211 protein-coding genes, 1 tRNA gene, 1 other RNA gene, 4 pseudogenes and 1 riboswitch (1 of these 218 running past the window's edge) are annotated in these 229934 nt (G+C 56.7%); of the genes and pseudogenes, 118 read left to right on the top strand and 99 right to left on the bottom strand.

Features of this window, described 5'->3' with window-relative positions; genetic code table 11:
* Nucleotides 1-858 carry the 3' end of a BglG family transcription antiterminator gene (locus tag AC2AXP_RS11855; RefSeq protein WP_039991657.1) on the top strand. Its footprint begins 1059 nt before the window's first position, so the window shows 858 of its 1917 coding nt (coding positions 1060-1917); its start codon lies off the left edge, out of view; its stop codon occupies nt 856-858.
* A gap of 49 nt (nt 859-907) precedes the next feature.
* Here the strand turns inward: AC2AXP_RS11855 and npr are convergent, their stop codons facing one another.
* From npr to AC2AXP_RS11800, 11 genes are all read right to left on the bottom strand, one after another.
* Nucleotides 908-1180: a PTS phosphocarrier protein NPr gene (gene npr, locus AC2AXP_RS11850; protein WP_004958120.1), complete on the bottom strand. Its 273-nt coding sequence runs from the start codon at nt 1178-1180 to the stop codon at nt 908-910.
* Nucleotides 1177-2031: an RNase adapter RapZ gene (gene rapZ / locus AC2AXP_RS11845; RefSeq protein ID WP_004958122.1), complete on the bottom strand. Its 855-nt coding sequence runs from the start codon at nt 2029-2031 to the stop codon at nt 1177-1179. Before rapZ ends, npr begins: the two co-directional genes overlap by 4 nt.
* A 129-nt stretch (nt 2032-2160) precedes the next feature.
* Complete coding sequence (gene ptsN, locus AC2AXP_RS11840) at nt 2161-2622, bottom strand: PTS IIA-like nitrogen regulatory protein PtsN (protein ID WP_088499798.1); 462 nt, start codon at nt 2620-2622, stop codon at nt 2161-2163.
* Nucleotides 2623-2885: 263 nt separating this feature from the next.
* Nucleotides 2886-3173 carry a ribosome hibernation promoting factor gene (gene hpf, locus AC2AXP_RS11835; RefSeq protein WP_039991660.1) on the bottom strand — a complete coding sequence of 96 codons (288 nt, stop codon included), beginning with the start codon at nt 3171-3173 and terminating at the stop codon, nt 2886-2888.
* Between the two features lie 23 nt (nt 3174-3196).
* Nucleotides 3197-4630: an RNA polymerase factor sigma-54 gene (gene rpoN, locus AC2AXP_RS11830; RefSeq protein ID WP_004958127.1), complete on the bottom strand. Its 1434-nt coding sequence runs from the start codon at nt 4628-4630 to the stop codon at nt 3197-3199.
* Between the two features lie 50 nt (nt 4631-4680).
* Entirely contained in the window at nt 4681-5406 is a 726-nt protein-coding gene (lptB, locus tag AC2AXP_RS11825) for an LPS export ABC transporter ATP-binding protein (protein ID WP_004958131.1), read from the bottom strand.
* Between the two features lie 6 nt (nt 5407-5412).
* Nucleotides 5413-5955, bottom strand: a complete 543-nt coding sequence (lptA, locus tag AC2AXP_RS11820) for a lipopolysaccharide ABC transporter substrate-binding protein LptA (RefSeq protein ID WP_039991662.1) — start codon at nt 5953-5955, stop codon at nt 5413-5415.
* Nucleotides 5924-6502, bottom strand: a complete 579-nt coding sequence (gene lptC, locus AC2AXP_RS11815; RefSeq protein ID WP_004958135.1) for an LPS export ABC transporter periplasmic protein LptC — start codon at nt 6500-6502, stop codon at nt 5924-5926. Before lptC ends, lptA begins: the two co-directional genes overlap by 32 nt.
* Nucleotides 6499-7053 (bottom strand): 3-deoxy-manno-octulosonate-8-phosphatase KdsC, encoded by a 555-nt coding sequence (kdsC, locus tag AC2AXP_RS11810; RefSeq protein WP_004958136.1) that lies wholly within the window; start codon nt 7051-7053, stop codon nt 6499-6501. Before kdsC ends, lptC begins: the two co-directional genes overlap by 4 nt.
* Nucleotides 7054-7109: 56 nt before the next feature.
* Nucleotides 7110-8096 carry an arabinose-5-phosphate isomerase KdsD gene (kdsD, locus tag AC2AXP_RS11805; RefSeq protein ID WP_273869301.1) on the bottom strand — a complete coding sequence of 329 codons (987 nt, stop codon included), beginning with the start codon at nt 8094-8096 and terminating at the stop codon, nt 7110-7112.
* A 96-nt stretch (nt 8097-8192) separates the two neighbouring features.
* Nucleotides 8193-9179 (bottom strand): calcium/sodium antiporter, encoded by a 987-nt coding sequence (locus AC2AXP_RS11800; protein WP_004958140.1) that lies wholly within the window; start codon nt 9177-9179, stop codon nt 8193-8195.
* A 329-nt stretch (nt 9180-9508) separates the two neighbouring features.
* On the opposite strand from AC2AXP_RS11800, the gene mlaF reads away from it, so the two are divergent.
* The 7 genes from mlaF (at nt 9509) to murA (ending at nt 14511) form a co-directional block, all read left to right on the top strand.
* Entirely contained in the window at nt 9509-10312 is an 804-nt protein-coding gene (mlaF, locus tag AC2AXP_RS11795) for a phospholipid ABC transporter ATP-binding protein MlaF (protein ID WP_004958144.1), read from the top strand.
* 16 nt (nt 10313-10328) lie between these two features.
* Nucleotides 10329-11111 (top strand): lipid asymmetry maintenance ABC transporter permease subunit MlaE, encoded by a 783-nt coding sequence (mlaE, locus tag AC2AXP_RS11790; RefSeq protein ID WP_004958146.1) that lies wholly within the window; start codon nt 10329-10331, stop codon nt 11109-11111.
* A gap of 4 nt (nt 11112-11115) precedes the next feature.
* The gene (gene mlaD / locus AC2AXP_RS11785) at nt 11116-11667 is read left to right on the top strand and encodes an outer membrane lipid asymmetry maintenance protein MlaD (protein ID WP_004958147.1); all 552 of its coding nucleotides are present in this window, start codon (nt 11116-11118) and stop codon (nt 11665-11667) included.
* Between the two features lie 14 nt (nt 11668-11681).
* Nucleotides 11682-12311: a phospholipid-binding protein MlaC gene (mlaC, locus tag AC2AXP_RS11780; protein ID WP_004958149.1), complete on the top strand. Its 630-nt coding sequence runs from the start codon at nt 11682-11684 to the stop codon at nt 12309-12311.
* Nucleotides 12311-12613, top strand: a complete 303-nt coding sequence (mlaB, locus tag AC2AXP_RS11775) for a lipid asymmetry maintenance protein MlaB (protein ID WP_004958151.1) — start codon at nt 12311-12313, stop codon at nt 12611-12613. Before mlaC ends, mlaB begins: the two co-directional genes overlap by 1 nt.
* A gap of 137 nt (nt 12614-12750) precedes the next feature.
* Nucleotides 12751-13005: a BolA family iron metabolism protein IbaG gene (gene ibaG / locus AC2AXP_RS11770; protein WP_004958153.1), complete on the top strand. Its 255-nt coding sequence runs from the start codon at nt 12751-12753 to the stop codon at nt 13003-13005.
* A gap of 246 nt (nt 13006-13251) precedes the next feature.
* A complete protein-coding gene (gene murA / locus AC2AXP_RS11765; protein WP_039991667.1) occupies nt 13252-14511 on the top strand; it encodes a UDP-N-acetylglucosamine 1-carboxyvinyltransferase in 1260 nt (419 codons plus the stop codon).
* 64 nt (nt 14512-14575) lie between these two features.
* Here the strand turns inward: murA and degS are convergent, their stop codons facing one another.
* The 3 genes from degS to zapG all read right to left on the bottom strand — a co-directional run bounded on the left by degS (nt 14576) and on the right by zapG (nt 17687).
* Nucleotides 14576-15634 carry an outer membrane-stress sensor serine endopeptidase DegS gene (gene degS / locus AC2AXP_RS11760; RefSeq protein ID WP_004958159.1) on the bottom strand — a complete coding sequence of 353 codons (1059 nt, stop codon included), beginning with the start codon at nt 15632-15634 and terminating at the stop codon, nt 14576-14578.
* Nucleotides 15635-15723: 89 nt separating this feature from the next.
* A complete protein-coding gene (gene degQ, locus AC2AXP_RS11755; protein ID WP_004958160.1) occupies nt 15724-17091 on the bottom strand; it encodes a serine endoprotease DegQ in 1368 nt (455 codons plus the stop codon).
* Between the two features lie 197 nt (nt 17092-17288).
* A complete protein-coding gene (gene zapG / locus AC2AXP_RS11750; RefSeq protein WP_004958161.1) occupies nt 17289-17687 on the bottom strand; it encodes a Z-ring associated protein ZapG in 399 nt (132 codons plus the stop codon).
* Nucleotides 17688-17920: 233 nt separating this feature from the next.
* Here zapG and zapE point away from each other — a divergent pair, with 233 nt between their 5' ends.
* The 5 genes from zapE (at nt 17921) to sspB (ending at nt 21750) form a co-directional block, all read left to right on the top strand.
* A complete protein-coding gene (zapE, locus tag AC2AXP_RS11745; protein WP_004958163.1) occupies nt 17921-19048 on the top strand; it encodes a cell division protein ZapE in 1128 nt (375 codons plus the stop codon).
* A 266-nt stretch (nt 19049-19314) separates the two neighbouring features.
* Nucleotides 19315-19743 carry a 50S ribosomal protein L13 gene (gene rplM / locus AC2AXP_RS11740; RefSeq protein WP_004958166.1) on the top strand — a complete coding sequence of 143 codons (429 nt, stop codon included), beginning with the start codon at nt 19315-19317 and terminating at the stop codon, nt 19741-19743.
* Between the two features lie 15 nt (nt 19744-19758).
* Nucleotides 19759-20151, top strand: coding sequence for a 30S ribosomal protein S9 (rpsI, locus tag AC2AXP_RS11735; protein ID WP_004937080.1), 393 nt, complete (start codon nt 19759-19761; stop codon nt 20149-20151).
* Nucleotides 20152-20605: 454 nt separating this feature from the next.
* Nucleotides 20606-21247 (top strand): stringent starvation protein SspA, encoded by a 642-nt coding sequence (gene sspA, locus AC2AXP_RS11730; protein WP_004958168.1) that lies wholly within the window; start codon nt 20606-20608, stop codon nt 21245-21247.
* Between the two features lie 5 nt (nt 21248-21252).
* Nucleotides 21253-21750, top strand: coding sequence for a ClpXP protease specificity-enhancing factor (gene sspB / locus AC2AXP_RS11725; RefSeq protein WP_198773885.1), 498 nt, complete (start codon nt 21253-21255; stop codon nt 21748-21750).
* A gap of 110 nt (nt 21751-21860) precedes the next feature.
* On the opposite strand, the gene AC2AXP_RS11720 is transcribed toward sspB, so the two are convergent.
* Both AC2AXP_RS11720 and gltB read right to left on the bottom strand, forming a co-directional pair.
* Nucleotides 21861-23279, bottom strand: coding sequence for a glutamate synthase small subunit (locus AC2AXP_RS11720; protein ID WP_004958173.1), 1419 nt, complete (start codon nt 23277-23279; stop codon nt 21861-21863).
* 10 nt (nt 23280-23289) lie between these two features.
* Nucleotides 23290-27759: a glutamate synthase large subunit gene (gene gltB, locus AC2AXP_RS11715; protein ID WP_004958175.1), complete on the bottom strand. Its 4470-nt coding sequence runs from the start codon at nt 27757-27759 to the stop codon at nt 23290-23292.
* Nucleotides 27760-28475: 716 nt separating this feature from the next.
* On the opposite strand from gltB, the gene mnmL reads away from it, so the two are divergent.
* From mnmL to mtgA, 4 genes are all read left to right on the top strand, one after another.
* On the top strand, nt 28476-29405 hold the full coding sequence (gene mnmL / locus AC2AXP_RS11710; RefSeq protein ID WP_484381694.1) for a tRNA modification radical SAM protein MnmL/YtqA: 930 nt from the start codon (nt 28476-28478) through the stop codon (nt 29403-29405).
* 97 nt (nt 29406-29502) lie between these two features.
* Entirely contained in the window at nt 29503-31842 is a 2340-nt protein-coding gene (gene arcB / locus AC2AXP_RS11705) for an aerobic respiration two-component sensor histidine kinase ArcB (RefSeq protein ID WP_004958181.1), read from the top strand.
* Nucleotides 31843-32079: 237 nt separating this feature from the next.
* Nucleotides 32080-32733 (top strand): isoprenoid biosynthesis glyoxalase ElbB, encoded by a 654-nt coding sequence (gene elbB / locus AC2AXP_RS11700; protein ID WP_039991674.1) that lies wholly within the window; start codon nt 32080-32082, stop codon nt 32731-32733.
* Entirely contained in the window at nt 32730-33461 is a 732-nt protein-coding gene (gene mtgA, locus AC2AXP_RS11695; RefSeq protein ID WP_484381693.1) for a monofunctional biosynthetic peptidoglycan transglycosylase, read from the top strand. Before elbB ends, mtgA begins: the two co-directional genes overlap by 4 nt.
* A 43-nt stretch (nt 33462-33504) precedes the next feature.
* Here the strand turns inward: mtgA and dolP are convergent, their stop codons facing one another.
* From dolP to AC2AXP_RS11675, 4 genes are read right to left on the bottom strand one after another with little or no spacing between them, the layout of a single operon-like run.
* A complete protein-coding gene (dolP, locus tag AC2AXP_RS11690) occupies nt 33505-34080 on the bottom strand; it encodes a division/outer membrane stress-associated lipid-binding lipoprotein (protein ID WP_004958187.1) in 576 nt (191 codons plus the stop codon).
* 31 nt (nt 34081-34111) lie between these two features.
* Nucleotides 34112-34702 carry a DnaA initiator-associating protein DiaA gene (gene diaA, locus AC2AXP_RS11685; protein ID WP_004958189.1) on the bottom strand — a complete coding sequence of 197 codons (591 nt, stop codon included), beginning with the start codon at nt 34700-34702 and terminating at the stop codon, nt 34112-34114.
* Nucleotides 34703-34747: 45 nt separating this feature from the next.
* A complete protein-coding gene (locus AC2AXP_RS11680) occupies nt 34748-35101 on the bottom strand; it encodes a YraN family protein (RefSeq protein WP_182646433.1) in 354 nt (117 codons plus the stop codon).
* Nucleotides 35098-37125, bottom strand: a complete 2028-nt coding sequence (locus AC2AXP_RS11675; RefSeq protein WP_273869274.1) for a penicillin-binding protein activator — start codon at nt 37123-37125, stop codon at nt 35098-35100. The genes AC2AXP_RS11680 and AC2AXP_RS11675 overlap by 4 nt, the downstream gene beginning before the upstream one ends.
* Nucleotides 37126-37187: 62 nt before the next feature.
* On the opposite strand from AC2AXP_RS11675, the gene rsmI reads away from it, so the two are divergent.
* Nucleotides 37188-38051: a 16S rRNA (cytidine(1402)-2'-O)-methyltransferase gene (gene rsmI / locus AC2AXP_RS11670; protein ID WP_004958195.1), complete on the top strand. Its 864-nt coding sequence runs from the start codon at nt 37188-37190 to the stop codon at nt 38049-38051.
* 41 nt (nt 38052-38092) lie between these two features.
* Nucleotides 38093-38470: RNase P RNA component class A (rnpB, locus tag AC2AXP_RS11665), an RNA gene on the top strand.
* A gap of 72 nt (nt 38471-38542) precedes the next feature.
* Here rnpB and AC2AXP_RS11660 read toward each other — a convergent pair.
* Nucleotides 38543-39244, bottom strand: a complete 702-nt coding sequence (locus AC2AXP_RS11660; protein ID WP_039991677.1) for a pirin family protein — start codon at nt 39242-39244, stop codon at nt 38543-38545.
* 216 nt (nt 39245-39460) lie between these two features.
* On the opposite strand from AC2AXP_RS11660, the gene AC2AXP_RS11655 reads away from it, so the two are divergent.
* Entirely contained in the window at nt 39461-40357 is an 897-nt protein-coding gene (locus AC2AXP_RS11655; protein WP_004958198.1) for a LysR family transcriptional regulator, read from the top strand.
* A gap of 32 nt (nt 40358-40389) precedes the next feature.
* Here the strand turns inward: AC2AXP_RS11655 and AC2AXP_RS11650 are convergent, their stop codons facing one another.
* The 11 genes from AC2AXP_RS11650 to AC2AXP_RS11600 form a co-directional block, all read right to left on the bottom strand.
* A complete protein-coding gene (locus AC2AXP_RS11650) occupies nt 40390-41376 on the bottom strand; it encodes a glutathione S-transferase family protein (protein ID WP_484381692.1) in 987 nt (328 codons plus the stop codon).
* 63 nt (nt 41377-41439) lie between these two features.
* Nucleotides 41440-41835: a DoxX family protein gene (locus tag AC2AXP_RS11645; protein WP_039991678.1), complete on the bottom strand. Its 396-nt coding sequence runs from the start codon at nt 41833-41835 to the stop codon at nt 41440-41442.
* A gap of 291 nt (nt 41836-42126) precedes the next feature.
* Complete coding sequence (locus AC2AXP_RS11640) at nt 42127-42414, bottom strand: YqjK-like family protein (RefSeq protein WP_004958204.1); 288 nt, start codon at nt 42412-42414, stop codon at nt 42127-42129.
* Nucleotides 42411-42812, bottom strand: coding sequence for a phage holin family protein (locus AC2AXP_RS11635; RefSeq protein WP_004958205.1), 402 nt, complete (start codon nt 42810-42812; stop codon nt 42411-42413). Before AC2AXP_RS11635 ends, AC2AXP_RS11640 begins: the two co-directional genes overlap by 4 nt.
* Nucleotides 42813-42814: 2 nt before the next feature.
* Nucleotides 42815-43120 carry an ElaB/YgaM/YqjD family protein gene (locus AC2AXP_RS11630; protein WP_004958207.1) on the bottom strand — a complete coding sequence of 102 codons (306 nt, stop codon included), beginning with the start codon at nt 43118-43120 and terminating at the stop codon, nt 42815-42817.
* Between the two features lie 161 nt (nt 43121-43281).
* A complete protein-coding gene (locus AC2AXP_RS11625; protein WP_198774117.1) occupies nt 43282-43653 on the bottom strand; it encodes a DUF1090 domain-containing protein in 372 nt (123 codons plus the stop codon).
* Nucleotides 43654-43851: 198 nt separating this feature from the next.
* Nucleotides 43852-44226: an EnvZ/OmpR regulon moderator MzrA gene (gene mzrA, locus AC2AXP_RS11620; protein ID WP_004958210.1), complete on the bottom strand. Its 375-nt coding sequence runs from the start codon at nt 44224-44226 to the stop codon at nt 43852-43854.
* A complete protein-coding gene (locus tag AC2AXP_RS11615; RefSeq protein ID WP_004958212.1) occupies nt 44223-44894 on the bottom strand; it encodes a DedA family protein in 672 nt (223 codons plus the stop codon). The genes mzrA and AC2AXP_RS11615 overlap by 4 nt, the downstream gene beginning before the upstream one ends.
* A 127-nt stretch (nt 44895-45021) precedes the next feature.
* A complete protein-coding gene (locus tag AC2AXP_RS11610) occupies nt 45022-45447 on the bottom strand; it encodes a hypothetical protein (RefSeq protein WP_227745707.1) in 426 nt (141 codons plus the stop codon).
* 206 nt (nt 45448-45653) lie between these two features.
* Entirely contained in the window at nt 45654-46430 is a 777-nt protein-coding gene (gene exuR, locus AC2AXP_RS11605) for a transcriptional regulator ExuR (RefSeq protein ID WP_004958216.1), read from the bottom strand.
* Between the two features lie 120 nt (nt 46431-46550).
* Entirely contained in the window at nt 46551-47849 is a 1299-nt protein-coding gene (locus AC2AXP_RS11600) for an MFS transporter (protein ID WP_004958218.1), read from the bottom strand.
* 283 nt (nt 47850-48132) lie between these two features.
* Here AC2AXP_RS11600 and uxaC point away from each other — a divergent pair, with 283 nt between their 5' ends.
* The 3 genes from uxaC (at nt 48133) to AC2AXP_RS11585 (ending at nt 51698) form a co-directional block, all read left to right on the top strand.
* Nucleotides 48133-49545 (top strand): glucuronate isomerase, encoded by a 1413-nt coding sequence (uxaC, locus tag AC2AXP_RS11595; RefSeq protein WP_004958221.1) that lies wholly within the window; start codon nt 48133-48135, stop codon nt 49543-49545.
* 25 nt (nt 49546-49570) lie between these two features.
* A complete protein-coding gene (locus AC2AXP_RS11590; RefSeq protein ID WP_004958224.1) occupies nt 49571-51061 on the top strand; it encodes a UxaA family hydrolase in 1491 nt (496 codons plus the stop codon).
* Between the two features lie 73 nt (nt 51062-51134).
* On the top strand, nt 51135-51698 hold the full coding sequence (locus AC2AXP_RS11585) for a YgjV family protein (protein WP_004958225.1): 564 nt from the start codon (nt 51135-51137) through the stop codon (nt 51696-51698).
* Here AC2AXP_RS11585 and sstT read toward each other — a convergent pair.
* The 5 genes from sstT to AC2AXP_RS11560 form a co-directional block, all read right to left on the bottom strand.
* Entirely contained in the window at nt 51695-52930 is a 1236-nt protein-coding gene (gene sstT, locus AC2AXP_RS11580) for a serine/threonine transporter SstT (protein ID WP_004958227.1), read from the bottom strand. The two genes, AC2AXP_RS11585 and sstT, sit on opposite strands and share 4 nt — an antisense overlap.
* A gap of 278 nt (nt 52931-53208) precedes the next feature.
* Nucleotides 53209-54183, bottom strand: a complete 975-nt coding sequence (locus tag AC2AXP_RS11575) for a TerC family protein (RefSeq protein WP_039991682.1) — start codon at nt 54181-54183, stop codon at nt 53209-53211.
* A gap of 309 nt (nt 54184-54492) precedes the next feature.
* Nucleotides 54493-55224, bottom strand: a complete 732-nt coding sequence (locus AC2AXP_RS11570) for a glutamine amidotransferase (RefSeq protein WP_039991684.1) — start codon at nt 55222-55224, stop codon at nt 54493-54495.
* A 1-nt stretch (nt 55225) separates the two neighbouring features.
* Nucleotides 55226-56206 (bottom strand): Gfo/Idh/MocA family protein, encoded by a 981-nt coding sequence (locus AC2AXP_RS11565; RefSeq protein ID WP_039991687.1) that lies wholly within the window; start codon nt 56204-56206, stop codon nt 55226-55228.
* A 57-nt stretch (nt 56207-56263) separates the two neighbouring features.
* A complete protein-coding gene (locus AC2AXP_RS11560) occupies nt 56264-56776 on the bottom strand; it encodes a M48 metallopeptidase family protein (protein WP_039992531.1) in 513 nt (170 codons plus the stop codon).
* Between the two features lie 150 nt (nt 56777-56926).
* Here AC2AXP_RS11560 and rlmG point away from each other — a divergent pair, with 150 nt between their 5' ends.
* A complete protein-coding gene (rlmG, locus tag AC2AXP_RS11555; RefSeq protein ID WP_198774119.1) occupies nt 56927-58066 on the top strand; it encodes a 23S rRNA (guanine(1835)-N(2))-methyltransferase RlmG in 1140 nt (379 codons plus the stop codon).
* Nucleotides 58067-58101: 35 nt separating this feature from the next.
* On the opposite strand, the gene AC2AXP_RS11550 is transcribed toward rlmG, so the two are convergent.
* The gene (locus tag AC2AXP_RS11550; RefSeq protein WP_039991689.1) at nt 58102-60123 is read right to left on the bottom strand and encodes an NADPH-dependent 2,4-dienoyl-CoA reductase; all 2022 of its coding nucleotides are present in this window, start codon (nt 60121-60123) and stop codon (nt 58102-58104) included.
* 429 nt (nt 60124-60552) lie between these two features.
* Here AC2AXP_RS11550 and AC2AXP_RS11545 point away from each other — a divergent pair, with 429 nt between their 5' ends.
* The gene (locus tag AC2AXP_RS11545) at nt 60553-62172 is read left to right on the top strand and encodes an ABC-F family ATP-binding cassette domain-containing protein (protein ID WP_484381691.1); all 1620 of its coding nucleotides are present in this window, start codon (nt 60553-60555) and stop codon (nt 62170-62172) included.
* Here the strand turns inward: AC2AXP_RS11545 and pdxR are convergent.
* Nucleotides 62119-63630, bottom strand: a complete 1512-nt coding sequence (gene pdxR / locus AC2AXP_RS11540) for a MocR-like pyridoxine biosynthesis transcription factor PdxR (protein ID WP_198774122.1) — start codon at nt 63628-63630, stop codon at nt 62119-62121. The genes AC2AXP_RS11545 and pdxR overlap by 54 nt on opposite strands.
* A 122-nt stretch (nt 63631-63752) precedes the next feature.
* Between pdxR and AC2AXP_RS11535 the strand changes: the two genes are divergently transcribed.
* The 4 genes from AC2AXP_RS11535 (at nt 63753) to AC2AXP_RS11520 (ending at nt 69097) form a co-directional block, all read left to right on the top strand.
* The gene (locus AC2AXP_RS11535) at nt 63753-65018 is read left to right on the top strand and encodes a 4-aminobutyrate--2-oxoglutarate transaminase (protein ID WP_004958250.1); all 1266 of its coding nucleotides are present in this window, start codon (nt 63753-63755) and stop codon (nt 65016-65018) included.
* 12 nt (nt 65019-65030) lie between these two features.
* Nucleotides 65031-66485: an NAD-dependent succinate-semialdehyde dehydrogenase gene (locus tag AC2AXP_RS11530; protein WP_004958251.1), complete on the top strand. Its 1455-nt coding sequence runs from the start codon at nt 65031-65033 to the stop codon at nt 66483-66485.
* A gap of 58 nt (nt 66486-66543) precedes the next feature.
* Nucleotides 66544-67785, top strand: coding sequence for an aromatic amino acid transport family protein (locus AC2AXP_RS11525; RefSeq protein WP_484381690.1), 1242 nt, complete (start codon nt 66544-66546; stop codon nt 67783-67785).
* A 226-nt stretch (nt 67786-68011) separates the two neighbouring features.
* The gene (locus AC2AXP_RS11520; protein WP_198774123.1) at nt 68012-69097 is read left to right on the top strand and encodes a type I restriction endonuclease; all 1086 of its coding nucleotides are present in this window, start codon (nt 68012-68014) and stop codon (nt 69095-69097) included.
* Nucleotides 69098-69187: 90 nt separating this feature from the next.
* On the opposite strand, the gene yfcF is transcribed toward AC2AXP_RS11520, so the two are convergent.
* Complete coding sequence (gene yfcF, locus AC2AXP_RS11515) at nt 69188-69811, bottom strand: glutathione transferase (protein ID WP_004958258.1); 624 nt, start codon at nt 69809-69811, stop codon at nt 69188-69190.
* Between the two features lie 257 nt (nt 69812-70068).
* Here yfcF and AC2AXP_RS11510 point away from each other — a divergent pair, with 257 nt between their 5' ends.
* The 5 genes from AC2AXP_RS11510 to AC2AXP_RS11490 are packed head-to-tail and all read left to right on the top strand — an operon-like array spanning nt 70069 to nt 78641.
* Nucleotides 70069-72288, top strand: coding sequence for a type VI secretion system Vgr family protein (locus AC2AXP_RS11510; protein WP_273869241.1), 2220 nt, complete (start codon nt 70069-70071; stop codon nt 72286-72288).
* 10 nt (nt 72289-72298) lie between these two features.
* Nucleotides 72299-73879 (top strand): hypothetical protein, encoded by a 1581-nt coding sequence (locus AC2AXP_RS11505; protein ID WP_484381689.1) that lies wholly within the window; start codon nt 72299-72301, stop codon nt 73877-73879.
* Nucleotides 73876-74001: a hypothetical protein gene (locus tag AC2AXP_RS11500; RefSeq protein WP_004958266.1), complete on the top strand. Its 126-nt coding sequence runs from the start codon at nt 73876-73878 to the stop codon at nt 73999-74001. Before AC2AXP_RS11505 ends, AC2AXP_RS11500 begins: the two co-directional genes overlap by 4 nt.
* A gap of 24 nt (nt 74002-74025) precedes the next feature.
* On the top strand, nt 74026-78138 hold the full coding sequence (locus AC2AXP_RS11495; RefSeq protein WP_484381688.1) for an RHS repeat-associated core domain-containing protein: 4113 nt from the start codon (nt 74026-74028) through the stop codon (nt 78136-78138).
* Nucleotides 78129-78641: a hypothetical protein gene (locus AC2AXP_RS11490; protein WP_102991041.1), complete on the top strand. Its 513-nt coding sequence runs from the start codon at nt 78129-78131 to the stop codon at nt 78639-78641. The genes AC2AXP_RS11495 and AC2AXP_RS11490 overlap by 10 nt, the downstream gene beginning before the upstream one ends.
* A gap of 403 nt (nt 78642-79044) precedes the next feature.
* On the opposite strand, the gene AC2AXP_RS11485 is transcribed toward AC2AXP_RS11490, so the two are convergent.
* Nucleotides 79045-79120 (bottom strand) — tRNA-Ile (locus AC2AXP_RS11485).
* A gap of 148 nt (nt 79121-79268) precedes the next feature.
* Here AC2AXP_RS11485 and mug point away from each other — a divergent pair.
* On the top strand, nt 79269-79766 hold the full coding sequence (gene mug / locus AC2AXP_RS11480) for a G/U mismatch-specific DNA glycosylase (protein WP_004958279.1): 498 nt from the start codon (nt 79269-79271) through the stop codon (nt 79764-79766).
* 46 nt (nt 79767-79812) lie between these two features.
* Here the strand turns inward: mug and rpoD are convergent, their stop codons facing one another.
* The 3 genes from rpoD to rpsU form a co-directional block, all read right to left on the bottom strand.
* Nucleotides 79813-81648 (bottom strand): RNA polymerase sigma factor RpoD, encoded by a 1836-nt coding sequence (gene rpoD / locus AC2AXP_RS11475; protein ID WP_039991699.1) that lies wholly within the window; start codon nt 81646-81648, stop codon nt 79813-79815.
* Between the two features lie 276 nt (nt 81649-81924).
* Nucleotides 81925-83673, bottom strand: a complete 1749-nt coding sequence (gene dnaG / locus AC2AXP_RS11470; RefSeq protein WP_198773735.1) for a DNA primase — start codon at nt 83671-83673, stop codon at nt 81925-81927.
* Nucleotides 83674-83808: 135 nt separating this feature from the next.
* Nucleotides 83809-84024 carry a 30S ribosomal protein S21 gene (gene rpsU, locus AC2AXP_RS11465; protein ID WP_001144069.1) on the bottom strand — a complete coding sequence of 72 codons (216 nt, stop codon included), beginning with the start codon at nt 84022-84024 and terminating at the stop codon, nt 83809-83811.
* 348 nt (nt 84025-84372) lie between these two features.
* Between rpsU and tsaD the strand changes: the two genes are divergently transcribed.
* Nucleotides 84373-85386 carry a tRNA (adenosine(37)-N6)-threonylcarbamoyltransferase complex transferase subunit TsaD gene (tsaD, locus tag AC2AXP_RS11460; RefSeq protein ID WP_039991702.1) on the top strand — a complete coding sequence of 338 codons (1014 nt, stop codon included), beginning with the start codon at nt 84373-84375 and terminating at the stop codon, nt 85384-85386.
* Nucleotides 85387-85428: 42 nt separating this feature from the next.
* Here the strand turns inward: tsaD and plsY are convergent, their stop codons facing one another.
* Entirely contained in the window at nt 85429-86082 is a 654-nt protein-coding gene (gene plsY / locus AC2AXP_RS11455; RefSeq protein WP_004958290.1) for a glycerol-3-phosphate 1-O-acyltransferase PlsY, read from the bottom strand.
* 107 nt (nt 86083-86189) lie between these two features.
* Here plsY and folB point away from each other — a divergent pair, with 107 nt between their 5' ends.
* Together folB and bacA are read left to right on the top strand one after the other, a co-directional pair.
* Nucleotides 86190-86549 (top strand): bifunctional dihydroneopterin aldolase/7,8-dihydroneopterin epimerase, encoded by a 360-nt coding sequence (folB, locus tag AC2AXP_RS11450; protein ID WP_004958291.1) that lies wholly within the window; start codon nt 86190-86192, stop codon nt 86547-86549.
* Nucleotides 86550-86678: 129 nt separating this feature from the next.
* Nucleotides 86679-87503 (top strand): undecaprenyl-diphosphate phosphatase, encoded by an 825-nt coding sequence (gene bacA, locus AC2AXP_RS11445; RefSeq protein ID WP_039992534.1) that lies wholly within the window; start codon nt 86679-86681, stop codon nt 87501-87503.
* Between the two features lie 42 nt (nt 87504-87545).
* On the opposite strand, the gene AC2AXP_RS11440 is transcribed toward bacA, so the two are convergent.
* Entirely contained in the window at nt 87546-88790 is a 1245-nt protein-coding gene (locus AC2AXP_RS11440) for a multifunctional CCA addition/repair protein (protein ID WP_039992535.1), read from the bottom strand.
* A 270-nt stretch (nt 88791-89060) separates the two neighbouring features.
* Between AC2AXP_RS11440 and AC2AXP_RS11435 the strand changes: the two genes are divergently transcribed.
* Nucleotides 89061-90560 (top strand): PTS transporter subunit EIIC, encoded by a 1500-nt coding sequence (locus AC2AXP_RS11435; RefSeq protein WP_004958297.1) that lies wholly within the window; start codon nt 89061-89063, stop codon nt 90558-90560.
* Between the two features lie 98 nt (nt 90561-90658).
* On the top strand, nt 90659-91675 hold the full coding sequence (gene malI / locus AC2AXP_RS11430; RefSeq protein WP_004958298.1) for a Mal regulon transcriptional regulator MalI: 1017 nt from the start codon (nt 90659-90661) through the stop codon (nt 91673-91675).
* A 99-nt stretch (nt 91676-91774) separates the two neighbouring features.
* On the opposite strand, the gene AC2AXP_RS11425 is transcribed toward malI, so the two are convergent.
* The gene (locus tag AC2AXP_RS11425) at nt 91775-92395 is read right to left on the bottom strand and encodes a TIGR04211 family SH3 domain-containing protein (RefSeq protein WP_004958299.1); all 621 of its coding nucleotides are present in this window, start codon (nt 92393-92395) and stop codon (nt 91775-91777) included.
* Nucleotides 92396-92672: 277 nt separating this feature from the next.
* Between AC2AXP_RS11425 and AC2AXP_RS11420 the strand changes: the two genes are divergently transcribed.
* The 4 genes from AC2AXP_RS11420 (at nt 92673) to yjeH (ending at nt 99677) form a co-directional block, all read left to right on the top strand.
* Nucleotides 92673-93980, top strand: coding sequence for a CYTH domain-containing protein (locus tag AC2AXP_RS11420; RefSeq protein ID WP_004958301.1), 1308 nt, complete (start codon nt 92673-92675; stop codon nt 93978-93980).
* Between the two features lie 46 nt (nt 93981-94026).
* Nucleotides 94027-96864 carry a bifunctional [glutamate--ammonia ligase]-adenylyl-L-tyrosine phosphorylase/[glutamate--ammonia-ligase] adenylyltransferase gene (gene glnE, locus AC2AXP_RS11415; protein ID WP_004958302.1) on the top strand — a complete coding sequence of 946 codons (2838 nt, stop codon included), beginning with the start codon at nt 94027-94029 and terminating at the stop codon, nt 96862-96864.
* Between the two features lie 80 nt (nt 96865-96944).
* Nucleotides 96945-98375 (top strand): bifunctional D-glycero-beta-D-manno-heptose-7-phosphate kinase/D-glycero-beta-D-manno-heptose 1-phosphate adenylyltransferase HldE, encoded by a 1431-nt coding sequence (gene hldE / locus AC2AXP_RS11410; RefSeq protein WP_004958304.1) that lies wholly within the window; start codon nt 96945-96947, stop codon nt 98373-98375.
* Nucleotides 98376-98441: 66 nt separating this feature from the next.
* Nucleotides 98442-99677 (top strand): L-methionine/branched-chain amino acid transporter, encoded by a 1236-nt coding sequence (gene yjeH / locus AC2AXP_RS11405; RefSeq protein WP_004958306.1) that lies wholly within the window; start codon nt 98442-98444, stop codon nt 99675-99677.
* A gap of 46 nt (nt 99678-99723) precedes the next feature.
* On the opposite strand, the gene ubiK is transcribed toward yjeH, so the two are convergent.
* The gene (ubiK, locus tag AC2AXP_RS11400; protein ID WP_004958308.1) at nt 99724-99993 is read right to left on the bottom strand and encodes a ubiquinone biosynthesis accessory factor UbiK; all 270 of its coding nucleotides are present in this window, start codon (nt 99991-99993) and stop codon (nt 99724-99726) included.
* A 146-nt stretch (nt 99994-100139) separates the two neighbouring features.
* Nucleotides 100140-100298, top strand: a riboswitch (FMN riboswitch).
* 107 nt (nt 100299-100405) lie between these two features.
* On the opposite strand from ubiK, the gene ribB reads away from it, so the two are divergent.
* Nucleotides 100406-101059 (top strand): 3,4-dihydroxy-2-butanone-4-phosphate synthase, encoded by a 654-nt coding sequence (ribB, locus tag AC2AXP_RS11395; protein ID WP_004958310.1) that lies wholly within the window; start codon nt 100406-100408, stop codon nt 101057-101059.
* A gap of 89 nt (nt 101060-101148) precedes the next feature.
* On the opposite strand, the gene zupT is transcribed toward ribB, so the two are convergent.
* Nucleotides 101149-101916, bottom strand: a complete 768-nt coding sequence (gene zupT / locus AC2AXP_RS11390) for a zinc transporter ZupT (protein ID WP_004958312.1) — start codon at nt 101914-101916, stop codon at nt 101149-101151.
* A gap of 206 nt (nt 101917-102122) precedes the next feature.
* Between zupT and ygiD the strand changes: the two genes are divergently transcribed.
* Nucleotides 102123-102905, top strand: coding sequence for a 4,5-DOPA-extradiol-dioxygenase (ygiD, locus tag AC2AXP_RS11385; protein ID WP_430299364.1), 783 nt, complete (start codon nt 102123-102125; stop codon nt 102903-102905).
* A gap of 31 nt (nt 102906-102936) precedes the next feature.
* On the opposite strand, the gene AC2AXP_RS11380 is transcribed toward ygiD, so the two are convergent.
* Together AC2AXP_RS11380 and AC2AXP_RS11375 are read right to left on the bottom strand one after the other, a co-directional pair.
* Nucleotides 102937-104097 (bottom strand): glutathionylspermidine synthase family protein, encoded by a 1161-nt coding sequence (locus tag AC2AXP_RS11380; protein WP_004958318.1) that lies wholly within the window; start codon nt 104095-104097, stop codon nt 102937-102939.
* Between the two features lie 3 nt (nt 104098-104100).
* Nucleotides 104101-104757 (bottom strand): DUF1190 family protein, encoded by a 657-nt coding sequence (locus AC2AXP_RS11375; protein WP_004958319.1) that lies wholly within the window; start codon nt 104755-104757, stop codon nt 104101-104103.
* A 310-nt stretch (nt 104758-105067) separates the two neighbouring features.
* Between AC2AXP_RS11375 and dhaK the strand changes: the two genes are divergently transcribed.
* From dhaK to dhaM, 3 genes are read left to right on the top strand one after another with little or no spacing between them, the layout of a single operon-like run.
* The gene (gene dhaK / locus AC2AXP_RS11370; protein WP_004958320.1) at nt 105068-106138 is read left to right on the top strand and encodes a dihydroxyacetone kinase subunit DhaK; all 1071 of its coding nucleotides are present in this window, start codon (nt 105068-105070) and stop codon (nt 106136-106138) included.
* 9 nt (nt 106139-106147) lie between these two features.
* Nucleotides 106148-106777 (top strand): dihydroxyacetone kinase subunit DhaL, encoded by a 630-nt coding sequence (gene dhaL, locus AC2AXP_RS11365; protein ID WP_198773740.1) that lies wholly within the window; start codon nt 106148-106150, stop codon nt 106775-106777.
* 12 nt (nt 106778-106789) lie between these two features.
* Nucleotides 106790-108220 (top strand): dihydroxyacetone kinase phosphoryl donor subunit DhaM, encoded by a 1431-nt coding sequence (gene dhaM / locus AC2AXP_RS11360; protein WP_198773741.1) that lies wholly within the window; start codon nt 106790-106792, stop codon nt 108218-108220.
* On the opposite strand, the gene dhaR is transcribed toward dhaM, so the two are convergent.
* Entirely contained in the window at nt 108217-110160 is a 1944-nt protein-coding gene (gene dhaR / locus AC2AXP_RS11355) for a dihydroxyacetone kinase operon transcriptional regulator DhaR (RefSeq protein WP_371901921.1), read from the bottom strand. The two genes, dhaM and dhaR, sit on opposite strands and share 4 nt — an antisense overlap.
* Before the next feature lie 138 nt (nt 110161-110298).
* A complete protein-coding gene (tolC, locus tag AC2AXP_RS11350) occupies nt 110299-111810 on the bottom strand; it encodes an outer membrane channel protein TolC (protein WP_430299361.1) in 1512 nt (503 codons plus the stop codon).
* A 284-nt stretch (nt 111811-112094) separates the two neighbouring features.
* Here tolC and nudF point away from each other — a divergent pair, with 284 nt between their 5' ends.
* The 5 genes from nudF to parE all read left to right on the top strand — a co-directional run bounded on the left by nudF (nt 112095) and on the right by parE (nt 116717).
* Nucleotides 112095-112727, top strand: a complete 633-nt coding sequence (nudF, locus tag AC2AXP_RS11345) for an ADP-ribose diphosphatase (protein WP_004958330.1) — start codon at nt 112095-112097, stop codon at nt 112725-112727.
* Nucleotides 112728-113153 carry a DUF1249 family protein gene (locus tag AC2AXP_RS11340; protein ID WP_004958333.1) on the top strand — a complete coding sequence of 142 codons (426 nt, stop codon included), beginning with the start codon at nt 112728-112730 and terminating at the stop codon, nt 113151-113153.
* Nucleotides 113154-113366: 213 nt separating this feature from the next.
* On the top strand, nt 113367-114194 hold the full coding sequence (cpdA, locus tag AC2AXP_RS11335) for a 3',5'-cyclic-AMP phosphodiesterase (protein ID WP_004958334.1): 828 nt from the start codon (nt 113367-113369) through the stop codon (nt 114192-114194).
* Complete coding sequence (yqiA, locus tag AC2AXP_RS11330) at nt 114194-114775, top strand: esterase YqiA (protein WP_004958336.1); 582 nt, start codon at nt 114194-114196, stop codon at nt 114773-114775. The genes cpdA and yqiA overlap by 1 nt, the downstream gene beginning before the upstream one ends.
* A 46-nt stretch (nt 114776-114821) precedes the next feature.
* Nucleotides 114822-116717, top strand: coding sequence for a DNA topoisomerase IV subunit B (parE, locus tag AC2AXP_RS11325; RefSeq protein WP_039991707.1), 1896 nt, complete (start codon nt 114822-114824; stop codon nt 116715-116717).
* Between the two features lie 71 nt (nt 116718-116788).
* Here parE and AC2AXP_RS11320 read toward each other — a convergent pair whose 3' ends face one another.
* Together AC2AXP_RS11320 and AC2AXP_RS11315 are read right to left on the bottom strand one after the other, a co-directional pair.
* A complete protein-coding gene (locus tag AC2AXP_RS11320) occupies nt 116789-117097 on the bottom strand; it encodes a putative quinol monooxygenase (protein WP_004958340.1) in 309 nt (102 codons plus the stop codon).
* Nucleotides 117098-117233: 136 nt separating this feature from the next.
* Nucleotides 117234-117815 carry an NAD(P)H-dependent oxidoreductase gene (locus tag AC2AXP_RS11315; protein WP_004958341.1) on the bottom strand — a complete coding sequence of 194 codons (582 nt, stop codon included), beginning with the start codon at nt 117813-117815 and terminating at the stop codon, nt 117234-117236.
* A 285-nt stretch (nt 117816-118100) separates the two neighbouring features.
* Here AC2AXP_RS11315 and parC point away from each other — a divergent pair, with 285 nt between their 5' ends.
* From parC to ftsP, 3 genes are all read left to right on the top strand, one after another.
* The gene (gene parC, locus AC2AXP_RS11310; protein ID WP_004958343.1) at nt 118101-120374 is read left to right on the top strand and encodes a DNA topoisomerase IV subunit A; all 2274 of its coding nucleotides are present in this window, start codon (nt 118101-118103) and stop codon (nt 120372-120374) included.
* 249 nt (nt 120375-120623) lie between these two features.
* Nucleotides 120624-121358, top strand: coding sequence for a 1-acylglycerol-3-phosphate O-acyltransferase (locus AC2AXP_RS11305; RefSeq protein ID WP_198773743.1), 735 nt, complete (start codon nt 120624-120626; stop codon nt 121356-121358).
* A gap of 135 nt (nt 121359-121493) precedes the next feature.
* Nucleotides 121494-122909 (top strand): cell division protein FtsP, encoded by a 1416-nt coding sequence (gene ftsP, locus AC2AXP_RS11300; protein ID WP_004958346.1) that lies wholly within the window; start codon nt 121494-121496, stop codon nt 122907-122909.
* 42 nt (nt 122910-122951) lie between these two features.
* On the opposite strand, the gene AC2AXP_RS11295 is transcribed toward ftsP, so the two are convergent.
* Nucleotides 122952-123842: a PfkB family carbohydrate kinase gene (locus AC2AXP_RS11295; RefSeq protein ID WP_449145396.1), complete on the bottom strand. Its 891-nt coding sequence runs from the start codon at nt 123840-123842 to the stop codon at nt 122952-122954.
* 140 nt (nt 123843-123982) lie between these two features.
* On the opposite strand from AC2AXP_RS11295, the gene AC2AXP_RS11290 reads away from it, so the two are divergent.
* On the top strand, nt 123983-126148 hold the full coding sequence (locus AC2AXP_RS11290) for a YgiQ family radical SAM protein (protein WP_484381687.1): 2166 nt from the start codon (nt 123983-123985) through the stop codon (nt 126146-126148).
* 80 nt (nt 126149-126228) lie between these two features.
* On the opposite strand, the gene AC2AXP_RS11285 is transcribed toward AC2AXP_RS11290, so the two are convergent.
* The 4 genes from AC2AXP_RS11285 to AC2AXP_RS11270 form a co-directional block, all read right to left on the bottom strand.
* Nucleotides 126229-126831, bottom strand: coding sequence for a transglycosylase SLT domain-containing protein (locus AC2AXP_RS11285; protein WP_484381686.1), 603 nt, complete (start codon nt 126829-126831; stop codon nt 126229-126231).
* Between the two features lie 144 nt (nt 126832-126975).
* Nucleotides 126976-127797 carry a 2,5-didehydrogluconate reductase DkgA gene (dkgA, locus tag AC2AXP_RS11280; RefSeq protein WP_198773745.1) on the bottom strand — a complete coding sequence of 274 codons (822 nt, stop codon included), beginning with the start codon at nt 127795-127797 and terminating at the stop codon, nt 126976-126978.
* Nucleotides 127798-127880: 83 nt separating this feature from the next.
* Nucleotides 127881-129044 (bottom strand): alcohol dehydrogenase, encoded by a 1164-nt coding sequence (yqhD, locus tag AC2AXP_RS11275; RefSeq protein ID WP_004958356.1) that lies wholly within the window; start codon nt 129042-129044, stop codon nt 127881-127883.
* Between the two features lie 3 nt (nt 129045-129047).
* Nucleotides 129048-129788 carry an NADPH-dependent oxidoreductase gene (locus tag AC2AXP_RS11270; RefSeq protein WP_004958358.1) on the bottom strand — a complete coding sequence of 247 codons (741 nt, stop codon included), beginning with the start codon at nt 129786-129788 and terminating at the stop codon, nt 129048-129050.
* Between the two features lie 211 nt (nt 129789-129999).
* Here AC2AXP_RS11270 and AC2AXP_RS11265 point away from each other — a divergent pair, with 211 nt between their 5' ends.
* On the top strand, nt 130000-130917 hold the full coding sequence (locus AC2AXP_RS11265; protein WP_273869195.1) for an AraC family transcriptional regulator: 918 nt from the start codon (nt 130000-130002) through the stop codon (nt 130915-130917).
* Here AC2AXP_RS11265 and AC2AXP_RS11260 read toward each other — a convergent pair.
* Nucleotides 130904-131929, bottom strand: coding sequence for a zinc-dependent alcohol dehydrogenase family protein (locus AC2AXP_RS11260; protein ID WP_004958363.1), 1026 nt, complete (start codon nt 131927-131929; stop codon nt 130904-130906). The genes AC2AXP_RS11265 and AC2AXP_RS11260 overlap by 14 nt on opposite strands.
* A gap of 104 nt (nt 131930-132033) precedes the next feature.
* On the opposite strand from AC2AXP_RS11260, the gene AC2AXP_RS11255 reads away from it, so the two are divergent.
* A complete protein-coding gene (locus AC2AXP_RS11255) occupies nt 132034-132954 on the top strand; it encodes a LysR family transcriptional regulator (RefSeq protein ID WP_273869192.1) in 921 nt (306 codons plus the stop codon).
* Nucleotides 132955-132972: 18 nt separating this feature from the next.
* Here AC2AXP_RS11255 and AC2AXP_RS11250 read toward each other — a convergent pair whose 3' ends face one another.
* From AC2AXP_RS11250 to AC2AXP_RS11230, 5 genes are all read right to left on the bottom strand, one after another.
* Nucleotides 132973-133632: a DedA family protein gene (locus AC2AXP_RS11250; protein ID WP_004958367.1), complete on the bottom strand. Its 660-nt coding sequence runs from the start codon at nt 133630-133632 to the stop codon at nt 132973-132975.
* A gap of 256 nt (nt 133633-133888) precedes the next feature.
* Nucleotides 133889-135079: a cystathionine beta-lyase gene (gene metC / locus AC2AXP_RS11245; protein ID WP_004958370.1), complete on the bottom strand. Its 1191-nt coding sequence runs from the start codon at nt 135077-135079 to the stop codon at nt 133889-133891.
* A 94-nt stretch (nt 135080-135173) separates the two neighbouring features.
* Nucleotides 135174-136463, bottom strand: a complete 1290-nt coding sequence (locus tag AC2AXP_RS11240; RefSeq protein WP_004958372.1) for a TRAP transporter large permease — start codon at nt 136461-136463, stop codon at nt 135174-135176.
* A 12-nt stretch (nt 136464-136475) separates the two neighbouring features.
* Nucleotides 136476-136982: a TRAP transporter small permease gene (locus AC2AXP_RS11235; protein WP_198773748.1), complete on the bottom strand. Its 507-nt coding sequence runs from the start codon at nt 136980-136982 to the stop codon at nt 136476-136478.
* 54 nt (nt 136983-137036) lie between these two features.
* Nucleotides 137037-138014, bottom strand: a complete 978-nt coding sequence (locus AC2AXP_RS11230) for a TRAP transporter substrate-binding protein (protein WP_039992538.1) — start codon at nt 138012-138014, stop codon at nt 137037-137039.
* Between the two features lie 453 nt (nt 138015-138467).
* On the opposite strand from AC2AXP_RS11230, the gene exbB reads away from it, so the two are divergent.
* Together exbB and exbD are read left to right on the top strand one after the other, a co-directional pair.
* On the top strand, nt 138468-139442 hold the full coding sequence (gene exbB, locus AC2AXP_RS11225) for a tol-pal system-associated acyl-CoA thioesterase (protein ID WP_081445067.1): 975 nt from the start codon (nt 138468-138470) through the stop codon (nt 139440-139442).
* Nucleotides 139443-139445: 3 nt separating this feature from the next.
* A complete protein-coding gene (exbD, locus tag AC2AXP_RS11220) occupies nt 139446-139868 on the top strand; it encodes a TonB system transport protein ExbD (protein WP_004958384.1) in 423 nt (140 codons plus the stop codon).
* A gap of 82 nt (nt 139869-139950) precedes the next feature.
* On the opposite strand, the gene AC2AXP_RS11215 is transcribed toward exbD, so the two are convergent.
* The 10 genes from AC2AXP_RS11215 to AC2AXP_RS11170 form a co-directional block, all read right to left on the bottom strand.
* Nucleotides 139951-140994, bottom strand: coding sequence for a LacI family DNA-binding transcriptional regulator (locus AC2AXP_RS11215; protein WP_088499796.1), 1044 nt, complete (start codon nt 140992-140994; stop codon nt 139951-139953).
* Nucleotides 140995-141015: 21 nt separating this feature from the next.
* Entirely contained in the window at nt 141016-142425 is a 1410-nt protein-coding gene (locus tag AC2AXP_RS11210) for a sucrose-6-phosphate hydrolase (RefSeq protein ID WP_004958391.1), read from the bottom strand.
* Nucleotides 142425-143795 (bottom strand): sucrose-specific PTS transporter subunit IIBC, encoded by a 1371-nt coding sequence (locus AC2AXP_RS11205; protein WP_198773749.1) that lies wholly within the window; start codon nt 143793-143795, stop codon nt 142425-142427. Before AC2AXP_RS11205 ends, AC2AXP_RS11210 begins: the two co-directional genes overlap by 1 nt.
* 65 nt (nt 143796-143860) lie before the next feature.
* Nucleotides 143861-145270, bottom strand: coding sequence for a carbohydrate porin (locus AC2AXP_RS11200; RefSeq protein ID WP_004958399.1), 1410 nt, complete (start codon nt 145268-145270; stop codon nt 143861-143863).
* Nucleotides 145271-145456: 186 nt separating this feature from the next.
* On the bottom strand, nt 145457-146392 hold the full coding sequence (locus AC2AXP_RS11195; protein WP_484381685.1) for an aminoimidazole riboside kinase: 936 nt from the start codon (nt 146390-146392) through the stop codon (nt 145457-145459).
* A gap of 143 nt (nt 146393-146535) precedes the next feature.
* Nucleotides 146536-148680: a phosphocholine-specific phospholipase C gene (locus tag AC2AXP_RS11190; RefSeq protein ID WP_484381684.1), complete on the bottom strand. Its 2145-nt coding sequence runs from the start codon at nt 148678-148680 to the stop codon at nt 146536-146538.
* A gap of 124 nt (nt 148681-148804) precedes the next feature.
* Nucleotides 148805-149647 (bottom strand): NADPH-dependent 7-cyano-7-deazaguanine reductase QueF, encoded by an 843-nt coding sequence (gene queF / locus AC2AXP_RS11185; RefSeq protein WP_004958408.1) that lies wholly within the window; start codon nt 149645-149647, stop codon nt 148805-148807.
* Entirely contained in the window at nt 149625-150524 is a 900-nt protein-coding gene (locus tag AC2AXP_RS11180) for a queuosine precursor transporter (RefSeq protein WP_484381683.1), read from the bottom strand. Before AC2AXP_RS11180 ends, queF begins: the two co-directional genes overlap by 23 nt.
* On the bottom strand, nt 150525-151139 hold the full coding sequence (locus tag AC2AXP_RS11175; protein WP_004958412.1) for a helix-turn-helix domain-containing protein: 615 nt from the start codon (nt 151137-151139) through the stop codon (nt 150525-150527). It abuts the gene before it with no gap.
* A 525-nt stretch (nt 151140-151664) separates the two neighbouring features.
* Complete coding sequence (locus AC2AXP_RS11170; protein WP_198773823.1) at nt 151665-152576, bottom strand: AraC family transcriptional regulator; 912 nt, start codon at nt 152574-152576, stop codon at nt 151665-151667.
* 161 nt (nt 152577-152737) lie between these two features.
* Here AC2AXP_RS11170 and AC2AXP_RS11165 point away from each other — a divergent pair, with 161 nt between their 5' ends.
* The gene (locus AC2AXP_RS11165) at nt 152738-153571 is read left to right on the top strand and encodes an oxidoreductase (RefSeq protein ID WP_004958418.1); all 834 of its coding nucleotides are present in this window, start codon (nt 152738-152740) and stop codon (nt 153569-153571) included.
* 75 nt (nt 153572-153646) lie between these two features.
* Here the strand turns inward: AC2AXP_RS11165 and AC2AXP_RS11160 are convergent, their stop codons facing one another.
* Complete coding sequence (locus AC2AXP_RS11160) at nt 153647-154135, bottom strand: NAD(P)-binding domain-containing protein (protein WP_004958420.1); 489 nt, start codon at nt 154133-154135, stop codon at nt 153647-153649.
* Nucleotides 154136-154303: 168 nt separating this feature from the next.
* Between AC2AXP_RS11160 and AC2AXP_RS11155 the strand changes: the two genes are divergently transcribed.
* From AC2AXP_RS11155 to AC2AXP_RS11145, 3 genes are all read left to right on the top strand, one after another.
* Nucleotides 154304-154918, top strand: a complete 615-nt coding sequence (locus AC2AXP_RS11155) for a TetR/AcrR family transcriptional regulator (RefSeq protein ID WP_102991040.1) — start codon at nt 154304-154306, stop codon at nt 154916-154918.
* 79 nt (nt 154919-154997) lie between these two features.
* Nucleotides 154998-156107: an efflux RND transporter periplasmic adaptor subunit gene (locus AC2AXP_RS11150; protein WP_004958426.1), complete on the top strand. Its 1110-nt coding sequence runs from the start codon at nt 154998-155000 to the stop codon at nt 156105-156107.
* Nucleotides 156104-159181 (top strand): efflux RND transporter permease subunit, encoded by a 3078-nt coding sequence (locus AC2AXP_RS11145; RefSeq protein ID WP_273869165.1) that lies wholly within the window; start codon nt 156104-156106, stop codon nt 159179-159181. Before AC2AXP_RS11150 ends, AC2AXP_RS11145 begins: the two co-directional genes overlap by 4 nt.
* A 45-nt stretch (nt 159182-159226) precedes the next feature.
* On the opposite strand, the gene AC2AXP_RS11140 is transcribed toward AC2AXP_RS11145, so the two are convergent.
* Genes AC2AXP_RS11140 through AC2AXP_RS11130 form a run of 3 tightly spaced genes read right to left on the bottom strand, consistent with a single transcriptional unit; the run spans nt 159227 to nt 162487 of the window.
* Entirely contained in the window at nt 159227-160006 is a 780-nt protein-coding gene (locus tag AC2AXP_RS11140) for a TIM barrel protein (protein WP_273869163.1), read from the bottom strand.
* Nucleotides 160006-161025: a Gfo/Idh/MocA family oxidoreductase gene (locus AC2AXP_RS11135; protein ID WP_039991713.1), complete on the bottom strand. Its 1020-nt coding sequence runs from the start codon at nt 161023-161025 to the stop codon at nt 160006-160008. The genes AC2AXP_RS11140 and AC2AXP_RS11135 overlap by 1 nt, the downstream gene beginning before the upstream one ends.
* A 13-nt stretch (nt 161026-161038) precedes the next feature.
* Nucleotides 161039-162487 (bottom strand): sugar porter family MFS transporter, encoded by a 1449-nt coding sequence (locus tag AC2AXP_RS11130; RefSeq protein ID WP_004958437.1) that lies wholly within the window; start codon nt 162485-162487, stop codon nt 161039-161041.
* A 185-nt stretch (nt 162488-162672) separates the two neighbouring features.
* Between AC2AXP_RS11130 and AC2AXP_RS11125 the strand changes: the two genes are divergently transcribed.
* Nucleotides 162673-164634, top strand: coding sequence for a sigma-54-dependent Fis family transcriptional regulator (locus AC2AXP_RS11125; RefSeq protein ID WP_484381682.1), 1962 nt, complete (start codon nt 162673-162675; stop codon nt 164632-164634).
* A gap of 76 nt (nt 164635-164710) precedes the next feature.
* Here AC2AXP_RS11125 and AC2AXP_RS11120 read toward each other — a convergent pair.
* A pseudogene (locus AC2AXP_RS11120) lies at nt 164711-165466 on the bottom strand (NADPH-dependent F420 reductase); the annotation flags it as partial.
* Between the two features lie 94 nt (nt 165467-165560).
* On the opposite strand from AC2AXP_RS11120, the gene AC2AXP_RS11115 reads away from it, so the two are divergent.
* On the top strand, nt 165561-165938 hold the full coding sequence (locus tag AC2AXP_RS11115; protein ID WP_449145389.1) for a winged helix-turn-helix transcriptional regulator: 378 nt from the start codon (nt 165561-165563) through the stop codon (nt 165936-165938).
* A gap of 101 nt (nt 165939-166039) precedes the next feature.
* Here AC2AXP_RS11115 and AC2AXP_RS11110 read toward each other — a convergent pair whose 3' ends face one another.
* Nucleotides 166040-166720 (bottom strand): cysteine hydrolase family protein, encoded by a 681-nt coding sequence (locus tag AC2AXP_RS11110; protein ID WP_004958449.1) that lies wholly within the window; start codon nt 166718-166720, stop codon nt 166040-166042.
* A 152-nt stretch (nt 166721-166872) separates the two neighbouring features.
* Here AC2AXP_RS11110 and AC2AXP_RS11105 point away from each other — a divergent pair, with 152 nt between their 5' ends.
* Nucleotides 166873-167835, top strand: a complete 963-nt coding sequence (locus tag AC2AXP_RS11105) for a GlxA family transcriptional regulator (protein ID WP_050763106.1) — start codon at nt 166873-166875, stop codon at nt 167833-167835.
* A gap of 69 nt (nt 167836-167904) precedes the next feature.
* Here the strand turns inward: AC2AXP_RS11105 and AC2AXP_RS11100 are convergent, their stop codons facing one another.
* Nucleotides 167905-168600 (bottom strand): B3/B4 domain-containing protein, encoded by a 696-nt coding sequence (locus tag AC2AXP_RS11100; RefSeq protein ID WP_004958454.1) that lies wholly within the window; start codon nt 168598-168600, stop codon nt 167905-167907.
* A 43-nt stretch (nt 168601-168643) separates the two neighbouring features.
* Between AC2AXP_RS11100 and AC2AXP_RS11095 the strand changes: the two genes are divergently transcribed.
* Nucleotides 168644-169246: a helix-turn-helix domain-containing protein gene (locus tag AC2AXP_RS11095; RefSeq protein ID WP_198773790.1), complete on the top strand. Its 603-nt coding sequence runs from the start codon at nt 168644-168646 to the stop codon at nt 169244-169246.
* 113 nt (nt 169247-169359) lie between these two features.
* On the opposite strand, the gene AC2AXP_RS11090 is transcribed toward AC2AXP_RS11095, so the two are convergent.
* A complete protein-coding gene (locus AC2AXP_RS11090) occupies nt 169360-170268 on the bottom strand; it encodes a LysR family transcriptional regulator (RefSeq protein ID WP_004958459.1) in 909 nt (302 codons plus the stop codon).
* Between the two features lie 249 nt (nt 170269-170517).
* On the opposite strand from AC2AXP_RS11090, the gene AC2AXP_RS11085 reads away from it, so the two are divergent.
* Nucleotides 170518-171798 carry an amino acid permease gene (locus AC2AXP_RS11085; RefSeq protein WP_088499933.1) on the top strand — a complete coding sequence of 427 codons (1281 nt, stop codon included), beginning with the start codon at nt 170518-170520 and terminating at the stop codon, nt 171796-171798.
* Nucleotides 171799-171807: 9 nt separating this feature from the next.
* Entirely contained in the window at nt 171808-172986 is a 1179-nt protein-coding gene (gene metC / locus AC2AXP_RS11080; protein WP_004958466.1) for a cystathionine beta-lyase, read from the top strand.
* Nucleotides 172987-173284: 298 nt separating this feature from the next.
* Here the strand turns inward: metC (AC2AXP_RS11080) and AC2AXP_RS11075 are convergent, their stop codons facing one another.
* The 3 genes from AC2AXP_RS11075 to AC2AXP_RS11065 are packed head-to-tail and all read right to left on the bottom strand — an operon-like array spanning nt 173285 to nt 174984.
* On the bottom strand, nt 173285-173515 hold the full coding sequence (locus AC2AXP_RS11075; RefSeq protein WP_484381681.1) for a pentapeptide MXKDX repeat protein: 231 nt from the start codon (nt 173513-173515) through the stop codon (nt 173285-173287).
* A gap of 57 nt (nt 173516-173572) precedes the next feature.
* Nucleotides 173573-174361, bottom strand: a complete 789-nt coding sequence (locus AC2AXP_RS11070; RefSeq protein WP_004958472.1) for a molybdopterin-dependent oxidoreductase — start codon at nt 174359-174361, stop codon at nt 173573-173575.
* Nucleotides 174362-174372: 11 nt separating this feature from the next.
* Nucleotides 174373-174984, bottom strand: a complete 612-nt coding sequence (locus AC2AXP_RS11065; protein ID WP_004958475.1) for a cytochrome b/b6 domain-containing protein — start codon at nt 174982-174984, stop codon at nt 174373-174375.
* Between the two features lie 147 nt (nt 174985-175131).
* Between AC2AXP_RS11065 and AC2AXP_RS11060 the strand changes: the two genes are divergently transcribed.
* The 5 genes from AC2AXP_RS11060 (at nt 175132) to AC2AXP_RS11040 (ending at nt 179643) form a co-directional block, all read left to right on the top strand.
* Nucleotides 175132-175845 (top strand): response regulator transcription factor, encoded by a 714-nt coding sequence (locus AC2AXP_RS11060; protein ID WP_004958478.1) that lies wholly within the window; start codon nt 175132-175134, stop codon nt 175843-175845.
* 3 nt (nt 175846-175848) lie between these two features.
* Entirely contained in the window at nt 175849-177321 is a 1473-nt protein-coding gene (locus AC2AXP_RS11055; protein ID WP_449145388.1) for a sensor histidine kinase, read from the top strand.
* Between the two features lie 412 nt (nt 177322-177733).
* Complete coding sequence (locus tag AC2AXP_RS11050) at nt 177734-178246, top strand: Ail/Lom family outer membrane beta-barrel protein (RefSeq protein WP_198773824.1); 513 nt, start codon at nt 177734-177736, stop codon at nt 178244-178246.
* 41 nt (nt 178247-178287) lie between these two features.
* Nucleotides 178288-178668 carry a hypothetical protein gene (locus tag AC2AXP_RS11045; protein ID WP_430299348.1) on the top strand — a complete coding sequence of 127 codons (381 nt, stop codon included), beginning with the start codon at nt 178288-178290 and terminating at the stop codon, nt 178666-178668.
* Between the two features lie 183 nt (nt 178669-178851).
* Nucleotides 178852-179643 (top strand): lysozyme inhibitor LprI family protein, encoded by a 792-nt coding sequence (locus tag AC2AXP_RS11040; protein WP_004958488.1) that lies wholly within the window; start codon nt 178852-178854, stop codon nt 179641-179643.
* 109 nt (nt 179644-179752) lie between these two features.
* On the opposite strand, the gene AC2AXP_RS11035 is transcribed toward AC2AXP_RS11040, so the two are convergent.
* Nucleotides 179753-180496 (bottom strand): SDR family NAD(P)-dependent oxidoreductase, encoded by a 744-nt coding sequence (locus tag AC2AXP_RS11035; protein WP_004958491.1) that lies wholly within the window; start codon nt 180494-180496, stop codon nt 179753-179755.
* Nucleotides 180497-180611: 115 nt separating this feature from the next.
* On the opposite strand from AC2AXP_RS11035, the gene AC2AXP_RS11030 reads away from it, so the two are divergent.
* A complete protein-coding gene (locus tag AC2AXP_RS11030; RefSeq protein WP_233092396.1) occupies nt 180612-181166 on the top strand; it encodes a TetR/AcrR family transcriptional regulator in 555 nt (184 codons plus the stop codon).
* A 98-nt stretch (nt 181167-181264) separates the two neighbouring features.
* Nucleotides 181265-181594: a hypothetical protein gene (locus tag AC2AXP_RS11025; protein WP_071586652.1), complete on the top strand. Its 330-nt coding sequence runs from the start codon at nt 181265-181267 to the stop codon at nt 181592-181594.
* Here AC2AXP_RS11025 and AC2AXP_RS11020 read toward each other — a convergent pair.
* A pseudogene (locus tag AC2AXP_RS11020) lies at nt 181572-182087 on the bottom strand (DUF4225 domain-containing protein); the annotation flags it as partial. The gene AC2AXP_RS11025 and the pseudogene AC2AXP_RS11020 sit on opposite strands and share 23 nt — an antisense overlap.
* 164 nt (nt 182088-182251) lie before the next feature.
* Here AC2AXP_RS11020 and AC2AXP_RS11015 point away from each other — a divergent pair.
* A complete protein-coding gene (locus AC2AXP_RS11015; RefSeq protein ID WP_004966580.1) occupies nt 182252-182566 on the top strand; it encodes a hypothetical protein in 315 nt (104 codons plus the stop codon).
* Here the strand turns inward: AC2AXP_RS11015 and AC2AXP_RS11010 are convergent.
* The 5 genes from AC2AXP_RS11010 to AC2AXP_RS10990 all read right to left on the bottom strand — a co-directional run bounded on the left by AC2AXP_RS11010 (nt 182544) and on the right by AC2AXP_RS10990 (nt 186151).
* Nucleotides 182544-183206 (bottom strand): DUF4225 domain-containing protein, encoded by a 663-nt coding sequence (locus AC2AXP_RS11010; RefSeq protein WP_484381680.1) that lies wholly within the window; start codon nt 183204-183206, stop codon nt 182544-182546. The two genes, AC2AXP_RS11015 and AC2AXP_RS11010, sit on opposite strands and share 23 nt — an antisense overlap.
* Before the next feature lie 366 nt (nt 183207-183572).
* The gene (locus AC2AXP_RS11005) at nt 183573-183956 is read right to left on the bottom strand and encodes an acyl-CoA thioesterase (RefSeq protein ID WP_004958505.1); all 384 of its coding nucleotides are present in this window, start codon (nt 183954-183956) and stop codon (nt 183573-183575) included.
* 402 nt (nt 183957-184358) lie between these two features.
* On the bottom strand, nt 184359-184721 hold the full coding sequence (locus AC2AXP_RS11000; RefSeq protein WP_484381679.1) for a helix-turn-helix domain-containing protein: 363 nt from the start codon (nt 184719-184721) through the stop codon (nt 184359-184361).
* Between the two features lie 182 nt (nt 184722-184903).
* The gene (locus AC2AXP_RS10995) at nt 184904-185626 is read right to left on the bottom strand and encodes a lytic polysaccharide monooxygenase (RefSeq protein WP_484381678.1); all 723 of its coding nucleotides are present in this window, start codon (nt 185624-185626) and stop codon (nt 184904-184906) included.
* Nucleotides 185627-185980: 354 nt separating this feature from the next.
* A complete protein-coding gene (locus AC2AXP_RS10990; protein ID WP_198773817.1) occupies nt 185981-186151 on the bottom strand; it encodes a hypothetical protein in 171 nt (56 codons plus the stop codon).
* A gap of 521 nt (nt 186152-186672) precedes the next feature.
* Between AC2AXP_RS10990 and AC2AXP_RS10985 the strand changes: the two genes are divergently transcribed.
* Entirely contained in the window at nt 186673-191310 is a 4638-nt protein-coding gene (locus tag AC2AXP_RS10985) for an acyl-CoA-binding protein (protein ID WP_484381677.1), read from the top strand.
* Between the two features lie 197 nt (nt 191311-191507).
* On the opposite strand, the gene AC2AXP_RS10980 is transcribed toward AC2AXP_RS10985, so the two are convergent.
* The 3 genes from AC2AXP_RS10980 to AC2AXP_RS10970 all read right to left on the bottom strand — a co-directional run bounded on the left by AC2AXP_RS10980 (nt 191508) and on the right by AC2AXP_RS10970 (nt 196995).
* Entirely contained in the window at nt 191508-194942 is a 3435-nt protein-coding gene (locus AC2AXP_RS10980) for an autotransporter outer membrane beta-barrel domain-containing protein (protein ID WP_273872367.1), read from the bottom strand.
* 222 nt (nt 194943-195164) lie between these two features.
* Nucleotides 195165-195506, bottom strand: coding sequence for a hypothetical protein (locus AC2AXP_RS10975; protein WP_273872364.1), 342 nt, complete (start codon nt 195504-195506; stop codon nt 195165-195167).
* An 847-nt stretch (nt 195507-196353) separates the two neighbouring features.
* Entirely contained in the window at nt 196354-196995 is a 642-nt protein-coding gene (locus tag AC2AXP_RS10970) for a hypothetical protein (protein ID WP_273872393.1), read from the bottom strand.
* 606 nt (nt 196996-197601) lie between these two features.
* Between AC2AXP_RS10970 and AC2AXP_RS10965 the strand changes: the two genes are divergently transcribed.
* The 14 genes from AC2AXP_RS10965 to AC2AXP_RS10900 all read left to right on the top strand — a co-directional run bounded on the left by AC2AXP_RS10965 (nt 197602) and on the right by AC2AXP_RS10900 (nt 211039).
* Nucleotides 197602-198519, top strand: coding sequence for a ParA family protein (locus AC2AXP_RS10965; RefSeq protein ID WP_484381676.1), 918 nt, complete (start codon nt 197602-197604; stop codon nt 198517-198519).
* Entirely contained in the window at nt 198516-199181 is a 666-nt protein-coding gene (locus tag AC2AXP_RS10960; protein ID WP_484381675.1) for a hypothetical protein, read from the top strand. Before AC2AXP_RS10965 ends, AC2AXP_RS10960 begins: the two co-directional genes overlap by 4 nt.
* The gene (dnaB-PI, locus tag AC2AXP_RS10955; protein ID WP_484381674.1) at nt 199174-200514 is read left to right on the top strand and encodes an SPI-7-type island replicative DNA helicase; all 1341 of its coding nucleotides are present in this window, start codon (nt 199174-199176) and stop codon (nt 200512-200514) included. The genes AC2AXP_RS10960 and dnaB-PI overlap by 8 nt, the downstream gene beginning before the upstream one ends.
* A 2-nt stretch (nt 200515-200516) precedes the next feature.
* Nucleotides 200517-202235, top strand: coding sequence for a ParB family protein (locus tag AC2AXP_RS10950; RefSeq protein ID WP_484381673.1), 1719 nt, complete (start codon nt 200517-200519; stop codon nt 202233-202235).
* The gene (locus AC2AXP_RS10945) at nt 202232-202957 is read left to right on the top strand and encodes a DUF2786 domain-containing protein (RefSeq protein WP_484381672.1); all 726 of its coding nucleotides are present in this window, start codon (nt 202232-202234) and stop codon (nt 202955-202957) included. The genes AC2AXP_RS10950 and AC2AXP_RS10945 overlap by 4 nt, the downstream gene beginning before the upstream one ends.
* A 136-nt stretch (nt 202958-203093) precedes the next feature.
* Nucleotides 203094-203387 (top strand): hypothetical protein, encoded by a 294-nt coding sequence (locus AC2AXP_RS10940; RefSeq protein ID WP_484381671.1) that lies wholly within the window; start codon nt 203094-203096, stop codon nt 203385-203387.
* Entirely contained in the window at nt 203387-204016 is a 630-nt protein-coding gene (locus AC2AXP_RS10935) for a DUF2857 domain-containing protein (protein ID WP_484381670.1), read from the top strand. The genes AC2AXP_RS10940 and AC2AXP_RS10935 overlap by 1 nt, the downstream gene beginning before the upstream one ends.
* Complete coding sequence (locus AC2AXP_RS10930; RefSeq protein ID WP_151428219.1) at nt 204013-204276, top strand: ParE family toxin-like protein; 264 nt, start codon at nt 204013-204015, stop codon at nt 204274-204276. The genes AC2AXP_RS10935 and AC2AXP_RS10930 overlap by 4 nt, the downstream gene beginning before the upstream one ends.
* Nucleotides 204277-204408: 132 nt before the next feature.
* Nucleotides 204409-205686, top strand: a complete 1278-nt coding sequence (locus AC2AXP_RS10925; protein ID WP_484381669.1) for an STY4528 family pathogenicity island replication protein — start codon at nt 204409-204411, stop codon at nt 205684-205686.
* Nucleotides 205687-205931: 245 nt separating this feature from the next.
* Nucleotides 205932-206657: a PFL_4669 family integrating conjugative element protein gene (locus AC2AXP_RS10920; RefSeq protein WP_484381668.1), complete on the top strand. Its 726-nt coding sequence runs from the start codon at nt 205932-205934 to the stop codon at nt 206655-206657.
* Nucleotides 206654-207229 carry a hypothetical protein gene (locus tag AC2AXP_RS10915; RefSeq protein WP_484381667.1) on the top strand — a complete coding sequence of 192 codons (576 nt, stop codon included), beginning with the start codon at nt 206654-206656 and terminating at the stop codon, nt 207227-207229. Before AC2AXP_RS10920 ends, AC2AXP_RS10915 begins: the two co-directional genes overlap by 4 nt.
* A 13-nt stretch (nt 207230-207242) precedes the next feature.
* Nucleotides 207243-209282, top strand: a complete 2040-nt coding sequence (locus tag AC2AXP_RS10910; RefSeq protein WP_484381666.1) for a DNA topoisomerase III — start codon at nt 207243-207245, stop codon at nt 209280-209282.
* 714 nt (nt 209283-209996) lie between these two features.
* Complete coding sequence (locus AC2AXP_RS10905) at nt 209997-210473, top strand: STY4534 family ICE replication protein (RefSeq protein ID WP_484381665.1); 477 nt, start codon at nt 209997-209999, stop codon at nt 210471-210473.
* A gap of 62 nt (nt 210474-210535) precedes the next feature.
* Complete coding sequence (locus AC2AXP_RS10900) at nt 210536-211039, top strand: single-stranded DNA-binding protein (RefSeq protein WP_484381664.1); 504 nt, start codon at nt 210536-210538, stop codon at nt 211037-211039.
* A gap of 121 nt (nt 211040-211160) precedes the next feature.
* Here AC2AXP_RS10900 and AC2AXP_RS10895 read toward each other — a convergent pair whose 3' ends face one another.
* Nucleotides 211161-211526, bottom strand: a complete 366-nt coding sequence (locus AC2AXP_RS10895; protein WP_172606254.1) for a VOC family protein — start codon at nt 211524-211526, stop codon at nt 211161-211163.
* Between the two features lie 57 nt (nt 211527-211583).
* Between AC2AXP_RS10895 and AC2AXP_RS10890 the strand changes: the two genes are divergently transcribed.
* The 23 genes and pseudogenes from AC2AXP_RS10890 to AC2AXP_RS10780 form a co-directional block, all read left to right on the top strand.
* Nucleotides 211584-212300, top strand: a complete 717-nt coding sequence (locus AC2AXP_RS10890) for a helix-turn-helix transcriptional regulator (protein ID WP_484381663.1) — start codon at nt 211584-211586, stop codon at nt 212298-212300.
* A gap of 346 nt (nt 212301-212646) precedes the next feature.
* Nucleotides 212647-213282, top strand: a complete 636-nt coding sequence (pilL2, locus tag AC2AXP_RS10885; RefSeq protein ID WP_484381662.1) for a PFGI-1 class ICE element type IV pilus protein PilL2 — start codon at nt 212647-212649, stop codon at nt 213280-213282.
* Nucleotides 213279-214034 carry a hypothetical protein gene (locus AC2AXP_RS10880; RefSeq protein ID WP_484381661.1) on the top strand — a complete coding sequence of 252 codons (756 nt, stop codon included), beginning with the start codon at nt 213279-213281 and terminating at the stop codon, nt 214032-214034. The genes pilL2 and AC2AXP_RS10880 overlap by 4 nt, the downstream gene beginning before the upstream one ends.
* 10 nt (nt 214035-214044) lie before the next feature.
* Nucleotides 214045-214755, top strand: coding sequence for a TIGR03759 family integrating conjugative element protein (locus tag AC2AXP_RS10875; protein WP_484381660.1), 711 nt, complete (start codon nt 214045-214047; stop codon nt 214753-214755).
* Nucleotides 214734-215411, top strand: coding sequence for a transglycosylase SLT domain-containing protein (locus AC2AXP_RS10870; RefSeq protein ID WP_484381659.1), 678 nt, complete (start codon nt 214734-214736; stop codon nt 215409-215411). The genes AC2AXP_RS10875 and AC2AXP_RS10870 overlap by 22 nt, the downstream gene beginning before the upstream one ends.
* Before the next feature lie 4 nt (nt 215412-215415).
* Nucleotides 215416-215772, top strand: a complete 357-nt coding sequence (locus AC2AXP_RS10865; protein WP_484381658.1) for a hypothetical protein — start codon at nt 215416-215418, stop codon at nt 215770-215772.
* Nucleotides 215759-216274, top strand: coding sequence for an integrating conjugative element protein (locus AC2AXP_RS10860; protein WP_484381657.1), 516 nt, complete (start codon nt 215759-215761; stop codon nt 216272-216274). The genes AC2AXP_RS10865 and AC2AXP_RS10860 overlap by 14 nt, the downstream gene beginning before the upstream one ends.
* Complete coding sequence (locus AC2AXP_RS10855) at nt 216271-216903, top strand: restriction endonuclease (RefSeq protein WP_484381656.1); 633 nt, start codon at nt 216271-216273, stop codon at nt 216901-216903. The genes AC2AXP_RS10860 and AC2AXP_RS10855 overlap by 4 nt, the downstream gene beginning before the upstream one ends.
* Nucleotides 216887-217462, top strand: a complete 576-nt coding sequence (locus tag AC2AXP_RS10850) for a hypothetical protein (RefSeq protein WP_484381655.1) — start codon at nt 216887-216889, stop codon at nt 217460-217462. The genes AC2AXP_RS10855 and AC2AXP_RS10850 overlap by 17 nt, the downstream gene beginning before the upstream one ends.
* Nucleotides 217455-219566: a type IV conjugative transfer system coupling protein TraD gene (traD, locus tag AC2AXP_RS10845; protein ID WP_484381654.1), complete on the top strand. Its 2112-nt coding sequence runs from the start codon at nt 217455-217457 to the stop codon at nt 219564-219566. The genes AC2AXP_RS10850 and traD overlap by 8 nt, the downstream gene beginning before the upstream one ends.
* On the top strand, nt 219550-220308 hold the full coding sequence (locus AC2AXP_RS10840) for a TIGR03747 family integrating conjugative element membrane protein (protein WP_484381653.1): 759 nt from the start codon (nt 219550-219552) through the stop codon (nt 220306-220308). The genes traD and AC2AXP_RS10840 overlap by 17 nt, the downstream gene beginning before the upstream one ends.
* A 111-nt stretch (nt 220309-220419) precedes the next feature.
* On the top strand, nt 220420-220665 hold the full coding sequence (locus AC2AXP_RS10835; RefSeq protein ID WP_484381652.1) for a hypothetical protein: 246 nt from the start codon (nt 220420-220422) through the stop codon (nt 220663-220665).
* Between the two features lie 260 nt (nt 220666-220925).
* Nucleotides 220926-221258 (top strand): integrative conjugative element protein, RAQPRD family, encoded by a 333-nt coding sequence (locus AC2AXP_RS10830; RefSeq protein ID WP_151428233.1) that lies wholly within the window; start codon nt 220926-220928, stop codon nt 221256-221258.
* Nucleotides 221258-221500: a TIGR03758 family integrating conjugative element protein gene (locus tag AC2AXP_RS10825; RefSeq protein ID WP_192970597.1), complete on the top strand. Its 243-nt coding sequence runs from the start codon at nt 221258-221260 to the stop codon at nt 221498-221500. Before AC2AXP_RS10830 ends, AC2AXP_RS10825 begins: the two co-directional genes overlap by 1 nt.
* Nucleotides 221501-221564: 64 nt before the next feature.
* Nucleotides 221565-221930: a TIGR03745 family integrating conjugative element membrane protein gene (locus AC2AXP_RS10820; RefSeq protein ID WP_151428235.1), complete on the top strand. Its 366-nt coding sequence runs from the start codon at nt 221565-221567 to the stop codon at nt 221928-221930.
* 11 nt (nt 221931-221941) lie between these two features.
* Nucleotides 221942-222307, top strand: a complete 366-nt coding sequence (locus tag AC2AXP_RS10815) for a TIGR03750 family conjugal transfer protein (RefSeq protein ID WP_203067160.1) — start codon at nt 221942-221944, stop codon at nt 222305-222307.
* Nucleotides 222304-222975 (top strand): PFL_4703 family integrating conjugative element protein, encoded by a 672-nt coding sequence (locus AC2AXP_RS10810; RefSeq protein ID WP_430299916.1) that lies wholly within the window; start codon nt 222304-222306, stop codon nt 222973-222975. Before AC2AXP_RS10815 ends, AC2AXP_RS10810 begins: the two co-directional genes overlap by 4 nt.
* Complete coding sequence (locus tag AC2AXP_RS10805) at nt 222972-223880, top strand: TIGR03749 family integrating conjugative element protein (RefSeq protein WP_484381651.1); 909 nt, start codon at nt 222972-222974, stop codon at nt 223878-223880. Before AC2AXP_RS10810 ends, AC2AXP_RS10805 begins: the two co-directional genes overlap by 4 nt.
* Nucleotides 223873-225372 carry a TIGR03752 family integrating conjugative element protein gene (locus tag AC2AXP_RS10800; protein ID WP_484381650.1) on the top strand — a complete coding sequence of 500 codons (1500 nt, stop codon included), beginning with the start codon at nt 223873-223875 and terminating at the stop codon, nt 225370-225372. Before AC2AXP_RS10805 ends, AC2AXP_RS10800 begins: the two co-directional genes overlap by 8 nt.
* 14 nt (nt 225373-225386) lie before the next feature.
* A complete protein-coding gene (locus AC2AXP_RS10795) occupies nt 225387-225800 on the top strand; it encodes a TIGR03751 family conjugal transfer lipoprotein (RefSeq protein ID WP_484381710.1) in 414 nt (137 codons plus the stop codon).
* Nucleotides 225800-228652, top strand: coding sequence for a conjugative transfer ATPase (locus AC2AXP_RS10790; RefSeq protein WP_484381649.1), 2853 nt, complete (start codon nt 225800-225802; stop codon nt 228650-228652). The genes AC2AXP_RS10795 and AC2AXP_RS10790 overlap by 1 nt, the downstream gene beginning before the upstream one ends.
* Complete coding sequence (locus AC2AXP_RS10785; protein ID WP_484381648.1) at nt 228649-229038, top strand: acetyltransferase; 390 nt, start codon at nt 228649-228651, stop codon at nt 229036-229038. The genes AC2AXP_RS10790 and AC2AXP_RS10785 overlap by 4 nt, the downstream gene beginning before the upstream one ends.
* 545 nt (nt 229039-229583) lie before the next feature.
* Nucleotides 229584-229775 (top strand): annotated as a pseudogene (locus tag AC2AXP_RS10780) (AAA family ATPase); the annotation flags it as partial.
* A gap of 38 nt (nt 229776-229813) precedes the next feature.
* On the opposite strand, the pseudogene AC2AXP_RS10775 reads toward AC2AXP_RS10780, so the two are convergent.
* Nucleotides 229814-229934: pseudogene (locus AC2AXP_RS10775) on the bottom strand (IS3 family transposase); the annotation flags it as partial.

Here is a 229934-nt window from a genome sequence, read left to right as displayed (position 1 = left end):
ATGGCCTACGACGTGACGCTGGCGGCGGTAGCCAGCTGGGGGAAATATACGCCTTACACCCTGAGCGAAAACGAGATTGGCTATCTGGTGCTGCACATCGGCGTCGGTCTGGAGCGTCATTACAATATCGGCTATGAACGTCACCCGCAGGTGATGCTGGTGTGCGACACCGGCAATTCGACGGTACGCATGATCCAGGCGCAGGTTGCACGCAAGTATCCGCAGCTGGTGGTGACGCGCATTGTCTCGCTGCGCGACTATGAAGTGCTCAGCCATATCGACGAAGATTTTGTCATTTCCAACGCGCGGGTCAGCGAGAAAAACAAGCCGGTGGTGGTGATGTCGCCATTCCCGACCGAATATCAGCTCGAACAGCTGGGCAAGCTGGTTCTGGTGGATCGTACCAAGCCGTACATGCTGGAAAAGTTCTTTGACGCCGGCCATTTCATGATCGTCAATGAGCCGCTGACCCAGCAACAGCTGTTCCGCAAAGTGTGCAGCCAACTGGAGCAGGAAGGTTATGTCGGTGAGGACTTCTATCCGTCGGTGGTAGAGCGTGAGGCGATCGTTTCCACCCTGCTGGGAGAAGGCATTGCGCTGCCGCATTCACTGGGCCTGCTGGCGAAAAAAACCGTGGTGGTGACGCTGCTGGCGCCACAGGGCATTGCCTGGGGCGATGGAGAAGTGGCGCAGGTGGTATTCCTGCTGGCGATCAGCAAAAGTGATTATGAAGAAGCGATGGCGATTTATGATCTGTTCGTCACCTTCGTGCGCGAACGTTCGATGAGCCGGCTGCTGGGCAGCAACGACTTTGACAGTTTTAAGGCGGTGGCGCTCGACTGCCTGAGCCGTATTTAATCGGTCTGGCGTGGCATTGAGCGTTCTGCCTCTGCCGTTTTAACCAGGCTCAGTCCTCATCAAAACCGGAGTTGAACAGCTCAATCACCGCCGCCAGCGCTTGCTGCTCTTCCGGGCCGCTAGCTTCCACCTCGATATGGCGGCCCTGGGCGGAGTCGAGCATCAGCAGGGCAATGACGCTGCTGGCTTCGGCTTCGGTGCCGCTGTCGTTACGCAGTAGCACCTCGGCGTCAAAACTTTGCACCAGCTCAAACAGCTTCATCGCCGGGCGAGCATGCATGCCCAGCTTGTTTTTGATTTCAACCGTTTGCTTGACCGTCATTGTTTGCGTTTTTCCAGCGTGCGGTGGCGTGATTGCACGTTTTTGCCGCGCGAACGGAAGTAGTCTGCCAGCTGTTCCGCCACGTAGACCGAACGGTGTTTACCGCCGGTACAGCCAATCGCCACCGTCAGATAGCTGCGGTTGTTGGTTTCCAGCATTGGCAGCCACTGTTCGAGATAACTGCGGGTTTGGTAGATAAAATTATGTACCTCTGTGTGGCGATCGAGGAACGAGGCCACCGGTTTATCCAGGCCGGTCATCGGACGCAGCTTCGGATCCCAGTGCGGGTTCGGCAGGAAACGCACGTCAAACACGTAGTCGGCATCGATCGGGATGCCATGTTTGAAGCCGAATGATTCGAATACCATCGTCAATTCACGCTCACGTTTGCCCAACAGACGGGTACGCAGCATTTCCGCCAGTTCGTGCACGGACATTTCGGAGGTGTCGATGATCAGGTCGGCGCGTGAGCGCAGTGGCTCCAGCAGATCGCTTTCTTCATCAATGGCGCTTTCCAACGACAGGTTCTTGCTGGAAAGCGGATGCAGACGGCGGGTGTCACTGTAGCGGCGGATCAGGGTATTGCGGTCGGCGTCGAGGAACAGCAGCTGCGGCGAAAAACTGTCCGGCAGCTGGGTCATGGCATACTCAAACACTTCCGGCGATTCCGGCATGTTACGCACGTCGATGCTCACCGCCGCGGAGCTGTTGCGTTCGGCCAGCGTCTGGGCAAGCTGCGGCAGCAGCACCACGGGCAGGTTATCAACGCAGTAAAACCCCATATCTTCCAGCGCCCGCAAGGCGACAGATTTCCCTGAACCGGAACGGCCGCTGACAATCATCAGCACCATGTGGCAACTCCCCCTGGCATCTCGGCGGCTTTTATCACCGCCGTTGAAAATATGAGCCCGGCGCAAACCGGGTTCCATGACAAATAAACAGTATCGCTATCAACGCCAGAAGTCACCCCGGCGAAAAGGTTATTCGGTAATGATTTGGTAAAGTTCTTCATCACTCTGTGCGGCACGCAGGCGACGACAGACGGTTTTATCCGCCAGACGCTTGGCAACCAGAGACAGGGTGTGCAAATGCGTTTTGCACTGATCGGCCGGCACCAGCAAGGCGAACAGCAGATCGACCGGTTGGTTGTCGATGGCATCGAAGGCGATCGGTTGGTCGAGACGGATAAACACGCCAACGGCCCGCAGGGTGTCCTCTTCCAGTTTTCCATGGGGTATGGCAATGCCGTTGCCAATACCGGTGCTGCCCATGCGCTCACGGGTGAGAACCGCGTCAAACACCACCTGCGGCGGCAGGTTAAGTTGTTTGGCTGCCAGCTCGCTGATAATTTCCAGAGCGCGTTTCTTGCTGTTGCAGTGTACCGAGCTTCTGGTGCACTCGATACTCAGTACCGAGCTTAATTGCATTGTTTCGTTGTTCATCTCATCTTCACTTGAAGCCATGCTTATCAGGCTGTTTTACTGGCCATTCTGGCCCCGGGCAGTGCTCGAACTCTTGCGTACTTACGTGTGCGCAAGAGTTCTGCTTGCTGGTCGTGCCAAACTACCTGCGCCAATCACGCCTGAAAAGATGGCTTTCGCCTGTTTTAACCCTGATTACCGTTCGGCGCGTTACCCATACAGGTAACGCGCCGATAGCTGAGGCTGCGTTAAGCAGCACCTCTGGCGGAAAGTGGCCCAGAGTGTCAGTGTTGCTTCAGTTTGTCTTTATGTTTGTTCAATTGACGCGCCAGTTTATCAATCAGGCAGTCAATTGCAGCATACATATCTTCTTTTTCCGAGGTGGCGTGCAACTCGCCTCCATTCACGTGCAGCGTCGCTTCTGCGATCTGCTGCACTTTTTCCACACTTAGAACGACATACACCTGATTGATCCGATCGAAATACTGTTCGAGTTTGGCAAATTTGGCGTTCACAAACTCACGCAATGGATCGGTGATGACGATGTGGTGTCCGGTAATGTTGAGCTGCATAATGTCTTCCTTCTCTATAGAGGTCAAACCAACTGTTTACGCTGGTTCGACGGCGGGATGGACAAAGACTCTCGGTACTTGGCGACGGTGCGCCGCGCCACCATGATCCCCTGATCGGAAAGCAGGGTGGCCAGTTTGCTGTCGCTCAGCGGTTTGGCGGGGTTTTCCGCCGCGATCAATTTCTTCACCAGTGCACGAATGGCCGTCGAGGAGGCTTCGCCGCCGCTGTCGGTGTTCACGTGGCTTGAGAAGAAATACTTCAATTCGAAAATACCGCGCGGGCTGTGCAGGAACTTCTGCGTGGTCACGCGTGAGATCGTCGATTCATGCATATCCACGGCCTGTGCGATATCCGCCAGTACCATGGGTTTCATAAATTCCTCACCTTGTTCAAAGAACGCTTCCTGCTGCTCGACGATGCAGCGTGTGACTTTCAGTAGCGTATCGTTACGGCTTTCCAGGCTTTTGATCAGCCACTTGGCTTCCTGCAGGTTACTGCGGATAAACTGGCCATCGGCTTCGCTACGCGAACTGTTGCCCAGTGCGGCATATTGCTGGTTGATCTTCAGACGCGGAATGCTGTCGGCGTTAAGTTCCACCGCCCACTTGCCCTGCACCTTGCGCACCAGCACATCGGGAATGACGTACTCCGATTCACCGGTGTTGATCGACTGCCCCGGGCGTGGGTCGAGTGACTGAATCAGCAGCATCGCTTCTTTCAGTGTATCTTCTTTTAGCCGGGTTGATCGCATCAGGCTGCGAAAGTCGTGATTGGCCAGCAAATCCAGGTGATCGCTGATGATCTGCCGTGCTTCGTTGAGGTATGGGGTGTCTTTGGCATACTGGGAAAGCTGAATCAGCAGGCAGTCGCGCAGGTCACGAGCCGCCACGCCGATAGGATCGAAACGCTGAACGCGTTTCAGTACGGCTTCCACTTCGTCCATCGAGACATTCTCGTCGCCAATGCTTTCCAGAATGTCTTCCAGCGGAACGGTAAGGTAGCCAGTATCGTCCACGGCATCGACGATCGAGGTGGCAATGGCGGCATCGGTATCTGAAAACGGCGTCAGATCCACCTGCCACATCAGGTAGTCTTGCAGCGTTTGGGTGGTTTCGCCCTGATAGACCGGCAGCTCGTCGTCGCTGTAGTCGGTACCGGTGCCGGATGGCGTACCGGCGGTGTAGATTTCATCCCAGGTGGCGTCCAGCGGCAGCTCTTCCGGCATGTCCTTCTGTTCCAGTGCCTCGCGGGTGTCCAGGCCTTCGGTCTCGGTGGTTTCCTTTGCGTCGATCTCGTCGTGCAGGTCGGTTTGTTCAAGCAGCGGGTTGCTCTCTAACGCCAGTTGGATCTCCTGCTGGAGTTCAAGCGTGGACAGCTGCAGCAAGCGAATTGCCTGCTGTAGCTGGGGGGTCATGGCCAGTTGTTGACTGAACCTGAGTTGCAAACCTTGCTTCATAGTCTTTTTTCTACTTCCGTTAACCGCCGTCCGTCAGGATCAGCTGGCAATCACAGGCGGAATTCTTCGCCCAGATAAACGCGTTTCACCTGTTCGTCGGCCAAAATGGCGTCCGGCGTGCCATGGGCGATCAGTTTACCCTGGCTGACGATATAGGCGCGTTCACACACGTCCAGCGTTTCGCGCACGTTATGGTCGGTGATCAGCACGCCCAGGCCGCTGTCACGCAGGTGCTCGATGATTTTCTTGATGTCGATAACGGAAATCGGGTCAACCCCGGCAAACGGCTCATCCAGCAGGATGAATTTCGGGTTGGCGGCCAGCGCGCGGGCAATTTCGACGCGGCGGCGTTCACCACCGGACAGTGCCTGGCCAAGGTTGTCGCGCAGATGGGAAATATGGAACTCTTCCATCAGTTCGTTGGCGCGGTCGGCGCGCTGTTCGCTGGTCAGGTCCTCGCGAATTTCCAGCACCGCCATCAGGTTGTCATACACGCTCAGACGGCGGAAAATCGACGCCTCCTGCGGCAGATAGCCGATACCGCGGCGCGCACGGGCGTGCAGCGGCAGGATGCTGATGTCTTCGTCGTCAATCACGATGCGGCCAGCGTCACGCTGTACAATGCCGACCACCATGTAGAACGTGGTGGTTTTGCCAGCGCCGTTTGGCCCCAACAGGCCGACGATTTCGCCGGAATTCACTTTCAGGCTGACGTCTTCAACGACTTTGCGGCCCTTGTAGGCTTTCGCCAGATTTTCTGCGATGAGTGTTGCCATAGGTAATTAGTTGCTCTTTTTCTGCTGCCCGTTTTTGTCCTGCAACTGCGACGGTACCAGCACCGTCTTCACGCGGTTGCCTTTATCGCTGTACGCCTGCATCTGCTGCTGCTGCACCAGATAGGTGATGCGATCGCCTTTGACATTGCTGTCGAGCTGTTCCAGATAGGCATTGCCGGTCAGGGTAACCAGCTGCGGCGCCACATCGTAACGGACTTTCTGCGCATGGCCTTTCACCGGTTTACCGTTGTCCTGCATCTGATAGAAGGTGACCGGCTTGCCGAACGCTTCGATATAGGTCTTGTTCTGATCGCCGCCCGGACGGGTCACCACCACCTTGTCGGCTTTGATTTCAATGGTGCCCTGTTTGATCACCACGTTGTCAGTGAACGTGCTGACGTTGCTCTGCATATCCAGCGCCTGCTTCAGCGAGTCAATGCTCACCGGTTGATCAGAGTCGGATTTCAGCGCCAGTGCCGGGGCGCTGACGGCTAAAACGGTGCTGGCAATCAATAGATTACGGAGTTGTTTTTTGGTTCTGAATTTCATAGTTGGTCTTAACCTTATCAATCAGCTCAGCGGTTTTGGCCCGCAGGTTCCCACGCATTTTCATGCCGTTAGAGGTGAAGTTGGTGCCGAAGAGCGTCACTTCATCATCGGAGGACACATCCTGAGTCACCAGGTTTACCTGAGCATTGTCCGTTTTAATCTTTTCCAGTTGCGAGGTGGTGGTCAGGCTGTTCACCTCAACGTGGCCATACAGATACAGCATGCGGTCTTTGGTCAGTTTGGCGCGATCGGCGCGTACCGACCAGGTGGCGACGGCGTTTTCATCAAACAGCGTCATCACCGGTTGGGTAAACCAGCTCAGCTCGTCGGTGGTGTAATACTTCACGTCCTCTGCCACCAGTTTATAACTTAATTTACCGGCCGGGTTGTAGACGATAGTGACCGTATGCTGGCTCTGGTAGGTCGGAGCCTGAGTATTCATCGGCTCGGCCGTGCTATCGTCGTCGAAATCCGCCATGTTCCAGCCAATCAGGGCTAGCACGATCACCGTCAGTATAATGGTGATCCAGAGTTTGGTTTTGCTCATATCGACAGCCCTTTGGCGTCCTCCAGCTTGTTCTGAGCCAAAAGAATGATGTCGCACAGTTCACGCACTGCGCCACGGCCACCGGCAATGCGGGTGACATAATGGGCACGCGGCGTCAGCAGAGGGTGGGCATCCGCCACCGCCACCGCCAGACCGACCTGCGCCATCACCGGCCAGTCGATCAGATCGTCGCCGATGTAGGCAACCTGATCCGGCGACAGCGACAGTGTATCCAACAGTTCACGGAAGGCCAAAAGCTTATCGGACTGCCCTTGATACAGATAGCTAATCCCCAGCGTTTTTGCCCGATCTTCCAATAATTTGGCGGAGCGGCCGGTGATAATACCTACCTCGATATCCGAGGTTTTCAGGCAGCGAATGCCGTAGCCGTCGCGCACGTTGAAGGCCTTCAGCTCTTCGCCGTTGTTGCCCATGTAGATCAGGCCATCCGACAGCACGCCGTCGACATCGCAAATCAGCAGGCGGATTTTCCCGGCCCGTGCCATCACTTGTTCCGTTACCGGCCCGTAGCAGGTTTCAACCGTACTCATTCAATATCCTCAGGACTTCTTTCTAAAACAGGCTGGGCGCAGCGGCAGCCTGAAACTCATACCACGCCGGCGCGCAGCATGTCATGCATATGTACCACACCCAGCAACTGGTCGCCATCGGCAACCAGCAGCGCGGTAATATGGCGCTGCTGCATCAGGTTGAGCGCATCCACCGCCAGGGTGTTCGGACGCACCCGCACACCACCGAGCGTCATGACGTCGGCGATCCTGGCATGGTTCAGGTCGATGCCCATATCAAACACCCGGCGCAGGTCGCCATCGGTAAAGATACCGGCAATTTTCATCAGATCGTTGCAGACCACCGTCATGCCAAGGTTCTTGCGGGTGATTTCCAACAGTGCGTCGCGCAGCGACGCATCGGCGCTGACGTGCGGAATTTCGTCGCCGCTGTGCATGATATCAGTGACGCGCAGTAACAGGCGGCGACCCAGCGCGCCGCCGGGATGCGACAGCGCAAAATCTTCCGGGGTAAAACCGCGAGCCTTCAATAGCGCTACCGCCAGCGCGTCGCCCATCACCAGCGTTGCGGTGGTGCTGGTGGTCGGCGCCAGGCCGAGCGGGCAGGCTTCCTGCGGCACTTTGATACACAGATGAATGTCTGCGGCCTTGCCCATGGAACTGTCGGGATTGTTGGTCATGCAGATCAACGGGATGCGCTGGCGCTTCAGTACCGGGATCAACGCCTGAATCTCGTTGGACTCGCCGGAGTTGGAAATCGCCAGTACGATGTCTTGCGCCGTGACCATGCCGAGATCGCCATGGCTGGCTTCGGCAGGATGCACGAAGAATGATGGCGTACCGGTGCTGGCGAAGGTGGCGGCAATCTTGCAGCCGATGTGGCCGGATTTGCCCATGCCCATCACCACCACTTTACCGCCGCAGGCGGCGATCGCTTCGCAGGCGCGGGTAAAATCGTCGTTGATGTAGCGATCGAGCTGGGCCAGCCCGTCACGTTCGATCTGAAGCACTTCTTTACCGGCTTGCTGAAAATCGAAGCCAGCTTGCAACTCAATGTTCGACATGCTTGTTCCCGTCGGTTAGACCTGCATCCGTTACGATGGCAGGGGCATAGGCGGCGGTTATCGTTCGCCGCTTGCGCGCTCTGCGTTTCCCCGCCGCTATTGGCCACCGCCAACTATGCTGAAAGGGTTGAAAAACAGCACCGCAAGATACGCAATAAAGCCACATAATAACAGAGCACCCGCCAGATGGCCGATGCGATGTTTACGGCCGATGCACAGTGCGCTGAGCACCACGCTGACCGCCAACATTACCCAATAGTCGCGTTGGTAAGCGGCTGGATTGATGCTGCCCGGTGACAGCAGCGCCGGGACGCCGAGTACGATCACCGAGTTGAAAATATTCGAGCCGATAATATTGCCTATCGCCATATCGTCTTCACCTTTCAGTGCGCCGGCGATAGAGGTGGCAAGCTCGGGCAAACTGGTGCCGACCGCAATGATGGTTAACCCGACCACCAGTTCGCTCAGGCCGAAATAATGGGCGATCGCCGTCGCGTTATCGACAATCATTCGCGAGGAGAGCGGCAAGATGATAAACGCCAGCAGCAGCCACAGCATCGCCACGGTGTTGCTGCTGTCCTGCGGCAGTTCGGCAATTTGCTCCACCGTCAGGCTGTCGTTGCCTTCGCGCTGCGCCAGCCGGGCGATTTTCAGCATCAGCATGATAAACCCGGCGGCGGCGGCCAGCAGAATGATCCCGTCCAGTCGACTCAGGTGGCTGTCCATCAGCACAAAGCCGCATAATACTGTGACCGCCAACATCAGCGGCAGTTCGCGCCGCAGCACTTGCGAACGAGCTGCCAGCGGATGGATCAACGCGGCAACGCCCAGTATCAGCAGGATATTGGTAATGTTGGAGCCCAGTACGTTGCCGACCGCCATGTCGATCTGGCCGTTCAGGGCGGCGGTAACCGACACGATCAGTTCCGGCAGCGAAGTGCCGATGCCGACGATGGTCATGCCGATAATCAGCGGCGGAACGCCCAACGAACGGGAAATGACCGCTGCGCCATACACCAGTCGGTCGGCGCCATACACCAATAAAAATAAACCAACGATAAGTAACGCTATCGCGAGAAACATGCAAAGTCCTTGGGGGGATTATCCCGTTCGTTGGTTAAATGCTGCAATTCAGCTATCTTGCTTGCCCATATTGGTCTGCGACAGTGTCGCGACGCGTTTCCCAGGCTAAAATTCGTTCAGTTTCATTTTTTTGCGTTTTATGTCTAATTTTGACCGTGTGCAGCACAAAAGTAAAACCAATGGCACCATTGGTAGCGAAATGCGGGTAAGTTTTTGTAAAAATAGGCCGCGTGGCGCCCATTCGATTATTATCACGGGTAAATTCGTATCCCAATGCGTCGAACAGGGCGCAGAAATCCGTCAAATGAGCGGTATGTAAGGATCCAAACATGCTTCAGAAGGCAGACAATCTGGTCGAAGTGCGTGGCATGAGTTTTTCACGTGGCGATCGGCTGATATTTGAAGACATCAATCTGACGGTTCCCCGCGGCAAGGTGACGGCGATCATGGGGCCGTCCGGCATCGGTAAAACCACGCTACTGCGCCTGATCGGCGGCCAACTGGCGCCGGACCGCGGCGAAATCTGGTTTGACGGTGATAACATTCCCGCGCTGTCACGTCATCAGCTGTACGAATCGCGCAAAAAAATGAGCATGCTGTTTCAGTCCGGTGCGTTATTCACTGACCTGACGGTGTTTGAAAACGTGGCGTTTCCGCTGCGTGAGCACAGCGCGTTGCCGGAAGAAATCCTGCGCACCACCGTACTGATGAAGCTGGAGGCGGTCGGCCTGCGTGGTGCGGCCGAGCTGATGCCCAACGAACTGTCCGGCGGTATGGCACGGCGTGCGGCGCTGGCACGCGCCATTGCGCTCGATCCGCAACTGATCATGTTCGATGAGCCGTTCGTTGGCCAGGATCCGATCACCATGGGCGTACTGGTGAAGCTGATTGACGAACTGAACCACGCGCTGGGTATCACCTGCATTGTGGTATCGCACGATGTGCCGGAAGTACTGAGCATTGCCGATTATGCTTACATTGTGGCGGAAAACCGCGTGATTGCCGAAGGCACCACGCCGGAATTACACAATAATCCCGATGCGCGGGTGCGCCAGTTTCTGGATGGTATTGCCGATGGGCCGGTGCCATTCCGTTATCCGGCCGGTGATTACCGTGCCGAACTGCTAGGATAAGGGAGTAACTATCCTCATGTTATTACAGGCGTTAGCGTCTTTTGGACGCCGAGGCATCAACACCAGTGCCGCCTTTGGCCGTGCGGGACTGATGCTGTGGGGGGCGCTGGTCGGGCGACCCGAACCGCGCAGGCAATGGCCGTTGCTGGTGAAGCAGCTGCACAGCGTCGGCGTGCAATCATTGCTGATCATTATGGTTTCCGGGCTGTTTATCGGCATGGTGCTGGGGCTGCAAGGTTATCTGGTACTGACCACTTACAGCGCCGAAGCCAGCCTCGGCATGATGGTGGCGTTGTCGTTGCTGCGTGAACTCGGGCCGGTGGTGACCGCGCTGCTGTTCGCCGGCCGTGCCGGCTCGGCGCTCACGGCGGAAATCGGCCTGATGAAAGCCACCGAACAAATCTCCAGCCTGGAAATGATGGCGGTCGATCCGCTGCGGCGCATTGCGGCGCCCCGTTTCTGGGCCGGTCTTATCAGCATGCCGCTGTTGACTATCATTTTTGTCGCCGTGGGTATCTGGGGCGGTTCAGTGGTTGGCGTAGACTGGAAGGGCATCGATAGCGGCTTCTTCTGGTCGGCGATGCAGGGCGCCGTAGAATGGCGTCAGGATTTGCTTAACTGCCTGATCAAGAGCGTGGTATTTGCCATCACCGTTACCTGGATTGCTATCTTTAACGGGTATGACGCGGTGCCGACCTCCGAAGGGATCAGCCGGGCAACGACCCGAACCGTGGTACATTCGTCTCTGGCGGTGTTGGGATTGGATTTCGTGCTGACAGCACTGATGTTTGGGAATTGAGTCGATGCAAACGAAAAAAAGTGAAATCTGGGTTGGGGCATTTATGCTGATCGCGCTGTGCGCCATCATTTTTATCTGCTTGCAGGTGGCGAACGTCAAATCGATCGGCAATGAGCCGACCTACCGTATCTATGCCACATTCGACAATATTGGCGGCCTGAAACCGCGCTCACCGGTGAAGATCGGCGGGGTGGTGATTGGTCGAGTAGCGGATATCGCACTCGATCCCAAAACCTATACGCCACGCGTCGCGCTGGATATTCAGGACAAGTATGACCAGATCCCGGACACCAGCTCGCTGGCGATCCGCACTTCTGGTCTGCTTGGGGAACAGTACCTGGCATTGAACGTCGGTTTTGAAGATCCGGATATGGGCACGTCTATCCTGAAGGACGGCGGCACCATTCAGGACACCAAATCAGCAATGGTTCTGGAAGACTTGATCGGCCAGTTCCTGTACAAAAGCGGCGGTCAGGATGGCGCAGCCAAGCCGGGAGATGCGGCCAATGCGCCGGCTGCCGACGACGCCACGCCATCTGCCACCCCGAGTCATTAAAAGAGGAAGCCTGCATGTTTAAACGTTTATTGATGGTTGCCCTGCTGGTGGTTGCACCGCTGGCGAACGCGGCGGATCAAACCAATCCGTACAGCATGATGCAAGAAGCGGCGCAAAAAACCTTCGACCGCCTGAAAAACGAGCAGCCGAAAATCAAGCAGGATCCCAACTATCTGCGGACTATCGTGCATCAGGAACTGATGCCCTACGTACAGGTAAAATACGCCGGTGCGCTGGTGCTGGGTCGTTATTACAAAGAAGCTACGCCGGCGCAGCGCCAAGCGTACTTCACGGCGTTCCAGGCCTATCTGGAACAGGCTTATGGTCAGGCGCTGGCGCTGTATCACGGTCAGACCTACCAGATTGCGCCGGAAAAACCGTTGGGTAACGCAGATATCATCGCCATTCGCGTGACCATCATCGATACCGACGGTCGCCCGCCGGTTCGTCTGGATTTCCAATGGCGTAAAAACAGCAAAACCGGTAACTGGCAGGCTTATGACATGATCGCCGAAGGCGTCAGCATGATCACCACCAAGCAGAACGAGTGGGCATCTACGCTGCGTACCAAAGGCATCGATGGCCTGACCCAGCAGTTGCAGGCCGCAGCCCAACAGCCGATTACCCTGGATCAGAAAAAGTAATGGCGCCATCTCTTCGCTTTGACGCACAGCAGCAAACGCTGGTACTGAGCGGCGATTTGGATCGGGAAACGTTGCTGCCGCTATGGCAACAGCGTGAAACCCTGCTGGCGGGTAAAACCGCCGTCGACGTGGCGCAGTTGCAACGGGTTGACTCGTCCGGATTGGCGCTGCTGGTGCACCTGCGTGCGCAGCAGCAACGCCAGGGCGTAGAGTTGCAGATTATCGGGGCCACCGATCGGCTGAAAACGCTGATTACCTTGTACAACCTGCAAGAAATAATGCCTGTCGATACCGCCGTTTAGCGCGTTTATCTGGCGTTTTGGTTGCGTTTACCCAGAAAGCCCCTGTTACACAGGGGCTTTTTCTTTAGTTTAAGAAAGCGCCGTATTCCTCTAAGATGTCAGGCTGATTATGATCCTTTACAGCAGAACTGGATACTATGGAAAATAACGAAATTAAAGACGTGCTGATGAACGCGTTGGCACTGCAAGAAGTACACGTAACCGGCGACGGCAGTCACTTCCAGGTGATTGCGGTGGGCGAGATCTTTGCCACCATGAGTCGGGTAAAAAAACAGCAGGCCGTTTATGCGCCGCTGATGGAATACATTGCGGACAATCGCATTCATGCGTTGTCGATCAAGGCATATACCCCTGAAGAGTGGCAGCGCGATCGCAAACTCAACGGATTGTAAGGCGGCGTCCCCTCGGGGCTGTCAGCGATACCCAACATAAACGGCGTTGCATCAGGCGGGCGCAAGCGGCGTATCGGCGGCGTGGTTGACCACGTGGCTCGCGCGGTAAATCTCGAGGCTGGATTGGCGACGGTGTAGCGCAGCCAACCCAGCCAGAGCGATGGACAGGGCGAACAACGCCTTGCCAGCGCCGATGTGGTTCCCGCTATGCAGGGCCAGATTAATGACATAACAGAGAGTAGTCAGATGGATAAATTTCGAGTGCAGGGCCGGACCCGCCTGAGCGGTGAAGTGGCTATTTCCGGGGCGAAAAATGCTGCCCTGCCGATTCTGTTTGCTGCGCTATTGGCAGAAGAGCCGGTTGAGCTACAGAATGTTCCTAAATTAAAGGACATCGACACCACCATTAAGCTACTCAACCAGCTTGGCACCAAGATTGAGCGCAACGGTTCGGTATTCGTTGATGCCAGCGGTGTACATGAGTTTTGCGCTCCATACGATCTGGTGAAAACCATGCGTGCTTCCATTTGGGCGCTGGGGCCGCTGGTGGCACGCTTTGGTCGTGGTCAGGTTTCTCTGCCGGGCGGCTGCGCCATCGGTGCGCGTCCGGTCGATCTGCACATCACCGGCCTGGAGCAGTTGGGTGCGGAAATCAAACTGGAAGAAGGCTACGTTAAAGCGTCGGTTGACGGCCGCCTGAAAGGCGCGCATATCGTCATGGACAAGGTGAGCGTTGGCGCTACCGTCACCATCATGAGCGCGGCGACGCTGGCGACCGGTACCACCATTATCGAAAACGCCGCGCGTGAGCCGGAAATTGTCGATACCGCCAACTTCCTTAACACCCTGGGCGCCAAGATCAGCGGCGCCGGCAGCGACAAAATCATCATCGAAGGCGTCGAACGCCTGGGCGGCGGCGTATACCGCGTACTGCCCGATCGTATCGAAACCGGGACTTTCCTGGTAGCGGCGGCGATTTCCGGCGGTAAGGTGCTGTGTCGCGATACCCGTCCCGATACGCTGGATGCGGTATTGGCCAAGCTACGCGAAGCCGGTGCCGACATTGAAGTCGGCGAAGACTGGATCAGTCTGGATATGCATGGCCAGCGGCCAAAAGCGGTGACCGTGCGCACGGCGCCGCACCCCGGCTTCCCGACCGACATGCAGGCGCAATTCAGCCTGTTGAATCTGGTGGCAGAAGGGACTGGCGTGATTACCGAGACCATCTTCGAAAACCGCTTTATGCACGTGCCTGAGCTGATTCGCATGGGGGCACACGCGGAAATCGAGAGCAATACGGTGATTTGTCACGGGGTTGAGCAACTGTCCGGTGCGCAGGTGATGGCGACCGATCTGCGCGCGTCAGCCAGCCTGGTATTGGCCGGCTGCATTGCCGACGGCGTGACCATTGTCGATCGTATTTATCACATCGATCGTGGCTATGAGCGTATCGAAGACAAGCTGCGCGCGCTGGGCGCCAATATCGAGCGGGTGAAAGGCGAGTAACGACTGCGCAATTGCGTCATTTAACCTGCGAAAGCCCGGCTGATTCAGTCGGGCTTTTTTTATCTCAGTTACTGTCTTCGGGGAATTCACCCACCGTCATCTGCAACGTTATGCGTTTGCCATCGCGCAATACCACCACCGGGATTTCCGTCCCCGGGCGTATCTCCGCGACCTGATCCATGGTTTCCAGCACCGCGACCGCCGGTTTGTTGTCTACGTTGACGATCACGTCGTTGATATGGAAACCCGCGTTGGCGGCCGGGCCGTTTGGCGTGATTTCCGTGACGATGATGCCTTGCAGACGTTCAATACCCGACGTGGAGGTGCGCAGCGGGATGATCTCCTTGCCCTGGATACCGAAGTAACCACGAATCACCCGGCCATCACGGATCAGTTTGTCGAGGATTTTGGTGGCCAGTTCGGTTGGAATGGCGAAGCCCAAGCCCTCGGGGGTTTCGCCGTCGGTGACTTTGTCATAGGTCAGGGTATTGATGCCCATCAGTTCACCCAGCGAGTTGACCAACGCGCCGCCGGAGTTACCGCGGTTAATCGACGCATCGGTTTGCAGGAAGGTCTGGCGACCAGTGGTGCTCAGGCTGATGCGGCCGGTGGCGCTGATAATCCCCTGGGTCACGGTCTGGCCGAGGTTATACGGGTTGCCGATGGCCAATACCACATCGCCGATATGTGCCGAGCGTTTGGTGTTGATCGGAATCACCGGCAGATTGCCGGGATCGATTTTCAATACCGCCAGATCGGTCAGGCTGTCGGAGCCGACCAGCAGGGCTTCGTAGCGCCGGCCATCCTGCAATACCACGGTGATTTGCTGCGCATCCTTGACCACGTGACGGTTGGTGAGGATATAGCCGCGATCGTTCATGATCACACCTGACCCCAGCGAAAGCACGTTTGGTGCGCCGTTCATGTTGCGATTATAAATATTGACCACCGCCGGTGCCGCACGGCGCACGGCCTTGTTATAACTGGTCGGCGTTTCGTCGACGGTGCTCTCAAGCTTGGTTGCAAACAGTTGATTGGACGAGCGCAGCACGGGAAGCGCTGCCAACAGCAGGCCGGCAACGATCAAACCAATTACAACGGAACGCAAGAGCTTAGCAAACATGGAGTTTTAATACGTGAAATGGAAGATGGACGGAGAATACCACGAGTTAACCGGGCACAGTATGTTACCGAGCCCGGTTTTTGCACAAATTAACGCAACAGCAAATACAGGGTTTCGCCGCCGCGCACGATGTTGAGCGCCATAACCGGTGGTTTGGCTGCCAGCACTTTGCGCAGCGCGGTGATGTTTTCCACCCGCTGACGGTTGATGCCGATAATCACATCGCCTTTTTGCAGGCCTACCTGGGCTGCCGGCGTGCCCTTTTCGACGTTGTCGATTTTGACACCTTTTGCACCGCCGGTAATAGCGCCATTGCTGAGTGACGCGCCCTGCAACGCGGGAGAAAGCGTTTCCGCGCTGGTGGTGGCCGTTTCGCTATTATCCAGCGTCACCGACACTTCCTGCGGCTTACCGTCGCGCAACAGACCGACCTTGATGGTTTTACCCGGTGCGGTGGTTCCGACCTTGGCGCGCAGCTCGGCAAAGCTGCTGACCGGCTTGCCGTCCACCGACACCAGTATGTCACCGGCCTTGATGCCGGCCTTGGCAGCCGCAGACTTCGGCAGTACTTCGCTGACAAACGCGCCGCGCTGGGCGTCGGTGTTGAACGCCTTCGCCATGTCCGCCGTCATTTCGCTCCCCTTGATGCCGAGCAGACCGCGTTTGACTTCGCCAAATTCGATCAACTGCTGGCTGAGGTTCTGCACCATATTGCTCGGGATGGCGAAGCCGATGCCGATGTTGCCGCCGCCCGGCGCCAGAATAGCGGTGTTGATGCCGATCAGCTCACCGTTCAGGTTGACCAGGGCGCCGCCGGAGTTGCCGCGGTTGATCGAGGCGTCGGTCTGGATAAAGTTTTCCAACCCTTCCAGATTCAGGCCGCTGCGGCCCAGGGCAGAGATAATGCCCGAGGTGGCGGTCTGGCCCAGTCCGAACGGGTTACCGACGGCGACGGCGAAGTCGCCAACGCGCAGCGTGTCGGAATCGGCCATTTTTACCGCGCTCAGGTTTTTGGCGGTGACTTGCAGCAGCGCGATGTCGGTCTGTTCATCGCGGCCAATCAGTTTGGCGTCGAACTCACGACCATCGTTCAGCTGTACCTTGATTTTGTCGGCGTTGGCGATGACGTGGTTGTTGGTCAGGATATAGCCTTTGGCGGCATCGATAATCACGCCGGAGCCCAACCCTTCAAACGGGCGGGAGCTTTGCTTTTGCGTAGGGAAATTGGGGCCGAAGAAATATTTGAATTCTTCTGGCAATTGCTGGCGTTGCACCTGAGTCCCTTCAATATGCACGCTGACCACTGCGGGTAACACTTTTTCCAACATCGGCGCCAGGCTTGGCAATTGCTGCCCCTGAACGGCGAGTGGTAAAGCCGCGTTGGCCACCGGTACGGAGGCGAGCGTCAGGCCAATGCTCATTGCGAGTGCACTAAGTATTAACGACTTTTTCTTCATTGATGATAACTCTCTCAATACCTGCCGGTGAAAGTGTGATGATAAGGCAATTGCGTTGCCACAGTGAAGTTAAGACGGTGAATTTGCGTGAAAAGTTCACTGAAGTATTGCCTTAAGCATAGCGCAAGGGCGGGGAACGGTAAGCGGACGGAAGCAAAAGCCCGTGGCGCAGTGGCTCACGGGCTGAACAGTAACGGCTAGTCGCGGCGCGGTGCGCCACGCAGCAGGCCGGAAGCGCCTTCTGAGTAGTCGCGCGGCATTTCAACCGGCGCCTGATCGTTGTCCGCTTCGGATTCGGTCAGACGATAGCGGAACGGGTTTTCCTGCATCGGCAGATCCGGCAGCAGGTTGTTGGAGCTTTTCGCCATATGCTGATACAGCTGACGATAATCACGCGCCATGTTATCCAGCAGCTCTGCGCTGCGGGCAAAGTGGCCCACCAGTTCCTGACGATACTCTTCCAGCTCGGTTTTGCTTTTGTCCAGTTCGTTCTGCAAAACCTGTTGTTGACGTAATTTACGGTTACCAAAGCGCATCGCTACCGCACCAATGACGATACCGACCACCAAACCAATCAGCGCATACTCCCAGGTCATGATGACTCCTTTTGTGACTTCGTTGTTCCGCAGGGATTTTTCACTTAATAATATCCACTATAACCGTTAACCTTGTCCGAGTGGAATCCTGATGCGCTTTTACCTCCGGCGAACAGGGTTTTTGAGTGCGCCGCAGCGCGGGTAAATGTGGCGATAACCGGATAACTCACCGGTAACGCGTTGCTAAAATGGGCTAAATAAATTCTTACCGTTGTCAGGGATTATAGATAGACATGCAATCACAGTCACCGTTATCACGTTACCAGCAGGCGCTGGACGCGGGCGAGTATCAGGCCGATGAGGTTCAGCGACAGGCCATCAGTCGGTTGGACGGCATTTATCACCAACTGTTGCAGGCGCCGAAAAGCCGGGCCACAGGTGGCGGATTACGCAGCAAGCTTGGCCGCTGGCTAGGCAAGGGCGGCGAACCGGCGGCGCAAACACCGGTACAGGGCCTGTATATGTGGGGCGGCGTCGGACGCGGTAAAACCTGGCTGATGGACATGTTTTTTCACAGCCTGCCGGGCGATCGCAAGCTGCGGCTGCATTTCCACCGTTTTATGCTGCGGGTACATGAGGAACTGACCGAACTGCAGGGCCAGGAAAATCCGCTGGAGATTATCGCCGACGGCTTCAAGGCGCAGGCTGACGTGCTGTGCTTTGACGAGTTTTTCGTCTCCGACATCACCGACGCAATGCTGCTGGCAACGTTGCTGCAGGCGCTGTTTGCCAGAGGCATCACGCTGGTGGCGACCTCCAACATTCCACCTGACGATCTGTATCGCAACGGTTTGCAGCGGGCGCGTTTCCTGCCGGCGATTGATCTGATCAACCAGTATTGCGACGTGTTAAACGTTGACGCCGGTATCGATTATCGGCTGCGCACGCTGACGCAGGCGCATCTCTACCTGACGCCGCTCAATGCGCAGACGCAGCAGACGCTGGATCAGATCTTCGTCAAGCTGGCGGGCAAGACCGGGGAAGAGGCACCGGTCTTGCAAATAAATCACCGGCCGCTACCGGCGATCCGCGCGGTGGAAGGGGTCTTGGCGGTGGACTTCCATACCCTGTGCGAAGACGCCCGCAGCCAACTGGACTATATCGCGCTGTCGCGGTTGTATCACAGCGTGATGCTGTACAACGTACGCATCATGGGGCCGTTGAAGGAAAACACCGCTCGGCGTTTCCTGGCGCTGGTTGACGAGTTTTACGAGCGCCATGTCAAACTGGTGATTGCCGCCGAAGCGCCGATGTTCGAGATTTATCAGGGGGAGCGCCTCAAGTTCGAATATCAGCGCTGTCTGTCGCGTTTGCAGGAAATGCAGAGCGAGGAATACCTTAAGCTGCCGCATCTGCCGTGATACAATTCAGGGTCTCGACGTTGAGGCCCTCGCTCCAGCAGGCAAAATGCAATTTCCATTCAAAAACTGTTCGATCTTTGCGAGCGACTTCTCTATAATCTTGCGACCCCACGTTACAACAAAGTTTTTTTCCCAAAAACTTTATAGTGCCGGCAATGGCTATTCGAAGGGGTAGGTTTGCTGGACTTGATGGTCGTGTGAGCCTCAACTGTTTTCGAGCGTTTGGGTGTTCACCAACGTGTAACTAATTATTGGGTAAGCTTTTAATGAAAACTTTTACAGCTAAACCAGAAACCGTAAAACGCGACTGGTACGTTGTTGATGCAGACGGTAAAACTTTAGGCCGTCTTGCTACTGAACTGGCTCGTCGTCTGCGCGGCAAGCATAAAGCGGAATACACCCCGCACGTTGATACCGGTGATTACATCATCGTTCTGAACGCTGAAAAAGTTGCTGTAACCGGCAACAAGCGTAACGACAAGATGTACTACCACCACACCGGCCACATCGGTGGTATCAAAGAAGCGACCTTTGAAGAGATGATTGCCCGCCGTCCTGAGCGTGTGATTGAAATCGCGGTTAAAGGCATGCTGCCAAAGGGTCCGTTGGGTCGTGCAATGTTCCGTAAACTGAAAGTTTACGCGGGCACCGAGCACAATCACGCGGCACAGCAACCGCAAGTTCTGGACATTTAATCGGGATTAATGGCAATGGCTGAAAATCAATACTACGGCACTGGTCGCCGCAAAAGCTCCGCCGCTCGCGTCTTCATCAAGCCGGGCAACGGTAACATCGTTATCAACCAGCGCAGCCTGGAACAGTACTTCGGTCGCGAAACTGCCCGCATGGTAGTTCGTCAACCGCTGGAACTGGTCGACATGGTTGGCAAACTGGATCTGTACATCACCGTTAAAGGTGGTGGCATCTCTGGTCAAGCTGGTGCGATCCGTCACGGTATCACCCGTGCACTGATGGAGTACGATGAGACTCTGCGTTCTGAACTGCGTAAAGCTGGCTTCGTCACTCGTGATGCTCGTCAGGTTGAACGTAAGAAAGTCGGTCTGCGTAAAGCACGTCGTCGTCCGCAGTTCTCCAAGCGTTAATTTTTCTGCTCCGGCAGAACGATACACGCAAAAAACCCGGTGTTTCACCGGGTTTTTTTATGCCTCAAATTTAATATTCCTGCATTAAAATCTGTGGGATATCAGACAAATCACGATGAAATCGCCACGCATCCCCCACAAAACAGGCAAAATCTGGTAAACTATCATCCACTTTTGCGCCTGTTCGCCGAGCAGCTGCCGTCAGTCTACCTCCAAGGCCGAATTCCAGACCCTAAGGTTTATCTGCGAGCATGCCGGCTGCGGCAAGATCATTCAGGATAGCAGCCTGGTAACCCGATAGATTTCATGGTGCAGCAAGACGGCGACCGAATGCATCCCCAGCAGCTTGGCTTGTCAGCCGACGGGGAGATGAGGGAGCCGATATCGTTGCGGCATGAAAGGTGAAGGGACGTTGGCTATTCGCAGTATTTTCTAGATAAACTTGGAGGTTTTCATGGCTGTCGCTGCCAACAAACGTTCGGTAATGACGCTGTTTTCTGGCCCGACCGACATTTTTAGCCATCAAGTACGTATCGTACTGGCGGAGAAAGGTGTCAGCGTCGAGATTGAGCAGGTTGAGATGGATAACCTGCCGCAGGATCTGATTGACCTCAATCCTTACCAAACGGTACCAACGCTGGTCGATCGCGAGCTGACCCTGTATGAATCCCGCATCATCATGGAATACCTTGATGAGCGCTTCCCGCACCCGCCGTTGATGCCGGTTTACCCGGTGGCACGTGGCGAAAGCCGCCTGTGGATGCAGCGTATCGAGAAAGACTGGTATACGCTGATGTACAAAATCGAGCGTGGCACCGGCCAGGAAGCTGAGGCGGCGCGCAAGCAGCTGCGTGAAACGCTGATCGAAATCGCACCGGTATTCAATATCAAGCCGTATTTCCTCAGCGATGAATTCAGCCTGGTCGATTGCTACCTGGCGCCGTTGCTGTGGCGTTTGCCGCAGATGGGCATCGAGCTGAACGGTGCTGGCTCCAAAGAGCTGAAAGGTTACATGACTCGCGTATTCGAGCGCGATGCGTTCCTGGCCTCCCTGACCGAAGCCGAGCGCGAAATGCGCCTGCAAACTCGGGGCTAAGCAGCATGGATATGTCCCAGATGACACCGCGCCGTCCCTACCTGTTACGCGCGTTCTATGACTGGTTGCTCGACAACCAGCTGACGCCGCATCTGGTGGTTGATGTTACGCGCCCCGATGTGCAGGTGCCGATGGAGTTCGCGCGCGACGGCCAGATTGTGCTGAACATTGCGCCGCGTGCGGTGGGCAATCTGCAACTGGGTGATAACGACGTGAGCTTCAACGCGCGCTTTGGCGGCGTACCGCGCCAGGTACTGGTGCCAATGGCCGCAGTACTGGCGATTTACGCGCGTGAAAACGGCGCCGGCACCATGTTCGAACCGGAAGCCGCGTATGAAGCTGAAGGCACCTTTGAGGGGCTGGACAACGAGACAGTGCCGTCCGAAAGCCTGATGTCGGTGATTGACGGCGATCGTCCGGACGCCGGTGACGATCGTGATCCGGATGACGAGCCGCCACAGCCACCGCGCGGTGGTCGCCCGGCATTGCGCGTCGTCAAGTAACGTTAGCGCAAAAAGAAAAAGGTACAGCATGGCTGTACCTTTTTTTATGCTGGTAAGCGAGACCCGACGGCGCCATGTAACGCCCGGCATAGGCCGGGCAGCGCGGGCGATTACACTTCCAGATAGTTGAGGATGCCGTCGGCAGCCTTGCGCCCTTCGGCAATCGCCGTGACCACCAGATCCGAGCCGCGCACCGCATCACCGCCGGCAAAGATTTTCGGGTTGCTGGTCTGGAAGGCGTTTTCGATACCTTCCTGTGCGACGATGCGCCCCTGCTTATCCAATTGCACGTCGTGGGCCGCCAGCCAATCCATCTGGTGCGGGCGGAAGCCAAACGCCATGACCACCGCATCGGCGTCAAGAACGTGCTCGGAGCCCGGTACCTGCTCGGCGACCTGGCGGCCATTGGCATCTGGCGCACCCAACTGAGTACGCACCATCTTAACGCCGGCAACGCGGCCGGCGCTGTTGAGTTCGATGCTCAGCGGTTGCAGGTTGAATTTGAACTCAACCCCTTCCTCGCGGGCGTTTTTGACTTCACGCTTGGAGCCCGGCATGTTGACTTCGTCACGACGGTAGGCGCAGGTGACCTGCGTAGCGCCTTGACGAATCGAGGTCCGCACGCAGTCCATGGCGGTATCACCACCGCCCAGCACCACCACGCGTTTGCCTTCCATACTGACGTAGGGCTCCTGCACGCTGGCGTCGTAACCCATCAGCTGCTTGGTATTGGCAATCAGGAACGGCAGCGCGTCGTACACCCCCGGCGCGTCTTCGTTGTCCAGTCCACCGCGCATCGATTGGTAGGTGCCGACCCCAAGGAACACCGCGTCGTAGTCGTTCAACAGCGCATCCATGGTGACGTCTTTGCCGACTTCGGTATTGAGCTGGAACTCGATGCCCATCTCACTGAAGATGTGACGGCGTTTGACCATTACCTCTTTTTCCAGCTTGAAGGCCGGAATGCCGAAGGTCAGCAGGCCGCCGATCTCGGGGTGACGATCGTAAACCACCGCTTTCACGCCGTTGCGGGTCAGTACGTCGGCACAGGCCAGGCCGGCTGGGCCGGCACCGATGATTGCCACGCGCTTGCCGGTCGGCTGCACGTGCGACATATCGGGTTTCCAGCCCATCTCGATTGCTTTATCGCTGATATAGCGTTCGATATTGCCGATGGTCACTGCGCCGAATTCGTCGTTCAGGGTACATGACCCCTCGCACAGACGATCCTGGGGACACACGCGGCCGCAGACTTCCGGCAGGCTGTTGGTCTGGTGTGCCAGATCCGCCGCCTCCATGATGCGACCCTCGTTAGCCAGCTTCAGCCAGTTCGGAATGTAGTTGTGAACTGGACACTTCCATTCGCAGTAAGGGTTGCCGCACGACAGGCAACGGTCTGCCTGCGCTTTCGCCTGGGTTTCCGAAAACGGCTCGTAAATCTCTACAAACTCAATTTTACGGATCTTCAGCGGTTTCTTTGGCGGATCAACGCGCTGCAAGTCGATAAATTGATACACATTCTGACTCATTGATGACCTCTTACTGCGCCTGAACCCGCAGCTCGGCTGCGGAACGACTACGGTGACCCAATAATGCCTTCACATCACTGGACTTCGGCTTGACCAGCGCGAACTTCGACGCCCATTCCGGCCAGTTGGCCAGAATTTCCTCGGCGCGTGCAGAGCCGGTCGCCTGCACGTGCTCGGTAATCAGGCCTCGCAGGTGTTCTTCATGGATCGCCAACTGATCGACGTCCAATACCTCTACCAGCTCCGGGTTCACGCGTTTACGGAATTCACCGTCTTCATCCAATACGTAGGCAAAGCCGCCGGTCATGCCGGCACCAAAGTTGATGCCGGTTTTGCCCAGCACACAGACGATGCCGCCGGTCATATATTCGCAGCCATTATCGCCGATGCCTTCAACGACGGTGATGGCACCGGAGTTGCGCACCGCAAAACGTTCGCCCGCACGGCCAGCGGCGAACAGCTTGCCGCCGGTGGCGCCATACAGGCAGGTATTGCCGATGATGCTGGCCTCAAAACTGCGGAAGGCGGAGCCGACCGGTGGACGAACGGCGATGCTGCCGCCAGCCATGCCCTTGCCGACATAGTCGTTGGCGTCGCCGGTCAGGGTCAGCTCAACGCCGCCGGCGTTCCATACGCCGAAGCTCTGGCCGGCGGTGCCGGAGAAGTGCGCCTTGATCGGATCCGCCGCCATACCCTGATCGCCATGTACCGCAGCAATTGCGCCGGACAGCGTTGCCCCCACTGAACGGTCGGTGTTGCGAATATCAAAGTAGAACGTCTTGCTGTGTTTCGCTTCGATAAACGGTTCAGCCTGTGCCAGCAGCTCTTTATTCAGCAGACCGCGGTCGAACGCCGGGTTGCTGCTTTCGGTGCAATACACCGCCTTGCCCGGATGCGGCGTAGCGGTTTGCAGCAACGGCGACAGATCCAGCTTGTTCTGCTTGGCGGAAATGCCGTCCAGTTCGGTGAGGAACTCGGTGCGGCCAATCAGATCCACCAGTTGGCTGACCCCCAGCGACGCCATGATCTCGCGGGTTTCCCGTGCGATAAACTGGAAGTAATTGGTCACGCGTTCCGGCAAGCCGTGATAATGGTCACGGCGCAGTTTTTCATCCTGAGTGGCTACGCCGGTGGCGCAGTTGTTCAGGTGGCAGATACGCAGGTATTTACAGCCGAGCGCTACCATTGGCCCGGTGCCGAAGCCGAAGCTTTCCGCGCCGAGGATTGCGGCTTTGACGATGTCGACGCCGGTCTTCAGACCGCCATCAACCTGCAGGCGGATCTTGTGACGCAGACCGTTGGCTACCAGCGCCTGCTGAGTTTCTACCAGGCCGAGTTCCCACGGACAGCCGGCGTATTTGACGGAAGACAGTGGGCTGGCGCCGGTGCCGCCGTCGTAGCCGGCGATGGTGATCAGGTCGGCATAGGCCTTGGCCACGCCGGTCGCGATGGTACCAACGCCCGGTTCGGACACCAGTTTCACCGAAATCACCGCCTTCGGGTTGACCTGTTTCAGGTCGAAAATCAGCTGGGCCAGATCCTCAATCGAATAGATATCGTGGTGCGGCGGCGGGGAAATCAGCGTTACACCCGGTACCGAATAGCGCAGCTTGGCGATGTACGGTGTGACCTTGTCGCCCGGCAACTGACCGCCTTCGCCCGGTTTCGCTCCCTGAGCGACCTTAATCTGGATCACGTCGGCGTTAACCAGATAGGCCGGAGTCACGCCGAAGCGGCCGGACGCAACCTGTTTGATGCGCGACACTTTGTTGGTGCGGTAACGCGCCGGGTCTTCGCCGCCTTCGCCGGAGTTGGAGAAGCCGCCGAGGCTATTCATGGCGATGGCCAATGACTCGTGAGCTTCCGGGCTGAGGGCGCCGATCGACATTGCCGCGGTATCAAAACGGCCGAACAGCGATTCTGCCGGTTCAACCTGATCTACCGGGATTGGCGCGCCTTTTGGCGTAATGGCCAGCAGATCGCGCAGCATGGCCACCGGACGCTGGTTAACCAGCTTGGCGTAAGCCTGGTAATCGGCGTATTCGCCGCTGTGCACTGCTTTTTGCAGCGTGTTGACCACGTCCGGGTTATAGGCATGATATTCGCCGCCGTGGACGAACTTCAGCAGGCCGCCCTGATCCAGCGGCTTGCGCTTGAGCCAGGCGCGCTTGGACAGGTTTTGCAGATCCTGCTGGAAGTCGCTGAAGCTGGCTCCGCTGATGCGGCTGACCACGCCCTGGAAACACAGGTCGGACAGATCGCGATGCAGGCCAACGGCTTCAAACAGTTTGGAGCAGCGGTAAGAGGCTACGGTCGAAATGCCCATTTTGGACATGATCTTGTACAGCCCCTTGTTGATGCCGTTGCGGTAGTTGAGCATCACGTCGCGGTATTTTTTGTCGATCGCCTGGCTGTCCACCAGTTTGGCCAGTGTTTCATAAGCCAGGTACGGGTAGATGGCGGTAGCGCCAAAGCCCAACAGCACGGCAAAGTGGTGCGGATCGCGGGCGCTGGCGGTTTCAACGATGATATTGGCATCGCAGCGCAGGCTTTTTTCAACCAGACGGGTCTGTACCGCGCCCACGGCCATCGGTGCCGGTACTGGCAAACGGTTCGGTGCAATGGCGCGATCGGACAACACCAGCAGCACTGCGCCGTCGCGTACCTTGCGTTCCGCTTCATCGCACAGGGCGCGGATCTTCTGCTCCAGATCCTGCTCTGCCGGATCGAAGGTCAGATCCAGCGTGTCGGCGCGATAGTATTCGCCTTCCAGCGTAGTGAGCTGTTTGAAGTCCGAATACAGCAGAATTGGCGATTTAAAGCTCAGACGGTGTGCCTGGCCTTCGGCCTCGCAAAACACGTTCATTTCACGGCCGATACTGGTCGCCAGTGACATCACATGCGCTTCGCGTAGTGGATCGATCGGCGGGTTGGTGACCTGGGCGAACTGCTGGCGGAAGTAATCATAAATGATACGCGGACGGCTGGAGAGCACGGCGAAGGGGGTATCGTCGCCCATTGAACCGGTAGCTTCCTGGCCAATCTCGCCCAACACGCGGATCACCTGATCGAGCTCTTCGCTGCTGTAGCCGAACTGCTTCTGGTAGGTTTCCAGCGTAGCGTCGTCCAGCTCACGGCTGCCGACCTGGTCTTCCGGCAGGTCTTCGAACGGCACCAGCCGCTTGACGTTTTTCTCCATCCACTCTTTGTAAGGATGGCGGCTCTTCAGATCGTTGTCGGTTTCGGCAGAGTGCAGAATACGGCCGCTGCGGGTGTCGATCACCATCAGTTCGCCGGGGCCAACGCGGCCTTTTTCGACCACTTCGTCCGGTTGATAATCCCAGATGCCGACTTCCGACGCGCAGGTGATCAGCTTGTCTTTGGTGATGACATAGCGCGCCGGGCGCAGACCGTTACGGTCAAGGTTACAGGCGGCGTAGCGGCCATCGGACATGACGATGCCCGCCGGGCCGTCCCACGGTTCCATGTGCATCGAGTTGAAGTCGAAGAAGGCGCGCAGATCGCCGTCCATGTCAGGGTTGTTCTGCCAGGCTGGCGGCACCAGCAGACGCATGGCGCGGATCAGATCCATCCCGCCTGCCAGCAGCAGTTCCAGCATGTTGTCCAGCGAGCTGGAGTCGGAACCGGTTTCGTTGACGAAAGGCGCCGCAGATTGCAAATCCGGGATCAGCGGCGTCTGGAATTTATAGGTACGGGCGCGCGCCCACTGACGGTTACCGGTGATGGTGTTGATCTCGCCGTTGTGCGCCAGATAGCGAAACGGTTGCGCCAGCGGCCAGCGTGGCACGGTATTGGTGGAAAAGCGCTGGTGGAACAGGCAAATGGCCGATTCCAGGCGCAAATCTGCCAGATCCAGATAAAAGCGCGGCAGATCCGCCGGCATGCACAGGCCTTTGTAGATCGTCACCAGGTTGGAGAAGCTGCAGACGTAGAAGCTGTCGTCCTGCACCTCTTGCACGCGTTTTTCAATGCGGCGGCGTGCCACAAACAGGCGGCGCTCCATGTCGCGCGGACGCCAGCCGGCCGGGGCATTAACAAAAATCTGTTCAATACGCGGCAGGGAAGAGAGCGCAATTTCACCCAGTACGTCCGGGTTGGTCGGTACTTCACGCCAGCCGACGATCGACAGCGTTTCGTTTTGCAGTTCTTCTTCCACAATGCGGCGGCTGGCACGAGCCTGTTCCTCGTCCTGACTGAGGAACATCATGCCGACGGCGTAATTCTTGGCTAAGCGCCAGCCGCGCTCTTCGGCAACCATGCGGAAAAAGCGATCGGGCTTTTGCAATAACAGGCCGCAACCGTCGCCAGTCTTGCCGTCAGCAAGAATTGCGCCACGGTGCTGCATACGGGCCAGTGCGTGAATAGCGGTACGCACTACCTTATGGCTAGGTTCGCCTTCTATGTGGGCGATCAGGCCGAAACCACAGTTGTCCCTCTCTAGGGATTTGTCGTACAACATATCAGTGAACCTCCCCAGGCTCTGCGTGACTCTCACAACCGGTGCACGAGCGGCTTAACGCGCTTGGGCAGACGCTCAATCGGCGAATACCCGTGATATATCCATGAGGTATTCATAACGCCAATCTGCTTTTCCGCCCTCCGTTAAGGGCCTCTCGTGACGGTTATCACAAGTGGTGAAGACTTGTTTTAAGAGGGAGTCTTAAATTACTGCATAAATATGACGAGTCGTTTGCCCGTCCAGAAAGCTTCCAGCGGACTTCCAACTTATCGAGAAAGAATACGCAGGTCAAATATAGGCTTATGGACCTTTTAAATGGCGGTAAAAGTAATTAATTTTTTGATTTATAATGTTTTTTAATGTTATTTGACCTGGATCAGCATGGCGCTGACCGCCGAAGAAATGTGAGCTGTCTCACTATAGTGCAACCGCTGGATCTCTGCACCATGCTAGTGCGGGCTGGAATGGCAGAATATTATTCCAGTAAATCTGACTATTTTGTTGTTTGTAACTATTTTTCATTAGTCTGTCATACTGGGCAAAACCACTGCTATGAAATTAGAATAATTCATCGCAGGTGTGGTGATTTTATTTGCATTTATAATGAATAGTTATGCCTGGTGAGGCCTTTGAAGAAAAGCGTTGATCTCTGTCATCGCAGGAAAAGCCGTTTCTAATTAGCATCGCGGCTTTGAACACAGAGAAACACCAAGATTATGCAGTTGCCACAATTAGTCAATATGTTTGGTGCCGATCTTCAACGCCGTCATGGCGAAAAGGTCCATAAACTCACGCTGCACGGTGGTTTCAACTGCCCAAACCGCGACGGCACCGTAGGGCGCGGCGGCTGCACCTTTTGCAATGTGGCGTCGTTCGCCGATGAGCAAATGCGCCGGCAAACCATCGCCGAACAGCTGGCGGCGCAGGCTGGCAAGGTCAATCGCGCCAAACGCTATCTGGCCTATTTTCAGGCCTATACCAGTACCTATGCCGAGGTGGCGCTGCTGGAAAGCCTGTATCGGCAGGCGCTTGAGCAGGCGAACATGGTGGGCATCTGCGTCGGTACCCGACCGGACTGCGTACCGGAGGCAGCGCTCGATCTGTTGGCCGGCTACCGTGCCCAGGGGTATGAAGTATGGCTCGAACTGGGGTTGCAGACCGCACACGATAAAACGCTGAAACGCATCAATCGCGGGCATGATTTCTGCTGTTACCAACAGACCGCGCGGCGAGCGCGCGAACGTGGCCTGAAGGTCTGCTGCCATCTGATTGTCGGCCTGCCGGGCGAAACGCCGGCCGATCATCTGGCGACGCTTGTGGCGGTAGTAGCCGCAGGCGTAGACGGCATCAAACTGCATCCGCTGCAGGTGGTGGCCGGCAGTATCCTGGCGCGCGCCTGGCAGGCCGGGCGTCAGCCGGTACTGACGCTGGAGGACTATGCCGCCAGCGCCGGTGAAATGATCCGCCATACGCCGCGCGACGTGGTGTTTCATCGTCTGTCTGCCTATGCGCGCCGGCCGACGTTGTTGGCACCATTATGGTGCGAAAACCGCTGGAGCGGCATGCAGGCGGTCGGTAGCTATCTGTTACATCACGGCGGACAAGGTGCCGCGCTGGCGGCGGCGTTGCGCTACGCCCCTGTCTGAGCTGATTTGCCGGCTTTTTCACACTTCCATTGTGCTAATCGCAGCGATGCGGCTATTTGCGGTATGATTTACCCCCTATGTCTGTCGGGAGCGGTTTATGAAGCAAATCCGGGTATTGGCCCAGTACTACGTTGATCTGATGGTGAAGCTGGGGCTGGTGCGCTTCTCGCTGTTGCTGGCGTCGGCGTTGGTGGTGCTGGCGATGATCGTCCAGATGGCGGTGACCATGCTGCTGCGTGGCGAAGTTGAAAGCATCGACGTCGTGCGCTCAATCTTCTTCGGGCTGTTGATCACCCCCTGGGCGGTCTATTTTCTGTCGGTGGTGGTGGAGCAACTGGAGGAGTCACGCCAGCGACTGGCGCGGCTGGTGGACAAGCTGGAAGAAATGCGTCACCGCGATTTGCAATTGAATCAGCAACTGAAGGACAACATTACCCAGCTCAATCAGGAAATTGCCGATCGCATCAAGGCAGAAGAAGCGCGTTTGCAGGTGATGGACAAGCTGAAAGAAGAGATGGAACAGCGCGAGCTGGCGCAGATTGAGCTGGGGCAACAGTCGGCGCTGCTGCGCTCCTTCCTCGACGCTTCGCCGGATCTGGTTTACTACCGTAATGAAGACAAAGAGTTTTCCGGCTGCAACCGTGCCATGGAACTGCTGACCGGCAAAAGCGAGAAACAGCTGATCGGCCTGACGCCATACGATGTGTATGAGCAGGATATCGCCGACAAAGTGATCGAAACCGACGAAAAGGTGTTCCGCCATAACGTCTCGCTGACCTATGAACAGTGGCTGGTGTACCCGGATGGTCGCAAAGCCTGTTTCGAGCTGCGTAAAGTGCCGTTTTACGATCGGGTGGGCAAACGCCACGGGCTGATGGGTTTCGGACGCGATATAACCGAGCGTAAGCGCTATCAGGACGCGTTGGAGAACGCCAGCAGGGACAAGACTACCTTTATCTCAACGATCAGCCACGAGCTTCGTACGCCGCTTAATGGCATTGTCGGCCTGAGTCGCATACTGCTCGATACCGAGCTCGACGATGAACAGCTCAAATACCTGAAAACCATTCACGTCAGCGCCATCACCCTCGGCAATATCTTTAACGATATTATCGAGATGGACAAGCTGGAGCGCCGCAAGGTACAGCTCGATAATCAACCGGTTGATTTTACTGGTTTCCTTGCCGATCTGGAAAACCTGTCCGGTCTGCTGGCTCAGCCGAAGGGCCTGCAGTTCGTGCTGGATCCTCAGCAACCGCTGCCGCAGCAGGTGATTACCGACGGCACGCGCCTGCGCCAAATCCTGTGGAACCTGATCGGTAACGCGGTGAAGTTCACTCAACAGGGGCAAATCGTGGTGCGTGTGCGCCGGGATGGGCAGGAAAAGCTGGTATTTGAGGTTGAAGACTCCGGCATGGGCATTCCACAGGATGAGCAGGACAAAATCTTCGCCATGTACTATCAGGTCAAAGATCAGCGCGGTGGGCGTCCGGCAACCGGCACCGGTATCGGCCTGGCGGTTTCCAAGCGACTGGCACAGAGCATGGGCGGCGATATCACGGTTAACAGCCGTCCGGGGCACGGTTCTTGCTTTACCCTGACGATTAAGGCACCAGCGGTGCAACAGGAAGTCGCCGCCGCGCACACCGAGGAGCCGCTGCCGTTGCCGGCGCTGCACATCCTGCTGGTTGAGGACATCGAATTGAACGTGATTGTGGCGCGCTCGGTGCTGGAAAAACTGGGCAACAGCGTCGAGGTGGCGATGAACGGCGCGCAGGCGCTGGCGATGTTCGATCCCGACGAGTTCGATCTGGTGTTGCTGGATATCCAGTTGCCGGACATGACCGGGCTGGATATCGCGCGTGAGTTGCATCAGCGCTATGCCGGCCAGGCGCTGCCGCCGCTGATTGCGCTGACGGCCAACGTGCTGAAAGACAAGAAAGAGTACCTGGATGCGGGTATGGACGATGTGCTGAGCAAACCGCTCTCGGTGCCGGCTCTGACCACGATGATCACCCGTTACTGGGGCCATCAACCTTCTCATGCGACAAAAAAACTGGAGCACAAAGCGATGCAGATTAATGAATCGTTACTGGATACCGCCATGCTGGAACAGTACATGGATCTGGTTGGGCCACAGCTGATTCACCAAAGCCTGGAGATGTTCGAACAAATGATGCCAGGTTATCTGGCGGTACTGGATTCCAACATGACCGCTCGCGATCAGAAAGGCATCGCCGAGGAAGGGCACAAGATCAAGGGCGCCGCCGGGTCGGTTGGTTTGCGTCACCTGCAGCAATTGGCGCAGCAAATCCAGACGCCAACGTTACCGGCATGGTGGGACAACGTACAGGACTGGGTCGACGAACTGAAACAGGAATGGCCTAACGACGTGGCGGTACTGCGTGCGTGGGTTGAGAACGCTGAAAAAAAATGACCCCGACCTAGGCCGGGGTGCGCGAATATTGCGCCAACACCAGGGAAATCGTGACCTGCGTATTGGTTTTCAGTGTTCTGGTCGAGCAGGTTGTAATGAATTCCTAAACATCATACAGCCAACAACATAGCAAATGTAAGCTTTCATGTTAGAAGATTCATTAAAATGTGTGATGTAGATTAGTGTTTGTCAACTCAGAACGCAAACCCGTTGACAGTATTGATGAGGAGAAGGGCGATGAAACAGGTCGGGGTGGTACTGAGCGGTTGTGGGGTTTACGACGGTACGGAAATCCACGAAGCGGTGCTGACGCTGCTGGCATTGGACCGTGCGGGAGTGCAGGCGGTGTGCTTTGCACCGGATAAGCCACAACTGCATGTAATTAATCATTTATCTGGCGATGAAGTCAGCGAGCAGCGCAACGTGTTGGTTGAGTCCGCCCGTATCGCGCGCGGAAAGATACAGCCGCTTTCCGCGGCGGACGCCGCGCAGCTGGATGCGTTGATCGTGCCAGGTGGGTTCGGCGCAGCCAAGAACCTCAGCAGCTTTGCGGCACAAGGGCAGGAGTGCGACGTTGACATGGATTTGGCAAATCTTACACGTCAAATGCATAAGGCAAATAAACCAATTGGTTTTATGTGTATTTCACCGGCGCTGTTGCCAAAAATACTGGATCACCAGGTGCGTCTGACCATTGGTAACGATCCCGATCTGGGCGAGGTTATTGATGCCATGGGCGGTGAGCCGGTGATTTGTCCGGTTGATGACATTGTGGTCGACATTGAAAACAAAGTGGTGACCACCCCGGCATACATGTTGGCGCAATCGATCGCCGAAGCGGCAAGCGGTATTGATAAGCTGGTTTCACGAGTGCTGGAACTGAGCGAATGAGGAAATCGGGGCGTAAATCGCTTTTTCTCCTGCCGTGGCTTTGGTTCAAGCGTGGCGTCCTCGCGGTTATCGGCCTGTGGCTGGCGGGGATAGTGCTATTTGCCTTTCTGCCGGTGCCGTTTTCCGCGGTGATGTTCGAACGGCAGATCGGTGCCTGGTTGCAGGGGGATTTCGGTTATGTCGCGCATTCCGATTGGGTATCGATGGATGAAATCTCGCCCACGATGGCGCTGGCGGTGATGGCGGCGGAGGATCAGAAGTTTCCCGAACATTGGGGCTTCGATGTGGCCGCCATCGAAAAAGCGCTCGATCACAACGAGCGACGTCCGACGCGCATTCGCGGCGCCTCGACGCTGTCGCAGCAGACGGCCAAAAACCTGTTCCTGTGGGACGGCCGCAGCTGGTTGCGCAAGGGGCTGGAGGCCGGCCTGACCGGTGGTATCGAACTGGTCTGGACCAAGCGGCGCATTCTGACGGTATATCTCAACATTGTTGAACTGGGGGATGGCGTTTTTGGCGTGGAAGAGGCGTCGCAGCGTTATTTCAACAAGCCGGCCAAGCGTCTCAGCGCGTCGGAAGCCGCGTTACTGGCGGCGGTGTTGCCAAACCCGCATCGCTTTAAAGCCGATGCGCCTTCCGGTTACGTGATACAGCGTCAGCAGTGGATTTTGCGTCAGATGCGCCAACTGGGCGGCGAAGGATTTTTAAAAGCCAACGGCTTGGACTGAGCAGGGTATTGGGGCGAAGCAACGGCGCTTCGCCCCGGTCAGATTACTTCAGATAGGTGAACGCGGTAGTGACGTGTTTCACGCCGCTGACCTGGCTGGCGATTTGTGCCGCCGACTTGCCTTCCTGTTCGGTGACCAGACCGAGCAGGAATACTTCGCCATTTTCAGTGGTCACTTTCACGTTCGACGATTTCACCGTATCGCTGGTGAGGATCTGTGAACGCACCTTGGTGGTGATCCAGGTATCCATCGACGCGGTGCTGAGGCTGACCGGCGTACCCTGACGGATTTCGCTGTACACTTCTACTGCCCCTTCAACGCCGAGGGCGATCTGTTTGGCGCGGCTGGCCAGATCGGTGGTGGGTGCCTGCCCGGTCAACAGCACTTTACCCTGATAGGCGGTAGCCACGACGCGCGCGTCTTTTTTCAGTTGTTGATCTTTACTCAAGGCGTTTTCAACCCGGGCTTCCAAAGTGCCGTCGTCGACCTGAGTGCCAATAGTCCGTGGATCGGTAGCGGTCTTGGTGGCGACAGCCGCGCTGCCGACCACCACTGCCGGCACGCAACCCTGTAGCAACAGCGCGCCGAGCAATACGGCATAGATGGATCGAAGTTTCATTCTAACTCCTAGCGCCTATCTCATTAGGCTATTAATCGTCCTGGTGGGGAAACAGCGTATTATCAATCAGGTCGCACAGGCAATTTACTGTCAGCATATGCATTTCCTGAATACGTGAACTGCGGTGTGATGGGATACGGATTTCTACATCCTGCTGACCGAGCAAACCGGCCAGTTCCCCGCCGTCGTAACCCGTAAGCGCCACGATGGTCATATCACGCGTTACCGCGGCTTCGACCGCTTTCACAATATCACGGCTATTGCCGCGGGTGGAGATGGCCAGCAGTACATCGCCAGCATGGCCAAGCGCACGCACCTGCTTGGCGTACACTTCATCATGCAGTCGGTCGTTGCTGATGGCCGTCAGTACGACATTATCAGCATTGAGCGCAATCGCCGGCAGGCTTGGGCGCTCGGTTTCAAAGCGGTTTATCATGCTGGCGGCGAAGTGCTGTGCATTGGCCGCCGAGGTGCCATTGCCGCAGCACAGAATTTTATTGCCGTTCAACAGCGATTGGACCAGCGTCATGGCTGCGCGGGATATGGCATCCGGCAAGGCTTCCGCTGCCGCAATCTGAGTTTGGATACTTTCGGTAAAACAAGCTTTGATTCTATCCAGCACGTTGTATTAATCCACTAAGTCAAAGGGCGGCTTACACCGCCAACGTTAATCCGCATTGAAGGCGTTGGCTATCCATTCTACCTGGCTACCGGTAAAGGCCAAAACGTCAAAACGGCACGGCGAAGTATCGAAACTGGCGCCGCGTGCGGCCAGCCAGACGGCGGCGGCGTGCAGCAAACGCTGCTGTTTGCGGTAAGTGACGCTGGCAGCGGCACCGCCAAAGTCGGCGTTACGCCGGTAGCGCACTTCAACGAACACCCAGGTTTGCCCATCGCGCATGATCAGATCAAGCTCGCCGCCGCGCACCGTCACATTGGCGGCGACAAAAACCAGCCCGGCGCGTTCCAGATGGCGGCGGGCCTGTAACTCATAGCCCGCCCCGCTGGCGCGCCGACTCAGGAGGCCGGAACGACCTGTCCCTGACGGTATTGCAGCCAAGGCAGTTTCCTGTTGATCACACAGTTGGCAGACGAGGTCAGCATGCCGGTGGTACCGGACACCTGGAAGCCGGGCAGTTGACGCATTTCAGAGAAATGATTGGCCAATTGCCAGGCGTCCATCCCCATGGCATACAACCGCACCAGGGAATAGTCGTTATGGAATCTGGCGCTGGCCTGTTGCATCAACTGCGGGTTGGCCCCGGCCAACAGCGGAATATCGCTGAACTGCAGGCCTTCCATTTCCAGACGGAAATCCGGGCCGGCGCCGGCTTGATAGCTGCGTGAGCTGGCGTACATCGCCGGTTTGCTGCGCGAGCTGGTGGTCATGTCGATCATCGGTTTGATCAGCGTCAGCTGCGACTGGGTAGCGACAATATAAACCGCATCAACGCTGCCGCCGGTGGCGGCCGGAATGTCGCTCGGCGGTGCGGGAATGGTCAGTCCGGCGATGGTGACCGACTGGGCCGCCGGCGCGCTGGCGGCTACCGGTGTGCCGGTCATGCGAATGCCGCCGGAATTGACCATCTGACGCAGCTCACCGGTGGAGCCGAGCCCCTGTTGCAGCACGGTTTGACCGCCCAGTTTCTGCCATTCGGCGGCAAAGGCCTTGGCGACGCGATCGCCGAAGGCACCGCGTGGCACCAGCAGCAGTGGCTGGCGTTTTTGCTGTTGCCAGATGTGATTGGCGGCATCGCGCGCTTCATCTTCCGGTGACAGGGCAAAATAACAGATGTTTGGATTGTCTTTTGGCGTTTCCGGCTGATTGAGCGCCAGCACGTTCAACGTGGTTGATGTAGCGGACAGCTGGTCGACGTTGTTTTTCAACAGCGGGCCGACTACCAGCGTGGCGCCGTCCTGCTGCGCCTGGGCCAGCAGTGCGCTCAGCGGCTGGCTAGAGGTGTCATACACCTTCACCTGGGCATTGGCGGCCTGTGGCGGCGTGATAGGCGCTGGCGCTGCTTCGGCAGGCTGTGCCGGTGTCACTGGCGCTGGCTGCTCGGTCGGTGCCGAGGTGCTTACTGCACCATTGGCGTTAGGATCGCTCGACACCGCCTGCGGTGCCGTGACCGGCTGCTCCGGGTTATTGACCGGTGGCTGTGGTTGCACCGGCGCATTGACTGCCGTGCCGTTCTTCGCCGCGTCGAAGCCTTGCGCAATAGCGTCGGCGAACACTTTCGCCTGGCCGTTCAACGGCAGCAGCAGGGCGATTTTGGCGGTCGAAGCCTGGGTGAAGTTGAGCACCTGATTCAGCTGGGTTGGCAGGCTTTTGGCTGCCGGGTTCTGTGGGTAGCGGTTCTGCCAGTCTTTGATGCCGGCTTTCAGCATGTCCGGATCCTGGCGGTTTTCATGATAGACACGCAGCAGATCCAGCCAGCCTTGCAGAACATTTTCATCGGCGTTGATCACCAGGCTGTTCATGTCCTGCGGCGTCAGCCCCAGCAACGCTTGCCAGGTTTTGTCCAGGTTGTCCTGATGCGCCTTGTCGTTGAGCAGCGGCTCTTGCGCGATGTAGGCGCGGATCAGCGGCAGCGAAGGTTTACCCTGATTGGCGGCGATCTGCGCCTGATAGAAGCGCACCCGCTGATTCGGTGACAGCGAAGCGTTGTCGATGCGGCTCAGGGTGCTGCGTGCGGCGCTGACATTCTTGCCGGCGATTTGCAGTTCGGCGGTCAACAGCTGGCGTTCAAGCTGCTGAACGCTGCTGAGGTTTTGCGGCAGCGTGCCCAGCTGCTGATTGGCCTGTGGCAGTTTTCCTTCACGCAACAATGCGCGAATAGCAAGTAATTGCCAGTCAGCCTTGTTATCATCGCTGCTCTGCTGCCACTGTTGCAGATAGTAATCGGAGCTGGCGCTCGCCTCGTCCTGGATATTGGCGGGCGGAGTTTGCGGGGCCTGGCTCGGACAGCCTGCGAGAAGTAAGGCTGCCACTACAACAGGCATAAAACGCCCTGCTTTGGTACGAACGAATGTTGAGGAAAGCATACTGTATCCAGTGATGTTTTTTTCAAGATGCTCAATATTAAATCGGCAACCCGGATGAAACAATGAATCAACACCAACAATCAGTCATTTCTGCATCAACGCTGTACGTGGTGCCCACTCCCATCGGCAATTTGGGCGATATTACCCACCGTGCGTTAGAGGTACTGAAGAGCGTTGATCTGATCGCGGCGGAAGACACGCGTCATACCGGGTTATTGTTGCAGCACTTCGCCATCAATGCGCGACTGTTTGCCCTGCACGACCATAATGAACAGCAAAAGGCGGATCAACTGCTGGCGAAACTGCGGGAAGGCCAGAGTATTGCGCTGGTTTCCGATGCTGGAACGCCGCTGATTAACGATCCTGGTTATCACCTGGTGCGCCGTTGCCGCGAAGCGGGCGTGCGCGTGGTGCCATTGCCGGGCGCCTGCGCGGCGACCACGGCGCTGTGCGCGGCCGGCGTCGCTTCAGACCGCTTCTGCTACGAAGGGTTCCTGCCGGCGAAAACCAAAGGACGCAAGGATACCCTGCTGGCGCTGGCAGAGGAACCGCGTACGCTGATTTTCTATGAGTCCACTCACCGCCTGCTGGAAAGTTTACAGGACATGGTGACGGTGTGGGGGCCGGAACGCTACGTGGTACTGGCGCGCGAACTGACCAAGACCTGGGAGTCGATTCATGGCGCGCCGGTTGGCGAACTGCTGGCCTGGGTACAGGAAGACGAGGTGCGTCGCCGTGGGGAGATGGTGCTGATCGTCGAAGGCCACAAGCCGCAGGAGGACGCCCTGCCGCCGGAAGCGCTGCGTACGCTGGCGCTGTTGCAACAAGAGCTGCCGCTCAAGAAGGCGGCGGCGCTGACGGCGGAAATCCACGGCGTGAAGAAAAATGCCCTGTATAAGCACGCTTTAGAGCAACAACAGCCGTAAAGCGGTTGACCTGTCGCCAGCGCAACGCTACTATCCGCGCCGGAGTTGACCAGACAGTCGCCGCTTCATTGCCGTCCTCTTTGAGGAGACAGATGGAGGGGAGGAAAGTCCGGGCTCCATAGGGCAGGGTGCCAGGTAACGCCTGGGAGGCGCAAGCCTACGACTAGTGCAACAGAGAGCAAACCGCCGATGGCCCGCGCAAGCGGGATCAGGTAAGGGTGAAAGGGTGCGGTAAGAGCGCACCGCGCGGCTGGCAACAGTCCGTGGCACGGTAAACTCCACCCGGAGCAAGGCCAAATAGGGGTTCGCATGGTACGGCCCGTACTGAACCCGGGTAGGCTGCTTGAGCCAGTGAGCGATTGCTGGCCTAGAGGAATGACTGTCCACGACAGAACCCGGCTTACCGGTCAACTCCCTCTATCAATAAGCCCCGCGTAGCGTCTGCTGCGCGGGGTTTTTCTTTTTGTGCCACCGAGCCTCCGCGTGCCCCCTTATATCGGCAAATCAATCAGCAACGCACGCAGTGGGGTCGTGGCACGCAGCGTCAGGCGATGCTCATCGTGTACGAATGCGCCATCGCCGCAGGTCAGCTGCTGCGTCGCATTCTGCCCGCCGACGGCGGTCAGCGAGCCGTGGATCGACTGTAAATAGGCGCGCGGCCCGTGCAACGCCAGCGTTTGTTCCTCGCCCGGTTGCAGATCCAGGTGGTGGATCCACACTTGCTGGCGCAACTGCAGGCTGTCGTGCTCACCATCCGGCGAGGCCAGCAGGGTATGCGCCTGCGCTGACAACGTCAGGCGCTGCTCGCGTTTGTTACTGCGTTCCGGGCAGGCGTCCAGCCACAGCTGGATACGCGTCAGCGGGGTGGTGGTGCTGATATTCTGCTCGCTGTAGCTGAGCCCCTGCTGGGTCGCCAGCAGCAAAGCGTCACCGGCGGCCGCGCGCAGGGTATTGCCGTCGCTGTCACGGTATTCCGCTTCGCCTTGCAGGATCAGATTCAGAATATCGACGTTGGGATAGGTGCGCGGTTGAAACGACGCACCCGGTGCCAGCACTTCCTGATTCAGTACCCGCAGCGAGGCATAGCCCATCAGTTTCGGGTCAAAATAATGGCCGAAGGAAAAGGTATAGCGAGCCTGCAGCCAACCAAAGTCAGCTTGCCCGCACTGTTCTGCTGTTCTGCATGTAATCATGGCAATCGGCTCTCTAAAAAGGTTCCGAATACTCCACGCGCCGGGCTGCCAAGCGGTTTGGCCGGCGTACGGGCTGTCCCGTAACCGGCGTGAACCATGGTGACTGCCAGAGAAACCGCGGAAAGTATGTTTGATATAAATGGTAAGCATCTGGACGACGGATTGTTAGCCAGTTAATCTGGTCGGCATATTCAAATTTCCTGACAGAGAGAAGCGATGGCCAGAGATCGGGCGTTAACGCTTGAGGCGTTACGGGTAATGGATGCGATTGATCGGCGTGGCAGTTTCGCGGCGGCGGCCGATGAATTGGGGCGAGTGCCGTCGGCGCTCAGCTATACCATGCAAAAACTGGAAGAAGAGTTGGACGTGGTGCTGTTTGACCGCTCTGGACACCGCACCAAATTCACCAACGTTGGGCGCATGCTATTGGAGCGCGGTCGGGTGTTGCTGGAGGCGGCAGACAAACTGACCACCGATGCCGAAGCGTTGGCGCGTGGCTGGGAAACCCATCTGACCATCGTCAGCGAGGCGCTGTCGCCGCCGAGCCTGTTGTTCCCACTGGTTGACAAGCTGGCGTTGAAAGCCAATACCCAGGTGTCGATTTTTACCGAGGTGCTGGCCGGTGCCTGGGAGCGACTGGAGCAAGGGCGTGCGGATATCGTTATTGCACCAGACATGCATTTTCGCGCTTCGTCGGAGATCAACACCCGCAAGCTGTACAAGGTCATGAGCGTGTACGTCGCCGCGCCGGATCATCCGATTCACCTGGAGCCGGAGCCGCTGTCGGAAACCACGCGGGTCAAATATCGCGGCATCGCGGTGGCGGATACCGCGCGTGAGCGGCCGGTATTGACGGTACAGTTGCTCGACAAGCAGCAGCGTCTGACCGTCAGTACCATTGAAGATAAACGGCTGGCGCTGCTGGCGGGGCTGGGGGTTGCCACCATGCCATACCCGATGGTGGAACAGGATATCGCTGCCGGGCGGCTGCGGGTTGTGGGGCCGGAATACAGCCGCGAGGCAGATATTATCATGGCCTGGCGGCGTGACAGCATGGGAGAGGCCAAGGCCTGGTTCCTGCGTGAAATCCCGCGCCTGTTTATCCAGCGCTAAACAAAACCCCGCCTCAATCAGCGGGGTTTTTATTAACCGAACCGCTGGTCGCGCCCGTGCGGCTCGTCCAGATCCTGTACCGGCCCGATGGAAATAATACCGTGCGGGTTGATGGTGGCGTGGCTGCGATAATAGTGATTGCGGATATGCGCCAGATCGACGGTGTCGGCGATGCCCGGCAGTTGATAAATATCGCGCAGGAAACCGTACAGGTTCAGGTAATCGCTGATGCGGCGCTTATCGCATTTGAAGTGGGTAACGTACACCGGATCGAAACGCACCAGGGTAGTCCACAGCCGCAGATCGGCTTCGGTCAGACGGTCGCCGGTCAGGTAACGATGCTGGCCAAGGATCTGCTCCAGACGCTCCAATGAGGCGAACACCCCGTTCACTGCTTCGTCATACGCCTCCTGGCTGGTGGCAAATCCGGCCTTATAGACGCCGTTATTGACGGAGTCATAAATCCAACCATTCAACTGGTCAATTTTTTCCCGCAGTTCTGGTGGGTAATAATCACCCGCCCGGGCACCGATGCCATCGAACGCGATATTGAACATGCGAATAATATCGGCAGATTCATTACTGACAATGGTTTGTTGGCGCTTGTCCCACAGCACTGGAACGGTAACGCGGCCGGTATAGTGCGGATCGGCGCGCAGATACAATTGATACAGGAAGTCGGCGTGGTAAAGAGCGTCACCGGTCGCCGCAGGGAAGTCAGTACCGAACGTCCAGCCGTTTTCCAGCATCAGCGGATGCACGACTGACACCGGGATAAGCTGCTCCAGTCCTTTTAATTTGCGCATCAACAGGGTGCGGTGCGCCCAGGGGCAGGCGAGGGAAACGTACAGATGATAACGATCTTTTTCGGCGTTGAACCCGCCGCTACCGTGTTCGCCCGGTTGACCGTCGGCGGTTACCCAGTTACGGAACTGAGAGGTTGAACGCTTGAAACGGCCGCCGGTGGATTTTGTGTCGTACCAGATGTCTTGCCAAACGCCATCAACGAGTTGTCCCATGGGAGTCTCCTTGCTATAGAGGTGGCAGAGCCAGATTGCGCTGACTCTGCCAGGGTCGCTAGATTACCATTTCTTGTTCAGCAGGCGGTCAATGCTGAAAGCACCTGGTCCGGCCACGGCCAATACGATGTAGCCGCCGGCGATGGTCAGGTTTTTCATGAACATCAGCTGATTGACGCCTTCAGCGAAGTTGGTGTGGAACAGCAACGCAGTCAGGATGGTGAAGCCGGCGGTGAACAGCGCAGTGGTGCGAGTCAGGAAGCCGAACAGGATAGCCAGGCCGCCACCGAACTCCAGCAGAATGGTCAGCGGCAGCAGAAAGCCTGGTACGCCCATCGCCTGCATATATTGTTGAGTCCCTGCATAAGCATCACCCATTTTGCCGTAGCCTGCCACGATGAACAGGATTGGCATCAGGATACGCGCTACCAGCAAACCAGCATCTTCTAATTTTTTCATCATTCACTCCAAACGTGATTTCGTGCGCCACTGACGGCGTAGTTTTTTCATTGCCGGCATAAGCGGTTGCCATGCCGTGTCTTTTCGATGGAGTGGATGTTAAACGTGAATGCAGTCGGTTGTTAGCAAGTAATACTGTCGTAATTATTCAAAAATACTGAAATCATAGCCTGCTAATAAAAATAGCGGAATCAGCTGCTTGCAAGCACCGCGCGCAATAAAAAGCAAAAAGCCGACAAGCGGCCTGTTGTAACAACAAGATCATGGAACAACGGCAGAAAGGGTGATGGGCTATTTGGCGGTGAAGGTTTTGCGGATCAGTTTAATGGTACCCCATGCGCCCAGCGCCCGGCGTGACCAGCGGATCAGTTTGCTCGGGTGGCGAATGCCGTATACCGCCATGATGCTGGAGCCGATGACCAGATATTTGCGCATGCCGAACAGCGTTTGATAGCCGCGATCGATACGCTCGGTTTTTTCCAGCCATTGTTGCCGATTGTCAGCCAGATCCAGACGCTGTTGCTGGATCTGGCGGATCAGACGGGCTTTTTTCCATTCCAGATACTGGCGGCGGCTCATTTGTCGCCCTCCAGTGCGGCACGGTCCTGTTCCAGCTGTTTGCGGGTTTCGCTCATCAGCGTGGTGCGTTTCGCCTTGACCAGTGTCCAGATGATGCCGACGATGGCCAGGAACAACAGAACGGCGGTGGTAATCCCTAACGCCATAACGCGATAGGCCGGATCGATCGCCCAGAATAGCAGGATCAGCAGACTCATCAGGCCAAATGCGGTAAACAGCAGGCTGATGCCGGCCATCATCAATAACTGGATGAGGTTGGCTTTTTCCTCTTCCAGTTCGACGACCGCCAGCCGTAGCCGCGTTTCCACCATGCCGACAAGAATGGTGATGATACGCTGGCCGATATCCAGGACCCCTTTGGCGGGGCCCTGCGCACGGTTTTGCGATTGCTCAGTCATAATCAGCGACGCGCAAGCAGAACGCCCAGCACTACGCCCACGGCTGCGCCAATACCGATGCCGGTCCACGGATTGTCGCGTACGTAGTCGTCGGCTTGACCGGCGATTTGCTTGGTTTGGGTAGCGATTTTGTCGCCGGCATCGCTCAGACGAGCGCGTGTATCCTTCAGCGCGCCTTCTGCTTTGGAGCGTAATTTCTCCAGCTCAGCTTTCGATTTATCACTGGAGGAGTTCAGCACTTCTTCCAGCGTATCGGCTAACGACTTCAGTTCAGCGCGTAAATTTTCTGCATTTGAATCTTGTGCCATTTCGTTAACTCCTTAACGTTACTGAGAGACTTCAACATAGCGGATTTTTTGCTCGGAGCAAAGGGCTGTCCCGTAGCCGATATCACTCATTGAGCCAGCGTTATCACATTAAAATCCCGTGCAATGCGGCTCTCATCGATATTTCCGCTATTGGAAAATAATTATTCTGCCTGCGCTTGCTTAAGCTCTGCTTCAGCTTCTGTCAGTTTTTGCTGTTTCTTGGCGATCTTGTCCAACTTACCGGTTTGCTGCGCTTCCACCAGTTCTTGTTTACGCTCGGCGACCTTGCTTTGCTTTTCTGCAATTTTTTCCTGACGCTCGGCCTGCAAACCGGCTTCGGTGCAGTTGTCCTGCACTTCGCTCAGCGCTTTTTTCAGCCCGGTGACGCGGTGCTCGTTGCCATGCTGAGTGGCATAATCGATCTGCTGCTGAATGTCCTGCGCCTTCGCGGCACAACCACCGGTAGCGGCAGAAGACAGCGCGGAGAAAGCGAGCAGTGGGAGTGCCAGTAAGCTTGCGTGGCGTAATTTCATGGGTTCTATTCCTTATTAGGGATGCATTGGCATGCATCCAGGTTCCTGCTGCCGATGTGGCAGTGCGAATGGCGTATCGCTGACCACTGCTGTTATTCAGCATAGTCATAAATCATCTGGACACCAAAATTTAAGGCGTAAACGACCGACGATTGGCGATTTAATGAACGGATGGTAAATCCCTTCAGCAAGAAGGGATTATCCCAGATTCAGCGGGGCGCGTGCAAATTTGCGTACCCACTGGGTGGGCGCAGGCGTTTCACTCAGAGCGATGATATAGCCTGGCGGCAGAATGGTTTCCAGCGCTTCCCGCGCCAGCAATTGCTGTTCCGGCGAATCCAGCCGGATCACCAGCCCATCACCATCCGGGGTGATGCTTTTGATACGAATGCCGCGCTCGTCCAGACGCTGATAAACATAAAAACCGTCCGGCAATGACAGGCCGTGCTGGTTGGTGCGAATACGCAGTTCGCTTTCGGTGCGCATCATGGCAGGCACCAGCAGGACGGTGAGCGCCAGCAGGGCCAGCGCTATTATCAGGGGGTATTGCCAGCGCGGACGTTTCGCTCTCACGCGTTTTTCCCCTGATCGGCGCGCTTCTTGCGCCAGAGGACGATCAGCGAGCCCACCAGCCCGACCACCAGCAACACCAGCGGCAGCAGCATCAGGCAGAACATCAGTTGATCTTCATATTTGCGGAACACCGGCGTCTTGCCGAGCGCAAAACCCAGCGACGTCAGGATCAGCACCCACAGCAGGCCGCTCATCCAGTTAAAGAACTGGAAACGCGCATTGCTCAGGCCCGACAGACCGGCAATGGTGGGCAGCAGGGTGCGTACAAAGGCCAGAAAACGGCCGACCAGCAGCGCGGACAGCCCGTGGCGGTGGAACAGCTGGTGTGCGCGTTGGTGATAATGGGCCGGCAGATGCGCCAGCCAGCCTTGCACCGTTCGGGTATTACCCAGCCATTTGCCCTGTATGTAACTGACCCAGCACCCCAGGCTGGCGGCAACGGTCAGAATGAATATGGTCAACGGGAAGTTCATCGTACCTTTGGCCACCAGCACGCCGACCAGGATCAGCAGGCTATCGCCGGGCAGAAACGCGGCCGGTAACAGGCCATTTTCCAAAAAAAGAATCATGAACAGCAGCACGTACAGCGTCCATACCAGCGACGGATTCGCCAGCGTTTCGAAGTCCTGCTGCCACAAGGCATCCAACAGTTGTTTAATGATGTCCATCCAGTGTTCCTAAAACGTCTTTGTTTGGCTTTCTCTCAGCGGCGGATCTGGAAGGGCTGAAAGCGCGCGGGCGATCCGGTACTGCTGATTCGGCGTGACTTTTTGCTTGTGGTGGTTGCGACACCGATCATGAGTGGTAAGTCAGCGAGCCTCGATAAAGCATGTTGCTCTCTTTCCAACCGCCAATTCGGCTCTGCTGGCGCGACGAATGCAGCGTCCAGTTGACCTGATGCAGACGGTTTGGCGCGATGGCTGGCTGGCGCGACGGTTTGCGCTCGCCGAGCTGCTCAGCTAAAGCATAGGCTGGCGTCAGCGCGGCGAAAGAAAACAGCGAACAGGAATAAGAGTGAACCCGCGGCAACAGCAGCGGCAGTTTCCCTGGAGCCTTGCGCTGCAAATTGGCCAGTGGACGCAGCGCCGACTGCTGAGCGGTCGGTGCGAGAACTTGCTGGTCAATCACGCTGCTAAAGGCAGAAGGCGTGAAGGTGAGTTGCGCTGCGTAGAGCTTTTGGCCGGAAACCGAACCGGTCCAGCAAAAAAGAGCAATAAGCATGGCAAGCAACCAGCGCATGAATTCGCGTTCCGCCCCCGAGGCCAAAGGGTAAAAAAGTGGTCTGATTCTAGCAAAACAGCAAGATCGGCAACAGGGAAATATACGCCGTTGCCGGTGAATTATTACACGGCAAACGGCGGTTTCAGCAGCGATTCAGCGGACTTTACAATACCTGACATAACCCAAGCTTTTTTGACCGCGATGGGTTATTTATTGCCGTTGGCCGCATTGTCCAGATGCACCACCGGATTTTCGGCAAACAGATAGCGATCGACGTTGTATTCAAAGTCATCGGTGGTGGCGTTGAACAGCATCTGCTTGGTGTTTTCCAGATGTTGCCACATTGCCAGTTTGGCGGCATTGGGGTCTTTGCGCATCAGGGCTTTGAGGATCTGATCGTGATCGTCGCACCAGCTGTCGATCGAGCGTGCGTCAATGTGCTCGTGCAGCTTGATCCAGTAGGGGTTGTGCGCCCGCTGGCTCCACATTTTCTCTACGATGGTGGCCATGGCGGTATTTTGCGTCGCCAGCGCGATTTGCACGTGGAACTTCAGATCCCACTGCGAATCGCGAAAGCGATCTTCCTTGCGCGCGTGTTCCTGGATCTCCATCAACTGGACGATGTCCTGTTTGGTGACCTGGGTGGCGGCGAACTCGGCAATGTTGCTTTCGATCAACTGTCGCGCCTGCAGCAGTTCGAACGGCCCGACGGTGGCGAACTCGATGCTGTCGCCCGGCACCACCAGGTGCTTTTGCTGATTGGAAATAACGTGGATGCCGGAGCCTTTGCGCACTTCCACATAGCCTTCCACCTCCAGCATGATGATCGCCTCGCGCACAACGGTGCGGCTGACGTTCATCTCTTCGGCGATATAACGTTCGGCCGGCAGCTTGTCGCCGACCGGGTAAACACCGCCCTCAATGCGTCGTTTAAGCTCGGCGGCCAATTGCTGATATAAGCGTCTGCTTTCGGTGAATTCCATAATGATTGCTCTGCGGTAGGAAAGGCGAGTTGCCCATAGACTTGTTATACCACTTAACGGTCAGCGTCGCCAGTGGCGCAGAGGCAGGAAGCCCGGCGGTTAGACCGGGCTCCCGCAGGCTTAATTGCCGGCAGCAACGGGCTGCAACGGCTGTTCTGCCGGCGGAGTCGCCGGGCGGTTTTGCAATACCGTCCAGATGACGATGGCGCCGAGAATATCGAACACCGACAGCGCGGCGAACAGCGGACTGAAGCCCAGCGTATCGGCCAGCGCACCGACCACCAGCGCAAACAGCGTGCTGGCGGTCCAGGCCGCCATGCCGGTAAGCCCGTTGGCGGTGGCCACTTCATTACGGCCAAACACGTCGGAAGACAGGGTGATCAACGCCCCGGACAGCGCCTGGTGTGCAAAGCCGCCGACGCACAACAAGGCAATTGCCACATACGGGCTGGCGAACAGGCCAATCATGCCGGGGCCAATCATCAACACCGCCCCCAGGGTGACCACCAGCTTGCGTGACACGATCAGGTTCACCTTGAAATATTTCTGGAACAGCGGCGGCAGATAGCCGCCAACGATGCAGCCCAGATCGGCAAACAGCATCGGCATCCAGGCGAACATGGCGATTTCCTTCAGGTTGAAACCGTAGGCCTTGAACATAAACAGCGGGATCCAGGCATTAAAGGTGCCCCAGGCCGGTTCAGCCAGAAAACGCGGCAGCGCAATGCCCCAGAACTGACGGTTGCGCACGATCTGCCAGGCGGACAACTTTTTGCCGTTGCTGGTTTGGTGCTGTGCCTCTTGGCCATCCAGAATGTAGCTGCGCTCTTGGTCGCTGAGCTTTTTCTGGTCTTTCGGGTGTTTATAGAAGATCAGCCAGCAGATGGCCCAGATCAGGCTCAGCACGCCGGTGATGATAAACGCCATCTGCCAACTGTGGGCGACGATGGCCCATACCACCAGCGGTGGGGCAATCATGCCACCGATGGAGGAACCGACGTTGAAGTAGCCGACGGCGATCGAGCGTTCTTTGGCCGGGAACCATTCGCTGCTGGCCTTCAGCCCGGCAGGGATCATCGCCGCCTCTGCCATGCCGACCGCACCGCGAGCCAGCGCCAGCCCGCCCCAGCTGTTGGCCAGCGCGGTGCCCATACAGAACAGCGCCCAAAGAATGGCGAACATGGCATAGCCGACCTTGGTGCCAAGCACGTCCAGCACGTAACCTGCCACCGGCTGCATCACGGTATAACAGGCGGAATAGGCCGCCACGATATAGGAATATTGCTGGGTGGTGATGTGCAGGCTGCTTTCCAGCGTCGGTGCCGCCACCGCGATCGCGTTGCGGGTCAGATAGCCCAAGACGGTGCCGATGGTTACCAGCCCGATCATGTACCAGCGTAACCCTTTGATTTTACGCATGCGTTGTCTCTCCAATCGGATAAGTCAGTAGTGCAAGTGGCGAGAAGATAACTTGTCATACAGATTTAAAAGTTGAGTGACATCACAAAAGTCATTATTCAATTCGGCAATAATGCGCATGCTGTGCTTAAGCTTGATAGGGGGTTTTTTGGCCTATGAACGCTATTTTGCAGGCAAGAAAGCGGTTTTTAGGTGAAAAAAATCTGGACTGACCGTCTAATTGGTGTGATAACTTTTCGGCATTGAGGCGACACAGAACGGTACGCAAGGTGAGGAACCTGATATGGCCACGTTTTTAAGCGAAGACTTTTTATTGCATAACGAGTTTGCCCGGCGTTTGTATCACGAGTATGCGGCGCATCAGCCGATTTTTGACTATCACTGCCACCTGCCGCCGGAGCAGATTGCACAAAACTATCGCTTCAAAAATATGTACGACATCTGGTTGAAAGGCGATCACTATAAATGGCGCGCGATGCGCACCAACGGCGTGGCAGAGCGGTTATGTACCGGCGATGCCGGCGATCGTGAAAAATTTGACGCCTGGGCCGCCACGGTACCGCATACCATTGGCAACCCGCTGTACCACTGGACGCATCTGGAACTGCGTCGCCCGTTCGGCATCATTGACACCTTGTTGTCGCCGAGCACCGCCGACGACATTTGGCAACGTGGCAACGCGCTGCTGGCGCAGGATGACTTCAGCGCGCGCGGTATCATGCAGCAGATGAATGTGAAGATGGTTGGCACCACCGACGATCCGATTGACGATCTGCGTCATCACCGGGCGATCGCCGCCGACGACGGTTTCAACATCAAAGTCCTGCCAAGCTGGCGGCCGGACAAAGCGTTTAACATCGATGCGCCAACCTTCACCGATTACCTGCAACAGCTGGAGGCCGCGGCGGATACCGCCATCAGCCGTTTTGATGATCTGCGTCAGGCATTGAAGAAACGTATGGATCATTTTGCCGCGCACGGCTGCAAGGTGGCGGATCATGCGTTGGACGTGGTGGTGTATGGCGAAGCAGACGATGCGACGCTGGATCGGATCCTGGCCGATCGTCGCAACGGTCAATTGCCGACGCCGCAACAAAGTGCCCAGTTCCGTAGCGCGGTACTGCTGTTCCTTGCGGCAGAATATCAACGCCGTGAATGGGTGCAGCAATATCACATCGGCGCATTGCGCAATAACAACAGCAACATGTTTGCACGCATCGGGCCGGACATCGGCTTCGATTCCATCGACGATCGGCCATTGGCGCAGCCGCTGTCACGCTTGCTGGATGCGCAGGCGAAGCAGGGCGGACTGCCGAAGACCATCCTGTATTGCCTTAATCCGCGTGATAACGAAGTGATCGGGACGATGGTCGGCAATTTCCAGGGCGAAGGCACGCCAGGCAAGATGCAATTTGGTTCCGGCTGGTGGTTCAACGATCAGAAAGACGGTATGCAGCGCCAGATGACGCAATTGGCGCAGTTGGGCCTGCTGAGCCGTTTTGTTGGCATGCTCACCGACAGCCGCAGCTTCTTGTCTTATACACGCCATGAATATTTCCGTCGCATCCTGTGCCAGATGATTGGCCGCTGGGTGGAAGATGGCGAAGCGCCGGCTGATATCACGCTGTTGGGCGAGATGGTGCAGAACATCTGCTTCGACAATGCCAAAAATTACTTTGCCATTGAACTGGCGTAGCCATCGTTAAGGTTGGTGTAAGTCTATGCAAAGCATCATTAAAATTCATTCATTGGATAATGTGGCGGTGGCGCTACAGGATCTGGACGCTGGCGAAACGCTGACCCAGGACGCCATAGCCCTGACGCTGCCGCAGCCGGTAGTGCGTGGACACAAGTTTGCGCTGGTGCCGATTGCCGCCGGCGAGATGATCATCAAATACGGTTTGCCGATCGGTCATGCACTGACGGCGATTGCGCCGGGCGAACATATTCATTCGCAGAATGCCAAAACCAACCTGAGTGAGGTGGACAGCTACCAGTATCAGCCGGAATTCCCGACGCTGCCGCCTCAGGCAGCCGATCGTCAGGTGCAGATCTACCGTCGCAGTAATGGCGAGGTAGGGATCCGCAATGAACTGTGGATCATTCCGACCGTGGGCTGCGTTAACGGTATCGCGCGGCAGATCCAGCAGCGTTTTCTGAAGGAGACCGCGGACGCGCCGGGCATTGACGGCGTGCATCTGTTTAGCCACCCGTTCGGTTGCTCGCAGCTGGGTCAGGACCATGAAAATACCCGCACCATGCTGCAAAATATGGTGCGCCACCCGAACGCCGGAGCCGTGTTGGTGATTGGCCTGGGGTGTGAAAACAATCAGGTCGATACGTTTCGCAGCACCTTGGGCGAGGTGGATGACGCGCGGGTGCGCTTTATGATTTGCCAGCAGCAGGACGACGAGGTCGAAGCCGGCCTGGCGCTGCTGCATATGCTGTATCAGGCGATGCGTGACGACCGTCGTCAACCGGGCAGGCTGAGCGAACTGAAGTTTGGCTTGGAGTGCGGCGGTTCGGATGGACTGTCTGGCATCACCGCCAACCCGTTGCTCGGGCGTTTTTCGGATTATGTGATCGCCAACGGCGGCACCAGCGTACTGACCGAAGTGCCGGAAATGTTCGGTGCGGAGCGTATTTTGATGAGCCGCTGCCGCGATCGGCAAACCTTTGAGAAAACCGTCAGCATGGTCAATGAATTCAAGCAGTATTTCCTCGATCACCACCAGCCGATTTATGAAAACCCCTCGCCAGGCAATAAGGCAGGCGGCATAACCACGCTGGAGGAGAAATCGCTCGGCTGTACGCAAAAGGCCGGGCAGAGCCAGGTGGTGGACGTGTTGAAATACGGCGAACGGTTACGGCAGCCGGGGTTAAATCTGCTCAGCGCGCCGGGCAACGATGCGGTGGCGACCAGTGCGCTGGCCGGTGCCGGTTGCCATATGGTGTTGTTCAGCACCGGGCGTGGCACGCCGTACGGCGGCTTTGTCCCCACCATCAAACTGGCGACCAACAGTGAACTGGCGGCAAAAAAACCGCACTGGATCGACTTCGATGCCGGTCGGCTGATCCACGGTATGCCGATGGAACAACTGCTGGCGCAGTTCGTTGATGCGATCGTTGAGATTGCCAATGGGAAATCGGCAAAAAATGAGCTGAATGATTTCCGCGAACTGGCGATTTTTAAGAGCGGCGTCACATTGTAAAGCGTTAGCGGCGGGAGTAACATAAAACGGCGTTTCATTTTATCTGCCGTTTTCTCCCGCATCAGGATGTTTCATGACCTTTTATTGGTTTGCTCAAGCCGTGGGCGTGCTGGCGTTTTTAATTGGCATCACCAGCTTCTTCAACCGTGACGATCGGCGTTTTAAACTGCAACTGTCCGGCTACAGTCTGACTATCGGTATCCATTTCCTGCTGATGGGGGCCAACGCCGCCGGCAGCAGCGCCTTGCTCAGCGCCTGTCGTAACCTGGTGTCGATCCGTACCCGCAATCTATGGGTGATGTGGGTTTTTCTTGGCCTGACGCTGGTGATGGGGGTGACGCGCTTTACTTACTGGATCGAGTTGCTGCCGGTATTTGGCACCTCGATCAGCACCTGGGCGCTATTTCGTACCCGCGGTCTGACCATGCGCTGCATCATGTGGTGTTCCACCGCCTGCTGGGTGACGCACAACGTTTGGCTAGGATCGATCGGCGGTTCGCTGATCGAGGGCAGTTTTCTGCTGCTGAACGGCTTCAATATTATTCGTTTCCGCCGCCTGCAACTGCGCGGCGTTGACCCGTTCGCGGCCGAAAAAAAGGCGCCCGAAGGGCGCCTGATTCAGCAGAATGACGTTTAACGCGTCTTCAGTGGATCGTCATTGGCCAGCCGCTGGTCTTCGGCCTGACAGGCCGCCGCGGTGAACAACACGTCGGTGGAAGAATTCAGCGCGGTTTCCGCAGAATCTTGCAGTACGCCAATGATAAAGCCGACGGCAACCACCTGCATGGCAACGTCGTTTGGAATGCCGAACATATTACACGCCAGCGGAATCAACAGCAGCGATCCACCTGCCACGCCAGACGCGCCACAGGCGCACACCGCCGCGACCACGCTTAACAGCAATGCGGTGGGAATATCGACCGCAATCCCAAGCGTATGCACCGCTGCCAGCGTCAGTACGGTGATGGTGATAGCCGCACCGGCCATATTGATGGTGGCTCCCAGCGGAATGGAGACCGAATAGGTGTCTTCGTTCAGGTTCAGCTTCTTGCACAGTTCCATGTTAACGGGAATGTTGGCCGCCGAGCTGCGGGTGAAGAAGGCGGTGACGCCGCTTTCACGCAGGCAGGTGAGCACCAGCGGATACGGATTGCGGCGAATCTTCCAGTAAACGATCAGCGGGTTCAGCACCAGCGCCACCAGCAGCATGCAGCCGATCAGTACCATCAGCAACTGCGCATAGCCCCACAGTGCGCCAAAACCGGTATCTGCCAGCGTTGACGCCACCAGGCCGAAAATCCCCAGCGGTGCGCAGCGGATCACCGCTCGTACCACCATGGTGACGGCATGTGACATATCGTTGATCAGCGATTTGGTGCTGTCGGCAGCGTGGCGCAGCGCCAGTCCAAGACCGATGGCCCATGCCAGAATGCCGATGTAGTTACCGTTGATCAGCGCGTGGAACGGGTTGGCCACTACGCTCATCAGCAGGCCTTTCAGTACTTCCACAATGCCGCCCGGTGGATTGATATCGACGTTGCCAGTCACCAGCGCCAGGTTGGACGGGAAGGCGAAGCTGACCAGAACCGCGACCAGCGCCGCGGCAAAGGTGCCCAGCAGATAGAGGAACAGGATCGGGCGGATATTGGTTTTCTGCCCCTGCTTGTGGTTGGCGATGGACGCCATCACCAGCACCATTACCAGCACCGGCGCCACCGCTTTCAATGCGCCGACGAACAGTGAGCCAAGCAGGCCGACGGCCGATGCCGCGGCAGGAGAGAGAAAGGCCAGCAGGATGCCGGCAATCAGGCCGACCAGAATTTGTTTAACCAGGCTGCCCTGTGTAATGCGCGTAAGTATTTTATGCATGATGCTTTTTTGCGTTTCCGCTTCCTGATGATGTTGCGTACTGGGGTGCAACGCCTCGGCAGGAACATTGCCGGGCGTTTTATACGCACCTGTTACGAAGTGTGTTTGCCGAATCAGTATTCAGCAAACACACAGGGTTGGAAAGAGGCAGAGGTGAAATTCTCAGCGCGGATCACTCTTGATAACATTCTGGTTACATTTGTGTGATCGCAATAACATTTGGCGTTTGGTGGCAATCGCCAGACAATCACAGGGCAGCAAGCCGCCCTGGTAACAGATTATGGTGATTTTTGCGACAAGCGATCGTTACGGTGGTTGACCCAGGCGTTGATCGCCAGCGTCAGCGCCAGAATACCCGCTACCACGCCGAGCGAGATAGCGATCGGTATGTGGTAGAAATCGACGATCAGCATTTTGACGCCGATAAACACCAGGATCACCGACAGGCCGTATTTCAGCATCGAGAAACGTTCCGCCACGTTGGCCAGCAGGAAGTACATGGCGCGCAAGCCCATGATGGCGAACAGGTTGGAGGTCAGTACGATGAACGGATCGGTGGTGACGGCGAAAATGGCCGGGATACTGTCGACCGCGAAGATCACGTCGCTCAGTTCTACCAGAATCAGCACCAGCACCAGCGGTGTCGCAAACAGCAAGCCGTTGCGGCGCACGAAGAATTTCTCGCCTTCCAGGTTGTCGGTCATGCGCAGGTGGCTGCGTAGCCATTTGACCAGCGGTTTGTCACCAATCGCGCCGTCATCTTCCTTCGCCAGCGCCATCTTGATGCCGGTAAATAGCAGGAAGGCACCGAACACATATAGCAACCACGAAAATTGGGTAATCAGCCAACTGCCGGCGAAAATCATGATGGTACGCAGCACGATGGCGCCAAGCACGCCGTAGATCAGCACGCGGCGTTGCAGATTGGCCGGAATGGAAAAATAGCTGAACAGCATCAGCCAGACGAAGACATTGTCTACCGCCAGGGCTTTTTCAATCAGATAGCCGGTGAGGAACGCCAGTGCCTGGGTATCGGCCACCGCGCGACCGGCAGTTTCATTCAGGTAGTACCAGAAACCAAAGTTGAACAGCAGGGAAAGGCTGACCCACACCAACGACCAGCAGGCGGCCTGCTTCATCGACATGGTATGCGAGCCTTTGCGGCCCTGCAGCAGTAAATCTACGGCGAGCATCACCACTATGACGGCGGCGAAGCTGCCCCATAACCACGGTGTGCCAACGGTATTCATCATCAGAGTATCCTTCAAAAACAAAAACGGCCAACGTCGGAAGGACGCTAGCCGCTCTATGAACGCTATAAGCAAACCTCGCCTCCCGGCAAGGTCTCACTTACAACGTTAATGAAGGTATTACACCTTGGCATCAAGTTGCCCGGTAACCGGATGCGTACGCATCGTAATGACGATTGACCGGCAAATACCCGTAACTTTCTAAATTGTCGCTGTCTGGCGGCGATTTAAACGGTGTTGGGTATCAAAGTTACTCCCCTTTGCATGGCAAAAAGTAATGCAAAATGTGTCACCGGTCAACTTTTTAAACGCTTAGCCGGCTAATGCTTGCTGCGCGCCCAGGCTGACGACAAACCCCTGCAACAGCAACTGGCTAAACGGGGTGTCGCTAACCTGTTGTTGCTTCTGCTGATAATCCGCCAGGTTGTCCGGCTGCAGGTCGCCCAGCCAGCTCAGATAATGGTGCATGATGGCGCCGTTAAATTCCGGGTGGAACTGGGTGGTCAGCGCATTATCGCCATAGCGCAGGATCTGGTGGGGATCCGCGGCGGAGCGCGCCAGCACCTCGGCGCCCGGCGGTGGCGTCAGCACGCTTTGCGCGTGGATCAGATTGGCCTTGAAACGGGGAGGCAACATCATCAGCCGACGGTCGTTGGCACCGGCCGGCAGCAGTTCGATTTCCAGCGTACCGACTTCCATGCCGTTGGCAAGATAGCCGACCTCGCCGCCGAGGGCATCGGCCAGCAGTTGATGACCGTAACAGACGCCGAAGATCGGCAAACGGATGGCCATCGCCTGTCGTAGCCATTCGGCAGCCTGTTCGCTCCATGGCAACCGTTCGGTAACCATTGCCGGAGATCCGGTAATCACCACGCCGCAATAGGCCGCAGGCGACTGCGGCTGTTCGCCGGACGGAAGATGAACGATATGCAGGCGTTCAGCGGCGATATGCCCCTGTTGCAGAAACATCTGCTCAAAATTGGCCTGCGTCTGTTGAATGGCCTCCGGTGCATCGCCGGTCTGCATCAAGAGCAAGGGTTTCATTTCATACTCCATCGGCCGGGAATACCACGCCGGTCTGACGGCGGATTTCGGTCAGCAGGGTGGCGACGATACGCGAGTTTTCCAGACCGGCATGCTCCACCTGGTTGTTTTCCACCAGCGCGGCGAACGCCATGGCCTCATACAGCATGGTATTGATGTGCTGCGGCTGGCTTAAATCCTGACGACTGCCGCCGCGCGGCGTCAGTGCAACGCTCTGGCATTCAGAAATTCCTTCGATGACCAGCGTGCCGTCTTCACCCTGAATTTCGCTGGGAATGGCGGAGTTACTGACTTTCGAATGGCTGAGGGTGACGTCGAAATCACCATAGTTCAGGCAGACGGTGCCGTGGGCGTCAACGCCGGTATCCAGTAACGCTGCGCTGGCCAGCACCGACTGCGGTGCGCCGAACAGCGTGACCGCGCTGGCCAGACAGTAATAGCCGATGTCCATGATCGAACCGTTGGAGAACTGCGGGTTAAAGGTGTTCGGATTTTCTCCTGCCAGATAACGCGGATAGCGCGACGAATACTGGCAATAATTGATAAATGCCTTACGCAGCTTGCCGACCTGCGGCAGCGTCTGCTGCAGGGTAATAAAGTTCGGTAAATGGGCGCTTTTGAACGCTTCGAACAGCACGACCTGATTGGCACGCGCGCAGGCCAGCAGTTGTTCCACTTCTTTCAGGTTGGATGCCAGCGGCTTTTCGCAAATAACGTGTTTTTTATGGCTGAGAAACAGCAGCGACTGCGGGCAGTGCAGAGAGTTCGGGCTGGCGATATACACCGCATCAATCACGTCGGATTGCGCCAGCGCCTCGAGGGAATCGAAAAAATGCGCGATATGATAGTTGGCGCCAAACGCCTTTGCCTGTTCCAGACGGCGTGAATAGACCGCAGTCAGTTTGAGTTTGCCGCTTTCATGGGCGGCATCGATAAAGCGTTCGGTAATCCAGTTGGTGCCAACAACGGCAAAACGAATCATAGCTAACTCCGGTTCCCAGACCCTAAAACAGCAGATTAGCATGCCGTTGGCAGAATCTCACCGCTGCGAATAGAGTTCGCCAAATAACGAAAGGTGGGTCAGATACAGCCGGGTATCGAACTCCAACTGGTGGTAGTTTGGCTCCATATGGCAGCACAGATTATAAAACGCCTTGTTGTGATCCTTTTCTTTCAGATGCGCCAATTCATGCACCACGATCATGCGCAGAAAGGCCTCCGGCGCGGTTTTGAACACCGTCGCCACGCGGATTTCCGCCTTGGCTTTCAGTTTACCACCCTGCACGCGCGAAATGGCGGTATGCAGCCCCAGGGCATGCTTCATGACGTGGATCTTGCCATCGTAAGCCACTTTGCTCACCTGCTGGGCATTGCGCAAATACTGGTTCTTCAGATCGAGGGTAAACTGATACAACGCCTTGTCGGTCGTGCGGTCGTGGATCTGCGGATAGCGTTGTAACAGCACTTCGCCAAGACGTTGCTGGTGGATCAGCTGTTGCACCTGGGTTTGCAGATGATCGGGGTAACCTTGCAGGTAAGCGAGTTCGGGCATGGCGTCACGGTCTTTAAGGGTTATCTGGCCGCCCATTGTAGGATGTTTTTTCGCACAAAACCCATAAAGGGCAATTAATACCAAAAAACATTTTACTGATGGCCGTTTTTAGGGGATAAACAGCCCAAATTTTAACAGTCAGGAGGGGCAATGAGCCAACTCGATCTGGGAACACGGCAACTTGAGCTGGAGCGTTATCCCCATCAGGAAGCCGCCACCCAATTACAGGCATGGGAAGCGGCGGATGAATATCTGCTGCAACAGATTGAAAATACAGACTTCGGCGGCCGGCCGGTGGTGATTTTCAATGACAGTTTTGGTGCGCTGACCTGCGCACTGCACGCGTTGAATCCCTACAGCGTCAGCGATTCTTACGTCAGCCAACTGGCTACGCGCCACAATCTGGCCTTGAACGGTCTGGATGCCGAGCCGGTCACGCTGCTGGGCAGCCTGGATGCGTTGCCTGCCGCGCCGGCGCTGGTGCTGATCAAAGTGCCGAAGGCGCTGGCACTGCTGGAACAGCAACTGCGCGCGCTGCGCAAGGTGGTGGCGCCGGATACGGTGATTATCGGTGGCGCCAAGGTGCGTGATATCCATACTTCGACGCTGCAACTGTTCGAACAGCTGCTTGGGCCGACGCGTACCACGCTGGCGTGGAAAAAGGCGCGCCTGATCAACTGCCAGGTGGCGGACATCGTGCCGCCGGCCGCGGCGGAAACCACCGACTGGCTGCTGGACGGCACCGACATGCTGATCCACAACCACGCCAACGTATTTTCCCGTGGTGGCCTGGATATCGGCGCACGTCTGTTCCTGGAAAACCTGCCGAGCGATCTGAGCGGCGAGATTATCGATCTGGGCTGCGGCAACGGCGTCGTTGGTTTGACGGCGCTGCGGCAAAACCCGGACGCGCAGCTGACCTTCGTCGATGAATCCTATATGGCGGTGGCATCCAGCGAGCTGAATGTTAAACACAACCTGCCGCAGGATGTGGAGCGTTGCCAGTTTATCGTCAACAATTCGCTGGCGGGGATGGAAGGCGGCAGTGCGCAGGCAGTGCTGTGTAATCCACCGTTCCACCAGCAGCATGCGATTACCGACGAAACCGCCTGGCAAATGTTCCTCGATGCCAAGCGTTGCCTGAAGGTGGGCGGGGAACTGCGCATCGTCGGCAACCGCCATCTGGATTACTACCAGAAGCTGAAGCGCTTGTTTGGCAACTGTGTAACGGTGGCTTCGAACCAGAAGTTCCTGGTGCTGAAGTCGGTCAAGACCGGTGCACGTTACTGATGTGAAAGGGCGCTGATGCGCCCTTTTTTATATTGTTACAGCGCCATCGCCAGCCGGGTGCCCTGATCGATCGCCCGTCGGGCATCCAGTTCTGCGGCCACGTCGGCACCGCCGATCAAATGCACGGTTTTTCCCAGCGCTAACAGGGGCTGTTGCAGTTCTCTGCGTGGCTCCTGCCCGGCACAGATCACAATGGTGTCTACCGGCAGACAGCTGGCCTGATCGGCGCGTTCAATATGCAGACCTTCATCATCAATACGTTGATAACTGACGCTGTTGAGCATCTTCACGCCGCGCATCGCCAGGCTGGCGCGATGGATCCAGCCGGTGGTTTTCCCCAGCCCATCACCCACTTTGCTGCTCTTACGCTGCAGCAGGAAAATCTGCCGCGGCGCGCGTGGTACCTGGGGGCCGTCGGCTGCCAGCCCGCCGCGCTGATTGAGCTGTGAATCAATACCCCATTCGCGATTGAACGCTTCGCTGTCCAGGCTGCTGGCCTCGCCGTGCTGGCTCAGATATTCGGCGGTGTCGAAGCCGATGCCGCCGGCACCGACGATCGCCACCCGCTGACCAACCGGCTTCTTGTCGCGCAGCACATCCAGATAGCTCAGCACCTTGGCGTTGTCGATACCGGGAATGTCCGGGGTGCGCGGCACGATGCCACAGGCCAGGATCACCTCGTCAAACTCGGTCAGATCCTGCGCCTCGACGCGCTTGCCGAGCCGCAGCGTCACTTCGCGCAACGCCAATTGGCGGCGGAAGTAGCGCAGGGTTTCATGGAACTCTTCTTTGCCGGGGATTTGCTTGGCGATATTGAACTGACCGCCAATCTCCGCAGCGGCGTCGAACAGCGTGACCTGATGGCCACGGCTGGCGGCGGTGGTGGCGAACGCCAGGCCAGCGGGGCCGGCACCGACCACCGCCAGACGTTTGGGGCGTTCCGCCGCCAGCAGCGGCATCTCGCTTTCGCGACAGGCGCGCGGGTTGACCAGGCATGAGGTCAGCTTGCCGTCAAAAATCTGGTCCAGGCAGGCCTGGTTACAACCGATGCAGGTGTTAATTTCATCGGCGCGGCCTTCGGCAGCCTTGCGTACGAACTCGGCGTCCGCCAGAAACGGCCGCGCCATGGAAACCATATCGGCGCAACCCTGCGCCAGCGTTTGTTCTGCCACCGCCGGATCGTTAATGCGGTTGGTGGTGATCAAAGGAATGCCGACTTTGCCCATCAGCTTGTGCGTTACCCAGCTAAAGCCGGCGCGCGGTACCATGGTGGCGATGGTGGGAATGCGCGCTTCATGCCAGCCGATGCCGGTGTTGATCAGCGTCGCGCCAGCCTGCTCAATCGCCTGCGCCAAACGTTCGATCTCCTGCCAACTGGAGCCGTCCTCGACCAGATCGAGCATCGACAGGCGGTAGATCACAATGAATTCCCGGCCCACCGCCTGGCGCACGGCGCGCACGATCTCCACGGCAAAGCGCATGCGGTTTTCCGCGCTGCCGCCCCATTGGTCATCGCGCTGGTTGGTGCGAGCGACCAGAAACTGGTTGATCAGGTAACCTTCGGATCCCATTACTTCAACGCCGTCATAGCCAGCCTGCTGAGCCAACGCGGCACAGTGGGCAAAATCGGCGATGGTATCTTCAATCTGCTGGTGGCTGAGGGCGGTGGGCGTGAAAGGGTTGATCGGCGCTTGCAGCGCAGACGGCGCCACCGGTTGTGGTTGATAACTGTAGCGCCCGGCGTGCAGGATTTGCAGCGCGATCTTGCCACCGGCCTGGTGCACGGCATCGGTGACAATGCGGTGATGCGCCACCTGCTGTGGTTGATTGAGGATCGAACCGCCGCGGTAGACCACGCCCTTGTCATTCGGCGCGATACCGCCGGTGACGATCAGCGCGACGCCGGCTGCCGCACGCTCGGCGTAAAATGCCGCCATTCTTTGCGGGCCATCGGGCAGCTCTTCCAGTCCGGTGTGCATCGAGCCCATCAGCACCCGGTTTTTCAGGGTGGTGAAGCCAAGATCCAGCGGTGCCAACAGATGTGGGTATGCGCTCATTGCCATCTCCATCGGGTTGCATCTGCAACCCGTCGTTATTGTTATGCAGGTGATTCTACCCGGCATCATGCACGTCGCTGCAAGGCGGCAACGCCGATCGTTGGCGGCAGGAGCGGGGAGCCTCTAGCGCGTCGAACGGGTGCGGACCCTGCTTTTGCGGGTCGACGTACTTTGCTCAAGTGGTCGGATGAGATAAATCTAGCCGTTGTCCGATAAGTTTGAAATCTATGTTGCGCTGAATGTGATGGGCGTCATAAATACCGCTCGGCCTTTGCATTTTGCATGGTCGTCAGGTTAACATCTGTCCGCTTTATTCTGTTTCCTGCTGGAGTCCTGACCGAAAATGAACAAACACGCCTGTTGAATCTGGTCCCATGCCGCGCACTTTGTTGACGGATGGGGATATGTTGATTTCATTCAGGAGTGCCTATGGCTCATTTTTCGCCATCCCCTTATCTGGTTTTACACCAACTGACCTGCCAATTTGCTGACGGCGAAACGCTGTTCGGCCCGCTCAACCTGCACCTTGATCGGCGACGCTGCGCGCTGGTAGGTCGCAACGGCGTCGGCAAAAGTCGGCTATTGCGCCTGCTGGCCGGAGAGGATTGTCCTGGCGGCGGCCACGTGGAAACCCACGGTGTGATCGCCAGCGTGGCGCAGCACAACGAGATAGCAACGGACGTGACGGTGGCACACTGGCTCGGTTTCGGCGACGAGATGGCTGCATTGGCGCGCATGGAACGTGGCGAAATGCTGGCCGACGACGTCGAGTTGCTGGATGGGCAGTGGGATCTGATTGAACGACTGCAGGCGGCGTTTACCGCGGCGGGGTTACCGGCGCTGGAAATGCATCAGCCTGCCGGGGCGCTAAGCGGCGGCGAACGCATGCGCGCCGCGCTGTGTGCCGCATTTATTTCCCGTGCTGATTTTCTGCTGCTGGATGAACCGAGCAACCACCTGGATCGCCACGGACGCGAATGGCTGTATCGGCAACTGGCGGCGTGGCGCGGCGGGATGCTGGTCGCCAGCCACGATCGGCAACTGTTGATGCATATGCAGCGTATTGTAGAACTGACCCCCGACGGGGTGATCAGCTACAGCGGCAACTACCAGGATTATCGCCGTCAGCGCGAACGTCAACGGCAGGCGGCACGTGAAGTGCTGGAACATGCGGCGCAGGAGCGTAAACGCGCCCGCACCCGGCTGATCAAAGAGCACGACGCCAGCCAGCGTCGCTCGGCCAGCACGTTGCGTAACGTGGACAATCTCAACATCGCATCTTTTGAACGGGTAGCATACAAGGGCGCGGCGAAAGAAAGCCTGGGTACGCTGCGCAAGCAGCATCTGCGACAGAAACAGGTGCTGGATGACAAGGTATGCGCCGCGCAACAGCGGGTCGAAGATGAGAGCCCGGTGATGTTTACCCTGCCGGGCAGCGCGGTGGCGGCGGGCAAGCAGGTACTGGAACTGGAAGGCGTACAGTTGCCGTTCGTGACGCTGCCGCCGCTCAGCTGGCGCCTGACGGGGCCGTCACGGGTGGCGATCGGAGGGCCGAACGGCTGCGGTAAATCCACCTTGCTGAAAGTGATCGCCGGGCAGTTGGCGGCGCGGGTTGGCGATTGCCGACTGGCGGTCAGCGCCGCCTACCTCGATCAATCGCTGAGCCAGTTCGATCTGTCGCGATCGGTATTCGATCATCTGGCACTGGAAGACTCGCCGATGGTCGCAGGCGAACTGCGTACCCGGTTGGCACAGTTACAGCTGGGTGCCGATCGGCTACGGCTACCGCTGGCGATGCTCAGCGGTGGCGAACGCCTGAAAGCGGCGCTGGCCTGTGCGTTGTGGCGCCGGCAACCGGCGCAGTTGCTGCTGCTGGACGAGCCCACCAACCATCTCGATCTGGCGTCGTTACAGGCGATAGAGGCGGCGCTGAAGGGCTATCCCGGCGCGCTGCTGGTGGTTTCCCATGATGATGCGTTCCTGCAGGGGCTACGGTTAACCCACCGGCTGGACTGGGGAGAGCTCGGCTGGCAAAGCCTGACACTGTAAAATGCAGTCCAGCAGCAGGGTGAACGCCGCGGCCATCTGTTCTTCCGGTACGCAGGCAAAGCCCATCAGTAGGCCGCGGCGGTGGTTCGGCAGCATGTAATAACGCGAAAGCGGTCGTACCAGAACGCCACGCGCGCTGGCGGCGGCGGCGATCGCCACGTCGTTGGCGCTGTCGGGCAGGTTGAGGATCAGATGCAGACCGGCATTGCTGTTGAATTCGCTGAGCGCCTGCTTGCCAAGATGCTGTTCGATAAGCGCGGTAAGAAATGCGCGCCGCTTGGCATACAGCAAACGCATGCGGCGTATGTGCGCGGTGTAATGTCCTTCCTGGATGAACTGTGCCAATGCGGCCTGGATCAGCAAATGTCCGCCGCGATACAGTTCGGTATGGGCGGTTTTCAGCGCGCCGACCAACGGCTTTGGCAGCACCACATAACCCAGGCGTAGCGCGGGATACAGCGTTTTGCTGAAGGTACCGATATAGATCACCGGCGCATCCGCCTCCAGGCCTTGCAGCGCCGGAATCGGTTGGCCGGAGAAGCGGAATTCGCTGTCATAGTCGTCTTCGACGATCCAGCCGCCGGCATGCCGCGCCAACCCCAGCAGGCGTTGGCGACGCGCCAGACTCATCACCGACCCCAGAGGGTATTGGTGCGACGGCGTGACGAAAATCAGCCGTGGCGCACCACCCGGTTGTTCCGGCGGCACCATGCCGGCTTCATCCACCGGCAGGGGGCGGATATCCACATCATTCATGCGCAATACGTTGCGAATGCCCCAATAGCCCGGCTCCTCAATCCACACTTCGTCGCGCGGGTTGCACAGCATGCGCGCCACCAGATCGATCGCCTGATGAATGCCTTCGGTAATCAGGATCTGCTCCGGCGAACAGCGCACCGAGCGCGCCACGCGCAGATAATCCACCAGCGCGTGCTGTAACTCCGGACTGCCGCCCTGATTGCTGTAGGTAAGGCGTTGCGGCGTTGGACGACGACTGATGCGCGCCTGGATCTTGCTGAACAGCTGGTGCGGGAAGGCATTGACGTCCGGCACACCGGGAATGAAGGCTCCCCATTGCTTGGGGCTGGCGCTGGCGTGTTGCAACAGCGCTTCGCCGCGTTGGGACAGTTCCAGCGGGCGCTCGGCACCGTTGCTGCCAATTGGCATGCTGGCAGTGGACAAACAGCTGTCCGGCACCGTTTCTGCGACGAAGGTCCCACTTCCGGCACGTGAAAATACATACCCTTCAGCCAAAAGTTGTTCATAAACGGTTAAAACCGTGTTGCGCGACAGGCCCAGTTCCTGAGCCAGATCGCGCGAGGCGGGCAAACGGTTGGAGGGTGGCAGACTGCCGTCAAGGATGCTGATGCGGATGGCGTTATAAAGCCGTTTATGCAGCTTGTCATCCGGTTGTTCGCCCAGCCTTTGCAACAGTAAATCACCGCTTAATGAACGCAAGTGGATCCCTCAATTAATCGTAACTGGCACTCGATTATAGAGCCACACCCTGTGTAAATAAACGTCATTGTTTCACGAATGTGAACGAAACGTGTAACTGACATTGGGCGGAGAACACAACCATGAAAAACGCAGAACTGAATCAACGTCGTCTTGATGCCACCCCGCGCGGCATCGGCGTCATGTGCGGCTACTACGCCGACCGGGCGGAAAACGCCACGCTGTGGGATGTGGAAGGCAACAAGATTATCGATTTTGCCGCGGGTATTGCGGTGCTGAATACTGGCCATCGCCATCCGAAAGTGGTCGCCGCCATTGAGCATCAGCTGAAGTCGTTTACCCACACTGCTTATCAGATCGTGCCGTACGAAAGTTATGTGGCGCTTGCCGAGCGTATCAACCAGCGCGCACCGATCGACGGACCTGCTAAAACTGCATTCTTCACCACCGGCGCCGAAGCGGTGGAAAACGCGGTGAAAATTGCCCGCGCCCATACCGGCCGGCCGGGGATTATTACCTTTGGCGGCGGTTTCCACGGCCGTACTTACATGACCATGGCGCTGACCGGCAAAGTGGCGCCTTATAAACTTGGCTTCGGCCCGTTCCCGGGGTCGGTGTTCCATGGCCAGTACCCGAACGCGCTGTACGGCGTCAGCACGCAGGACGCGATGAATAGCCTGGAACGCATCTTTAAAGCGGATATCGAGCCGAAACAGGTGGCGGCGATCGTGCTGGAACCGGTGCAGGGCGAAGGCGGCTTCAACGTCGCGCCGCCGGAGTTCATGCAGGCGCTGCGAGCCCTGTGCGACGAGCATGGCATTCTGCTGGTCGCTGACGAAGTACAAACCGGGTTCGCACGTACCGGCAAACTGTTCGCCATGGAACATTACGCCGTGAAGGCCGATTTGATCACTATGGCGAAAAGTCTGGCGGGTGGCATGCCACTGTCTGGTGTGGTTGGCCGTGCCGAAGTGATGGACGCGCCAGCGCCAGGCGGGCTGGGCGGCACCTATGGCGGTAACCCGCTGGCGGTGGCAGCAGCCCATGCGGTGCTGGAGGTGATTGACGAAGAACAGCTGTGCCAGCGTGCGCAGCGTCTGGGCCAGCACCTGGTGGAAGTGTTGCAGCGTGCGCGGGAAACCTGCCCGGCGATCGTCGACATCCGTGCGCAAGGATCGATGGTGGCGGTGGAGTTCAACGACCCGGCCACGGGGAAACCGTCACCGGACTTTACCCGTCAGGTGCAGCAAAAAGCCCAACAGGAAGGCCTGTTGCTGCTGAGCTGCGGGGTGAACGGCAACGTGATTCGTTTCCTGTATCCGTTGACCATTCCAGACGATCAATTTACCGAAGCGCTGGGCATTCTTTCCCGCGCGTTGGCTCAGTAAGGAACGCATGCCATGAAACTGAACAATCCCGAATTGCTGCGCAACCAGTGCCTGATCAACGGTGAATGGTGCGATGCGCTGAGCGGCAAGCGTGAAGCGGTGATTAATCCGGCGACCGGCGTCGAGCTGGCGTCGATCCCGCTGGTCAGCGGTGAAGAAACCCAACAGGCGATCGGCGCAGCGCAGCGGGCGCAGCAAGACTGGAAGCAGCTAACGGCCAAACAGCGTTCAGCGTTGTTGCTGGCATGGGCCGAGCGGATCCTGGCGGCCCAGGAAGATCTGGCCCAGTTGATGACCGCCGAACAGGGGAAATCATTGGCGGAAGCGCGGGGCGAAGTGGCGTATGCCGCGTCGTTTATCACCTGGTTTGCCGAAGAGGCCAAGCGGGTTGATGGTGCGGTATTACAGGCGCCGCAGGCCTCGCAGCGTCTGGTAGTGGTAAAGCAGCCGATCGGCGTCTGTGCGGCGATCACGCCGTGGAACTTCCCGGCGGCGATGATCACCCGCAAAGTGGCACCGGCACTGGCGGCAGGTTGCGCCATCATCGTCAAACCGGCGGAACAGACGCCGTTGACCGCTCTGGCGCTGGGCAAGCTGGCGCAAGACGCGGGTATTCCTGCCGGGGTGTTGCAGATTGTCACCGGCGACGCGGCGCAGGTCGGTAAAGTGTTATGCGACAGTCCGGTGGTGCGCAAGCTGAGCTTCACCGGCTCAACCGAAGTGGGGCGCATTCTGATGGCGCAATGTGCGCCGACCATCAAGAAACTGTCGCTGGAACTGGGCGGTAACGCGCCGGTAATCGTGTTCGACGATGCCAATCTGGACGCGGCGGTGGCCGGCATCATGGCCTCCAAGTTCCGCAATAGCGGCCAGACCTGCGTCTGCGCCAACCGGATTTACGTGCAGGCCGGTATTTACGATCGGCTGGTGGACAAGCTGGTGGCCGCGGTGGAACAGCTCAAGGTCGGCGACGGCGCGTTGGAGGGCACCACACAGGGGCCGCTAATCGATCGGGCTGCGGTCGAAAAAGTGCAAAGTCATATTGATGACGCGTTGATCAAAGGGGCGCAGATCGCCACCGGCGGCCAGCCGCACGCGCTTGGCGGCACCTTCTATCAACCGACGGTGGTGACCGGCGTGACGCAGCAGATGCGCTTCGCCAAAGAGGAAACCTTCGGCCCGGTAGCGCCGCTGTTCCGTTTTCAGGATGAGCAAGAGGCCATCGCCATGGCTAACGATACCGAATTTGGTCTGGCGGCTTATGTCTTCACGCAAAACGCAGCGCGTCAGTGGCGGGTTCCGGAAGCGCTGGAATACGGCATGGTCGGCATCAATACCGGTCTGATTTCCAACGAAGTGGCGCCGTTCGGCGGCGTGAAACAGTCAGGGCTCGGACGCGAAGGATCGCGCTACGGGATAGAGGAATATCTGGAGCTGAAATACCTGTGTATCGACGTGAGCTGTTAACCCTCGGGACAATAACCTCGCCCGGTGGCCGTTGCCGCCGGGTTGCAAAGGATAATCTATGCCTTCTGACAACATCACCCTGTCTCCGGCGCTTGCCGGGGAGCGGGCATCTGCACCCGCCAAATCACTGAGTTTCCTGGAAGGGGTGGCGATGATCGTCGGTACCAACATCGGTGCCGGCGTGCTGTCCATCGCCTACGCTTCAAGCAAGGCCGGCTTTTTGCCACTGCTGTTCTGGCTGGTGCTGGTCGGCTGCCTGACGACCATCACCATGCTGTACGTCGCCGAATCCACGCTGCGCACCCGTGCGCATTTACAGCTGAGCGGCCTGGCGAAACGCTACGTCGGCGGTCTGGGCGCCTGGCTGATGTTTGCGTCGGTCTGCGTCAACAGCGTTGGCGCGTTGACCGCCTATATGACCGGTAGCGGCAAATTGCTGCAATCCTTGTCCGGTATTTCCCCGGCGTTCGGCAGTCTGCTGTTCTTCATACCGGCTGCAGGCGTGTTGTACCTTGGTTTGAAGGCTATCGGCCGGGGTGAAAAGTTTATCAGCATCGGCATGGTGGTGATGCTCAGCGTGCTGGTGATGGCGACGCTGCTAAAAGACACCACGCAAATGCGCAACCTGCTCGATGGCGACTGGCGGTTTATGGTGCCGGTGTTCAACGTGGTGGTGTTCTGTTTTTCTGCGCAATATATCGTGCCGGAGATGGCGCGCGGCTTCTCGAACAAACCGGAACAGTTGCCCAAGGCGATTATCGTCGGCATGGTGATCACCTTTGTGCTGCTTGCGGCAGTGCCGCTGTCGGTGATTGCGCTCAGCGGGTTGGACGGCATTTCTGATGTCGCCACCATTTCCTGGGGACAGGCGCTGGGGCAGTGGGCATTCTTTTCGGCGAATATCTTTGCGCTGTGCGCCATGCTGACATCATATTGGGGCCTGGGCGGCAGCTTCCTGACCAATATTTTCGACAAATTCCGTCTGGGTGACGACGAACAGCCGCTGCGCCGTTTTGGCGTGTTGCTGCTGGTGGTGGTACCGCCGTTCGTACTGGCTTACAGCGGCTTTGTTTCATTCGTTAACGCACTGTACTTTGCCGGCGTATTCAGCGGCGTGATTCTGTCGATTATGCCGATGCTGATCCTGCGTGGCGCGCGCAAAAATGGTGACATGACGCCACGCTGGCAATGCAACTGGATCACTCACCCCCTGCTGCAAATCAGCATTGTGCTGCTGTATCTGTCCAGCGCGGTATATGCCATTGCGTCGCTGCTTGGCTTCCTGCCGGCAGGATGGTAACCCTCTCCCTCAAGTGATGTGTTTTCTCTGCATAGAGAACGGCGGCGTCGTGGCCGCCGATTTTTTAATTAAAGTAATTCAACTGCTTATATTTTATGGTTAAAAATAAAATAATAAGCAAAGTTATGTATTTTAATAATTTTTCCAAACGGCTAGTCAGTCACTATTTTTTTATATAGATTTATGCTGTGCTGTACAATATCTATATAACAAGGGGATGACTTCCATGGATATTTTGGACGAGTTACACAGCCTTTCTGCAAAGATAAAACAACAATCTTCATTTATTCAAACAGAAGAAGCGACAAAAAGCGCCTTTGTCATGCCATTCATCAACCGCGTGCTTGGCTATGACGTTTTTGATCCTACAGAAGTCATTCCGGAGTTCATTTGTGATGTCGGTACTAAAAAAGGCGAGAAAATCGACTTCGCCATATTGAAAGGAGGTGAAATACAAATTCTTATTGAGTGTAAGAAAATAGGTGAGCCTCTTAATATCAATCATGCTTCGCAACTGTTCAGATATTTTCACGTTACTAATGCAAGGATTTCCGTCTTAACCAATGGTCAGGTTTATAAATTTTTTACCGATCTCGACGCACCAAACAAGATGGATGAAAAGCCGTTCCTCGAGTTAGACTTGTTAGACATTGACGAAAACGTCGTTCCAGAATTAGTTAAATTGACCAAATCAGCGTTTGATGTCGAGTCTATTGTCAATGCTGCCGGTGAATTGAAATATGTAAGCCAAATCAAAAAAATCTTTTCAACACAATTTACCAACCCAGAAGAAGATTTTGTAAAGTTATTTGCATCTCGAGTTTATGACGGCATGCTGACGCAAAAAGTCAGAGACTTATTTACCCTATTGACAAAGAAAGCTGCAAATCAATGGCTCAATGATCAAGTCAACGAACGCTTAAAATCAGCTATCAGCGGTACGGTAAAAAATGCAACAGACAGTGAAGTCAAGGACGATGCCGGCGAGATCAATGCCGAACAGTCAGAAGATGATAAGGATGACATCATTACATCGGAGCATGAAATAGAAGGCTTCCATATTGTTAAGTCGATCGTGCGTACGGTGGTTGAATCTACGCGTATTACTTACAGAGATACAAAAAGCTACTTCGGTATATTATTAGATGATAATAATAGAAAACCTATATGCCGCTTGCATTTTAACCGTAATCAACTGTATATCGGTGTTTTTGATGAAGAAAAGAAAGAAACGCGTCATCCGATCGAAACTCTGGATGATATTTATCAATATGCGGAACAATTAAAAAACACAATAAACAATTACAACTGACTCCCGTAATTACTCAGTGTTAGATACACTTTCCTTTCCGGTTAAACGTTGACAAGATTGGCAGGAATATCATGCCAATCTTGTGTGCGTTTAGCGAGAGAGCGCCAGCCAGGCCTGCAACGAAGGGCGCTGCCACTGTTGTTGGGCATAGCGCTGCAGATGCTCCGGCACCGCATCACCGTGCATGACCAAGCGGTTGAGCATCAACGCCAAATCGCTGTCGGCAATGCACCATTCACCAAACAGATGTTCCTGCCCATGTACCAGTAGCCTGTTGGCGGCGGTGAACAACTTCTGCGCCGCGGCTTGCGCCTCGGTGGATAACGCGGCGAATTTGCCGCCGTTGAAAACGGCTTCGGTCGGACGCTCGGCGCGGATTGGCAGCAGATCGCTGCGCAACCAGGCCTGAACTTCACGCGCCTTGGCGCGCAGCTGTAGATCGCGCGGATACACCGGTGGCTGTGGGAACAGCTCTTCCAGGTATTCGTCAATAGCCGAGGATTCTGTCAGGGCAAAACCATTATGGATCAAGGTTGGCACTCGATGGGTCAGCGAAATATCGGCAAAAGCAGCGCCAAGATGTTCGCCCCGCGATAAATCGACCGGCACCGTTTTGAATGGAATGTTTTTTTCGCTCAACGTGATAAACGCGGACATCGCATAAGGGCTGAAGAAGTTGGCATCGGTATACAATATGGTGGTTGGCTGGTTCATAAGGTGTCCTGAAAATAAACGGAGTGAACTGGTGATAATTGCTGACTAACCTGGCGAAATCAATAAGGAAATCAATAAGAAAATTAATATCGCCATAAGGTATGTTAATGATCGTTGGTCATTTTCAGGCAATAATTCAGACCGTCTCACAGAATTGGTTAATTTCACTAATAAATGTTGTACCAGAAAGTAAAAATACGCTAGAAGGTGATACAGGTGATTTTTTAATCTGACACTTCTCTGCACGGGTTTTGCTTATGCTGGATCGGATTACTGCACATACTCCTCTCGGGCCTGACGCGCTGATGTTCTGGTCTTTGCAGGGCAGCGAGCAACTCGCCAGGCCCTATGTCTTTCAGGTGGAACTGCTTAGCCAAAACTTTCGCCTCGATCGCCGGGCATTGCTCGGCCAGCCGGTCACGCTGGCCATTCCTACCCAGAACCTGCTTACGCCACGCTACCTGAACGGCAAGGTTACGGCGGCGGCGGTGCGCAGCCAGGAACTCAACGACACGCGCTATGCGGTATATCAGCTGCGGCTGGAGCCGGATCTGTGGCCGATGATGCGCGATCGCAACTTCCGTATTTTCCAGCAGTTGACGGTGCCGCAGATCGTTAAAACCTTGCTGGCGGAGCAGAATGTCACCTGCGAGGATCGGCTGACCGGCGCCTATCGGCAGTGGGAATATTGCGTGCAATATCAGGAGAGCAGCTACAACTTCATCAGCCGGCTGATGGAGCTGGAGGGCATTTACTACTTCTTCCGCCATGAAATGGGCAAGCAGACGCTGGTGCTGATGGATGCGCCGCAGGCGCATCAACCCTTCGAAGGTTACGAAACCATTGTGTATCACATGACCCCTTCCGGCGGCAGCACGGCGGAAGAGGGCATCAGCCAGTGGTCGGTCAACGATGTGGTGACGCCAGGTATTTACAGCATTGATGATTACGACTTCCGCAAACCCAACGCCTGGCTGTTCCAGGCTCGGCAGAATCCGGCTTCTCCCCAGCCGGGGCAGATTGACGTTTACGATTGGCCAGGACGCTTTGTCGATCATCAGCATGGGGAATTCTACGCGCGTATCCGGCAAGAGGCCTGGCAGGCCGGGCACCAGCAAACCAGCGGCACCGGCACCGCATTGGGGATTGCGCCGGGACATACCTTTACCCTGCATAACGCCCCTTACGCCAGCGACAATGGCGAGTATCTGGTGACCCAGGCGGAGTACCACCTGCGTGAAAATCGCTATGCCAGCGGCGGAGAGAGCAGCGAGCACCGTATCGATTTCAACGTAATGCCGGCCGACGTGCCCTTTCGCCCGGAGCAACAAGCCCCCTGGCCGAAAACCTGCGGGCCGCAAACCGCCAAGGTGGTGGGGCCAAAAGGCGAATCGATCTGGACCGACAGGTATGGCCGGGTCAAGGTCAAGTTTCACTGGGATCGGCTGGCGGCCGGCGACGACACCAGTTCCTGCTGGGTCCGCGTTTCCAGCGCCTGGGCCGGTCAAGGCTTTGGCGGAGTGCAGATCCCGCGGGTTAACGATGAGGTGGTGGTCGATTTCATCAACGGCGATCCGGACCGGCCTATCATTATCGGGCGAGTCTATAACGAAGCCAGCATGCCGCCGTGGGCGCTGCCGGCGGCGGCGACGCAGATGGGGTTTATGAGCCGTTCGAAGGACGGTACGCCGGATAATGCCAACGCGTTGCGCTTTGAAGACAAGGCCGGATCGGAACAGCTGTGGATCCAGGCCGAACGCAACATGGATACCAACGTCAAGAATGAGGAAAGCCACTCCGTCGGCAGCAACCGCACCAAAACCGTCGGTGCCGATGAAACCAGCCACATCAAGCAGAATCGCAACAAAAACGTCGATGGCAACGAAACGGTGATTATCGGGCAAAACCGCAGCAAGACCGTCAGTGGCAATGAAACCACCACGGTAAAACAGAACCGCAGCCAAACCGTTGAAGGCAGTGAAACGCTTATGGTGCAGCAAAGCCGCAGCGAGACCATCACCGGCGAACATTCGGCGACGGTGAAGAGCAATCAGACTGCAACGGTAGAAGGCAATCAGGTGATGACGGTCAATCAGGATCGAACCCGGACGGTGAATGGCAATGAGAAGGTCAGCGTCGTAAAGAACCGCGAGGTGCAGGTGACCGGCCACCAGACGCTGGGGGTAACCGGCAATCGTCAAGCCTCGATTACCGGCAGCGAAAACAAACTGATTGGCCAAAAGCAGGAGGTCAATATTGGCGAGGGGCGCACCATCGTGATTAACGGCGGCGATACGCGTTACACCGATGGCGTGGTGAGCGATAGCGCGTCGCAGGCGTTCCAGATCAGCGTAGGGGAATCTACCGGTATCACTATTTCATCCGGCAGCATCGAAATTGTTGCCGGCGGCGCCAGCATTACCATCAATTCGGCGGGCGTGATGGTCAACGGCACCAAAATCGAACTCAATGCCTGAGCGGACGCCGATGATGCACAGCCAGGCGAGAAATCCCACCGAACAGCTCATGGCGCAACTGGAACGGCAATGGTTGGCGGCCAGCGACGATCCGGCGGCGCGTTTGTTTATCTGGCGGGTGAAGGCGAATGCCGAATCGCTGATCCAGGCATTTATCGCGTTGCAACAGCAAGCGCCGGGCGACTACAGCACACCGGATCTGTTTATCGGTTTTATGGCGCCGTTTGATACCGCTTACGGTTATAGCCGGGCGCTGGCAGACGAATTGATCGAACGCTATGAAGCCAGCGACGGTGCGCAGGGCTGGGATTTCGAGCCGCTGCTGCCCTGCCTTGGCGCAACGCAGTGGCAGGCGTTGCTTGGTCACTTTGCCGAACATCATCGCGAACAGCTGCGCTATGTGGTGGCGGTGTTCACCCCGGCACAGGTCAGCGATCGGGCAGCGCTGGAACGCTGGCTGGCGCAGAATGTAGAGCGCATCGCCGAGGGCGTGCGCGTGATGCTCATCGATACGCTGGAACAGCCAGTCTGGCAAGCGTTACAGCAGGCATTTCCCCAGCGGGTACGGCTGATGACGCCGGATATCGACGGTATGACGCTGATGCAGCAGACCGCCAGTCAGCTCAGCGATCGCGACGGCGATCGTCTGCGTTGCCGGCAGTTTATGACCGATGCGTTGCTGCTATTGGAGCGCGGTACGCCGCAGCAGGTTGCCACCCGCGCCGGACTGGCGTTGGCCATTGCCGCTAAGCAAGGCTGGCTGGAACAGCAGGTAGTGATGCACAACATCATCGGCGGCGGTTGGGTGAAGGGGAAGTCTGCCGATAAGGCGGTGGCGGCGTATCGCCAGGCGCAGCAGGTGGCGCAGGGCATCGGCGACCAGCCGCTGCGTACCACTCTGCAGATGCAAAGCGCCTTCGGCGAAGGCGGTGCCTGGTTCAGCGTCGGCGAATATCGCCAGGCCGCTGGTGCCTATCGGCTGGCTGCCGGGCTGGCGCAGTTGGCGGGCAACCGACTCTTGGCGATCGAAGGGATGCGCATGGCGGGGCGATGCCTGGTATTGGATGGCGATCAAACCCACGCGCTGGCGGATTATGCCCAGGTGATTCATGCCGCACGGCCGCTGTCCGCCGAGGAGCGAGGGCAAACCACGCTGCCGCTGGCGCTGCAGGATTTACTGCATATTCAGGATGATAAGCGGGCCCAGGCGCTGGCGGATTGCGCTGACGCCTATCAACAGCGCAAGCAGCAGCTTATCTTGCGCGCCGAAAGCGAGGTGGCGCAGCAAGGGGCAACCCTCCAGGCGGTGCGCTTGGCGGAGAGTCGGTTACAGCAGGCGCTGGAACAGAGTTTTCAGCAGGCACGTAGCCAGCGCGAACAGCTGATCCTCGAGGGCTACCCCGGCTTTCGTCAGGCGATTGCCATCGGCCGTCAGTATCTGCAACCGCAGTGGAGCGGCTTGCCGGAGATTGCCCATCCGTTTGATGCACCGGTCGGTGAATGGCAACAGATGCCGCACACCATGGCGCTGCCATCACAGGACGCCGCCGAAGAATTTATTCAACGCAGTACCAACAAGGATCAGGCATGAACAAGGTGGTGATAATTGTGGTGGTCACGCTGCTGGTGATCGGGTTTATCAGCCTGTCGGACAGCGATCTGGCCTACGAAGCGCGCACCTTCCTGCGCGCCTTGCTGCGCGCGCTGTTCTGACCGGGGAACACTGAGGTTCGGCCTATGCACTCCAGTTCGCACTTTGACCCTCAGCTTGGGATAGATATTCATACCTATCCGTTTGGCCCGTTGCCGACGCCGCACATCGCCCTGGTGTTTGACGTTTTTGATTACCTGCCGCTGATTGGCACCACGGTAAACGTCAACGGTATCAAACGGGCCAGCGCCGGCACCGGCGGGCTGGCGGTGCATATTCCGATCGGTGGCCCGTGGCTGCCTCCGCTGCGTGTGCCGGGTGGGCCACAGTTGGACAACGAACTGTTTATGGGCAGCAAAACGGTGCGCGTTGACGGCGAGCCGTTCTCGCGTATCACCATGCCGGTGTTGAGCTGCAACTTCATCGGTATGATGCCGCCGTTCCGGCCGAAGCGCCTGGCCAAGCCCAAACCGCTGTCGCTGATGATGCCGCTGACGCTCAACCTGGCGCTCCCTAACCAGGTAGTGGTCGGCGGTCCCCCCACCGTCAACGTGATGGCGCTGTTGATGCGCGCCGGGTTGAGTGGATTGGGTAAAGGGTTGAAGAAATTCAAGAAAAGCGCGGGCTACGCCAAGTTGATGACGCAGTTTCAGCAACTGCGGCAAAAACTGTTTAAAAACATGGATCCCGGCTTCCTCAAGTGCAAGGTGCTGCGCGCTGAACCGGTCGATATACGCGATGGCAGCGTGGCGCTGGAACATCGAGACTTCGTACTACCGGGGCGGTTGCCGCTGATCTGGGCTCGCCACTATTCGTCGGCGGATATCGATGATGCCGGTTATTGTGGCTATGGCTGGACAACGCCAGCGGATATTCGTCTGGAACGGGACGACAGTGGCGTAATGCTGTTAACCCGGCCACAGGGGATCACCGCCTTTGGCAACATTCCCGATCGGCCGGGGCGTGAGCATGCGGCGATAGGCTTGCCGGATGGTGGCCGCCTATGGTGGGAACGGCAGAACCGCCAGCGCAGCTGGATCTATGAAGACAATGACGGGGTGTCATATTGCTTTGACGATGGCAGCGTCATGCCGTTGGCATCGCTGGGGGACCGCAACGGCAACGGCTGGCGGCTGGTTCGTCAGCAGGGGCAACTGACACGGCTGGTGGAATATTCTGTCCAGGGCGCCAGCGGGCGAGAGGTGCATATCACCAGCGAGCGCCAGCGTATCACCGTGATGCGTTTATACGATGCGCTCAACGGTGTTTACTCGCCGCTGGCCCGCTATGAATATGATGCCGATAACCAACTGGCGGCAGAGATTGACGCGTTGGGCGCCGCGCGCCGCTTTGACTATCAGCGCCGGCGTATGACTCAGCATCAGGATCGTAACGGTCAGCGTTTTCACTATGCCTATGACCCGCAATGGCGAGTGATCCACGCCTGGGGCGATGGCGGGCTATATGACTATCAGTTTATCTACCACGATTTGCTGAACGAAGTCGAAGTCACCGATTCGCTTGGCTATACCTCTCATATCCGCTTTGACAGTAGCGGTTTGCCGATTAGCGAGATCGATCCGTTGGGGGGCAATACGGTCTTTAGCTATGACGATTTTGGGCGTCCGTTAAGCGTTACCCAGCCGGATGGTCGGCGTTATCAATGGGAGTATGACGCACTAGGGTTGATCGTGGCGATGATCCAGCCCGATGGCAGCCGGGTCAGTCTGGCGTATAACGATTTGGCGCAGCTGGTAGCGTTGTCTGACGCGAAGGGTGCCCAGTGGTTCATGGAACACGACCAACGGGGCAACCTGCTGGCGCAACGCGATCCGACCGGCGTGACCCACCGCTACCGTTATGATGAGCTGGGGCAGCCGATCGCACTCTTGGCCGCCGACGGCGAGCGGCAACGCTGTGAGTACGATCGTTATGGCTTTTTGCAAGCTTTGTCCAGCAATCACGGACAGCAATTGCAGCTCCGCTACGATCTGCGCGGTAATCTGCGTGTGAAAACCGACGAACTTGGTCAGCAGACCCGTTATGAATATGACGCAAAAGATCGCCTGTTGCAGGTGCTTGCGGCGGATGGAAAACGGCTGGCGATCGAATACGATCGTGAAGATCAACCGGTATGCTATCGCGACGAAGCGGGGCAGCAGATTCTGCTGCGTTATAACGCCACCGGCATGGTCACTGAATGCCTGACGCCAGAGGGAGAACGGGTAGCGTATCAGTATGACACCGAAGACCAACTGACGGCGGTGGTCAATCCGCTGGGGCAGACGTGGTGTTTGCGGCGCGATGGGCTGGGGCGGGTGGTCGAGGAACGCGATTATTGGGGGCAGGCGACCGGCTATCAATGGGATGGCTGTGGCCGTTTGCAGCGGCGCACCGATCCGCAGGGGCGAACGCTGGACTACGGTTACGATCGGGCTGGCCGGTTACAGGAGAAACGCAGCGGCGAGGCTTTGCTGACACGTTATCGCTATGACGCCATCGGCCAACTGATCCAGTGCGAAAACCGCTGGCGGCAGTTGGAATGGCGTTACGACGCCGCCGGCAGGCTGCTGGCGGAGCGGCAAGACGGTTTTACCGTCAGACACCATTACAATGACGCCGGGCAGCGCATACTGCGCGAGAGCGATGCTGGCCATCGGGTGGCATTTGGCTGGAACGACGCCGGACTGCTGGCATCGATCGGCCTGAATGACGATCCCGCGGTAGAGCTGGTCTATGACGCGACGGGCAGGTTGTGCACCGAGCGGCTCAGCGCCGAACTGGAACGCCAGTTGGAATATGACGGGGACGGCCAGCTTATCGCACAGCGGATGCTGCAAAACGAGCAGCCCTTGTTCTCAACCGGCTACCGCTACGATCGTCAGGGCAATATGCTGGAACGGGACGACAGTCGCTGGGGACGGGACCGTTATCGTTATGATGCCGACGGGCGTTTGCTGGTGCATATTGATCCGGCGGAAAACATTCGCCGATTTGTCTGTGATGCGGCCGGCAACCGGCTGGCGCTGACGGTACGCGCGCTGAACGACACGCCAGAGGGATGGTTCCGCGAAGGCTGGCATAATGATACGCGCTATGTTTTTGATCGTACCGGCAACCTGCGCCAGCGCCGTTATAGTGACGGCAGCAGGCAGGATTTCGTCTGGGATGAAAGCCAGCAGTTGATCGCCGTGCATCAGGGCGACAGTGTGACGCATTATGCCTATGATGGGCTGGGCAGGCGGGTATGCAAGCAGACGCCACGTGAAACCCACTGGTTTTACTGGCAGGGTGATGCTTTACTGGCGGAGGTCGCCACGCCTGCCGGGCAGGGGATTGGCCCGCTGCCGCTGCACGATGTCGCCGGCCGACTGCGGCGGCAGAAGATACAGGCGGCGCTCTTTAACAGGTTGCGAGAATACGTCTACTATCCCGGCAGTTTCCGGCCGTTTGCCCTGTTGACGCAGCAAGACGGGCAGCGCAGCAGTTACCATTATCATTGCGATCCGAACGGCGCGCCGCTGCGGCTGACCGACGGCGGCGGTGAAGTTGTCTGGTCGCAATGCTGTGGCGTCTGGGGCGAACCCGGTACGGTGTATGCTAACAAACTAGCCAATCCGCTGCGCTTCCAGGGGCAGTATTTCGATGGCGAAACCGGGTTGCACTATAACCGCTACCGTTATTACGATCCGCAGTTGGGGGGATATATCAGCCAGGATCCGATTGGGTTGGTGGGGGGCGTCAACCCGTATCGCTATGCGCCGAATCCTTTGGGGTGGGCGGATCCCTGGGGATTAAAAAAAGACGACTATACCATCTCAGCCAATTCAGCGGCGACCGACATACCTGCCAGAGGCGTACACGTCAATGTTCATGGTCCAGGGTTACCAGCAAAAGGCGGCCATGTCAGCTTGGTGCCTGGCGATATCGATCCTAAGACCAAAGCGGTCCTCAACTTAGCCGTCGAACCGGCCGATAAAGCTGCGGACAGTGTCAGTGCGAGTCAATGGAGAAAAATACAGGCATCAATAAAAAATTATCTTGATGATCCTAAAAATATCTCACGTTTGATCTCTGCCGCACAGGGTGGCATAGATTTACCCGCTAGCTCAATGACGGCGGATCGTTTAAAACAGATTAAAACGGTGAAGGCCGTTTTAGAAGAGCATAAGGCCAAAGGAACCAACCCATGCAGATAAAAGATTATTTAAAGCAAAATGGCAGCTTAAATCAGCTGGTAGAAAAATACGTACGGGATGGTTACCTCTTTACTGCGGATAACAGAGAAATTGATCTGGCGTATGCAACGGTCAAGGGGCAATGTGATGATTCGTCCGGCGAAGCGGGATACAGCGAGATATTTTCATTCGACGCTAGTCTCACCGATTATGGCGCGCTCGAGGTAAAGCTATATTTTAACAATCGTGTTTTTTTTGCTGATGCTCTTCGGCTGTATGAGGGCCGATTAACTGCTGAGGCGTTTATTGCCACCCTTGACGTACAGGGCGCCGATTATAAAACCTATCTGCATACTGATATTGACGATGAAGGGGTTATTCTGCTGGATAATGGTGTGATGGCCAGGTTTAACATCATCGACGAGGTAAAAATTGTTTATCAAATCGAGTGTAATTTTGCTTTATATCCAGAGTTTGCTGACGGAATTAAAAAAACGATAGCAGAAAAAATGAAGTTGATTTAATAGATTTAAACTCTGCTAAAAATGGAGGTAACCCGGTGACGCCTTTTTAAGGTTCATCGCGTTTTACCGGGGAACACTGCTTTGATCTTCAGGAAGAGATGGGCGTTATCCTGGTATCCATAGGCCATTCGTTTCATCACTTTGATCTCTTCCCTTTGTTCAGTACCGGCGTAAAGTAGAGTTTTCGGCCTTTTTGACCCTGGCCAAAAATCAGTGCAGTGCTAAATCAGAGATCCTCATCTTTCTGACCCCGCCTCACGACGACGCCCTTGCGCTTCGCTAGTCCTTCACCACCATCAGGCTGGACAGGGGACTTTCACCCCCGCGCTGCTGAGCATGCCCGGCACACACAAAAAAGCCACCGCAGTGGGTGGCTTAATTATATGATTTTAAGGCTAAAATTTGGTGGCCCCTGCTGGGTTTGAACCAGCGACCAAGCGATTATGAGTCGCCTGCTCTAACCACTGAGCTAAGGGGCCATGCGGGCGAGATTATACGGCAAGGTGACGGGGTAGGTCTACTGCCATTCATCCGGATGGCGTTTTTCTGCGCAGTGGTAGCTTGTTGTAATTGTTGGCGGATTTTGCGATAACCTTCATAAATCCCAGGTAAGGACCGTTGGCTATCATGGAACTTCTGCTCCCAAATCTGCAGGTGGTATTTTGCGGCATCAATCCCGGCCTTTCTTCGGCGCAGCGCGGCTACCCTTTTGCCAATGCCAGCAACCGCTTTTGGAAGGTGATTCATCTGGCGGGGTTCACCGCGGTGCAACTGGCGCCGGAACAGTGGCAGCGGCTGCCGGAGTATGGCTGTGGTATTACGGCACTGGTGGCACGGCCAACGGTGGCGGCCAGCGAACTGGCGCGCGACGAGTTGCGTCACGGCGGTGAGGCGTTAAAAGCAAAGATCCTGCACAATCGGCCACGTGCATTGGCGATCCTTGGCAAGCAGGCGTTCAGCGACGCGTTCGGCATTCGTAACGTTGCCTGGGGGCGACAGGCGGTGACGATTGGCGATACCGAGGTATGGGTGCTGCCCAACCCCAGCGGGCTAAATCGCGCCACGCTCGAACAACTGACCGCAAGTTACCGTGAACTGGCGCTGGCGCTGAAAATCGGGCAATAAAAAACCCCGGCAGGCCGGGGTTTTTATACAGCAATAACAACCTGGATTAATCGTCCAGGAAGCTGCGCAGTACTTCAGAACGGCTTGGGTGGCGCAGTTTGCGCAACGCCTTCGCTTCGATCTGGCGAATACGCTCACGGGTAACGTCAAACTGTTTGCCCACTTCTTCCAGCGTGTGGTCAGTGTTCATATCGATACCGAAACGCATACGCAGCACTTTCGCTTCACGGGCGGTCAGGCCAGCCAGCACGTCGTGCGTGGCGGAGCGCAGGCTTTCCGATGTGGCGGAATCCAGCGGCAGCTCAAGGGTGGTATCCTCGATGAAATCGCCCAGATGTGAATCTTCATCATCACCAATCGGCGTTTCCATGGAGATCGGCTCTTTGGCGATCTTCAGCACCTTGCGGATTTTGTCTTCCGGCATCAACATGCGTTCTGCCAGCTCTTCCGGCGTTGGTTCACGGCCCATCTCTTGCAGCATCTGACGCGAAATACGATTGAGCTTGTTGATGGTCTCAATCATATGCACCGGAATACGGATGGTGCGCGCCTGATCGGCGATAGAGCGGGTGATGGCCTGACGGATCCACCAGGTGGCATAGGTCGAGAACTTATAGCCGCGGCGGTATTCGAACTTGTCGACGGCTTTCATCAGACCGATGTTGCCTTCCTGAATCAGATCCAGGAATTGCAGACCGCGGTTGGTGTATTTCTTGGCGATGGAAATAACCAGACGCAAGTTCGCTTCAACCATTTCTTTCTTCGCGCGACGGGCCTTCGCTTCGCCGATCGACATGCGACGGTTGATGTCTTTTACCTGCTCGATGGTCAGGCCGGTCTCTTCTTCAATCTGACGCAGTTTTTGCAGGCTGCGCTGCACGTCTTCCGCCACGTCTTTCAGTTTTTCGGACCAGGGCTTGGCCATCGCCAATGCTGCTTCGAACCAGGAGTCACTGGTTTCATTGCCGGCGAACAGCGTGACGAAGTTTTTCTTCGGCATTTTGCACTGCTCAACGCACAGCTTCATGATGATGCGTTCCTGGGTACGGACGCGATCCATCATGGTACGCATGCTGTTGACCAGGAAGTCGAACTGCTTCGGCACCAGGCGGAACTGCTTGAATACGTCAGACAGCTTCAGAATTTCTTCGGCTGCGCTGGCGTGGCTGCGGCCGTTGGTCTTGATGACCTGACGGGTCGCTTCATACTGCTCGCGCAACTCGGTGAATTTCTGGCGCGCCAGTTCCGGATCGATGCTGTTGTCGTCTTCGGCGTCGTCGTCGTCGTCTTCTTCTTCGTCGTCGCTTTGCTCTTCGGTCGACAGCTCAGAACCGATGTGCGTCGCGGTAGGAGCGATGTCCTCTTCCGCGTTCGGATCGACAAAGCCGGTGATCAGATCGGACAGGCGAGATTCGCCCGCTTCAACGCGATCGTACTGCTCCAGCAGATAGGTAATGGCTTCCGGGTATTCGGCGACCGAGCACTGCACCTGATTGATACCGTCTTCAATGCGTTTGGCAATGTCGATTTCGCCTTCGCGCGTCAGCAGTTCAACGGTACCCATTTCACGCATGTACATGCGAACCGGGTCAGTGGTGCGGCCAATCTCGGACTCAACGCTGGACAGTACCTGAGCGGCGGCTTCTTCTGCGTCTTCGTCGGTGCTGTTCGAGTTTTCAGCAAGCAACAGGTCATCGGCGTCCGGTGCTTCTTCCATCACCTGGATGCCCATGTCATTAATCATCTGGATGATGTCTTCGATCTGGTCGGAGTCGACGATATCTTCCGGCAGATGGTCATTGACCTCAGCATAGGTCAGATAGCCTTGCTCCTTACCACGGGTGACAAGTAGCTTCAGCTGTGACTGCGGGTTTTGCTCCATAAGACGGTATCCACACTTCAGAGTATTTGGGTTGGTGTCGGTCGGCGAAACCGCCAACAATAGCATTTGGGGCGTATTTGTTATAGCCGCGGCCCACTGTGGCGGCATCTTGCAGGGCTTTGCCCTCGCTTTTATCGGCACTTAAGCCGTTTGTATGCTTCATGCTTCACGTTGCAGGAGAAGGCGCTTTTCCTGTCCCGAGTCACTGACTGTAGTCAATTCACCGGAGAACGTACGTTTTTCGCCCGCCTGAAACGCAAATAATGTTGTCCAGATTCAGTTTTTCTTTGCTAACACTTGATTGAGCGAACGGACTTCTTCCCGTTCCTCCGGGCTCAGGCCGTGCGTTCTGGCCTGGGCTATCAACGTTTCCAGCCGCTGCTCGAGCACCGAGTCATACAGGCTGGCCAGCGTATCTAAAAATGTTTGTTCAACCATATCCTCAATGATCATATGGTTCCACGTAGCCAGAGTTTCAAGCTGCTGGCTGAATTTGTTGTCGCGATACAGCTCTAACAGCTGCCCGGTAGTCAGGCCCGGCTGCGACAGGCAGGTTTGCACCAGTTCGACAAACAGCGGCAGTCCTGGCTGCCTGGTCTGCTCCAGCCCTTCCAGCGCCGGAACCAGCGTGGCCAAGTGCGGATTCTGTACCAGTAACCCTATCAGTATACGCATGGTTGTGCGTTTTAGCTGGGGAGGCTGATAACTATTGCCATTTTCCGCCTGCTTGGGCATCAGCTTGTCGAGCTGGCTGTCGTCCAGCAGTCCCAGTTTGCTGCCAAGCTGTTGACGCAGATACAAACGCAGCGTCTCACCGGGCACCTGGGTGATCAGCGGCAGCGCCAGCGTGCTCAGCTTGGCACGCCCGTCGGGGCTGCTCAGATCGACCTGCGGCATCAGGCTTTCAAACAGGAAGGTGGAAAGCGGCTGTGCCTGCTCCATCCGCTGTTCAAACGCCTGCTTGCCTTCTTTGCGTATCAATGTGTCCGGGTCTTCACCGTCGGGCAAAAACATGAACCGCAACTGCCGCCCATCATTGAGGTAGGGCAGTGCAGTTTCCAGCGCACGCCAGGCTGCTTCCCGGCCGGCACGGTCGCCGTCATAACAGCAGACCACGTTATCAGTGGCGCGGAACAACAGCTGGATATGGTCAGCCGTTGTCGAGGTTCCGAGCGAAGCGACGGCATAATCGATGCCGAACTGCGCCAACGCCACCACGTCCATATAACCTTCCACCACCAGCAAACGCTGCAGGGTCGGATGGCTCTGCTGTGCTTCATACAGACCGTACAACTGACGGCCCTTGTGGAATACTTCGGTTTCCGGCGAGTTCAGGTATTTTGGCATACCATCACCCAGTACGCGGCCGCCAAAGGCGATCACGCGTCCGCGCTTGTCGCGGATCGGGAACATGACGCGCTCGCGGAAACGATCGTACGTTCGACCTTGATCGTTAGTCACCAGCATGCCGGCATCGTTCAACGCCGCCCGGCTGTCGGGGTCGCGGCCAAAACGTTTCAGGGCGTTATCCCAGCCGGCGGGTGCGAAGCCGATGGCAAAATGACGGATAACGTCGTCGCTCAACCCGCGCTGTTGCAGGTAATCGCGCGCCTGCTTGCCATTGGGCTGATGCATTGACTGTTGATAGAACGCGCTGAGCTGTTCCATCAGTTGATAAAGACTTTGCCGCTGATGGCGTTCGATCTGGGTCGGCCCGGTGCCTGCCTCGTAAGGCACTTCCAGCCCGTGCATGGTTGCCAGTTCCTCGATGGTTTCGACAAACTCCAGCCTGTCGTAATTCATCAGGAAATCGACGGCGTTGCCGTGTGCACCACACCCAAAACAGTGATAGAACTGTTTGTCGCCATTAACGGTAAACGAAGGCGTTTTTTCGTGGTGGAACGGGCAGCACGCGTGGTAGTTTTTGCCTTGCTTCTTGAGCTTCACCCGTGCGTCGATCAGATCGACGATGTCGGTGCGCGCCAGCAAGTCATTGATAAATACACGCGGAATTCGTCCAGCCATAAGCCTCGGTTCGACTGCCTATAAACGAGAACAAGCCGCGCATTCCTTTCGGAAAGCACGGCCTTCGTATGCAACTACTCAGTCTGCGTGTTCTTGGAAAAGAAAAAATCACGCGGCGGGGTTACCCCCGAAGGATTAATACAGACGAGTGCGGCGTGCGTTTTCGCGAGCCAGTTTCTTCGCGTGACGTTTCACAGCAGAAGCTTTAGCGCGTTTACGTTCGGTAGTCGGTTTTTCATAGAACTCACGACGACGAACTTCAGCTAAAACACCTGCTTTTTCGCAGGAACGCTTGAAACGACGCAGAGCAACGTCAAATGGCTCGTTTTCACGTACTTTAATTACCGGCATGTGCCTCTCACCTCAATAGAATTCGGTTTGCTGCTGGCCAAGCGCCAGCCTTTTCAAAATGGTGCGGAATTTTACTCCAATGGGTGCTGCTTTGTAAAGCACCAAGTCAAAGAGAAACCCGACCGCACCGTGCGCCATTCCGAACGCCACTTCAGCAATTATGGCGCAATTTTGCGTCGGCCGCTGATTATAGACTAATCAGAAAAAATTGCTCGTTTTTAATCATCGGCACATTTGTTCCTGGAATCATCGACATAGTTGACAGGCGGCGGCAAACTGCGTGCGGCTGGCGGTAAATGACGCGGTTTGTGCTAAACTGGCGGCCGCACGTGAATGATGGGAACGGTAATGCGAGTACTGGGTATAGAAACGTCCTGCGATGAAACCGGAATTGCAGTTTATGACGAACACGCCGGTTTGTTAGCCAATCAATTATACAGTCAGGTGAAGCTACATGCGGACTACGGCGGCGTAGTGCCGGAGCTGGCCTCGCGCGATCACGTGCGGAAAACCGTGCCTCTGATCCAGGCGGCGTTAAAAGAAGCCAATCTGACCGCTGCCGACATCGACGGCGTAGCCTACACCGCCGGACCTGGCCTGGTGGGCGCATTGCTGGTCGGGGCAACCATTGGTCGCGCGCTGGCGTTTGCCTGGAACGTGCCGGCGGTGCCGGTGCACCATATGGAAGGCCACCTGCTGGCGCCGATGCTGGAGGATAACCCGCCGGCATTTCCGTTTGTCGCGCTGCTGGTCTCCGGTGGCCATACCCAGCTAATCGCCGTGACCGGCATCGGTGAATACGCACTGCTGGGGGAGTCTATTGATGACGCGGCCGGCGAGGCGTTCGACAAGACCGCCAAATTGCTGGGGCTGGACTATCCCGGCGGGCCGATGCTGTCGAAAATGGCGCAACAGGGCGTTGCGGGGCGTTTCACTTTCCCGCGGCCGATGACCGATCGCCCGGGGCTGGATTTCAGTTTCTCGGGGTTGAAGACCTTTGCGGCCAATACCATCCGCTCCAACGGTGATGACGATCAAACCCGAGCCGATATCGCCCGCGCCTTTGAGGATGCGGTGGTGGATACCTTGGCCATCAAGTGCAAACGCGCCTTGGAACAGACCGGCTTCAAGCGGCTGGTGATGGCCGGCGGCGTTAGCGCCAATCGCACGCTGCGCGCCAAGCTGGCGGACCTGATGCAAAAGCGCGGTGGTGAGGTGTTCTACGCCCGTCCGGAATTTTGTACCGATAACGGCGCGATGATTGCCTATGCGGGGATGGTGCGGTTGCAAAGCGGCGCCAACCCGGCGTTGAGCGTTTCGGTGCGCCCACGCTGGCCGTTGGCCGAGCTGCCGGCGGTATAACGGCAAACGTCAGGGCCGGCGATAATCCGTCCCTGACGCTCTCTATTTATCGTCTTCCTGCTTGATGTCCTGCGCTGCCACTTCGGCGGCATCCTGCTTTTTCTTGCGAAACTTGCCCCAGATCTTTCCTTCCTGACCACGCCACAGACGCTGGATATTATCGTGATGGCGCATCAATATCAGGCATGACAGCATCGCCACCGGAAAGGTGAACTGCGGTTTGAACCACCAGACGTAAAACGGCGCAATCAGCGCGCTGACAATCGCTCCCAGCGAGGAATACCCGCTCAGTAGCACCGTCAGTAACCAGGTGCCGGTCATCAGCCCGGTCAGATCCCAGCCAATGGGCGCAATGGCGCCGAACGCCGTGGCGACGCCCTTGCCGCCGCGAAAGTGGAAAAACACCGGATAGATGTGGCCAAGACAGGCGGCAATCGCCGTCAGGCCGAGATACAGCGGCGGTATATTCAGTTCGTAGGCCAGCCAGACCGGCAGCATCCCTTTCAGCACGTCAAAAATCAGCACCGCCGCCGCCGCAAGGCGACCGCCGATACGCAGGACGTTGGTTGCTCCGGGATTCCCTGAGCCATGTTCACGCGGATCGGGCAGCCTGGCGATCCGGCAAACCAGGATCGCGCTGGAAATTGAGCCACACAGATACGCGAAGATAATCATGCCAAGCGCGGTAGCACTCATAACGCGGTTCCGTTTAATAATGGTCGTTTTACTCGCAACATCTATGGATAATACGCATATTCCGCTGGAAGTGGTATCCGGCAAGGCCAAAAACAGAGAATGACGTGATGGATATCGTATTTATTGAAGAACTTACCGTAATCACCACCATTGGCGTTTATGACTGGGAACAGACCATTCGCCAGAAACTGGTGTTCGATATCGAAATGGGCTGGGATAACCGTCGGGCCGCCGCCAGCGATGACGTCAATGACTGCCTGAGCTATGCCGATATCAGCGATGCGGTGATCCAACACGTTGAATCCGGTCGTTTTGCCCTGGTCGAGCGGGTCGCGGAGGAAATATCCGAAATGTTGCTGCAACGCTTTAAATCACCGTGGGTCCGTATTAAGGTCAGCAAGCCGGGGGCGGTTGCCCATGCTAGCCGCGTTGGTGTGATCATTGAACGTGGCACGCGTCCGGCCTGATTAACTGTCATGCTGATGCAACTAAAGATCGATAGTTTGGTCTGAAACTCAGAATTGTTTTAGCGGCAATGTATTGAACACTGCCGCTTTTTTATGTTTATAGCGGAAGATTACGGGGTAAGCGCGCACATGGCGGACATGCATTCACTGTTTGTGGCATTTGTACTTGGTGTGGTGGAAGGGTTAACGGAGTTCCTGCCGGTATCATCGACCGGCCATATGATTATCGTCGGCGAGTGGTTGGGCTTTACCGGCGACAAGGCCAAGACGTTTGAAGTAATTATTCAGCTCGGCTCGATTCTGGCCGTGGTGGTGATGTTCTGGCGCCGACTGTTTGGTTTGATTGGTATCCACTTCGGTGGCAAGCCGGTCGCGCATGAAGGCCATACGGCGGGGCGGCTGAAACTCGGTCACATCCTGTTGGCGATGGTACCGGCGGTGGTGCTGGGGCTGGTGTTCCACGACGTGATCAAGTCGTTGTTTGAACCGAAAAACGTCATGTACGCGCTGGTTGTCGGTGGTTTCCTGCTGTTGGCCGCAGAGTGGCTGAAGCCGAAAAAACCGCGTGCGGTTGGCCTGGACGACATCACCTATCGTCAGGCATTCATGATCGGCTGTTTCCAGTGTCTGGCGCTGTGGCCGGGCTTTTCACGTTCCGGTTCGACCATTTCCGGCGGGATGCTGGTGGGTGTCAGCCGTTATGCCGCGTCCGAATTTTCCTTCATTCTGGCCGTACCGATGATGATCGGCGCCAGCGGCCTGGATTTGTACAAGAGTCTGCATTTCCTGACGCTGGCCGACTTGCCGATGTTCGCGGTCGGCTTCGTCACCGCCTTTGTGGTGGCGCTGATAGCGATTAAAACCTTCCTGACGCTGATTAAACGTATCTCGTTCATTCCGTTTGCCATTTACCGCTTTATCGTGGCGGCGGTGGTGTACATGGTATTCATGTAATCACAGCCAGGAAAAGCAAACCCCGCCATTGGCGGGGTTTTTTTACGCCTGTGGCGCTTCGCCATCCTGCGCGCTTTTCCATTGCGCCAGTGCCTGTTGGCGGCGTCGCTTCACTTCATCGCGGATTGCCAGCCCCTGGAAACCGCTGTCGACCACCTCTTTTACCGCCACCCCCAGAGCGACCCGATAGGCTTCGCGCAGGTAATCGCCTTGCGGATAGGGGTTTTCTTCAAAACCGGTACGACCGCGCGCATCGGCCTCGCTGGTGAGGATCATCTGTTCCAGCCGCTGTGGCTTGCGCCACACGTCAATTGCATCGAACAGTTTCAGCAGGGTTTCTGGCCGTAGTTTGTTTACGGTATGAATCAGATCGTGGTATTCAGCCACCAGTTTGCTCAGATCGCGGATCGGGTTTGGCACCCGTAACCGTTGGCACAGCTGTTCCACCAGACGTACCCCCGCCGGTCCGTGGCCGTGATGATGCGGCCAGTATTGCTTTGGCGTTAGCCCCTTGCCGAGATCGTGACACAGTGCGGCGAAGCGTACGTCTATCTCCGGAGTGAGCCGTGCGGCAATAGCCAGCGTCATCAGCGTATGCACCCCGGTATCGATTTCCGGGTGCCATTTTTCGGGAGCCGGCACGCCAAACAGCGCATCGATTTCCGGGAACAGCACCTGCAGCGCGTGGCAATCGCGCAGCACCTGGAAGTACACCTGCGGATTATCGCTCTGCAGGGCTTTCTCGGTCTCTTTCCACACCCGTTCGGCGGTGAGCGCCGACAGCTCGCCGCTGTCGGTCATTTGACGCATCAGGGCGGCAGTTTCCGGCGCGATGGTGAAACCGAGGTGGGCGAAGCGGGCGGCAAAACGCGCGACGCGCAGCACGCGCAGCGGATCTTCGCCAAATGCAGCGGAAACGTGGCGTAATACGCGCGCATTCAGATCGTCGACGCCGTGATAGGGATCAACCAGTTCACCGTCGGTGGTTTGTGCGATGGCATTGATGGTCAGATCGCGGCGCTGTAAATCCTCTTCCAGCGTCACATCCGGCGCGGCATGGCAGACAAAGCCGGTATAACCCTGGCCGGATTTCCGCTCGGTGCGTGCCAGCGCATACTCTTCGTGCGTGTTGGGGTTGAGGAATACCGGAAAGTCTCTGCCGACCTGTTGGTAGCCCAGAGCCAATAATTCTTCTGGCGTGGCGCCGACCACCACCCAATCGTGATCGAAGACCGGTATCTTGAGAAGGCGATCGCGCACTGCGCCGCCGACCAGATAAGTTTTCACTGTCATACTCCCGAATTCTGCAATAAGGCTCTGACTCTCAGATTACATGAATTGCCGGCGGGCTGCTGCATCAATAACCCATGTGCTGAGTAGGGTTTCCGTTGCGTGAGTTCAAAATATTGTTACTCCCTGGTGGCGGAAATCACTTTCCCGTTGCCGCCGTGCAGCGGTTGTTTCACTATAGGTAGAACGTTCTACTAGAACGTTCTACCTAATACAAGAATCGCCATCAAGGTGTCATCGAAACAACGTAAGACAGGGGGAACAGCAATGGGTATGGTATCCGGTTTTATCAAGTCGTTATCGAAACTCTCAATGATCGGTCGGGCGCTGATGCTGCCGATTTCACTGTTGCCGGCCGCCGGTTTGCTACTGGCATTTGGCGATAAATTTCATTTGCCGTTGATGATGAACGCCGGCGGGGTGATTTTTGACAATCTGCCGCTGCTGTTTGCCATCGGCTCGGCGGTCGGCTTGGCGGCCGAGTCCGGCATTGCGGCGCTGTCTGCCGCCGTCTCGGTATTTATTGTCAACGTCACCATCGGCACACTGCTGCATATAACGCCGGAAATGGCTGCCAGCGGTGGTAAATATGCCCTGGTGGTGGGCATCCCCACGTTACAGATGGGCGTATTTGGCGGGTTGATCTGCGGTATTCTGGCCGCCTGGTGTTATAACCGCTTCCATACGTTACAACTGCCCGAGTTCCTTGGTTTTTTCTCTGGGAAACGCTTTGTTGCCATCGCCACCGCATTGCTGTCTTTCCTGCTCGGCATGGTGTTGCCTTGGGTTTGGCAATATATCCAATCGGCGATCGATGCGCTGTCGCTGGTGGTCAACGGTGATAACCAGGCGTTATCGACCTTTATTTTCGGCCTGACGGAGCGCGCGTTAATTCCATTGGGCCTGCATCATATCTGGTATCCGTCGTTCTGGTATTCGTTCGGCGATTACACCACGCAAACCGGTCAGGTGATTCACGGCGATCAGACCATCTGGTTTAAAATGCTGGCGGAAGGCGTGAAGTCCTTCAGCAGCGACAGCTACCACGATGCCGGCAAGTTCATGCAGGGCGAGTTTCCACTGATGCTGTTCGCGCTGCCGGCGGCCTGCCTGGCGATGTACCATGAAGCCAACAGCAAGAACAAGAAAATCGCCTCCGGTATTCTGTTCTCTGCGGCGCTGACCTGTTTCCTGACCGGGATTACCGAACCGGTGGAGTTCACCTTTATCTTTGTCGCGCCGATCCTTTACGTGTTTAACGCCATTATGGCGGGGCTGGCATACATGTGCATGTACCTGCTGCATGCACATATCGCCAAATCCTTCTCCGCCGGGCTGATTGACTACATCTCGTTCGGCATCCTGCCGTCGTTCAACGGTTATCAGACCAACTTCCTCAGCGCGGTGATTGTCGGGGTGCCGATGGCGCTGATTTACTACTTCACCTTCCGCTTTGTTATCCGCCGTTTTAATGTCAAAACGCCGGGGAGAACCGACGTGATGTCCGAGGCTAACGATAAAACCGATCGCGAACTGGCGACCGAGATTATCGCCCTGGTTGGCGGCGTAGAAAATATCAGCTCGGTCGGCTCTTGTATTACCCGCCTGCGGCTGGAGGTCAAACAGGGGGAGCGGGTTGACAAGGACGGCCTTAACGCCGTTGGCGCCCGTGGCGTGGTGTTTGTCGGCGATCGGGGCGTTCAGGTGATTTTCGGTGCGCGCGCACAGTTTATCGCGCAAACCATGGCGACCCTCACCGGCAAGTAGTTATGCTGTCAACGCAATGAAAATAAAGCCTCCTGTATCAAACAGCGAGGCTTTATGATGTCAGTCTTCAGCAACGGTGTCGGAGTGCGCGAGTCAGGATGAAAAAAGTTAACATTATCGATGTAGCGCAGCTGGCTGGCGTCTCGGTTTCCACCGTTTCTTTGGTTTTACGGCGCAAGGGCAAGATTTCAGACGCCACCAAAGAAAAAGTGCAGGCTGCCATTGAACGGCTGGGTTATGTCCATAATGTGGCGGCGGCCAATCTGCGAGCCAATACGTCCAATCTGATCGGCGTCATCATCCGCAACTTCAGCGATGCGTTTTCCATCAAGGTGATGGCCAGCATCGTACGCGAGTTGGAACAGCAGGGGTTTATGGTGTTTCTGGGCCAGCCGCAGGACGACGAAAAGCAGCTCCGCCAATGCCTGACCTCGTTTGCCCAGCAGGGCGTGGCGGGGGTGATTTATCTGTCTGCCAATCCTTTTTCCCGCCGGTTGCCGCAGGCGATTGCGCAATGCGCGCTGCCGTTGGTGGTGGTTTCCGAATCCTTGCTGGACGGCGATCGCGACCTGATTGAGCGTGACAATCGCCATGCCGCCAGTCGGGCCACGCGTTATCTGATTGAGCGCGGTCATCGCAACATTGCCTATCTGGGCGGCGATGCGCAGTGCCTGTTGCGGCAGGAGCGGCTGTTGGGCTACCGCAGCGCGCTGCAGCAGTATGACTTGCCGTTTCGTGACGATTGGGCGCCATGCGGTGAAGAAAATACCCAGTCGGCGGCAACGGGAATTCGCAAGTTATTAGAAAACAGTAATAAAATTACCGCGGTACTCTGCCATTCCGCCGCGACAATCATCGGCTGTATCAGCGGCGTGCAGCAGGTGGGGCGCACCATTGGCAAAGACGTCTTCCTGACGCAGCAAGTTTCACTGGTTGGTTTTGAGGATATGCTGCACATCAACCTGACATCCCCTTCATTTACCTACGTTTCTTCCGCTAGCGATGAAACCGGCCGTCAGGCAGCCGCGCTGATGCTTAAAAAGATCGGCGAACCGTCATTGGCGGCACAGCGGATTGTCATTTCAGGCCAACTGGTGCAGCGCGACTCGGCTTAGCTGCTGCCTGCCAGTTGTCACCAGCGCCAGCGCGCATAAAAAATGCCGAACGGCGTTAACCGATCGGCATGCGTCCGCAGGCGGTGACGCTGACGGAACTCAGTTCATCCAGCGATTGTTGTTTTTGCGGCGTGGGATCAGGTGTGGCAACAGCAGGCCAAGCAACAGACCGATACCGGCTACGCCGCCACCGTACATGAACCATTGCAGGATAATGGTGCGCTGCTTGTCGTCGAGTTGCAAGTTAACTGCGTTGACTTTTTTCTGTGCAACCACCAACTGGTTTTTCAGCTCCTGGTTTTCCTGCTGCAACCCGCTGATGGTGCCATCGCTGGCGGCCACTTTCTGCTGCATTTCCGCCGTACGCTGGTTCCAGCTGTTGTCGATGTTCGCCAGCTTGTCGGTAAGGGTTTTCACCTGCTGTTCCAGTTCCGGTACTCGGGTGCGCAGGCTGGGGGTTTCGCTGAGCTGGTCGAGCGGGATCCACACGCTGCGGCCTTTGGCATCGCGAATCTGGCCATATTTGGTACTGTCATTCACACTTAACAGCGTGACTTCGTCGCCGGCGTTCAACGTGCCGACAATACGGTATTGATTACCTGGGCCGCTGTGTACGTAAGTATTCAATTCATCGGAGATATAGCGCTTATCTTCGGCATGTGCGCCCCAAGTGATGCTGAGGCTCAGCACGGCGAGGCAAATTAGGCGTAATTTCTGCATTAGTTCATCGTTTCTGTGTGAATTTATGGAACGATAGTAGAGGCTTCAGTCTGACGACGCAACGCCAAAACCGGAATGAGAACTATCTTACTGTGGCTGATTCTGTGAGTTGTGCGCCATTTTATTGCGTAACAGGTTTTTTCTGCATTCAGCAGGGTTCAGCCGCCGGGAATCGCGGTAAGATAATCACCACTGTGCGGTCGCCGGCAACGCCGTTTTGTCGGCGCATTACCACGAAGCGTCTCGCGAACGTGTAACTTATTGGTGTAAAAGACTTATGACCGTTGAAATCGAACTGAAATTTATTGCTACTCCCGCCGCGGTGGCCGCGTTACCGGCACAGTTGGCGGCATGGCCGCACCAGCATTCTGCACCGCAGCGTCTGACCAATATTTACTTTGAAACCGACGACAATTTTCTGCGCCGCCATGATATGGGGCTGCGCATCCGGGGGTTCGACGAACGCTTTGAGATGACCATCAAAACTGCCGGCTCGGTAGTCGCTGGTTTGCATCAGCGGCCGGAATACAACGTGGCTATCGCCGCACCGGAACTGGCGCTGGCACAATTCCCGGCGGACATCTGGCCGCAGGACTGTGATGTGTTCGCGCTACAGCAGCGGTTGCAGCCGCTGTTCCGCACCGACTTTGTACGTGAGAAGTGGGTGATCACTTACGATAACAGCCTGATCGAGGTTGGCCTCGACCAGGGAGAGGTGCGTGCTGGCGAACGGGTGGAACCGCTGTGCGAAATTGAACTGGAGCTCAAGCAGGGTGATACCGCCGACGTGCTGAAACTGGCTGCCGAACTGGCGCAGAACGGTGGTCTGCGTCAGGGGAGCCTGAGCAAGGCTGCACGCGGCTATCATCTGGCACAGGGCAACCCCGAGCGCCAGCGGCGGCCGTTGAATATCTTGAAAATGCCAGCAAAGTCCAGCGTTGAACAAGGAATGATTGCCGGTTTTGAACTGGCGCTGAACCATTGGCAGTATCACGAAGAGCTGTGGCTGCGCGGCGACGTGAAAGCGCGGCAGGGCGTTATTGAGGCCATTACCCTGATACGTCAGATATTGGTGGTGTTTGGCGGGCTGGTGCCGCGTAAGGCAAGTGCCGAACTGCGTAACCGACTGACCGCGCTGGAACCGTTGTTGGAGGACAGCAGCACCGAAGCGCAGGAGCTGTGTTTCGGCGTCGAGTACCTGCAATGTAAGTTGGCGCTTACATCATGGTTGGTGACCGGTGCATGGCGCGCCTTTGTCGATGCCAAGGCCCGCACCAGGCTTGAGGGATCATTCAAGCGTTTCTGCGACATCATGCTGGGACGCAGCGCAGCAGAGTTGAAAGAGGCGTTTAACCGCAGCCTGAATGACGATGAATATCAGGAACAATTGCCTCGCCTGACGCGCCAGCTGGCGGCGTTTGCCTTGCTTTCCGGCGCCTATCCAGACAGCGAAAGCGAGCCATACATCACCGCCTGGCGCGAACTGCAGGCGGCAGTGGCCGAACGTCGTCAGGGCTGGTATGAAGGTTGCCGCAAAAACGCCTTATCCCATGCGCCATTCTGGTTAAACGGCGCGGTTCGTTAATCACTTTTGGCCTGCCGGTGGCAGGCCACCGTCAGAGGCATTCATTATGTTGCCACTTTCAGCCCTCTTGCAGGCCCAGGCGCAGCAGATCGTTGAGCGTTTCCATGCTATCCAGGGCGCAGAGTTTACCCTTGGCGCGCATGAACAGCAGATCCTGGCGTCGAGCGATTTTATCAGCGATATGCTGCTCAGCCACCCGGAATGGCTGGATACTTTGCGCAGGCAGCCGCCGCAGCCGGACGAATGCCAGCATTACACCGCCTGGCTGCAAGACCTGCTGGAAGAAGTCCCTGATGAAGCAGCGCTGATGCGCACACTGCGCCTGTTCCGACGGGAAACCCTGGTGCGCATCGCCTGGGCGCAGGCGCAAAATCTCTGCAGCACCGAACAGACCTTGCGCCAGCTGAGCGCATTGGCGGAAACGCTGATCGTCAGCGCACGCGACTGGCTGTATCAAACCTGCTGTCGCGAATGGGGCACGCCGTGCAATGGCGAAGGCGTGCCGCAGCCGCTGCTGATCCTTGGCATGGGTAAACTGGGCGGCGGCGAACTGAACTTTTCTTCGGATATCGATCTGATTTTCGCCTACCCGGAAAATGGCCAGACCGAAGGCGGTCGGCGCCAGCTGGATAACGCCCAATTCTTTACGCGCCTCGGTCAGCGGCTGATCAAAGCGCTGGATCAGCAAACCATCGACGGTTTTGTCTATCGCGTCGACATGCGCCTGCGGCCGTTTGGCGACAGCGGCCCGCTGGTGATGAGCTTTGCCGCACTGGAAGACTATTACCAGGAACAGGGGCGCGACTGGGAGCGCTACGCGATGGTCAAGGCGCGTCTGATGGGCGGGTTTGACGATGCATACAGCCAGGAGCTGCGCAAGATGCTGCGGCCGTTCGTGTTCCGCCGCTACATCGATTTCAGCGTGATCCAGTCGCTGCGCAATATGAAAGGCATGATTGCACGTGAAGTGCGGCGCCGTGGGCTAAAGGACAACATTAAGCTGGGAGCCGGCGGCATTCGCGAAATCGAATTTATCACCCAGGTGTTTCAATTGATCCGAGGCGGGCGCGAGCCAGCATTGCAGGGGCGGGCGCTGTTGCCGACGCTGCAGGCGGTGGGCGAACTGGGGCTGTTGCCACCCGAGCAGGTGGTGCAACTGAGCGACGGCTATCTGTTCCTGCGTCGTCTGGAAAACCTGTTGCAGGCGATAGCCGATCAGCAAACCCAGACCCTGCCGCAGGATGCGCTCGATCAGGCGCGACTGGCCTGGGGCATGGGCGTTGCCGACTGGCCAACCCTGTTGCAACGTCTGGAGTACCATATGCAGGCGGTCAGGGCGGTGTTTGACCAGCTTATCGGCGACGACAGCCCCGATATCGGCGAAGATCCCCACTATCAGCATTATCACAGCCTGTGGCAGGATGCCCTGGAACAGCAGGAAATCGCACCGTTGACGCCGCATCTGGACGACGAGGAGCGGAGCATGATGTTGCGCACCATCGCCGAATTCCGCCACGATGTGGACAAGCGTACCATCGGGCCGCGCGGGCGCGACGTGCTGGATCAACTGATGCCGCGTTTGCTGGCGGCAGTCTGCCAGCGCAACGACGCGCCGACCGCGCTGGTGCGTCTGACGCAGCTGTTGTTGAGCATCGTCACCCGTACCACCTATCTGGAGCTGCTGGTGGAGTATCAGGCGGCGCTCAGCCACCTGATTCGCCTGTGCGCGGCGTCGCCGATGGTGGCCAGCCAATTGGCGCGCTATCCGCTGCTGCTGGATGAACTGCTTGACCCGTCGACGCTCTACCAGCCGGTAGCACCGGATGCCTATCGCAGCGAGCTGCGGCAGTATTTGCTGCGAGTCCCGGAAGATGACGAAGAACAGCGTCTGGAGGCGCTGCGGCAGTTCAAGCAGGCGCAGCAGTTGCGCATTGCCGCCGGTGATATTGCCGAAGCGCTGCCGGTAATGAAAGTGAGCGATCACTTAACCTATCTGGCGGAGGCGATCATCGACGCCGTGGTACAACAGGCATGGAACGATATGGTGGCACGCTATGGCCAGCCGACCCACTTGCAAGAGCGTGAAGGTCGCGGGTTCGCGGTGATTGGCTACGGCAAGCTGGGCGGTTGGGAACTGGGCTACAGTTCCGATCTCGATCTGGTGTTCCTGCTGGATTGTCCGCCCGACGTGATGACCGACGGCGATCGTTGCATTGACGGCCGCCAGTTCTATCTGCGTTTGGCGCAGCGCGTGATGCACCTGTTCAGCACCCGAACCTCGTCCGGCATTCTGTATGAGGTGGACGCACGTCTGCGGCCATCCGGCGCGGCCGGCATGCTGGTCAGCACCGTTGAGGCCTTTGCCGATTATCAGCAGAACGAAGCCTGGACCTGGGAACACCAGGCATTGGTGCGGGCGCGTATCGTGTATGGCGATCCGGCACTGCATCAACGTTTCGATCAAATCCGCAGCCAGATCCTCTGCAAAACGCGCGTCGGCGCAACGTTGCAGCAGGAAGTGCGCGACATGCGCGAAAAAATGCGAAATCACCTCGGCAACAAGCAGCGTGAGCTGTTTGATATCAAAGCGGATGAGGGGGGGATAACGGATATCGAATTTATCGCCCAATATCTGGTCTTACGCTATGCCGCCGACGAACCGCGCCTGACGCGCTGGTCCGATAACGTGCGGATTTTCGAGTTGATGGCCAATTACGACATCATGCCGGAAGACGAAGCGCGTGCGTTGACCCGCGCTTATGTCACCATGCGCGATGAAATTCATCACCTGGCGTTGCAGGAGCACTCCGGCAAAGTCAGCAGCGAACTGTTCACCGCCGAGCGCGCACAGGTGCGCGCCAGCTGGAGCCAGTGGCTGGGTTAGACACCAGGTTTTTGCTGGTATCAACGGCGTCTGTGATACTATCGGCGCCATTAATTTTATGACCTGTTTGGAGTTATCGGATGAAAGTTACACTGCCTGATTTTCGCCGCGCCGGTGTACTGGTGGTTGGTGACGTCATGTTGGATCGCTATTGGTATGGGCCGACCAGCCGTATTTCACCGGAAGCCCCGGTACCGGTGGTCAAGGTGGATACCATCGAAGAGCGTCCCGGCGGTGCGGCTAACGTCGCGATGAACATTGCCTCGCTGGGCGCCAACTCGCGCCTGGTGGGCCTGACTGGCATTGACGATGCGGCGCGTGCGCTGAGCGCCAAGCTCAACGAAGTCAACGTACGTTGTGACTTCGTGTCGGTGCCGACGCATCCGACCATCACCAAGCTGCGCGTGCTGTCTCGCAATCAGCAGCTTATTCGCCTTGATTTCGAAGAAGGTTTTTCCAACGTCGATCCACAGCCGATGCTGGAGCGCATTCAACTGGCGCTGCCGCAGATTGGCGCACTGGTGCTGTCCGATTACGCCAAGGGCGCGCTGAGCAAGGTGCAAGGCATGATCAAACTGGCGCGTGACGCCGGGGTGCCGGTATTGATCGATCCCAAAGGCACCGATTTTGAACGCTACCGTGGCGCGACGCTGCTCACGCCAAACCTTTCGGAGTTTGAAGCGGTGGTGGGCCACTGCAAGGACGAAGCTGAGCTGGTGCAACGCGGCATGAAGCTGGTGGCTGATTTCGAGCTTTCCGCGCTGCTGGTGACGCGTTCGGAACATGGCATGACGCTGCTGCAACCGGGTCGTCCGCCGTTGCATCTGCCAACGCAGGCGCAGGAAGTGTTCGACGTGACCGGCGCCGGCGACACGGTGATTGGCGTATTGGCCGCGGCGCTGGCCGCCGGCAATACGCTGGAAGAGTCGTGTTTCCTGGCAAACGCCGCCGCTGGCGTGGTGGTCGGCAAGCTGGGGACCTCCACCGTTTCGCCGATCGAGCTGGAAAATGCCATCCGTGGTCGAGCTGAAACCGGTTTTGGCGTGATGAGCGAAGCACAGTTGAAAGAGGCGGTGGCGCAGGCACGCCAGCGCGGCGAAAAAGTGGTCATGACCAACGGTATCTTCGACATTCTGCATGCTGGTCACGTCTCTTACCTGGCCAATGCCCGCAAACTGGGCGATCGCCTGATCGTCGCGGTCAACAGCGATGCATCTACCAAGCGCCTGAAGGGCGAAACCCGCCCGGTAAATGCGTTGGAAAACCGCATGATCGTGCTGGGCGCGTTGGAGGCGGTCGATTGGGTGGTGCCGTTTGAAGAAGACACGCCACAGCGCCTGATCGCCGATATCCTGCCGGATCTGCTGGTGAAAGGCGGCGATTACAAACCGGAAGAGATTGCTGGCAGCGCTGAAGTGTGGGCCAACGGCGGCGACGTGAAAGTGCTGAACTTTGAAGATGGTCTGTCAACGACCAATATCATCAAAGCCATCAAGGACGGGCGCGGTTAATCACGCCGCTGCAACGAGAACATCTTGCGTGGGCGTGCCTGACGCCCCTGATTGCGGTGGTTGCCAGTGAGTGGATTAAAACAGGAACTGGGGTTGGCGCAGGGAGTGGGCCTGTTGTCCACCTCGCTGCTCGGCACCGGGGTGTTTGCTGTGCCGGCGTTAGCGGCCCAGCTGGCGCAGGGGGATAGCCTGTGGGCCTGGCCGCTGCTGATTGCATTGGTGTTCCCGATTGCCATCGCCTTTGCCGCGTTAGGGCGTCACTTCCCCAGCGCCGGCGGTGCGGCGCATTTTGTCGGTATGGCATTTGGTCCGCGTATGGCCAAGGTCACCGCCTGGCTGTTCCTGTCGGTGATCCCGGTGGGTTTGCCCGCCGCCTTGCAAATCGCCGCCGGTTTCTGGCAGGCAACGCTCGGGTGGAGTGCCAACGGCCTGCTGCTGGTGCAAATCGCCACGCTGATGGCCATCTGGTTGCTCGGTACCCGCAGCGCCGGCTCCAGCGCTAATATTCAAACCCTGATCGCGATCCTGGTGGTGGCTCTGGTGGCTGCCATCTGGTGGAAAGGTGGGATCAGACCGGCGCATATTCCTTGGCCGGCGCTCGATGAGATTTCTCCTCCCAAGCTGTTTCATGCCCTGGCGGTGATGTTCTGGTGCTTCGTCGGACTGGAGGCCTTTGCGCATCTGGCGACGGAGTTTCGCCAGCCGGAACGCGACTTCCCGCGCGCTTTGCTGCTGGGTCTGCTGGTGGCCGGCCTGGTGTACTGGGGCTGTACCGTCGCGGTGCTGCACTTTCACGCCTACGGTGAGCACCAGGCGGCTGCGGCCTCGCTGCCCGCTATCGTGGTGCAGCTGTTTGGCCAACATGCGCTGTGGATTGCCTGCGTGATCGGTTATCTGGCCTGTTTCGCCAGCGTGAATATCTATACCCAGAGTTTTGCCCGGCTGGTGTGGTCGCAGGCGCAGAGCAAGCCCGGCAGCGCCTTGGCGCAATTGTCCGCCGGACAGGCACCGGTCAATGCGCTCAGCGCAGTGGTGGGCAGCTGCTTGCTGTTTACCTTGCTGATCTACGCACTTGATTTGCCGCTGGACACGCTGCTGGTGTACGCCAACGGAATCTTCGTGCTGATTTATCTGCTGTGCATGCTGGCGGGCTGCCGCATTTTATTGGGCCGTTCGCGCTGGATGGCGGCGGTTGGCACGCTGCTGTGCCTGCTGTTGCTGGTGATTATCGGCTGGAAAAGTCTCTACGCGCTGGCGATGTTGGTGCTGATTTGGCTGGTGTTGCCGCGCGGCAAGGCGTAAGAAATACAGGGCTGAACCGGCGTTCAGCCCCGATCCGGCAAGCGATTTATTCTTCTTCCTGCTTTGGCGTGCCGGTCTGCTTGCTTTCCAGCTCGGCCAGACGCTGCTCCAGCAGAGCCAGTTTTTCGCGCGTGCGCAGCAGAACCTGAGTCTGTACGTCAAACTCTTCGCGATTGACCAGGTCCAGGCGGGTCAGCTGCGCTTGCAGCACCTGACGGATTTTCTTTTCTACGTCTTCCCCGAATTCACGGACACCCTTGGGCATGGATTCATGTACCTGGCGTGCGATCTGTTCAATTTTTTTCGGGTCAATCATGGCGTATCCCTTTCAGAATGTAATGGCTGTTGCCTAGTGTAATGCGAGTTGCCCGCTGGATAAACTAACTTTCACCTTGCCGATATGCATGATAAGTGCACGCTTTGCCAATTGCCTCGGATAATCATTAGCGTTATAGTCATAACGCTTATTCTCAGGGCGGGGTGAAAGTCCCCACCGGCGGTAAATCATCTTCTACGGTGAAAGCCCGCGAGCGCTCAGCCAGCCTTTGGGTCGGTTAGAGGTCAGCAGATCCGGTGTAATTCCGGGGCCGACGGTTATAGTCCGGATGGGAGAGAGTAACGGTAACTGCCGGGCTTACGCCCGCTTGCGTTATTTTTGGCTATCTCTACGCCACTCCTCAAGATCGCCCTGGTTCTGGTAATCCATAAATTTAATGAGGTTTTTTACCATGAATCAGACGCTACTTTCAGACTTCGGCACGCCGGTAGAACGCGTTGAACGCGCGTTGGACGCATTGCGCAATGGGCGCGGCGTTATGGTGCTTGATGATGAAAATCGTGAAAACGAAGGTGACATGATCTTCGCCGCCGAAACCATGACCGTGGAGCAGATGGCGCTGACCATTCGCCACGGCAGCGGCATCGTTTGCCTGTGTCTCACCGAAGAACGCCGTCAGCAGCTTGAGCTGCCAATGATGGTGACCAACAACTCCAGCCAGTTCCAGACCGCCTTCACCGTGACCATTGAAGCGGCGCAGGGCGTTACCACCGGCGTTTCCGCCGCAGACCGCCTGACTACCATTCGTGCGGCAATTGCCGACAATGCCAAACCGAGCGATCTGAACCGCCCGGGCCACGTGTTCCCGTTGCGCGCACAGCCGGGTGGCGTGCTGAGTCGTCGTGGCCACACCGAAGCGACCATCGATATGGTGGCGCTGGCCGGTTTTAAACCCGCTGGCGTACTCTGTGAACTGACCAACGATGATGGCACCATGGCGCATGCGCCGGAAGTGATCGCGTTCGCCAAGCAGCACGAGATGCCGGTGCTGACCATCGAAGATCTGGTGGCCTACCGCCAGATGCACGAAAAGCAGGCGAGCTGATGTTCTGCCAGGGTGTTGCGTGCGACACCTGTGGCCGATAGGCAGATAAAAAAGGCTGAACCTGGTTCAGCCTTTTTGCATTTTTAGCATTAACCGATGCCGCCGCTTTGCAGCAGCGTCAGGCTAAAACCCATCACCGCCATACCGCACAATACGCCGTAACTGGGGTTATTATGCGGATCGATCTCTTTTGCCAGTGGCATCAGTTCATCTACCGACAAGGCCACCATAATGCCGGCCACCGCCGCCATGATTGAGGCCATCACCACCGGGGAAATCATCGGGCCAAGCAGCACAAACGCCAGTACCCCGCCGAGAATTTCTGCCAACCCCGATATTCCCGACCAGAACAGCGCTTTGGTTTTTGACCCGGTAGCGGCGTACACCGGCCCGGCCACCGCCAGACCTTCGGGAATGTTATGCATGGCAACGGCTAACGCGATGCCCATGCCCAGTTCCAGATCGGCGCTGGCGGTGACGAAGGTGGCAATGCCCTCCGGGAAGTTATGCAGACTGATGCCGAGCGTCAGCAGGATCGCGGTGCGCTTCAGATTGAGCGGTTTGAGCGGCTTCTGCACCAGATCCTGCGGGTGCTGGTGCGGCAACATGCGATCGAGCGCAAAATACCCCAACAGGCCGAACATGAACATCCCATAGCCCAGCATTGGCGACATGCCCGGCGTATGCAGCGCGGCAGGCAGCATTTCCATTAGAGAAATCAACAGCATAATCCCGGCGGCGAAACCGAGGGCAAACGCCAGCAGCCGGTTGGAGGGCTTCTGTCCGATGATGCCGAACAGCGCGCCTACGAAGGTTGCACCACCGGCCAGCAGAGTCAAAATCAGCGGTACCGACATCGTGGTCCTCTATGCTAATGATAATTATTCATATTCTGATACTAACAGAGTAAAGGTATAAATCGAGTGGATTTGCCTGATTGTTCTTATTGATTTAACCGTTCAAATTTCTTGAATATCTTCATCACGCTTATCCGACTGTGTCGCGCTGACAAACGGCGTAAGGTAGTCAGCAGTAACGTTGAACCTTCAGCAAAGGATAAGTTATGACCACTTCTCGCATGCCTGCTCTGTTCCTCGGCCATGGTAGCCCGATGAACGTATTGGAAGAAAACCGCTATACCGCAGCGTGGCGCCAACTGGGCGAAACGCTGCCGCGGCCGAAGGCAATTCTGGCGATCTCTGCCCATTGGTATACCCGCGGTACTGCGGTAACGGCGATGGAATTTCCCAAAACCATTCACGATTTTGGCGGTTTCCCGCAGGCGCTGTTTGATACGCAATACCCAGCGCCGGGTTCACCGGCGTTGGCTGCGCAGGTGCAACAGTTGCTGGCACCGACCACGGTCACGGCCGATACCGGCGAATGGGGGCTCGACCATGGCAGTTGGGGAGTGTTGATCAAGATGTATCCGCAAGCGGATATTCCGGTGGTGCAATTGAGCATCGACGGTACGCAACCGGCGGAATATCACTTTGAACTGGGCAGGAAACTGGCGGCGCTGCGTGAGCAGGGGGTGATGATGGTGGCCAGCGGCAACGTGGTGCATAATTTGAGAAAGGTGAAATGGCAGGGCGACACCAGCCCGTACCCGTGGGCCGAGTCGTTTAATCACTATGTGCGAGACAACCTGACCTACCGGGGCGAACACCATCCTCTGGTGAATTTTATGCAGCACGAGGGGGCGGCGCTGTCCAACCCGACGCCGGAACACTATCTGCCGTTGCTGTACGTGCTGGGCAGTTGGAACGGTGAGGAGCCGATTGGCGTACCGATTGACGGCCTGGAAATGGGCGCGTTGAGTATGCTGTCGGTGCAGGTGGGCTAAAACAATGCCAGCGTATCGCTGGCATTGTTGGTTAATCGAGGATGATATGCGGATAAAAGCGTGACAGATCCTGGGTGATCGGTTCACGATCCTCTCGCAGGCCAATGCCACACGGCCGATCGTCCACCAGCCAACTGCCGATCAGCGTGTAGTTGCCGTCGAACTGTGGCAGCGGATGGAATTGCTGCACGATCATGCCCTCTTCGCCATACGGGCCGTCAACCCGCGCCACTTCCTGACCGTTTTTCACAATCTTGATGTTGGCGCCTTCGCGGGAGAACAGCGGTTTGACGACGTAGTGATCGAGCGTCGGGTGCCGATCTTCGGCAAAATAGGCCGGCAGCAGGTTCGGGTGATCCGGGAACATTTTCCACAGCATCGGCAACAGCGCCTTATTGGAGATAATGCTTTTCCAGGCGGGCTCCAGCCAGCGAACACCGGCGTCTTCCAGCTTGGTGGAGAACATTTCGCGCAGCATGAACTCCCAGGGATACAGTTTGAACAGGTTGCCGATGACCTGGTTTTGCAGATCGGTGAACTGGCCTTTTTCGCCGAGGCCAATCTCTTCCATAAACAGGAATTCGGTGGCGATGCCAGCCTCTTGCGCGCAGTCTTGCAAATATTGCACCGTACCGCGATCTTCCTCGCTGTCCTGACAGCAAGCCATATGCAGCAGCTGGAATCCGTGCTGAGCTTTCAGTTCGCCAAAACGTTCAATCAGTTTCTCTTGCAGGCTGTTGTACTGGTCCGCCTGTGCGTCCAGTTTGCCGGCATTGATCTGGTCTTCCAGCCAGATCCACTGGAAGAACGCCGCCTCGTAAAGTGACGTTGGGGTATCGGCGTTGTTTTCCAGTAGTTTCGGTGGGTTAACGCCGTCATAGGCCAGATCGAGGCGTGAATAGAGCGACGGCGTATTGGTGCGCCATGAGCTGCGCACGAATTCCCAGGTGTGTTTCGGAATACGGAATTTGGCCAGCAGCTCATCGCTGTCGACCACGGTTTCAACCACCTGCAGGCACATCTGATGCAGTTCGGCGGTGGCGCTTTCGATCTCGTCGATTTGTGCTAGCGTGAACTGATAATAAGCGTCTTCCCGCCAATAGGGTTCGCCATACATGGTGTGGAAGTTGAAGCCGAATTCCGCCGCCTTTTCACGCCAGTCCGGGCGTTCTGCAATTGCAACGCGTTTCATGCCTTAACCACCCATGCTGCGTGAGCCGGATGTCGCACTGCTGCGCTGCATGCTGGTCTGCTTGGCAACCGACTCACCGAAGCCGCCGCGGGTGATGGTATTGGTCACCGGCGGTTTTGGCGCCATGGCGGTTTTTGGCACCGTCATGGTACGCCCGCCGGCGGTGGCCGGACCGTAGTTCTTGCCGCTGGCGTCAACAAACTTGCCGTTCGCCGGGCTGGCCGGGTTTTTTGAGGTGAACAGCGGCTGCTGGGCGAAGCCGGAACCGCCCATCATGCGTCCCATCATGTAGCCGGCCATCAGCGGCATCCAGAAACTGCCGCTGCTTTGCGACTCGGCCGCCATGCCGGCCTGCGCCGGTGCCTGGGTACATTGCGCTTCACCGAATTCGGCCACGCAGTCTTCACGGCTGGCGTACTTCGGTGCGGTTTTTTCGGCTTCTTTCAATGCGTTGTTGTAAGCGGTGGTGCACTGCTCGCTCATCGACGGGTTACTGCGCGAACAGTCGTCGGCATTCTGGTACAGCGAGACCGTTTCATCCGTCTTTTCACAGCCGGCCAGCATAAACACTGCGCTGATCGCCAAAGCCACCGGGGCAACGCGGTAGCTGCGCCAGGATTTGCGGAACGTCTCTTGGTTGATGTTTTTTGTCCGTTTCATCGTTGTTAATCCCATCGTGCGGGCTGTTTTCGCCCTTTCCCAGTAGTGGCGTAAGGATAGGGGAAAGATGCTCAAAATTAAAGCTGAATCCCAGGCCTGGCGCGACTCTTTACGCAGCTATACGTTTTGCTGTGCGCCAGTTCTCTTTACTGCTGAAAAAACACGCTTCGCTGTTTCAAAATGAAACCCCAGCTGCCGATTGGTGTTCCATAATGAAACAAAAAACCGGCTGATCGCCAAGTGATTGTGGCGTCGTATAGTCACCGTTGACCACCCCCCGATCCCGCTGTCCCCTACAGAGGAGTTAACCGTGAAAAAGCTTATTAATCAGGTTGAAACAGTATTGGACGAGCAACTGCTCGGCCTGGGCGAAGCGCACCCCGAACTGCGGGTGCATCAGGATCCGCTGTTTGTCACCCGCGCCGATGGTCCGGTGGCGGGCAAGGTGGCGATCCTCTCCGGCGGCGGCAGCGGCCATGAACCGATGCACTGCGGTTTCGTTGGTGAGGGTATGCTCGACGGCGCCTGTCCGGGCGAGATTTTCACCTCGCCGACGCCGGACAAGATGTACGAATGCGGCTTGGCGATTGACGGCGGCGCCGGTGTGCTGCTGCTGATCAAGAATTACACCGGCGACGTGCTGAATTTTGAAACCGCCACGGAGCTGCTGCACGACGGCGGCATACCGGTGGCAACGGTGCTGGTGGACGACGACGTGGCGGTGAAAGACAGCCTGTTTACCGCAGGACGGCGTGGCGTTGCCAATACCGTACTGATGGAAAAACTGCTTGGCGCGGCGGCACAGCGCGGCGATACGCTGGATGATCTGGTGACGCTGGGTCACCGCTTGAACAATCAGGGACATTCAATCGGCATTGCCCTGGGCGCCTGTACCGTACCCGCGGCCGGTAAACCGTCGTTTACGCTGGCGGAAAACCAGATGGAGTTCGGCGTGGGCATTCACGGCGAGCCGGGCATTGAACGGCGGCCATTCACTACGCTTAACCACGCGGTGGATGACATGTTCCATACGTTGATAGAACACGGCAATTATCAGCGCACCTTGCGCGTCTGGCAGCGGGCGCAAGGCGAATGGCGCGATGATGTACAGGTAAAAAAGCCGCTGATGCGTGGCGATCGGGTGATTGCGCTGGTGAATAACCTGGGGGCGACGCCACTGTCAGAGCTGTACGGCGTTTACCACCGTCTGGCAGAGCGCTGTGCGGAGGCGGGAATCATCATCGAACGCAACCTGATCGGCGCATATTGCACTTCGCTGGACATGCAGGGCGTTTCCATCACGCTGTTGAAAGTGGACGATCCATTGTTGGCGCTGTGGGATGCGCCGGTGAAAACCCCTGCGCTACGTTGGGGCTGCTGAGGAGAACAGATGATGCTGACAAAACAACAGGTGGTTGACTGGCTGATGCGCTGCGGCGAGGTCTTTGCCCGTGAACGAGACTTTCTGACTCAATTGGACACCGACATCGGCGATGCCGATCATGGCCTCAACATGAACCGTGGCTTTAATAAAGTGGTAGAAAAACTGCCGTCGGTGGCGGACAAGGATATCGGTTTCATCCTGAAGAACACCGGCATGACGTTGCTGTCCAGCGTTGGCGGTGCGAGCGGTCCGCTGTTCGGCACGTTTTTCATTCGCGCCGCGCAGGCGGCCAATGCCAAGCAAAGTCTGGATCTGGCGGAATTGCAGCACATGATGCAGGAAGGGGTCGAGGGGGTGGTGATGCGGGGTAAGGCGGAGCCGGGCGATAAAACCATGTGTGACGCGTGGTGGCCGGTGGTCGAGAGCCTGCGGCAATCGGCGCAACAGCAACTGAGCGTGGCGCAAGCCTTGCAACGGGCGGCAGAGTGCGCGCAGCAGGCGGTGGAAGCAACGATTGCCATGCAGGCGCGCAAGGGGCGAGCCAGCTACCTCGGCGAGCGCAGCATCGGTCACCAGGATCCGGGTGCCACGTCGGTAATGTTGATGGTGAAAACGCTGGCGGAAATCGCCGCCTAGGCGGGAGGCAAAATGATCAATATCGTAGTGGTTTCTCACAGCGCGTTACTGGCGCAGGGCGTTCAGGCGCTGGCGCAACAGATGATGCGCGGCGACGGCTGTAAACTGGCGCTGGCGGCGGGGGTTGATGATGAACAGCATCCCATCGGTACCGACGCGATAAAAGTCATGGCGGCGATTGAAGCGGTGGCAGACGGCGATGCCATCGTAGTGTTGATGGATTTGGGCAGCGCAGTGCTGAGCGCGGAAACCGCGCTGGAGCTGCTGGATCCGGCGTTGGCGGCCAAGGTATCGCTGTGCGCCGCGCCGCTGGTGGAGGGCACGCTGGCGGCGATCGTTGCGGCCAATTCAGGAGCCGGGCTGGAGCAGGTGTTGGCCGAAGCGCGTGGCGCATTACAGGCCAAGCAGGCGCAGTTGGGCGAAGCGACGCCAGCCAGCAAATCGCTGAGCCTGCCGCTAAACCAGGGAAAAAGCGTCAGTTGGACGGTGCAAAATGCCCATGGTCTGCATGCACGCCCGGCAGCACGGCTGGCGGAAACGCTGGCGCCGTTCGATGCCGAACTGGTGCTGGAAAAGGCCGGCCAATGCGCCAATCCGCGCAGTTTGAATCAGTTGGCGCTGCTGCAGGTTCGCCAGGGTGATAGCGTGCGGCTGATCGCCAGCGGCACGCAGGCCGATCTGGCCCTGGCCGCTTTCCAGGCGCTGGCGGAACAGCATTTTGGCGAAACGGTTTCAGCTCACCAACAACCTTCGCTGCACGGTATTCCCGTGGAGGAGAGCGTCAGTAGCGGCCCGGTGTTGCAGGTTTACAGTTTCTGGCCGACGCTGGCGGAACGCAAGATCGGCGCTGACGACATTCTCAACGAGCAGCAGCGGCTGCGTGAAGCCTTGCAGCATACGCTGAGCGATTTGAACCGGCTGGCGGAGCGTACCGCGACCTTGATCGGCAAACCACAGGCGGGAATATTCGGCGCGCACAGCATGTTGCTGGACGATCCGGATCTGCAACAGGCGGCCTATACGCGTATCGCCCAGCAGTTTTGCAGCGCCGAGCAGGCATGGCGGCAAGAGCTGGAGGCCATCGCCGCCGATTATCGCACGCTGGACGACGAGTATCTGCGCGCGCGCGAACTGGACGTGCGCGATATGCTGCGCCGTACCCTGAGCCATTTGCAGCGGCAGACTATTCCACCGATCGTCTTGACCACGCCGGCGATCCTGGTAATGGATGAGCTGATGCCGTCGGAAGTGGTGATGCTGGATCGCCGCATGGTATTGGGCATTTGCCTGAGTGGCGGCCACGCGCTGTCACACAGCGCAATTCTGGCCAAGGCGATGGGCATTCCGATGGTGGTTGGCATGAGCGATTGTCTGAGCAAAACCCGTAGCGGTCAGCAAGCCATGCTGGATGCCGCGCGCGGCGTGCTGCAGCTCAGCCACTAGGCGCGCAGCTTGAACTGGCGGATATCGATTTGATAATGCTTTATTTTCCGCCACAGCGTGGTGCGGCCGATCGCCAGCAATTGGGCCATTTCGTTTAACTGTCCACGGCTGACGCTGGCCGCGTGCAGGATCGCCTGACGTTCGGTTTCCGCCAGCGTGGGCGTGGTAATGGTCGGCGGGAGGTCAGACGCCAGCTGCTGGCCCAGCAGATGGGCGGGTAAATCCGCCAGTTGAATATGGTGGTTATGGCAGATCATGGCCGCGCGCTCCACCACGCCTTTCAGTTGCAGATCGTTGCCGGGCCACGGGTATAACCCGAGCTGGGTCAAGACGTCATGATCCACCCGGAAGCGGCATTGAAAATGCAATTCCAACGCGTGTAAATGATGGTGTACCAACAGCGGAATGTCGTCCAGACGCTGGCGTAGCGGCGGGATCTGGATTTCGAACGCCTGCAGGCTGTAAAACAGCTGGCGGCGGAAGCGGTTTTGCTGCACCAACAGCGGTAGATTGGCGGCGCTGGTGGCGATGATGCGTACATCGACCGGGATCACCCGGTTGGAATTGAGGCGCATGACAATGCCGGTTTTCAGCACCTGCAACAGCGCTGACTGCATATCCGGCGGTAAATACTCAATCTGTTCCAGATACAGTGTGCCGCCGTTGGCCAGCTCGAATTTGCTTAATTGTCCGGCCCGCTCTTCGTTGGCATCGCTGCCCAGCAGATCGCGCAGGCCCTGCGCTTCGGGCATCAGTTGGCAGTTGAGGGCGATATACGGCCCGGCGGCGCGTTCGCTGGCATTGTGAATCGCCTGACCCAGCAGTTCCTTGCCTACCCCCTCTTCACCACACAGCAAAATCGGCTGATTACCCTTGGCGGCCTGTTGGCCATAGCGGATCAGGCGGCGCATCTCCAGCGAGCCGGACGGCATTTGCTCAAAGGTATGGCTGACGCGGCCAAGCTGGCTGCTGACGTAACGGCGCAGCGGTTCCAGCGGATGCAGCAGGGCGATAAAGCCACAGTGGTTGCCGTCGGGGATCGGCTTCAAGGTCAGCAGCGCGGCGATAAACTGTTGCTGGTTTTCGAAGGTGACCTCCATATGCTGCAACGGTTGCCGCTGCTCGATGGCGCGCTTGAGCATTGCCGGCAGCGTCAGCAGTTGCGCCAGCGGTTTCCCCAGGCTGTGCTGAACGTCGAGTTTCAGCATTGCTGCCGCGCGCTGGTTGAGGTATTGCAGATAACCCCGGTGATCCCAGGCCATGACGCCATCGTCCACGCCGTCGAGCAAGCCATAAAGCTGGTTCAGGTGGCGGTTGGATTCAGCCAGTAAACCGTCGGCATTCAACGAATTGCCGATCTCGCGAGCCAGCGCCAGCGTCAGTGACAGGTCGCCGGCGGCGGCGGCGATGAGTTGACAGCCGAGCGCAATGGCGCCGCGTTGACGGCCGCTGTTGTCATACACCGGTGTGGCGCAGAATGACCAGTCATGTAACGCCTCACGCACATGCTGCTTGCCGCTGACCTGAATCGGATGCCCTTCGGACGCCGCCAGCGACGGCGCATTGGTGCCGATATCGCCTTCCGCCCAGTAAGCGCCGGGCAGCAAACCCAACTGCGCCAGCCGTTGGCATGTGGTGATATCGCCGCACTGCCACAGCATACAGCCGCTTTCATCGAGGATTATCAGCACGCAACGGCGTTGCTCCATGTATTCGTAAGCGTCCTCCAGCGCCGCCTGACCCAGCGTCAGCAAATCGTTTTTGCGCTGGCAGACGGAGCTGAAGGTGCTGCCCAGCGCGCGCTGGGGCGCCTTCCACACCGACGGGCGCATCAACGTGCGGCAACGCAGCCAGGAGGCATAAATGGCCGCTGGCGGACGCTGTGACGGCGGCAACGCGCCGTCAGCCATCAGGCGCTGCCAGAGTGGGAGATTCTCCATCGCGTTGCGTCCACAGGTTCACGGGGAAAGGATAATACTAAACCGAAGGGAGATAGGCTGGCTGTGAACCGGCGAACATTCGGCATAAAAAAGGGGCGTGGCTGACGCCACCCCCCGATATCGTGCCAGACCAGGCTATCAGTTTTGGAACGGATTGCGCGGTTGGCTAGCGGTGGTGGCCGGTGCGCTGGTACGTGGCGCCGGTGCCGAGGACACGCTGCGACTGGCAGGTACTGGCGCGGCCGTCTGCTGCATTGGCGCGTTGTCCTGGTAGCCGTCGGCATAGGCGTCTTGTGCGCTGTTCTGCGGTGCCACGGCGTCTGGCGCGGTTGACACCGGTTTACCCAGCGCGCCGTTCAGCATCATCAGATCGTTTTCGTTCAGCGTGCCGAGCGCAGATTTGATGTTCAACTGGTTGATCAGATAGGTATAACGCGCATCGGACAGGTTGCGTTTGGCGTCATAAAGCTGAGTGGTGGCGTCAAGCACGTCGACGATGGTGCGGGTGCCCACCTGATAGCCGGCTTCCATGGCATCCAGGGAGCTTTGCGCGGAGATCACCGCCTGTTTATACGCGTTGATGCTGCTGATCGAGGCATTGACGTTATTGAACGACGAACGCACGGTCTGCACCACCGTACGGTGCGAGCTTTCCAGCTGTTCGCTGGCACCGACGAAGCTGTACTGCGCCTGCTTGACCTGAGAGTTGGTCTGGCCGCCGCTGTAAATCGGCAGATTGAAACTTACGCCGATCTTGTTCTGGCCAACGTCCGAATCCTCGGTACGATTACGCGAGCCGCCGTTGTTGGTATTGGTAATACCGGTTGAGGCGCTCATGTCGATGGTCGGCATATAACCGGTCTGTGCATATTTGATCTGCTCGCGGGCCAGATCCTGGCTCAGACGGGCGGACAGCAAGCTCAGGTTGCGCGCTTCGGCTTCCTTCAGCAGGTTATTGACCGCGTCCGGGCGCTTGGTGGCGAAGCTGTCGGTGTTCAGCGAGGCCAGTTCCGGATAGAAGGCGCCGGTGACCTGACGCAGCGATTCCAGCGCGTTGTCCAGCGCATTGCGGGCGCTGACTTCTGCCGCCAGCACGGTATCGTAATTGGATCGGGCGTTTTGCACGTCGGTAATGGCGACCAGGCCGACGTTAAAACGCTGGGTAGTCTGATCGAGCGTGCGGTACACCGCATCTTTCTGCGCCTGGGTGTAGCTCAGGGTGTCAATCGCCTTCAATACGTTGAAGTAGGCGGTGGCGGTATTGAGAATCAGCTGCTGTTCAGCGGTCTGGAAGGTAACGTCGGAAATACCGGCGGTTTTTTCCTGCAGCGTCAGCGCACGCCATTTGGACATGTCAAAAATGGTCTGAGTCAGCGCCAGCGAGCCGCTGGTGGTATCGGAATTGGTATCTTTGATATCACGATAACCACTGCCGTAAGTATACCCGGCGGTCAAACCCAGCTGCGGCAGCAACGGGCTGCGCGATTCGTTGATTTTTTCGAATGCGGCATCACGGTCAGCGGCAGACTTGCGCAGATCCGGGTTACTTTCCCTCGCCTGTTTGTAAACCTGCAGCAGGTTCTCTGCCTGGCTCATTGCACTGAAGCCGCCCAGGCTCAGTCCGATAAGAAGGGGGAGCAGTTTCTTCATTTGCATTCCTTGTTGTGCAGCAATATTGGTATGTTAGCGCTGACGATAGTCGAAATAGTTGCCGATTCTAACAGAGTCTTCGGTTCGCATAAGGTGGCTGAATGTGCCATCCGCGGGAACTTTTATCTTTCGAATGCCCTGTGAGCACTGGCTGAAATGCCTGCGCACTTCGCACCTGATATCATGGTCAACAATCTACCACAAAGCGGCGAAAGAAAGTCTCGCCGTTTCTGTCATCAAAACTGTTTATTTTATCGGCATACTCACGCAGGAGAAGAGTGCTTATGAGCCGTCCGCAGCCTACGCCCGTTACTTTCGATAAAAATGATGTAGAAATTATTGCACGTGACACGCTTTATCGTGGTTTTTTTTCACTCAATTTATACCGTTTTCGTCACCGGTTGTTCAATGGCGAGATGAGCGGCGAGGTCCGACGCGAGATTTTTGAACGCGGGCACGCCGCGGTGCTGCTGCCTTACGACCCACAGCGCGACCAGGTGGTACTGGTGGAACAACTGCGCATCGCCGCGGTCGATACTTCCGAGTCCCCCTGGTTACTGGAAATGGTGGCGGGCATGATCGAAGTCGGTGAAAGCGTTGAGGATGTCTGTCGCCGAGAAGCGCTGGAGGAGGCGGGCATTGTGGTTGGGCGCTGCAAGCCGGTACTGAGCTACCTCGCCAGCCCGGGCGGCACCAGCGAACGGCTGTCGATTATGGTGGGCGAAGTGGACGCCAGCACCGCAGAAGGCATCCATGGGCTGGCTGAAGAGAATGAAGATATCCGAGTCCATGTGGTGAGCCGCGAACAGGCTTACCGTTGGGTTGAAGAGGGCGCGATTGATAATGCGGCATCGGTGATTGCATTGCAGTGGCTGGCGTTGCACCATGAATCGCTCAGAGCAGAGTGGATCAAGTAAATGACAAAGCGCTACACCCCTGATTTCCCGGAAATGATGAGACTGTGCGAAACCAACTTCGCGCAATTGCGTCGCTTGCTGCCACGCAATGACCAAGTGGGCGAAACGGTGACTTATCAGGTGAGCAGCGCGCATTATCGTCTGACGATAATGGAATCCACGCGCTATACCACGCTGGTGGAAATCGAACAAACCTTCCCGGCGGTCAGCTATTGGAGCCTGCCGGCGATGACGGTGCGGCTGTATCACGACGCGATGGTTGCGGAAGTGTGTGCCAGTCAGCAGATCTTTCGCTTTAAAGCGCGTTATGATTATCCTAATAAAAAGTTGCATCAACGCGACGAAAAGCATCAAATTAACCAGTTTCTTGCTGATTGGCTGCGCTACTGTTTAGCGCATGGGGCAATGTCGGTTCCGGTTTGCTAGGCACCCCCAATGCGTCAAGCGGCCTCTTTGTTGGCTGCCTTTGCTCACCCTGGTCGCCTGGCGGTCAGATACCAGGGATGATGAGCGTCGGCTCACCCGGTGGGCCAACGCAAGCGTTGTTCAAATCGGTCTGCGACCCATTTGCCGTTCAGTTGCCGTCTCGACGCAGCGCGATGCGGTAGGGATATGGACTGAGATAACAAAGGACACCATTTGGAAAGCCTGTTGAAACTGCCCGTGGCGAGTGGGGCCAAGGTCAGGATTTTACAAATAACCGATACCCACCTTTTTGCCGGCGAGAATGAGACCTTGCTGGGCATCAACACTTACCGCAGTTATCACGCGGTATTGGATGCCATCTGCGCGCAGCAACGGGAATACGATCTGATTGTCGCTACCGGTGACCTGGCACAGGATCATTCCCTCGAGGCCTACCGGCATTTTGCCGACGGCATCGCGCAACTGCCTGCGCCATGCGTCTGGCTGCCGGGCAATCACGATTTTCAGCCGGCAATGGTCGACGCATTGGCGGCGGCGGGCATTTCCCCGTCAAAGCAGGTTCTACTGGGCGACGGCTGGCAGGTGATCCTGCTGGACAGCCAGGTGTTCGGCGTGCCGCACGGCGAGCTGAGCGAATACCAGTTGGAATGGCTGGAGCGTTGTTTGCAGGCGTATCCCGAGCGTGCCACGCTGTTGCTGCTGCATCATCATCCGCTGCCGTCCGGCTGCACCTGGCTCGATCAGCACAGCCTGCGTAACCCGCACATGCTGGACGTCGTTCTGCAGCGCTATCCGAAGGTAAATACCCTGCTGTGCGGGCATATTCATCAGGATCTTGATCTGGCCTGGCACGGTCGCCGCGTGTTGGCCAGTCCGTCGACCTGCGTGCAATTCAAGCCGCATTGTACTAATTTTACCATCGATGACGTTTCTCCTGGCTGGCGCTATCTCGATCTGCTGCCGGATGGCCGCGTGGAAACGCAGGTCTTCCGCCTGGAAAACGATGATTTCCGCCCCGACATGGATTCGGATGGATATTGATGTCAACGCTGCTTTATCTACACGGCTTCAACAGCTCCCCCCAATCGGCCAAGGCGTCGTCGTTCAAGGCGTGGCTGGCTGAACATCATCCACATATCGAGATGCTGGTGCCGCAACTGCCACCTTACCCGGCAGAGGCCGCTGAACTGCTGGAAAATCTGGTGATGGAGCGTGCCGGGCAGACGTTGGGCGTGGTGGGGTCGTCGCTGGGGGGCTATTATGCCACCTGGCTGTCGCAGTGTTTTGCGCTGCCAGCAGTAGTGGTAAATCCTGCTGTGAAGCCGTTTGAGCTGCTGATTGACTACCTTGGGCAAAACGAGAACCCCTACACCGGTCAACAATATGTGTTAGAGTCTCGTCACGTTTACGATCTGAAAGTGATGCAGATCGACCCCTTGGAGTCGCCGGATCTGATCTGGCTGCTGCAGCAAACGGGCGATGAAATTCTCGATTACGGCCAGGCAGTGGCGTATTACAGCGCCTGCCGGCAAACGGTGGAGTCAGGTGGAAACCATGCCTTCGTCGGTTTCGAGCACTACTTCCCGCAGATTGTGGGTTTTTTAGGGCTCAACGCGGTCTGAACGGACCGTCCGGCACCTTCCTTTAACCACGAAAAAATAATCTACGATGACTCAATCCAGCTATAACGCTGATGCCATTGAAGTACTCAGCGGTCTAGAACCAGTGCGCCGTCGTCCCGGTATGTATACCGATACGTCGCGCCCGAACCACCTCGGCCAGGAGGTGATTGATAACAGCGTCGATGAAGCGTTGGCTGGCCATGCGAAGCGCATTGACGTGATTCTGCACGCCGATCAGTCACTGGAAGTGGTTGACGACGGTCGCGGCATGCCGGTGGACATCCACCCGGAAGAGGGCGTGCCGGCGGTGGAATTGATCCTGTGCCGGCTGCACGCCGGCGGTAAATTCTCCAACAAGAACTACCAGTTCTCTGGCGGTCTGCACGGCGTGGGGATTTCGGTGGTCAACGCCCTGTCGAAACGGGTGGAAGTCAACGTTAAGCGTGATGGCAACATTTACAGCATCGCGTTTGAAAACGGTGACAAGGTGCAAGATCTTGGCGTTACCGGCTCGTGCGGCAAACGTAACACCGGCACCAGCGTTCATTTTTGGCCGGACGAACAGTTCTTCGACAGCCCGCGCTTCTCCGTTTCGCGCCTCAGCCATTTGCTGAAGGCCAAAGCGGTATTGTGTCCGGGCGTTGAAATCTATTTCATCGACAAGGTGAACAACACCGAGCAGCGCTGGTGCTATCAGGACGGTTTGACCGACTACCTGATGGAGGCGGTCAATGGCCTGATCACCCTGCCGGAAGCACCGTTTGTCGGCAGTTTCGCCGGTGACATCGAAGCGGTGGACTGGGCATTGCTGTGGCTGCCGGAAGGCGGTGAGCTACTGACCGAAAGCTACGTCAACCTGATCCCGACCATGCAGGGCGGTACCCACGTCAATGGCTTGCGCCAGGGACTGCTGGACGCGATGCGCGAGTTCTGCGAATTCCGCAATATCCTGCCGCGCGGCGTGAAGCTGTCGGCCGAGGATATCTGGGATCGCTGCGCCTATGTGTTATCGGTGAAAATGCAGGATCCGCAGTTTGCCGGGCAGACCAAGGAACGCTTGTCGTCACGTCAGTGCGCGGCGTTCGTTTCCGGCGTGGTGAAGGACGCTTTCAGCCTGTGGTTGAACCAGAACGTGCAGGCAGCGGAGCAGTTGGCCGAGCTGGCCATTTCCAGCGCCCAGCGTCGTCTGCGGGCAGCAAAAAAGGTGGTACGCAAGAAGCTGACCAGCGGCCCTGCACTGCCGGGCAAACTGGCCGACTGCACCGCCCAGGATCTCAGCCTGACCGAACTGTTCCTGGTGGAAGGGGATTCCGCAGGCGGTTCGGCCAAACAGGCGCGCGACCGCGAATATCAGGCGATCATGCCGCTGAAGGGTAAAATCCTCAATACCTGGGAAGTGTCTTCGGACGAAGTGCTGGCATCACAGGAAGTGCATGACATTTCCGTTGCCATCGGCATCGATCCGGACAGCGACGATCTCAGCCAGTTGCGCTATGGCAAAATCTGTATCCTGGCGGATGCGGACTCCGACGGCCTGCACATCGCGACGCTGCTGTGCGCGCTGTTTGTCCGTCACTTCCGCTCGCTGGTCAAGGGCGGCCACGTTTATGTGGCGATGCCGCCGCTGTACCGTATCGACCTCGGCAAGGAAGTGTATTACGCACTCGACGAGGAAGAAAAAGCCGGCGTACTGGAGCAGTTGAAGCGCAAGAAAGGCAAGCCGAACGTGCAGCGCTTTAAAGGTCTGGGTGAGATGAACCCGCTGCAGCTGCGCGAAACCACCCTCGATCCGAATACGCGCCGTTTGGTGCAGTTGACGGTGAACGATGAGGATGTCGATCAGACGCTGGCGATGATGGATATGCTGTTGGCCAAGAAGCGCTCGGAAGATCGTCGCAACTGGTTGCAGGACAAAGGCGACATGGCCGAACTGGCGGTCTGACAGCCAACGATGGCGCCCCCGTATGCGCAGCGGCGCAAATAAAAAACCCGGCAAATTTGCCGGGTTTTCTTTTACAGTGCGGCTTCCAGCACCTGAATATTGATACCCAGCACGCTGTCTTTGATGGTCGCCCGATGGCGATGCATATGCTCCATCTCCAGGTGTTTTTCCAGGTGCGCCAGGCTGGCCCATTTTTCCAGCATAAATATTGAGTCAGGCACGGTTTGCTTCCATGGCAGCTGCGCGTTGTGGTCGATCATCGGCTGATAGCCGCCGCAACCGTCTTCCGCCAACACCGACGGAATCAGCTTTTCGATCGCTTGCAATACGCTCTCACGGTGGCCCGGCTTTACTTTGATTTCTGCAATTACGGTGATCATCACAACCTCATTTTTCAAACAGCGAAATGTCTATGCCTGATGCTTCATGCCGCAGCGCGACGGCTGGCCCAAGTCACCCTGGGGCGTACCGGGCCATGTAGCCTGGCGCAGGCGGCGTGAATCATGACGGCTATAGTTAAGCAAAAGTTTTTGTCAGATGCTCACGATATCGTGCGATATCACCTTGAATATCAGGCTGTTTGATGACGTCGTTACAGATAAAGGTCGGCAGCGCTTCCAGGCCGAGGAATTCGTTGGCCTTGTGGAAATGCAGGTAAACGCCGTCAACGCCAACGCCGTGGAAGAATTGTTCCGGGTCGGTAAAGGCTTCCAACGGTGCGTTCCAGGTCAGGCTGAGCATGTGCTTTTTGCCTTGCAGCAGGCCACCGGAGCCGTATTTCTTGCTGGCATCGGAGCGGGTACGGCCATCGCTGGCGTACAGGCTGCCATGGCCGGCGGTAAACACTTCATCGATGTACTTTTTCAGGATCCAGGGTTCGCCCATCCACCAACCCGGCATCTGGTAAATAATCGCGTCGGCCCACAGGTATTTTTGCACTTCTTCTTCAATGTCGTAGCCGTGATCAACCACCGTCAGTTGGAGGTCATGGCCGGCGTCGCGCAGGAAAGAGGCGGCGACGTCGGTCAGCGTGTCGTTCAGTTCGCCATTGGAGTGGCCAAATTTTTTACCTGCGTTGATCAGTAGGATGTTGCTCATCAGCGGTCTCTTTCAATAATAAAATGATTGGAGGAGTGTACGCCGGATTGCAGAGGGGAAAAATGCGTGCTGAGTCACATTACTTTTGCTGATTTAGCAATAATCGAACGGATAGCAACCACTCGCCCTGGCGGTATCACCGACAATGCTGTGACAGAATAAGGCCAGATAAGGTACTATCGCCAGCAAGAATCGACAAGCAATCACGGGCACTGCTTTTGTGAACGACAGTCCTTTGCCCCCGAATCAGGGATTGCCAAGCCACGGTCTGAGGATAATTGAGTAATGAGTGATCTGACTCATGACGGTGTTGAGCGTTTACCGCTGCACACATTCACTGAAAACGCCTATCTGAACTATTCCATGTACGTCATCATGGATCGGGCGCTACCGTATATTGGCGACGGCCTCAAGCCGGTACAGCGCCGCATCATTTACGCCATGTCCGAACTGGGGCTGAACAACAGCGCCAAGTTCAAGAAGTCCGCCCGTACCGTGGGTGACGTACTGGGTAAATATCATCCGCACGGCGACAGCGCCTGTTATGAAGCGATGGTGCTGATGGCGCAGCCATTCTCCTACCGTTACCCGCTAGTGGACGGCCAGGGCAACTGGGGGGCACCGGACGATCCGAAGTCGTTCGCCGCGATGCGTTATACCGAGTCGCGCCTGTCGAAGTACGCCGAAGTGCTGTTGGCCGAACTGGGACAAGGTACGGTGGACTGGGTGCCGAACTTTGACGGCACCCTGCAAGAGCCCAAAATGCTGCCGGCGCGTCTGCCGAACATCCTGCTGAACGGGACCACCGGCATTGCCGTGGGTATGGCCACCGATATTCCGCCGCACAACGTGCGGGAAGTTGCCGCCGCCGCCGTCGCGCTGATCGACAAGCCGGGCGCATCGCTTGATGAGCTACTGGAGTTCGTGCAGGGCCCTGATTTTCCAACCGAAGCGGAAATCATTACGCCACGCGACGAAATTCGCAAAATCTACCAGAATGGTCGCGGTTCGGTACGCATGCGCGCGGTCTGGAAGAAAGAAGACGGCAGTGCGGTGATCACCGCCTTGCCGCACCAGGTCTCTGGCGCCAAAGTGCTGGAGCAGATTGCCAGCCAGATGCGCGCCAAGAAGCTGCCGATGGTCGAAGACCTGCGCGATGAGTCGGATCATGAAAATCCGACCCGCCTGGTCATTGTACCGCGCTCAAACCGGGTGGATCTCGAGCAGGTGATGAACCACCTGTTTGCCACCACCGATCTGGAGCGCAGCTATCGTGTCAACATGAACATGATCGGCCTGGATAACCGTCCGTCGGTGAAAGGGCTGGTGGAAATCATCACCGAGTGGCTGGCGTTCCGCCGCGACACGGTGCGCCGCCGCCTCAACTACCGTCTGGAAAAAGTGCTGAAGCGTCTGCACATTCTGGAAGGTTTGCTGATTGCGTTCCTCAATATCGATGAAGTAATCCACATCATCCGCAGCGAGGACGAGCCGAAGCCGGTGTTGATGCAGCGCTTTGGCATCAGCGAAACCCAGGCGGAAGCGATCCTCGAGCTGAAACTGCGCCACCTGGCGAAGCTGGAAGAGATGAAGATCCGCGGTGAACAGGACGAACTGGCCAAGGAGCGTGACCAGTTGCAGGCGCTGCTGGCGTCCGAGCGCAAGCTGAACACCCTGATCAAGAAAGAAATTCAGGCCGACTCGCTGGCATATGGCGATGAACGTCGTTCACCGCTGACCGAACGTGCCGAAGCCAAGGCAATGAGCGAGCACGATTTCGTGCCGTCTGAACCGGTGACCATCGTACTGTCGGAAATGGGCTGGGTACGCAGCGCCAAAGGCCACGATATCGATCCGAGTGGCCTGAGCTACAAGGCCGGCGATACCTTCCGCGCCGCCGCGCGCGGCAAGACCAATCAGCCGGTGGTGTTTATCGATTCCACCGGGCGCAGTTACGCGCTCGATCCGTTGACGCTACCGTCGGCACGCGGGCAGGGCGAGCCGCTGACCGGCAAGCTGACGCCGCCGCCGGGTGCCACCATCGAACAGGTGATTATGGCAGCCGACGATCAGAAACTGCTGATGGCGTCCGATGCCGGCTACGGCTTCGTGTGCACCTTCAACGATCTGGTGGCGCGCAACCGTGCCGGCAAGGTGATGATTACCTTGCCGGAAAACGCCAAGGCGCTGCCGCCGATGGAGATCCACGGCGACGACGACATGCTGCTGTCGATCACCAAGGCCGGCCGCATGTTGATGTTCCCGGTAGCGGACTTGCCGCAGCTATCGAAGGGCAAGGGCAACAAAATCGTCTCGATCCCGTCGGCGCAAGCCGCATCCGGTGAAGACGTGCTGTCCTGGCTGTTCGTGCTGCCGCCGCAAACCTCGCTGACGCTGCACGTCGGCAAGCGGAAACTGACGCTGCGGCCGGAAGATTTGCAGAAGTTCCGTGCCGAACGTGGCCGCAAGGGAACGCTGTTGCCACGGGGTCTCCAGCGCATCGACCGCGTTGAGCTGGATCTGCCGCAACGGGCGTCAACCGGCGATAGCGAAGAGTAAGTACCGGGCGCAGCATGGCGATGTTGCGCCGGTTACTCCAGGTCGGCGATGGCTGTTTTCAAATAGTTAACATTTCCCCGCATAAATTTATTGTGCGGATTGTCTGCTGGCAGGAAAATAGCAAAAAATAGTGAGATACCTGACAGGCTTCGCGCTGTATCCCGGTGGCAACGCCAATGCAGCCCGAAGCATGGCGGGTCGCTGTTTTGCGAAAGGAATGCGCGTCAGCAGTGTGCTAATGAGGTTGTTATGTTATTAATTTTGCGTGCCGTTTTCGTCACTCTATTTTGTATTCTGGTGTGCATCTTCGGTTCGATTTACTGTCTGTTCAGCCCGCGTAACCCTCGTCATGTGGCGACGTTTGGCCATCTGTTCGGCCGTCTGTCGACGATATTCGGCCTAAAGGTCGAAGTGCGTCGGCCCGCCGGGGCGGACGACTACGGCAACTGCATTTACATTGCCAACCATCAAAACAATTACGATATGGTCACCGCGTCCAATGCCGTGCAGCCGCGAACCGTTACCGTCGGTAAAAAAAGCCTGGCGTGGATCCCGTTTTTTGGCCCACTGTATTGGCTGACCGGCAATCTGCTGATAGATCGGGATAACCGCGCCAAAGCGCACGGCACCATTTCGCAGGTGGTCGAACAGATCGGCAAACGTAATATCTCCATCTGGATGTTCCCGGAAGGTACCCGCAGCCGTGGTCGCGGCCTGATGCCGTTTAAAACCGGCGCCTTTCATGCGGCGATTACCGCCGGCGTGCCGGTGGTGCCGATCTGCGTATCCAATACCAGTAATAAAATCAATCTGAACCGTTGGAACAACGGTCATGTGATTGTCGAAATGCTGGAACCGATCGACACCTCGAAATACGGTAAAGAAAACGTGCGTGAGCTGGCGACCCATTGCCGCGAGCTGATGCAGGTGAAAATCGCGCAGCTGGATGAAGAAGTCGCCCAGCGCGAAGCGGCCGGAAAATAATATTGCCAACGGCAGCAAACGATATTTTTTTAAACGGCAACCTCTGCCGTTAACGCCGGGTTACCTGCTACGCTTAAGCGCATGGTCGGGCCCGGTTTTTGCACACGGTTTAGCTTTTGTTTTCATGGAGAAAATATGTCACTCAGTCGACGTCAGTTTATTCAGGCATCGGGCTTGGCGCTGTGCGCGGGAGCGGTGCCGCTGAGGGCTGAGGCGAGCGGAACGCAGACTCCGTTACCGATCCCCCCGCTGTTGGAATCGCGTCGTGGCCAACCGCTGTTCTTAACCCTGCAACGCGCCCACTGGGCATTTATGGCGAACAACAAAGCCGCAGTGTGGGGCGTCAACGGCATGTACCTGGGGCCGACGGTGCGCGTCTATAGCGGTGATGACGTCAAACTGATTTACAGCAACCGGCTGACGGAACCGGTGTCGATGACCGTCAGCGGCCTGCAGGTTCCCGGAACCCTGATGGGCGGCGCGGCGCGCATGATGTCACCCGGGGTCGACTGGTCGCCAGTGCTGCCGATTCGTCAGGCGGCGGCTACCTGCTGGTATCACGCCAATACGCCGAATCGCATGGCGCCGCACGTCTATAACGGCCTGGCCGGGCTGTGGCTGATCGAAGACGACATCAGCAAGACATTGCCGTTGCCGAACCATTACGGCGTAGATGACTTCCCAGTGATCGTTCAAGACAAGCGGCTGGACAACTTCGGCACGCCGGAATACAACCCGCCGTCGCAGGGGGGCTTCGTTGGCGATACCTTGCTGGTTAACGGCGTGCAGAACCCGTATGTGGAAGTGTCGCGCGGCTGGGTGCGCCTGCGGTTGCTCAATGCCTCCAACTCACGCCGCTATGTGCTGCAACTGAGCGATGGCCGCCCGCTGAACGTGATTGCCAGCGATCAGGGTTTCCTGCCGGCGCCGGTAGCGGTGCAGCAGCTTTCCCTGGCGCCGGGCGAACGACGCGAAGTGCTGATTGACATGTCGAAAGGCGAGGAGGTCACGATCAATGCCGGCGAAGCGGCGGGCATTATGGATCGTCTCCGTGGTCTGTTTGAGCCTTCCAGCCTGTTGGTCTCGACTCAGGTGCTGACGCTGAAGCCCACCGGCCTGTTGCCGTTGGTCACCGACAACCTGCCGATGCGCCTGCTGGCGGATCAACTGCTGGACGGCAGCGTCAGCCGGTCACGCGAATTCCGTCTGGGCGACAGCGTGGCGGGCATCAATGGTGCCATCTGGGATATGAACCGCATCGATGTGCAAACCCTGCAGGGCAGTTGGGAGCGCTGGACCGTGCATGCCGACTCGCCGCAGGCGTTCCATATCGAAGGCGTGCAGTTCCTGGTGAAGCGGGTTAACGGTGCGCAGCCAATGGCCGAAGATCGCGGTTGGAAAGATACCGTCTGGGTTGACGGCGACGTAGAACTGCTGGTCTATTTCACCCAGCCGTCATCGGAACACTTCCCATTCCTTTATCACAGCCAAACGCTGGAAATGGCCGATCGCGGTAGCGCCGGCCAGTTTGTAGTACAGCCGTCGCTCTAGTCGTTCGGCAAGATTGGCGCAGTCTCGCGGCGGCTTTACCCGTCAGACAACCGCTGGCGGGTACGGCAGCGTGCCCGCGGCCACGCGGTTGGCCAGTTCAACCGCCTGCGGCAGCGTCCAACCGGCGGAAAGGCCGGCCAGCAGACCTGCACAGTGAGCGTCGACGTTGTCGAGCGCCTCGGCTCCGCTGGCCGCATCCAGTGCGCAATGCTGCGGCGCGCTTTTTCCGCTACAGATCCAGACACCCTCCTCGGCCAATCGGCAAATCAGGCTGATGTTATGCGCAGCCGCATAGCGCTGCGCGACTTCAACCGCGTTGCCTGCGCCGCACAGCAATGCGGTTTCCTGCCGGTCAAGCGACAGCAGGGTGTGGCTGTCGCTGAGCATGGCAAAAAAGTCTTCGCCGAGCTGTTCCAGTTGTGGTCCGGGTGCCAGCAGTCGCCATTGATCGTACGGCAGACGGGTCAGCCACTCACGCAGCACCTCGCCCGACTCGCCCGTCAGCGGATCGCCATTCAGGTAGACCAGCGTTTCCGGCGTCAATGGCAGCGTGGCCAACTGCGCCTTGTTCCATTGCGTTTCACATCCGGCGACGGTAATGACGCTGTGTTCACCGTTTTCCCCCGTCAGGGTCAGACGCCAACCGTTATCCATTTGTCCGTGGTGCAGCAGCACCGGTAAGTTGAGGGTATTCATTGCCGTTGCAATGGCCGCAGCCCACGGCCCGTTACCGACCGGCATGCCATTGATGACCGGCACATCGAGCTGGCGTAATAGACCTGCGACCCGAAAGGCGCTGCCGCCAACCTGCTGTTGTTGCGCCGTGGCGGCCTGTGGTTGGGCGCTGCGCGGCAGTTGTGGCAACCTCAGTTCCGCCTCTGCCATCGCGCCGCCCAGTACCAGTACCGGCGATAGCGGATTAAATTCAGTCATTTGGTTCTCCCGCTGCCTCAGCGATATCTCTATGTCGGCGAGCACACTAAAATACTTTGTTGGAAATAACCATGCTCTTTTGGCGGGGAGTGCGTATAATCGCCGCCCGGCGATTAATTAACCTGCAAAAGAGCACTCGAATGAGCACCACCAGCCTGATCCAACCGGATCGCGAACTGTTTTCCTACAAGCCTTATTGGGCCGAATGTTATGGCACTGCGCCATTTTTACCGATGTCGCGTGAAGAGATGGACCAATTGGGCTGGGACAGCTGTGATGTGATTATTATCAGCGGTGATGCCTATGTCGATCATCCCAGCTTCGGCATGGCGATTATCGGCCGCATGCTGGAGGCGCAGGGGTTCCGCGTGGGCATCATCGCCCAGCCGGACTGGAGCAACAAAGACGACTTCATGCGTTTGGGCAAACCGAACCTGTTTTTCGGCATCACCGCCGGCAATATGGATTCGATGATCAACCGCTATACCGCCGACCGCAAGCTGCGCCATGACGATGCCTATACTCCGGGTAACGTCGGCGGCAAACGTCCCGATCGTGCGACGCTGGTGTATACCCAGCGCTGCAAGGAAGCCTATAAAGACGTGCCGATCGTGCTCGGTGGCATCGAAGCCAGCCTGCGCCGCATCTCCCATTACGACTACTGGTCCGATACCGTACGCCGTTCAATCCTGGTGGATTCCAAGGCCGATATGCTGATCTACGGCAATGGCGAGCGTCCGCTGGTGGAAGTGGCGCACCGTCTGGCCGCCGGCGAGAAAATTGCCGACATCCACGACATCCGCAATACCGCGGTGATGCGCAAAGGCCCGTTGCCGGGCTGGAGCGGAGTGGATTCCACCCGTCTGGACAAGCCGGGGCGCATTGAACCGATCCCGAACCCGTATGGTGAAGACCTGCCGTGCGCCGACGGTAGCAAGCCAGAACCGGAAGCCAAACCGGTCACCGTGCGTGCCGCCAAGCCAAAACCGTGGGAAAAAACCTACGTACTGCTGCCATCGTTTGAGAAAGTGAAGGCAGACAAAGTACTGTACGCCCATACCTCGCGCATTTTGCATCATGAAACCAATCCGGGCTGTGCCCGTGCGCTGATGCAAAAGCACGGCGATCGCTACGTATGGCTTAACCCGCCGGCGATCCCGCTGACCACGCCGGAAATGGACAGCGTCTTCGCGCTGCCTTATCAACGCGTGCCGCACCCGTCCTACGGCGAGGCGCGTATTCCGGCCTATGACATGATCCGTTTCTCGGTCAACATCATGCGCGGCTGCTACGGCGGCTGTTCGTTCTGTTCGATCACCGAACATGAAGGGCGCATCATCCAGAGCCGTTCCGAAGATTCGATCATTCGTGAAATTGAAGAAATTCGCGACAAAGTGCCGGGCTTTACCGGCGTGATTTCCGATCTCGGTGGTCCCACCGCCAACATGTACATGTTGCGCTGTACCAACCCGCGCGCCGAGCAGACCTGCCGCCGCGCCTCGTGCGTGTATCCGGAAATCTGCACCTATATGGATACCAACCACGAGCCGACTATCAAGCTGTATCGCCGCGCGCGCGAACTGGAAGGGGTGAAGAAGATCCTGATCGCTTCCGGTGTGCGTTACGATCTGGCGGTAGAAGATCCGCGTTATATCAAGGAACTGGCCACCCACCACGTCGGCGGCTATCTGAAGATTGCGCCGGAACATACCGAAACCGGGCCGCTGTCGAAGATGATGAAGCCGGGGATGGGCAGTTACGATCGTTTCAAGCAGCTGTTCGATCACTATTCGAAGCAGGCCGGAAAAGAACAGTACCTGATCCCGTACTTTATCTCCTCGCACCCGGGAACGCGCGACGAGGATATGGTCAATCTGGCGCTGTGGCTGAAGAAGAACCGCTTCCGTCTCGATCAGGTGCAGAACTTCTACCCGTCGCCGATGGCCAATTCCACTACCATGTACTACAGCGGCAAAAACCCGCTGAGCAAAGTGGGTTACAAAACCGAAGACGTATTTATCCCGCGCGGCGATCGTCAGCGCCGCCTGCATAAGGCGTTGCTGCGTTATCACGATCCGGCCAACTGGGCGCTGATTCGTGGCGCGCTGGAAGAGATGGGCATGAAGCATTTGATCGTCGGCAGCCGCGAATGCCTGGTACCGGCACCGAGCATTGATGAGCAACGCGAGGCCAAACGCCTGCAGCGCCACACTCGCCCGGCGTTGACCAAACACACGGATATCCAGCGCCAGCGCACGCCAACCAACAAGCCGCCACGCAAGCCGATCCGTAACGGCAAGCCGTAATCGCCACGCCTTGGCGTAAAATGGACATACCGATCTCCAGCGGGCACGGCTAATCACCGTGCCCGCTGTGTTTATCGGGCTTACAGCTGACTATATGCCGCTTCTACCTTGTTCAGGTAGCGTGGCGCCTGTGCCGACGGGTGATGCTGGCTTACATGCCAGCGGAAGGCTTCCGGCGACAGATTGTTGATCATGCGCACCGCCTGTTTGCGGTTGCTGGAGAAGGTGCGCAGCAGCGCCCCTGCGCCGTTGACGTAGGCGACCTCGGTGGCATAACGCAGCGTTACCGGGTCATCGATTCCCTTGAGTTGACGTTGCAGCGACGCCAGATAGGCAGCGCCCAGATCGATATTGGTCTCTGGATCGAGCAGGTCGTCGTCGTCCGGACAGCCGCTTTTCCCTTTGAAACGATAGGCATCGCAACCGGCGGTGGAGGCCTTGAGCTGCATCAGCCCAACCGCATTGGAGCGGCTGACGGCTTGCGGGTTAAAGCCCGATTCTACCTGGATCATCGCAGTAATCAGTTTGGCGTCAACGTCATAATCGTCAGCGGCATCTTCGATGGCATCGTCAAACGCGTGCCGGTCGTAGCTGACGTGCTGCGGTTTGCTGGAACAGCCGGCCAGTATCAACATGGCCAGGGTAATGCCCAGATGTGAACGGGAGGAGATAGAGAAGTTCATGGTGCTCCGTGCTGTAATGAATGTTCGCGCAGTGCGGGAAACCGCAGCAGTATCGCGCCATCATAACGTCAGCAGAGGCAAATATCTTGCGCAAAAAGGCAGGATCCCGCCCGCTCCCGGCTGGAAGAAGGGCGGGGCCGGCAGTTACAGCGTTTCCGGGTTCGGCCCCAGACGGTGACCGGTGTCCAGCTTGGCGATTTGACTCAATTCGTCTTTATCCAGTTTAAAATCAAACACCTCGAAGTTCTCGCGAATACGTCTTGGCGTAACGGATTTCGGAATGACGATCAAACCGCAGTCCAGATGCCAGCGTATGACAATCTGCGCCGGGGTCTTTTGGTATTTTTCCGCCAGCTTTTTAATCACCGGCTGGTCAAACACGCCCTTGCCGCCCTGCGCCAATGGGCTCCAGGATTCAGTGGCGATTTTATGGGTGGCATTCCAGGCGTGCAATTGACGCTGTTGCAGCAACGGATGCAGTTCGATTTGGTTAATCACCGGCATAACGCCGGTTTCGTCCTGCAGGCGTTGCAGATACGCAACGTGGAAATTGCACACGCCGATGCTCTTCGCCAGCCCCTGCTCACGCAGTGCGATCAGGTCGCGCCAGGCATCGACGTATTGATCCTGTGACGGCCGGGGCCAGTGGATCAGATACAGATCGACGTAGTCCAATTTCAGCTTTTTCAGGCTGGTTTCCAGCGCCGCCTGCGGATTGCCCTGATCGTCGTTCCACAGTTTGGTGGTGATGAACAGGTCGCTGCGGGCTATCGAGGCTGACTGCAGCGCATTGCCGACGCCTTCCTCGTTTTTATAGATTGCAGCGGTATCAATGGAGCGATAACCCACTCGCAGGGCTTCAGCCACGGCGTTGGTTGTCTCTTCAATGCTCGCCTGCCAAACGCCGAGACCCAACTGCGGCATCAGATTACCATCGTGGAGTTTGATGATGGGTTGCGTTGTCATGCGTTTCTCCTTTTGACCTGATTGCCGGCTCCGATCGTCAAGAGCCGGGAATTAAAGCCTAGCAGGAAATCACCAGGTTGTGATTAACGTGCCGCCTGGTAGATGCGCTCGCTGACCGCCAGCGTGATGTCCTGATGTTCACCCAGGGCAGTCATGCCGTGCTGTTGCAGCTTATCGAGCAGCGCCGGGATGCTGCTACCGTCAAGCTGATAGTCCGCCATACGGGTCGGCACGCCCATTTTTTCGAAGAATTCGCGGGTGGCGGCGATTGCCGCATCGATACGCTGTTCTTCAGAACCGTCGCGCAGGCCCCAGACGCGCTCGGCGTATTGCAGCAGTTTTTCGCGTTTTTGCGCTTTCTTTTCCACCAATAGCGCGGGCAACACGATCGCCAGCGTTTGAGCATGGTCGAGGCCGTGCATGGCGGTCAGCTCATGGCCCAGCATATGGGTGGCCCAATCCTGCGGCACGCCGGCGCCAATCAGACCGTTCAATGCCATGGTGGCGCTCCACATCACGTTGGCGCGTACCGCGTAGTTTTCTGGCTCGGCCAGCGCACGCGGGCCGTCTTCCAGCAGCGTTAACAGCAGACCTTCGGCAAAGCGATCCTGAACCTTGGCGTCCACCGGATAGGTCAGGTACTGCTCAATGGTATGTACGAAGGCGTCGACCACGCCGTTGGCGATCTGGCGTGCTGGCAGCGAATAGGTCACCACCGGATCGAGCACCGCGAACAGCGGTTGTACCAGCGGTGAGAAAAAGTGCTGCTTGTCGCCGCTGCTTTTACGGGTGATCACCGCGCCGCTGTTGGACTCGGAACCGGTCGCCGGCAGGGTGAGCACGCAGCCCATTGGCACCGCCTGGGTGATTTCGCTGCCGACGGTTTGCAGAATGTGCCACGGGTCGCGGTCGGCGCTGTAGTCAGCCGCGGCGGCAATGAATTTGGTGCCGTCAACCACCGAACCGCCGCCGACCGCCAGCAGAAAATCGATGTTTTCTGCGCGCACGATGTCTACCGCTTTCATCAGCGTTTCGTAAGTCGGGTTGGGCTCAATGCCGGAAAATTCCTGCACGTTGCGGCCGGCCAGTGCGGCATAGACCTGATCCAGCACGCCGTTTTTCTTCACGCTGCCACCACCGTAGGTGATCAGGATGCGCGCATCGGCCGGGATCTGCTGGCCCAGTTCGGCAATTTGATCTTTACCGAACAGAATTTTAGTCGGGGTATGAAGAATAAAGTTTTGCATAGGTTATTTGTCCAGTTTGAAGCCTTGTTGCCGAATGGCGGGAAGCACATTCGGGAAATAAATATGTTGGTAATAGCTGGCGGTATTGTTGCCCCAGTCATCGCCGTCGCTGCGGCCGATCTGCTGCCAGTGCTGTACCAGCGTCTGGTTGTAGGCCTTGATGGCATCCGGCAGCGTTTCACGTTGATAGCGCTCTTCGTGACGGAAGCTGGCCAGCGGCAGGCGGGGTTTCTGCGCGGCCGGCTGGTCGACGTAGCCGATGGCCACGCCGGCGACAGGAAACGTCAGCTCCGGCAACTGCAGAAAATCGATCATCGCCTGCGGATCGCGGCGGATACCGCCGATCGGCACAATACCCAGACCGTGCGAACGTGCGGCGGTCATCAGCGCGCCGAGGGCGATGCCGACGTCGGTGCTGCCGGAAATCAGGCTCTCAACGCTTTGATGCGCCAGCTGTTGTTTGCCGCTTATTGCCATGCCAAGACGGGTTTTGTGCATATCCAGCACCACGGTGATGAACACCGGCGCCTTGGCGATCCACGCCTGGCCGCCGGCCATCTCGGCGATGCGCGCACGCTGTTCGGCGTTGCGTGTAACGATCAGTGAAACCTGTTGCGAGTTCACCGAGGTCGGCGCCAGATGCGCGGCGGCGATAATGCTGTCGAGCACCTCATCGGCGATCGGCGTATCGAGATAGCTGCGTTCGCTGCGATGCGAGGTTAGCAATTCTAGAGTCGGGTTCATGGCACTCCTGCGCGGTTGGCGACGCCTTGCCTAAAAGCCCAAACGGCGGCAGCGGGCGTCAAAGTCATGGAGCGTATTGTCAGTAACCTGGGGCAACATCACAATGCACATTCCTGTTTGGTTCTTGCCTATTTCTACGAAAGACTATAGAAATGGATAGGTTTATATTATTATTTATGCCGGATTGTTCTGGCTGTAAGAGGGTGTTTCCGTGTCCGAAATTAATGAACTGCGCGGCCGCATGGCGCGACAGGCCGCGCGTTTTGCCAACGGCAATGGCTATACGCCCTCGCCGGTGCCGCGAGTAAAAATTCTGTATGTCGACCAACACAGCCCGCGCCAGCCGGTAATGTATGAACCGGGCATCGTGATCATCTTTCAAGGACACAAGGTCGGTTATTGCGGCAGCAAGGTGTTCCAGTACGATCCGCGCAACTATCTGCTGATGACGGTGCCGCTGCCGTTTGAATGCGAAACCTTTGCCAGCCCGCAACAGCCGCTGGTGGGGATGGCCGTCAATATTGATACCCAGATGCTGCAGGATCTGCTGATCGACATCGGCGACGATGATTACCTGATGAAGCCGTATGCCGACAGCAACGGCGTCAACTGCGCGCCGCTGGGCGACGAGATGCTGTGCGCCACCGAGCGTTTGCTGGACGTGATGGAACGCCCACTTGATGCGCGGGTTTTGGGGCCGCAGATCGTGCGCGAAATCCTGTATTACGTGCTGCGTGGCAGCTGTGGCGCGTCGTTGCAGGAACTGGTCAACCGGCATACCCACTTCAGCCAGATCGCCAGAGCGTTACGGCGGATTGAAAACCAGTATGCGGAAAGCCTGAACGTTGAGGCGCTGGCCAGCGAAGTCAACATGAGCGTGTCGGCGTTTCATCATAATTTCAAGGCGGTGACCAATACCTCGCCGTTGCAGTACGTCAAATCATACCGCTTGCACAAGGCGCGGCTGCTGATGGTGCACGACGGACTCAAGGCCAGCACCGCCGCGATTCGCGTCGGTTATGAGAGCGCGTCGCAATTTAGCCGTGAATTCAAACGTTTCTTCGGCGTAACGCCGAGCGATGAGCTCGCCCGGCTGCGTGGCACCGGCGCTGCGTTTATGGAAGGGTAAGCACGATTTTACCGAAGGCGCCGCGATCGAGGTGATCCAGCGCGTCAGGCAAACGATCGAAACGGTAGCGCTGTTCGATCACCGGTTGCAGGCCACTGGCATCCACCGCGCGCACCAAATCCTCCAGCGCGCGGCGGTGGCCGACGCCGATGCCTTGCACCGTCGGCGATTTCAGCAGCAGCAAACCGGCCGAGCCGGCAAGCTCGAACCCTTCCAGTGCGCCGATGACCGAAATGCGGCCGTGTACCGCCACTGCGCGCAGAGAGTTGGCCAGGTTGCTGCCGCCGACGGTGTCGATGACGTGATCGACGCCGCGATCCTGCGTCATCTGATACAGCGTTTCCACCCAGTCGCCCTGCAGGCGGTTGATGCCGTAATCGGCGCCCAGCGCTTTGGCCTGATTCAGCTTCTGCTCGCTGGCGGAGGTCAGGTAAACCTGCGCACCATGCGCTTTGGCAATTTGCAGCGCGAACAGCGCCACGCCGCCGGTGCCTTGCACCAGTACCGTTTGCCCGGCGCGTAACTGGCCGCGTTCGATCAGCGCAAACCAGGCGGTGAGCCCGGCCACCGGTAGCGTACTGGCCTGGGCATCGTCCAGCGTATGCGGTGCGGCGCTGAGCCAGTCTTCATCTACTACGATATATTCCGCCAGTACGCCCTGATAAAACCCGCCCAAGGTGTTATAGGGTGGAGTTCGGGCATTGCCGCGCGGTTGGCCGTCCAGCCAGCCGGGGGCAAAGTTCGAAATGACCCGATCGCCGAGGCGAAAGCGGCTGGCTTCGGCGCCCACGGCGTCAATCTCGCCGGCCATATCCGACCCCGGAGTGAACGGCAGCGGCATCTTCACCGGCATCTGGCCTTCAATCACCATTTTGTCGCGGTAATTCAGCGCGATGGCCTTTACCCTGACCCGCACCTGATGCGGTGCTGGCTGCGGAATATCGCCGTAACCCAATTGCAGATTCTCTCGCCCGACGGCGTTCATGGTCCAACGTTGCATGGTGTTCGCCATGGTTTTCTCCCAGTGATTAAACAGACCGGGCCATGTTATCGTTGATTCTATTTCGCTAGTGGCGATAATATTTCTTTTTATTGTTTCCTTTTTGGCTACAAATTATGAGCGATCGGTTGAATGGCATCTCGGTGTTTGTCACCGCCGTGGAGGCCGGCAATTTTGCGCTGGCGGCCAGCCGGCTGCATCTGTCACGTTCGGCGGTGGGCAAAACCATCGCCCGGCTGGAGCAGCGGCTTGGCGTACGGCTGTTTCATCGCACCACCCGCAGCCAAAATCTGACCGATGACGGTGCGTTGTTCTATGAACGTTGCCTGCGCGCGCTGGAGGAGATCCGCACGGCGGAAACGCTGCTGGAAAGTGGCAAACGGCAGGTGAGCGGGCGGCTGAGAGTATCGATGCCGGTACTGTTTGGTCGCCTGTGTATTGCGCCGATCCTGACCGAACTGGCCCGTGAACACCCACAGCTGGAACTGGAGCTGTCGTTTAACGACCGACTGGTGGACATGATCGAGGATGGTTTTGATCTGGTGGTGCGCAACGGCGCGTTGCCGGACAGCGCACGGCTGGTGGCCCGGCGTCTGGGCAATCACCACATGGCGTTTTGCGCCTCGCCGGCCTATCTGGCGCGTTGTGGCGAACCGACCACGCTGGACGCGCTGGCGCAGCACGATGCGGTGGCCTATCTGCGATCCGGCACGATACGCAACTGGGAAGTGCCGCTGGAACAGGGTGAAACCCGGCTGATTGCGCCCCGGGCGCGGCTGGTGATGGACGATCTGCAAGCGCTGGCGGATGCGACGATGGCGGGGTTTGGCATCGGCTGGTTACCGTGCTGGCTGGTGCGCGATCAATTGCTCAGCGGTGAACTGGTACGGGTGTTGCAGCAGTATCCGGGTGCCGAGTTCAACGCGCATGCCCTGTGGCCGCACACGCCGCATCTGCCGTTAAAGGTCCGTCTGGCCGTGGATGCGCTGGCGAACAAACTGCCCGCCAGCATGGCGTTGATTGAGGCGCAGCTGTAAAGACGGCGTTATCCGCGCTCAGGAGGCGCTGCGCTTTTTACGCCAGATCACCAGCATCGCGCCGAGCAGGCCAATCACCAGCAGCACGATCGGCAGGATCATCAACCCGGCCATCACCTGATCTTCGTAGCGTTTTACCAGCGGGATTTGGCTGAACGCATAGCCGAGGCTGACCACGGCACCGACCCAAATCACCGCGCTCAGCCAGTTGAAGAACTGGAAACGGCTATTGCTGAGACCGGAGATGCCGGCGATGGTGGGCAGCAAAGTGCGCACAAACGCCAGAAATCGGCCGATCAGCAGCGCCATCAGGCCATGGCGGTTAAACAGCATATGCGCCCGCTGGTGGTACTGCACAGGCAGTTGCAACAGCCAGCTTTTCACCAGACCGGTATGGCCGAGCCAGCGGCCCTGCAGGTAGCTGAGCCAACAGCCGAGGCTGGCGGCCAGCGTCAGCAGAAGCAGGGTCGGCACGAAGGCCATGACGCCCTTGGCAATCAGGGCACCTGCCAGCAGCAGCAGGCTGTCGCCGGGCAGGAAGGAGGCGGGGAGTAAACCATTTTCCAAAAACAGTGTGGTGAAAAGCACTGCGTAAACCACCCAGATCACGCCGGGATCGGCCAAGGCCGTAAAGTCCTGTTGCCAAAGCGCGTGAACAATCTCTCTCAATACATCCATTCTATGTCCTGTTGCGCCGGTGCGGGGTAAAGCGAATAGCGATATGCCCAGAATCAACGGAGGTGCGGGAAGGCGGCGGCCGAGCGACCCGGGGGCGCTTACTCCGCCAGGCGGCAAGTAAGGCGGCCAACACGCTAACAGCTTCACGTAAGGTGGCTATAGTGTACCCCTAATGGTTTCACAGCACATTAAACCAGAGGTAGAAATGTGTGCCAAAAGGCGCTTTTAGCGATGCGTTATGGCCGTGACTCAGCAATCAGCTGGCGATACGCGCAAAACCGGCAGCCAGATCGTCGATCAGATCCTGTACGTTTTCCAGACCGATATGCACCCGTACCAGCGTACCGACAAAATCAACGCCGCCCGCCGGGCGAATAGCGTCCAGTTCTTCGGGCTGATTGGCCAGGATCAGCGACTCAAAGCCGCCCCAGGAATAGGCCATGGTGAAATGGCGGAAGTTGTCGAGATAATCGGTCAACTGTTGTTCGCTTAGCCGCTGCGTCAACACAAAGGAAAACAGGCCGTTACAGCCGTTGAAATCACGTTGGTAAAATGCATGGCCCTTGCAGCTCGGCAGCGCCGGGTGATTTACCCTCGCCACTTCCGGGCGTTCGGCCAGCCATTGCGCCACCGCAATACTATTTTGTTCATGCTGTTTTAGCCGCACCGCCAGGGTGCGCAAGCCGCGGCTGGCCATATAGGCGGTATCGGCATCGACCATCTGGCCCATCAAATAGGAATACTCGCGCAGTTGATCCCAACAGCGGGCGTTGGCAACGGCGGTGCCGAGCATATAGTCGGAATGGCCGATGATGTATTTGGTGCCGGCCTGAATGGAGATATCGATGTCGAACTCCAGCGCCTTGAACAGAACCCCTGCCGCCCAGGTGTTGTCGATCATGATGACAATCTCCGGGTTGACGGCGCGAATGGCCTTGACCATGGCAGGAATATCCTGCACCTCCATGGTGATGGAGCCGGGAGACTCCAGAAACACCACTTTGGTATTGGGCTGGATCAGCTCGGCAATGCCGGCGCCGATCAGCGGATCGAAGTAGCCGGTGGCGACATTCATGCGGCCGAGAATATGGGTGCAGAAGTCCTGCGTCGGTTCATACACCGAGCCGGTCACCAGCACGTGGTCGCCGGCGCTGACGAACGACAGGATAGCGTTGGACACCGCCGCTGCACCGCACGGGTAGAGCACGCAGCCCGCGCCGCCTTCCAGTTCGGTCATCGCGTCCTGCAGTGCAAAGTGGGTCAGGGTACCGCGCCGGCCATAAAACAGTTCGCCATGCGCCCGCTGGGCGGTAGCTTGCCGTTTTGCCGCCACGGAATCGAACACCAGTGAAGACGCACGCTGCGTGACCGGGTTAACCGCTCCCTGGGTATAGCGTTTACTGCGGCCAACGCCGATCAACGCGGTTTCAAGATGTTTGGACGTCATGCAGGCTCACCCTATTGCTGTTCACTGGCAGAATGTTTGCTACGTTAACATGACGTCGCTTAGCCATCCAGACGTTTTTACATCTATATCTTGCTCAGCCCATCAAACCAAACAGATGCGGCAGCCACAGTGAGATGGCGGGGATATAGGTTACCAACAGCAGCACCATAAACAGCACGCAGTAGAATGGCATCATGGCCTTCACTACCGCTTCTATCTTCTGCTTGCTCACTGCGCTGGCAACGAACAACACCGACCCTACCGGCGGCGTGATCAGGCCGATGCCCAGATTGACCATCATGATCATGCCGAAGTGTACCGGATCGATGCCCAGCGCATTGGTCACCGGCAACAGCACCGGCGTCAGGATCAGAATCAGCGGCGCCATGTCCATCAGCGTGCCGAGCACCAGCAGCATCACGTTGATGCACATCAGGATCACGTACTTGTTTTGCGAGATGGCGGTAAAGAACTCGGTAATGCGCATCGGCAGCTGCATGTAGGTCATCACCGCGCCAAAGCAGGCGGCAAAGCCGATCAGAATCATCACGATGGTGACGGTTTTGATGGTGCGATACATCAGGTTGGGCAGCTCCGACCATTTGTAGTCGCGGTAGATGAACATGGTGACGAAGAACGACCACAGACAGGCAATGGCGGCGGACTCGGTGGCGGTGAACACGCCGGACATGATGCCGCCCATGATGATCACCACCGTCATCAGACCCCACAGCGTGTCGAGGCAGATTTTCAGCGCCTCGCGAAACGGGATCGCCTCACCTTTCGGGTAGCCGCGCTTATGGGCAAAGCCGACGCACATTACCATCAGCGATGTGCACAGCAACAGTCCCGGCAGAATGCCGGCGACAAACAGCGCGGCGATCGATACCGTACCGCCGGCCGCCAGCGAATAAATCACGGCGTTGTGACTGGGCGGGATCAAGATGGCCTGGACCGAACCGCTGGCGGTGACCGAGGCGGCGTAGTCGCGCGGATAGCCCTTTTTCTCCATTTCCGGCACCATCACCGAGCCGATCGACGCGGTATCCGCCACCGACGAGCCGGAAATGGCGCCAAAAAAGGTAGAGGCGACTATGTTTACCAACGACAGGCCACCGCGCACGAAGCCGACAAAGATATAGGCGAAGCTCACCAGCCGCCGTGCGATGCCACCTTCCGCCATGATGGCACCGGCAAGAATAAAGAACGGGATCGCCAGCAGGGAAAACTTGTTCACGCCGTTGGTCATCTGGATCATCAGCGCCTCCAGCGGCAGATCGATCCATAACGCGCCGGCGATGGCGCTCAAGCCGACGGCGTAGGCCACCGGCACCCCGACCGCCAACAGCACGGCGAGGGAACAAAGCAGAATAAATGCGTCCACGGGCGAGCTCCGTCAGGTATTGCCGAGCAGGACCACCGGGCGGTGGTGCTGCGAGCCAAATAGCAGCCGTTCAATCACGAACAGCAAGGTAACGGCTGAACCGATCGGCAGCGGCAGATAGGCCTGGCCGGCGGTCAGCAGCGGAAACTCGGCGACCGGCTGCAGCCATAGCTGACTGCACAGCGCGTAGCCGTAATAGATGATGAACAGGCAAATCACCACCATCAGCAGATCCGCCAGCCGGGCGCACAGACTCTGTAACGCCGGTGACAGACGGTCGATCAGCATATTGACGGCGATGTGCGATCCGGCGCGGTAACTGACCGCCGCGCCGATAAAGGTAAAGGTCACCATACACAGAATGGCGATCGGTTCTGGCCAGGCGGCACCTTCGTTCAGTACGTAGCGGCTGAAGATGCCGATTGGGATCACCGTCACCATCGCCAACAGGGCAATGCCGGCGATCCACATTGAAACGCGGTACAGCACATCCATTGCCTGGTGATAAGCGTGCGCCATGAGATACCTCCGCCGGAACAGGGAAGGGCGCGGTTAACCGCGCCCGCAATTGCGTTATTGCACCGCGTTGATGCGGTCGATCAGATCCTGGTGCGACTTGCCGTATTGGTCGCGCACCGGCTGTGTCGCCTTGTAGTAATAGTCGCGGTCGATGTCATGGAACTGCACGCCGCCGGCTTTCATCTTCTCCAGCGCTTGCTGGTTATACGCCGCCCACAGGGTACGCTGCTCGTCCTGCGCTTCCTTGGCCAGTTTGAGGATCAGCTTCTGGTCATCCGGCGTCAGTTTGTCCCATTTGGTTTTTGAATAGAGGAACAGCTCGGGAATGATGAAATGGCCGCTGAGGGTGTAGTTTTTCGCCACCGGCATATAGTTATGGGCAATAAAGGTCGGCGGGTTGTTTTCCGCACCGTCGATTACCCCGGTCTGCATACCGCTGAAGACTTCGCTGACGCCCATGCTGACGGCGTTGGCGCCCATCGCCTTCAGGGTTGCCAGCGCAATCGGACTGCCCTGCACGCGGATTTTCATCCCTTTCAGATCTTCCGGTTTCACCACCGGCTGCTTGGTAATCAGGTTGCGGGTGCCTGAATCCATCCAGCCAAGGAACACCAGACGGGAAGCGGGGTTGTTGGTGATCTTGTCGCCGATCTCTTTGCCGATTTCGCCGTCCAGCACCTTGTGCAGATGATCTTCGTTGCGGAAAATATACGGTAAGGTAAAGACATCGATTTCCGGCAGGATCGCCGCCACCGGTGCCATCGAGACGCGGATCAGGTCAATGGCGCCGATTTGCGCCTGTTCGATCATCTGCTTTTCGTCGCCCAGCATGCCACCGGGAAAGGTTTTCATCTCCAGACGGCCGTCGGTTGCCGCCTTCAGCTTTTCGCCCATGTGCTGCACGGCGACCACGTTGGGGTAACCTTCCGGGTGAACATCGGCGGCTTTGATTTGCTGTGCCAGCGCGCTCTGGCTGCACAACAGCGCGCTCAGGGCAAGGCACAGACCTGATAAGGCGTGAGGCAATTTCATCTGATAATCTCCCGAGTGTTGGGCGGTGACAATAACCGTTTGTTTTTTAATCATCCCGATGGCAAAGCGATTGCGGAGGGGGGCGGGTTGCGCCAGTGCATCGCATTTCCATGACAAAAGATAAACACAGTTGAAACCTATTTGCTACATAAGTGAAAAGCTGTTTTAAAAATCCTTGATCGCCGTCACTGTGCATTTTCCCTGCATGCGGCTTTTCGTGATGTGGTTAAAAAAAACGCGCAAGGGGTGACGGAATTGTTGGGTTTTATTCGTATGAATGTTAAACAGCGCCGCCACTTGCCGCTGCAGCTGGCGCGGGTTACGGCTTTTTTGGTCCGTGGGTGCGTTATTGAGTAAATAATAATGATAACTACTATCAATCCGCGATTGGTTTGATATGATCGCACGCTGAATTCTCGTTTAATTTTGATCGGTAATGGTTGGAGGCGCAGCGTGAAAACGGCTGGCAAGACTATGAATCAAGCATCCCGCGGCGCAGGCCGGGGATATTGGGGCGTCGCGTTCGGGCGCGGTGTGGTAGCGTCGATGTTGCTGGTGGTCGGTTTGGCCGGCAGCGCACAGGCAGCGCCGGCGACTAATCCTGCCGTTGCCGACAGCGTCTCTACCGCCGCGGCCCCTGCGCCAGCGTCAGCGCCGGATAACGTGACCCCGGTCAACCCGGCACCGACCGTGCAGCCGCCGGAAACGCGTGGCATGGACCTTTCCGTCTGGGGCATGTATCAGCATGCGGACGTAGTGGTGAAGACGGTCATGATCGGCCTGGTGTTGGCGTCGATTATCACCTGGACCATTCTGTTCGCCAAAGGTAGCGAACTGACGCGTGCCAAACGCCGTCTGCGTCGCGAACATCAGGCGCTGTCTGAAGCGCGTTCGTTGGACGAAGCAACGGAAATGGCGCAGAGCTTCCAGAACGACAGCATCAGTGCCACGCTGCTGAATGATGCACAGAACGAACTGGAACTGTCGGCTGAATCCAACGACAACAACGGCATCAAAGAGCGCGCCGGCTTCCGTTTTGAGCGCCGGGTGGCGGCGTATGGCCGCCAACTGGGCAAGGGCAACGGTTTCCTGGCGACCATTGGCGCCATTTCACCGTTTGTTGGTCTGTTCGGCACCGTATGGGGCATCATGAACAGCTTTATCGGCATTGCCCACTCGCAAACCACCAATCTGGCAGTGGTCGCGCCGGGCATCGCGGAAGCGCTGCTGGCAACCGCACTGGGCCTGGTCGCCGCCATTCCGGCGGTGGTGATTTACAATATTTTTGCTCGCGTGATCGGCGGTCATCGTGCGCAGGTGGGCGACGTCGCGGCACAGGTACTGCTACTGCTGAGCCGCGATCTGGATCTGGCAGCCACGGCAGAAGCCAAGCGCTCGCAACACGCACATCAGCTGCGGGTGGGGTGAGTTATGGCGATGCGCTTAAACGATGATGTAGACGACAGCGGCGAACTGCATGAAATCAACGTGACGCCGTTTATCGACGTCATGCTGGTGCTGTTGATCATCTTTATGGTGGCAGCGCCGCTGGCAACGGTAGATATTCGCGTCGATCTGCCGGCGTCGACCGCCAAGCCGCAGCCGCGGCCGGAAAAACCGGTGTTCCTGTCGGTGAAGGCGGACAAGCAACTTTACGTCGGCGAGCAGCCGGTCACCGCAGAACAGTTGACCACGGTGCTCGATCAACGTACCCAGGCCAACAAGGAAACCACCATCTTCTTCCAGGCAGATAAAAGCGTGGACTACGCCACTTTGATGAGCGTGATGGATACGCTGCGCAATGCCGGTTATCTGAAGGTGGGACTGGTCGGTATGGAAGGCGGCGCGAAGTAACTTCGCCGGTTTCAACCAGGGTCGGACAGGCAACTGTCCGGCCCTTTTTTATTACGGGGTCGCCGTGAGCCTACGGCGGTTATCAGCGCCCGGCCAGCTGCGCCAGCGAGCCGGCGTGGCGCCAGTGGATGCTACCCGGCAGAAACAGCGTGCTCTGCGCTAGCGGGCGTTCGTCAATCAGCTGGGTCACCATTTCAAAACTGTGCTGTGCCAGGCCGCGACAGTCTTGCGCCACGGTGTCGATTTTTAACGTCATGCAGTCAAACAGATAATGATCGTCAAAGCTGCACAGGTGGATATCGCTGTCGATCAATTGGTGCTGTGTCAGGTAACGCAATACCCCTTCCAGCAACCCACAGGCGGCGGTAAACAACGCTTTCGGCGGACGGCCCAGATGGGCGCACAGACCGGCGAACATCTCGTAACCGGAACTGGGGTGATAGGTGCCGTGGATAATCCATTCCGGCTGGTCGACAATACCGGCGCGTTCCAGCCCCAGTTGGAAGCCGGCCAGGCGATCGCGGGTAGGAGAAATGCGCGGCTGGCCGCCAAGAAAATAAAACTCGTCCGGGTGCTGACGCGCGACGGTTTCCACCAGTTGCGCGGTGGAGGCAACAGAATCGGTGATCACCAGCGGCAGGGTGGAGCCGTTGATCAGCCGGTCCATTTGCACCACGGGCAAACTGGCGTTGATCTTCTGGTATTCGGCATCGTTCAACTGACTGGAGGCAACGATCAGCCCGTCGACCTGACGTTGGACCAGGCTGTTGACCGCCATCATTTCCTGCGCGGGGTTTTCGTCCGAACAGGCGATCAGCAACTGCAAACCGGCTTCGCGACACAGGGTTTCCAGCTCGCGCGCGATCACCGCAAAACCGTAGTTGGTCATTTCCGGCACCACCAATCCCAGGGTATGGCTGCGATGGGAGCGCAGCGAGCGGGCGTGAATGCTTGGCTGATAGTGCAGTTCGCTCGCCAGCGCCAGAATACGGTCGCGGGTTTCATCGGACACGCGGTATTCCTTGCTGCGTCCGTTGAGTACCAGGCTGGCGGTCGACTTCGACACACCGGCCTGAGCGGCGATATCAGTGATGGTTACGCGTTTATTTTTTTTCACTAACGGCATCTATGGTTTTGACAGAATGCCTCATTCTATCATGACGGCATTCAGCGGCCAGTGTTGCAGCGCCAACGGCGCATCACCACTCAAAAATAGCCGTGGTGAGCGGCAGGGGAAGTAACGCGAACTCATCACCGCCTCACCCTGATTGATAAAGATTTCAACGCTGGAACGGTCGAACAGCAGTTGCAACTGTTGCAGCTCGCCGCGCCAGTAGCGCTGCTCCGGCTCGCCGCTGCGCAGGTTATGGCGGCTCAGGCAAAGCCGCTCGCCGTCCCAGCTCAGTTGCATGCCGTCGCCGAAGCGGGCGCTGAACGGGCCGTGCGGCCGCAGCAGCAGTTCGGCGCTGTCGATCTCCAGCTGCGGTGCTTCGGCCGCCGGCCCCTGCCAACGGGTGGCGGCGCCGCGCAGCTGTTGCAGTTCGCGCGCCGGTTGCTGGTACAGTCTGCCGGCGTGCAGCGTCAGTTCGCGCAGACAGGTCATGGTATGCAGCCAGCCGTAGCGTACCGTCGGCTGGTAGGATTCGTCCTGCTCCGGAACCCCCATCCAGGCGACCAGCAGGCGTCGGCCGTCTTCTGCCAGCGTGGTCTGTGGCGCATAGAATTCAAAGCCGGCGTCCAGCTCGTGGAACTCGCCGTGGCTGAAGCGTGCGGTGGCATAATCCAGCTCGCCGCACAGATAGCCGGCCTGATAAACGTTGAGATAGCGTTCCGGCTCTGCCGCCAGACCCTGTGGACAGCAAATCAGCAGCTCGCGGTCTGCCAGGCGGAACAGATCCGGGCATTCCCACATGTAGCCGAAATCGCCGATGCCGTTCAACCGTGAGCCGGCGATTTCACCCTGCAATTGCCAACTGCGTAAATCATCGGAGCGCAGCAGCAGCACCTTGCCCTGGTCGTGCAGATCGCGCGCACCGAGCACCATGTACCACTGCTGATGATGGCGCCATACCTTCGGATCGCGCACGTGGCCGCTGTAGCCGGCGGGTAGCGGCAGCACCGGGCCAAGCTTGTCGTATTCCCCTGACGCATTTTCCTGCGCCAGGCACTGATAGGCGGTGCGCGAGCCGTCGGTGAATTTCACGTTGCCGGTATACACCAGCGTGATCTTGTCATTTTCCACCACCGCGGAGCCCGAGTAACAACCGTGGCTGTCAAAATCGTCACCGGGCAACAGCGCCACCGGCTGATGGTGCCAGTGGAGCAGATCGTCGGACTGCCAGTGTCCCCAGCACTTGCGACCGTGGTCGCAGGCCAGCGGGTTCCACTGATAAAACAGATGGTAACGGCCGTTGTGCTGGATAAAGCCGTTGGGATCGTTGAGCAACCCGACGCTGGGCGCCAGATGCCAGCATGGGCGATGGGGATCGCCGGCCGCCCGCAGCTGGCCGTTCATCAGCGCCAGCGCGGTTTGCTTTATCAAACTCAGTGCATCCATTATTCAGCGTCCGTTTTGTACTTCAGCAACAGCGAAAGCAGGAACGCGCTGCCAAAGGCAATCACCAGGCCAATAACATAGCTTAACAGCGAACTGGCTTGCACAATGGCCATGCCGGGGATGGCGGTGAGACCGACGGCGTTCATGCCGACGTGGTTGGCCACCACCCAGGCGCCGCCGAGCGCGCCGCCGACCAGCGCGGCGAGGAACGGCTTGACGAAGCGCAGATTGATGCCGAACAGCGCCGCTTCGGTGATGCCCAGCATGGCGGAAAAACCGGAAGGCACGGCGATGGCCTTGATTTTGGCGTCGCGGGTTTTGAAGTATACCGCCAGGCAGGCGCCGCCCTGAGCAATATTGGCCATCGACCAGATCGGCAACAGGAAGTTGACGCCAATGTTCGGGTTACCCAGCAGGCCGGCCTCAATCGCATGGAAACTGTGGTGAATGCCGGTAATGACAATCACCGAATACAGGCCACCAAACAGCAAGCCGGCCAGCCAGCCGGCGTGGGTAATCAGCGTGCTGAGCAGCAGCGAAATGCCATCGCCGAGCACTCGGCCGGCCGGACCGATAAACAGCATGGCGACAAAACCGGAAATGATCACCGTCAGGAAGGGGGTCAGGATCAGATCCAGCGAGTTCGGGATCACCTTGCGCAGCTGTTTTTCCAGCATGCTCATAAACCACACTGCCAGCAGCACCGGGAAGACCGTGCCCTGGTAGCCAATCATGGCGATTTCCATGCCAAAGAAATCCATGGTGTGGAAACCGCTGGCGACACCCCAGGCGTTGGTTAGCGCCGGGTGGGTGAGAATGCCGCCGAGCGTCGCGCCGAGATAGGGATTACCGCCGAACTCGCGGGCGGCGGTAAAGCCAATCAGTATCGGCAGGATGATAAACGCCGCCGAGCTGAACATGTCGAGCATCACGAACAACGCGCTGCTGGCATCGACCCAGCCATAGGTTTTCACCATGCCCAGCAGTCCCATCAGCAGGCCGGAGGCGACAATGGCCGGGATGATCGGCACAAAGATGTTCGACAGCAGCCGTGCGATACGTTGCAGCGGGTTGAGCTTTTTCGCGGCGATATCCGCGGCTTCGGACTTGCTGGATTCGCTGATGCCTGCGGCCTTGATAAACTCGGCATGCACCTTGTTCACCAGTCCGGTACCGAATATCACCTGAATTTGCCCGGCATTGCTGAAACAGCCTTTCACCCCCTCAAGCTTGCCGATGGCGGCCTTGTCCACCTTACTGTCGTCCAGCAGTACCAGTCGCAGACGGGTGGCACAGTGCGCCGCGCTGGCGATGTTTTCCTTACCCCCGAGCAGCGGTAACAGCGCCTGAGCGGTTGCGGTAATATCCATGTTTTCTCCCTGTTAAATCACAATGCCGCCGGGGTTAACCCTGGCGGCAGGCGGCATATTGTCGATCAGAAAAAGTATTTGAATCTGGCGCGCACGCCGTAACGTTGATCGTCATCGCTATTGGCGATTTTGTTGTCGGCGTTGGCCTCCAGCAGTGAGGCGTAAGCCCCGAGATACAAATTGAAATTCTTCATATTCATGATGTTGGGAATTTGATAAGACGCATGTACGGTGTGGATGTCATAGCGACCCGGTTCGCTGAACGGGTTATCGATATTGGCCGTCATGCCATCGGTGGCGAATTCTTTGATATTGTTGTGCGCATAAATGTAACCCAGTTCAAAACGGCGCCACAGCACGTTGGCACCGGCGGAAAAGTCCTGTTCTCCCGAGGCGTCCAGATAGGCGGTGCTGAGGTTGGCGACGATACCGTTGTCAGCATCGGCGGCCAGACTGTTCCAACTCAGGGTCATGCCGTAGCCGTTGCGTTTTGACTGATCGACCCATTGACCGCGATCGTTCTGATAACCGTAGGCGTTGTTGACCACGTTGCTTTCCATCGCCAGCGCGGCGCTGAACCGATCTTTTTTCCACGCCACCACCGGGCGCAGATAAGCGACATTCTTTTTGTTGTCCAGCTCGTTGCCGTGATAGCTCTGGTCCTGGAACAGCGAGGTGCCGTCCTCTACCAGCGTGTTCAGTTCAAAGTACCAGTTGCCGGCGTATTTGCTCAGCATCAGGTTGCCGCCGCTGCTGCTGCGGCCGCGGCCTTCCTTCATCATGTAGATGTAACCGAAACCGTCGGCGTACAGGTCATTGGCGGTGTTGCCGGAATACTCGATAAAGGTATCCTGGTTGAGCGGGAACATATCGTAGGCTTCGAAACGGCCGATTTTCGCCTGCCAGTTCTTCTCGTTGCCGAAGAAGAACGCGGCGTCGTCGAGGTTCATTTTGCCCTCCATGTCGGCCAGTGGCTGCACGCTAAAGCCGGCGAAGTTGCCGTCCTGATTGCGGCGATAGCCGTCCAGGCCGATCAGAATACGGCCGTTGATGTCCCAACGCTCCTTGTTGCCCGGCTTCCAGTCCTTGTTATCGGTGGTTTTCAGCGAGGTGAGCTGCCCGCTGCGGCTGGCGCCGTCCAGGTTGAACTCTACGTCACCGTACAGCTTCAGCTCGCCAAAGTCGTTCAGCTTCAGGTTACTGGCCGCCGGCGCCTTGCTTTCCAGCGTGGCGGTGCGCTGTGCGACCTGTACCGTTTGCTGTTCGGCGTTGAGCGTGCGCTGTTCCAGCCGTTGTGCGCGCTGTTCCGCCGCAGTGGCGCGACTTTCCGCACTCTGCGCCCGTTGTTCTGCCTGTTGCAGGCGCTGCTCAAGGGCGTTGAGACGCGCTTCGATGCTGGCGGCATTGCCGGCGGCCTGGGCGGTGGTAGCAAGTAATAACCCTGTAGTTACAGCCAGATAGCGTAATTTTTTCATGATGTTCTATCATCCTGGAGGCTAATTATTATTGTTTGCTAAATTGCTAAACCGGTTTTTCAGGCTGAAAGATAATCGAGGTGGAGCACCAATGGCAAACAAGATTGCTAACCCGATTCAGCTAATGTGATCGAGTGCTCAATTTCGTCAGGGGGCAGGGTGGGCACCCGGGCCCACCGCAGGATATCAGGCGTGTTGTTGCAGAAAGGCCGCCAACTGCGCAGTGCGCGGCAGCGCGGTCATTGCGCCCTTGGCTGTGGTCGCCAGTGCGCCACACGCCTGGGCCTGGGCGATAACCGCCGGCCATTCTGCTGGTGCAGGCAGGCGGCCCAGCGCCGACAGCGCGGCCAACAGGCCGGCAACAAAGGCATCGCCCGCGCCGGTGGTATCGATTGGCGCGATCGGCGTAGCGCGGAAATGGCGAATGCCGCTACCGTCATGCATGCATACCCCATCGGCACCCAGGGTTACCAACAGCAATTTTAGCGGGAACTGGCTCATCATCCAGGCGATGGCGCTGTCCAGATCGTCAACCAGACTGATGAAACGCAGCTCGTCGAGCGAGATCTTGACCATGTCGGCCAGCGACAGCGCGCGCGCCAGGCAAGGGCGTAACGCCTCGGGCTGCGTCCAGACGTCCTCGCGGATATTCGGATCAAAACTGACCCAGCCACCGGCGGCTCTAATGCGCTCCATGGCGCCGAAAGTGGTGCTGCGGCTCGGTTCCCGTGACAGGGCGATCGAACAGACGTGCAGCCACTCTCCGGATTTAAATTGCGGTAAATCAGACGGTTGTAGAAACAGGTCGGCGCTTGGCGTGACCATGAAGGTGAAGGAGCGCTCGCCGTCGTTCGCCAGATCGACCACCACGGTGGAGGTGTGGTAATGCGGGTCGGCGGCCATATGTCGGGTATCGACCCCTTCATCCTGCAGCACCTGGCGCAGGAAGTCGCCGAAGCTGTCGTTCCCCACCCGACCGATAAACCCGCTGCTGCCACCCAGGCGCGCGACGCCAACCGCCACGTTGGCCGGTGCGCCGCCTGGGCATTTGAGGTAACTGTTGGTAGTTTCCGGCACCAGATCGACAACCGCATCCCCCAGCACCCATACGCGATGACCCATATTCACTCCCTGTTTTCAGCATCAAAGATGGTTAGCTAAATTAGACGAACCGGTTTAGCTAGGCAACAAGTAATCGCCATGATACTGAAAACAGCCTGCTCGCACCGTGGATATCAGGCATGCTGTTGCCAGACAACGCGACGCTATGCGTCACCCATCAGTGGATCGCTGATGCTGTGCAGTCCGCTCTCCCAGCGCCCGGCAAGGCGTCGCTGCCAGTGGTTTTCCCCGGTGAGCGTAATGTCATACCAACCACCGCTGGCGGTGATGGCAACGCTGTGCTGTCGTTGACCTTTTGCCGGAATCAGCAACGGTTGCGGATCGGCACCGCTGTAAGGACAGCGGGCCAGTGTGACGGTCAGCGGTTGTTCGACAGGGTTGCTCACCGTCAACAGCAGGCCGTCGTGCTGTGCTTCCAACTGGACCTCCGGCTGGAGCTGCTGCAGGTTACCGCGCAGGGTGCGATGAAAACCGTTCGGCCCCAGCAACCACAAATGGTATTCCCCGGCGCCAGACCAGTTGTCACTCAAGGCTTTGCCTGCTTCGATGGTGTAACGGCGGGGGATTTCATCCAGCTGCAACAGGTCATACACCTGCAGCACTGCGCCCTGCGCGCCGTGATTAAGCATATTGAGGGTGAATAACTGCTGCTGCGGATACGCTGCGGCCTGTACCTGCAAGCGGTAGGGCAATGCGCGCGAAGGGCGCGCCAGCCGCTGTTGCCGGGGGGGCCGCTGCTGGGCGAGCGCTGGCAGCGCCACCGCCGGCAACCGTTCCTGCCGCTGGCGCAGGCGGTCGGCGGCGTGACGGGTAGTGGTGTGCAGCGGCGGCAGCGTTTCCGCATTCGGGTCAACGAAATTGAATGCCGATGTCAGATCGCCGCAGACCGTACGACGCCAGTCGCTGATGTTGGGCTCGCGTACCTGAAAACGCTTTTCCAGGAATTGCAGTACCGAGGTGTGATCAAACACCTGCGAGTTCACCCAGCCACCGCGGCTCCACGGCGAGAGTACCAGCATCGGCACGCGCGGTCCCGGGCCGTAAATGCCGCCATCTGGCGGCGGTTGCTCCTCGCTGCCCGGCGGGGCGATATGCTGGAAAATTTCCGTTTCGAACGGCACGGTGGATTTGCCGGCAAAACTGCCGTCGCTGCGTAGCGACGGCGCCGCCGGCGGCGGCATATGATCAAAGAAACCGTCATTTTCGTCGTAGTTGACCAACAGCACGGTTTTGCTCCACACCTCGGGGTTATCGGTCAGCGCATTGAGAATTTCCTGGGTAAACCAGCCGCCTTGTACCGGGCTGGAAGGATCGGGATGCTCGGAATAGGCGGCCGGTGCGATAATCCAGCTCACCTGCGGCAGGGCGCCGCGTTGCACATCGGCGCGGAACCCGGCCAGCATCGCCTCCAGATCGTTGGCACTGGCGGCGGGCAGCGTGTAGCCATTGCCCTTGTATAGCGGATCGATGGCGTTCAAGGCGTCGTGGAACGGCACATAGGCGGTGAAATCTTTTGGCGGATAGGCCGGGTTGCCGACCTTGATGCTGGCGGCGCGGTATTGGCGAAAACCGGCCAGCGGATTGTCGCCGAAATTGTCCGGCAAATACTGGTAGACCTTCCAACTGACGCCGCTGGCTTCCAGGCGTTCGGGATAGGTTTTCCAGGCGTAGCCCTTATCCGCCGAACCGGTGTAATCCCATTCATTTACCACCACCGCGAGGTTGGCGGCTGGGCCGTTGGTTCCGCTCCACAGGAACAGACGATTGGGATTGGTGCCGCCATGCAGTGAGCAATGATAGGCGTCACACAGGGTAAAGGCATTGGCCAGGGCAAACTGGAACGGCAGCTCTTGCTGACGGTAGTAGCCCATCGAGGTCGGCGTTTTGTAGCTTGGCCAGGCGCGCATACGGCCATTGTCCCAGGCAGACTGGGCGTCCAGCCACGAGTGCGGTGTGCCGCTGACGCGCTGTGCATTGCCGTGTCGACTGTCCAGGTGATAGGGCAGCACCGGCCGCTCCAGTCCCTGCTGTTGCCATACGCTGCGCCCTTGCGGCTGTGGCACGGTGAAGCGATCGCCGAACCCGCGCACGCCGGCCAGCGTGCCAAAATAATGATCAAAGGCGCGATTTTCCTGCATCAGGATCACCACGTGTTCGACGTCCCGGATGCTGCCGGTGCGGTTATGGGCAGGGATGGCCAGCGCTTTGCGGATTGAGGCAGGTAACAGGGAATAGGCCGAACCAATGGCGGCGGCGTGTAACAGCGTCCTGCGTGAAAGTCTGGGCATGCGCATCAAACTCTTGGGGGTCAGTTATCAAGATAGAAGCAAACAGGATAGTTGCCAAAGATAACAGCAGGATGACGGTAGCAGGAAATGCCCTGCGCCTGGTGGCGGCAGGGCATCGGTAGACTTACTGGCGCACCAGTCGGCCGAGCGTCGGTGCCGCTTCGAAATTGCTGCGGAAGGGGTTGATATCCAAGCCGCCACGGCGGGTATAACGGGCGAAAACGCTGAGTTTTTCCGGTTGGCAGTAGCGCGTGATGTCGTTGAAGATGCGTTCGACGCACTGCTCGTGGAACTCGTTATGTTGGCGGAAGGAAATCAGATAGCGCAGCAGCGCTTCGCGATCGATTTTGCGTCCGGCATAGCGGATTACCACGCTGCCCCAATCCGGCTGGTGGGTGACCAGACAGTTGGATTTGAGCAGGTTGGACGACAGCGTTTCACTGACGTATTCCGCCTGCGCCGATACCGCGTGCTCAAGATATTGAGGATCAAAGGCGAAGTCGGTCACTTCGATGTCCAGATCGTCAATGTTGTCACCCGGCAGGGTGTCAATCTGGTGGCTATATCCTGCCAGACCCGGGAACAGCTTGACGCCGACCTGGCCGTCTGCGGCGGCTGACAGATCGTGTTCCAGCGCGGCCAGTACGTCATCAGCGCTGGCAAAGCGCGTCTGGTTAAAGCTGTTCAGGTACAGTTTGAACGATTTGGATTCGATCAGATTGGTGGATGAAAACGGAATGGCGAACTCGCCGATGCCAACCACCGGCTTGCCCTTGGCGTTGAGCCAGGAAAGCTCGAACGCGGTCCAGATATCCACGCCGCTGAACGGCAAGGCATTGGCGTCGAGGCCAACCAAATCCCTGCCGCGTGCGCGCGGCAAGGCTTCCAGCAACGATGGGTCGTAGCGATCCGGGTAGGCAGAATGGGTTCCCAGGTGGGTGATTTTATCTTGCGGTTTTATATGCATATTCGTTGCCTTTGGCATGGCCGACGTTAATGCAGCGGTTGAACAGGCGGCGAGTCGCGTAAATCGGCCCCACGCCGAGCAAGGCGTACACGACTTTGATCAGGAACTGCGACAGGATCATGGTCTGGATAATGTCCCAGCTCAATACGTTATAAAAAGCCAGGGTGCAAAACACCACGCTGTCGATGGCCGAGGCCACCACGGTGCTGGTAATCACGCGGACAAACAGATAGCGTGAGTTGGTCAGCTCTTTGATTTTACAAAGTAAATAGGCGTTTACATTCTCCGAGAGCAGGTAGGCGGCCGACGACGCAAGCAGCACCGCCATGATGCTATGGACGATACCGTTGTAAGTGGTGCTGAACTCCCACTGTGGGATGCTCGGCACCAGCGTTGTCGCCCAGACGCCCAGCACGAAAATCAGGTTGGCGATAAATGAAATGATAATGGTGCGCCTGGCCAGACGCAGCCCATAAAATTCGTTAAGAATATCAACCAGGATGAAGGTCAGCGGATAAACGAAAATGGCGGGCGGAACAATCATATCCAACAGCGGGATCTGAATCGGTTTGACGCCGCACAGGGTTGAAAAGATATAAATCACGCTCAGCGCCACGGTAATGATCAGATAGGCGTACCAGGAACGTTCGTGCCGGTCGCCAAGATCGTAGGCGGTGGTGAGATTGTTGCTGCCGTCATACAGACGGCGGTAAAGCGCCTTGAGTTCGCTGCGGCTGAAGTCATCGGAAATGGTGCTGTCATCCAGCTCTTTGAGCCCCATCGAAATACGTTTGCCGGTGGCGAGGATCATGATATTGGCAGAAATGCTGCCGCTGCGATTAAAGCCCAGCAGCTTGTATTTCTTGTTGCTGTCCATTCAGAACCTCTCCTCGATGATGGAACCGATAAGCTGTTCTTCACGCTTGAGTCGATGCGGAGTAAACACGGTGTCTTCCTTTTCTTTGACGAAAAAACCCTGCTGGGCAGAGTGGTAGAGTCGCAGTGGGTTTTCCGCGCTGGATGAATAACGCTTGATAATCAGCACGTCACCTTCGCTGAACAGATTCCCTATCGGCTGTTGCACCAGCAGTGCCACCAAATTTGAATCTTCGCCAAAGTAATAGGTCAACGGAAAGCGGGTTGCCAGTTGCCCCACGCGTTGTTCATACGCCGCCAGAAATTGCTGCTGTGGTATCACCGGCACGGCGCTGGGATTCCTATTGCCTTCGAGCGATAACGTCTCGTTGATACGTTCGATTTGTTCGAGATCGTAGTTTTCAATTTCTTCACAGGAGACGCCAAAAAAATCAGAAATCCGGCTGACGGTGGATTGCTGAACGTTGTTGACTCTGCCTTCAAGGATTTTATACAGCGCAGTCCGGGTGACGCCGGCGCGATGGGCAAAAGAGGCTTTGGTTTCCCCACGACTACGCAGTAAATATTCAAGATTCTTAATGATATTTGTTTTGCGCTGAGCATTACTAACGTTCATTAGCCCCCCTTATATGTACAGCGTATTTCACTATAAATGAGGTTTGGTTGCTCGCCAATGAGAGAATGAAATCATTTATAATTATTTGAATATGAATAATTTTAATGTCAAGGCCATCGTCTTCTGGTGGGCGGCATGGCGGCGTCGTCAAGCGGACTTCAGACCCGGTATCGCACTACGCATTAACCAAGTTTACATAAATAGCATCATTGTGTTCACTTTTACGTTGACGCCAGCATGTTTTATAAGCTAGTTTGTTAAACATACTGAAGTGCTTCTTGAGTGTCAAAGCACCTCGTCATAATAAAAGCCATAAAATGATGCTACGCACAGCCACAGCGGCGTACATCGTAATACCATTAGCGACAACACCAGGGAATTCTATCTCGCCCGTCAGGGCTGACATTTCGCTCTGTCACCGCAGCCAGGCATCCTTGCCAGGCGCTGCAGCACTTGGCGTATCGCCATGCCAAAGATAAACAACCCGCATTGTTTCCTCGCCGCTTGCCACAGATACCGCTTTGCCTAGTGTGAAGAAACAAACTCTGCCGCCGCATGCGCCGGCGGAATGGCGAAGTTCTCCCGCATACGTCTGCTCTCTTCTGCCGGTGGAAGGCCAAATAACCGCTTGAATTCACGATTAAATTGCGAGGGGCTTTCATAGCCTACCGCCTGGCTGGCGACCGAAGCGCTTACCCCTTGCCGCACCATCAGCAGCCGCGCCTGATGCAGGCGTATCGACTTCAGGTATTGCATCGGGGCGATATGGGTAATTGCCTTAAAATGGCGGTGAAAGGTGGGGACGCTCATTGCTGCCTCGGCGGCCAGTTGCGGCAGGGTAATCGGGTGCGCATAGGTGGCATGAATACGGCGTAACGCTTTGGCAATTTTGCCGAATTGCCCACGCATCGCCAGCGCCGAACGCATGGCGTTGCCCTGCGCGCCGGTGAGAATGCGAAAATACAGCTCGCGGAGCAGCGCTGGGCCGAGTATTGCCGCGTCAAGCGGGGCGCTCATGGCCTCGAGAAAACGCAGCAGCGAGCCGCGCATTGCCGCATCCATCGGGCTGGACATCATGCTGGCGGGGTTAACTGCGCAGGAGGGCGCGCCCTGTCTGTCAATTTGCAGCATCAGGTCGGCCGCGAGCTGAAAATCCAGATGCAGGTAAATGGCCAGTAATGGCCGTGCCGGCGACGCGTCGGTTTCCATCACAAAGGGTACCGGCACCGAAACGGCAAGATAATGCTGCTGGTCGTAGCAGTAGGTTTGCCCGCCAAAATAGCCTCTTTTGCTGCCCTGACAGACGATGACGATACCCGGATCGTACAGCACCGGCGTGCTTGCCAGTGGCCGATTGGAACGCAGGAAACGCACATCGGGCAGTGGCGTGAGGTTATAACCTTCCTGCGGCGCCAGCGACAGCAGCAGATCCACCATGCGTTGTCGATCGTCAGTCTGGGCAGGCAACGTTGTCGATCTGTGGTTCATAATCCTTACCGTTCGATAGAAATAGGCAATAACTAAAGCAGAATCGGGCTAAAAAAACGCCAATTGAGAGAATAGTATGCACATGCCTCTTAACCAACGGGAGTTTTTTTATGTCTTTAGCCAAAACGATTTTTATCACCGGCGTCAGTAGCGGTTTTGGGCGCGCCCTGGCACAGGCCGCGTTGAGCAGCGGTCACCGGGTCATCGGCACGGTGCGCAGTGCGTCGGCAGTGGCGGCGTTTGAAGCGCTTGGTGCTGGCAAGGCGCTGGCGCGAGTACTGGACGTGACCGACTTTGCGTCAGTCGAGCGGGTCGTCGCCGAGGTAGAAGCCGACATCGGCCCGATTGATGTATTAGTGAATAATGCCGGTTATGGCCACGAAGGGGTGATGGAGGAATCAGCGCTGGACGAACTGAAGCGGCAGTTCGACGTCAACGTGTTCGGTGCGGTGGCGATGATCAAGGCGTTGTTGCCTTATCTGCGCCAGCGTCGTCGTGGACAGATTATCAACATCACCTCGATGGGGGGATTTATTACCCTGCCGGGCATCAGTTATTACTGCGGCAGCAAGTTTGCACTGGAAGGTATTTCCGAGACGCTGAGCAAAGAGCTCAAGCCGTTTGGCATCGCGGTAACTGCCGTAGCCCCTGGCTCTTTCCGCACCGATTGGGCGGGCAGATCGATGGTCAGATCGCCTCGGATCATTGCGGATTATGACGCGCTGTTTGATCCGATCCGCCAGGCGCGACAGCAAAAAAACGGCAGGCAGCTTGGCGATCCGGCCAAGGCAGCACAGGCGATACTGGCCATCATCGACAGCGATGCGCCGCCGGTACACCTGCTATTGGGCAGCGATGCACTCAGCCTGGTGCGCGAAAAGCTGCAAAGCTATGCGACCGAAATCGATGACTGGGAAACGCTGAGCCGTTCAACCGACGGTTAATCGTCATCAATGCCTCGACGGATGCCGTCGCGCATTGATGGCGGCAAGCCGGGATGCTCGCAGGCGTGCGCTGGTTTATGGCGTGGCCTGCCAGCTGATTTCTATCGTATCAACGCCGCCGATCAGCATGGGCATCTCGTTCAACAGTGCAAAAATTTGCTGGATCGGCGTGCCGGGGGCGATGGCAAGTGCGTCAGGCCGTCGGGGGGCAAGCGGCGTTGCCTGTGACATGATGACGCAATGGTCGTGCCTGAATATCTGTCTCAGCACCGCGGCAGGCAGGCCAGCCGTCAGGTAAATAAGCATTTGCGCAGGACGTAACCGAATTTGGCTCGCCAGCTCGGGCAAGGCGTACAGCGGCCAACTGACCAGAAGCAGCTCTGCTTCATCAATAACGGCCTGATTATCCGCCATGGTCCAGCAGGGAAAATCCATCGCCAGCGCGTTAATCCGCTCAGGCTGGCCGGGGGAGAGGAAAACCTGCGCGTCGGGTGCCGCCAGAAATAGCTGACGCACCAGCTGTGCGGTCAGTTCATCTACGCCAAGAATACCGATTTTTTTCATGTGACCCCGGTTAGATGCGCCATTGAACAACAGGTTGCCAAGCGGGGCGCCACGGTAAATTCCCCCGCGACACGGCCAGGCCGCCAACAGGAAACCTCAATTGATTGTGACCAAGTTACACATTGGTCACTCGTTGTCAATCGAAACACGCCGCGTTAAGCTATAGCCATGAATAAAAAAATGAACGCACTTGCTACCCGTGGTCCTTCCGATCACAGCGTACGCGATCAGATCGTGGAAGCCGCTACGGCGTATTTCGGCCACTACGGCTATGAAAAAACCACCGTCTCCGATCTGGCAAAATCCATTGGTTTTTCCAAGGCGTATATCTATAAGTTTTTTGAGTCCAAGCAGGCGATTGGCGAGGTAATCTGCGCTATCCGACTGACCACCATCATGACCGTGGTGGAGGCGGCGATCGCCGATGCGCCCAGCGCCTCGGAGAAGCTGAGACGCCTGTTCCGTACTCTGGCAGAGGCCGGTAGCGAGCTGTTTTTCCATGACCGCAAGCTGTATGACATCGCTGCCGTTGCCGCGCGCGATCAATGGCCTTCGGCCAGGCAGCACCAGGCCCAACTGCTCACGCTGATTGAACAGATCCTGCGTGAAGGCCGTGAGGCCGGAGAATTTGAGCGCAAAACGCCGCTCGACGAAGCCGCCAGCGCCATTTATCTGGTGATGTGTCCTTACATCAATCCCGTACAGCTGCAATATAACCTGGAAACCGCCGGGGAAGCGGCAGTACTGCTGTCCTCGCTGATATTGCGCAGCCTATCGCCGTGATAGGATTTGTGACCATTGACATAATTGGTCACTAGTCGGAGAATGCGAACCCTACACTGTTTATCAAGAAGGGTATTCTATGCTTCGTCTCAGCGCTGTCAGCATCGCCGCCTGCCTGCTGCCGCTTGCCCTGGTGGCGTGCGGTGAGGCTTCGACGGCCGACGATCCGCGTAATCAGCCACCGTTGGTCAGGGTGGCGCGAGTCGCTGATGCGGTTGACGCCACGCGTGCCTTTAGCGGTACCGTGGTGGCGCGTGTTCAGAGCGATCTCGGTTTTCGCGTCGGCGGCAAAATACTGGAGCGTCTGGTCGATGCCGGCCAGAGCGTCAAGAAAGGCCAGCCGTTGATGCGACTGGATCCGACCGATCTGGGGCTGCAAGCCCGGGCGCAGCAACAGGCGGTAGCAGCCGCCAGGGCGCAGGCTCGCCAGACCGCCGCCGACGAGGCACGCTATCGTGGCCTGGTAGCCAGCGGTGCGGTGTCGGCCTCCGCCTACGATCAAATCAAGGCCGCGGCTGAAACCGCACGGGCGCAGCTCAGCGCAGCACAAGCACAGGCGGATGTCGCCATTAACGCTTCCGGCTACGCGGTGTTGCTGGCCGACGCCGACGGGGTGGTGATGGACACCCTGGCGGAGCCAGGACAGGTGGTCTCTGCCGGCCAACCGGTGGTCAGGCTGGCGCGGGCGGGTCAGCGCGAGGCGATCGTTCATCTGCCGGAAACGCTGCGGCCGGCTATCGGCAGTATGGCGATGGCCAGCCTGTATGGCGACCGCGCGGCCGCGGTCCCCGCGCAGCTGCGACTGCTTTCCGATGCCGCCGATCCGTTGACCCGAACCTTCGAAGCGCGCTATGTGCTGGCCGGCACGCTGGCCAGCGCGCCGCTGGGCGCGACCGTCACGCTGAACATCGTCAACGGCAAGGCGGACGCGCCAACGCTGCAGGTGCCGATTGCCGCGCTGTACGATTCTGGCAAAGGTGCAGGGGTATGGATCGTCGCCGGTACGCCGGCGAAGGTCTCCTGGCGCGCGGTTCGGGTGCTGGGTATCAGCGACGACGCGGCGCGGGTGGCGGGCAACCTTACCGTTGGCGAGCAGGTGGTGGCGCTGGGGGCCCATCTGCTGCATGACGGCGAGCCGGTCAGGTTGGCGCAAGCAGGGCGTAACAACGCGCAGGGGAGCCAACCATGAGCGGCGGACGCTTTAACCTTTCGGCGCTGGCGGTACGTGAACGCTCGATCACGCTGTTTTTGATCTTTCTGATCGCCATCGCCGGCACCCTGTCGTTCTTCGAACTGGGACGGGCGGAAGATCCGCCGTTCACCGTCAAGCAACTGACGGTAATCACCGCCTGGCCAGGGGCGACCGCGCAGGAAATGCAGGATCAGGTGGCGGAACCGCTTGAAAAACGCATGCAGGAATTGAAGTGGTACGATCGCACGGAAACCTATACGCGGCCGGGGCTGGCGTTCACCATGGTGTCGCTGGCTGACGGCACGCCACCGGGCGAGGTGCAGGAGCAGTTCTATCAGGCGCGCAAGAAGCTGGACGACGAGGCTGGCAACCTGCCCGCCGGCGTCATCGGACCGATGGTCAACGACGAGTTTTCCGATGTGACGTTTGCGCTGCTGGCGCTGAAGGCCAAAGGGGAACCGCAGCGCCTGCTGGTGCGCGACGCCGAGTCATTGCGCCAGCGCCTGTTGCACCTGCCGGGGGTAAAAAAGGTCAATATCATTGGCGAGCAGGCGGAACGCATCTTCGTGTCATTCTCCCACGATCGGCTTGCCACGCTGGGCGTGTCGCCGCAGGACATTTTTACCGCCCTTAATAGCCAGAACGTACTCACCCCTGCAGGTTCGATCGAAACCCACGGGCCGCAGGTGTTTATCCGGCTGGACGGCGCTTTTGACAGCTTGCAGAAAATCCGCGAGACGCCGATTGTCGTGCAGGGGCGAACGCTGAAACTGTCGGACGTGGCGCAGGTTGAACGCGGTTACGAAGATCCGGCGACCTTTATCATTCGCAATAACGGCGAACAGGCCCTGTTGCTGGGCATCGTCATGCGCGAAGGCTGGAATGGTCTCGATCTGGGCAAGGCGCTGGACGAGGAAACCAGCCGCATCAACGCCGGCATGCCGTTGGGTATGACGCTCAGCAAAGTCACCGATCAGTCGGTGAACATCAGCTCGTCCGTCGACGAGTTTATGGTGAAGTTCTTTGTCGCCTTGCTGGTGGTGATGGTGGTGTGTTTCGTCAGCATGGGTTGGCGAGTCGGCGTGGTGGTGGCCGCTGCGGTGCCGTTGACGCTGGCGGTGGTGTTTGTGGTGATGGCCGCCACCGGTAAAAACTTCGATCGCATTACCCTCGGCTCACTGATCCTGGCGCTGGGGCTGTTGGTGGACGATGCGATCATCGCCATTGAAATGATGGTAGTGAAAATGGAAGAGGGCTTTGATCGCGTCAAGGCCTCGGCCTACGCCTGGAGCCACACTGCGGCGCCCATGCTGTCGGGGACGCTGGTGACGGCCATCGGTTTTATGCCCAACGGTTTCGCGCAGTCCACCGCCGGCGAATACACCAGCAATATGTTCTGGATTGTCGGCATTGCGCTGATTGCCTCCTGGGTGGTGGCGGTGGCCTTTACCCCCTATCTGGGCGTGAAACTGCTGCCGGCAATCAGGCAGGTTGAAGGGGGCCACGCCGCCATCTACAACACCCGCCACTACAACCGTTTTCGTCGGCTGCTGACGCGGATTATCGCTGCCAAATGGCTGGTGGCCGGCGCGGTTATCGCCGCCTTTGTGCTGGCCATATTGGCCATGGGACTGGTCAAGAAGCAGTTTTTCCCCACCTCCGATCGCCCGGAAGTGCTGGTCGAAGTACAAATGCCGTATGGCAGCTCCATTGAGCAGACCAGCAATACCAGCGCCAAAGTCGAAGCCTGGCTGAGAAAGCAGCGTGAAGCGAAGATCGTCACCGCCTATATTGGCCAGGGGGCGCCGCGTTTCTATCTGGCGATGGCGCCGGAACTGCCCGATCCGTCGTTTGCCAAGATTGTGGTGCTGACGGACAGCCAGGAGGCACGCGAGGCTCTCAAGTTCCGCCTGCGGCAAGCGGTGGCGGACGGTTTGGCCCCCGAGGCGCGAGTCAGAGTGACACAGCTGGTATTCGGCCCGTATTCACCTTATCCGGTGGCCTACCGGATTATGGGGTCGGATCCTGCCATGCTGCGTGAGATCGCCGCGCAGGCTCAGGCCATCATGCAGGCCAGTCCGATGATGCGCACCGTCAATACCGACTGGGGCGCACGCGTGCCGACGCTGCATTTTTCTCTGGATCAGGATCGCCTGCAGTCGGTCGGGCTCAGCTCTAACGCGGTGGCGCAGCAGTTGCAGTTCCTGCTGTCCGGCGTGCCGATCACCTCGGTGCGCGAGGACATTCGTGCCGTGCAGGTGGTTGGCCGAGCGGCGGGTGAGATTCGGCTCGATCCGGCAAAAATCGCCGGCTTTACGCTGGTGGGGTCGGCCGGCCAGCGAATTCCGCTGTCGCAGGTGGGCAGCGTCGAGGTACGCATGGAGGATCCGCTGCTGCGACGCCGCGATCGTACGCCAACCATCACGGTGCGCGGGGATATTGCCGAAGGGCTACAACCGCCGGACGTTTCCAGCGCAATCTCGGTGCAGCTACAACCGTTAATCGACACGCTGCCTGAGGGCTACCGCATCGAACAGGCGGGATCGATTGAAGAGTCGGGCAAGGCCAGCAAGGCGATGTTGCCGCTGTTCCCGATCATGATTGCCATGACGCTATTGATCATCATCCTGCAGGTTCGTTCGATGTCGGCGATGATCATGGTGTTCCTGACCGCGCCATTGGGGCTGATCGGCGTGGTGCCAACGCTGCTGTTGTTCAACCAGCCATTTGGTATCAATGCGCTGGTGGGACTGATCGCGCTGTCGGGTATTCTGATGCGCAACACCCTGATCCTGATAGGCCAGATCCATCACAACGAAAAGCAAGGGCTCGATCCGTTCCACGCGGTGGTCGAGGCCACGGTGCAGCGTGCCAGACCGGTATTGCTGACGGCGATGGCGGCCATTCTGGCGTTTATTCCGCTGACCCATTCGGTGTTCTGGGGCACGCTGGCCTACACCCTGATTGGCGGGACCTTCGGCGGCACCATCATGACGCTGGTATTCTTGCCTGCGATGTACGCCATCTGGTTCAGGATCCGCCCTGGCAGCGGCGCGCCGTCAGCCGCATAGGGTAAGGACGCCGTCGGGCTGCGCATCTGCCCGGCGGCGTGGCGCTTATAGGGTGAAGTGGTCGCGGAACTGCTGCAGTGCGGCGGTGCTGTCGCCGCTGGCCCAGCCTTCCATTGCCACAGTGCCCTGATAACCGATCTGCTGTAACGTACGGGCAATGGCGCGATAGTTGATCTCGCCGGTGCCCGGCTGCTGACGCCCTGGCACGTCGGCCACCTGGATCTCACCGATGGCCGGGCCGGCACGGCGGATCAGGGCGATCAGATTGCCTTCGCCGATCTGCGCGTGATACAGATCAAGGTTCATTTTCAGCGCCGGGCTGTTCACCGCTTCGACCAACGCCAGGGTATCGGCGGCCAGGGCGAACGGCGTACCGGGATGGTCGACCGGCAGATTGAGGTTCTCCAGCGTGAACACCCGCCCGGCACGCTCGCCCAACTGCGCTACGCGGCGCAGCGTTGCGGCGGCTTGCAGCCACATCGCCCCACTGACCACCGCCACCGGCTTCACCGGCAGACCCCGCTCGTCCAGTCCGCTGCCGTGCAGATTCAGCGTCGGGCAGTTTAGCCGTTCGGCCACTGCCAGCGAGGCTTCGGCGCTCTGCAACAGCTGCGCGATACCGTCGCTGTCGGTCAGATTGCCGCTCAGGTAGCCGGTCATGGAGGTGAAACGTGCGCCGGTGGCGACCAGGGCGTCAATGTCCTTATTGGCCCAGCCCCAGATTTCGACGCCGAACCCGAGCGCGTGAATACGCTCGACGCGTTCAACCAACGGCAGATCGAGAAACACCATTTCGGCACAAACCGAGAGTTGATAGCCGGCCATCAGCGACCTCCCAGGGCGATCGGGCGGTTCTGCCGTACCGACTCAATGCAGGCCAGCGCGATTTCCAGCGCGTTACGCGCATCTTCGCCGGTGGCACGTGGCGTTTCACCGCTGCGGATGCAGTGGGCAAATTCCGTCATTTCAGCTACATAGGCGTCACGCAGCAGATCGGAATCCAGCCGCGAAGTATCAATGGCGATACCGCCCTGATGGTAGCGTACGCAGTGAGTGGCATTGATATGGCCAGCCTGCAACATGCCTTTGCTGCCAAATACTTCCCCACGTACGTCGTAACCGTAGACAGCCTGGAAACTGGCCTCGGCGGTGGCAATTGCGCCGTTGTCAAAACGCAGGGTGACTACCGAGGTATCCAGCAACCCCTGCTGCTTGAAGTCCGGGCGCACCAGCGCATCAGCCAGCGCGTAGACTTCCACCGGTTTTGCGCCGTGGTTGAAATGCAGCAGCGTATCAAAATCGTGGATCAGGGTTTCCAGAAAAATAGTCCACTGCGGGATCGGCGCCGGATCGCGCAGCGCCGGGTCGCGGGTAATCGAGCGACTCAGCTGCGTGGTGCCGTTTTCACCGGACTTGACCGCCGCAATCGCTGCGGCAAAGCCCGAATCAAAGCGGCGGTTAAAGCCCACCTGTAGCACCACGCCGGCCTGGTTAGCTGCCGCAATCGCGCGATCGGCTTCGTCCAGCGTGACCGCCATCGGTTTTTCACAGAACACATGTTTACCGGCCTGTGCGGCGGCGATCACCCATTCGGCATGAGTGCGTGCCGGGGCGGCAATGGCAACCGCATCGATATCCGGATCGTGCAGCAATGCGTGCAGATCGCCATAGGCCTTGGTAATGCCGAGCCGTTGCGCCAGCGTTTCGGCGGCGCCTGGCTGCGGATCGGCCACCGCGCTCAGCCGGGCTCCCGGCACGCGATAGGCCAGGTTTTCTGCGTGAAAGCTGCCCATGCGACCGGCGCCGATCAGGCCAACGCGTACCGGTTGTGAAGATATAGTCATGCTGCACTCCTTGTTATTTGTGGTTCGCCCATTCAGGCATGGAAGAGGGGTCAACCGGTCGAGGCGCCTCGGGGGCGAAACGACGGGATTTGGATAACATCAGCGGTTCGATGTGTTCGAGCGACACGCCACGGGTTTCCGGCAGGAAGCGCCGCACAAACCAGAACGCGATCAGGCTGCCTGCGGCACACAGCATCAGTGGGAATGCGCCGTTGAAGTGTTCCATCAACACCGCGCTGCGGTTCATCATCGGGAAACTCTGGGTGACGATAAAATTCGCCACATACATCGAAGAAAAGGCAAAGCCCATCGCCACGGCGCGGATGCGGTTGGGGAAGATCTCGGAGATCAGCAGCCAGGCACCGAGGCTCCATGACAGGCCGAAGATCAGCACGAAGGCCACCAGCCCGAGCACCGGCACCAGTCCGTCGATATGTGCGATAAAGGCCCAGGAGGTAAAGATCAGGCTGATGGTGCAACCCAATGCGCCCCAGCGCAGCAGCGGCGTACGGCCGATCCTGTCCACCACGTTGAGGCAGACAGCGACGCCCACCAGCAACGCCAACCCCAGGAAGATGCTCTGGAATAACGAGGCCTGGGTACTGCCGGTGACGTTTTGCAGCAGTGACGGTGCGTAATACAACAGGATATTGATGCCGGAAACCTGCTGCAAAATGGCGATGGCACAGCCAATCAGCAGGATATAGCGGGTACGTGCATCGCGCAGCAGGCCGCGCTGCGCGACCTGAGCATTATGCGGGGAGGCGCTGGCCAGGATTTCTGCCAGCAGCCGGTCGGCATGTTGCGCGTTGGACAGCCGGGTCAGTACCTGCCGCGCCCGTTCGGTTTTGCCCCTTAGCGCCAGCCAGCGCGGCGATTCCGGCATAAACGGCACCAGCAGCAGGAACATCACGCAGGGCACGACTCCCGACGCCAGCATCCACCGCCAGCCGTCGCTGACTATCCACGCATGCGACATGCCGCGGGCAATCAGATAGTTGACGATATACACCGTCAGTTGCCCGCCGACCATCAGCATCTGTTGCAGTCCCAGCATGCGGCCACGCCAGTCTTTCGGCGACACTTCGGCGATATATAACGGCGTGATGGCCGACGCCATGCCCACCGCCAGACCGCCGAGCAGGCGATAGAGAACGAATTCGCCCAGGCTGGTGGCCAACGCCGAGCCGACGGCGGAAATCACGAACATCAGCGCGGTGACGATCAAGGTTGATTTGCGGCCAATCCGATCGGAAATGTAGCCGACGCAGCAGGCGCCAATCACGCAACCCAGAATAACGTTTGAAACGGCCCATCCGCTTTCCCAGGGGGAAAGATTGAGATGTTCCGTTAGCGGATCGATCACCCCGGAGATCACCGAGGCGTCATAACCGAGGATCACCCCACTGAGTGAGGCGATGGTGCAGATAAAAAAGATCAACGGTAAATTGTGTTTACCCATAGTCACTTATTTCCTTTTGGCGCGTTCGGCGTAGGTGTCATGGGTATTGCAAAGGCGGTGCCAACCTCAAAACGTGGCAATCTGTGAGGTGCTGCACAGATATACATCACAATCTGGCAACAAAATTTACATGCCAATCTTACATGTAAATAAAATGAACATTCCATACAAAGCCGGAGTGCCAGATGCGAGTCCTCGATCGTTTACCGTTCAAAGATGAAAGTGATCCCATATTCAGCCTGCCGGACGGCGCAGAAGTGGCTGAATGGGACAGCCTGCTGTGGCAGGGCTGGCAGCGTTTTTTAGCCGGCGAAAGCTCTCACTGGATACGGCACAGCATCTGGCAGTCCTGGCAACGATCGCAGCAGCGGGCGATCGATCCGCTGTCGTTTGTCTATGTCGCGCCAGCCGCTGACGAGCTGGCGGCGATCCTTGAACGCAATGCCGATCTGATCCAGGTGGCGCGCAGCATTATGGAAAACCTGCTGGCCTATAATCCGGATGGTCATATCAACCTGACCGACGCGCAGGGGGTGACGCTGCATTATTGCGGGGCGGATATGACGCCGGTCGGCAGTATCCTGCGCGAGGAGGTACTCGGCACCAACTGCACCGCGCGCTGCCTGATTGAACAGCGGCTGGTGTATGTGCTGAGCGGTGAAAACTGGAAGTTCGATCTGCGTAAGCGCAACCGGCAGTGCGCCGCCGCGCCGGTACGCGATGCCGGCGGCAGCCTGATTGGCGTGCTCACCCTGACGGCGACGCCGGACAATTTCAACGCCCATACCCTGGGGACGGTGCAGGCCGCGGCGGAGGCGGTAGGCCAGCAACTGATGTTGCGGCGCCTGCTGGCCGAACAGCAATCGATCCTCGAAACGCTCAATGAAGGGGTGATCGTCTGCGATCGTCACGGGCGGATCAAAACCCTCAACCGTTACGCGCGACAGATCTTCAGCGGTATCGATCCCGAGGGCGGATCGATCGATGCGTTGTTGCAACCGCAGCAAGGATCGTTGCTGACGTTGCCGTTTTGCAATGACCGCGAGTTGCAGTTCATGCCCGACGGCGAGCGGCCGCTTTCCTGTCTGATTTCACTGATGCCGGCGCCGGACGGCGGGCGGGTGCTTTCATTGCGTGAGAATCAGCGCATCCGCGCCATTACCCGCCGGGTGATGGGGGTGAGCGCCCGTTACACTTTTGAGATGATTCGTGGCAATGCGCAGTGCGTACAGCAAGTGATCCAGCAGGCGCGCGCCGGCAGTCGCAGCGACAGCACCATATTGCTGAGCGGTGAAAGCGGTACCGGCAAGGAACTGTTTGCTCAGGCGATCCACAATGCCAGCCCGCGTCGGCAAGAACCCTTTATTGCGCTTAACTGCGGCGCATTGCCGCGCGATCTGGTACAGAGCGAACTGTTTGGCTACGTCGACGGCGCCTTTACCGGGTCAAGGCGCGGCGGTTCCGCCGGCAAGTTCGAACTGGCCGATGGCGGCACGCTGTTTCTGGACGAAATTGGCGAAATGCCGCTGGAAGCACAAACCAGCCTGCTGCGCGTGTTGCAGGAGAGCGAGGTGCTGCGCATTGGCGCAGCGCATCCGTTGAGGGTAGACGTGCGCATCATCGCCGCCACCCACTGCGACTTGCTGAGCGCGGTCGCCAAAGGGGCATTTCGCCGCGATCTCTACTACCGCCTGAACGTGATTTCGCTGGAAATCCCGCCGCTGCGCGCACGCCGCGAGGATATTCCCGAGCTGGTCAATACCTTCATACAGGCGCTGTGCACCCGGTTAAAACGCATTCCGCCACGGGTAACGCCGGCGGCAATGCGCTGTTTGCAGGACTGGCATTGGCCGGGCAACGTGCGCGAGCTGGAAAACCTGGTAGAACGCACGCTGAACCTGTGCGAAGGGGTGGAGATAGACTGCCGCGATCTGCCTGACGATATGGCGCAGGCGTCTGTGACGCCAACGCTATCAGGCGCGCGGCCTTCGTTGCAGGAAAGTGAACGCCAGCATGTGCTGCAGGTGGTGGCCGAGCAGAACGGCAACCTGCGCCAGTCCGCGCAACTGCTGGGTATTTCGCGCACCGCGCTGTACAACAAACTCCGCCAATGGCAGGTGGATGTGGCCGCCTTCAGGCGGCGCTGAACGGCATCATGCAGCGGGCAGGCCGCGATAAATCTGCCTGCCGGCAGCCGCCATTGGCAGGTTGCGCGTGATATTTTTATTCAGTTGGCCAGTTAACCTTGCGGTTAAGCGCAACGATCTCCTGATGCGAAGGCGTATCGCCCAGCGCAGCAAAATATTCCGGCAACTTGTCGCGCTTGTTCACCGCTTCACCGGGTTTGGCCGCCGCCAGCGCACGCTGCATGGTGGGCGCGTCCCAGTCGCAGCAATAGGCCGGTGTGGATGGCTGCTGTCGCCAGGAGTCGGCCAGCGATCCGCCGTCGACCGGGTCAAAACCGCTCTGATTGACCACCTCCATCACGCGTTGTTTGGCGGCAGCGTCATCGCCGGCAACGGCAATCGCCAGTCGGCCCGGCTCGCCCTGCGGCAGCCCGCGCTCTGCCAGCGAATCGGCCAGTATATTGTTGAATGCCTTGATCACCGGACGGCCAATCTGCTGTGCCACCCACAGGCTTTCGATCTGGCCGGCATCTAATGCGGGAATATGCACATCTCGCAGGTCTGGATAGTAGTTGCTGGTATCGACCACCGGCACATCCGCCGGCAGCGTAGCAAACAGCTCGGCCGGCATCTCGGCCAGCGCCGGCAGCGGCACCGCGAGAATCACCATCTCGCTGCCGTTAATCGCCCCCTTGACGTCAGCGGCGGTGACGCCGATTGACTCGGCGAATTGACGCACGCCGGCGACTCCTCTGGAGTTGGCGACAGACACCCGGTGCCCGGCCTGGCTGAGCTTGCGAGCCAGCAGCCCGCCAATGTTGCCTGTGCCAATAATACCGATATTCATATTCTGCTCCTGATTGTCTCTTGTCTTGCGTTACGCTATCGATTAGCTTACAAAAAAACAAGAACAGACAATTAAGTGTGTTACACACCAGGAGGTAAGTATGGAGCGAGACTGGCGCTGCGACGATCCGCAGCAACGGCTTTTTTGGGCGGCGGCCACCAGCGAAGCGTTGAAGACGCTGGAGGGCAAGTGGAAAATCATCATTATCTGCCAGCTGTTTGCCGCCAGGCAGCCATTGCGCTTTTCCGAGCTTGAACGGCGGGTGGAAGGGGTAAACCAGAAAATGCTGATACAGCAGTTAAAGCAACTCGAACAGGATGGCATCGTGGTGCGCCACGCCTATCCTGAGGTGCCGCCGCGCGTCGAGTATGCGCTGAGCGATATCGGCAAAGCGCTGGGGCCGTCGCTCGAAGCGCTGATTGACTGGGCCTTTTTACGGCGCGCAGCAATGCCTGTCGGCGCTGAGGCTACACAATAAGGGCCGGTTGGTGGCGGTCGATCCCGTGTCCTGATGAACGCACGGCAATGGCCTGTGCCGATTGCCGTGCGGGGCGCTGCGTGGATTGGCGGCCGGTGGGGTTATTCGACCGGTAATGCCAGCACCTGCTGGGTAGTTTTTATCTCGGCAAAAACGTCAGCCACGCCGGCCAGCGCTGCGCGTTGCAGGCTGGCATGATCGACCACCTGATTGTCCCAGGTGGCCAGATCGCGAGTGGCGGTGGCATCCTCGGGAATAATCACCTGATAGCCCAACGGTAACGCATCGCGCGCGGTGGTAGAAACGCACATGTGGGTCATCAGGCCGGTGACGATCAACGTCTTGATGTTTTTGCTTTTTAATTGTCGATCAAGATCGGTGCCGACAAACGAACTTGGGGTGGCTTTGCTAATCACCACATCACCTTTTGACGGCTGCAAATCTGCATGAAACTGCGCAGATTGACTGCCTTCGGCAAACAGCGGCCCATCAGCTGGCCCAATATGGCGCACAAAGAATACCGGCATGTTGTGGCGATGGGCGAATGCCACCAATTTTTGGCTATTCCCCAGCGCCTTGAGGCCGTCCGGGATCGGCATTTTTCCGCTAAAATATTCATTTTGAAAATCAATCACCAGCAAGGCGGTTGTGCCAGCCACCAGGGCTTTGGTCGGCTGAGCGCCGCTCATGGTGCGGATGGTAGGCGCCTGTGTGGCCTCGGCCGTCAGGCTGGCAACGGTCATGGAAAGCGCCAGTGCGCTGTAAGCGAGCAGTTTTTTCATGGTAAATATTCCTTTATCGGCTTGGCACGGTGGGACGGATTCCCGCGGTGTGGAGCAATTTTGCCGCTTTACCGATCGCGGCAATAGCTATCGGCGTGACCAAAAACGATACTATTAGGCCAAATTGCATCGAGGTTTATACAGGTGGGGTAATGGCAGTCATCAAAGTCGGTGTTGTTGTTTTTCACGATATCATTCCCTTTCACCTTTCCGTGCCCTGTGCGGTGTTCGAACACGCGCTCGACGCGCAGGGCAGGCCGGCGTATCAGCTGATGGTATGCGCTACGGAACCGGGACCGTTGCGTACCAACGCCGGATTTTCGATCATTGCCGAGCGCACGCTGTCGGCGCTAGAGCAGGTGGATATGGTGATTATCCCCAGTTGGAACGATCCGGCGCTGATGCCGTCGGCGGAACTGGTGGCCGCGCTGCACCGCGCGCATGCGCGTGGCGCCCGGCTGGTCGGGTTGTGCATGGGGGCGTTTGTGCTGGCGGCCAGCGGGTTGCTCGACGGCCGGCCGGCCACCACGCACTGGAACTGGATGAGCGCCTTTTTGCAGCGTTACCCGTCGATCTCGGTCGATCACAACGTGTTGTATATCGATGATGGCGATATCATTACCTCGGCAGGCACTGCCGCCAGTATTGATTGTTGTCTGCACCTGGTGCGCCAGCAATGCGGTGCCGAAGTGGCCAATACGGTGGCTCGGCAACTGGTGGTTCCGCCGCATCGGCAAGGGGGACAGGCGCAGTTTATTGAACAACCGGTGTATAACACCGCCGGCGGCGATCGGTTTATGCAGGCGCTGAGCTGGGCGACGGAAAATTTGCAGCAGCCGCTGACGGTCGGCCTGATCGCCGACAAGGCGTTGATGAGCCGGCGCAGCTTTACCCGGCATTTCCAGCAAACCACCGGTACCACGGTTACCCATTGGCTGCTGAATCAGCGGTTGGCGATGGCGCAGCGATTTTTGGAGAAAACCGACCAGCCGGTTGAACAGGTGGCTCAGGCGGCTGGGTTCAGTTCGGCGCTGTCAATGCGGCGGCATTTTCAACAGCAATTCAGCACGACGCCGTCGCTGTATCGGCGTGAGTTTCGTACCGCAGGGCGTTAATACCCACGGCGAGCGCGGCAAAGCCGTCAGGCAAAAGCGCGGCGGCGGGCTGCACGCCGCGAGCCGGCGTTACGGCAGTTCGGCACCGATCAGATTGCTGTGCACCGTGGCGCCGGGCATCATCAACGTCAGGCCCCGCGTCAGCTCGTCGCCCGCCGCCAGCAGCGCATCGAGCGGCATGCTTGGCAGGCTTTCCAGAATGAACCACATCTGTGTGGCCTCGGCACCCAGCCGGGTTCTCACCCCTTGTCGCCAGTTCCAACGTCGGCAGGTAACCCCGCGATCGTCACGCCAGACGACTTCGCCCGCGTCGGGTGACTCCAGCGCCGGCTGGCCGTCCTTGACGGTATCAAACTGCTCGCTGCCCTCGGCGATGGTCAGTCGTGGCTGGCCGACGTAGGCGGCGATGTTTTCCCCACCGACCGGCACGGCGTAGCGAATGCTGACGGCGTTATACAGATCCACCAGCGGATCGATGCTGGGTAGCTGGCCATCGCGCAGTACCCGTTTATGCAGCGCTTCGGCAGAGCAGGGGGTGCGCTTGGGCTTGGCGCCGAATTTTTTGAATACCTCGGACCAGTCCGCAAGATGCGCCTCAGCCCAGGGAATATCACCGGCCACCACCGATTGGCAGGCTGTGGCCAGCAAGCGATCGGCTACCGCCGGGGCGGTTAATGGAGCGGCTTGCACCACGACGCTCAAGGCTCTGAAGCCGGGGGCGATAGCGAAGATCTCCGGGGCGATTGACGGGGTAACAGCGAACATTACATAATCCTATATTGACCAATTTATCTCATAGTAATGACCGATGACCAAAAAAGTCAATAAAACGACCGAGGCGGGCGCTGACATGCAGCATGTCAGTGAGGCGGTATCCAAAAGCATCAGCGATTATCGCAAGGGGCAAAAACTCTCGCTTGACGAGCTTGCGCGCCGTGCCGGCGTCAGCAAGGGCATGCTGGTGGAAATCGAGAAAGGCTCGGCTAATCCCAGCATCGCCATTCTGTGCAAAATTGCGGCGGCGCTTGGCCTGTCGGTGGCGGATATCGTCAATGTCACCCACGCCCCTGATAGCTGGCTGGTGGACAAACAGGACATCCCGACGCTGTGGCATGGAGAAAAAGGCGGCTCGGCGCGCTTGCTTGCGGGCACCAGCGGGCCAAATATGATTGAGCTCTGGCGCTGGGAAATGTTTCCCGGCGAGGTGTTTAGCTCTCCGGGGCATCCGCAGGGGACGCTGGAACTGCTGCATGTTGAAACCGGCGTGCTGGATCTGGCAACCGAGGCGACCACATTGCGGGTCACTGAAGGCTGTTCGGCAGTAGCCCGCACCGACAGCGCCCATCATTACGCCAACGCGGGAAACAGCCCGCTGGTGTTTACCATGACGGTGGCGGAGTTTCACCGCTAGCCGGCAGGGGAGTCAGGGGGCATCAACCGGCAAGGGGATAGCCATTTACACCGCTGCCTCCGGCTTTAACGGTCAACCTGACGACGGCACGCTGGCTATAATGGCATCGTTACTTACGGTTTTTCGTTAGTCGTGACGATGTGTTTGCTCAGATATTCAATAAATGTTCTGGTTAGCGGATTGACATATCTTGATTTTTTATCGATCGCGTATAAGTAGTGGGAAAACCCGGCATGGTATTCAGGTAGCAGGTGTACTAAATCACCTTTATTAATATATATCGTTGCCAAATAGTCAGGCAGGCAAGATACGCCATTATGATTAAGTAACATGCTTAATAATGTCAGGCTGGAGTTCGAGGTCAGGCAGGAATCGACTGGAACCATGACTTCGCCGTTATGGTCTGCAAACACCCAGTTATCATGATAGGCCATGACCGGATTGGTAATGCAGCGGTGGCGGGTTAAATCCGCCGGCGTTTTTATTGGCGGTTTGCCTGCCAGATAGTGGGGCGAACAACAGTAAATCCAGTTAATCTTGTTCAGTAATACATGATTTTCCGTCTCGGCTAGCTGCCGGGTTATTCTTAGCGCCAGATCGAAAGGGGTTTCTGACAGGTTAATAATATTATCATTCAGCTCAACATGGATTTTTACCTTGGGGAAACGCCGTTGGTAAGCGCTAATGAAGTCAGGCAGGATTTTTGAACCGTATGCCACCGAACAGGACAATCTGAGCTGGCCTTCTGGTTCACTAGGTCGCTGAACCTGAGCAAACATATCTTCGCACTCCTCAATCAGCATGATGGCACGGTTAAATACCGCTTCACCTTGTTCGGTAAGGAAAATATTTCTGGTGGTTCTGGTGATTAATTGCGTCCCCAACTGTTGCTCCAGCTTGGCCAGGCTTTTGCTGACTGCCGAAGGCGAGAGGCCAAGCTCTCTGGCTGCCTTGGCCAGACTTCCAGACTCGATGATGCGGACAAAAATACTCAGCTGACTTAAGGTGCCTGAGTTCAGCATATTACCTCCAGCGTTTCTATTACGGCCAATTATCGATATATTATTCCTGTTGCCATTTCATAATATTATTTTATGTACCGCTGAAACTAGTATGCTCTTTTATTCACTGGTGAATTGATTGTAATTCATCAATGACCGATTTAATACAGAGCCGATCACAGATTACCCATTTGCTATTGGTCAATGCCAAAAGGCTGTGATTAGGTGGCGGCGTGGATGTTTTTATTTAACCAACCTGATGGTAATATTATGAACAACGCCTCGGAAACACAAAGTATAATAAATGGCAATAAAATACCCTTCACTACCTATGATGCCGGATGGGTCATCCTGTGTATTGGCATGGCAATTGGCGGCGGGATTATCTTTCTGCCGGTGCAGATTGGTTTGAAAGGTATTTGGGTATTTAGCTTATCGGTACTGATAGCCTATCCCGCATTGTATATGATGCAGTCACTTTATCTGAAAACATTATCGCAAAGCCCTGAGTGTAAAGACTACTCGGGGGTGATTACCTTTTATTTGGGTAAAAACTGGGGGTTTTTCCTTGGGGTAGCCTATTTCATCATGCTGCTTAAAGGTATGCTGACCTATTCGCTGGCCGCCACCTTTGACAGCGCCTCTTATTTTCAAACCTTTGGCCTGACGGTAGGCACGCTGTCGGATAATGGCTGGTACGGGCTGTTGGTGTTATCCCTGCTGGTTTGCGTCGCCGCACAGGGTGAAAAAATGCTGTTTAGAGTTTCCGGCCCGATGGTGCTGGTCAAGCTGGGCGTGGTGGTGGTACTTGGCCTGGTGATGATACCGCATTGGGACATGCGCAATATCAGCCACCTGCCGCCGATCGGGGAATTGCTGATTGGTACCGTTTTAACCCTGCCGTTTACGCTGTTCTCCATTCTGTTCGTGCAAATCCTCAGTCCGATGAACGTGGCTTTCCGTAAAGTCGAGGCAGATCCGGTTGTCGCTACCTACCGGGCGCTGCGTGCCAGCCGGGTCGCCTATGGCATACTGGCCTGTTCGGTCCTGTTCTTTGCCTTTTCATTCACCTTTTCCCTGAGCCACCAACAGGCGGTCGAAGCGGCAGAGAATAATATTTCGGCGATGGCGATTGTCGCCAAAGTGATACCGGGTGAGCTGGTCAGGGTGATGTCGGTGTTGCTCAATGTCTTTGCCATCGTCACCGCCTTTTTCGGCATTTTCCTCGGCTTCCAGGAAGCGATGAAAGGTATCGTGGTCAATGTTATTTCTCGATTTGTCGACGAGAAGATGCTGAATGAGAAAATCATCAGCATTGCGGTTTCCGTCTTTATCGTGCTGCTGTTATGGGCCTGGGTGCTGACGCATTTCCCCATTTTGTTATTACAACAAATAGGCGCGCCGGTTTACGGCATTGTCTCATGCCTTATTCCTTGCTACCTGGTGCTGAAAGTACCGCAGCTTATGCAATATTATTCCTGGCGCGTGCTGTTTATCTCCGGCACCGGGATCCTGCTCTGCCTGTCACCTTTTTTTAAATTATTTGAGTAAAGGTACCCAATGAAAAGCCAATCAGAACTGCAAAAATTCAAGCTCAGCACCCAGTTATCGATGTTGGGACGAGACCCCGAGCAACAAAGCGGATTTGTAAACGCGCCGGTATATCGTGGCTCGACGGTGGTTTATAAAAGTTGTGACGACATCAGGCATAAAAGAGCACGTTTTTCCTATGGTACCTCGGGTACGCCAACCATTGAAAACCTGGAAAATGCCTGGTCTACGCTGTGTGATGCTGCCGGCACGGTGATTTCGCCCTCCGGGCTTGGGGCATTGGCATTGGCGCTTTTTTCCGTCACCCGCGCCGGCGATCATATTCTGGTGACGGATTCCGTTTATCGTCCTACGCGCAAGTTTTGCAATACCCTGCTGGTTAAATATGGCGTTTCGGTGACTTACTACGACCCGTTAATCGGCGGGGATATCGAGCGTCTGCTGCAGAACAATACCCGGGCGATCCTGCTGGAGTGCCCTGGTTCGCAAAGTTTTGAGATTCAAGATATTGGCGCCATCGTCGCGGTAGCAAAAAAATACGCTATCAGCACCATCATTGATAATACCTGGGCGACGCCAATTTTTTTCAAGGCTCATGCGCATGGCATTGATTTGTCGGTAGAGGCAGGCACCAAATACCTTGGCGGTCATTCCGATCTGCTGATGGGGCTGGTTTCGGCTACTGCCAGCCACTGGCCGGCACTGCGTGAAACTTACGATGCCATGGCAATGCTGCCCGGCGCGGAGGATTGTTTTCTGGCGCTACGCGGTTTGCGCACCCTGCATCTGCGGGTCCAGGAGGCGCAATCCCGTGGCCTCGAAATGGCTCGCTGGTTAAAGCGCCAGCCAGAAGTCAGTAAAGTCCTGCATCCGGCCTTTGAGGAGTGCCCCGGCCACGAAAACTGGAAGAAATATTTCACCGGCTCCACCGGGCTGTTTTCCATTGTGCTTGATCGACGCTTTGACCAGCAGAACGTTGAGCAGATGCTGGATAATATGCATGTTTTCGCCATGGGTTTTTCCTGGGGCGGCTTTGAAAGCCTGATCATTCCTTTCGACTGCGCCGAATACCGGACGGCAACAACCTGGGACCCGCAAGGGATGACCCTGCGTATTCAGATCGGTTTGGAAGATATCGATGATTTGAAAAACGATCTACGCCAAGGGCTGATGCGTTTGCATCATTGATAATGCTGTTCGCCTCGGGGGGAGGTTCTGCCGAGGCCGGTCGCCGGGGCCAGTCTGTTTGTGGCGTCGGCTCTGCCAGTAAGTACCAGATGAGCGGCGGATTATTGATTACTGCAAAAGTGGTGTGCCTTGGTCACTAATCCGGCGGCTGCGCTCTGAGCCAACGTTTTTCGTCGGCGTCGTGTCAGCTGCCATTCAAGCAGCCCTGCGTCACGCATATGGCGGGGGGCTTGCATTAAAAGCCGCTCTGGAGGGGAGCGGCTTCAGGATAGACACAGTAAGGATAATCGGCAGCAGCTTATTGGCTCATGGCGTCTTTTTTCATTTCATCCTTTTTCATTTCATCTTTTTTCATCGCCTCTTTCTTCATGCCGTCCTTGGTCATGCCGTCCTTGGCCATGCCATCATGCGACATCTGGCCCATCTGATCTTTCTTCATCGCATCTTTGCCCATGTTATCGGCGGCGTTGGCACTAACTACGCCCAGCGCCAGCGCGCTGCACATCATCACGGCGAATAATTTTTTCATGGTATTTCCTTCTATCAGTGAATAAGCACCTTGGTGCGGGGGAGCTTTGCGGCGGCGTTAACTGCCGCCAAACCAGTTGTAACCCTGATCTTCCCAGTAGCCGCCCGGGAAGCGGTTGGTGATTTCAATCACCTGAATATGCTTTGGGTTTTTGTAGCCGAGCTTGGTCGGCATCCGCAGCTTCATTGGGTAACCGTATTTGCGCGGTAGGGTTTTACCGTCATAGCTGAGCGCCAAAATAGTCTGCGGATGCAGTGCGGTGGCCATGTCGATGCTGGTGTAATAGTCGTCGGCGCAGGTAAAGCTGACATAGCGAGCGCCAAGGTCGGCGCCAATCGCCTGCAAAAATGCGGCGAACGGTACGCCGCCCCATTTGCCAATGGCGCTCCAGCCTTCGACGCAGATATGACGCGTCACCTGGCTGATATGCGCCATGCTGTGCAGCTGCGTCAGCGTCCACGGTTGTCTGTTCTGCACCAGACCGGCCACTTCCAGTCGGTAGTCATTACCGTCGATCTCCGGGGCCTCTTGTTCGGCGTAAAACGCGTTGAACGGGAAGGGGCGAGTGATCATCGATTCGGCATAAACCGGTGCCAGATGGTCGGCATTGAACAGCCAGCCCTGCACCCGATCGTTAAAGCGCGATATCTGGCTCAACGCCTGTTCCACGTTGCTGTTGGCGCTGATATCGCAGCCGGTGAGCATGGCGATGCCGCCAAGCGTCAGGCCGTTGCGCAGAAAGCGGCGGCGCGATGAACCGGCCAGCCGCTGCGTCAACAGACGCTGCGCCTCTTTGAGCAACGCCTGACCGTCGCTCGGGCCAAGGGGATTATTTTGCCGTTGCATCTCTCGTCTCCTTAACGTCCGCGTAGCATGGTCAGCAGCGTGCGTGGCACCAGCGCCACCATCAGCAGATGGATGGCGACGAAGCCAACCAGAGCGGCCATGGCGAAGAAATGCAGGTAACGCGCCGTTTCGTAACCGCCCAGCAGTTCGCGCAACAGCGGGAACTGCACCGATTTCCACAACACCAGTCCGGACAGCACCGCCATCAGGCTGGCTGCCATCACCAGCAGATAGGCGACCCGCTGCACCATGTTGTAATGGCGAGGGTCGGCGTGTTGCAGCCTGCCGCGAAGCGCCGCCAGCAGATCGCTGCCCAGTTGTCGCGGGCTGAGCGGCCAGAAACGCCGTTTTAAACGCCCGCTGAACAGGTTGATCAACAGATAGAACAGCCCATTGATGCCAAACAGCCACATGCCGGCAAAGTGCCATTGCAGTGCGCCGCCGAGCCAGCCGCCAAGCGTCAGCTCGTTGATAAAACGGAAGTCGAACAGCGGTGACGCGTTATAAATACGCCAGCCGCTGGTCACCATGATCAGCATTGCCAGCGCGTTGCACCAGTGGGTCAGCCGCAGCCATAGCGGATGAACAACGTCGGTTTTATCCTTGCTCGCGGTGATGTTCATGTTGTTACCTGGCGGTGGTGATTCGATAAGCACAGTATTCCTGCGATCTGTTCCCCAAGACCTCACGCAAAGTTAAATAAAATGTGATAACTCCAAGGCTGCCGGTTGTGTAGACTTTAAACAGGATTGAGCTAGGTGGTAGACAGGATGGAAAAGGCCAAAAGAATTTTGATCGTCGAAGACGATGGCAATATAGCCGAACTGTTGCAGTTGCATCTGCGTGACGAAGGCTTTGATATCAGCCACGCCGGCGATGGCAATCTGGGCATGGCGATGCTGGAGCAGGGCGGTTGGGATGCCTTGATCCTCGATCTGATGCTGCCGGGCATCGACGGCCTGGAGATTTGCCGCCGGGCACGCAATATGACGCGTTACACGCCGATCATTATCACCAGCGCGCGATCCAGCGAGGTTCACCGGGTGCTCGGTCTGGAACTGGGGGCCGATGACTATCTGGCCAAGCCGTTCTCGATGCTCGAGCTGGTGGCGCGGGTCAAGGCGCTGTTTCGCCGTCAGGAGGCAATGAGTCGCAACCTGCGTCTGGATGCGGGCATCTTGAGTATTGATGGTTTGGACATCGATCCTATCTCGCGTGAAGTACATCTCAATCAACAGCCATTGGATCTGACGCCGCGCGAGTTCGATCTGCTGTATTTCTTTGCCCGCCATCCCGGCAAGGTATTTTCCCGACTCAGTCTGTTGAACCAGGTATGGGGCTATCAACATGAGGGCTACGAGCATACGGTCAATACCCATATCAATCGGCTGCGCATCAAGTTGGAACGCAACCCGGCAGAACCCGAGCGTATCCTCACCGTGTGGGGAATGGGCTATAAATTCGCGGCCGCGCCGCAAGAGTAAACCATGAAAAACCTGACGCTTTTCCAACGCCTGAGCGTGACCTTTACGCTGTTGATGATGATCAGCTGTGCGATCTTCGGCTGGATACAGGTTCGCAGCAGCACCCAATACAGTCAGGCAGTGATCCAGCGGCTGTCCGTCGATCTGGCACAGCATATTGCCGACAGCAATACGTTGCTGGACAAGAATGGCCTGAATGCTTCCTCGGTAGAGCAGCTGTTTAGCCAACTGATGGCGGTAAACCCGAGCGTGGAGGTTTATCTGCTGGATAAACAAGGCAATATCATTGGTGATGCCGCACCGCCTGGGCGTATCAAACGCAGCAAGATCGATCTGTCGCCATTGCAGGCGCTTTGGTCCCGCGCCGACATGCCGATTTATGGCGATGACCCGCGTAGTCTGGATAAACGCAAGGTATTCAGCGCCGCGCCGTTAAAAATCAATGGGGCCGTTGAAGGGTATCTGTACGTCATTCTGCTGGGTGAGGATTATGCGGCGCTGACCGGTGATGCCCAGCTCAATTCTGCCGTGCGCATGGCGCTCTGGACCTCGGGGCTGATGGTGCTGTTCTGCCTGCTGGCCGGCTGGTTTGCCTTCCGCTGGGTGACGCGGCCGATCCGCCAACTGACCCGGCAGATTGGCGTGCTGGACAGCGGCGGCATCAGCGCGGTACAAGCCTATGCCGCACTGCCGCTGGCGGCGCCCGGCAGAGATGAGGTCAGCCAGTTGCAGTCGGCGTTCAGCCGTATGGCACGGCGCATTACCGAACAGTGGCAGGCATTGTCACAGCAGGATCGGCAGCGGCGCGAGTTTATCGCCAATATCTCGCACGATCTGCGTACGCCGCTCACCTCGTTGCACGGTTACCTGGAAACGTTGTCGCTCAAGTCTGCCGCTCTGACGGAGGCCGAACGCTTGCGCTATCTGGATACTGCGCTGGCGCAGAGCCGCAAGGTCGGACGGTTGGCGCAGGAACTGTTCGAATTGGCCAGGCTGGAATATGGCGTGGTGAAACCGCAAAAGGAGCCGTTCTCGCTAGGCGAGCTGGTGCAGGATATTTTCCAGAAGTTCGAACTGGCGGCGGAGGCGCGCGATCAACGGCTGTTGGCGGACATTCAGCCGGGGATCCCGTTGGTTAACGCCGATCTGGCAATGATCGAGCGGGTGTTGACCAACCTGCTGGACAATGCGCTTCGCCATACGCCGAACTCAGGGGAGATTACCGTACGCCTATGGCGGCAGGCGCAGCAGGTGATGGTGCAGGTCAGTGACAGTGGGCCAGGCATACCGCAAGAGCTGCGAGCCGATCTGTTCGAGCGACCTTCGGTGCTGTACAGCGCCCGTCGCCATGCCGGTGGACTGGGGTTGATGATCGTGAAACGTATCCTGCAACTGCACGACAGCAACATTGTATTGCTGGACGTGCCGCACGGTGGCGCCAGTTTCCGCTTTTCCCTCAGCAGTGAACAGGGGTAAGCCGCATTGGCTGGCAGCTTATGGTGTTGGTTGCCGATAGCCGCGCTAATGATCGGCTTTTTTGGTGAGCTCGACGGGAGCGGTGGATGACTCAGATTGGCGCATCCGCCGTTGCCATCGGCCCAATAAAGGATCAATGACGGTGCAGGCGGCGGGCTTGATTTACGCGACGATATTGCTTTAATAATTATAAAAACAAAACGTTAAATTTTTAATATTCAAATAGTCGATGGCGCGGATTGCCGGCGATGGGCAATGGCTTTGCGTCTGGATTATCAATTTCTCTGTTCCCCAGTTGATAAATGAGGAAATTCTTAAAATACAGCGTGAAAAACAAAATGAATTAAAATTAATTATTCCCAACGGGGGGAGTGAAAAGGATAATAAAGTGAAAATAAAACATTTAGTATTTATGATGATAGCGGCAGGCGTATCCCTTCCTGCCACGGTGCTGGCCGCGGGTGAGAGCTCGATATCTATCGGTTACGCGCAGAGTAAAATAAAGGATGTCGACGATCATCCCAAGGGCGTGAATGCGAAATACCGCTACGAGTTTGACGACCTGTGGGGAATAATTGGCTCGTTTACCTATACCAACCTGTCTTATGATTATTATGATGGTGGTGATAAGGTCGGTGATTCAGATTTTGATTATTACTCGCTGACCGCCGGGCCAAGTTACCGCTTCAATGACTATGTTTCTGTTTATGGTTTGCTGGGGTTGGCTCACGGTAAAATAAAATCTTCCGCCTATTCGCGCTATTATGAAGCCGAGGGTGATGAAAGCAAAACCTCGGTGGCTTACGGGGTCGGTCTGCAGGTTAATCCCTGGCCTAATTGGATTATTGATGCGTCCTACGAATATTCCAAGTTGGATGACGCCAAAATCGGCACCTGGGTTATTGGCGCAGGCTATCGCTTCTAATGATTGCGAGGCCAGCCCTGGCTGGCCTTGAGTACCTGCTAATGATGTTAACGTCTCTAAAGAAAATGCTGCTGATTTTCTCCCTGTCGGTCATGCCTGCCATCGCCGACGCCAAAGGCCCGGACTGTTGGCACTGGCCTGCGTCGATGGCACAGGTAAAGTTGAAAAACAGCCAGATAAAACATGCCGATGAGATTGATTCGGACAACCCGCGCCGGGTCAACAAGGTGCTGTTGAGCGAGCAGATGGTTGGTCTGGATCCGTTCTATCATCAAGAAAACTACCTGCAAATATACCTGTTCACTTTTTTAGATGCCGCTGGCAAGCCGATTGCTCAGGCGATCACCAAAAGCCACTCTACCTATACCGAATGCTCAATGGATGAGGTTACGGTCTATGTGGTCTCGGCGGTGCTAGATTAAGCGTGATAGCATTAACGCCGTTTGATCGCTTGATCCTGCAGGATAACGGCGATAAGCGGCGTTTTTCGTTGCCAAGGCTGGTTAAAAGGGCGGCAATTACTATGCTATTAACACCGTTGTGTTATCGGTTCTGGTTACCGGGCGTGATTGATCAAACAGATAATCAGGCCACTAGGAGAAGAAATGAAACTGACCCCACGCTCTCCCCTGTTGTTAATCGCCGTTGCCGCCATGACGTTATTGTCATTCACGGTACGTTCGGCAGACAATCCGAGCTTTGACTGTAAGAAAAAGCTCAATAAGGTGGAGGGGCTGATTTGTTCCAATCCGACGCTGGCGCAACTCGACAAGACGCTTGCCGATACTTACCCGCAGACCCTCAACGCTGCCGATCAGGCGTCACGCGCCAAGATACAGGCATCGCAAAAGCAATGGTTGCAAGCGCGCGCCGGTATTTGCATTGCGCCGCAGAGCTGGCAGGGATTATTTAAACAGCCGATCTCGGATAATCCGCAACGCTGTTTGCAGGATCTCTATAGCTTGCGGATTGATGAATTAAAGCATGGCAAGGTGGACGAGTTCCCGGTTTATTGGCAGGCGCAGTCGAAAACGGCGTACTCGATCACCGGTGATATCCTGCTGGCTAACACCAGTATCTTGTTGGCCGGTGCAAAACCGCTGCACTTGAGCTTTGTAAAACGGCTTGATCAGACCAGGGCGATGGGGGATGGCGACTTTGACAGTGCAGACAATTTGTCGCTTTATAAAGTGGAAGGGGCAGAGGCGACGCCATTGATATCTGGTAATTATCTTTGTGACGAAAAAACCAAACCCAGCTTTATTGTCACTGCCGCCAGTCAGGATGCAAAACAATTGTCGATAGCGGTGTTCAGCGGCGCACAAGCCCCGGAGTGGAAGAAATCCTATCTTGAAAATACCCTGACGCTGTGTGGCACCTACGGTTATTCGCGCTAAGCGAGGAATATCCTGGTTTCTGTGGTCTATCAGGATGTTTCCACGCACGCTGAGCGGCGCAATCCGTTCGTGGCCGGTCTACATGACCGGCCACGACAACCTGCGGTACTTAGACCGCCAGGACGCCGCCATCCACCAATAGCTCCTCACCGGCAATAAAACCGCTGTCGTCCGAGGCCAGGAACAGTACCACTTTGGCGACCTCGTCTGTCTGACCCAGACGCCCGAACGGTGTCATTTGCTTTAAAGCTTCCTCTGCGCCGCTATTCTGCTGCAGGTATTTTTCCATCGACGGCGTGAGGATCATCCCCGGCGAAACCGTGTTCACACGGATGCCGCGGCTTTTAAGGTCGGTGGTCCAGGTGCGGGCAAAAGAGCGGATCGCCGCCTTGGTCGCGCTGTATATCGACAGGTTGCCAATTCCCTTGCTGCCGGCGACCGAACCGGCCAGGATCACCGTGCCACCGGCCGTCATTAGCGGCAGCGCCTTTTGTACGGTGAACACCGTGCCCTTGAGGTTGACGTCGAAGAGGCGCTCCAGGTGGGTTTCATCGATCGCCTCAAGCGCCGCGGTTTCGGATATCCCCGCGTTGGCGAACACCACGTCGATCCTGCCATGATCCTGCTGGATGCGTTGATACAGTCGATCGAGATCTGCGGCAATGGCAACGTCTCCCTGCACGCCGACGGCACCATTGCCAATATCCTTAATCGCCTGCTCCAGTGGTTCCTGCCGACGTGCGGTGATGTAGACATGCGCCCCTTCTGCCGCAAAGCGCTTTGCCGTTTCCAGGCCAATACCGTCGCTACCGCCGGTAATCACCACGACTTTATGGTCAAATCTCTTTGTCATTGCCTCGCCCTCAGATTAAGTGGATGGTTGCTCCACTTATAATATGGAGGTAACCTCCACTTAGCAAGCTGCCAGCCGTTAATTTTCATCTGGCAAGCAACAATGAGGAAAACGCTTGAGCAAACAACCCGTATTGCGCGTCGACGCGCAACAAAATCGTGAACGCATTCTGGCGGCGGCCGACGCACTGTTTCTGGAACGGGGCGCCGGAGCCTCGCTGGAGGAGGTGGCCAGGCGTGCCGGCGTGGGGATTGGTACGCTGTATCGACGCTTTGCCACGCGCGAGGAACTGCTGGCCGCGACCTATAATGCGCGGCTGTTAACGTTAGCCGAGGCAAGCCGTGCCAGAGATGCCGAACATGATCCCGTCAGCGCGCTGCGCGCCTATCTGGAAGGGCTGGTGATCAACACCACGCGGTATCGCGGTCTGGCGCTTTCGCTCGGCACGGTGTTGCAAAGCGGCACCCCCGGTTGCGATGCGACTACCGAAGAAGGGCAGCGGCTGCTGCACTGCGGACAACAAGCCGGCATTATCCGCCCTGACGTCACGTTCGACGATCTGGTGTTTGTGGTAACCGCAAGTTCGCTTGCCGCCGAGCAGGATGAGGCTTTGGCCGCGCGCGTCAGCCATCTGGTAGATCTGTTCCTCAATGGCGTCAGCGTACGTTGATATGCTGAGCAATAAGCCAGCCGCCCCCACCGGCCTGCAGGCCGGTTTTTTTCGCCACGATAGCGGTATACTGCTTGGGATCATTGGAGGAATAGCGTGTGGCGATAACTGAACAAGCGTTGTTGGAATCAGGTTTTACCGCAAAGGATTTAAACAAACTCAGGAATAACATTGCCAATTACGGTGCTACGCGAGATGTGGTTATTGCACATCTGGCAAACCGATTTTTGGTTAACCTCTGGGTGACATTCGCTGTTCTGGCGCTATGCTTGATCGTGCTGGTTTTTGGTTCTGTCGATAGCGCGCTTTCAGGGGCCGTCGCCGGCTTATTTGTACTGGCAATTGGCTGGTTCACCGTACCTGCCAATTTAGCTTACAAGTCATGGCGTTTTAAAAGGCAGAAGCTTAATCAACCTGACGCTCGATAGTTAACAAATCAAAGACGACCTTCGCCTGAAGACCGTAACCGACTATTTTCATGGTTAATTTAGGTCTGCTCATCGTATCGACTTTGTGATAAAAATCAGTCGGCAAATAGCGGAACAACCGCCACGTACCTGGCCTTCTTAACAGGCCAAATATGCTGTAGGCGTTTGCCGTCAAAGATACGGCTTTGAAGACCCCCAGGCCGCTATCGCGACTGAATCCCACAAATTCTGCGGTCATCATGGCGCCGTTTGCGAGCAGTCCTGCCGATTCAGGTTTATTGCGTATCTGGTGATCGAACTCGCGTGAAATGGTATTGAATCCGTCGGTGATGAGAATTACCCCAGCCATGATGCCGATAGGCGTGCCGGCAGTTGCCAAAGCGAACCCACCAAATACTTCCAGTCCGGCAAAGACAACGTTCACCGCTGAAATGACATAACCCACTATCTGGTTATTTTCCTTGATAAATTCAACCTTGACATACAGCTGGGCCGCCTTTGTCCGCGCGCGTCAGCCATCTGGTAGATCTGTTCCTCAATGGCGTCAGCGTACGTTGATATGCTGAGCAATAAGCCAGCCGCCCCCACCGGCCTGCTGGCCGGTTTTTTTTCGCCACGATAGCGGTATACTGCTTGGGATCATTGGAGGAATAGCGTGTGGCGATAACTGAACAAGCGTTGTTGGAATCAGGTTTTACGGCAGAAGATCTGCAAAAGCTCAAACACTATACGAACACCCAAGGTTCTACACTTGATGTCTTGCTGCCCGCGCTTGCGAACCGTTTCATGGCCATGGGCCTTCTTTCTGCCATACTGGTGGGGTTGTTTATCCTGGCGGTGTGTTTTTCTTCTTCAGAAAACATTATTTCCTTTGGCGTTGCTGTGCTGCTGATCTTGGGGATTTTCTGTTGGATGACGCCCCTTAAATTGACTTACAAGGCCTGGCGTTTTAAGACGGTGAGCGCTCGATAGTCAGCAAGTCAAATACGATTTTTGCGTTTAAGCCGTAGCCGATAATTTTCATGGTCAGTTTCGGTCGGCTCATTGCGTCCATTTTTCGGTAAAAGTCAGAGCGAACAAAATGGAACAGCCGCCAGGTCCCTGGTTTGCGTAGTAGACCAAAGACGCTGTATGCATTCGCAGCCAGACTCACCGTTTTATACGCTGCAAGACCACTTTCTCCGCGAAAACCCATAAATTCGGCCACGGACATGACACTGTCAGCAACAAATCCCTGCGAGTCGGGTTTATTCAATAACTGGCGATTCATTTCTCGAGATAGGGTGTTGGCTGCATCAACCACCAGCGTGGCTCCCAACAAGATGCCGACCGGGGTCATTGAGCTCACCAGGAGCAGCCCACCTGCGGCTTGCAGGCCTGCTAAGACTACCTGCACAGCTGAAATGACATAACCCACTATCTGGTTATTTTCCTTGATAAATTCAACCTTGGCATACAGCTGGGCCGCCTTTGTCTTGAGCAGGCGATCCTGTTCAATCAGACTGTCATTTTCTGCCCGTAGATTTTTTAAACAGTCCATGCCTTGCCGATCGGATTTTGCGTTGCGGGCAAGTGAAAACTGCTGATTGATGAAAGACTTGATGTCTTCCATAAACATGATCCGGGTGAGTCCATCCTGCAGATGGTTTGCTGCCACGATGTTGGCGGTGTTAATTCCAGATTGATCATGGTTGCCGACCAGGCAGTGCTCCGTTGTCCTGCAAGCAGGGAGATATCCATCTGTGTCCTCGTTAACGATCTGTGACAGTGCTGGGCAAAAGCATATAACAACGTTTAGGCACTTGCATGTGCGCTTGCCGCACTGGCGAGGAGCATGGCACAGGTTTGGCAGCGGAGAAAAGCTTTATAGCGGGTAATCATCATGGTCGGTAATACACTATCGGTGTGATGCATCTGGGCAAGCGGATAAAACGCCCTGCTAGCGCTGGCTAGCCGGGCGGTTAGCATAGCCGTGCGGTTATTCAAACAGCTGCGCCAGACTTTCCGGCACCGACGGGCGGCCATTGACCAAACAGGTGGCGACAAATACCGCTTCGGCGTAGACCACATTATTCACCAGAATTTGCTGCTCGAAGTTCACCCGGTTGCGTTTTTCACTTTTTACCGGTTTGCAGGTGACCACCATGCTGTCGCCGGCCTTCAGGCTCTTCTTAAACTTGAGCGAATACTCCAGCAGCATATGGACGCGGCCCTGCTTGAATTCCTCCTCGATATCCAGCCCCAGCGCTTCTGCCATAAACGCATGGCGCGCCCATTCAAGGTAGAAAGGGTAATAGAGGCCGTCTACCACGCCTTGAAAATCGACATGCCTGGGATCAACGTCATAGTTTTTGCTAAACATAAGTTATTTATTCCTATCGATATTTGCCGGGGCATTAGTTGCAGCGCTTAACGTTAACGCATTTATAAGGTTTTAACCAAACAATGTTGACGCTAAGGGGAGGGCACGCTCTTCCCGGGCGCACTGCCGGATGATGGGCCTCTGGCAAACGGCCTTTCACTCGGGGAGGGTTGGTGCCGGCTCATGGCAATCAGACCGCGATAGGCGGATAACGCTTGCCGCAGGGGTCAATGAAAGGGATTTTTAGTTGGAATAATAGCGTGGGGGGCGCTAAATCAGCGTTGTAGCCCCAACTGGGCAAAGTGCGAATGACGCGGTTAACGGTAATTTTTATTTTAACACTATTTTTATATTTTTAATGGTGTTTGAAAAGCAACTCCCTGGTGCCAAATGTTATTTTTGTTAGCTGTTTCGCAAAAAATTACTTTCGATAACGCTAATGGCAGAGCTGTTGTTGGTAAAGTAGTGGAATAAAGTATAACGGGTGGAGATATTTAATCTTTCCTTAATATTGCTGGCATGGCTGTAAACGGTTTTAACACTCAGGGTGTGTTTCTTGGCAATTTGATTGGTGCTCATGCCACGCATGATTTCGCGCATTACGCGCATTTGCGCCTCGGTAATATTAATGTTTTTTATGATGGTTGTATAATGCTCCACGCAACTGCGCAAACGGCCTGAGCCTATTGCTGTGTTTATCTTATGCAGGATTTCCTCAAGGGCGCTGTTGCTATCGATATAATCATCACCAAGATGATGGGGCATTTTACTCCTGATGGGATCGGCAATGAAAATGCAGCGACGGTGGGGAAACAGTGTCTTTAGGGTTTTCAGCCGTAATACCAATTCTATCAATGATAGGTCATATCGGATGTCTATGATTAAAAGTTCGGCTGTCGGGAGGATGGTGACCGGCTGTGAACCGATAAGTTGGCGTATGGCAACCCTTAGCTGGCATTTTTTAGCGTTACATCGCTACAGCTAAAGAAGGTTTCATGCGCAGGGTCATCATTACGTTCCCACATGATATAGATAATAGCCTTCTTATCAGCGGCATAACCCTCTGGCAATTTAACATCCAGCGTATAATGCCCCGGTATTGCTCCGCGGCTGTCAGGCGTTCCCTCGGATTTAACCTCTGGAGATTCCAGCAGGTCGCTCCACTTCAGCTTGCTGGTTTCTGGATTGAAGTCAGGTTTGCTTACAAATACTCTGAATTTACTGGGGTCGTGCATTTGGCTGGCCTTATAACCCAGCGTCACTCGGCCATCTTTAACATCCAGCGGCGTGGTTTCCCAATCGGCATGAGGCAAGTTTATGCTGTCATAATCGGCGATGCCGGCAGAACACAGTTTTTCATCCGGAACCAATTTTTCAACATCACCATTTGAAAGGTTTTGCGAGTAGGCATTCCAATTATTAAATAATCTGGCTCTTTCCCAGTCGGCATTTCCCGCTGCCACAAAGGCCGCTTTGCACGCTGGGTTTTTGATCTTGTCGCTACCATCGTTGAAATCTTTTTGTAGGTAACAATAGTATTGCCGTGAAGGGGGAGTTTCCGATGTTCCATGCCTGGGTTCTGGCGATTTTTCGACAGTTTTATTTTCTGCTGCCATAGCGGCAGAACTAAATGCCAGAATACAACCCAACGTCAGTGCAGAGTATTTCATTATGTTCACCTTTCATTGAAAACACCCAAAGTGGTGTGACTGAAAAATGAGTATAGTCGGTGCGTGAAAAAAACAATAAATATTTAGCGTGAGCTATTTATGGAACTTTTTACTCTTTGTATATCAAGGCGTTTTCATTGGCTTACAGGAATATAATTAATAACGGGAACTATTTTTAATATAATAAATAGCTTTGTTGTTTTTATCGGATCCGGGGGCAGTGAAGAAAGTTTTTGTCTCGATCATCACCGGACTTATCGAGACGAAAAAGTATATTTTTTCTCACCAGTGGTGGCAAAAAATAGCGTATTGGCAGGGGAAGCAGGCGTACGGTGATTACCCGTACGCCTTTGATTATTTCGGTAGCACTTGCATGGCCAGGTCGATAACCAATCTGGCCTGTTCCTCTCGCACACCGTCTCTTACCTGAATGGTTAACCCAAACAGCAAGGTAGCAAAATATTCGGCAAGGACATGCACATTCTGGTTGGCTGCAATATCGCCTTCTTGCTGGCCGCGGATCAAACGGGCTTCAAACAGGCTGGAGGTTCTGCCCGTTCTTCATTAAGCATATGCTGTACCGGCATGCTGTCTTGTGAGCCACAAAGTGCGGCCAATACCACTAGGCAGCCTTTGGGTGCTTCGTTGGCATAAAACTGGCCGGTTGTCATGATCTCTCTTTTTGTGCCGGTTAATACCCAAATAGCTTGACTGCTGTTGCGCCAATTTTGTGCTAATCGACATAGAAATGGCGAGGAGAGGATGTCAAGTGAAACAACGAATAATGGTTAGTGGACTTCACCAACTCACCTGGATATGAAGGCACGTAAAACTGACAGGACATTGGGGCGTATAGTCTGTCCACAGAGTATGGCTTTAAAACCGGGGTTTACACCGTGGATGCCGTGTTTGCAGCCAAGGTAATGCCTCTTGCTGCGGCAGAATTATCGCCGTTGGCAGACTTAGCTCGGGGAAGGGAACTGGCAGATAAGCTCAGCGTATCTATTCTTTACTTTTGGCGTTGACGACCATTAGCGGAGTAGATCATGAGTGATTTGGAGCATCGGTTCAGTCAGGCAACGAAACAGGCCCTTGCGCTGCCTGCCCGGTTGGGGAATGCAGAGAAGCTGGCGCTTTATGCCCTGTACAAGCAGGCGACGATGGGGGAAAACGCTACGGCCAAGCCCGGATTTCTCAATATGGTTGCTTTAGCCAAATGGCAGGCCTGGACTGATTTGGCGGGAACTGCGCAGGATGTCGCCAAACAGCGTTACATTGAGCTGGTTGCGCAATTGATGCCGCCGCCAGCGATACGCTCTGCCCCCATCGAGGCTGTCGCAGATACGCCAGCCGTCACGACCAATACGCTAAACGATGTCAATGACTCAACGGAGGGGGTAACGCTGGACGTTTGTTTGCGCCAGCGAGCATCCCGTTATGCCAACAAAAACGTTTTCACCTTTCTTGATATTAATGCTGAACCCGTTGACCGGCTTACCTATCTAGAACTGCATAACCAGGCTTGCGCCATTGCAGCATCACTTTTGGCACGAGATCTCAGGGGGCAGCGGGTACTGTTATTGTTCGAGCCGGGACTCCATTTCGCCGCCGCTTTCTATGGCTGCATTTATGCGGGGGCCGTTGCGGTGCCGGCTTACCCGCCGGATCCAACGCGTTTCGAGCGCACGCTGTCACGCTTGCAGACTATCGCTGCCGATGCCACACCCTTGGTGGTGCTCACCAGTGCCTCAATTCTTGCCGTTGCCAAAAATCTGCATGAATTTGCCCCCGATCTTGCCAGGCTTGAATGGATGGCCCTTGAACAGCTATTGACTGAGAATAATGCTGGCGAGCTGCAGTTACCGACGTTAGAGCCGCAAGATATCGCGCTTATCCAATATACCTCGGGGTCGACGTCGACGCCCAAGGGGGTGGTGGTCAGCCACCAAAATATGTTGATAAATGCGCGGATGATGCAGAATGCGGCCAAGATGGACCAGCGGCGCACCATTGCGTCATGGCTGCCTTTGTATCATGACCTGGGGTTGATGACCGGCATTATTCTGCCTGTTATTGCCGGTGCCGGTGTGCTATTGATGTCGCCTTTGGATTTTCTGAAACGCCCGGCGCTGTGGTTATCGGCAATTAACCAGTATCAGGCGACCGATACTGCCGTACCAAACTTTGCACTGGATTTGTGTGTGCAAAAAATCAGTCATGACGAATATCAATCCTGGGATCTGCGTTGCCTGCAAGTGTGTCTTATCGGTGCAGAGCCGGTGCGACATGCCAGCGTAAAACGCTTTTTGCAACGCTTTGAGAAAATAGGATTATCCCCGTCGAGTCTCTATCCTGGATATGGATTGGCGGAGGCCGTAGTGGGGGTCAGCTGTGGGCCTGTTGGGCATCTGTGGCGAACGGTGTTCGTCGATGCTGACGCGTTGGCCGAGCAGCGGGTGCTTGAAGTTGAACATACTGACTCCAGAGCGTTACCCGTGGTTGCCTGCGGTACTCCTATTGAAGAAATGCAGCTGACCATCGTTAATCCGCAAACCGGTGAACCGCTTGGTGAGGCTGAAATCGGCGAGGTGTGGCTCGCAGGCCCACACGTTGCCATGGGATACTGGCAAAACCCTGCAGAAACTATCACCACCTTTATGGTGCATCTTGCCAGTGATCATCAGCGTGACTGGCTTCGTACCGGCGACTTCGGCTTTATTAAAGACTCGCATCTTTATATCACTGGCAGGATGAAAGACACCCTTATCATTCGGGGTAAAAATTATTATCCACAGGATCTCGAAGCCAGCGTTGAACACTGTCATCAACGCGTGCGCAGAGGTACGGTTATCGCCTTCAGCATTGATGATAACCAGACTGAACGCGTGGTCGTCGCCGCCGAAGTTGACCTGCGTCTGCTTTCTTCAGAATCACGCCGGCAGCAGAGCTTGGCTGAAATTGCCATGGCCATCAGGCATGCGATTAATCAGGCTCACGGCCTGTCCGTTTTCGCGATAGCGCTATTGAAACCCAGAACCATCGATAAAACATCCAGCGGCAAACTGGCGCGACAGAGTTGTCGACAGCGTTATCTGGACAATACGCTTGACGGTGAATACCTGTGGCAATCCCGCGGGGAGCAGTTGGAAATGCCCCTTGCTGCGACTGCTGCGACTGCTGCGGCAAACCGCGTTGCGCACCACGGCGTGTCACTGATGGAGAGTGTCAGATCGGCGCCTGCCTACGCCCGTCAGTTACTGCTGATCGAATATATGGAAAATCAGTTGGCGCAGTGGGCAGTCGGTACTGAGAGTAAGGAGCACTTCGCTGATTCTCGATTTGCTGATATGGGCCTGGACTCCCTGACAACCATGGGGCTGATTAGCGGTATCGAACACCAGCTACAGGTGGTTATCCCGCTGGAGCAATTTCTGTCTGCTACCTCCGTTGGCGCCTTTGCCAATGACATCCTGCAGATGATAGACCTGGATGAGACGGGCGCGTCTGCGGCCAAAAAGTTGCCCGGCCACAACCGATTGACTCAGGCGATAGCATTACAGCAGCCGTCGATACCCACCCCCCTGTTCTGCATTGGCGGATTAGGCGGAACGGTACAGTATCTGTCGCCGCTGGCAGACGCACTGGCACCTGGCAGGCCGTTTATTGTCTTTCAGGCAGTCGGGATCGATGGCGCAGAGTCGCCCTTGGGGTCTGTCGAAGAAATGGCGCAGCGCTACCTGCAGGAAATAAAAGCCATCCAGCCGCAGGGGCCATATGTCTTCATCGGCCACTCTTTTGGCGGAATGGTCGCGTATGAAATGGCGCGCCATCTGGCTGAGCAGGGGGAACAGATTGCTCATTTATATCTGATTGATACCACAGTGGTTAAAAGGGCCGAACCTATCGCAGATGGCCATGGCGTTGCCTCAGAATCAGCGATGGCGCTGTATGAACTGCTCAATATGCTGAGGCAACTGGGCAGGAAAGCGCATAATCCCCCAGGGCCGCAGGATTGGGCTGACGGGGAAGACGCGCTGCGGCAGCGGCTTTACCAAGAGTTCAATATTCAGGGGACGACGCTGGAAAATATGCTGCTGGTCTATCGGGCAAGTTTTTCGGCGATGATGCAATACCAGCCTGTAGCGTATTCAGGGCCAGTCACATTATTCCGTGCCGAGGAAGGTTTCCCTCCGGCAACGCTTCACCCCTTGCGGCGTGTAGATACCTGTTTCGGTGAGGCGTGTTTGGGGTGGAAACAATTTTGCCCGGCATTAACCGTGAGCACCGTTCCGGGGGATCATTTCTCAATCGTCCTATCGCCTAATGCCGTCCCGCTGGCGGAAGGGATACTCTCCAGGTTAAGCCATACCTCACGCCTCAGTATTGGCTTACAGCAATTGACCTCGGCGAAATATACACCGACACCAGGGCGGGCACTCGATATTTCACCGAGCAGGATTAGCTTTGATCCCTTTCATCCCGAGACCATCCGTAACCCTCACGCTATATTTCGCCAGCTCCAGGATCGTGCCCCGGTTTACTGCGATGACTCTTCCAACTGGTGGGTGACTCGACATGCGGATGTCGCCAGCGGGTTACGTGACAGGCGATTTTCCGTCGATACACGAAAAGCCATCGCCGATGGGCAGGATGACAATATTGGTGCGATAGCCTCACTGGCCGGTACCTGGTCTCGCCGACAGGAGTCTCTGCCTTTATCGCAACTGTTTAATAATTTCATGCTGATGCTTGATCCGCCCAGGCATCAGCAATTGCGTCGACTGTTCGCGCCGATTTTTCAACCGGCAATGATAAAACGCTTGCGAGCGGATATTGACCGGCGAGTGGATGATCTTATTACCGACATGCGTCTGCACCCTGAGCCCGATATCATGCGGGATTTGGCATTACCTCTGCCCGTCAGCGTTATTTCCACCATGCTGGGCACGCCTCAGCAAGATGCTTTTGTGCTGCAATCATGGGCACACGATATTTTTCGGGGCGCGGATCCGATGTATACACCCGAGAGCAGTCAATATATCAACGCCGTTGCTCAGGATTTTATGCACTATATGACCGAGCATATCGAAAAGCGTCGCAGTTCGCCGGCTAAAGATGATCTATTAGGCATGCTTTTGACGTCAAATGACGTTCAGCAACTGACCGCCACTGAATTGGCAGCAAATTGTATTTTGTTGTTTGCTGCGGGATTTGAAACCACCTCCAGCGTTATTGGTAATAGCCTATTGGCGCTGTTGCGCAATCCTGATCAGTTACAGTTACTCCGCCAACGCCCGGAACTGATAGAAAATGCGGTGGAGGAATTTCTACGCTACGAAGGGGCGCTGCGCGCCGCAGTTCGCACCGCGCTAGACGATGTGGAGATGGGAGGGCGTGTGATTCGCCGTGGGGATACGGTACTGTTTGTCCTGTCGGCGGCTAACCGGGATCCTGCCGTTTTTACCGATCCCGATAAACTGGATATCACGCGTAATGCCAAACAGCACGTGGCGTTTTCTCATGGCGTTCACTATTGCCTGGGAGCGCCATTAGCCCGCCTCGAAATCCAAAGTGCGATCTCCTCGCTAATACGCTATGACCTTGCACTGGCTGCCGAGGAAATTTCGTGGCGTGACAGCGTGGTATTCCGCAATCTGCAAAAGCTGCGTATAAAAATAACCTGAACCAGCCGATGAACGGCATTGCTGGCGGATATCAGTTGGTTGGTAACAAGAGGCGCAGGCAAGGTGGGTAACGGGGCAGGGAACCAAGCAGCTCAGTGCTATGCGTAATTAAATCACCAGACCCCGGAGCTGTTTTTTCGGGGTCTGGTGCACCACTCGACTGGTATGCTTTCATTGATACTGAAACAAGGGCGTAATCAGAAATTCCATACTACGCCAGCATTTACACCGTTATCCTGATAGTTCTGAGATAACAGACCGGTATAGTTGAGGGACACGGCAACCGACTTGGTAACATTGATTTCTGCCCCCGCTTTCATCACCATGCCATCCCGTGAGGCGGCGACGGTGGCGGTATTGAAGGTGGCATCAGTGCCGGCAAAGCGCAGGCCGACCTGGCGTTCCGTGTCGTTGTACTGATGCTGCCAACCCAGTTCGCCACGCAGGGTGACGGTGCTGTTTTTACCGGTCTCCCAGCGTTTGTCCGCGCGCATACCCAGGGTGGACAACGTTGCGCTGGTGCTTTGACTGTCGGCAGTCAATGCCGCTGCGCCACCGTTTTCCGCCATATCATCACTGCGATAATTTACCCACGCCAGATTGGCAAAGGGTTCCAGATTGAGCCAGCCAGGATTGATACGGTAAGCCGCCTCCGCGTAGATTTGGCCGGTTCCGGCGTTATAGCGTGACTTGGCGTTATCAGACTGGCCGTAATAGCCGATGCCCCGAGAGGTTTCAACCCGGTGCCAGGTATAGGCGGTACCGGCGCGCAGATTCAGGTTGTCATAGGTTTTGCCAGCATAAACGGCCAAATGGTAGTTATCACTGTCGGCAGAGGCGCCGTCTGCATGCAATGAGGTGCGGGTGTAACCGGTCGCCAAGCCCAGACGCCAGTTATCGGCCAGCTCATTATCCGCACCGAGCAATACCCCGAAGGTTGAGTCGTGGAAACCCGTGGCATTGTCATTGCCGCTGGCGTGTTGCCAATTGCCCAACAAACTGACCCAGGCTCCGTTCTCGTCCTGTTTAATGTCGCTATTATCCGTTGCCCCCTGCGTCTGGCGTAAACGCCCGTTCAGCGTATCGCGAACATAGCGACTGTTATTTACCAGTGCCGAGGCGATGTCGGCGTGGATCTGTCCCGACAGTTGGCGATAGGCTTGCCGCGCCAGCTCGGCAGAAGGCGCCAGCAGCAAGCTTTGATACACCGGGTTATCCGCTGGCAGGCGTTCAATGGCCGTTGCCAGATTACGTTGATTGGCTGTGGTGGCGACATCGGCAAAACGCGTAGCGCTGCGTTGTAAACCCAGGGAGACACTATTGGCCTGATAGGCCAGATCGGGGGTTAAAAACAGCCCGGCATCGGCTGCACCAAACTGACCGGTGACGCCTTGCGCGGCAGTGAGCACGGTATAACGCTGCGCCAGGATATTACCGGCTGGAGCGCTTGACGCCAGCAGGTTATTCCCCGCTTGCGGCAGCACGCTAATGCCGCCATTGTTCAACCTTGCCTGGCCATTGACCTGAAGCAGATCGCTAGCGCCGGCCTCGACTTCAGCCAGATAACGGGAGCCATTCTCCAGCGTTAAATCATTATCGATGGTCAAGGTGCCGATGGAATTGCCGGGCGCAACCGAGCCGTGGTTATGCGCCGTCAGCGTAGCGAGATGGCCAGTACCGCTGACCAGTCCACCCGAATGTACCACCGTGGCACCGGACGCCTTACCGTTGGCAATAAACACCCCGTCAACCGCGACATCACTGGCTAATGCGCCGCTGTTGGTCAGCTGTAATGCGGCACCTTTGGCAATTTGCGTCTGGCCGGTGTAGTCGTTTTTTCCACTGAGTGTCTGCTGGCCGCCGGCGATAGTCAGGCCGCCTTTATAATGCGTCCCGTCTGGATTGCCGAGGTCGACGTCGGTAATACGGCCAGAAAAGTTATCCCTGGCCTGGCTCAACACCAGCGTTCTGTCCTTCAGCGTTACCACGCCATTGCCGCCCAGACTGCGGATGGTGGCATTATTCATGCTGTCCGGTACCCCCCACAGCGGATTGAAATTACCGTGCTGGGAAATGTCAAACCAACCGTTATTTTGCAGCGATGCGGAGTGGGCAAGACTGCCCGGGCCGGCAAGATATAACACCGCGCCCTTATTCACATGGGTGACGCCGGTATAGGTATTGATGCCGGTCATGTTGACCACCACATCCGGCATCAGCGTTAGGTCGCCGGCGCCGGAGATGGCGCCCGCCAGCCCCAGATAAGCTTTTCCTCCATTCGGATCCCCTGAGGGATCGCCATCAGGGGCGCTCATCAGATTCCCCATTTGCTTGGTGACGCGGCTAAGATGCAATCCGCTACCGTTGACGTCGGTTGAGAAATTATCCGCATTGACCACGAAAGGCGTAAATGCCGTCAGCTGATTTTGTAAATCATACATCACTGAATATTGGGTAAAAAAATCCACCCCCAGCGTAATGTTCCAGGTTTCTTTATCGCTGCCGTCTTGCTTGATCTCCAGGTGATCGCCCTCGCCACCTTGCAGACTGAGCGCTTGACCCGCGTTTTTCCCCTTGGCATCCACCGGTTGCAGCGTCAGGGAAACTACCGAGGTGTTGTTTTCGCCTTGCTGGTCAAATTTCACGCCATGTTGTTCGAGGAGATCGCCGAATTTTTTGCTGTCTATCGTTGCATGGGTCGGGTTACCGGTATCGAATAAAATTGCTCCGCTCAATGCCTCGGCGGGAAGCTCGACAATACGCGACTGGCCGTTGATATTGAGCGTGAAGGCGTATTTGAAGCGACCTTCATATTGCGATGACGCTGGGACGCCAGAATTGGGGAAGTGGGTTATATCGCCTTCATTGCGTGTTGGTGCCCAAGGGACCAGGGTATCAAACTGCGCCCGCAGGCTGGGAGTCAAATTGAGGATGGCGCAGGGCGCACAACCCGGTGAAAGCGTGGTTCCCTTTTCATTGGCATTGTCATTACCGGCGACGATAAAACCGGTTTTGGTGATGGTGCTGAAGGGGCTGCCGCCGTTGGGATGACCTTTTTCATCGGTAAGCAGAAAATCCCCTACGCCAAAGGTGCCGTAGTAGTACTGTTCTTCGGTCGGCTTTCCAGTGGTTATTTTTTTTTCTGCCGCGAGATCGATATAATAAGGTTTGCCATCCAGGATCTTAAACGGTTTTTGATCGGGCTGTTGCTGCTTTGCGAGCAACAAATGTTCAACCTGGCCAATCACGTAGCCTTTATTATTGCTATCGGGAGTCACTACCGGTATCGGCGTAGCATCAGCGGTGTAGTAGGTCAGGCCGGTTATCTGCTTGCGCTGTAACCAGTAGCCGCCCCAACCATCGTTACCATAGAGATACTCGTATGCCTGATGCACATTCGGCAAGCGCGAGGTATCCTGTTGCGCGAGAACCGCGTTGAACTGATCGGAGCCGGTATCAAAGATATATTTTTGCGCAGGCCCGCCATTGACGCCAACATTGATGGTTAGGCGATCCTCTAAATGTCCCAAAGGAATGGTTATTGGCTGCGTAGCACCCATAACCGCGGTAGGGTAATACCAGGAAAATGGAGATACGATCAGTAAACTCAACAGTTTGCGGTTAGGTATCATGTTTACCCCCCAGAAGGTCAATCTTGTAAAATTAACGGTAAGTGGAACCCTGCGTAATAATTACAATGCTGTAATAAAAAATAATGCCCTTACGCCAAATCCGTCGCCCCTTTGGTGTGATATCTCTCAAGGGCTTACGATTAACGACTAAACCTGATGGCCGCCGTGGTTAAGCAGATTTTTTATAACTTAACCTAGCCCTGATACTGTTTTTTATATTGTTTAGGGCAGTCTGGATGTGATAAACGAAATTTCATAATCATGTCCAGGGTATTGGCTTTTCATTTGTTGTGTGAATTCTGCCTTGGTGACTTTATGGCGATAGGTATCGTGCAATAGAATAATAAATTCTTCTGATTTTTCAGTGGTTTCAATCGGTATGCGTTGGTATTGGCGATCGGATTTTATTTGGCTTAGCAATCGATCGAACCAATCGCTAAAGGGCTTATCTGCCATGGCAGAAACAACCTGAGGGTTGGTGGTAGGGGTGCTACAGCCTTGAACCAAAGGTAAGCAAAGTGCAATAAAGAATGAACCAATCAAAATTAACCTCTTGTTTTTCATTACCGATGACTCCTGGTTTATTGATTTTTAAGGTGCCGTATGGCACATGGATTGTGGCATGGATAAAATAGTATCACTCAGCAACTATCGATTAAGCCAATAGAACCCTCTCTAAGCGTTACCGCAGCGCAAGCTGACTGTTTCGCGATGGTAATAAATGACCTGTGGGTTTTTATTCTGTGCGCATTTCTCTAATATGCTATGGGCATCAGCATATTATATTCATTTACTGCTTGACCAGAGCGTTGGACGTATTTATTGGCGCCGAGTTTACTTTTCCAGTCACTCTCGTTTGTTAAGACAGCGGCTAAACCGCTTGTTTTGCGTATGAATTTTTAACGTTAATTTTCTGGTCATGATTGAATATGACGCCAAATTTATTTTAAACAATAATAAAATCACTGAGTTATGACATAATGGATTTGAGTATAGATCATAATGTTTCATTAAGCGTAAAAAATAACATTGATAATACAAGTGATATTAAATCAATGGGTTAGTTATGAGAGTGGCCTTTATTATTGTGTGGCATTTATTACGGCGGGGATGACAACATTTATCATCGACACAGGAATACGCTCAGTTCCCTGCGATATCCTAGCCGATGGTTGATGCTGGATTTCCGCTTGGCAAAACGACCTCCTTTAATCATCAGATAAGGAACTATCCAATGCCACCTGCCACCTGCCACCTGCCACCTGCCACCTGCCACCTGCCACTTGCCACTTGCCACTTGCCACTTGCCACTTGCCACTTGCCACTTGCCACTTGCCACTTGCCAACGGCGGCTAGGTCATGTTAATCGTTCATTGTTAAACGTTAATAGAATCGGAGTGGGGCTAAATTATTACAGTGTGGTGTTTTCAGTCACTGGTGTGACAGTCCAAATGTTACCCCTGACACTCTCTAGACGATAGGTCGACAGCGTGCTCAGCGTCCCACTGGTCAGTCCAGAGCCTAATGTGATGAATATTAGCGAGTTACCCTGCAAGCTTTTAAATACCTGGTATTGGCTGACAGCGTAAGCGACCTGCTCTTGATCCGACACCATACGCCCATCTTTTAGCTCCAGAGATGGCGTCCATTCCTGCAATGTTTTACCCGCGCCTTTGGCTTTCAATTGCTTGGCATCTTTATCCGACACCACCAACGCGACACTGGCGGGGAAGTGCGCGACCACTTGCTCAATAGGTGGCACGCCAGCGTGAGAGTCCAGTACCAACCGATGCCGTTGCGCATAGTTTTGGATGTTGCACTGGATCAACGAGTCCTGAGCTTGTGCATAATCGCGTGCAGACAAACCGCTAAGGGAGGTGATCTGCTGGTTATTTTTTCGCAAAGCAAGGTAGTCCGCGCAGGTAGCCAGAGAATGGTTTTTCCCGTCAGCAGTCACTACCTGCAGAGGCTTACCCTGAATGGAAATATCCTGCTCGACAGCTAGCACCGAGGCAGAAACCAGCAAAGCACCACCTGCGACCAATAATTTCATTTTGTTCACGATACCGTTCCCTGACATGACAGATAAGATAGGCCAACACTTAACCAGGCAAGCCTGTCACAGCGAAAATTAAACCCTGGGTGATAAGTAATATATCAGTGAACTTGATAAGGAAAGGTAGCAACATGCATGGAGGATGCAGTTAGTGGCGTGTATGGAGGATGCCGCACCATAAACAGCGGAAAATAGAAGCACTGTTGCAGTAACAGACATCCTTATCAACCTGCCAGCCCCTTTGTATTGCATGACAGCAAAAAGGAATAATGAGCCCGCAGAAAGCAAAAAACCCGCCATAGGCGGGTTCTTCTAAATATGGTGCCCGGACTCGGACAACCGTCGCTGGCGACGGGTTGAACAACGCTTGGCGTTGGCCCGCAGGGTGAGGCCGTCAGGCCGAATAATCGAACGTAGTTCGATGGAGAGTCCATACCCCAGAAAGCAAAAAACCCGCCATAGGCGGGTTCTTCTAAATATGGTGCCCGGACTCGGAATCGAACCAAGGACACGGGGATTTTCAATCCCCGTGCATGTAGCAGGAATGTTAAAGCACATCTAGATTAGTTAGTTACGCAAGAATTGAAAAATTCGAGCGTATACATGCATACATTGAACAAAGCCCTTGTTACGGGCAAAAAACAGACAAGCCCATTTGTCGTTCCTGTCATTTCAACAAAAGGCGGCGAGGGTAAATCTACCCAAAGCGCCAATCTGGCCGGATTCCTGGCCGACGCCGGCAAAAAAGTTCTCCTCATTGACGGCGACCATTCCCAACCTACTGCCAGTAGCATATTCTCCCTGGAATACGAAGCACCTAACGGCTTGTATGAGCTCTTAATGAAGACCGTCGATTTGGCGCGGCCTGACCAAATTATTTCCCGTTCAGTAATCAACAATCTGGACATCATCGTCTCCAACGATCCGCATGACCGCCTCTCTTCAGCCATGTTGCATGCCCCGGATGGTCGCATGCGTCTGCGTAATGTTCTGCAGCATCCCTTATTCCAAGATTACGACGTCATCATCATCGACTCCAAAGGTGCAGCGTCAATCATGCTTGAGCTTATCCTGCTGGCCAGCTCCTCGTTTGCTGTTGGTGTCATCAAGCCAATCTTGCCAGACACCCGCGAATTTTTACGCGGCACGCTGGGGTTGATGGAAGGGCTGCTGCCTCTGGCCGTTTACGGTATTGCCATGCCTCAGGTGCGAATACTGACCAACTGCATGGAATACACCAACCTGGACTGGAAAACGCTGGAAAGTCTGCAGGGTATCATTGAGAACGGCCAGTATCTGCGCGCCGACGCCTTTGACGTCTCCCTCCTGAATACAATCATTCCCAAGCTGGAAATCTACAAACTTGGCCATGCCTCGGGCCAGCCAGTCCACCGCCTGGAGACCACCACTACACGAACTTCTACGCCCGCTGCCGCTGACACCATGTATGACCTGGCTTGCGAGCTCTTCCCGGACTGGACTCCTGATTTCGATGCTATGCGTCAGGAGGCAAACCAATGAATATCGAGCAACTTATTGCCTTGCTGAATGAACAGCGACAATTGGCCGCGCCAATGCCCTGGGAGGTTCTTGAGCTTTATAGCGATGCAGTCACTGTCGTCGACGCTAATGGTTTTGAGCATCTGGAAATACCGAACGTTGCGATTATCCCAAATTGGGAAAAACTCGGATTGGAGCACTGGTCGGATGAAGGCGGAAGCCGTGACGTCAGTATTGAGGAGCAAAAAGCTAATGCCCAATTAGCTACTGCAGCACCGCTGTTACTGGCTCACATCAATGTGCTTAACGGTCATGTGGAAGCCGCTGGGAGTGCACTGCGCCGTATGCTGAAAATGCATGAGCTGATGATGGACAAGGTCAACCACGCAGCCAGTTTTTACGATGCTGAATGCCTACAGGAAATGGCTGAAGCGCCACTGGAGGCTGCTGCAGTGCTGGAATATGTCTGTGGCGATGAAGAGATTAATTCTGAGCTGAAAGAAGCGACCTGCGTCGGCTGCGGCTGTACCGACCACAATGCCTGTGTTGATGAAAATCATACCCCCTGCAGCTGGCTCAAAGTCAACCGCGAGACAGGGTTAGGTGTTTGTTCTTCGTGCCCGACATTCCTTAATCACTCCCTGACTGCCGACGGCGATAAACCGGAGGTGCGTCATGGCTGATACGAAAATTCCTCATTCTGTCGATGCCGAGCAGGCCGTACTGGGCGGGCTGATGTTGGAGAACGCGCGCTGGGATGACGTGGTGTCTGTCCTGCGTGACGCTGATTTTTATATCCCGTCGCATCGCCGTGTTTTCCAGGCCATGGGGCAACTGATGGCGGTTAATCAGCCTATCGACCTGATTACGCTGTCTGAGTCGCTTGAAAAGAACAATGTACTTAAGCAGGTTGGCGGTTTTGCTTATCTCGCTGAGATGTCCAAAAACACACCGAGTGCAGCGAACATCGAAGCGTATGCCAACATTGTCGCAGAGCGCAGCAGACTACGTCGTCTGCTGGATCTGGGGCGAGCGTTAAGCGCCGAAGCCGTAGCCCCTCAGGCAAAATCTGAACTGTTGACAGAGCGGGTAGAGAAGCAGCTCCTGGAACTGTCGGAACAGGTGTATACCCAGCAAAACGTCTGCCTGATTGATGGTTTGGAAGCTGTCGCCAGCCGGCTGGAAAGCGTCACCGGAGGAACCGGTGTGACCGGAACTCCAACAGGCTTGTCATTGGTCGATGAGATCACTTGTGGTCTGCAGGATGGGGAGCTGACTCTGCTGGCAGCGCGGCCAAGTATGGGTAAGACCGCATTTTCACTGGCGTGTTGCGTCGGTGCGCTGGAAGGCACCGATCGGCCGGTATTCTGCTTCAGCCTGGAGATGCCGCGGGAGCAATTGCTGCAGCGTTTTCTGGCGATGCTGGGCAGAGTGGATTTGACCCTGTTCCGCAACGGTCAGCTTGATGATGAGCATTGGGCGCGTATTTCCGAAGCCATGGGAATTATGACGGCCTGGAATGACCGTCTGATTATTGATGACACGTCCGCGCTGACGCCTGCACAGCTTCGTTCACTGGTGCGCCGGTATACACGTTTGTATGGCCGGCCGGCGCTCATCATGGTCGATTATCTGCAGCTGATGCGTGCGCCTGATTTTGAAAACCGCACACAGGAAATCTCGGAAATATCCCGCAATCTGAAGGCGCTGGCAAAAGACACACAATGCCCAGTGTTGGCGCTGTCGCAGCTGAATCGGACGCTCGAACAACGGGCTGACAAACGTCCGATGAACAGTGACCTGCGCGACTCCGGTGCACTGGAGCAAGATGCCGATGTGATCGCCTTTATTTACCGGGACGAGGTGTATTACCCGGATTCTGAAGATGCCGGCACCGCCGAGATTATATTCGGTAAGCAACGTCAGGGGCCAACAGGCATGGTGCGCGTTCAGTACGAACAGCAATACACGGCATTCCGTGATTTGGCCATGCCTGAATTTCAGGGAGGAGCTTAATCATGGGACGTATCAATACCAAAAAAATTGACCTGGGGAGCGCATTGCTTCAGCAGGGCAAGACTGCAGTAGGCACTGATAGTAATGCTCCTGCTGAAGGGGCATTACCTGCCACGGAAATGCCGATGGTGCTGACTCTGAACGAAGTCAGTCCTTTCCCGGATAACCCAAGAACCTCCCGTAATCCACGGTATGAGGAAATCAAAGCCTCAATCCGGGCACGTGGCCTAGATACGGTACCTAAAATCACTGCAGATCCTGATCGTCCCGAGCTGGGTTTCTTCTTTAGTGACGGGGGTAATACTCGTCATCAAATTTTATCTGAATTGTGGCAGGAAACCGGGGATGAACGGTTTTACCGTATTTCCTGCATGTTTAAGCCTTGGCCGGGCCGGTTATCGTGTGTGATAGGACATTTGGCTGAAAACGAAGTTCGCGGTGAACTTTCCTTTATCGAAAAGGCTTTTGGTATCAAGCAGGCAAGGACCCTCGTTGAAGATCAATTAGGCAAAACAGTTTCACTCCGTGAGTTATCCACATTACTCGGTGAGTCGGGTTATCCGGTTCATTATTCGAACATTAGCCGGATGGAAGACACCATCCAATATTTGTATCCCCATATGCCGAATCTTCTTAATTCGGGTTTAGGGAGACCTCAAATACAACATTTATTGTCGTTACGAGTTAATGCATATAAAACATGGGATAACTTTGCCTCAGAAAACGCGGCCGTTAAAGATTTTCAGGACGTATACGGAGCAGTTTGCGAACATTTTGATGATCCTGATGCATATTCTCTTGAAATGTTCAGGGATGAACTGATTGGTGCATTGGTTAAAGCTATCCCACATCCATCTCTGAATTACGATCGCTGGCTCCTCGAGCTGGATCCAAAAGAACAAAATCGCCGGCAACAGCTTGGGGAAATTGAGCAGTTGAAAAGCGTATCCAATTTCGCTACTCAGCCGATGGTCGAGTCAACAGTTGATGCTGGATCATCTATCCCGCCTCTTTCCTCCGATGCCCTGGAACCGGGTACGCCAGCGTTGACGTTGAGCAGCGAGCTGGACGAACAGGAAAATGTAGAGGAAGGATCACTGGATTCATCTTCGGCTGAGTCAGGTACGTCAAGTACACCTCGGATTGAAACCCAGCATGACCTGTATGGCGCGCCACCGGTTCTGTCCGGAGATGTTGACGCGCAGTCCTCATCAGACATTTCCGAGACAGAGACTGCTGGGGCAGGACAACCTGCGCAGTCGAATCCTGTAGCACCGGAAGTGACCCCGAACGAAGAGAGCTCGGAAGTCGCCTTCGCTGAAGAAGGGCTTGAGCCAGTGGTTTCTGTCTGGGCCATTCCGGCGCTGCAGGATGATATTGAACACCTGCAGGGAATGGCTTATCGCCTTGCCTTCGAACTGGCCGAACAAGCTGGCTGCGAAACTGAGCTTAAAGCCGATAAAGCAACGCTGATCGCGGCGGGGTACTGCCTGGCCACACAGCAGTCATCTCCATTCACTGCACTGCTTCTCTCTCTGACTGGGCCGACACCGGCGAATGATACCTGTTCATTTAGCGAAGCGTTGATTGGTGCCGCTGATGGCGCCGGGTTCCCGTTGCTTGATGATATCCATGCTGTGAAGTTTCTGCGTCTTGTACGCGTTCTTCGCCGCCTGCGCGAGCTGCAGCGTGATGTCGTTACTGAGGGGGAAAACTCATGAGCCATTCACAACGACAAGCGCGGCTGGTGAAACTGGTCCGCAAACTTCTTGAACTCGCCCGGAGCAACAGTAATGCCCATGAAGCCGGGCAAGCATTGTCGCGCGCTCAGAAGCTGATGGCGAAATACGGTATCACGGAGCTCGAGGCGAACATCTCCTCTATTCAACAGTCGCCAACCAAAGACGCTCCATCTCAGTCATGGGACAAAATCCCGGAGTGGATGAGCTTGTTGACCTGGACCATCGCCAATGCGTTCGGCTGCCGGCACTACTTTTCTTCCTTCGAAAGCCGAACTGGGTTAAAGCGTCGCAACGTCACGTTCTACGGATTCAGTGAACGTCCTGCCGTTGCTGCTTACGCCTTTGATGTGCTTAGCCGACAGTTGAAGGATGCCACAGCTGCATACCTGAAAACCCAGAATAAGCGCCTGAAAATGGCGACGCGCCGGGCGCGAGCAGAGCAGTTCCGTGCTGGTTGGGTCGAAGGCGTCCGCCGAATTGTCGATGTTTTCAGCGTATCGGAGCATGAACAAGAGCTGATGTCTGCGTGGTTGGAACAACAGGGCATGAGCACGCTGAAAACCTGCTTGGTAAAACAATGTCGCAGTGATGCCATCGCGCGTAGTCAGGGCTATCTGGCAGGACAAAATGCTCGTCTGCATCACGGGGTTGACGGTTGTGGACCTGCAGGTATTGGCTACAGCGCCGGGGAGGACAAATGAATAAAAGCCCCCTGACCAACGGATACATCGAGATATTTTCAACTTTTTTGACGGTTGTTCTTGTTTTATACGCCGGCGGTGCGATTGTCCTTTTTTACAATCAATTGCGTTTAAAACTACGGAGACGGGAAAAAGGGTGGCAGGTTTCTTTATTACCTTATTTGCTCTTGTTCTTACCGGTTGTGGCGGCAATATTCGTCGTGCTTGGGAGGTCTTCGTGAATCCTGCGCTGATTGTTATCTGCTTTTGTATTGTCATGTTTTTTCTAATGGCGTTTCGAAATACGGATTTAAAGCGTCTTATCAAGGACAAAGACAACTTTATTTTGCAGCCTCTTTTATTTTTGCTGCCTCTTATATTGTTTTTTCTGGCGGCGATTTTTGTGTTAGTCGCGGCTCTTATTAATTTGCTCACCAGGGGGTACTACTAATGAGTAACAGCTTGTCACAGGCAACAAACAGCCTGCTCACGCAGCTCGTCATGGAGCTCAAGTCCGGCTATATCCGCCGTTGTGAGTCTCTCGGACTCACGCCAGAGGAAATGCAGATGCTGAACGGTCTGACCGTCGATGATCTGTATTACTTGCTGAACAGCTCCGTCTCGGTGCTCACGTTCCAGATCCATCACGAGAATTTTGCCTTGATGCTGCAGCAGGCCCGTCGGGAACAGCAACGGATGCAACGTATCGACCGTGCACTGGCGCTGGGCGGTTCTATCGAGATGATGCAGCACTTTTTTGGCCTGTCGAGTGTCGAGGTCTCTGCTCGCCGGCGTATGACGGGGATCCAAATCCGTCAGGGACGCTGTTCGACGCTCAGTGATGAGGACAATGCATCACTGTGGCGCCAGTGGCAGAAAGCAGACATCGATGAGCCGTCCAGCGCTGACGGCCTGGATGTCATGATGCTCGCGGCTGAGCAGATGGATGTGTCGTTAACAGCGGTCTGGCACGCCGTGCGCAGTTTTGATGGGGCACAGACTCGCACGGTCCGTAAAGCGATCCAGTCAGTACGTAATAAAGCCGGTGTCGGGGAGGAGCTTGTAAGGAGGTCAGCATGAAGCCGTTAGTGTTGATGCCGGGGCTTTATGCCCCGCGTTCCGCCCCTCCTGCCTGTCAGAGAAAAGCGCGGGAACAGGTGAGACGTTTTCGCCAGGGGGAAAGGAATTACAAGGCACTGCATGTAAAAGGTAAGCACCGCAGCGGCCGTGCATGGATGAAGATCAATATTAGTGACAGTTGGCGCCTGCTCAGCAGAAACAGTGGTGTTGATTGGGAGCTGCTGACCCACGAACGCTACAACAATGAATTATGGAAATGATGACATTCACCCTGTGCCTGCCTGGCGGGCACAGGCCTGAGTGCCGTTTGGCGATGTGTAGCACAGCTGCACGACAAATGATTGTGGCCACGCTTATCGGGCGTGGCGAAAGGATAAGGATGCGCAAATTCGATGAGCATAAGCAAAAGACCCGATGACAGCCTGATCACTTATACGATTGAGCAGATGAATGCCCGGCTGGCTGAGCGAATATGCGACGAAAACCAGGCAGGCTCTGCCGATTTAACAAATCTGCGTAGTGGCCTGCTGTTCACAGGAAACGTCCACGATGCGGTACCGCGCCGGTTGATGCTCGACACGCGCCTATCTCCACTGGATAAAGTGGCGTGGATGATGATCCGCCTCTATGCCCAGCAGAACCAACAAAACCAGGGAGCCATGTTCCCGACCTACGACGAACTGCAACTGCAGTTAGCGTCACCGTTCAAGGGAAAGGCATCGCGTGAAACGGTCAGCCGGGTTTTATTGATGTTGCGACTGACGGGCTGGTTGAGCCTGTGTCGCCGCGTGCGTGACAGTAAAGGGCGGATACGCGGGAACATTTATTCTCAGCATGATGAGTCGCTCTCAGCCTGTGATGCTGAAAGCCTTGATCCTACCTGGCTTGATACGGTTGCGGCAGCCTGCCAGCACAAGAATCGGGCTGTCAGTCAGACGGCCTGGTCAGTGTTGTCTGACATCCGTAACGACCCGACGATGCGTCACTATCACTCGCAACTGAATGTGATGGCGCAGCGTCTGGGCGCTCCTTACACCCCTCAAGAGATGGCCGCGCAGATGGCATTGCGTGAAGAAAATGCCGGCAGTTCGGTAACCGAACCCAGTGAAAAATACCCCGGTTCGGAAACCGAACTCAGTCAATTTAAGCCGAGTTCGGCATCCGAACTGGGTGAAATACGAGGTAAAAAGATACAGAGTTTGGATTCCGAACTAAGCCTAAAATCAACAGGTTACGGCAAACCTGTGAAACCGAACTGTAACGTACGTTCTTTCACACAAAGTGTGAATAAAAAAACGTACGTTCCGCGACTGCCTGAAGCATTGCAGCAACGTATACCGGAAGCTGACCTGCAGCAAATCCATGCCCAGTTACAAGCCTTGCCGGCTGACGTTGCTTGTCAGGTACTGGAAAGCCTGAGCGCTGCCCTGACCCGTGGAGAGGTGAGTAACCCGACCGGCTGGCTGTTCAGCATGATGAAACGGGCCCGGAACGGGGCTCTGTTTGCCACCACAACGCCTTCAAAACCGGCTAAAACCGAGCCTGTACGTCCGCAGCGCCCTGCAGAAGCGTCCCGAAAAGCGCCTGGCCAGGTCGCAACCCGCGAGCATGTGAGTGCCCTGGTGGCGAAGCTGCGGCAGGGAATGGCCCGAGCCAGGAGTGGGAAGTGAATTTTATAACGACAGGCGTCCGGTGTTGACAGTGTCAACAGTGCTTAAAAAGTGTCCGGTGTTGACAGTGTCAACAGTGCTCAAAAAGCGTCCGGTGTTGACAGTGTCAGCACTAGTCATGGTGAGTGGTATGCATACCCGTATTTATTCAGAGAACAAAAAGAGTTTTGGATTGCTGCAAAAAGGGGCTGCCGAGACTATTTCAAACCAGAAATACTCTCATAGATCGTAAAAGGATGGTTTAAATGGCTGAAACAACAAAAGACTCACAGGGTACAACAGCTAAAGCTGGCGCATTAAAATCCACGCTCAATGTGGAACTGCATACTCTTTATGCAATTCGTTTGTGGGAAGGGCGTCGCAGCCAGACGGCTGACCCTGAAACTTCCGGTAAGCGTCGCCCTGATATTTATAGTATGCCCCGGTTCATCCAGCGTGCTGGCCAGATTAATGCGGCATCCGAAGAAGATAATCCCTATGCAGATGCTGCAATGGTGGGTTTAGAAGCTGCGCTTAATAAGGGTATGGAGCAACTGGAGTTGGCTGTGGCCGATTTGGACAAGACGCTTGCCAATATTCCTGCACAAGTCTCCTTGTCAGAAATATCTTCAGTATCACCACTGAACATCGGTGTATTTAGCCGGACTCCGGTGGGTTACCGTTGTGTATTCTTGCTTGTTGGCTATGACCAGCTTGCAATGAAAGCCTTCCAGGCATGGCATTACGGCCTGATTTCACGTTCGGTTCGCGACACTTTACTCGATCAAGGTGGACACTGGATCCGTCGGGTTTACGGTGTAGTGCAACATTATCGTCATGTGAATGTTACCCGCGATGACATTCGACTGGGGACACCTGCAGCTAAAGACGCGATTGCACGCTTTGGAGAACCTAAAGCGAAAGTCATGTCAGGGGAGCTTCGCTCGTCGTTCTCACCACCACTTCGTCAAAACAAAGGAGACCAGGCATGAACACGGATTTCTTTAAATCTTTACGTTCGATGATTGTTCCCTGTCTGTTGGGGAGTTTTCTGCTTTCAGGGTGTACGACGTCAGAGATGGCCGAGTGGAATCAAAAAATCAGCGACGCAGCTCATTCTATTGCCAGTGGTTCGGGGACGAGTTCTGATTCCGGTGGAATGCCCAGGATGACCAAGGCCGGTGCTACCGGTCCTCGCAAGAATGTTCAGCATACCTACAAGCTTCCGGTGGATGTTGATACTGCGGCGGCTCGATTGAAAAGCCACTATCAGTTTATCACCACTGACGAGCTCGAAAGTCTCCGTCAGCGCGATCAGTACGGCGACTGGAGCGCCGGCTCTATTGACGAGGCACGGCCGGAATGGGCTGCACAAAAGGGCAGTTACTACAAGATGGGCCAAGAGTGGAAGGATAACGATCGCCTGATGCTGGAAGTAGAGAAGTCCGGTGCCGGCAGTCGCCTGAAGGTCACCTACAGCTCACCGGACAGCACCCACCTGACCGACGCCTATCTGCGCCGCCTGATGAACCAGCTGCAGCAGGTTGCCAAAGGCCAGCGCTGACGGAGGCGTCTTGATGCAACTTTACCTTTGTGAAAAACCGTCTCAGGGAAAAGACATTGGCGCCGTTCTGGGCGCCAACCAACGCAAGCAGGGTTACCTGACCGGGGCCGGTGTGATTGTTACCTGGGCAATTGGTCACCTGCTGGAGCAAGCCCAGCCCGAGACCTATGGCGAACAGTATGGCAGCCCTTGGCGAGAGTCGGTTCTGCCCATAGTCCCGACACAGTGGAAAATGGAAGTCAAAAAGGATACATCTGACCAGTTTGCCGTTATCCGTGGTCTGCTCAAACAGGTTGATTCAGTCGTGATCGCGACGGACGCCGACCGGGAAGGGGAAGTGATAGCGCGCGAGCTGCTGGAATATTGCAAGTTTACCGGCCCGGTTGAACGGCTCTGGCTTTCGGCGCTGGATGAAACCAGCATTCGCCAGGCCCTGGCCAACAAGTTGCCGGGCAGCAAGACTGCCCCTCTCTATGAAGCTGGTTTAGCCCGCGCGCGCGCGGACTGGATGACCGGCATGAATCTGACCCGGCTTTATACGCTGAAGGCGCGGGAGCAGGGTTATGGAGAGGTGTTGTCTATCGGCCGCGTTCAGACGCCGGCGCTGGCGCTTGTCGTCAACCGCGACCGTGAAATCGCCAACTTCGTTTCAAAGCCCTACTGGCAGGTTCAGGCCACACTGCAAAAGGACGGCATCAGTTTTCCCGCTAACTGGGTGCCGGCGGCCAACTACTGTGACGAAGAAAAGCGCTGTATCCACCAGAATGTGGCGCAGGCGGTGGTGCAGCTCTGTCAGCAAACCGGGCAGGCGGTGGTGCTGGATGTCGGTACCGAGCGCAAGAAGGAGTCGGCGCCACTGGCGTTTGATCTCGGTTCGCTGCAGCAGGCATGCTCGCGAAAATGGGGGATGGGCGCTAACCAGGTATTGAGCATCGCCCAGTCACTGTACGAGACCCACAAAACAACGACCTATCCACGTACTGACTGCGGTTATCTTCCCACTTCAATGCAGGCTGAAATCCCGGATGTGCTTAATGCCGTTACCCGAACGGACCCGACACAAGGCGCGGTGGTTGCTTCGCTGAATACCGATTTTGTCTCCCGTATCTGGAATGACAAAAAAATCACGGCGCACCACGGCATTATCCCCACCAAGCAGGCATTCGACCTGAGCAAGTTGTCAGCTGATGAACTCAAGGTCTATCAGTTGATACGTCAGCACTACCTGGCGCAGTTCCTGCCGCTGCATGAGGTTGATGTCACGGAAGCGACGTTCAATGTCGGTGGCCAACTGTTCCGCACACGCGGCAAGGTAGAAGTGATTGCCGGCTGGAAAGCACTGTTTCAGCGGGAGGAGCGTGACGATAAGGAGAAGCAGGATGAGTCGGAGGATACATGCCTGCCGGCCCTGGAAAAAGGGCAGCCGTGCACCGTTGCCGGCGCTGAACTTAAAACGCTGCAGACCAAGCCGCCGAGTCATTTTACTGATGGCACGCTGATAGCTGCAATGAAGAACGCAGCGGCGTTTGTCAGCGATCCGCAGTTGAAGAAAGTGCTCAAGGAGAATGCAGGATTGGGGACAGAAGCGACCCGGGCCGGTATCCTGGAAACGTTGTTTAAACGGGGTTATCTGGAGAACAAGGGGAAATTTTTGCTGTCGACGCCGATCGCCGGCGAGCTGATTGATGCCTTGCCGACAGCACTGACGAACCCGGGTATGACCGCGCTCTGGGAGCAGGCGCTGGATGAAATCGCCCAGGGTAAAATGACGCTCGGAACGTTCATGGACCGTCAGGCACAGTGGGCGACGCATCTTGTCGATAAAGGAAAGACACAAGCTGTCAAATTCACCGCTCCGCCATCGCCTCCCTGCCCACTATGTAGCGGTACCATGCGCCGGCGCGCCGGTAAGAAAGGCGGCGGTTCATTCTGGGGTTGCAGCAACTACCCGACCTGCCAGGGGATCATCAACATCGATGCTAAAAGTGGCGGTAAGGGGAAGCGTTATAAGGGAAAATCGGCGGCTAAAAATAAAACAACCAGATTAGAGTAAGAGATTGTCTGATGTTAATTCCGGAAAGTTTTGCTAAGGTTAGCTGGCAAATATGTAGAGCACCCCGTAGCTACGGTTGGCAGGAAAGTTTAATGCATGGACAATTCTGCTGCAGCTCGTATCAATGACCTACACGCTCAGGTTGATTGATTAGGCGCAAGCGACCTTGTGAAAAGCGCGCCAGGAGTTTACTACCCCTCCTCAAGGTCCTGTTTTCTGAACTACCGATTTTGGTGCAATCCTAACGGCGCAGTCTCTGACTGTGCCGTTTTTGTTTTTACAGGTCACAAATTCCGTTTTCAAGGTTGACAGCTGAGTTACCTGGAATAAAAATGAACAGGCTTACTTGTTGTCTTCGGACAACCACCAATGCTCAGTGGGTCTGTGATGAGCGCTTTCGGGTGACCCTGCTGTCGACTGACAGCCACCAATGGTCCAGTCACTTGTGAGGATCGCCTTCGGGTAGTGACAAAAGAACGCTTCCGTAGCTTGAAAGGGAGCACACCGTTTACGGTGTAGTACATCTGCCCGCCTTTGAGAGTAGATGTCGTTGGCAGTCAACGTGACTGTGCCCAACGTCTAAGGCTTATCTAATCTGATCAGACTGTCAGGTCATGGCGTATACCCATACCTGGCTCCCGACGGGAAACACTTTTCCCGTCAGGGAAGGTGTATTTCTCCGTCACCGAATCTACACTCCATGGAGAAAACATCATGTCTACCCCAGCTCAAACTCAACAAAATGCCACCAAAAACACTGAATACTTCAACCTGACCATCAATGGCATGGGGTATGTCAGTAATGTTCGCCAGGTTAATGGTCCTAACGGCACCTTTATCAGCTGTGTTGTTAATGCACTGTCCGGTCCTACTGATAACGCCAGCTATACGCGTTTCGATTGTACCGTTGCAGGCAAAGAAGCAAGCAGCCTGATTAATCGTTGCCAGAAAGCTTGTGACGAAGACAAAAAAGTTCTGATTGGTTTTGTGCTCAGCAATCCCAAAACGGACATCTTCACGCTCAACAGCGGCGAACATGCCGGTGAACAGCGTGTCAGCCTGAAGGCGCGCCTGATTCGTATCGATTGGATCAAAATCGGTCAGGAAAAGGTGTACCAGTCTGAAAAACCTCACTCCCAGCCGCCTCAGCAGGGTTCTGCGCAGCCAAGCTACGCTGAAAACTCCTTCTGATAACGCCGTCTCACGCCCCTCCCCGGGGCGTTTTTCCCTTTCCCATTTATGAGGATTCGATTATGGCGTCTCGCGGCGTAAACAAAGTGATTCTTGTCGGTTATCTGGGCCAGGATCCAGAAATCCGTTACATGCCTTCCGGTGGTCCAGTGGCTACGTTGTCACTCGCAACCTCCGAAAGCTGGCGTGATAAACAATCCGGTGAACAGAAAGAGAAGACCGAATGGCACCGTGTGGTGTTGTTCGGGAAACTCGCTGAAATAGCCGGCGAATATCTGCGTAAAGGTTCGCAGGTCTATATTGAGGGGCAACTTCAGACACGTAAGTGGACTGACTCGGACGGTGTTGACCGTTACTCCACTGAAGTGGTGGTCAATGTCAGTGGGTCAATGCAAATGCTGGGCGGTCGCTCTTCGGATAATGCCTCTGGTCAACGCGGACAAAGCAATTGGGGCAAGCCTCAACAGCCAACCCACAGCGGCACACCGCCTAAACAGCCTCAAGCGCAGGCACAGTCTCGCGGGAATGAATCCCCGATGGACTTTGACGATGACATACCGTTCTGAGATTGACCTAAGAATAGACTGTTAATTATTTACACGTAACCCCCTGTTATTACAGGGGGTGTTTTTTCTGAACTCGGAGGGAAGTGACAAGTTTAAATTGAATATCTGTGGGCTTGGCACATTAATCTGGTATACATACCCGGATACGATGTCCATCAGGGTCAAGCGCGACAAATGTTTTGCCAAAAACTGCCTGTTTAGGCTCCTGCTCAATCTGAACGCCGTCTCTTACCCATCGCTGATAAAGTGCATCTACTGCCTGGATATCTTTAACCATGAAACTAAGCTCTGTTCGGTTCCCCTCTCCGCAAGATGCAAAATCACGTGCTGTCGTTGACCATAATCCGAGATTGAAACCATTTTCAAAAGAAAAGGCCGCCCAGGTAGGGAGCATTACGTCAGGCTCTTTATCAAATAACTTTTTATAAAACTCACAGCTGACAGGTGGGTTTGCTACATATAGGATTAACAGATTAGGTATCATCATATGCGTGTCTCCTTTAGCTTGATGAGACATCAGTATGGCAGGGAGCAGTGACAAAACATGTCAGCATCAGGACCTAAGCGAGCCGAGCGCTTACTCAATCTTTTGCAAATACTGTATCAGCATCGCTATCCGATAAGCGGTCATAAACTGGCTGAAGAGCTTTCAATCAGTCTTCGTTCGCTTTATCGTGACATTGCAGCCTTGCGTGCCCAAGGAGCAGATATTCAGGGAGAAGCAGGTTCGGGATACATTCTTTCTGGAGGCTATCTTTTACCACCAGTTATGTATACTCCCGAGCAGCTCGATGCATTGGCTCTCGGTTTACGTTGGGTAGCTATTTTTGGCGATGCAGATATTGCAAAAGCTGCTTCAGAAGTAACAGGTAAGGTCATGCAGGGGTTGCCACCCCAGTTGCAGGCACTTTTTGAAAACTCGACGTTGTTGGTTGGAAGAGCAGACCCTGTAAACAAAGACCAACATCACATAGCACTTCTTCGGAGTGCCATTAGGGGAAGATTAAAGGTTCGCACAAGCTATACAGATCGTTTGGGGAATCAGAGCGAAAGAATTATCTGGCCTTTCGCTTTAGGATACTTATCTGGCGAGATTATTCTCGCGGCCTGGTGTGAAAATCGTAAGGACTTTCGTCACTTCAACGTGGCGAAATTAAAAGACTTTGAAATCATAAATGAATGTTATCCCTATTCCAGAAATAGGCTGCTTTGTATGTGGCGTAATGCGGGTTTGGATACTATCGTAACGCTACCCGAGTAAAACTAAACTCCAACGCGATGGTCAATTACGGCAAGGAAGATACCTCTGAAATACAAAAACGCCTGACGTTGTTAAAGGCGGAGCTTTCAGAGTTACGAGCTCGAACAGGCATCATCGGTGTTCCGTTTGATATCCGGGACGTTAACCTGTTTGTTATCGAACGCGGCATTGATGTGACTGCAGAGATAGACCTGACAGAACGATAATGAATGCCGGTGTGGTGAAACAGTGATGCAGACCTTCGGGTCTGCATTTTTTTTATTTTCAATAAAGAGTTGTTAATTGAGAGGGAGGGGCGGTAACCGCACAGTGGCACCTGTTTAGTCACTGTACAGGAACCTCCCGGATGAAAAAAACACTTGTAGTCACCGCCCTGGCAACCGTCATCCTGACGGGCTGCACCACACAACAACCTCTGCAGCAGCGTGATGCATCACTGGTCACACCGCCTGTCACCGTCACCCGTAATGTCCAGCCTGTTTCCCAGGATGCGTATGGCCAGGCACCGGAAGTTGTGCGCTATGACCGTTACCTGCTGGTCAGCACCGATCCGGCCGCTGTCCAGCGCGACCCGCTTTCTCAAATCATCGATATCCGCATTCCGGCTTCCGTCAAACCGACGGTGGCCGATGCGCTGCGTTACTCACTGCGCCAGTCCGGTTACACCCTGTGTGCGACCGGGCCGGCCAATGGCGTGTTGTATCGCCAGGCACTGCCGGCGGTGCAGTACCAGCTGGGGCCGATGCGTTTGCGCACCGCGCTGCAGGTACTGGCGGGGCCAGCATGGCAGCTTGAAGTTGACGATGTGCAGCGCGTTGTCTGCCACAGCCTGCGGGACGGTTACCAGTTGCCGGCCTCTCAGCTGCCACCGTCGCCGACGCCACGTGTCTATCAGTCTGCGCCGGCCGCAGAACCTGCAGGCACGATGGCGCCGCCGGCAATTAAACCTGTGTCTTCAACCGGAGGATGGCTGAAAAAATGACCGAGCATAACGAAGAAATGATCCCGATGACGCCGGCCAAAAAAGGATTGCTGCGTAGAAAGGCCTTTTGGCTGGTGACGGGCGGGGTGGTGGTTGTTCTGATTATCGGCATGGTGGGTGTCGGCGCCGTCAAACACGTTGACCAGCGTATTGCCCAGCTGGAGACGGCGCAAAAAGCGCTGGCCCCTCAGGATGACATGACCTCGATGGCGGATGTGGTACAGGCGCATGCCAAACAGCTTAAAGCCCTGACAGTACGTCTGAACACACTCAACGACGAGATGACGGGACTCCGGGGCACTAACAGGCTTCCCGAAAAGCTTGAGCAGCAGCTGCAGGCGCAGCAGGTTGAACTCAATGCACTCAAAGACAGCCTTGAGGCGCTGAAAAAGTCAGTGGCAACGGCGCCGGCAGAAATCACCGCCCCTGCCGGCAAACCTTCTGTTTCCGTCCCGGCCGCGCCTTCGGCAACGGCAAAAATCACCCCAAAGCACAAACCTACGCCGATTAAATCTGCCCCGCGTAAAGCGGTACGCCGTGTGGCGCGTAAAGCGCCATTCGTGCTGACCGGGGTGGAGCAGCGTGGGACAGCGGCCTTTGCGGCCGTGGCGCCGCAGGGATTCAGTGACCTCTCACAGGTTCGGCTGATTGGCGAGGGGGAGTCTGTTGCGGACTGGACGTTGGTCAGTGCCGGTCATGGCCAGGCGACATTCCGTGTCAACGGTCGCCTGCAGACCGTCAGTGCGCAATAAGGAGTATCCGATGAAATTGAAATACAGCCTGTTCGCCCTGGTGCTACTGAGCTCGTTATCACAGGCGGCACAGCAGACGGCTATCGAGAACAGTCAGTCCACCCTGAGCCAGCTGCAGCAAAGTCAGGCCAACAAGCTGGCCGGACAGGGCAAGCAGTGGGGGCTGAGCGGTGAAGAGTACCAGCGTTACGAGCAACTCATGGACGGGCCGCGCGGGACACAGTCCCCGGGGCTCGATCCGCTGACGGCGCTCGGCATCGAGGCCAAAAGCGATGCCGAGCGTAAGAAATACGCGGAGCAGTGGGTGCGTCAGGAGTTTGCCCGCACGGAGAAAGAGCTGAAGTTTCAGCGTGAGGTGGATGCGGCCTGGCAGCGCCTGGGTGTGCTGCCGGTCAACATGGGAAATGCGGCCGGTATCGCGCATGACAGCGGTGGCCGTCTGGCGTTGTTCGTAAAGGGCAAGGACTGCGGCCAGTGCGATGCGCGTCTGGCTGCGGTGCTGGCTGACAACCGTCCGGTTGACATTTACCTGGTCGACAGCAAAGGGGATGACGACGTGCTGCGTAGCTGGGCGAAGGCGCATCATATCCCGGCTGACAAGGTCCGTGCTCGCCAGATCACGCTCAATCACGATGGCGGCCGCTGGATGAAATTCGGCAACGGCCTGATGCCGGTCGTGCTGCAACAGGGGAAAGACGGATGGACTATCGCCGCGTTTTGACCGCAGGCCTGCTGCAGGCCACGTTGTTGTTTGCGCATGCCGCTGCTGCGCAGGACGTGCCGCAGGGCTACCGCGAGGTAGCAATGCGCCACGGTGTGCCGCCGGAGTCGCTCTACTCGGTAGCCCTGACCGAGACCTCGATGTCACCGAAAGGCATTATTTCGGTGACCCGTGGTGCCGGTCCGGCGCCGGATGTTGAACGTCCGTGGCCATGGACAATTAACGTCGCCGGCAAAGGCTACCGTTATGCCACCCGACTGCAGGCGTGGGAAGCGCTACAGGACTTCCTGAAGAAATACCCGCGCAAGCGCATCGATGTCGGTATTGCCCAGGTCAACCTGGGCTGGAATGGCCATCACTTTACTTCGACCTGGGAAGCCTTCGAACCCTATACCAACCTGAACGCCGCGGCGGCCATCCTGCGAGAGTGCTACAACCGCAAGCCCGGCAGCTGGCTGGCGGCGGCTGGTTGTTATCACCACCCTGCCGGCGGCGCCCCCGCCGCGCGTTATAAATCCATCGTGAGAACCAAACTGGCGCGCCTCAATAGCAGCGGTACCCAAGCGACGCCAGTGGTTTCCCGCCATACCCCTGACCCGACGCCGGTAGCGACGCAGACTGCAGCGCTGACGTGGGTTGAGCCGAGGAGTCAATAAGCTGATGACCAATAAGCAACTGGAAGACCTGAAAGAACATCTGCCGGCAGCGCTGGCAACGTGGCAACAGTCCAAAGGCAGCAAAGTCACTGTGGGCTGGCTGCATGTGGCTAACCCTGAGGTTATCGCAGCGCTGCTAACTGAACTGGAAAAAGCACTGCAGCTCATTAAGGAGGCGGAAATCAGAGGTGTAGAAAAGTTGTCGGCGGCATTTAAATCCTGGTCTGGCGACAGCACTCATCGCGATTACGAAGCACAGCGACACTGGGCTACTGCAAGCGAAGAAGCGTTGTCATTTGCTGATGAGCTTCGCAATGGGGCTAATGTTGAACGGGAAGGGGGGCATTATGAAGAATGTTAATTTTCTACTGTTCGGTCTGTGCCTGGTGACCTCCACGGCGTTGGCGAATCTTAACGTGATTGCCGATGTTGGCGGCGAGGACGCTTCCCCCTATTTTGAAGGCATTAACGCCCAGGGCGAAACGCCGCCATCACCCTCCGGCCAGCCCAATGTTGGTGACGCTCAGGCCACTATGTTGCCTGTGTCTACGCCAGAGCTTTCGCCCGGTAACGTGGCAGACAGACCGCTCCAGCTGCCGGGGATTGGCGCTCTTTTTATTGTGGGCGATGACGACGCCAGCCGCAGTTGGCTGCAGGCAAATGCCGAAGGGCTCAAGTCGCGCCATGCTGCAGGCCTGGTTGTGAACGTCAGCAATCTGCCGGCCCTGCAGTCGTTGCAGGCGCAGGTTCCCGGCGTAGCGATGGCGCCGGCTTCCGGCAGTGAACTGGCGCGCCGACTGCAACTGTCAAACTACCCGGTCCTCATCACCGATACCGGCCTGTCTCAGCAGGTCACGCCATGATGTCTCCGGGGCATCTCGGTGCCGCACTGATGGCGAGTCCATTGCTGGCTGTCTTGCTTATCGGGCTGTTTATTGTGGTGATGGCCACGCTTAACCTGCGTGGCCGTGAGTCGGCCTCCGCACGGCGCCACCGGCGTTACCGTGCGACGGCCGCCCGTGTTCTGCAGCGATTGCCCCAGTTGGGGGGTGATGGCCAGCGCTTGATGTACCTGCGCAAAATCAATCCCTACGTCTTTGAAGAACTACTGCTCCTGGCGTTTGAACGTCAGGGGTATGCGGTTATCCGCAACAGCGCTTACAGCGGTGACGGTGGCCTGGACGGTCAGGTCATCATCGGCGACCAAAAGTACCTCATCCAGGCCAAGCGTTACGGCCGAGCCATCACGCCGTCCCATATCAAGAGTTTTGGTGCGCTGCTGCGGCATCACCACTGTCAGGGCTTTTTCATTCATACCGGCCGTACCGGCCAGGTGAGCCGTGCCTTGCTGCAGAACCATCCTCACGTTCATCTGGTCAGCGGCCAGAAGCTGAAGCTGCTGGCGCTGCTTGCCGGCAATGCGCAGTGGCTGTCTTTTCTGCCGGAAAATACGGTAATCAAACGGAGTACCTCCAATGTTTCATCAGTCTAATTATGTTGTTGTGGCAATTCGCTTTCTGTCTGCGGCTCTCAGGGTCTTGTTGGTCTGGCCGGGCGTTGTGCTGGCTCTTATAGGTTTCATGTTTTTTGTCTCAACGATCGGTGATTCAGGTGGGCAGATGGCTGCTTCACGCATGGCCAACATTGCGCAAAATTACCGTGTAGCTCCTGCAGGGATGGTGATGGTACATACGTGCCCACATTCGGATGATCCTGTATGGGATATCACCCCAGGTTCGGCGGCGGCGCCGGTACTAAAACGGGACTGTAAACCTCATCCGGAGACGTTTGTTGATTTCGCCAAGCAAGAGCGGCGTATCATTCTCTGGATCGGGAGTGTGCTTATCGTCCTTGGCATGTTGGTTGAACTGTTTTATTTGCTGTACCGTCGGCGCCAGATGACTCTGAACGTTGTTTACGGAAGTATCAATGCAAGAGGTGAGTATCGTGCTGTGACCTACCTCGGTGAAGCCAATACTGATGAATGTCGCCGCTCTCCATCACGTGATGGCGGAGTGACCGGGTATAATAAGGATGGCCGCAATGAGTAACCGGCATGTGATGGAGGCGTTGCTGCGCCCGGCGGTAGAGCTCAATACGGCGATTGTATCAGGGGCCGCCGCTGTGGTCTGTGCTGTCGCGCCCTGGTCGGTAGCGCTGGCGCCCGAGGTGAGCTATGTCACCGCCGGCAGTTTTGCGGTGTTGGCTGCCATACGCGCCCGTCAGGGCATGCAGGTGATCCGCTATCGCCGTAACCTGCGCCAGCTACCGCGGTATGTCATGACCAGTGCCGAAATCCCGGTCAGCCGGCAACGGCTGTTCCTGGGGAAGGGCTTCCGTTGGCAGCAAAAACATACCCAGCGTCTGATGGATACGCGCCGGCCGGAAGTGGAAAAATATGTCCAGCCCTCCAGGGCTTACCAGATGGCGCGCCGTCTTGAACTGCAGACCGAGTACAGTATGCCCTGGCTGTCCCAGCTGCTGCGCAAGGACTCCCCGCTTAATCCGGTGCGGCCGCTACCGCCGGTGGGCGGTAACCCGGCCATTCATGGCATTGAACCGAAAGAGGTTGATGTCTCGATGGCGTTGGCCGAGCGGGTTGGCCACAAACTGGTTCTGGGCACTACCCGTGTCGGCAAGACACGCCTGGCAGAGTTGCTGATCACCCAGGATATTCGCCGCGGTGACATCACCATCGTGTTTGACCCGAAAGGCGATGCTGACCTGCTGCGCCGGGTGTGGGCCGAAGCGCACCGCGCCGGCCGTGGTGACGAGCTGTATATTTTCCATCTTGGCTGGCCGGATATCTCGGCTCGATACAACGCCGTCGGCCGCTTCGAACGCGTCTCCGAAGTGGCGGGGCGTATCTCCGGGCAACTGAGCGGCGAGGGCAACAGTGCCGCGTTTCGTGAGTTTGCCTGGCGTTTTGTGAACATCGTGGCCCGCGCCCTGGTGGCATTGGGACAGCGTCCTGATTACACCCTCATTACCCGCTATGTGAACAACATCAGCGAGCTGTATGAGACCTATGCGAAAAAGGTCATTGAAGAGCGGATGCCGGCGCTGCAGCAGCAAATCGACAATAACCTGTCGGTGCTGACGGAAGAGGATGTGCCGCGCAATATGCAGGGGCAACCGAACGCGGTCAAAATATTCGCGGTTGAAATGGCCCTGAGCTCGGAAGCCGGCAAGCAGCTGTACGATCCTATCCTGGATGGTCTGCGCAGTGCGGTTCGCTATGACCGTACGTATTTCGACAAAATCGTCGCTTCTCTGCTGCCGCTGCTGGAAAAACTGACCACCGGCAAGACTGCGGAGCTGCTGGCGCCAGATTACATGGACATGAGTGACCCGCGGCCGGTGTTTGACTGGGAGCAGGTCATTCGTAAGCGGGGCGTTGTCTATATCGGTCTGGATGCATTGTCAGATGGTGTGGTTGCCTCTGCCGTCGGCAACAGCATGTTCGCCGACCTGGTCTCGGTTGCCGGCCATATCTACAAGCATGGCATGCACGGCGGGTTGCCGACCTGGGCTGACGGCAAGCTGCCGATCAACCTGCACTGTGACGAGTTCAACGAGCTGATGGGTGATGAGTTCATTCCGCTGATCAACAAGGGTGGTGGTGCCGGCATGCAGGTGACGGCCTACACGCAAACCGAATCCGACATCGAGGCGCGCATCGGAAGTACCGCCAAAGCGGCTCAGGTCACGGGTAACTTCAATACGCTCGTCATGTTGCGGGTGCGCGAGAACCGCACCGCGCAGCTGCTGACCTCACAACTGCCGGAAGTGGATGTCTACACCAAAACCCTGGTGTCCGGGCATGCTGACACGGCTGACGTTGAGAAGGGGCAGGACTTCACGTCCAGTACCCAGGATCGTGTCGGCACCGTCAAAGTCCCGCTGCTGAAAGAGGCGGACGTGATTAACCTGCCAAAAGGACAGGCGTTCGCGCTGCTGGAAGGCGGCCAGCTGTGGAAAATCCGTATGCCGCTGCCGAGCGGCGATGGTGATGATGCCATGATGCCGGCGAACCTGCAGAAGATCGCCGAGGAGATGCAGCGTAACTACCGCACCAGTGAGTCCTGGTGGTCAGCAAGCACCGTGATGCCGGATGTGGTCACTCAAGGAGGATTAAATGGCGCAGGCGGATAATACACAGCCACGGCAGGCGGCTGAACCCCGTAAGCACGGGCTGCTTTATAACCTGCTGTGGGGCTGGCCCTGGATGTTGATAGGGATGTTTTTCGCGTCCCTGTTCGTGAGCCTGGTGATTGAATATGTCGGGATGGCGTTCTTCTGGCCGGAGCTGGGTGCCTCGCACAGTGAAGCGGTGATGAACACCGAGCTGGGTTACCTGTCCTCTGAGTTTACCCGCAGCTTGCTGCTGTCTGAACCGTCGGTAACGGTCACTCACTGGATCATGGTGGCCTACCAGTGGGCGTTTGTGGACAGCGGGTTTCTAAGCTGGATACAGCGGGCGTATGAGACGCAAACGCATAGCCAGAATGCTATCGCCAGGGAGCTGAACAGCTGGAGTGGCGCCCTGGCCGGCATGCTCAAGGAATATCTGATGGCCACGGTGTATGTGACGGTGATTACCCTGGTACGCGTGACCATTCTGGTGCTGTCCATTCCGCTGTTTATCCTGGTGGTGCTGGTCGCACTGACCGAGGGGCTGGGGCGGCGTGATATTCGTCGGTATGGCGCCGGTTACGAGTCCAGCTTTGTCTACCACCACGCCAAAAGATTGGTCAAGCCGGCGGTGTATATCCCCTGCATGTTGTATCTCTCCTGGCCAACGGCGGTATACCCGAATCTGCTGCTGTTGCCGGCAGCGATTCTACTGGGTATCGCAGTGACAGTTACAACGGCTTCTTTCAAAAAATACCTCTGATTCCACATCGAGCTGGACGGCGGCGTGCAAAACTTGCTTTTGTGCGTCGCCGTCAGCAGACAAGCCGCTGTGCGGCGCGGCAGTCTTTCTCAGACCAAGGAGTTATCCATTATGACGAACAGTAAAAACCAGGCATTACTGAATATGAACAGCGCCACCTTGCAAAATATACTGTCTCCCAATGAACAGATCGCCGAGATGCATTTTGTGATGCGTGACCAATATCACCAATTTAACCTGCCATTGGAGACCCTACTGTTGTGTCTGCAGGAGGCGGAACGGGAAGGGGGGGGTCCACCGTTGCCTGCTGACTGGTGGCTGATCTTGCAGGCGGCTTATCCTGCTTTGCGGGAATGACTGAGGGGCCGAGGATATGGCTGCAACGGCACTTACTTTCCAACTAATGCCGTTGGGATCAAAGAAACAACGTTGATAGGAAAGGCCGTCACCTGTTGTGGCCGCCTTTTCGTATTTTACCTCACGTAACTGTTTCCCTTACTTGTTCAACTCCCTCCAAAGTGGATAAAAATTATCAAATTTTCATAAAGAGTTATCCGCTGACCTGACCCCTTGTATCCCTCACCCTGACAGCACCCTAAATCACCAAGGAGTGCTGCATGCGTATCCCCGTAGTTACCCGAGGACTGGGCGCCGGCTGTTTGCTGGGGCTGTCATTCCTCACCGCATTGCCTGCCTGTGCCGCCGAAAAAGATGAGCTGGCTTCTGCCCAGCGCATGTTGATCCAGGTACAGGCGGCGCTTGAGCGCGCACGGGTTGCGGCCGTCCAGGCCGACCCCGCCGAGCGTGGTCGTTTCTTTTTCGACTATCGCCGCGCCACCTCTGACCTCAACACCATCAATGCCGGCATCGACCGATATCTGGAGCCGTCACGTGCACAACCCCGTGATGGCGGCTCTGTGGCGGGCAATTACCGGCGGGAGCGTCCCTGATGGCCATGACCGGCGCCCAGGAACAGGCCTTCAATGCGGCCAGCGGCGGCGTTGAAATCAACGTCATGTCTCTGGTCTGCATCGGTGGGTTGTTGGCGGTGCTGTTTGTCTGGGCTGCCTGGGCCTGGATTGATGTTTACGAGGGCTGGAGGAACGAAAAAGTCCCCACCAAAGCGCTGATCCGCTTCGTCCTCAAAACCGTTCTGTTGCTGGTCGTCGTTATGTGGATGTTCGCCAGTTGATGCTGGCAGGGCGTTGAACCCATTACTCGTTGTTATTTTCACACTGCAATTTAAGGAACACATTATGAATGCGGTAGTTCGTCTTTTCCGTCACTTCTCCACGCGCATTGCGGTGGCGACATCTCTGGCCGTTGCGGCCAATCAACCCGCACAGGCTGCCTTACCTGCAGTGGAGCCGCCGTCGTCCGGTGGTGGCGGCGGTCTGATGGATACCATCAAAGGTTACATTCAGGACGGGATTGTCCTGGTGGGTCTGGTGCTGGCCGCCGTCGCATTTATCGTGGTCGCCAATGCTGCCGTTTCAACGTTCCACGAGGTACGGGAAGGGAAGGCGGTCTGGGGTAAATTCGCTGCCATCATCGTGGTTGGCGTGGTGTTGGTCGTGGCCGTGATTTGGCTGGTCGGCAAATCCGCTGAAATCCTGTTCTAGGGGCGTTCGCCATGCAGACTATCCGATTTTTGCCCGATCGTCTTAATGCTGAACCCGTCGTATTCCGGGGATTTACTACCCCGGAGATGGTGCTGGGTGCAGCAATTGGCGTGGGTCTGGGTCTGCTTGTGTCGCTGCCGTTTCTGCTTATTGCCGGTTGGGTGGTGATCCCCACCGGCATGCTGCTCACCCCGCTGGCGGTTCTTTGGTTTGGTGGCAGCCGGCTGACGCGCCTCAAGCGCGGCAAGCCGGAGAATTATATCTGGCAGCGGCTTGAGCTGCGTAAACGTCGTATGGGGTGGAGTAGTCCCACCCTCATCATCGACTCACAGGGCTGGTCACTGCGACGCAGCCGAGCAGTCAAGAGGTCAACATGAGCCGTTTTCGTCATGCGGTAAAAAACCGTGACCAGCACATCATGACGCTGCGTGCAGCATGCGGAGTGCTGGTTGTGTTTCTCCTGGTCGCCATCATTGGCTGGATGCGCGCGCCATCCAACCTGACCATCCATAATCCGCCGGATCTGCGCAGCGGTTCGACCCGCGCCTGGTGGGAAGTCCCGCCCAGCACGGTCTACAGCTTCGGTTTCTATATTTTTCAGCAACTGAATGCCTGGCCTAAAAATGGTGAGGTGGATTATCCGGCCAAAATCAATGCGCTTTCTCCTTACCTGACGCCGTCGTGCCAGCGCTTCCTTAATGCGGACGCCAAAAAACGCAGCGAGTCCGGCGAGCTGGCCGGCCGTACACGCGTGGTGTTTGAAATCCCGGACCATGGTTACAACGCCCGTTACAACCAGAATCCGGTCGACATCAAAGGACGGGATAACTGGGTGGTCCGTCTGGATCTGGTGGCCGATGAGACGTTTGCTGGCGAACCGGTAAAACGCGCCCTGACCCGTTATCCGCTGAAAGTGGTGCGGTCGGAAGGGGATCCAGAGCGCAATGAATTTGGTCTGGCGCTGGATTGTTACGACAGTATGCCGCAGCGCCTGGCGGCGGCACCGCCAGCGCCGGCGCCTGAGAAAAAAGGAGTCTTCCAATGATGAAAGCTCGCGTATTGGCGCTTTCTCTGAACGTGTTGACACTGTCAACACTGGTTTCTGCGTCAGGTGTGCAGGCCGAGGAACTGATGAAGTGGGAGCGTATCCCGTTGCAGATCCCGCTGGCGGTCGGTAAAGAGCGCGTGCTGTTTGCCGATAAAAATGTCCGTGTCGGCTTCCCGCCGGCACTGAACGGCAAGCTGCGGGTGCAAAGCAGCGGCGGGGCGGTGTATCTGAAAGCCGACAGCGCATTCCCGCAGACCCGCCTGCAGCTGCAGGACGTGGAGAACGGGGAGGTCATCCTGCTTGACGTCATGGCGTCCGATAAAGGCTCTGCCGAACCGGTACGCATCGTTTACAGCGGTGATGTCTCTTCGGTCAGCAGCAGTCACGACAAGGCGGCCTCTGCGGAGGGTGGCAGTGCCTCGCCAGGTCAGGATGACGGCAGCCAGGCGAAGCGCAAGAAGGTGAAATACAACGCGCCGTTGCCGGTGGTGCTGACGCGTTACGCAGCGCAGAGCCTGTATGGCCCGGTGCGTACCGTCGAAGCCGTACCCGGCATTCATCCGGTTAATCCGCACTTGCCCACACGCATCACCACGCTGTACCCGTCCGAGCCGGTCTCCGTCACCCCGCTGGGTGGCTGGAGTATCGGCAGCCGCAATGTGGTAGCGCTGAAAGTGAAAAATACGGCGAGCCGTAAAATAACGCTCGATCCGCGGGTATTGCAGGGGCAGTTTGTTACGGCGACGTTCCAGCATCGGTACCTGGGACCGGTTGGCACACCGGAAGACACCACCACGCTGTACCTGGTGACCGCCGGTCGCCCGGATGGGGCATTTGTCGCCGAGCCGTCCGTGGTGCGCAAGGCCGTGAAAGCGGCGAAGAAGGGGGCGAACCATGGCTGATGTGAAATCCAATATGCTGCCGAAAGTGATCGTGGTCGGCGTGCTGGCGGCGGCGGTGCTTGTCGGTCTTAAGGCCTGCAGTGGTAACAAGGCTGCAGAGAAGCCGCAGCAGGCGCAGAACGTGCTGGCCAATATGTCGCCGGAGGAGCTTCGCGCGCTGGGGGTTGAAGGGGATACCCCGGAAGACACGCTGCGTACCCTGGTCGGCACGCTGCGCACCACGCGGGCGCAGCAGGCCGAACTGCAGAAAAACATCGATAACGTGCTGAAGGAAAACGAGGCCCTGCGCAAACGCAACAGCAACGTCTCCGGCCAGGTGAATGAAGCGGTGGCCGGTTTTCAGAAACAGGCTCAGCAACGTCAGCAGCAGCTGCAGGAGCAGCAACAGACGCTGATGGGGCGTATCCAGTCACTGACAGACCAGTTGGCCAGCAACAAGGACAAGGCGAAAAGCGACAGCGACATGCCGCTGGGGTTGGGTCTGGACGGCATGGGCGCCGCCGGCGGCAGCGCCACGGCCGGCGATGACGGCCTGATGTGGGTTGGCCCGAAGGACCAGAAAGAAGTGGATCCGCGTAATCCGAACAGTGCCAAAGACGGCCCGCAGTTCCCGACGTCGTTCTTGTCGGACAACGCCATCACGCGTCAAAAAGCCAAATATGAACAGCAGGTGAAGGGGCACACCAACGAAAAAGGCGAGGAAGAAGGCGCCGAGCCGGTGTTTACCCTGCCGGAGAACTCCACGCTGGTCGGCAGCCGCGCGATGACGGCGCTGCTTGGCCGCGTGCCGATCAATGGCACGGTGACCGACCCGTACCCGTTCAAGCTGATGATCGGCAAAGACAACCTGACTGCCAACGGCATCGAGCTGCCGGACGTGGAAGGGGCGATTGTCTCAGGTACCGCCAGCGGCGACTGGACGCTGTCGTGCGTGCGTGGCCAGGTCAACAGCATCACGTTCGTGTTTGCTGACGGTACGGTACGTACCCTGCCGCACCCTGACACCAACATGAAAGCCAACAGCAATAACAACAGCGGCAACAACGGGAAGGATGTCAGCACTACTGCTGGTATCGGCTGGATCTCCGATGACAGCGGCATTCCGTGCATCGGCGGTGAACGCAAGTCGAATGCCTCCACCTATCTGCCGACCATTGCCGCCTTGTCGGCTGCCAGCGCGGCCGGTGAGGGTATCAGCCAGGGGCAGTACACCACGCAGAATAACGTCAATGGCATTACGTCGACCATGACCGGTAATGCTGGCCAGGCGGTACTGGGCAAGGCGCTGTCCGGCGGGATGAAAGAGACGGCAGATTGGGTCCGTGAGCGTTACGGCATGATGTTCGATGCCATCTATGTACCACCGGGTCAGACGCTGGCCGTGCATATCACCCGCCAGCTGGCGATCGACTTTGAAACCAAAGGACGCAAGGTGCGTTATGACGACTTCAGCCTGCCGGGCGAAGGCGGTGGCGCCGGCGGTCTGGACTAAGAGAGGAAACCATGATGAAGACAATCCGATCAGCCCTGGTCATGTTGGTGATTGGCGCCGCCCTGTCCGGCTGCTCCACGTCAAAGGAAGAGATGCTGCCGCCGGGTGACAGTTCGATGCTTGAACTCTGGCAGGGGAAAGACGGCGGTGGCTCAGCACGCAACGCCGTGGCGGCCAGGGACAGCCTGCGCCGCCCGCTGACGGAAAGCGAGAGCCAGGCCAGTGTGGCTGACGATCGCAGCTACAGCCGCACGCAAGAAAGTGAAATCAGTCAGCAGTTTCCGCGCCTGCCGAATCCCGATCTGGTGATGTACGTTTTCCCGCACCTGGCCGACGGTAACACGCCGGTACCGGGGTACAGCACCGTTTTCCCGTTTTACAGCCAGGTGCAATACGCGATGCCGGGTGAACGGACGGAGGCCTACTGATGCGATTTTCCCTGTTTGATAAAAAGCGTCTGACGCGCAAAAAAGCGGTGGCGCCGGCGGAGGCTGAAGCACTGACCATCACGGAAGATGGTGCGCCGCTGTCGGTGGCCGGCCGCGAAGCGCTGACCCGGCCGGGCAAGATGACGGTCCAGGACGAGAAAAAGATTTACGATGCGAATCCGTCCATCATTGATTATTTGCCCTGGGCAGAGTTTCTGGATCATGAGCAGTGCATCCTGCTTGATGATGGTGTGTCTGTCGGTGCGGTTTATGAAGTCACCCCGGTGGCCACGGAGGGGCGCACCACTGACCATTTGGAGAAGATGCGTGACACGGTGGAAGATGCGCTGCAGGACTCGTTTGATGAACATGATCAGAACCCCTGGGTGGTGCAGTTTTTCTGCCAGGATGAAGACAATGTTGATGCGTATCTGAGCCGCTTGCGTGGCTATATCAAGCCGCATGCCCGGGGCTCACAATTGACCGAGTCCTGGCTGCAGGAAACCGAGCGGCACCTGCGCGGTATCGCGCGGCCGGAGGGGCTGTTCAAGGATACCCTCATCACCGACCAGCCCTGGCGTGGTCAGCAGCGTCGTACCCGCATGGTGGTGTATCGCTGGATTGGTAAAGGCAATACCGACCCGATGCCGCCGGTAGCCATGCTGAACCAGACTTGTGAACGGCTCACCGGCGCTCTGAACGGGGCCGGTGTGGTTTGCGTACGACAAAATGGTGGGCAGGTGCATGACTGGATGCTGCGCCACTTCAACCCGAACCCGGAGTGGGTGGATAAAAATACGCTGTACCGTGATGCGGCCTATTTCGACCGCCGGGATACGCCAGAAGGCACGATGCCGGTGCAAAACGATTTTGCCGAAACATTGTGGTTTACGCCGCCGGTGTCCGATCCGGACCACGGTGTCTGGTGGTTTGATAACCAGGCGCACTGCGCCATTCCCGTCGAGAAGCTGCGTCGCGCGCCGGAGCCCGGGACCATTACCGGGGAAATGAAGCGCGGTGAGAAGAAAATCAATGCGCTGATGGATATGTTCCCGGAGGGGACGATGGTCTGCATGACTATCGTGGCGCAGCCCCAGGACACGCTGGAAAACGACTTTAACAAGCTGTCGAAAAATGCCGTCGGTGAGAATACCGAGTCCGGTCGCGTGCGTCAGGATGTGGCGCAGGTTAAGGAATACCTGGGCAACCGCCACAAACTTTACCGCGCCGGCATTACCTTTTTGCTGCGCGCCGGCGACCTGACGGCGCTTAACCACAAACGCGTGGAACTGACGAACGTGCTGCTCGGTGCCGGCCTGCAGCCGGTGCGGCCGGAGTTTGATGTGGCGCCGCTCAATACCTACCTGCGCGCGCTGCCGATGTGTTTTAACCCGGAGACAGACAAAAAACACTGGTACACCCGCCTGACCTTTGTGCAGCACCTGGCGGGCCTGTTGCCGGTTACCGGCCGGGAAACCGGTACCGGCCACCCCGGTCTGAGCTTTTTTAACCGCGGGGGGGACCTGCTGACGGTCGATCCGTTAAATAAGGATGATCGCAGCCAGAATGCCCATATGTTGTTTTTTGGCCCTACCGGGGCCGGCAAGTCTGCAACACTCTGTGCGGCGACGACGCAGGTCATGGCGGTACACAGGCCGCGTCTGTTCATTGCCGAGGCCGGCAACTCGTTTGGCCTGCAGGCGGACTATTTTGAAAGCCAGGGTCTGACGGTCAATAAAATCAGCATCAAGCCTGGCAGCGGCGTGCCGCTGCCGCCGTTCTCGTTTGCGCACAAGCTGATTGAGGAGCTCAGTTCACTGGAGCTGGACGAGAGCGAGCTGCGCGATATCGATGCCGATGATGAGGATGAGGATAAACGCGATTACCTGGGCGAGATGGAAATCTCGGCGCGCATGATGATCACTGGCGGCGATCCGAAGGAAGAGGCCGAGCTCAAACGGGCCGACCGGGCGATGATCCGCGAAGCGCTCCTGATGGCCGCACAGACCGCCTACGATGAGCAGCGTCAGATGTTGCCGTCCGATCTGCAGAGCGCGCTGTATGACATCTCCAATGATACGAGCAACGAAAAACGTAACCCGCAGCGCCGGGCAAAAGCGGCGGAAATGGCCGAGGCGCTGGGCATGTTCACCCAGCCTGGCTCCTTCGAGGCCGATTTGTTCAACCGTGAAGGCTCGCTGTGGCCAGAAGCGGATGTAACGCTGATTGACCTGGGGCATCTGGCGCGTGAGGGGTATGAAGCACAGATGGCCCTGACGATGGTGAGCCTGACCAACACCATCAACAACATTGCCGAACGTGACCAATACTCGGAGCGGGATATCGTCTTTGTGGTCGATGAAGCGCATATTGTGACGGTCAACCCACTGCTGTCGCCATACATGACCAAAATCGTCAAGATGTGGCGTAAGCTCGGTGCCTGGCTGTGGCTGGCCACGCAGAACCTGAAAGACTTCCCCGACATCGCCGAAAAAATGTTGAACATGGCGGAGTGGTGGGTCTGTCTGACCATGCCGCCAGAGGAGGTCAGCGACATTGCTCGTTTCAAAGCCCTGACCGAGGAGCAAAAAGCGGTGCTGCTGTCGGCCAGTAAGCTGTCCAGGTGTTACACCGAGGGGGTTATTCTGTCGAAAAAGGTGGAAGCGTTGTTCCGGGCCGTGCCGCCAAGCCTCTACCTGGCACTGGGGATGACCGAGAAAGAAGAGAAGGCCGAGCGCCGCGCGCTGATGCAGGAATTTGGCTGCAGCGAGCTCGAGGCGGCCCGAAAGGTGGCACAAAAGCTTGACCGCCAGCGTGGCCTGGCGGCTAACGGGGAGGCAGCGGTAGCATGATGACGCTGAAATACACGGAACCTGTTATTCGACCGCATGGCCAGGTCTGTCGTGAACCGTCGTTGTTCACCCTTCCTCCGCAGGGGGTGGCCACATTAAGCGAAACGGATGCGCTGGCGCTCAAGGCGTTTTGTTCGGCTATCCGCGAACGGTTGTTGGGGCCGGTTGTTCTTACTGCCCATCCGCATCGTATAGGGCGTCATAGCAGCGTGGCGCTTCAGTTGGAGAGTCGGCTGGGGCATTACATTAATGTGCTGATCACGGTAACGGGAAGTACATTGTGGCCCCAGCCGGAAGAGTATGATCATCCTCGCTGGTATGTCACCGTACCGGATGCGGCAGATATCGTTTATTTGCTGCTGCATCTGGGAGATATACTTCGATAAATACAATGGAACTGAGCTTAAATTACGTCCCTTTACAGTGGGTGATGTTTTAATACCCTTGATTACGGGTGTTTGTCTGGTCTGATGGTGTTGTTTTTTTAAATTTAGTGAGGCATGGGATAGGGTAATTAAACCCTCCAGATAAGTATTACATCCAGCGTCTTTTTCTTGAGTGCTGACTGACAGCATAGGCCACGGCCTCTTTTAAGAAACCATGCCTCCATCCTTCAATACCAGTGATGATGCCTATTCATGGTGGGGGGGCTTAACCTGTTTATACAGTATCGTCATCCCATTTCATAATGGGCAGGTGTTGATGATACCCATGTAATTAATGGTGTATAGGTGTCATCCTCATCTTTACTTAGCAGGCTCTATCATGAAGCTGTGGCGAGCACATCTTTCTCTCTTATGTATATTATCTGTTTATGTACATTCATTTTATGACATTGCAAAATAAGTTGTACGTTATATTTTGTTGTATACAGTGACAATAGGGTTTATGCGCCATTGATGTGCAAGGGATCCATTTTTAGGGGAAAACAATGAAACGCGATTACGGTAGTGTATGTACCATAGCTCTCAGAGCAAGCGCGTTACTTCAGGCTATGAGCCGGGATGTTGAGGTACAGAGGAAAGAATTTAATCTGACCGAGTATCATCAGACATATACTCGAAATTCTGTGGCAAAATTACCAAAGTTGAGCCGTCGCATCGTTGAATTGGCCGTAAAAAAATGGAAGAATGATCCTACCCACGTAATGTGGACACGGCCCTAAGCGAGGTTTTGGTTTTCAAACTGTTCCGGGCTAAGACCGCACAGGCACTGTGACGACGCCAGCGATTGTAATCGCACTCGATATAATTAAACACTGCCGTTCGCATTATTTCCCGGC

The organism is Serratia sp. Sp408, assembly GCF_057180665.1.
This window is presented reverse-complemented; position numbering and strand designations above follow the sequence as displayed.

Bases quoted from the DNA above. Each gene is read 5' to 3' on its own strand.
- npr (WP_004958120.1), bottom strand. From the start codon at position 1,180: ATGACGGTCAAGCAAACGGTTGAAATCAAAAACAAGCTGGGCATGCAT.
- rapZ (WP_004958122.1), bottom strand. From the start codon at position 2,031: ATGGTGCTGATGATTGTCAGCGGCCGTTCCGGTTCAGGGAAATCTGTC.
- ptsN (WP_088499798.1), bottom strand. From the start codon at position 2,622: ATGAACAACGAAACAATGCAATTAAGCTCGGTACTGAGTATCGAGTGC.
- hpf (WP_039991660.1), bottom strand. From the start codon at position 3,173: ATGCAGCTCAACATTACCGGACACCACATCGTCATCACCGATCCATTG.
- rpoN (WP_004958127.1), bottom strand. From the start codon at position 4,630: ATGAAGCAAGGTTTGCAACTCAGGTTCAGTCAACAACTGGCCATGACC.
- lptB (WP_004958131.1), bottom strand. From the start codon at position 5,406: ATGGCAACACTCATCGCAGAAAATCTGGCGAAAGCCTACAAGGGCCGC.
- lptA (WP_039991662.1), bottom strand. From the start codon at position 5,955: ATGAAATTCAGAACCAAAAAACAACTCCGTAATCTATTGATTGCCAGC.
- lptC (WP_004958135.1), bottom strand. From the start codon at position 6,502: ATGAGCAAAACCAAACTCTGGATCACCATTATACTGACGGTGATCGTG.
- kdsC (WP_004958136.1), bottom strand. From the start codon at position 7,053: ATGAGTACGGTTGAAACCTGCTACGGGCCGGTAACGGAACAAGTGATG.
- kdsD (WP_273869301.1), bottom strand. From the start codon at position 8,096: ATGTCGAACATTGAGTTGCAAGCTGGCTTCGATTTTCAGCAAGCCGGT.
- AC2AXP_RS11800 (WP_004958140.1), bottom strand. From the start codon at position 9,179: ATGTTTCTCGCGATAGCGTTACTTATCGTTGGTTTATTTTTATTGGTG.
- mlaF (WP_004958144.1), top strand. From the start codon at position 9,509: ATGCTTCAGAAGGCAGACAATCTGGTCGAAGTGCGTGGCATGAGTTTT.
- mlaE (WP_004958146.1), top strand. From the start codon at position 10,329: ATGTTATTACAGGCGTTAGCGTCTTTTGGACGCCGAGGCATCAACACC.
- mlaD (WP_004958147.1), top strand. From the start codon at position 11,116: ATGCAAACGAAAAAAAGTGAAATCTGGGTTGGGGCATTTATGCTGATC.
- mlaC (WP_004958149.1), top strand. From the start codon at position 11,682: ATGTTTAAACGTTTATTGATGGTTGCCCTGCTGGTGGTTGCACCGCTG.
- mlaB (WP_004958151.1), top strand. From the start codon at position 12,311: ATGGCGCCATCTCTTCGCTTTGACGCACAGCAGCAAACGCTGGTACTG.
- ibaG (WP_004958153.1), top strand. From the start codon at position 12,751: ATGGAAAATAACGAAATTAAAGACGTGCTGATGAACGCGTTGGCACTG.
- murA (WP_039991667.1), top strand. From the start codon at position 13,252: ATGGATAAATTTCGAGTGCAGGGCCGGACCCGCCTGAGCGGTGAAGTG.
- degS (WP_004958159.1), bottom strand. From the start codon at position 15,634: ATGTTTGCTAAGCTCTTGCGTTCCGTTGTAATTGGTTTGATCGTTGCC.
- degQ (WP_004958160.1), bottom strand. From the start codon at position 17,091: ATGAAGAAAAAGTCGTTAATACTTAGTGCACTCGCAATGAGCATTGGC.
- zapG (WP_004958161.1), bottom strand. From the start codon at position 17,687: ATGACCTGGGAGTATGCGCTGATTGGTTTGGTGGTCGGTATCGTCATT.
- zapE (WP_004958163.1), top strand. From the start codon at position 17,921: ATGCAATCACAGTCACCGTTATCACGTTACCAGCAGGCGCTGGACGCG.
- rplM (WP_004958166.1), top strand. From the start codon at position 19,315: ATGAAAACTTTTACAGCTAAACCAGAAACCGTAAAACGCGACTGGTAC.
- rpsI (WP_004937080.1), top strand. From the start codon at position 19,759: ATGGCTGAAAATCAATACTACGGCACTGGTCGCCGCAAAAGCTCCGCC.
- sspA (WP_004958168.1), top strand. From the start codon at position 20,606: ATGGCTGTCGCTGCCAACAAACGTTCGGTAATGACGCTGTTTTCTGGC.
- sspB (WP_198773885.1), top strand. From the start codon at position 21,253: ATGGATATGTCCCAGATGACACCGCGCCGTCCCTACCTGTTACGCGCG.
- AC2AXP_RS11720 (WP_004958173.1), bottom strand. From the start codon at position 23,279: ATGAGTCAGAATGTGTATCAATTTATCGACTTGCAGCGCGTTGATCCG.
- gltB (WP_004958175.1), bottom strand. From the start codon at position 27,759: ATGTTGTACGACAAATCCCTAGAGAGGGACAACTGTGGTTTCGGCCTG.
- mnmL (WP_484381694.1), top strand. From the start codon at position 28,476: ATGCAGTTGCCACAATTAGTCAATATGTTTGGTGCCGATCTTCAACGC.
- arcB (WP_004958181.1), top strand. From the start codon at position 29,503: ATGAAGCAAATCCGGGTATTGGCCCAGTACTACGTTGATCTGATGGTG.
- elbB (WP_039991674.1), top strand. From the start codon at position 32,080: ATGAAACAGGTCGGGGTGGTACTGAGCGGTTGTGGGGTTTACGACGGT.
- mtgA (WP_484381693.1), top strand. From the start codon at position 32,730: ATGAGGAAATCGGGGCGTAAATCGCTTTTTCTCCTGCCGTGGCTTTGG.
- dolP (WP_004958187.1), bottom strand. From the start codon at position 34,080: ATGAAACTTCGATCCATCTATGCCGTATTGCTCGGCGCGCTGTTGCTA.
- AC2AXP_RS11675 (WP_273869274.1), bottom strand. From the start codon at position 37,125: ATGCTTTCCTCAACATTCGTTCGTACCAAAGCAGGGCGTTTTATGCCT.
- rsmI (WP_004958195.1), top strand. From the start codon at position 37,188: ATGAATCAACACCAACAATCAGTCATTTCTGCATCAACGCTGTACGTG.
- AC2AXP_RS11660 (WP_039991677.1), bottom strand. From the start codon at position 39,244: ATGATTACATGCAGAACAGCAGAACAGTGCGGGCAAGCTGACTTTGGT.
- AC2AXP_RS11655 (WP_004958198.1), top strand. From the start codon at position 39,461: ATGGCCAGAGATCGGGCGTTAACGCTTGAGGCGTTACGGGTAATGGAT.
- AC2AXP_RS11650 (WP_484381692.1), bottom strand. From the start codon at position 41,376: ATGGGACAACTCGTTGATGGCGTTTGGCAAGACATCTGGTACGACACA.
- AC2AXP_RS11645 (WP_039991678.1), bottom strand. From the start codon at position 41,835: ATGAAAAAATTAGAAGATGCTGGTTTGCTGGTAGCGCGTATCCTGATG.
- AC2AXP_RS11640 (WP_004958204.1), bottom strand. From the start codon at position 42,414: ATGAGCCGCCGCCAGTATCTGGAATGGAAAAAAGCCCGTCTGATCCGC.
- AC2AXP_RS11635 (WP_004958205.1), bottom strand. From the start codon at position 42,812: ATGACTGAGCAATCGCAAAACCGTGCGCAGGGCCCCGCCAAAGGGGTC.
- AC2AXP_RS11630 (WP_004958207.1), bottom strand. From the start codon at position 43,120: ATGGCACAAGATTCAAATGCAGAAAATTTACGCGCTGAACTGAAGTCG.
- AC2AXP_RS11625 (WP_198774117.1), bottom strand. From the start codon at position 43,653: ATGAAATTACGCCACGCAAGCTTACTGGCACTCCCACTGCTCGCTTTC.
- AC2AXP_RS11615 (WP_004958212.1), bottom strand. From the start codon at position 44,894: ATGGACATCATTAAACAACTGTTGGATGCCTTGTGGCAGCAGGACTTC.
- AC2AXP_RS11610 (WP_227745707.1), bottom strand. From the start codon at position 45,447: ATGCTTATTGCTCTTTTTTGCTGGACCGGTTCGGTTTCCGGCCAAAAG.
- exuR (WP_004958216.1), bottom strand. From the start codon at position 46,430: ATGGAATTCACCGAAAGCAGACGCTTATATCAGCAATTGGCCGCCGAG.
- AC2AXP_RS11600 (WP_004958218.1), bottom strand. From the start codon at position 47,849: ATGCGTAAAATCAAAGGGTTACGCTGGTACATGATCGGGCTGGTAACC.
- uxaC (WP_004958221.1), top strand. From the start codon at position 48,133: ATGGCCACGTTTTTAAGCGAAGACTTTTTATTGCATAACGAGTTTGCC.
- AC2AXP_RS11590 (WP_004958224.1), top strand. From the start codon at position 49,571: ATGCAAAGCATCATTAAAATTCATTCATTGGATAATGTGGCGGTGGCG.
- AC2AXP_RS11585 (WP_004958225.1), top strand. From the start codon at position 51,135: ATGACCTTTTATTGGTTTGCTCAAGCCGTGGGCGTGCTGGCGTTTTTA.
- sstT (WP_004958227.1), bottom strand. From the start codon at position 52,930: ATGCATAAAATACTTACGCGCATTACACAGGGCAGCCTGGTTAAACAA.
- AC2AXP_RS11575 (WP_039991682.1), bottom strand. From the start codon at position 54,183: ATGATGAATACCGTTGGCACACCGTGGTTATGGGGCAGCTTCGCCGCC.
- AC2AXP_RS11570 (WP_039991684.1), bottom strand. From the start codon at position 55,224: ATGAAACCCTTGCTCTTGATGCAGACCGGCGATGCACCGGAGGCCATT.
- AC2AXP_RS11565 (WP_039991687.1), bottom strand. From the start codon at position 56,206: ATGATTCGTTTTGCCGTTGTTGGCACCAACTGGATTACCGAACGCTTT.
- AC2AXP_RS11560 (WP_039992531.1), bottom strand. From the start codon at position 56,776: ATGCCCGAACTCGCTTACCTGCAAGGTTACCCCGATCATCTGCAAACC.
- rlmG (WP_198774119.1), top strand. From the start codon at position 56,927: ATGAGCCAACTCGATCTGGGAACACGGCAACTTGAGCTGGAGCGTTAT.
- AC2AXP_RS11550 (WP_039991689.1), bottom strand. From the start codon at position 60,123: ATGAGCGCATACCCACATCTGTTGGCACCGCTGGATCTTGGCTTCACC.
- AC2AXP_RS11545 (WP_484381691.1), top strand. From the start codon at position 60,553: ATGGCTCATTTTTCGCCATCCCCTTATCTGGTTTTACACCAACTGACC.
- AC2AXP_RS11535 (WP_004958250.1), top strand. From the start codon at position 63,753: ATGAAAAACGCAGAACTGAATCAACGTCGTCTTGATGCCACCCCGCGC.
- AC2AXP_RS11530 (WP_004958251.1), top strand. From the start codon at position 65,031: ATGAAACTGAACAATCCCGAATTGCTGCGCAACCAGTGCCTGATCAAC.
- AC2AXP_RS11525 (WP_484381690.1), top strand. From the start codon at position 66,544: ATGCCTTCTGACAACATCACCCTGTCTCCGGCGCTTGCCGGGGAGCGG.
- AC2AXP_RS11520 (WP_198774123.1), top strand. From the start codon at position 68,012: ATGGATATTTTGGACGAGTTACACAGCCTTTCTGCAAAGATAAAACAA.
- yfcF (WP_004958258.1), bottom strand. From the start codon at position 69,811: ATGAACCAGCCAACCACCATATTGTATACCGATGCCAACTTCTTCAGC.
- AC2AXP_RS11510 (WP_273869241.1), top strand. From the start codon at position 70,069: ATGCTGGATCGGATTACTGCACATACTCCTCTCGGGCCTGACGCGCTG.
- AC2AXP_RS11505 (WP_484381689.1), top strand. From the start codon at position 72,299: ATGATGCACAGCCAGGCGAGAAATCCCACCGAACAGCTCATGGCGCAA.
- AC2AXP_RS11500 (WP_004958266.1), top strand. From the start codon at position 73,876: ATGAACAAGGTGGTGATAATTGTGGTGGTCACGCTGCTGGTGATCGGG.
- AC2AXP_RS11495 (WP_484381688.1), top strand. From the start codon at position 74,026: ATGCACTCCAGTTCGCACTTTGACCCTCAGCTTGGGATAGATATTCAT.
- AC2AXP_RS11490 (WP_102991041.1), top strand. From the start codon at position 78,129: ATGCAGATAAAAGATTATTTAAAGCAAAATGGCAGCTTAAATCAGCTG.
- mug (WP_004958279.1), top strand. From the start codon at position 79,269: ATGGAACTTCTGCTCCCAAATCTGCAGGTGGTATTTTGCGGCATCAAT.
- rpoD (WP_039991699.1), bottom strand. From the start codon at position 81,648: ATGGAGCAAAACCCGCAGTCACAGCTGAAGCTACTTGTCACCCGTGGT.
- dnaG (WP_198773735.1), bottom strand. From the start codon at position 83,673: ATGGCTGGACGAATTCCGCGTGTATTTATCAATGACTTGCTGGCGCGC.
- rpsU (WP_001144069.1), bottom strand. From the start codon at position 84,024: ATGCCGGTAATTAAAGTACGTGAAAACGAGCCATTTGACGTTGCTCTG.
- tsaD (WP_039991702.1), top strand. From the start codon at position 84,373: ATGCGAGTACTGGGTATAGAAACGTCCTGCGATGAAACCGGAATTGCA.
- plsY (WP_004958290.1), bottom strand. From the start codon at position 86,082: ATGAGTGCTACCGCGCTTGGCATGATTATCTTCGCGTATCTGTGTGGC.
- folB (WP_004958291.1), top strand. From the start codon at position 86,190: ATGGATATCGTATTTATTGAAGAACTTACCGTAATCACCACCATTGGC.
- bacA (WP_039992534.1), top strand. From the start codon at position 86,679: ATGGCGGACATGCATTCACTGTTTGTGGCATTTGTACTTGGTGTGGTG.
- AC2AXP_RS11435 (WP_004958297.1), top strand. From the start codon at position 89,061: ATGGGTATGGTATCCGGTTTTATCAAGTCGTTATCGAAACTCTCAATG.
- malI (WP_004958298.1), top strand. From the start codon at position 90,659: ATGAAAAAAGTTAACATTATCGATGTAGCGCAGCTGGCTGGCGTCTCG.
- AC2AXP_RS11425 (WP_004958299.1), bottom strand. From the start codon at position 92,395: ATGCAGAAATTACGCCTAATTTGCCTCGCCGTGCTGAGCCTCAGCATC.
- AC2AXP_RS11420 (WP_004958301.1), top strand. From the start codon at position 92,673: ATGACCGTTGAAATCGAACTGAAATTTATTGCTACTCCCGCCGCGGTG.
- glnE (WP_004958302.1), top strand. From the start codon at position 94,027: ATGTTGCCACTTTCAGCCCTCTTGCAGGCCCAGGCGCAGCAGATCGTT.
- hldE (WP_004958304.1), top strand. From the start codon at position 96,945: ATGAAAGTTACACTGCCTGATTTTCGCCGCGCCGGTGTACTGGTGGTT.
- ubiK (WP_004958308.1), bottom strand. From the start codon at position 99,993: ATGATTGACCCGAAAAAAATTGAACAGATCGCACGCCAGGTACATGAA.
- ribB (WP_004958310.1), top strand. From the start codon at position 100,406: ATGAATCAGACGCTACTTTCAGACTTCGGCACGCCGGTAGAACGCGTT.
- zupT (WP_004958312.1), bottom strand. From the start codon at position 101,916: ATGTCGGTACCGCTGATTTTGACTCTGCTGGCCGGTGGTGCAACCTTC.
- ygiD (WP_430299364.1), top strand. From the start codon at position 102,123: ATGACCACTTCTCGCATGCCTGCTCTGTTCCTCGGCCATGGTAGCCCG.
- AC2AXP_RS11380 (WP_004958318.1), bottom strand. From the start codon at position 104,097: ATGAAACGCGTTGCAATTGCAGAACGCCCGGACTGGCGTGAAAAGGCG.
- AC2AXP_RS11375 (WP_004958319.1), bottom strand. From the start codon at position 104,757: ATGAAACGGACAAAAAACATCAACCAAGAGACGTTCCGCAAATCCTGG.
- dhaL (WP_198773740.1), top strand. From the start codon at position 106,148: ATGATGCTGACAAAACAACAGGTGGTTGACTGGCTGATGCGCTGCGGC.
- dhaM (WP_198773741.1), top strand. From the start codon at position 106,790: ATGATCAATATCGTAGTGGTTTCTCACAGCGCGTTACTGGCGCAGGGC.
- dhaR (WP_371901921.1), bottom strand. From the start codon at position 110,160: ATGGAGAATCTCCCACTCTGGCAGCGCCTGATGGCTGACGGCGCGTTG.
- tolC (WP_430299361.1), bottom strand. From the start codon at position 111,810: ATGAAGAAACTGCTCCCCCTTCTTATCGGACTGAGCCTGGGCGGCTTC.
- nudF (WP_004958330.1), top strand. From the start codon at position 112,095: ATGAGCCGTCCGCAGCCTACGCCCGTTACTTTCGATAAAAATGATGTA.
- AC2AXP_RS11340 (WP_004958333.1), top strand. From the start codon at position 112,728: ATGACAAAGCGCTACACCCCTGATTTCCCGGAAATGATGAGACTGTGC.
- yqiA (WP_004958336.1), top strand. From the start codon at position 114,194: ATGTCAACGCTGCTTTATCTACACGGCTTCAACAGCTCCCCCCAATCG.
- parE (WP_039991707.1), top strand. From the start codon at position 114,822: ATGACTCAATCCAGCTATAACGCTGATGCCATTGAAGTACTCAGCGGT.
- AC2AXP_RS11320 (WP_004958340.1), bottom strand. From the start codon at position 117,097: ATGATCACCGTAATTGCAGAAATCAAAGTAAAGCCGGGCCACCGTGAG.
- AC2AXP_RS11315 (WP_004958341.1), bottom strand. From the start codon at position 117,815: ATGAGCAACATCCTACTGATCAACGCAGGTAAAAAATTTGGCCACTCC.
- parC (WP_004958343.1), top strand. From the start codon at position 118,101: ATGAGTGATCTGACTCATGACGGTGTTGAGCGTTTACCGCTGCACACA.
- AC2AXP_RS11305 (WP_198773743.1), top strand. From the start codon at position 120,624: ATGTTATTAATTTTGCGTGCCGTTTTCGTCACTCTATTTTGTATTCTG.
- ftsP (WP_004958346.1), top strand. From the start codon at position 121,494: ATGTCACTCAGTCGACGTCAGTTTATTCAGGCATCGGGCTTGGCGCTG.
- AC2AXP_RS11295 (WP_449145396.1), bottom strand. From the start codon at position 123,842: ATGACTGAATTTAATCCGCTATCGCCGGTACTGGTACTGGGCGGCGCG.
- AC2AXP_RS11290 (WP_484381687.1), top strand. From the start codon at position 123,983: ATGAGCACCACCAGCCTGATCCAACCGGATCGCGAACTGTTTTCCTAC.
- AC2AXP_RS11285 (WP_484381686.1), bottom strand. From the start codon at position 126,831: ATGAACTTCTCTATCTCCTCCCGTTCACATCTGGGCATTACCCTGGCC.
- dkgA (WP_198773745.1), bottom strand. From the start codon at position 127,797: ATGACAACGCAACCCATCATCAAACTCCACGATGGTAATCTGATGCCG.
- yqhD (WP_004958356.1), bottom strand. From the start codon at position 129,044: ATGCAAAACTTTATTCTTCATACCCCGACTAAAATTCTGTTCGGTAAA.
- AC2AXP_RS11270 (WP_004958358.1), bottom strand. From the start codon at position 129,788: ATGAACCCGACTCTAGAATTGCTAACCTCGCATCGCAGCGAACGCAGC.
- AC2AXP_RS11260 (WP_004958363.1), bottom strand. From the start codon at position 131,929: ATGGCGAACACCATGCAACGTTGGACCATGAACGCCGTCGGGCGAGAG.
- AC2AXP_RS11255 (WP_273869192.1), top strand. From the start codon at position 132,034: ATGAGCGATCGGTTGAATGGCATCTCGGTGTTTGTCACCGCCGTGGAG.
- AC2AXP_RS11250 (WP_004958367.1), bottom strand. From the start codon at position 133,632: ATGGATGTATTGAGAGAGATTGTTCACGCGCTTTGGCAACAGGACTTT.
- metC (WP_004958370.1), bottom strand. From the start codon at position 135,079: ATGACGTCCAAACATCTTGAAACCGCGTTGATCGGCGTTGGCCGCAGT.
- AC2AXP_RS11235 (WP_198773748.1), bottom strand. From the start codon at position 136,982: ATGGCGCACGCTTATCACCAGGCAATGGATGTGCTGTACCGCGTTTCA.
- AC2AXP_RS11230 (WP_039992538.1), bottom strand. From the start codon at position 138,014: ATGAAATTGCCTCACGCCTTATCAGGTCTGTGCCTTGCCCTGAGCGCG.
- exbD (WP_004958384.1), top strand. From the start codon at position 139,446: ATGGCGATGCGCTTAAACGATGATGTAGACGACAGCGGCGAACTGCAT.
- AC2AXP_RS11215 (WP_088499796.1), bottom strand. From the start codon at position 140,994: ATGCCGTTAGTGAAAAAAAATAAACGCGTAACCATCACTGATATCGCC.
- AC2AXP_RS11210 (WP_004958391.1), bottom strand. From the start codon at position 142,425: ATGGATGCACTGAGTTTGATAAAGCAAACCGCGCTGGCGCTGATGAAC.
- AC2AXP_RS11205 (WP_198773749.1), bottom strand. From the start codon at position 143,795: ATGGATATTACCGCAACCGCTCAGGCGCTGTTACCGCTGCTCGGGGGT.
- AC2AXP_RS11200 (WP_004958399.1), bottom strand. From the start codon at position 145,270: ATGAAAAAATTACGCTATCTGGCTGTAACTACAGGGTTATTACTTGCT.
- AC2AXP_RS11195 (WP_484381685.1), bottom strand. From the start codon at position 146,392: ATGGGTCATCGCGTATGGGTGCTGGGGGATGCGGTTGTCGATCTGGTG.
- AC2AXP_RS11190 (WP_484381684.1), bottom strand. From the start codon at position 148,680: ATGCCCAGACTTTCACGCAGGACGCTGTTACACGCCGCCGCCATTGGT.
- queF (WP_004958408.1), bottom strand. From the start codon at position 149,647: ATGCATATAAAACCGCAAGATAAAATCACCCACCTGGGAACCCATTCT.
- AC2AXP_RS11180 (WP_484381683.1), bottom strand. From the start codon at position 150,524: ATGGACAGCAACAAGAAATACAAGCTGCTGGGCTTTAATCGCAGCGGC.
- AC2AXP_RS11175 (WP_004958412.1), bottom strand. From the start codon at position 151,139: ATGAACGTTAGTAATGCTCAGCGCAAAACAAATATCATTAAGAATCTT.
- AC2AXP_RS11170 (WP_198773823.1), bottom strand. From the start codon at position 152,576: ATGGTGGATCTGCTGCTGTCGCTGGCGCCGCAGGAAGGTTATAACCTC.
- AC2AXP_RS11165 (WP_004958418.1), top strand. From the start codon at position 152,738: ATGTCTTTAGCCAAAACGATTTTTATCACCGGCGTCAGTAGCGGTTTT.
- AC2AXP_RS11160 (WP_004958420.1), bottom strand. From the start codon at position 154,135: ATGAAAAAAATCGGTATTCTTGGCGTAGATGAACTGACCGCACAGCTG.
- AC2AXP_RS11155 (WP_102991040.1), top strand. From the start codon at position 154,304: ATGAATAAAAAAATGAACGCACTTGCTACCCGTGGTCCTTCCGATCAC.
- AC2AXP_RS11150 (WP_004958426.1), top strand. From the start codon at position 154,998: ATGCTTCGTCTCAGCGCTGTCAGCATCGCCGCCTGCCTGCTGCCGCTT.
- AC2AXP_RS11145 (WP_273869165.1), top strand. From the start codon at position 156,104: ATGAGCGGCGGACGCTTTAACCTTTCGGCGCTGGCGGTACGTGAACGC.
- AC2AXP_RS11140 (WP_273869163.1), bottom strand. From the start codon at position 160,006: ATGGCCGGCTATCAACTCTCGGTTTGTGCCGAAATGGTGTTTCTCGAT.
- AC2AXP_RS11135 (WP_039991713.1), bottom strand. From the start codon at position 161,025: ATGACTATATCTTCACAACCGGTACGCGTTGGCCTGATCGGCGCCGGT.
- AC2AXP_RS11130 (WP_004958437.1), bottom strand. From the start codon at position 162,487: ATGGGTAAACACAATTTACCGTTGATCTTTTTTATCTGCACCATCGCC.
- AC2AXP_RS11125 (WP_484381682.1), top strand. From the start codon at position 162,673: ATGCGAGTCCTCGATCGTTTACCGTTCAAAGATGAAAGTGATCCCATA.
- AC2AXP_RS11115 (WP_449145389.1), top strand. From the start codon at position 165,561: ATGGAGCGAGACTGGCGCTGCGACGATCCGCAGCAACGGCTTTTTTGG.
- AC2AXP_RS11110 (WP_004958449.1), bottom strand. From the start codon at position 166,720: ATGAAAAAACTGCTCGCTTACAGCGCACTGGCGCTTTCCATGACCGTT.
- AC2AXP_RS11105 (WP_050763106.1), top strand. From the start codon at position 166,873: ATGGCAGTCATCAAAGTCGGTGTTGTTGTTTTTCACGATATCATTCCC.
- AC2AXP_RS11100 (WP_004958454.1), bottom strand. From the start codon at position 168,600: ATGTTCGCTGTTACCCCGTCAATCGCCCCGGAGATCTTCGCTATCGCC.
- AC2AXP_RS11095 (WP_198773790.1), top strand. From the start codon at position 168,644: ATGACCAAAAAAGTCAATAAAACGACCGAGGCGGGCGCTGACATGCAG.
- AC2AXP_RS11090 (WP_004958459.1), bottom strand. From the start codon at position 170,268: ATGCTGAACTCAGGCACCTTAAGTCAGCTGAGTATTTTTGTCCGCATC.
- AC2AXP_RS11085 (WP_088499933.1), top strand. From the start codon at position 170,518: ATGAACAACGCCTCGGAAACACAAAGTATAATAAATGGCAATAAAATA.
- metC (WP_004958466.1), top strand. From the start codon at position 171,808: ATGAAAAGCCAATCAGAACTGCAAAAATTCAAGCTCAGCACCCAGTTA.
- AC2AXP_RS11075 (WP_484381681.1), bottom strand. From the start codon at position 173,515: ATGAAAAAATTATTCGCCGTGATGATGTGCAGCGCGCTGGCGCTGGGC.
- AC2AXP_RS11070 (WP_004958472.1), bottom strand. From the start codon at position 174,361: ATGCAACGGCAAAATAATCCCCTTGGCCCGAGCGACGGTCAGGCGTTG.
- AC2AXP_RS11065 (WP_004958475.1), bottom strand. From the start codon at position 174,984: ATGAACATCACCGCGAGCAAGGATAAAACCGACGTTGTTCATCCGCTA.
- AC2AXP_RS11060 (WP_004958478.1), top strand. From the start codon at position 175,132: ATGGAAAAGGCCAAAAGAATTTTGATCGTCGAAGACGATGGCAATATA.
- AC2AXP_RS11055 (WP_449145388.1), top strand. From the start codon at position 175,849: ATGAAAAACCTGACGCTTTTCCAACGCCTGAGCGTGACCTTTACGCTG.
- AC2AXP_RS11050 (WP_198773824.1), top strand. From the start codon at position 177,734: ATGATGATAGCGGCAGGCGTATCCCTTCCTGCCACGGTGCTGGCCGCG.
- AC2AXP_RS11045 (WP_430299348.1), top strand. From the start codon at position 178,288: ATGATGTTAACGTCTCTAAAGAAAATGCTGCTGATTTTCTCCCTGTCG.
- AC2AXP_RS11040 (WP_004958488.1), top strand. From the start codon at position 178,852: ATGAAACTGACCCCACGCTCTCCCCTGTTGTTAATCGCCGTTGCCGCC.
- AC2AXP_RS11035 (WP_004958491.1), bottom strand. From the start codon at position 180,496: ATGACAAAGAGATTTGACCATAAAGTCGTGGTGATTACCGGCGGTAGC.
- AC2AXP_RS11010 (WP_484381680.1), bottom strand. From the start codon at position 183,206: ATGGAAGACATCAAGTCTTTCATCAATCAGCAGTTTTCACTTGCCCGC.
- AC2AXP_RS11005 (WP_004958505.1), bottom strand. From the start codon at position 183,956: ATGTTTAGCAAAAACTATGACGTTGATCCCAGGCATGTCGATTTTCAA.
- AC2AXP_RS11000 (WP_484381679.1), bottom strand. From the start codon at position 184,721: ATGCCCCATCATCTTGGTGATGATTATATCGATAGCAACAGCGCCCTT.
- AC2AXP_RS10995 (WP_484381678.1), bottom strand. From the start codon at position 185,626: ATGAAATACTCTGCACTGACGTTGGGTTGTATTCTGGCATTTAGTTCT.
- AC2AXP_RS10985 (WP_484381677.1), top strand. From the start codon at position 186,673: ATGAGTGATTTGGAGCATCGGTTCAGTCAGGCAACGAAACAGGCCCTT.
- AC2AXP_RS10980 (WP_273872367.1), bottom strand. From the start codon at position 194,942: ATGATACCTAACCGCAAACTGTTGAGTTTACTGATCGTATCTCCATTT.
- AC2AXP_RS10975 (WP_273872364.1), bottom strand. From the start codon at position 195,506: ATGAAAAACAAGAGGTTAATTTTGATTGGTTCATTCTTTATTGCACTT.
- AC2AXP_RS10970 (WP_273872393.1), bottom strand. From the start codon at position 196,995: ATGAAATTATTGGTCGCAGGTGGTGCTTTGCTGGTTTCTGCCTCGGTG.
- AC2AXP_RS10965 (WP_484381676.1), top strand. From the start codon at position 197,602: ATGCATACATTGAACAAAGCCCTTGTTACGGGCAAAAAACAGACAAGC.
- AC2AXP_RS10960 (WP_484381675.1), top strand. From the start codon at position 198,516: ATGAATATCGAGCAACTTATTGCCTTGCTGAATGAACAGCGACAATTG.
- dnaB-PI (WP_484381674.1), top strand. From the start codon at position 199,174: ATGGCTGATACGAAAATTCCTCATTCTGTCGATGCCGAGCAGGCCGTA.
- AC2AXP_RS10950 (WP_484381673.1), top strand. From the start codon at position 200,517: ATGGGACGTATCAATACCAAAAAAATTGACCTGGGGAGCGCATTGCTT.
- AC2AXP_RS10945 (WP_484381672.1), top strand. From the start codon at position 202,232: ATGAGCCATTCACAACGACAAGCGCGGCTGGTGAAACTGGTCCGCAAA.
- AC2AXP_RS10935 (WP_484381670.1), top strand. From the start codon at position 203,387: ATGAGTAACAGCTTGTCACAGGCAACAAACAGCCTGCTCACGCAGCTC.
- AC2AXP_RS10930 (WP_151428219.1), top strand. From the start codon at position 204,013: ATGAAGCCGTTAGTGTTGATGCCGGGGCTTTATGCCCCGCGTTCCGCC.
- AC2AXP_RS10925 (WP_484381669.1), top strand. From the start codon at position 204,409: ATGAGCATAAGCAAAAGACCCGATGACAGCCTGATCACTTATACGATT.
- AC2AXP_RS10920 (WP_484381668.1), top strand. From the start codon at position 205,932: ATGGCTGAAACAACAAAAGACTCACAGGGTACAACAGCTAAAGCTGGC.
- AC2AXP_RS10915 (WP_484381667.1), top strand. From the start codon at position 206,654: ATGAACACGGATTTCTTTAAATCTTTACGTTCGATGATTGTTCCCTGT.
- AC2AXP_RS10910 (WP_484381666.1), top strand. From the start codon at position 207,243: ATGCAACTTTACCTTTGTGAAAAACCGTCTCAGGGAAAAGACATTGGC.
- AC2AXP_RS10905 (WP_484381665.1), top strand. From the start codon at position 209,997: ATGTCTACCCCAGCTCAAACTCAACAAAATGCCACCAAAAACACTGAA.
- AC2AXP_RS10900 (WP_484381664.1), top strand. From the start codon at position 210,536: ATGGCGTCTCGCGGCGTAAACAAAGTGATTCTTGTCGGTTATCTGGGC.
- AC2AXP_RS10895 (WP_172606254.1), bottom strand. From the start codon at position 211,526: ATGATGATACCTAATCTGTTAATCCTATATGTAGCAAACCCACCTGTC.
- AC2AXP_RS10890 (WP_484381663.1), top strand. From the start codon at position 211,584: ATGTCAGCATCAGGACCTAAGCGAGCCGAGCGCTTACTCAATCTTTTG.
- pilL2 (WP_484381662.1), top strand. From the start codon at position 212,647: ATGAAAAAAACACTTGTAGTCACCGCCCTGGCAACCGTCATCCTGACG.
- AC2AXP_RS10880 (WP_484381661.1), top strand. From the start codon at position 213,279: ATGACCGAGCATAACGAAGAAATGATCCCGATGACGCCGGCCAAAAAA.
- AC2AXP_RS10875 (WP_484381660.1), top strand. From the start codon at position 214,045: ATGAAATTGAAATACAGCCTGTTCGCCCTGGTGCTACTGAGCTCGTTA.
- AC2AXP_RS10870 (WP_484381659.1), top strand. From the start codon at position 214,734: ATGGACTATCGCCGCGTTTTGACCGCAGGCCTGCTGCAGGCCACGTTG.
- AC2AXP_RS10865 (WP_484381658.1), top strand. From the start codon at position 215,416: ATGACCAATAAGCAACTGGAAGACCTGAAAGAACATCTGCCGGCAGCG.
- AC2AXP_RS10860 (WP_484381657.1), top strand. From the start codon at position 215,759: ATGAAGAATGTTAATTTTCTACTGTTCGGTCTGTGCCTGGTGACCTCC.
- AC2AXP_RS10855 (WP_484381656.1), top strand. From the start codon at position 216,271: ATGATGTCTCCGGGGCATCTCGGTGCCGCACTGATGGCGAGTCCATTG.
- AC2AXP_RS10850 (WP_484381655.1), top strand. From the start codon at position 216,887: ATGTTTCATCAGTCTAATTATGTTGTTGTGGCAATTCGCTTTCTGTCT.
- traD (WP_484381654.1), top strand. From the start codon at position 217,455: ATGAGTAACCGGCATGTGATGGAGGCGTTGCTGCGCCCGGCGGTAGAG.
- AC2AXP_RS10840 (WP_484381653.1), top strand. From the start codon at position 219,550: ATGGCGCAGGCGGATAATACACAGCCACGGCAGGCGGCTGAACCCCGT.
- AC2AXP_RS10835 (WP_484381652.1), top strand. From the start codon at position 220,420: ATGACGAACAGTAAAAACCAGGCATTACTGAATATGAACAGCGCCACC.
- AC2AXP_RS10830 (WP_151428233.1), top strand. From the start codon at position 220,926: ATGCGTATCCCCGTAGTTACCCGAGGACTGGGCGCCGGCTGTTTGCTG.
- AC2AXP_RS10825 (WP_192970597.1), top strand. From the start codon at position 221,258: ATGGCCATGACCGGCGCCCAGGAACAGGCCTTCAATGCGGCCAGCGGC.
- AC2AXP_RS10820 (WP_151428235.1), top strand. From the start codon at position 221,565: ATGAATGCGGTAGTTCGTCTTTTCCGTCACTTCTCCACGCGCATTGCG.
- AC2AXP_RS10815 (WP_203067160.1), top strand. From the start codon at position 221,942: ATGCAGACTATCCGATTTTTGCCCGATCGTCTTAATGCTGAACCCGTC.
- AC2AXP_RS10810 (WP_430299916.1), top strand. From the start codon at position 222,304: ATGAGCCGTTTTCGTCATGCGGTAAAAAACCGTGACCAGCACATCATG.
- AC2AXP_RS10805 (WP_484381651.1), top strand. From the start codon at position 222,972: ATGATGAAAGCTCGCGTATTGGCGCTTTCTCTGAACGTGTTGACACTG.
- AC2AXP_RS10800 (WP_484381650.1), top strand. From the start codon at position 223,873: ATGGCTGATGTGAAATCCAATATGCTGCCGAAAGTGATCGTGGTCGGC.
- AC2AXP_RS10795 (WP_484381710.1), top strand. From the start codon at position 225,387: ATGAAGACAATCCGATCAGCCCTGGTCATGTTGGTGATTGGCGCCGCC.
- AC2AXP_RS10790 (WP_484381649.1), top strand. From the start codon at position 225,800: ATGCGATTTTCCCTGTTTGATAAAAAGCGTCTGACGCGCAAAAAAGCG.
- AC2AXP_RS10785 (WP_484381648.1), top strand. From the start codon at position 228,649: ATGATGACGCTGAAATACACGGAACCTGTTATTCGACCGCATGGCCAG.